The organism is Arthrobacter sp. 9E16 (genome assembly GCF_002929435.1).
In the GTDB taxonomy this organism is placed as follows: Bacteria; Actinomycetota; Actinomycetes; order Actinomycetales; family Micrococcaceae; genus Arthrobacter_B; species Arthrobacter_B sunyaminii.
Window position 1 is genome coordinate 1 of sequence record NZ_PJIU01000001.1, and the last position, 230,686, is coordinate 230,686.

A 230,686-nucleotide genomic window follows, 5' to 3' on the forward strand; every position below is an offset into this window, starting at 1 on the left:
CGGAAACAACCAGTTCAACCAATTAAAATAATTGGTATCAATAAACTTGGCACACTATTGAGTTCTCAAACAACAGATGCATCCGAAATACTCGGAAAAACAAAGAATGTTTTTCTTTTCTCTTCGCTGCAGTGTTTCTTTATTCTATTTCATCCGGACCGTTTTAGCAATTCCGCGGTATTCGCGGTAATTGGCTGAAACAACCGTTTGAACCCGCCACAAAGCATTCGGATGAAATCCGCTGCTGTGTTTTTGGGCTGTTGCCGGATCCGGGAGCCTTGCCAGCGGACCATGTCCGCCAGGCACTCACCGGGGCAACTCACTAAACTTTACACAGACTTGCCGGTCCTTGCAAACCGCCGGAGTGTGACCTCCTGCACTCTGCCGGCCCCGGGGCGTCTGCGCTAAATCTGCGCGTTGCCGAACCAACTTCCAATAGTTTGCGACGGAAGTTCAGGTCCCTGCAAGTCCGGCGGCCGTTGTCTCGCTCACAGCGGATCGTTGCCCCGCAGATACTGCAGCTGGGCAGCCACTGACAGTTCCGCCGCTCCGCGGACGTTGGCCGGCACATCGGCGTAGACCAGGTCCGCCACCTCGGAAACGGAGGCTCCTTCTCCTGCTTCCTCCAGCGCGGCGCGAATCTGCTCCAAACGCTCCTGACGGTGGTCCCGGTAGGTCAGGACCACTGTGCTGAGGTCAGAGAGCACGGGCCCGTGCGCCGGAAGCACCGTTGCATGCCCCAGCTCTGACAACCGTTCCAGGCTGGCGAAATAGTCTCCGAGTGTTCCGTCCGGGAAGTCCAGAACTGTGGTGCCGCGCCCCAGGATCGTGTCGCCGGTCAGGACGGATCCGCCCGGCCCGTCGGCGGGAAGGTGGAAGCAGACGGAATCCGAGGTGTGGCCGGGGGTGGCCAGGACCGTGATGTCCACTCCCCCGGCGTGCACCACTTCACCGTCAACGAGCGGATCTCCGTCCACGCAGTAGGCAGGGTGGAAGGCACGGACAGGTGCCCCGGTCATTTCGGCAAACCGTACGCTTGCCTCGGTGTGGTCGGGGTGCCGGTGTGTAATGAGGACCAGTTCCACAGTCCCGGCGGACGCCAGCAGCTGCAGGTGCGCTTCATCCAGGGGCCCCGGGTCCACCACCACCACATGGTCTGAATCCTCGGCAGCAATGACATAGCTGTTGGTTCCCTCCAGACTCATGGGACCGGGGTTCGGCGCCAGGGCAAAGCGGGTCAGCGGGCTGCTGCGGGTCAGGGTGGTGGTGGACATCGGGTTCCTTTGTTGAGCCGGCGTTTAGGCCAGTCGGGTCAGCCAGCCGTGGGTATCTTCCACGGTGCCGGTCTGAACGCCCAGAAGCTGTTCGCGGATGGACATGGTGACCGGGCCGGCAACGGCGTCGGCCGATCCAATGGTCTCGGTTTCAGTCTTTAGTTCGCCCACCGGCGTGATGACAGCAGCGGTGCCGCACGCGAAGACCTCGGTGATGTCACCGGAGGCCACGCCGTCGCGCCATTCATCCAGGGTGATCTTCCGTTCCTGGACGTCCAGTCCGCGATCGCGGCCCAGCTGGATCACGGAGGAGCGGGTAACGCCGTGCAGGATGGTGCCGGACAGTGCCGGCGTGACCAGGCTGCCGTCTTTGAAGACAAAGAAGACGTTCATCCCGCCGAGTTCTTCCACGGCGTTGTCATTGGCCGCGTCCAGGAACAGCACCTGCTTGCAGCCGTGCGCCTCGCCTTCCATCTGGGCGATCAGGGAAGCAGCGTAATTGCCGCCGCACTTGGCTTCGCCGGTGCCGCCGATGCCGGCGCGGGCGTACCTGGTGGAGAGCCAGATGGATACGGGCTTCAGTTCGCCGCCGAAGTAGTTGCCGGCGGGCGAGGCGATGACACGGTAGGACACCTCGCGTGCAGGGCGAACGCCGAGGAACGCTTCGGTGGCGATCATGAACGGGCGCAGGTAGAGCGCGGCGCCGTCGCCTTCGGGGATCCAGTCCGAATCCACCGACACCAGCCGGCGGAGCGATTCCATGAACAGCTCTTCAGGCAGTTCCGGCAGGGCAAGACGGAGGGCGGAGAGGTTCATGCGGGCGGCGTTGGCTTCCGGGCGGAACGTCCACACCGAGCCGTCGGCATGCCGGTACGCCTTGAGCCCCTCGAAGATTTCCTGGCCGTAGTGCAGCACGGCCGCGGCCGGATCCATGGCGATGGGACCGTACGGTTCAATCCGGGCGTTCTGCCAGATACCGGTGCCGGTTTCATCGGCCTTGTAGTCGATGACCGCGGTGTGGTCCGTGAAGTAGTCTCCGAATCCGGGGTTGGCCAGTATGGCCGCACGCTCCTGCGCCGACTTTGGGTGGGCAGAGAGCTGCTGGGAGAATTCCAGAGCGCTGACAGACATTTTTCCTCCACGGTGGGCGGCGCGGGCCGTCCGACGAATTGGTTATTGATACTCCCCGAGCTTATGACACCGCTGCGGCTATCGCATTGCCGACTTCCGCTGTCGTGCGCGGTTCCCCGGTGCGTGCGGCGAGGTCCTCCTCCACCGCCTGTTCCACGCGGGCGGCTTCTTTTTCCAGCCCGAGGTGGCGCAGCAGCAGCGCCGCGGAGAGGATGGCTGCCGTGGGATCGGCTTTCTGATGGCCTGCGATGTCAGGGGCCGAACCGTGCACCGGTTCAAACATGGAGGGAAAGGTGCCGTCCATGTTGATGTTGCCGGACGCTGCCAGTCCGATGCCGCCGGTCACAGCAGCAGCCAGGTCCGTGATGATGTCGCCGAAGAGGTTGTCCGTGACGATCACGTCAAAGCGTGACGGATCAGTCACCAGGAAGATGGTGGCCGCGTCCACGTGCAGGTAGTCGTGGCTGACCTCGGGGAATTCGACGGCGACGCGTTCCACGGTGCGCTTCCAGAGCCTGCCGGCGTAGACCAGCACGTTGTGCTTGTGCACCAGGGTGAGTTTTTTGCGCGGACGCTCGCTGGCGCGCCGGAACGCATCCCGGACCACGCGTTCCACGCCGTAGGCGGTGTTCAGGGAGACCTCGGTGGCAACTTCGTGCGGAGTTCCTTCGCGGAGCACTCCCCCGTTGCCGGTGTACGGGCCTTCGGTGCCTTCGCGGACCACAATGAAATCCACGGTGCCGGGGTTGGCCAGCGGGCTGGCGACCCCGGGGTAGAGCCGGGACGGACGCAGATTCACGTAGTGGTCCAGGCTGAAGCGCAGCTTGAGCAGCATTTCCCGCTCCAGAAGCCCGGACGGAATGCTCTTATCCCCCGGAGCCGCCCCGACGGCGCCGAACAGGATGGCGTCATGGCCCTTGAGCGCTTCCAGGGTGGAGTCCGGCAGGGTTTCACCCGTGGCCAGCCAGTGCTCGGCGCCAAGCGGATACTCAGTCAGCTCGAGGCGCACGGGGCCGCCGTCCGTCACCGCAAGGAGTACCTTAACGGCCTCGGCAGTGACTTCAGGACCGATGCCGTCACCGGGAATGACGGCCAGGGAAACAGTGGAGGACTCTTCGCTCATGCCGCCATTCTAGGAAGGGTGTCCATATCGCGGGCAAACCGTTCCACATGCTGGACACTTCCGGAGATCAGCCCCTGGCATGAGGACCTGCAGGCGGGTCAGGCCCTAAAGTTGTTGTCCATGCTCGTGCACCGCCGAATCCAAGCCTGGCTGCAGGCCAATCCCTTCAAGGTAGACACCACTCTCATGCTTTTCGGTGTGCTCTTCTTTGTGCTTTCGGCAACGGCGGTCGGAAGCCCGCATCCGGTATTCGACATCGTCGTGTCCCTGGGCATTGTGGTGCCCCTGGCATGGCGCCGGACCCGGCCGGTGCTGTCCGGCAGCATCACCGCCTTTTTCTGTTTGATGCAGGTAATTTTCAGCGGTTTCCCCCTGCCGGCGGACATCGTGGTCCTGGCAACGGTCTATGCGCTGGCCGCCTATGCACCGCGCTGGGCGAGCCTGGGCGGGTTGGCCCTGGCGCTGATCGGCGGGATGCTGTTTGTTTTCCGCTACTTCGCCAACCCCTTTGAGGGCCTTGGGACCATGACCGCGGCCATGTTCGTCTTCAACGTCATTGCCTTTGACTCCGTCATCCTGGTGGCCTGGACCTTCGGCGATCTGGCCCGCACCCGCAGATTGGCCCTCCAGGCACTGGAGGACAGGGCACGACGGCTGGAGACCGAGCGGCAGCAGGAACGCGATCTCGCCGCCGCTGACGAGCGCTCCCACATTGCCCGGGAAATGCACGACATTGTGGCCCATTCCCTTTCAGTCATCATCACCCAGGCGGACGGCGCCCGGTACGCGAGCGCCCAGGATCCCGAAATTGCCGTCAAGACTCTCGGTACCATCGCGGAGACGGGCCGCGGATCGCTGCGTGAAATGCGGCGCCTGCTCGGGGTGCTGCGCGGCGACGAGCTGGCTTCCACGCGCCCGCTGCCCTCGCTGGCCGACGTCGATTCCCTGGTGGACGCGGTCAAACGCGCCGGCCTGGAGGTGAGCGTGCATCGGACGGGAGCCATGCGGCGCCAGCTTCCCGCCGGAGCGGAGCTCACCGCGTACCGGGTCATCCAGGAGTCACTCACCAACGTGCTCAAGCACGCCGGCCCATCGGTGCGGGCGGACGTGGAGCTGGAGTGGACGTCCCGCGGCCTGGAGGTCCGGGTGTTCGACGACGGACGCGGCGCCGGCGCGGATGCCGCGCCGCCCGCTCCCCCGGCCGCCGGTTCCGGCCAGGGCATCAATGGCATGACGGAGCGGGTGGCCCTCTACGATGGAAAACTGGTGGCCGCACCCGCAGTCGGCGGAGGATTCCGCGTTACCGCATTCATTCCCTATACGGAGGCCTGAGCATGACCGGCACCCTGTCCAACCCTTCCGGCAGCGACATCCCCGAGCCCGCGCCCATCCGGGTGGCCCTGGTCGATGACCAGCAGCTGGTCCGCGGCGGCTTCAAGATGCTGATCAATTCCCAGCCCGATCTGACCGTGGTGGCCGAAGCAGGCAACGGCGAGGAAGCGGTGCGCGCGCTCTCCGCCGTGCGCGCCGACGTCGTCCTCATGGACGTGCGCATGCCCGGGATGGACGGCATCGAGGCAACCTCCCGGATCCTGGAGCGCGCCGCGGCGCAGCCCAAGGGATCCAGCGACGCCGAGCTCAAGGTGGTGGTGCTGACCACCTTCGACCTGGACGAGTACGCGCTGTCCGCGATCCGTGCGGGAGCCAGCGGTTTCCTGCTCAAGGACGCCCCGCCGGAAGAACTCCTCGACGCCATCCGCACCGTGTACCGCGGCGACGCGGTGATTGCGCCGTCGACCACCCGCAGGCTGCTGGACCATGTGGCTCCCCTGCTCCGCGAGCCCACCGCCGAGGTCAGCCGGCATGCGGCCGACGTCGAACGCCTCACCCCCCGCGAGCGCGAAGTCTTCGGACTGATCGCGCAGGGACTCTCCAATCCGGAAATCGCCGCGCACCTGTTCCTCTCTGACGCCACAGTGAAAACGCACGTGGGCCACATCTTGGCCAAGCTCGGCGCCCGGGACCGCGTGCAGGCTGTGGTGATTGCCTACGAAACCGGTATCGTCGCACCGTAGTTCCTTCGTGCCCTGCCGGCGGCAGACCCCCACCAGGAGGTGACCATGGCCAGTGAAGACGATGTCCGTTCCTTCTGCCTTGGGCTGCCCGGAGTCACCGAACGCCTCAGCTGGCAGCAGCCCGCGTGGTTTGCGCTGACTCTGATGGCGCGTATCTGGGATGACGGGGTCCTGACCGTCAAGTCTCCGGAACGGGAGGCACTTGCGGGCACCAGCCCGGACACCTTCTTTTGGACGCCGCACCACGACCGTTCCCCGCTCTTGGTGCTGGTGCGGCTGGACCGGGTGGACCGCGGTGGACTCGAGGAACTGCTGCTGGAGTCCTACCAACTGGCAGGCCCGCTTCCACCCACGGTATGAGACGGAGCCGGGCTGATCCCCGCCCCTCCTCCGATGCTCCGGCAGCCGGCCGAGACATAACGTAGTGGGTATGACAACCCTTACTGAGAAATCTTCCGTGCCCGGCGGCACCACGGCCGCCGCTGCCGCACGGTCCCTGAACAAGACCTATGGCTCCGGCGACACCGCCGTCCACGCGCTGGCCAACGTTGACGTCACCTTTGACGCCGGCACCTTCACCGCCATCATGGGACCGTCCGGATCCGGCAAATCCACCCTCATGCACTGCCTCGCGGGACTGGACACGGCTGACTCGGGCAGGATCTGGATCGGGGACACGGAGATCACCTCCCTGAAGGACGCCGAGCTGACCCGCCTGCGCCGCGACAGCGTGGGCTTTGTGTTCCAGTCCTTCAACCTGGTGCCCACCCTCACGGCCGAACAGAACATCACGCTGCCCGTGGCCCTGGCCAACGGCAAGGTGGACTCCTCATGGCTGGAGTACATCACGGAGACCCTGGGCCTGACCGGCCGGCTCAAGCACCGCCCCCACGAGCTCTCCGGCGGACAGCAGCAGCGCGTCGCCGTCGCCCGCGCCCTGCTGACCCGCCCTCATGTGGTCTTCGGCGACGAGCCCACCGGCAACCTGGATTCGAAGTCCGGCGCCGAGGTACTCTCCCTGCTGCGCCGCTCCACCCGGGAAATGGGCCAGAGCATCATTATGGTGACCCACGATCCGGTGGCCGCTTCCTACGCCGACCGTGTGGTCCTGATGAACGACGGCGCGCTGGTGGGCGAACTGGCCAACCCGACGCCGGAGACCGTGCTCGCAGCCCTGACCAAACTGGGAGCCTGAGCATGCTGCAGGTAGCCCTGGCGCAGGTGCGCCTCAACGCCCGCCGGTTCATCGCCGTCTCACTTGCCGTGATGATCGCCGTCGGATTCCTGACCGCCACGCTGGTCATCAACTCCTCGTCAAAAGCCTCGCTGACCCAGAGCGTGGGTGAGGGTTTCCGGAACGCGGATCTGGTCCTCAACGGAAACCTGTACCGCGCCGACCCGGTGGTGCTGAACGAAGACACAGTCGACGTCGTCCGCGGCCTTCCCGGGGTGGAGGGCAGCTATGCCGTTCACCGGGGCTACGCCAGCTTTGGCACGGGTCGGGACACGGTATTTGCCCAGGTCAACAGCATTCCCGAGTACACACCGCTCTTCCCCGGGGAAGTCATCGACGGTTCACTGCCGGTATCCGACGGCGAAGTTGCCGTGGACAGTGACACCGCAGAGCGCCAGGGCCTCTCGAAAGGCTCGGTACTGAACCTCACGGGCGGCCCCGATGAATCTGCGGCACAGCTGACCGTCACTGCCCTGGTTGCACCCTCCAACGATCCGACCAGCATGGGCACCCCCCAGCTCTACGCCGCCGGTGCCACCGCGGCGTTGTTCGCCAACACCGAAGACGGGTTCGACACCATCCAGCTGGCACTGGCCGACGGCGCCAAGGCGGACGAGGTACGGGCCACCGTGGAGCAGGAACTTTCAGCCGCCGGCATGGACGAAGTTGTTGTCCGCACCGCCCCGGAACAGACCGACGCCGTCGTGGCCATGTACACCGGCGGAGACGACGCCCTGACCCTCATCCTGCTGGCCTTCGCCGCCGTAGCCGTACTGGTCTGCGCCCTGGTGGTCTCCAACACCTTCTCCGTACTGGTGGCCCAGCGCACCCGCGAACTTGCCCTGCTGCGCTGCATCGGCGCGGAACGTTCACAGATCCGCCGCTCCGTCCTCGCGGAAGCCCTGATCGTGGGCATCGTGGCGTCAGTTGCCGGTGTAGTGGCCGCCGTGGCCCTGGTGGGCGGCATCATCGCCTACCTGCAGACCATTCCTGAAAGCGGCTTCGCCACGCTGGCGGTCTCCCCTGTGTCGGTTGTCGTTGGCCTGCTGGTCGGCGTCCTGATGACGGTCCTGGCCGCACTGGTTCCGGCCCGTGCCGCCACCGCGGTTGCCCCGCTGGCTGCCCTGCGGCCTGCCGAAGACGTGCGGGCCGGAACGAAACGCGGCCGGGTCCGCCTGATCGCAGGACTGGTGCTGCTGGCCGTCGGCGCCGCCCTCCTTGCCGCCGGCGCCATGTCCGCGGATCTCATGGTGGCGCTTCCCGGCGGCATCCTCAGCTTCGTGGGCGTGCTGATGTGCGCCACCCTGTTTGTTCCGTCGCTGGTGCGGACTGTCGGTTCGCTGGCCGCACCGCTGGGTGTGCCCGGAAAACTCGCTGCCGTCAACGCCGTCCGGAATCCGCAGCGCACCTCGGCCACGGCGTCCGCCCTGCTGATCGGCGTCACCCTGGTGACCATGATGATGACCGGAGCCGCAACCGTTCGGACTTCCCTGGACAGTATGCTGGCCGGGGAGTTCCCGGTGGATGTGAGCGTCGCCGGGCAGGACCGTGCGTTTACCGCAGCTGATGCGGATACCGCCCGTGCCGTGGACGGAGTGCAGGACGCCGTCCTGGTACCTGTGGCAGGGACCACCGATACGAAGGACTGGGGGGCGTACGACGTCTACGCGCTGGACCCTGCCGACGCGGCAAAGGTCCTGCAGGATTCCAACCTGGTCCTGGCGGATGACACCATCCTGATGCCGCAGGGTGTCAAGGACGAAACCCTGACGGTTGCCGGGGCAACCTCCAGCGTGGAGCTGAAGGTCCTGGTTTCGGAGGACAAAATGCTGCGTCCGTTGATCACGGACGACACGGCCGCGGCCCTGGGCGGCCCCGCACCGGTGGCCGATTCCGCGGATTACGTTCCGATGCCGCAGCTCTGGCTGTCCGTGGAGGACGGTTTGACCACCGGTGCCCTGATCGATCTGCGTGCCGAGCTGGCTGAACGGCTGGACGTGGAGGAGTACACCGTGAACGGTTCCGCTATTGAACGGGCGGCCTACGAACAGGTCATCAATGTCCTGCTGATGGTGGTCACCGGGCTGCTGGGCGTCGCCGTGGTGATTGCCCTGGTGGGCGTGGCCAACACGCTGTCCCTGTCAGTACTGGAACGCACCCGCGAATCCTCGCTGCTGCGGGCACTGGGCCTGACCCGGGGACAGCTGCGCGGCATGCTGGCGCTGGAAGCCGTCCTCATTGCAGGGGTCGCGGCGCTGATGGGCAGCGTGCTGGGATCGGTGTACGGCTGGCTCGGAGCACAGTCGGCGCTGGGCTCCTTTGCCTCCGTGGCGCTCTCACTCCCGTGGCTGCAGCTGCTCGGCGTCCTGGCCGTGGCACTGTTGGCCGGACTGGCTGCCTCGGTCCTCCCGGCCCGCCGTGCCGCCCGCCTGTCCCCGGTGGCTGGACTGGCTGCCGACTAACCGCCGCTGCGGGTTCCCCGACGGGTCACGCCGCCTGGGAACTCGCGGCAGGTAGGGTGATCTGACAGGATAGTAAGCAAGCTGATCAGCATGAGTCGAAGGAGTATGAGATGTCCAATCCCGGGGCCGCCTGGAAACCCAAGCATGCATCCCTGTCCGCTTATCTGGATGACCATCTGCTGGGCGCTGAAACCGGGGTTCGGTTATTCAGCGCAGCCCGCCGAACCTGGGAAGGGTCCGAGTATGAGCAGACCTTCGCTGACCTGGAGTCCGAAATCGCCGGGGAACGGGACGAGCTGGAGCAGCTGATTCTGGCCCTGGGCTACCGGCGGAGCAAGTTCAAGAAGGCCCTGGCGATGGCCGGTGCCGTGACCGGGAAGCTGGGACCGATCAATCCGCTCAGCACCGGAGGCGGCACCACGGGCCAGTTTGAACTGGAAACCCTGCAGTCCATCGTCCGGGCCAAGGAGTGCCTGTGGCGGACCCTGCTGGCTTTGTCCGCGCACGACCACAGGTTCAATCCGGCCCGGCTTCAGGAAATGATCGAGATGGCCGGCCGGCAGCAGGATGCTGTGGCCCGGGTGATGGAGGAAACCGCACCGGCCCGGTTCCTGACAGGTACCCTCGCGGCGCATTCCTAAAACTCCAGCGCTTCAACCAACGAAAGAGTGCCCTTTGACCAGGTCAGAAGGGCACTCTTTGGCTGTTAATCCGGGTGTTTGCCGATCCTGTTACTCGGCAGGTTCCTCGTACTTCGGGAAGATCGGCGCCGGAGCCGGCAGCGGTGTACCCGGGACCAGCGGCGTGGTGATGGCACTGAACTGCCGCGCGTCGTCGTCGTTCTGGCCGAGCACCGTCAGCAGCTTGGCTGCACTGTCGGGCATCACCGGCTGGATCAGGATGGCCACAATGCGCAGCACCTCCAGCGTTACGTACAGCACCGTGTTCATGCGTTCGACGTCGGTCTTCCGCAGCACCCAGGGTGCCTGCTCGGCGAAGTACGCATTCGTGTCGCCGAGGACCTTCCACGTGGCTTCGAGCGCACCGTGGAAGTCCTGAACGTCGTAGGCCTTGCGGGAAATCTCCAGGAGCTCCCCGGCGGCGGCCAGGATGGCCTTGTCTTCCCCGGTGAACTCGCCGGGCTGCGGAACCGCGGCGCCGCAGTTCTTGGCCACCATGGACAGCGAGCGCTGGGCGAGGTTGCCCAGGTTGTTCGCCAGGTCGGAGTTCATCCGGCCGACCACAGCTTCGTGGCTGTAGGAGCCGTCGCCGCCGAAGGGCACTTCGCGCAGCAGGAAGAACCGCACGGAGTCCAGGCCGTACTGGTCCGCCCATTCCTTGGGTGCCACCACGTTGCCCAGGGACTTGGACATCTTCACGCCCTTGTTGTGCAGGAACCCGTGGATCATCACGCGCTTGGGCAGTTCCAGGTCCGCGGACATGAGGAACGCGGGCCAGAAGATGGCGTGGAAGCGGGAGATGTCCTTGCCGATGACATGGACGTCAGCCGGCCAGTACTTCTGAAAGGACTCCGACTCGGTGTCGGGGAAGCCGACGCCGGTGAGGTAGTTGGTGAGGGCATCCACCCACACGTACATCACGTGCTCCGGGTTGCCCGGAACCGGAACGCCCCAGTCGAAGGTGGTGCGGGAAATCGACAGGTCCTCGAGTCCGCCCTTGACGAAGCTGATGACCTCGTTGAACTTGGACTGCGGCGCGGCGAAGGTCGGCTGGGCCTCATAGAGTGCCAGCAGCTTGTCCTGGTAAGCGGAGAGGCGGAAGAAGTAGCTTTCCTCCTCCGTCCACGTCACCTCGGTGTCCGTCTCCTTCGAATACCGGATGCCGTCTTCGCGGACTTCGGTTTCGTCGTCGGTGTAATAGGCCTCATCCCGGACCGAGTACCAGCCGGCGTACTTGGAGAGGTAGATGTCGCCCTTCTCCTCCATCCGCTTCCAGATGGCCTGCGCCGCGGCGTAGTGGTCCTTGTCCGTGGTGCGGATGAAGCGGTCATGGGAAATGTTCAGGTCCCGGCTCATCTGCTGGAACGCTGAGGAGTTGCGGTCCGCCAGCTCCTTGGCGGTGATGCCTTCCTTGTCCGCCGACTGCTGCATCTTCAGGCCGTGCTCATCGGTGCCGGTCATGAAGAAGACGTCGTAACCGTCCAGGCGCTTGAAGCGGGCCATGGCGTCGGTGGCGATGGCCTCGTAGGCATGGCCGATATGGGGCACTCCGTTGGGATAGGAGATGGCCGTGGTGATGTAGAACGGGGTCTGGGAATCGGAAGAAGTCACATAAGAAAATTACCCTGTTTCGCCTGCGCTTGTCGCTTCGGTCCTTTCAAGCCCCGATGCCGGAGCGCGCCTGCCGGGCGGCACCGCGGCGTTCGGCCCGTGTTTGATACCCCGGAGTGTCGAACCTGGCGTAATGACCCAGGCCGAGAAGTGCGAGGGTGTAGAAACAGCTGATGGTGCAGGCAGTACCGACAACGGCCCGGTACGGCAACCAGGAGTCCCCCTGGGGCAGGATGGCGAACTCCGCCCCGATGCACGCTGCAAGCAGGACCGCGAAGAGAAGCTCCGCCGTCACCCTCAGCTTTGGTTGCCGGTAGCGCGGGGACAGCAGGAGCAGCAGGGGCGCAACGGGCATAAGCCACACCGCTTCGTTGATCCAGACGGTGGCGACCAGCAGAAACGCCGCCACTGCGCTTCCGGCATAGAGCAGGACGAACTTCCAGCCCTTCGGCAATCCTCCCCGAACCCCGTAGAGAGCCGTCAACAATGCCCAGGGCGGGAGAGCAGCGTGCACGAGTTCCATGGGACCGGCCGGGATCAGACACAGCAGCAGGGCTGACGGAACCAGGTAAACCGTCAGCCGAACTCCCGCGGCAGGCGGGCGGACGGGTGCAAAAACCATCAGCCCGGTCAGGAGCACTGCCAGGGCAAACACCAGACGGTAGACCAGGAATTCAGTGCTCCGGTTGTCCAGTCCGGAAGAGGCCAGCGTGTTGATGAAGACGGCGGCATAGACGCCAATTCCCACCAGCAGCAGGGAGGCCATGGTCCATGACCGAGCGAGCGGTGTTGCGGCCTGCTCCGCCGGAAGCTGTGACATGGGCCCAGTCTAGGTGCGTTCAGGGCCGACTACCGGGGCATCCAGCGGCCCCTGGCTAAGACTCACCGTCCAGGACACCCGTCAGGACCGGGCCCGTCGCCGCGAGTCCTGCGCGCACCAGCGCCACCCCGGCAGCAACCGACGCCGCCAGGAAGATCATGGACACCGGCGCGAACAGCACCGCGGCTCCGGTGAGCGGGAAAAGCAGCAGGGCAGGCACCGCCGTGGACACCACGCTCACCAGCAGAAGCGGCTGCATGACGGCTCCAATGCGGGCATCGTCGATGACGCTGCGCGGCATCCCCATCCGGTCCAGGCTGCGGTACAGGTCCGCACGGTCCAGCACGGTGGCGGCCTGGTTGATGCCGGCCGAGCAGGCGACCATGAGGAATCCGGCAACCACGGTGATCAGGACGCCCGTCATCACGTCTCCGGGCAGGAAATCCTCAGGTCCCTCCGTCTGGACCCCCTGCAGGACCGAGGCACCCGCTCCGGCAACGACGGCGGTGAAGCAAACCATGGACAGCGCGCTGACCTGCCGCCAGGCCGCTTTGGGCGCGTCCAGCACAATCCGGGCGGCAAGCAGGGCCTGCGGCGTTGCCGCCCGGCGCAGCCGCCGGCGGGCCGAGACAGCCACCAGCCACGGCCCCACCAGGTTCAGGACCGCCAGCCCGGCGGCAAAGGCACCGAACAAAGCGGCCAGTGCCAGGGCGGCCACAGCAATGGGAGTCATCAGGGCGAGGACACAGCCGGCGATGATGACCACCGCCGCCACGGCCCGGCGCCCCCGCACCTTTTGCGGCACGGCACGGGTGCGGACGCCAAGCGGCGAAACCGTCACCCGGCGCAGGCCGACGGCGGAGCTGACCGCCGCCAGGAGCACCACCGCCAGCACCGTCGCGGCACCGGCCGCCGGGTGCAGCCAGTAGGCGGCGCCCAGCGCTGCTCCGCGGAAATGAATCAGCTGGACAAACGGCGCGAGCACCAGATAGCCGGCCACGCCTCCCAGGGCGCCCGCGAACGCCTGGGCACTGGCCTCCAGAACCGTCACCCGGCGGACCGTCTTCGCGGAAGCACCCAGCAGGCGCAGGGTTGAGAGGTGCTCGTCGCGGCGGCGGGCGGAGAGCCGCGCAGCCGAACCTCCCAGTGTGATCAGGGGAAGCACCAGCAAAATGAGGGCAAAGCACGCGAGCAGCAGGTACAGGTCACCCTCCTCGTCCCCCCACTGCAGGAAGGACAGGGCACCGGAGAGGACCGTCAGCAGCAGCGTGGTGACCACGGCGAAGGACGCGGCCGGCAGCAGAGCCGCTGTCCACCCGGCGGTACCGGGGCGGTTCAACAGCCAGGTAATCCGCAAGGGTACGGCCAGCGGAGAGGAGTCCACTGCGCGGAGCAGGGCGGAGGCCACGGCGCTCATCGGCGAATTCCCGCGGCGCCGGCGGTGTCCGCCACCACAACGCCGTCGGCCAGGGTGATGATCCGGCTGCACCAGCGGGCAACATCGGAATCGTGGGTGACAACCACCAGGGCCCGTCCGGTTCCCTGCACCGTTTGCAGCAGCTGTCCCATGACTTCTGCTGAAGTGCGGGAATCCAGGGCGCCCGTGGGTTCGTCAGCGAACAGCATCCGGGCACCGGTGACTTGTGCCCGGGCGATGGCCACCCGCTGCGCCTGTCCCCCGGAAAGCTCACCGATCCGCCGTTCCTCCATGCCGGCCAGTCCCAGGGCGGCCAATGCGCCGGCTGCAGCCTGTTCCGCCTGCCGGCGGGCCGTGCCGTCAAGCATGAGGGCCAGGGCCACGTTCTCCCCGGCGGTGAGCTCGGGTATGAGCAGCCCCTGCTGGAACACAAAGCCGAACTCCCGCCGGCGCAGGGCAGACCGGGCGTCGTCGTTCAGGGCTGTGACCTCAATCGGCAGCGCTGTATCCCGGAACAACCGGACCCGTCCGGCGTCGGGCGAAATGATGCCGGCCAGGCAGTGCAGGAGCGTGGTTTTTCCGGAGCCGGAGGCTCCCATGACGGCGAGGGACTCTCCGGGGCGGACAGTGAGGCTGACCCCTGCCAGGGCCGGAGCGCCGTCGTACGTCTTTACAAGGTTCTCGGCCGCCAGCAGGGGCGCACCGGACATGGATGCAGTCATGCCTCCATGTTGTCCCGCCGCGGGTAGGCGGCGCCTCGGAGCCCGGCATGAACTCCGTGCCAGGCGCCTCCTACCCTGGGCGGACCCGGCAGGGCTGTCAGCCCTGCAGGTCAACCTCGCGGACCACGGTGGCACCGATTTCGGTGCGCAGTGTTTCCAGCACGTCCTGCGGAACGGAGGAATCCACGGTCAGCAGTGACAGGGCCTGGCCGCCCTCGGTGTTGCGGGCCACCTGCATGCCGGCAATGTTGATGTTCTTCTCCCCCAGGACCCGGCCCAGGGCGCCGATGACGCCGGGACGGTCGGCGTAGATGAGCACCAGCAGGTGCTCGCTGATCGGGATTTCCACCTCGTAGCCGTTGACGCCCACGAGCTTTTCGATCTGCTTCGGTCCGGTCAGGGTGCCGGCAACCTCCAGCTGGGTGCCGTCCGAGAGTGCGCCGCGGATGGTGAGCACGTTGCGGTAGTCGTCCACCTCGGAGGTCTTGAGCAGGCGCACCTCGATGCCGCGCTGCTCGGCCAGGACCGGAGCGTTCACGTAGGAGACCTGCTCGGAGACGATGTCCGTGAAGATGCCCTTGAGTGCTGCCAGTTCCAGGGCCTTGACGTCCAGCGCGGCGATCTCGCCGGCCACCTCAATGTCGATGGCGGTGACGGAGTCGGAGGAGAGCGCGGTGAAGATGCGTCCCAGCTTTTCGATCAGCGGGATGCCCGGGCGGACGTCCTCGGCGATGATGCCGCCGGCCACGTTCACGGCGTCGGGCACCAGTTCGCCGGCGAGGGCCAGGCGGACCGATTTGGCGACGGAGACGCCGGCCTTTTCCTGGGCTTCCTCGGTGGAGGCGCCCAGATGAGGGGTGACAATGACATTGTCCAGAGCCTGGAACGGCAGGTCGGTGGAGGGTTCCTTCACGAAGACGTCCACACCGGCACCGGCGATCTTGCCCTCGGTCAGCGCGGTGTAGAGGGCATCCTCATCCACCAGGCCGCCGCGGGCCACGTTCACCACGTAGGCGGTGTCCTTCATCTTGTCGAAGGCCTCGGCGCCGAGCATCCCCACCGTCTCGGGGGTCTTGGGCATGTGGATGGTGACAAAGTCAGCCTGCTCCAGCAGCTCGTCCAGCGTCACCAGGCGGACATTCAGCTGGGCGGCGCGGGCCGGGGTGATGTACGGGTCATAGGCGAGGATTTCGGTGCCGAAGCCCTGCAGCCGGGCGGCCACCAGGGCTCCGATGCGGCCCAGGCCGATGATGCCGATCTTCTTTTCGAACAGCTCAATGCCGGAGTACTTGGAGCGCTTCCACTCGCCGCCCTTGAGGGCTGCACTGGCCTGCGGAATGTGGCGGGCCAGCGAAAGGATGTGGCCGACGGTCAGTTCCGCGGCGGAGATGATGTTCGACGTCGGGGCGTTGACCACCATGACACCGGCCTGGGTGGCGGCCTTGATGTCCACGTTGTCCAGGCCGACACCGGCCCGGGCAATGACCTTGAGGTTCTTCGCGGCAGCGATGGCTTCGGCGTCCACCTGGGTGGCCGAGCGCACCAGGATGGCATCCACGTCCGCAATGGCGGAGAGCAGCTGCGTCCGGTCCGCTCCGTTGGTGGAACGGATCTCAAAGTCCGGACCCAGGGCCTGGACTGTGGCCGGGGAAAGTTCTTCCGCAATAAGTACGACGGGCTTGGTGGCTGTCACCGGTGACCTCTTTAGCTGTGGTGGATTCTGGTGGGGATCTTGGTGAAACCCTTTTCTGCGCAAAGAGGCCGGACCCGTTCAACCGGGCCCGGCCTCTTTACCGAAACGGCTTGCTCTTGCGAGCTTATCGTTTCGCTGTTGGGCGCACTCAATCGTGTGCCCTGTGTTACCGGCAGGTTACCGGCCTCCGTTTAGCGGGATCTGCCTAGCGGGAGACGGAGCCTTCGGTGTAATCGTCGTCGGACTTGATCCAGGAGAAGAGCTTGCGCAGTTCGCGGCCGGTGGCCTCGATCGGGTGGTCTTCGCCCTTCTGGCGCAGTGCCTTGAACTCCGTAGCGTCGGCGTCCTGGTCATCGATGAAGCGCTTGGCGAAGGCACCGTTCTGGATGTCCGCCAGGACGGCCTTCATGTTTTCCTTCACGCTCTCGTCAATGACGCGGGGTCCGGAAACGTAGTCGCCGTACTCGGCGGTGTCCGAAACGCTCCAGCGCTGCTTGGCGATGCCGCCTTCGACCATCAGGTCAACAATGAGCTTGAGCTCGTGCAGCACCTCGAAGTACGCGACCTCGGGCTTGTAGCCGGCCTCGGTCAGGGTCTCGAAGCCGTACTGGATCAGCTGTGATGCACCGCCGCAGAGGACAGCCTGCTCGCCGAAGAGGTCAGTTTCGGTCTCTTCGGTGAAGGTGGTCTCGATGACGCCGGCGCGGGTGCCGCCAATGGCCTTGGCGTAGGACAGGGCCAGTTCCTTGGCCTTGCCGGAGGGGTTCTGCTCGACGGCGATGAGGTCGGGAACACCGCGGCCGGCTTCGAATTCGCGGCGCACAATGTGGCCCGGACCCTTGGGGGCAACCAGCGCGACGTCGACGTCCGCCGGCGGCTGGATGTAGCCGTAACGGATGTTGAAGCCGTGGCCGAAGAACAGGGCGTCGCCGGCCTGCAGGTTCGGGGCGATCTCCTCGGCGTACACGAAGCGCTGGACCTGGTCCGGGGTGAGCACCATGATGAGGTCAGCCTCGGCAACGGCGTCGGCAACGCTGAGGACACGCAGGCCCTCAGCTTCGGCCTTGGCGCGGGACTTCGAGCCTTCCTTGAGGCCAACGCGGACGTCAACGCCGGAATCGCGCAGGCTGAGAGCGTGGGCGTGGCCCTGGCTTCCGTAGCCGATGACCGCGACGGTACGTCCCTGGATGATGGACAGGTCGGCGTCGTCGTCGTAATACATGTCAGTCACAGTGTTCTCCTACTGAAGTTTGTTGCTGGGTTCTTGGATAAAGGTTTGAAGCGGAACTGCAGCGAAGGCCTAGGCGGTGCGCAGGTGCGCGCGGTCGCCCATGGACTTGGAGCCGCGGCCGATGGCCAGCGTTCCGGATTGAACTATTTCGCGGATGCCAAAGGGTTCAAGCACTGCAAGGAGTGCATTGAGCTTTTCGGCGGTGCCTGTGGCTTCAACGATCAGCGAGTCGGTGGACACGTCAACCACTGAAGAACGGAACAGCTCGGCTGCCTGGGTTACCTGCAGCCGGGTTGCGGCATCCGCGCGAACCTTGACCAAGATGTGGTCGCGTTGCACGGAAGACTCGGGAACCAGCTCAACAATCTTGATGACATTGACGAGCTTGTTCAGTTGTTTGGTGACCTGTTCCAGCAGGTCACCCTCGGCCTCGACCACCACGGTGATGCGGGACAGTCCCGGCACCTCCGAGGGGCCGACAGCCAAAGAATTGATGTTGAATGCCCGGCGGGCAAACAGGGACGCGACGCGGGTCAGGACACCGGGAACGTCTTCAACCAGTACGGAAAGGGTGTGGCGTGCCATGGCCCTAGTCCTCCTCTTCCCAGGTGGGTGTCATGTTGCGGGCAATCTGGATCAGGTCATTGGAAACGCCGGAGGGAACCATCGGCCACACCATTGAGTCGCGGCTGACCACAAAGTCAATGACCACCGGGCGGTCGTTGATCGCCAGGGCCTGGCGGATCGTATCGTCAATGTCCTCTTCGCGCTCGCACCGCAGTCCGGCGCAGCCGTAGGCGTCCGCAAGCTTCACGAAGTCCGGAACGCGGACGGTGTCATGGCCCGTGTTCAGGTCCGTGTTGGAGTAGCGGGACTCGTAGAAGAGGGTCTGCCACTGCCGCACCATGCCCAGGGAGGAGTTGTTGATGATGGCAACCTTGATCGGGATCTTGTTGATCAGGCAGGTGGCCAGTTCCTGGTTGGTCATCTGGAAGCAGCCGTCGCCGTCGATGGCCCAGACCACGCGGTCCGGGTTGCCGACCTTGGCGCCCATGGCTGCGGGCACCGAATAGCCCATGGTGCCCAGCCCGCCGGAGTTCAGCCAGGCGCGGGGACGTTCGTACTTGATGAACTGGGCGGCCCACATCTGGTGCTGGCCCACGCCGGCCACGTACACGCCTTCCGGCCCGGTGAGCGCACCGATGCGCTCGATGACCTTCTGCGGGGCAATGTGGCCGTCCTCGGGTTCGCTGTAACCCATGGGGTAGATCTCGCGCAGGCGGTCGATGACTTCCCACCAGGGGGCAATGTCGGGGCGCTCGACGGCGAACTGAGCGCGTACGGCGTCGGACAGTTCAGGGAGGATCTCCTTGACCGAGCCCACAATCGGCACGTCCGCAGGCCGGTTCTTGGAGATTTCGGCGGGGTCGATGTCCGCGTGGATGACCTTCGCCCCGGGGGCAAAGGAGGACAGCACACCGGTGACGCGGTCATCGAAGCGGGCACCGAGGGTGATAAGCAGGTCCGACTGCTGCAGGGCCGTGACCGCCGAGACGGAACCGTGCATGCCGGGCATGCCCGCGTGCTGACGGTGCGAATCGGGGAAGACGCCGCGGGCCTGCAGCGTGGTGACGACGGGCGCACCCACCAGCTCTGCCAGTTCCAGCAGCTCTGCAGAGGCATCGGCCTTCAGCACGCCGCCGCCAACGTAGAACACGGGACGGTGCGACGCCGCGATCAGGCGTGCGGCTTCGCGCACCTGCTTGGCGTGGCCGCGCACCACGGTGCGGTAGCCGGGCAGGTCAATCCGGGGCGGCCAGGAGAACATGGTCTTGGCCTGCTGGGCGTCCTTGGAGATGTCCACCAGCACCGGTCCGGGGCGGCCGCTGGTGGCAATGTGGAAGGCCTCGGCCAGGATCCGGGGGATGTCATCCGCGTTGGTGACCAGGTAGGAATGCTTGGTGATGGGCATGGTGATGCCCACGATGTCCGCTTCCTGGAAGGCGTCGCTGCCGATGAAGGCGCTGGAGACCTGGCCCGTGATGGCAACCATGGGAACCGAGTCCATGTGTGCGTCTGCGAGGGCGGTCACCAGGTTGGTGGCGCCGGGCCCGGACGTGGCGATGCAGACGCCGGCACGGCCGGTAACCATGGCGTAACCCTCTGCGGCGTGTCCGGCTCCCTGTTCGTGGCGGACCAGGATGTGCCGGAGCTTGGTGGAATCCATGAGCGGGTCATACGTCGGAAGGATTGCGCCGCCGGGCAGGCCGAAGATGTCCTCAACGCCCAGCTCTTCCAGCGCCCGGACAATAGCCTTGGAGCCGGTCATCTCGGTGGGCGGAACAACATTGTTGGAGCCCTGCACCCGGGTGTCCACGGCTTCGGACGGAACGGAAACGGAAGAGGCAACATCACGCGTCTTGGCAGCGGCTGCCTTGGCGGCAACGCTGGCCTTGTTGGCCATCAGCGACGGGCTGATTGGCGATCCCTTACTCATAAATTCTTCCTTACGGATACTTATTCATGTGATCTGCTGCGGCGGCCGCCCGGACGATTAGCCCGGGACGGCTTTTCTGCTTTGTCTGAAGCCAATAAAAAAACCCCTCGTGCCGGTTGGCTCCGTAGGGGTTCGCGCGTGACGTTCTTGCAAGCTCGGCGGTTAGGCCACGCGCTTGATAAGGACGACGGGTACGATCTGCATGCCCTTCAGTCTTCCCGTCCCCTGCGGGGGTGTCAAACTTATGAGACTTCCGTCTCATTATGTGGACAACGTGTCCGTTCTTTGGACGCCCAGTTCCCCTGGTTCCCTGCCCGCCCAAGGCGGCAGGGCTTAATAAGGTTGAAAACCCTAAGGGGCCCCAGGCAGCAGGCGCTCCGGCGCCTGCTGCCTGGGGAGGGTTTTCAACCGCAGTAAGCGCCGGTGGAGGCAGAGTTAACCAGTTTGGTGTACTTGCCCAGCACGCCGGTGGTGAACTTGCCCGGCAGCGGCTTCCAGCCAACCTTGCGCGCTTCCAGCTCGGACTCGTCGACCAGCAGGTCGAAGCTGCGCGCGGCGATGTCCACGCGGATCCGGTCGCCGTCCTTCACGAAGGCAATGGGACCGCCGTCGACCGCTTCCGGCGCCACATGGCCGATGCACAGGCCCGTGGTGCCGCCGGAGAACCGGCCGTCGGTGAGCAGCAGGACGTCCTTGCCCAGGCCCGCTCCCTTAATGGCACCGGTGATGGCAAGCATTTCGCGCATGCCCGGTCCGCCCTTGGGGCCCTCGTAGCGGATGACGACGACGTCGCCGGCGTGGATTTCTCCGTTGTCCAAGGCATCCAGTGCACCCTGTTCACGTTCGAACACGCGGGCGGTGCCTTCGAAGACGTCGGCGTCAAAGCCGGCGCTCTTCACGACGGCGCCTTCCGGTGCCATGGAACCGTGCAGGATGGTGATGCCGCCGGTCTTGTGGATGGGGTTGTCCATGGCGCGCAGGACCTTGCCGTCGGGATCCGGCGGATTGATGGAGGCCAGGTTTTCCGCAACGGTCTTGCCCGTGACGGTGAGGCAGTCGCCGTGGATCAGGCCGGCGTCGAGCAGTGCCTTCATGATCACCGGCACGCCGCCGATCTTGTCGACGTCGTGCATCACGTACCGGCCGAAGGGCTTCAGGTCCCCCAAGTGCGGAATCCGGTCACCGATGCGGTTGAAGTCCTCGAGCGTGAGGTCTACATGAGCTTCGCGGGCGATGGCCAGCAGGTGCAGGACGGCGTTGGTGGAACCGCCGAAGGCCATGGTGACGGCGATGGCGTTTTCGAAGGCCTTTTTGGTCATGATGTCGCGGGCGGTGATGCCCTTGCGCAGCAGGTTGACCACGGCTTCGCCGGACTTGCGGGCGAACTCGTCGCGCCGGCGGTCGGCCGAGGGCGGCGCGGCGGAACCGGGAAGGGACATACCCAGTGCTTCACCGATGCAGGCCATGGTGTTGGCTGTGTACATGCCGCCGCAGGCGCCTTCGCCCGGGCAGATGGCACGTTCGATGGTGTCCAGGTCCTTGAGGCTCATCTTGCCGGCGGCGCAGGCACCCACAGCTTCAAAGGCGTCGATGAGCGTCACTTCCCGCTCGGTGCCGTCTTCCATCTTGGCGAAGCCGGGCATGATGGAACCGGCGTACAGGAAGACGCTGGAGAGATCCAGCCGCGCGGCAGCCATCAGCATGCCGGGCAGGGACTTGTCGCAGCCGGCCAGGAGGATCGATCCGTCCAGGCGCTCGGCCATCATCACGGTTTCCACGGAGTCGGCGATGACTTCACGCGACACCAGGGAGAAGTGCATGCCCTCATGTCCCATGGAAATGCCGTCGGACACCGAGATGGTGCCGAACTGCATGGGGAAACCGCCGCCGGCGTGGACGCCTTCCTTGGCACCCTGGGCCAGGCGGTTCAGGGACAGGTTGCAGGGGGTGATTTCATTCCAGGAACTGGCGACGCCGATCTGCGGCTTTGCGAAATCGTCGTCCCCCATTCCGACGGCCCGGAACATGCCGCGGGCCGGGGCTGCATGGATCCCGTCCGTGACGACTCGGCTGCGGGGTTTGATGTCAGGGGTATTCTCCACACTCATGTTCCGATCTTAGGACCTATCGGAGGCCGTTCCGGGGCATGTGACGGATGCATGCCCCGGTTGTTACGGCGCGTGAAGAGCACGTGACAAGTGGATGACCAACCAAGGCGTTGCCGTGGCGGGCTTCCATTCTCCGGGGCTGATGTTCATAGACTGGGCAAATGACTTCGGCACCAGAATTCCGCGACCAGCCCTCAAGCGATGACATCAAGGCTGTGCTCCGGCATGTGTTTGAATCTCAGATCCCCAACTATGGGGACTACAACCTGGTCTGCGCCGTCCCGGGCGGAGACGACGCCGAAACCTACTATGTGGTGGGTTACCGGTGGCGCCCCGCAGAGCTGGTGTTCGCGCCGTTCGATCCCGAAACGCTGGCCGGCACGGAAGCTCCCACCGCAGTCAATTCGACCAACCTCTCCCACACGGATGAAGTGAATTCAGGAGACTACGAAGTGGGAACGAACACCGGGCGCCTTTTCCGGTTCCGGGTGCTGTCCACGGCTTTGCTGCCAAAAAACAGCGACGGCGGAGAGCGCCGGATCATCGAACAGGCCGGAGACCTGGAGGATTTCAGCGCTTTTCTCGACCACTTCCTGACTCTGGCCTGACGCGGTGCCTGGCCGCGCCCGGCCCCGGCAGGCTCAAGCCCACGGCCCCCGCAGGACAAGGTTCATTGGTTCCTCACCCCGGGCCAGCCGGTCCGCCTGTTCTTTGAGCAGCTTGCGGATGCGCCGCACAAAGGCCTCGGTGTTTCCTCCGACATGCGGGGTGATGATCGCGTTGGGTGCCTTCCACAGCGGATGATCCGCCGGCAGCGGCTCCGGATCGACGACGTCGAGCGCCGCTGACAAACGGCCCGAGACCACCTCCGCAGTGAGCGCGTCCGTATCAACGACGGCGCCGCGCGCCACGTTCACAACCAGCGCCCCGTCAGGCAGCGCCGCCAGGACGTCACGGCCAATGAGGTGCCGCGTTTGCTCGTTCAGCGGTGTGATGACCACCAGGACATCCGCTGTGGCAGCGAGTTCGGCCAGTTCATCGACCCCGTGCACCAATCCGTGCTCATCGGTGCGTGCCCGGCTTCCCACCCGGGTGAGTTCAACTTCGAAGGGCTCCAGCCGGCGCGCGATGGCGGATCCGATTCCGCCCACGCCCACCATCAACACCCTGGAGTCGGCCAGTCCGCGGTAACGCCTGCTGCCCCACGTGCCGGTCTGCGCATTGCGCACGGCGTCATCAACTCCGCGCAGACTGGCCAGCATCAGGGTCAGAGCAAGCTCCGCGGTCCCGGCCGCATGGACGCCCGCAGCGCTGGCGACGGCAACGCCGGGGCCGGCGAGCTCCGGCAGCCCGTCATATCCGGTGGTCTGGGCCTGAATCATCCTGAGGTTGGGTACGCGGCCCAGTGGCTCGCCCCAATCGTTTCCGGCCGCGTACGGCAGGACGACGGCGTCAATCTCGCCGTAGGTTAGCCCGCCGGGCTCCCCCACCAGGTCCCAGACGCCGGCGCGGAAGCCGTCAGGCAAAGGTTCCAGCGCATCGAGGAGATCTTCGCTGGGCACGGTCAGGGTGCGGACGGGGCGGAATTGCTCATTCATGCCTGACAGCCTAGCCCCGGGGCTGCTCCGCACCGTGCACTCTGGACACCGCTGCGGCGCCGCCGTAACGTCGAAGACCGGTTCAGTGTTGTTGTCCCCGCGGGCCATGCCTGCTGCGGCACACCAGTGGAAGGGCGGGTTGAGTGAAACGCTTGTCTCGGCTTACAACGTCCGCAGCTGCCGCTGCCGGACTGAGTGCCGGTGCCGCTTTTGCCCTGCTGAAGCGGCTCCTGAACAACAAGGTAGTGGAGCAGGCCGGCGGCCTCCCGGTCACCCCGGTCCCCCGGGACACCGTTTCAGCCACTGCCGCGCAGGACCCGGAGGACCCGGACGAGCCGGCTTCCGGCGCCCCCGGACTTCCCACCCGAACGTGGATTGTTGATAACAGTGCGGATTGGGACGGCAGTCCGCTCGAACTCGTGGTTCCGGCGGGCCGACATAGGAAGGCAGGTACGCCCAATCCCTGAAATTTCCACCCGATTTCTCTTTTCCCCGGAAGTACTGGTAATGTTTCATGTCGTTGCGGAGAGCAAATCGAGCAAAAAAGCACGGTTGACACTCTGAGACAAATGCACCTCTAGCTCAATTGGCAGAGCATCTGACTCTTAATCAGAGGGTTCCGGGTTCAAGTCCCGGGGGGTGCACCAATGAGAACCCCGGCTGTTTGGCATTATGACCAAACAGCCGGGGTTTTTCTTTTGTCCGGGAGATCTCCGGCGCACCCCGTACCGGTCAAGCTGCGCACCCGCTGCTCGCCGTATACCGCGAATGCAGGGACGCCGTATGAACTGCGTCTCAATTGCCCGATTCCACGCCCCCGCGTTCGCGGTCGGGGAAAAAGGCTGGTAATGTTGTCTGTCGTTGCGGATGACAAATCGCCGGTCTGACCGGCGGTACGGCGTCCCGGCAAGATGCACCTCTAGCTCAATTGGCAGAGCATCTGACTCTTAATCAGAGGGTTCCGGGTTCAAGTCCCGGGGGGTGCACCACGTCAAGGAGAGCGGTTCTGTCCGGTGAATACCGGCGGGGCCGCTCTCCTTTTTTGGTTGGCAGGGTGTTGGTCGGCACAGGGTGTTGGTCGGCACGACCCCCGCCTCTTTTGAACCCTCCCGCCGCCGGCAACCCGTACCGGCTGGCTTTAACCGGACCGGCTGGCTTTAAACAGGAAAGGCACGCTTCCCGTCAGGGTGCGTGCCTTCCTGTAATTGTTACCTCAGAGATACCAGGCCCGGGGTTATTTTCCCGCCTCAACGCCTTCGGTTTTGCCGGACGCCTCGCTCTGGACCTCGCCCGCCGGATCGGTCGGAGCTGCAATGGCTTCAATTTCCTCCGGGGCCACCGCCGGAATAGGCAGCCCGGGTACATCCACGGCAAGTTGCCACCGGGAATTGCCCAGCTCGCGGATAACGTTGCGCAGCTGTCCGCGCAGTTCGGGCGACATGAGTTCCTGGCCCTCGGTCAGCGTGCGCTCAATATCCTGGGCTTCCTGCAGCGCTTCATGGCCCTGCGGGGTAATGGACACCATGTGGCTGCGGCGGTCCAGGTCATTGCGGACGCGGGTTACGTGTCCGTGAGCTTCAAGCCGGGAGAGAGTCTTACCCATGGTCTGCGCCTGCACACGGACAATTTGCGCAAGGCGTGCCTGCGTCATGGGTCCCTGGGATTCAAGGACTCCAAGCGCGATCACTCCCGCGTGGGTGACACCTATCCGGACCAGCCTCTCATTCCAGGCATGTTCGACCAGACGTGCGGCCGTAGACAAGAGGCGACCAGTGGGCCAGTGCTCCATATCGGGCATAAAACAGAACTCTTCCTTTCAGGGTGAGGAGGCATCGGCCGATCGGATAACCTGCAAATCCACCACCTACTATGATAGTCACCATGGCCTCCCACTGTCTCGCCGAGGCGTGGTGAGCCGCGCATTGATACCAAGGAGAGACCTATGACCCGCCTGTCCCCCGGTGAAACAGCCCCGGACTTCACCCTTCCGGCCACAAACTCGACTTCCGTGTCGCTCTCCGGATTCCGCGGACGCAGCACCATCGTGTACTTCTACCCCGCCGCCGCCACCCCGGGCTGCACCAAGGAAGCCTGCGACTTCCGGGACAACCTGAACAGCCTGCAGGACGCCGGGTACGCCGTCGTCGGCATCTCTCCGGACCCGGTGCCCAAGCTGGAGAAGTTTGCCGAGGCGGAGAACCTCAACTTCCCCCTGCTTTCCGATCCCGACCACGCCGTGGCCGAAGCATACGGAGCCTGGGGCGAGAAAAAGAACTACGGCAAGACCTATGAGGGCCTGATCCGGTCAACCGTGGTGGTGGACCCGGAAGGCAAAGTCTCCCTCGCACAGTACAACGTGAAAGCCACCGGCCACGTTGCCAAACTATCCCGTGATCTGGGACTCGCCTAACCTCGGGTACACTGGAGGCTGGTTTTAGGGCTTTGCGCAACAACTGCGGCAACATCCTGAAAGCAGTGCGCGCGAGTGGCGGAATTGGTAGACGCGCTGGATTTAGGTTCCAGTGTCTTCGGACGTGTGGGTTCAAGTCCCTCCTCGCGCACCAAAGGGAATCGTCGAGACATCGTTTCCGGATGAGTCGCGACACAGGTAACACCCCGGTCTTCGGACCGGGGTGTTTTCTTTTGCCCTTGCCCCTCCTGCCCCCCCTTCCTCCCCCGGCCGCCCGCAGCCTGTGACGCGGGTCAAAACTTTTCCGGTGTTCCACCCATCCGGCTCCGGAGTCCGGCCGAAGACCTTCTGAGACCTCGCACCAAGAGGTGTTCACACCAACCACGAGGTTCCGCCGCAACGGGGGCTCTCGCCAGAAGGAGAAAATCATGGCTTTCAAAACCCGCCGAAACATGTCCATCCTCGGAATCGCCGCTGTCTCCATGCTGGGCATGGCCGCCTGCAGCACCGACTCCACCGACACCTCATCAACGAGTTCCGAATCAGGCATGGCATCAGAGTCCAGCATGTCCCCCTCGGCTTCGGAATCCATGAGCTCCGACCCCGGCGCCAGCGAGTCCATGAACGCTGACCCGGCGGCCAACCTGGTGGGCGCCAGCTGCGCCGACTACACAGCGGCCGTTCCCGAAGGCGCCGGCTCCATTGAAGGAATGTCCCTTGATCCGGTGGTCACCGCCGCTTCCAACAACCCCATGCTCACCACCCTCACGTCTGCGGTCTCCGGCGAGCTAAACCCGGATGTGAATCTCGTGGACACCCTCAACGGCTCCGAGTTCACCGTCTTCGCCCCCACCGATGATGCCTTTGCCAAGCTGGATCCGGCCACCATTGAGGCGCTGAAGGCTGATCCGGAACTGCTCTCCAGCATCCTGACCTACCACGTGGTTCCCGGCCAGATGACACCCGATGAACTGTCCGGCTCATACGCCACCGTCAACGGCGAAGAAGTTGAGGTCACCGGTTCCGGAGACAGCCTCATGGTCAACGACGCCACAGTGGTTTGCGGCGGCGTCCAGACCGAAAACGCCACCGTTTACCTGCTGGACACCGTCCTGATGCCCGGAATGTAACCAAAGCGGCCGGTTAGCGCCGGCAGGCTGTGCCGACCTTCGCAGCCGGGCAAAAGGCGGGTGCCCCTCCGGGTGCCCGCCTTTTGTGTGCCCGCCCCGCCTCCTGTGTGACCGAATTGTGACCGCGCCGCCGGGCGTTCAAATACCGTCGGAATCCCGGTCACCCATTAGGCTCTGGTCCATACGTTTGTGTCACACGACACACATCGGATGACACGCCCCGCACGGCACCCGCCACACGCACGGGTATCTCTCGCCCCAGAGGAGTACGACCATGTCATATGCCGGCCGATCTACGAGCGGTTCGCGCCCCAAACGGCGCGCCGCGGCCATCACCACAGGGATCGCGCTCAGCGCCCTGATTCTCTCGGGCTGTGCCCAGAGCGAGCGCGACGAAGGAACGGGCGACGCCGGGGCGTCGTCGGACGTTGACGGAACCTTTGTGTTCGCTGCGTCCTCGGATCCCAAGTCGCTGGACCCCGCCTTCGCTTCCGACGGCGAGTCCTTCCGCGTCAGCCGCCAGATCTTCGAGGGCCTGGTGGGCGTCAAGCCGGGCACCGCGGATCCGGAGCCGCTGCTGGCCAAGTCCTGGGAGACTTCCGAGGACGCCCTGACCTACACCTTCGAGCTGCAGGACGGCGTCACCTTCCACGACGGCACCGATTTCAACGCCGAAGCCGTTTGCGCCAACTTTGACCGCTGGTACAACTTCACGGGTATCCAGCAGGCCGAGAGCCTTGCCTACTACTACAGCAAGCTCTTCAAGGGCTTCGCCGATACCCCGGAAACCGCCACCTACGAGTCCTGCGAGGCGACCGGCGAGACCGAAGCCGTAGTCACCCTGGCCAAGCCGTTCGCCGGATTCATCGCCGCCCTGTCCCTGCCGGCCTTCTCCATGCAGAGCCCGACGGCGATGGACCAGTACGCGGCCAACGAAGCTTCCGGCACGGCCGAGGCCCCCACGCTGACCGAGTACGCCAAGAGCCATCCCACCGGAACCGGCCCCTTCAAGTTCGAGAACTGGGAAGTCGGCAACCAGATCACCCTCTCCGCCTACGACGACTACTGGGGCGAGCAGGGCCAGGTCACGGACATCATCTTCCGTGTCATCGACGATCCCAACTCCCGCCGCCAGTCCCTCGAGGCCGGCACCATTGACGGCTACGACCTCGTGGCTCCGGCCGACACAAAGTCGCTGGCCGACGCCGGGTACAACGTGATGGCCCGCGAGCCGTTCACCATCCTCTACCTCGGCATGAACCAGAAGGTTGAGGAGCTGGCGAACCCGCTGGTGCGCCAGGCGATCGCTCACGCCATCGACAAGCAGGCCCTGGTGGACCAGACCCTGCCCGAAGGCACCAAGGTGGCCTCCCAGTTCATCCCCGACGTCGTCAACGGCTACAACGAGGACGTCACCGAATACGAATACGATCCTGAGAAGGCCAAGTCCCTGCTGGCCGAGGCCGGCTACCCGGACGGCTTCTCCGTGGACTTCAATTACCCGACCGGCGTTTCCCGCCCGTACATGCCGACGCCGGAGCAGGTCTACACCAACATCACCGCCCAGCTCGAAGAAGTGGGCATCACCGTCAATCCGCAGCCGAACAAGTGGTCCCCGGATTACCTGGACCGCGTCCAGGCCTCCGAAGACCACGGCATCCACCTGCTGGGCTGGACCGGCGACTACAACGACACCGACAACTTTGTCGGTGTGTTCTTCGGCGGCGAAAAGCCCGAGTTCGGGTTCAACAACCCGGAGATCTTCGATGCCCTGGAGGAAGCCCGCCAGGTCAGCAGCCTCGAGGAGCAGACTCCGCTCTACGAGCAGATCAACGAGGACATCGCCGAGTTTGTGCCGGCCATTCCGCTGGCACACCCGGCTCCCTCACTCGCCTTCAACGAGCGCGTGGTTTCCTACCCCGCCAGCCCGGTGAATGACGAAGTGTTCAACAAGATCGAACTCAACAAGTAAGCAGCACAGGGCCGGGGTCTCTTCGGAGATCCCGGCCCTTTCACTGTTTCTATTTCCTTCATCCAGCGCCTCTACCACGCTGAGAAAGGACACCTGTGCTGCAAGTCATCGGCAAACGTCTTCTCATGCTGATTCCCACACTCATCGGTTTGTCCATCCTGTTGTTCGTCTGGGTCCGCAGCCTTCCCGGCGGCCCGGCCACCGCTCTGCTCGGCGACAAAGCAACACCGGAAGCGATCGCAAGGATCAACGCCGCCTACGGCTTTGACCGCCCCCTTCTGGAGCAGTACTTCGTCTACGTCGGCAAGCTCCTGCAGGGCGACTTCGGCGTTTCCACGGTCACCGGCCGGCCCGTGCTGGAGGAATTCGCCACCCGTTTCCCCGCGACCCTGGAACTGTCCCTGGTGGCGCTCATCTTTGCCATCGGCATCGGGATCCCGCTCGGCTACCTCGCGGCAACCCACTACGGACGCTTCTGGGATCATTCCTCGGTGGTGCTTTCGCTCGTGGGAATCACCATCCCGGTGTTCTTCCTGGCCTTCATCCTGAAGTGGCTCTTTGCCATCCAGCTCCCCTGGTTTCCCCCGGACGGCAGGCAGAATCCGCGCATTGACGCCACCCACATCACGGACTTTTATGTGCTGGACGGGTTGCTAACCCGGGAATGGGACGCGTCCTGGGACGCGCTGATGCACCTGGTCCTGCCCGGAATTGCCCTGGGCACCATCCCGCTGGCGATCATTGTGCGCATCACCCGCGCCTCCGTCCTGGAGGTCCAGGGTGCTGATTATGTGCGCACCGCGCGCGCCAAGGGCCTGATGGAGAAAACCATCCGCGGCCGGTTCGTCCTCCGCAACGCCATGCTTCCGGTGACCACCACCATTGGCCTGCAGACGGGCCTGCTGATTTCCGGTGCCGTGCTGACGGAAACGGTGTTTGCCTTCAGCGGTATCGGCAGATTCCTGCGTGATGCCATCTTCAACCTGGACTATCCCGTGCTGCAGGGATTCATCATTTTCATCGCCATCGCCTATTCATTGATCAACCTGATTGTTGACGTGTCCTATGGCTTCATCGACCCGAGGGTGAGGGTGCAATGAGTACAGTTCTCCCACCGGCTCCCGGCGGCGCCATCCGCCCCGACGAGCCCGCAGCGCCGGTCCAGGCCGACACCCGCGGAACGGGTATGTGGCGTTCCGCCTTCAAGCGGCTGCGCCGCAATCCGGCGGCCATTGCCGGGGCCGTGATTATCGGCCTGTTCATCCTGGTGGCCATTCTGGCACCGGTACTGGCACCGTTCGGCGGTGACGATCTTCCGGGACGGACGGACATCACCCCCACGTCCATCCCCGGGCCCGGCGACATTGACGCCTACCCGCTGGGACTGGACCGGTTCGGCGGCGACGTCCTGTCCAAACTCATCTGGGGCGCCCGCGCTTCGCTCATCATCGGTGTCATTTCCACGGCGCTGGGACTGGCGGGCGGCATGCTCCTGGGCATCATCGCCGGCGGAATCGGCGGCTGGGTGGACAACGTCATCATGCGTTTCGTGGACATCCTGCTCTCCGTCCCGAACCTGCTGCTGGCGGTGAGCATTGCCGCCATCCTGGGGCAGAACACCTACGCCATCATGATCGCCATTGGTGTTTCCCAGATCCCGATCTTCGCCCGCCTGCTGCGCTCGTCCATGATTTCCCAGCGCAGCGCCGATTACATCCTTTCGGCGCAGTCCCTGGGCCTGAGCCGGCGCACCATCACCATGAGCCATCTGCTGCCCAACAGCATGGGTCCGGTGATCGTGCAGGGCACCCTGACCCTGGCGACGGCTGTCATTGACGCCGCCGCCCTGTCCTTCCTCGGCCTCGGCGGCGGCAAGCCGCAGACGGCGGAGTGGGGGCGGATGCTGACCTACGCACAGAATGAACTGGCCGTGGCACCGCAGCTGGCGTTCCTGCCGGGCATCTGCATCGCCGTCACGGCTCTGGGATTCACCCTGCTGGGCGAATCCCTGCGGGAGGCCCTGGATCCCAAGACCCGGAAGAAATAGCCGGTCCGCACCACGAGAAAAGCGCCGCTCCTGTTCACAGGGGCGGCGCTTTTCTCGTTCGTCGAGCAGATTAGGAAGCCAGTTCGTCTTCCTCGATGTTCAGTTCGTTGCCCGGAATCGAAGCCAGCAGTTTGCGCGTGTACGGGTGGCGGGGGTTGGAGAAGACTTCCTCCGACGACGCCGCCTCCACCAGTTCACCGTCCTTCATCACGCAGACATAGTCCGAGATCAGCCGCACCACGGCCAGGTCATGGGAGATGAAGAGGTAGCTCAGTCCCAGTTCTGCCTGCAGGTCCCCCAGCAGTTTCAGGATCTGGGCCTGGACCAGGACGTCCAGGGCAGAGACCGGCTCGTCGCAGACGATCAGTTCCGGCTTGAGCGCCAGAGCACGCGCAATCGCCACGCGCTGGCGCTGCCCGCCGGAGAGCTCCGCGGGGTAGCGGCCCAGCATGGAATGCGGCAGCGCCACTTGGTCCATCAGCTCGCGCACGCGGGCCTCGCGCTCGCTCTTGGAACCCCGCTTGTAGGTCTTCAGCGGCTCGTCCAGGATGCGCTGAATGGTGAACATGGGGTCCAGGGAGGAGTACGGATCCTGGAAGATCGGCTGCACCCGCTGCCGGAAGTCCCTCAGCTTGGCCTTCTCCAGGGACCCGACGTCGATTCCGTCAAAAGTCATGGTGCCGCTGGTGGGTTCGACCAGCTTCAGCAGCATCCGGGCTGTGGTGGTCTTGCCGGAGCCGGATTCACCGACGATGGCCACGGTACGCCCGCGGGGAATGTCCAGCGTGACGTTGCGGGCAGCGTAGAAGTCCTCGGAACGGCCGCGGATCTTGTAGACCTTGGTCAGATCCCGGATCTCCACAATGTTGTCCGGTGCCGCGGTTTCCGGCGAGCCCGCCGCGGTCGCTCCGGCACTGTGCTTCGGTGACGGAACCGCATCAGCCGGGGCACCGCCGTCGTTCACTGGCGTGCTGGTTCCGTCCGAGTGTTCGGCGTACACCTGCTCAGCGAGCCGCAGGCGCTGGGCCGCCGGCGCCTTGAAAGCCCCCGGGCTCAGCCGCACCGCTGCGACGCTGGGCGCCGCCGCCACCAGTGACTGGGTGTAGGGATGCTGGGGATCCTCCAGCAGCTGACGCGCGGGTCCGGCTTCCACCACGAGGCCCCGGTGCATCACGACAAGCTCCGAGGCGCGTTCGGCTGCCAGCCCAAGGTCGTGCGTGATGAGCAGCACCGAGGTTCCCAGCTCCTCGGTCATTTTTCCGATCTGGTCCAGGATGGTCCGCTGCACAGTGACGTCCAGGGCCGAGGTGGGCTCGTCGGCAATCAGCAGCCGCGGCCGGCAGGCCAGCCCAATGGCGATCAACGCACGCTGGCGCATGCCGCCGGAGAACTCATGCGGATACTGCTTGGCGCGCTCCGCGGCGTCCGGCAGCCCGGCTGCCGTCAGTACCTCGATGACCTTCCGGTCCACGTCCTTGGACGTTGCCATGCCGTGGACCAGCAGGGTTTCCGCAACCTGGGTGCCAATCTTTGTGACCGGGTTCAGGTTGGACATGGGGTCCTGGGGCACCAGTCCAATGGACCGTCCCCGGATGGCACGCATCTTCGCCTCGGGCAGGCCCACCAGTTCCGTGCCGTCAAAGCGGATGCTGCCCTCGGCCACCTTGCCGTTTCCGGGCAGCAGGCCGATGACGGCCATGGCTGTGGTGGATTTGCCGGAACCCGACTCCCCCACAATTGCCAGCGTCCCTCCGCGGGGCAAGGTAAAGGAGGCGTTCTTGACGGCTTGGACTTCTCCGTCGGTGGTGCGGAAATTAACCGCGAGATCCGTCACCTCAAGCAGAGGTGAATCAAGGCTGATTTCAGTCATTTCCCTATCCTGCCCTACTTGCAGGACTGCTGTGAGCCGTGTCTCACCGGCTGTTGCCGGATTTTTATCATTTAGACTGGCAATTCGTATAAATACACCCGATAGAACCAAACGCACCGTTGACGGAGCGTCTCCGGAGGAGAACAACAGCTGTGACAAATTCCGGCATGGGCCGCCGCTCCTTCCTGCGGGCCGGTGCAATGATTGCCGCTGTAGCTCTCGCCGGATGCACCGCCGCTCCGCCCGAGGGCACTGCCACGGCCTCAGCGTCGGCGACAGGAAGCGCAACGGGTTCAGAACCCACCGCCACCTTCACCTTCGCCACCGCCGCCCGCCCGTCCACTCTGGATCCGGCCCTGGCGACGGACACAGAAAGCCACCGGGTCACCCGCCAGATCATGGAGGGGCTGGTTGGTGTTGATCCCCTGACCTCTGCACCCACTCCCCTGCTGGCCGAGAGCTGGACCGAATCCGAAGACGGACGCACATACACCTTCACCCTGCGGCGGGACGTCACCTTCCATGACGGCGAGCCGTTCAACGCCGATGCCGTCTGCGCCAACTTTGACCGCTGGTACAACCTGCCTGTCTCCGCACGCGGATCCGGCAACCTTGCCTACAAAGCCGTCTTCAATGCCTTCTCGGACGCCCCCAATTTGGCTGTGTACAAGTCATGCACTGCCATCGACGAGTACTCCGTCCAAATAGATCTGGCCACCCGGCTCAGCGGTTTCATTCCCGCCCTGGCATCGCCGGAATTTGCGATCTCCTCCCCCAAGGCTCTGCAGCAGTTCAAAGCCGACGTGCTGACCGTGGAAAAGGACGGCCAGAAAGTCTCCGACTACGCGCTGCACCCGACAGGGACGGGTCCCTTCACTCTCGAGTCCTGGGAGGGCGACGAGGTGCGGCTGGCCGCCAACCCTGATTACTGGGGTGTCCGCGGGCAAATCGGCACCGTGGTCTTCTCCACCATCAGCAGTCCGGAAAGCCGCCTGCGGGCCCTGAAAACCGGGCAGGTGGACGGCTATGATCTGGTCACCGTGGCGGATGTGGACGATCTCGCCCGCAACGGCCTCCAGATCCTGCAGCGGGACCCCTATTCGGTGCTTTATCTCGGCATCAATCAGGCCTTCCCCGGCATGGATGACCTCAAGATGCGCCAGGCCATCGCCCACTCCATCGACAAGGGCGCGCTCCTGGACGGGCTCTTCCTTAACGGCACCAAGCAGGCGAACCAGTTTGTGCCGGAAAAGCTCGGGGTTTCCTCCGGGTCCGTCACGAACTACGGCTACGATCCCGAGAAGGCCGCCGAGCTGTTCAAGGAAGCCGGCTACGACGGCGCCGAGCTCCCCTTCTACTACCCGCGTCACGTGACGCGGGCCTATCTGCCCACGCCCGAACGGGTGTACGCGGAACTGAGCCGCCAGCTGACCGCTGCGGGGCTGAACATTAAGCCGGTTCCGGTGGAGTGGTCCGATGATTATCTCTCCAGCGTGCAGACCAGCGGGGACCGGGCCCTGCATTTGTTCGGCATCAGCGGCACCTATAACGATCCGGACAACTTTGTGGGCACCCTTTTCGGCAGTTACACCGAAGAGTTTGCCTACGATGACACACAGTTGCTGAGCAAGATCGACCGGGCACGAACCCTGCAGGAAGGTCCGGAACGCACGGAAGCGTACACCGCGATTACGGACCGAATCTCCACCCGGGTGCCGGCCGTTCCGCTGGCCTTCCCCATTTCCGCGCTGGCCCTGTCCCCCAGGATCGGTTCCTACCCCACGTCGCCGCTGCTCAACGAGGTCTTCAACCGGATCGAGCTTCGGGACGAGTAACGGGCGCGTATTGGCCCGTTGCAAACTGCAGGTGATTTTAGTAAGGCCCCTTGGAGCGATACGCTTCTATGGCTAGCGCCCACGCGACTGGAGATATGAAGTTGACTGCTAATAGCTCGGCGGATACGTCCGCAACAAAAACCGATGTACTGCTGATCGGCGGCGGCATCATGAGCGCGACCCTCGGGGCGTTCCTGAAGCAGCTGGCGCCGGACTGGGACATTTCCCTGTTTGAGCGCCTCGACCGCGCCGGACTGGAAAGCTCGGACCCTTGGAACAACGCCGGAACCGGCCACGCCGCACTGTGCGAACTGAACTACAGCCCCGCAGCTGGGGACGGCTCAGTGGATTCGGCCAAGGCGGTGGGCATCAACGAGCAGTTCCAGGTGTCCCGCCAGTTCTGGTCCCATATGGTCTCATCCGGCCATATCTCCAACAGCTTCATCAACCCGCTGCCGCACATGAGCTTTGTGTGGGGTGACGCGCACTCCGAGTACCTGCGCCGCCGGTACGAGTCGCTGAGCGCCCAGCCGCTGTTCAAGTCGATGGAATTCTCCGAAGACCACTCCAAGCTGGCCGAATGGGCTCCGCTGATCATGGAGGGACGCGACCCTTCCCAGCGTGTTGCCGGTTCCCGCGTCGTCGGCGGCACCGACGTCGACTTCGGCGCGCTGACCCGCGAACTGACCGGTTACCTGGCCGGCAGCGGCGTGGAGATGAATTACGGCCACGAAGTCAGCAACGTCACCCGCTCCTCCACCGGCGGCTGGGAGGTCAAGGTCAAGAACCGCGCTACCGGGGCCTCCCGCACGGTGTCCGCACGCTTCGTCTTCATCGGCGGCGGCGGCGGTGCCCTGCACCTGCTCCAGGCCTCCGGCATTCCCGAGGGCAAGGGATTTGGCGGGTTCCCGGTCTCGGGCCAGTTCCTGCGCTCCACGGATGAGTCCATCATTGCCCGCCACAACGCCAAAGTGTACGGCCAGGCCTCAGTGGGCGCCCCGCCCATGTCCGTCCCGCACCTGGACACCCGCTTCGTCAACGGCAAGCGTTCGCTGCTGTTCGGCCCGTACGGCGGCTTCTCCCCCAAGTTCCTGAAGACCGGCTCCTATTTGGACCTGCCTGCTTCGGTACGGCCGGGCAACCTGGTTCCGATGCTGGCCGTGGCCAAGGACAACATGTCCCTGGTCAAGTACCTGGTCACCGAAGTGATGAAGACCCGCGAGGGCAAGACGAAGGCACTGCAGGAATTCATGCCGCAGGCGGGTACCGAAGGCTGGGAGCTCATCACCGCCGGGCAGCGCGTGCAGGTCATCAAGAAGGACCCGAAGAAGGGCGGTGTGCTGCAGTTCGGCACCGAACTCATCACCGCAGCGGACGGCTCCATCGGAGCCCTGCTGGGTGCTTCGCCGGGTGCCTCCACAGCCCCGCCCATCATGATCAACCTGCTCAAGCGTGCCTTCCCGCGCGAGTTTGGCGGCTGGGAGCCGAAGATCAAGGACATGATTCCGGGATACGGCGTCAAGCTCAATGAGAACGAGTCCCTGCTGGATGAACTCACCTCTGACACCAACCGTGTTCTGGGCCTGAACTAAGCCGCAGGTACTCTCCGAAGAAGTTTTACCCGTTGGACCGGGCTGACCCATCCGGTCGGCCCGGTCCAACGAACGTTAAGTACCGGAACCGGGTTGGTTTCGGGATGTTTTGCCGATCTGCGTTAGTTCAGCCCTTCCGAAGGCAGGCTCATGGACCGTTTGGCCAAGTTTTCCCTCTCCAACCGGGCGCTCATTGCCCTGATCACGGTGTTCATTGCCGTCTTCGGGGTGATCTCCATGGGATCCCTGAAGCAGGAGCTCATTCCGTCGCTGGAGTTCCCGCAGATTACCGTGATCACCGCACTGCCCGGCGCCTCGCCGGAAGTGGTGGACAAGCAGATCAGCGAACCCCTGGAGGGTGCACTGACCGCGGTGGAAGGCCTGGAGGATTCCTCCGCCACCTCCCGCAACTCGATCTCCACCATCAGCCTGACCTTCGCCTACGGCACCGACCTGGACCGTGCCCGCGGCCAGGTGGACCGCGCCATCTCCAACGCGCGCCAGCTGCTGCCCGATGACGCCAACCCCCAGTCCCTGGCCGGCAGCATCAGCGACTTCCCGATTGTGTACCTTGCGGTCTCCTCGGATGAGCCGCTGGCCGAACTCAACGCCGACCTGCAGCGGCTCACCGTTCCGCGGCTGCAAAAGATCGAAGGGGTACGCACCGCTGAAGTTACCGGCGGATCCACCCGGAGCATTTCCATCCTGCCCGACGAGGCGGCCCTCGCCGCCCTGGGCGTCACGCCGTCGGCGATCTCCTCAGCACTGGAGAACAGCGGCGCCCTGGTGCCCGCGGGTACCGTCGCTGAAGACACCCGCACTCTGTCCATCCAGATCGGCAGTCCGCTGGACAGCTTGGAGAAGGTCTCCGCCCTGCCGGTGGAGTCCACCCGCAGCAGCGGCTCCAACGCTTCCGCGGATCCGGTGACCATCGGCGACGTTGCCTCGGTGGAGATCGTGGAAGACGAGAACACCTCAATTACCCGCACCAATGGACAGCCGACGCTAGCGGTGTCCATCACCAAGACTCCCGCGGGCGACACCGTTGGCATTTCCCACCAGGTGACCGATCTTCTGCCCGCCCTGGAATCAGAGCTCGGCAACGGCGCCAAGTTCACCGTGGTCTTTGACCAGGCCCCGTTCATCGAAGAATCCATCTCCAACCTCACCACCGAAGGCATCCTCGGCTTGGGCTTCGCCGTCCTGGTAATCCTGGTCTTCCTGCTCTCGGTGCGCTCCACCCTGGTCACCGCCGTCTCCATTCCGCTGTCCCTGCTGGTGACCTTCATTGGCCTGCTGGCGTTCGGTTATTCGCTGAACATCCTGACCCTGGGCGCGCTGACCATTGCCATCGGCCGGGTGGTGGATGACTCCATTGTGGTCATCGAGAACATCAAGCGGCACCTGGGGTACGGCACGGACAAGCGGACGGCCATCCTCACCGCCGTGCGAGAAGTCGCCGGCGCCATTACCGCCTCAACCCTGACCACCGTTGCCGTCTTCGCTCCGATCGCCTTTGTGGGCGGGCTGGCCGGTGAGCTATTCCGCCCGTTCGCCATCACCACCTCCCTGGCACTGCTGGCGTCGCTGCTGGTTTCGCTGACCATTGTGCCGGTGCTGGCGTACTGGTTCCTGAAGTCCGGCCAGCCGGTGGCGGACCCGGCGGCGTACCGCGCCGAAGTGGAAGCTCGGGAATCCAAAACCTTCCTGCAGCGCGGCTATGTGCCGATCCTGCGCACCACCCAGCGGCATCCGGTGTACACCGTGGTGGCCGGCGTGATTGTCCTTGCCGCCACGGCGGCGATGACCCCGCTGCTGCAGACGAACCTGCTGGGGGACACCGGGCAGAACACCTTCAGCGTCCGGCAGGAACTGCCCCCGGGCACCTCGCTGGAAACCACCTCCGCCGCAGCCGAAGAGGTGGAGGAGGTGCTCCGCGGCACCGAGGGCGTCAAGGACGTCCAGGTCACCATGGGCACCTCCAGTGCCGGCTTCGCCGCCTTCAGCTCCGGCGGATCCGCGGTGGCCTCCTACACGGTCATCACCGAGCCGGGCGTTGACCAGGTGGCGCTGCGGGAAACGGTTAGCAGCGAATTGGATTCCCTGGACGACGACGCCGGGAACATCACCCTGGGCAGCACCGGCGGCGGTTTCGGCACCTCCAACACGGTGGACATCAGCCTGTCCGCCGGCGATCCCGGTGAACTGCAGCCGGCGGCCGATGAGGTAGTGGAAGCGATGTCCTCGCTGCCTGCCGCAGGTGAAGTCACCAGTAACCTGTCCTCCTCCTCCCCCGTGGTCCAGGTGTCGATTGACCGTGCCAAGGCGGTGGCTGCGGGTTTGAATGAACAGCAGATTGCCGGTCTGGTGGCCTCCACGCTCAGCCCGCTGCCGGCCGGAACCATCCGCATCGGCACCGACGACTTCCCCGTGCTCATCGGCGAAGGAACGCAGATCACCAGCGTGGAGCAGCTCAGCCGGGTTCCCGTTCCCGCCGGGTCCGGCACCGTTCCGCTGAGCTCGCTGGCCACGGTTGAGGAAGTGGACGTCCCGACGTCGATATCCTCCTCAGGCGGCGAGCGCACCGCCGTCGTCTCCGTTTCCCCGGCGGGAGAGAATCTGGGCGCGGCCATTACCGAGGTTCAGGACAAGCTGGCGGAGCTGGACCTGCCCGCCAGCGTCACGGCCACGCTCTCCGGCGCCGCCACCCAGCAGAACGAGTCCTTCACCCAGCTGGGACTGGCATTGCTGGCGGCGATCGCCATTGTCTACGTGATTATGGTGGCCACGTTCAAGTCCCTCATTCAGCCGCTGATCCTGCTGGTATCGGTGCCGTTTGCGGCCACCGGCGCAATCCTGCTGCTGCTGGTCACCGGAGTGCCGCTGGGTCTGCCCTCCCTGGTGGGCATGCTGATGCTGGTGGGCATTGTGGTCACCAACGCCATTGTGCTGGTGGACCTGATCAACCAGTACCGGCGCCCGCACAACGGGGAGCCGGGCATGAACGTGGCCGATGCCATCATGCGCGGCGCCCGGCAGCGGCTGCGGCCCATCCTGATGACCGCGCTGGCAACTGTCTTTGCCCTGACCCCCATGGCCTTGGGTGTCACCGGTGAAGGCGGCTTCATTTCCCGTCCGCTGGCGATCGTGGTGATCGGCGGCCTGGTGTCCTCCACCGTCCTGACCCTCGTTCTGGTGCCGGTCCTGTACCGGCTGGTGGAAGGCGCCCGGGAGAAGCGGGCCGGCCGGCGCCGCCACTCGGCGAATCACGCCGCCAACCGTTTAATTAGTGATTGACGCAGGCCGGACCGCGGAGGAGCGTTAGTCTCATGGACGCCCGTTCCCGGCCCTTCCAGGGAGCGGCCGTGACGCCCATGAGGTCACTCCGTGGTAGGGGAGGCAGGCTATGGATGACGAAACCAAACCGAAAGCCAATACGCCGTGGTATCGCCGCGGCACGTCCCTGATTCTCACCGTCGGTGCCCTCGCCGCCGCAGCCGCCTCCGTCGTCGGGCTCTGGGACCGTTTCAAACCTGGCGACACCAAAGACGTAGCGACCGTTGAGGTGACCGAAGAGGGCAGGTCGTTGGCGCTTCGTGATTTCATGACGGAAAACCTCGGCGATTACGTGACCCTTGTGCGCGACAGTGAGGGCGCCGCGGCTCATCATATACGCATCAACGGCGCGACCGAGGCGTCCCTTGCCGTGGTCCCCTCTCTCCCGCCGACGCCGGCGCTGCCCGGGATATCACCCGTTCCGCCTGAACCCGCCGTACCCACCGGATCATCCGATACCGGTACCGGTGGATCCAGTGGCCCCAGTGAGTCAGCCACCGAATCGACTGACCCGGAGAGTCCTTCCACGAGCCCTCCCGGCACAGTTACGGACGTAGTGCTGGAGAACACTGCCAGGGACGTTGGGGGAATCCTTTTTAATGACCCAGGCTACTTTGAGCCATCCGACATGAAAATCTTCCTACAAGCTGCCCCGGCCCAAGACGCTCCGCCGGCAGATCCGGCTGCGCAAGAGTTCTTCGAAGATGCGGCTGCCCAAACGACTTCTGAAGATGCGGCTCCACAGATCATCGAAGCCCTCAATGTGGTCGAGGGAACATATGATGCCAGTCCGGAACCGCGCGGCTGGGTGATTCCCGTGAATCTGAGCTTTGAGAAGCTGTCTGGGGAGAAGCTCTCCCTCACCTGGTCCCTTGAAGGCATTGATGTTCCCCAATCCTGGTCCGGCGACAAACTTGCCTACAGAGTGCAGGCCAAGACAGACCAGGCTTCTTCATCAACGGAGGAGATCTGGGTTCCGGATCTCACGGTGCCGGGCACCTATCAACTCACTGTGAAACTAGTCAAGGAGACGGATAGGGACTTCGTCGTTGCGGAGGATTCGTCGGGGTTGCTAAACCAGTAGCGGGATCGGCTTTTCTTCATCTGGACTAGGCGCACACCTTTGCGCAGCTGGGCGATTCAGCCGCTAGGGTGGGACGACTGTTTACGATTCCCGGAGGAACCATGAGAAAAGCCGTCGCCGTTTCTGCCCTTGCCCTGGTGTTCGTCACCGGATGCAGCTCGGGTGCCGCGGAGCCCGACGGAATGTCTGCCTCCGACCCCGGACCTGCCGCACCGTCTGCCGCACCTGCCGTTGCAGCAGCGGCACAGGGCTCGGAAGAGCAGACATGCTCCGAGCTCCTCGGGACCAACGGTAAAGGTCCTCTCTACCGGGCCATCTATCTCCTCAAGATAGGTGACGGAACGAGCAGCTTCGGGGGAAGTGCCGAAACCGCTCGCGACCTGAGCGAGGAAATTCACGGCATAACCGGCCGCGCCCCACAGGACATGGAAGCCGCATTGGAAGAGCTGGCCTCCCCCATGGACGCCACCATCCAGCGGGCTGAGAACCCGAACTCCGCCTGGAACGTCAACGTCGAGACGTGGAAAAGTGCCGTCGCGGAACTTTTGACCCGCTGCGCACCCTATGAGACCGCTACGGACAGTGCGGCATCCACATCGGCATCCCCCGCGGTCCCTGCCCAGGTCACCGCGGACACAACCAGCGCCGCCTACCCCGGTTACCCGTTGATCGTGGACGCCGCATCTCTGGATTACCGGGTCGCCGCGTGGTTCAGCGGCAGACTCATCGACGGCCGGGTTACTGCTCTTGCGCCGGGGCTCTACGCGCCGTATGACCCCAATGTCCCCGATCTGTCGTCCTACTACACCGCGGACCGGGCGGTCGGAGACGGAGTCATGAAGCACATCGTCTTCCCCGGCTCCGGAAACGCCGCCACATGGTCAGCAGTTCGGCCCGGGAGCCAGGAACCCCGGTAGGCATCCTGGCGCCGGGAATGTTCCACGGTTGAGCATCGTTGTCGAACATGTAGATGCAAATGCATATACTTGTAGCTGCACCAGCCACATCGGAGGACACCATGCAGATCGGCGTATTCAGCGTCAGCGACATCACCCGCGATCCCGTCACCGGACGGATCCCCACGGAGGGCGAACGGATCAAGGCCGCCGTCGCCATCGCCAAGAAGGTCGAAGAAATCGGCATGGATGTCTATGCCACCGGTGAGCACCACAACCCGCCGTTCTACGCTTCCTCCCCCACCACGCTGCTGGGCTACATTGCGGCGCAGACCGACCGGATCATTCTCTCCACGGCCACCACGCTGATCACCACCAATGATCCGGTGAAGATCGCCGAGGACTTCGCCATGCTCCAGCACCTCGCCGACGGCCGGGTGGACCTGGTTCTGGGCCGCGGCAACACCGCCCCCGTCTATCCCTGGTTCGGCAAGAACATGCAGGACTCGGTGGAACTGACGGTGGAAAACTACAACCTGCTGCGCCAGCTCTGGGACAAGGAGACGGTGAACTGGGAGGGCAAGTTCCGGACCCCGCTGCGCAACTTCACCGCCACTCCGCGCCCGCTCGACGGCGTTGCCCCCTTTGTGTGGCACGGTTCCATCCGCACGCCGCAGGTTGCGGAGATTGCTGCCTACTTTGGCGACGGCTTCTTCGCGAACAACATCTTCTGGCCGAAGGAGCATTACATGCAGCTCATCAGCCTCTACCGCGAACGCTACGAGCACTACGGCCACGGCCGAGCCGACCAGGCGATCGTGGGTCTGGGCGGACAGTTCTTCATGCGCAAAAACTCACAGGACGCCGTCAATGAGTTCCGGCCGTACTTTGACAACGCTCCCGTCTACGGCCACGGCCCCAGCATGGAGGACTTCACGGCGCAGACTCCGCTGACCGTCGGCAGCCCGCAGGAGGTCCTTGAAAAGACCCTGTCCTTCCAGGAGTACTTCGGCGATTACCAGCGCCAGCTGTTCCTGATTGACCATGCGGGCCTGCCGCTGAAGACCGTCCTGGAGCAGCTTGATCTGTTCGGCGAATATGTGCTGCCGGAGCTCAGGCGTGAATTCGATGCCCGGCGTCCGGCAGATGTTCCCGAGGGGCCCACCCACGCCGCACGGGTAGCCGCAGCTCAGATGTCGTCACGTTCCGCCCCTGCCCCAACTCTTCAGTAGGCTAAAGACATGTCCCTGGATACCAGCAGCACCCCCGTTCGACAGGCAGCCGAGGCCTGGGAGTCCCTCTTCCGGACCCAAGTGGGAGTGATGCGCCGCCTGCAGCGGGATCCGGCCTTCAAGGAACTGTCCATGCGGGAGTATGACGTCCTGTTCAACCTCACCCGCTGCCCCACCGGTTGGATCCGCCTCAACGAGCTCAATGAGCACCTGCTGATCAGCCAGCCCAGCCTCAGCCGCATGGTGGAACGGATGGAAGCGAAAGGGCTGGTGCAGCGCAGGCCTGCCCAGCACGACCAGCGCGGTGTGGAGCTTTCCCTGACGGAGGAAGGGCTTGCCCTGCAGCGGCGGCTGGGCCGGGCACATGTGCGCGGCATCTACGAGCTGTTGACGCCGGCACTCACCGAGGCCGAACTGGCGGAGCTAAAGTCACTGACGGACAAGGTGCTGGCCAGCCTGGCAGACAGCGACAGCTAGGCAGCGCTGAAGCACCCCTACCCGAACGGCGGCGGGAGCCAAGTGGAGAACTACAGCATCGAGTCCATCCCGGACCTGTCCGGAACCACCGCCGTCGTCACAGGGGCCAACAGCGGACTGGGCCTGCAGACCTCGCTCGTCCTTGCCGCCAAGGGTGCCCGCGTGGATCTGGCCTGCCGGGACCGGCAGCGCGGTGAGGCTGCCCAGACGCGGATCCGCACCGAAACCGGAAACAGCGACGTTCATCTGCGGCAACTGGACCTCGCCTCCCAGGAATCCATTCGCCGGTTCGCAGCGGATCAGGACGGGCCGGTGGACCTGCTGATCAACAACGCCGGGGTCATGGCCACGCCGCACCGGACCACCGCTGACGGATTTGAACTGCAGTTCGGCGTCAACCATCTGGGCCACTTTGCCCTGACCGGCCTGCTGCTGCCGGCGCTGCGCCAGGCTCCGGCCGCGCGCGTCGTCACCGTTTCCAGCTTGGCCCACCGCGGGGGCCGGATCGATTTCGCGGACCTCGCTGCGCAGCGCCGGTACCGCCCCTGGGCGCGGTACAACCAGAGCAAGCTGGCCAATCTGCTGTTCACTTTTGAATTCCAGCGACGGCTCCAAGCACACGGCGAAAAGCTGATCGCGATCGCGGCCCATCCCGGTTTTACCAATACCAACCTCACCTCCGGCATGAATCACCCGGCCACTCTGGACATCTTAGGTTCGTTCTTCCGCCTGCTGGGCCAAAGTGGGGCACTCGGAGCGCTGCCTACGCTGTACGCGGCAACTGCCCCAGGGGTCCGGGGCGGGGAGTTTTACGGCCCGGGTGGTCCGGGCCAACTCCGCGGACGGCCCGTGCTCGTAACACCGGCTCCGCAGGCCTTGGATCCGGATACGGCACGCCGCCTCTGGGACGTCAGCACCGAACTCACGGGCGTCCGTTTCCCCGGCCTCGGCTAACGCCGTCAAACATCTAGCCGTTTGCGCCCCGACCCTCCGGCGGTACGGACATCCCGGGATCCGCCGCCGTCAGCGGCGGATCAGCGAAGGCGAGCCGCGGCACCAGGAGGAGCAGACCGGCAGCAATGAACCCGGTCACCGAACACACAGCCCAAACCACCAGATAGCCCGACAGCGGTGCCGCCGTTTCCGCTCTTTGGGCCCCGCCTGCCAAGGCATCCGCAGCGGCGCTGGCCAGTGCAATGCCGAACACGGCGGAGGCGAACGAGCCGCCGATGGTTTTGGTGGTGTTGGTCAGCCCGGTGGCCATGCCCGTGCGGTTGGGCGGGGCTGCTGCGGCGGCGGCCGACGGCAGCGCCGCCACGAGTGCCCCCGATCCCAGTCCGGCAACGATCATGTTGGTCAGGGTCTGGGCCAGCGTGTCGTGGAACGGCAGGAACAGCAGGTAGCCAAATCCCACCAGGGCTGCCGCACCGCTGAGGGTCAGCCGCGGCGTGACGTACCGCGAGACCACCGGGAACAGCAGGGCGCCGATCAGCACGGACAACACGTAGGAGCCGATGATGATGGACACATCTCCGGCATCCAGGCCCAGCCCGTAGCCGTGCATCTGCCGGTCAGTGCGGGCGAAGGTGGACATGGGCGCCTGGGCTCCGAGCACCGAGATGCCAAACAGTCCGGCGGTGAGCTGCACCGGCCACATGGCCGGATCCCGCAGCATCCGGAAGTCCACCAGAGGATCCGTGCGGCCCAGTTCCCAGCGGACAAACGGCACAAACGCCGCCGCTCCTGCCAGCAGGATCCCCCAGACCCACCAGGTGCCCGGGCCGTTGATCCGCAGGAAGCTCAAACCCGAGGTGAGCAGCAGCAGCCCGAAGGCCAGCAGCAGGAAGCCCCTGCCGTCCAGGATGCCGCCGGCCCGCTCAGGCGTTTCCGGAACGCCGAACTGCACCGCGGCAATGCACAGGGTTACGGCCACCGCCGGAATCATCAGCGTCAGTTGCAGCCGTCCGGCAAAGACCTCCACCAGGAAACCGGCGGCCAGTGCACCGGCAATGACTCCGAACTGCAGGGCCCCCACCAGAACGCCGGCGGCTTTGCGGGTCAGGGCAGCGCCGCCCGGAGCCGCGGAGGCACGGCTGAAGATCAGTGCGATTTCCAGCGGCAGCCACACCACGTAGAAGCCCTGCAGCGACCATGCGGCCAGGAAGGTCCAGAAGTCAGGGGCAAAGGCGACGCCCCAGGACGCCGCCGCCGTCAGGACGGTGGAGACCAGCAGGATCCGCTTGTGCCCGTAGATGTCACCGAGTTTGGCGAGCACGGGAACGGCGAGCGCGCTGAGCATCAGCTGGGCGGCTTCAAACCAGTTGACGTCGCCGTCGTTGATCCCTAGGTTCCGCGCAATGTCGGTGAGGATGGGCGTGTAATACCCCTGGAGGATGCCGGAGGTGATTTCCACCAGGGCCAGGAAGAGCACCACCGGTCCCAGCGAGCGCAGGCTGCGGTGCCCGACGTCGGCGGCCCGCATCACTGCCTGTTCCCGAGGGTGCGCAGCAGCCGGGTGTAGAAGAGGATTCCTTCGCCGAAAGTCTCAATGCACAGGGCCTCGTTGTCCGCGTGGATGTTCGCGCGGTCTTGTCTGCTCATCCGGAACGGGGCGAAGCGGTACACGGCGTCGCAAATGCCGGTGAAACGGCGGGAATCGGTACCTCCAAGCATGATGTACGGAGCGGTCACGGCGTCCGGGAACACCGCCGCAATGGCCTGTTCCAGCAGGGCGAACTGGGCGTTGTCCGTGGCGGAGACCGGTGCCGGCTCGTTGCCTTCGATCACCCGCAGGGAAACCGAGGAATCGGCGATGATCCGCTCCAGCCGCTGCACCGTGCCGGCCACCGTCTCCCCCGCTGCAACGCGGATGTTGGCGTTGGCCGTGGCCCGGGACGCGATGACGTTGGAGGCGGAGCTGCCCTGCAGCTGCGTGACAACCACGGTGGTGCGGGTCAGGGCCCCGGGCTCGCCTCCCATGCGGGCCAGCACCCGGGTCAGCGGCCTCCGGAAGATGCGCAGGTTGCCGAACACCAGCCGCGCCGGAAAGCGGGCCGAGGATGCCAGCCGGCCGATCATTTCCACTGTGGGCTCGGGCAGGACCGCGGGCAGCGGTTTGGCATCCAGGCGGGTGATGGCGCGGGCCAGTCGTGCAGTGGCTCCGCCGCGGTGCGGCGTGGAGGCATGACCGCCGGCATCCTCGGTGGACAGCTCCACGTCCAGGATGCCTTTCTCGGAGACGCCGACCACCGCCACCGGACGGTCCACAAAGGGAAAGGCCTGCCCTGCCACGGCACCGCCTTCATCGAGCACCAGCCAGGGGCGGATGCCGCGGTCTTCCAGCAGTGCGGCGGCCGCTCCGGCGGTGTCGCCGGCGGTTTCCTCATTGTTGCCGAAGGACAGGTACACGTCCCGCGCAGGGATGAACCCCGCCGCCAGCAGCTGTTCCACCGCTTCCAGGATGGCGGTCAGGGAGCCCTTGTCATCCAGCGAACCCCGGCCCCAAATTCGGCCGTCCGCGATCTCTCCGGAGAAAGGCGGATGAGTCCACGACGCAGGGTCTTCCACCGGAACCACGTCATAGTGAGCCATCAGGACCACCGGCCCTTGCCCCTCACCCTGCGATCCCGGCCAGCGGTACAGCAGTCCGTGCCCGTTGACCCGTTCCCGCGACAGCTTCTCGTGAATCAGAGGAAACAGCTCGGGGAGGGCATCGATGAAGCCGTTGAACTCATCGATGCGAACCTGGCGCGGGTCCCGGGAGGAGACGGTCCGGTAAGTGATGAGGCGGGAGAGCTTGGGGGCCGCTTCGGTGCCGGTGGAGAGGGCCTGCCCGCCGGCGGTTTCCCGCACGCGGGATGACGTGGATTTGATGTGCATGCCCAGAGTGTAACGGGCATCACATCGCGCGGCTGAGGTAGCCTTGCTGCCACACCCCCAGCCGTCCTCGCACGTCAGGAGAAGAACATGACCAGCGCCGCCGTCCGTGTTCGGCCCCCGGTTGAAAGCGACGCTCCCCGGCTGGCCGACATCCACATCTCGGCGTGGCGGGCTGCCTACCGGAAGGTCATGTCCGACGAGTACCTCGACGGCCTGAATCCCGAGGCGCAAACGAGAGGGTGGCGGCGGAACATTCTGGAGCCCAGGCCGGGAACCTTCCACTTGGTCGCGGAAACAGACAGCGGGGTCACCGGGTTCTGTATTGTCGGGCCCGCTGAGGGCGCGGCTGAATCGGATTCCGAGTCAGCCTCAGCATCAGCAACCGGCCAGCTGTATGCAATCAACGTGCATCCGGATTCGTGGGCACAGGGTGTCGGCTCGGCCCTGTTTGCCGCGGCGGAAGAAAAACTCCTGTCACTGGGATACACCAGGGCGTTCCTGTGGGTTGAAGCGAGCAATAAAAGGGCCATAGATTTCTACACCCGGCGGGGTTGGCTGAACGACGGCGGAACCCTGCAGGACACCCGGTTTGATCCGCCCGTGTCAGAGCGCCGCCACAGCCGGGACCTGCTTTCGGAAGTCGCGAGCGTGTCGTTCAAACACCTGGACTTTGCCACGGCAGCAACCCGTCGTCGAGGACCGGGTGCAACGGAACAGCCACCACCGGACGGTGCTGATGGTGGGCAAGCTGAACCATGACGGAGGTGGTGAAAAACTCTTCAATTGAACCCCGGAAACCTGATTCGCGTGTGCCGACAACGATCATAGCCGCGTCCAGTTGGTCGGCCAGCCGGGCAAGCTCCTGCACCGGACCACCGGCCAGTGCACGGACGGACCACGTTACGGGGTGCGAATCCAATGCTCCCGCAATCTCTGCCCGAAGTCCGGGATCGAACACCTGGGTCTCTTCGAAAGGCAGGTCGGGATTGATGGGCTCGGACACCACCGTTCCGTCGACTCGTTGCTTGACTTCCTCGCTGGAGGCGTCGACAGTGGCGCAGACCAAGTCCGCCCCGAGCCTGTCGGCTAACCCTCCCGCTACGTCGACCACCGCGGCAGCCGTACCGGGCACGACACCCACCAGGACCTGCGGCTTGGAATTGGGGCTCGTCATGATGTTGACTCCTTCTCTGGGACCGTCCATGAGTCTCATGTTGTACAGCTAAGGTGTCACAGCACTGCGAGCATGTGTACCGGATTAGAGCACCATCTGCCTCATGAGGCGGGGATTGCTGGCGGGCGCTTGACTCGTTGGGCCTTGCCCGCTGCAAGCGGGCCCCGGCGCCAGTCCCCCCACTGCCCCGACTGCGTCAGCCACGGCGCGTGCCGCCCGTTCGACGTCGTCCTCCGTGAGGGCAGCCGTAAACGTAAACCGCACGGCCGTCTGAGCAGTTGCCCGATCCAGCCCCATCGCAGTGAGCACAGCCGACGGTTCATCGGATCCGGCAGCACAGGCCGAGCCGCTGGAACACAGCACTCCGGCCCGTTCCAGTTCCAATAACACCGCTTCCCCCGAGGTGCCCGGAAAGCAGAATGAGGCGTGACCGGGCAGCCGTTCGCTCCGGTGACCGGTGAGCAGGGCACCGGGAACGTCTCGCAGCACGGTATCGATCAGCCGGTTCCGCAGCGTCGCCGTGTGCCGGGCGGTGGCGTCGCGCTCCGCTGCGGCCAGCGCCAGCGCCGCAGCCATCCCCACGGCCCCGGCCACATTCTCGGTACCGGAACGCCGGCCGCGCTCCTGTCCTCCCCCGTGCATCACCGGCTCAAGTGCCGGCACACCGCGCAGATACAACAGCCCGATCCCCTTGGGCGTCCCCAGTTTGTGTCCGGACAGGCTCAGCGCGTCCACCCCCAGGCGAGTCACGTTCAGGTCCAGCCAGCCGCCGGCCTGGACCGCGTCCGTGTGGAACGGCACGCCGGCCGCACGGCAGCGGGCGGCAATCTTACGCACGGGCTGGATGGTGCCGACTTCATTGTTGGCGTACATCACCGAGCAGAGCACCGTCTCCGGTGTCAGGGCTGCGGCGGCCTCCTCCGGGTCCACCATTCCCGCGGCGTCCACGGACAGCAGCGTCACGCGGAAGCCGTGGCGGCGCTGCAGATAGTCCAGGGATTCCAGCACCGCCGGATGTTCGACGGCGGTGGAGACCAGGTGCGGTGGGGCACCTGTGCCTTCCTGCACCAGACGGTCTCGCCGGTCCATCCGGTCCATCCCCGCCAGGGCCAGGCCTTTCACTGCGAGGTTGTCCGCTTCGGTGCCGCCCGAAGTGAAAATGATCTCTCCGGGGCGGCAGCCGAGCACCCGGGCCGCTGTCTCCCGGGCTGCCGTCAACGCCCGGGCGGCGGATTCCCCGGCCGAGTGCGAGCTGGAGGGATTGCCGAACTCCGTGGTGAGGTACGGCCACATGGCCTCCAGCACTTCGCGCCGCGGCGGAGCGGTGGCGGCCGCGTCCAGGTAAATCACCTCAGATCCAGTCCCAGGTCCAGGGACCGGACGCTGTGGGTGAGCGCTCCCGCGGAAATCAGGTCCACCCCGGTGGCGGCGATCTCGGCGACCGTTTCGAGCCGGACATTGCCGCTGGCTTCGGTGAGGGCACGTCCGCCGATCAGCTCAACGCCGCGGCGCAGATCCGCCGGGGAGAAGTTATCCAGCAGCACGGTGTCCGCGCCGCCGGCCAGCGCGGCTTCGATCTGGTCCAGCCGGTCCACCTCCACCTCGAAGTGCACGGTGTGCGGCAGCCCCGCTTTGGCTGCTGCCAGTGCCTGCCCCAAATCCATGTTCCCGGCGGCCAGCAGCGCCAGGTGATTGTCCTTGGCCATCACCGCATCGGAGAGGCTGAACCGGTGGTTGTGCCCGCCGCCGCACCGGACCGCGTGGCGTTCCAGGATGCGCAGGCCCGGCGTGGTCTTGCGGGTATCCGTAATCCGGGCGGATGTGCCGGCGGCCTGCGCAACAAAGGCCGCGGTGAGGGTGGCGATGCCGCTGAGCCGCTGCGCCAGGTTCAGGGCCACCCGTTCACCCGTGAGCACCGCGCGGGCGGGCCCGCTGATTTCCGACAGAACGGTTCCGGCTTCGAAGGACTCGCCGTCCCGGACCGGGAATTGAACTGATGTTTGCGCAGAGGCGAGCCGGAACGCTGCCTCGATGACCTGGGTTCCGCAGAAGATGCCGGGTTCGCGGGCGGTGAGGACGGCCGAGGCCCGGGCTTCCACCGGGACCAGGAGTTCGGAGGTGATGTCCCCCCACGGTGCGTCTTCTGCGAGCGCCGCGGCAACGATGCGGTCCACGGCATCCTGCGGAACAGGTGCCGGCACATAAGACTGACGGGGAAGCGCTGTGCTGGTGGTCATGGAGGTGTTTCCCTTCGGGGAGCTCATGCGGTGAGGTGCAGGGTGTCGCCGGCGACTTCCTCAGCCGGGCGGATCCCGGCGTCGGTCCGGTAGTGGGCGCCCACGGATTCGGTGCGCCGCCGTGCAGCGGCCAGGAGCAGCCGTGCGCAGGTCAGCAGGTTCGCGTCTTCCAGCACCCGCACTTCCGGTGCCATAAGGTTCGTTACCGTGGTCCCCGCCGCATCCCGCTGCCAGCGGGCGACCTGGGCGGCGGCAGCAGCCAGCCCGTCGGCGCTGCGCAGCACCCCGGCCCGGGCGGACATGAGTTCCTGAAGGGCAGCACGGCTAAAAGCAGGCTCCTTCCGGCCCGCGTCCCCGGGGACAGGACCTTCGCCTCCGGGGACAGGAGCTTCCCCTTCCGCGGCCGGTCCGGAGGCAGGCAAGACAGTGGGCAGGGCCGTGGGAAAGGCCCCGGTTTGCCCGTCCGCCACCACAGCGGCGCCGGCCCGGGCGCCGAACACCAGTCCCTCCAGCAGCGAATTGGACGCCAACCGGTTTGCGCCGTGCACACCGGTGCAGGCACACTCGCCGGCAGCGTACAGCCCGGGCACCGTGGTGCGGCCCCAGAGATCGGTGGACACTCCGCCCATCCAGTAGTGGGCAGCGGGAACCACGGGCAGCAGGTCCCGTTCCCAGTCCAACCCGTGACTTCGGGTCATGGCATCCAGGCCGGGAAAGCGCCGGGCCAGATACCCGGGACCGCGGGCGGCTGCAACACCGGTGGCATCCAGCCAGACGCACGGTTCCCCGCTATCCAGCAGATAGGCGCTGACGGCCCGGGAGACGACGTCGCGCGGAGCCAGTTCAGCGTCCGGGTGGGCGGCCCGGGCAGCCAGGCCGGCCAGCAGGAAACGTTCCCCCGCGGCATTGCGCAGTACCGCCCCCTCGCCGCGGACCGCCTCGGAAATCAGCGGATTCCCCGGCACGTCCAGCGAGGTGGGATGAAACTGGAAAAACTCAAGATCTTGCACCGCGGCACCGGCACCGGCCGCCAGGGCCACGCCGTCGCCCGTTGCCGATTCCGGATTGGTGGTGTGCGCGTACAGGGCGCCCGCACCCCCGGCTGCGAGGATCACCGCGTCGGCCGCGAGCGGAGCCAGCACGCCGTTCCGGAGCACCTTTACTCCATTGACGCCGCCCTGTTCGAGCAGCAGCCCGGCGGCAAAGACGTGCTCCGCGACGGCGATCCGCGGTTCCGCGGCCACGGCCTGCAGCAGCGCTGCGGCAATGCCGGCTCCGGTACTGTCGCCGTTGACATGCAGAATCCGCCGGGCCGAGTGCGCCGCCTCCCGGCCCAGCGCCAGCACCCCCGCCGGATCACGGTCAAAGGGTGCGCCCAGTTCCAGCAGGCGGCGGATCTGTTCGCCGGCTGCCGAGCAGAGAACCCGCACCGCTTCGGCGTCGCCCCTTCCGGCACCGGCGGCCAGCGTATCCGCCGCGTGCGCGTCCGCCGTGTCTCCGGGCGCCGCAGCTTCCGGCACGACGGCGGCGATTCCGCCCTGCGCCAGCCAGGTGTTGGACTGCTGCACCGTACCCTTGGCGAGCACGGTTACTTCGGCCGTCTGGTCCTCCTGCACCGCACTCAGGGCCGCCATCAGCCCGGCAATTCCGGCGCCGACGACGGCGATCACGGCCGTGCCGCCAGCATCCGTTCCAGTGCGGTGCGGGCCGGCACGGCAACGGTGGCGGGAACCGTGATCCGGTTCAGGATCTCGCCCCGGACCAGGCCCTCCAGCACCCAGGCTAGGTAGCCGGGATGGATCCGGTACATCGTGGAGCAGGGACAGATCACGGGGTCCAGGCAGAAGATGGTGTGCTGGGGATACTGCGCCGCCAGCCGGTTGACCATGTTGATTTCGGTGCCGATGGCAAAGGTGCTGCCGTCCGGGGCGGCGTCGATGGCCTTAAGGATGTAGTCGGTGGAGCCTGCCTCATCGGCGGCGTCCACCACGGGCATGGGGCATTCCGGGTGCACGATCACCCGCACTCCGGGGAAGTCGGCGCGGGCCTTTTCGATCTGGGCTACGGTGAAGCGTTTGTGTACCGAGCAGAAGCCGTTCCACAGCAGCACCCGTGATTGGCGCAGCTGCTCCACGGTGTTTCCGCCCAGTGCCAGCCGGGGGTTCCACGTAGGCATGGCCTCCAGCGGGATCCCTATTGCCTTGGCTGTGTTCCGGCCCAGGTGCTGGTCCGGGAAGAAGAGCACCCGGCGCCCGCGTTCGAAGGCCCATTCCAGCACGGCTGCGGCGTTGGAGGAGGTGCAGACAATGCCGCCGTTCTCGCCGCAGAAACCCTTCAGCGCGGCCGAGGAGTTCATGTAGGTGACCGGGATGACGGGAAGCCGGCCGTCGTCGTCGGGCTCTGATCCGAAGAGTTCGGTGAGCTGGCCCCAGCACTCGGCCACCGAATCGATGTCCGCCATGTCCGCCATGGAGCAGCCGGCGGCGAGATTGGGCAGCACTACGGCCTGGTCCGGTCCGGAGAGCAGGTCAGCGGTTTCAGCCATGAAGTGGACGCCGCAGAAGATGATGGCCTCGGCATCGGGCTTGGACTTCGCCGCCTTGGCCAGCTGAAAGGAATCACCCACAAAGTCCGCGTGGCGAATCACTTCGTCCCGCTGGTAGAAGTGGCCCAGAATGACGGCACGCCCGCCGAGCTTTTCCTTGGCAGCTTCGATCCGCCTGTGCAGTTCGGCGTCGGACGCCTGCCGGTATTCCTCCGGCAGGCTGCCCTGCCGGGGCGTGGCGGGGGGCGCCGGATCATGCATCGAGGCGCCGGGACCGTAGTCCGGCAGCCGGGCGCCGTCGAATTCCCACGGCGGCATGGCCAGAGCCGGCGTGCAGGTGGATGTCGAGGATTGTCCGTTGGCGGCAGCTGCGGCCGAAATCAGTTCAACGGCCGTGGCGACACTGGGCGTCGAGGTACCGGGGGCATTACTCATGGGTTAGTACTCCGTTGCTGGGTTGGTCCGGGCTGGCGGGTCCGCCGGTGTCTCGGGTTGTCCGGTCAGGAGGGCACCGGTGTAGCGGTACAGGCGCGGCGGACGGTGCCTGCCGCCCTGCAAATACTGGTCCGTGGCTTCGATGTCCGCGGCTGCACGCAGCTGGCGCCGGAAGTTGGCCGGTTCCAGCTCGCGGCCCAGCACGGCTTCGTAGACTTCCCGCAGTTGCGCCAGGGTAAAGGTGTCGCCCAGGAAGGCATAGGCGATGGAGCCGTATTCCATCCGGTTGCGCAGCCGCCACAGGGCGTACTCCACAATCTCGTTGTGGTCGAAGGCCAGCTCCCCCACCGCGGCGGCCGGAAACCAGCGGACGTTGTCATCCTCCCGGGACAAAGCTGCTTCGTCGGGCTGCACGAGGGCCCAGTAGACGATGGATACCACCCGCGGCGACGGCGACCGGTCGGTCCCGCCGAAGGCATAGAGCTGCTCCAAATACTTCGGTGCGAGTCCGGTGGTCTGCGCCAGGTTGCCGGCTGCTGCCTCCTGCAGGGACTCGCCTGCGCCCAGCGGTCCGCCGGGCAGCGCCCACAGGCCGCGGAACGGCTCGCGGATGCGGCGCACCAGCGGCAGCCACAATGCGGGGCGTCCGGTGTCGGGGTCCGGGCGGAGAGCAAAGATGACGGTGGAGATGGCCAGTGCCGGGGGCTGCCGCGCCCGTTCGGAAACGTTCGCGTATCTGTGCGCCGGATGCTGGTAAACCACTGGGCCCTTTCCGGCCGGTCCCCCGGGCCAAAGCCTGGAGGAAAGAGTAAAAGTCAGGATGACTCTAACTCATTTCGGGCTAAAGGCGTGCGAGGTGTGTCACATTTTTGACTGCGGGCCGGATCAGGTCCCTGCGGACGGAAGGATGACGCTTGTCTGGCTGCCGGCATGGACAAAGCCCGCCCGCAGGGCCGTCCGGCAGGACGCAGCGTTGTCCGTCCGGGCACGCCACTGCGGGATGAGGCCAGCAGTGATGGCTGCCTCCGCGGCCAGCTGGGAGACACTCAAAGCGTGTCCGCGGAATCTTTCACCCGGGGCAGTCAGAACTCCCATGTGAGCGAGTGCGCCTGCCCAGACGTTATAGCCGGCGCCGGCGACCGGCAGGGCCGGGCTGTCCCTGCCATTCATGAGGATCCAGACGTGCTCAGTGCCGCTGAGGCCAGCTTCCTCCGCATCCTCAGGCAGGCAGGCACTTTCGAGCATGACCGCGTCATTGCGTCCCAGGCTCACCGGCAGCGAAGGACCGGCGGCCGGGGGCAGGGTATCGCAAAAGAAGAGGGAGGCTTCTCCCAGCGCCTGCCCGTTATGCGGACGACTCAATTCCAGCAGGACGGAGTGCCGGGCCAGCTGGGCGTCGGTCAGGGTGCGTGCCGCCGCCATCGCCCACGCCGGCCCCACCAGCACGCCCTTTCCGAACAGTGAAACGAACATCAGCAGCCGGCTGTCCCTGCTTTCACGGTACGTCCGGGTACTTGCGTCCGCCATCTCTTCTTCGTCGATGTCCAGAATCCGGGACCAGGCGAATTGGATGTTCCGTATCGTGGCGGACTGCAGCTCCATGCGGCATTTGTAGCACGGGAACCAAGGATTAGGCAGGATCGGCAGCCTGCTGCTCGGCCGGGTCCGCGCCGGACGCCGCCTCCAGCAGCGGTAGGGTCCGGCCGTCAAAATGCGTGTTCAGCACGATCACGGATGAGGACCGCACAATGGTGCGGGTCGCCACGATGGAATCTATGACGCGCTGGAGGTCCGAGTTGGAGCGGGCGGCAACCCGGGCCAGCAGATCGCTCTCGCCGGAGACGGTGTGAATCTCCTGGATCTCCGGGATACGGGCCAGAGCGGCAACCACGGCATCGTGGCCAATGTCCTGGCTGATGGTCAGCGAGCAATAGGCAAGCACCGAGTAGCCCAGTGCCGCCGGATCAATCCGCGGCCCCCATCCGGAAATGACTCCCGCCTTCTGCATTCGGTCCAACCTTGCCTGCACGGTGGCGCGGGCCACCTGCAGCGTGCGCGAGGCCTCAAGGACGGACATCCGGGGCTCGTCAGTGAACAACGCAATAATGCGTGCATCCAAGGCATCTGTGGGCATGCTTTCCTTCCCCCGCACGGCGAAATGCTGTGCAAACTGCAAGCATAGTGGCACAAATCATACGCATACTGAGCGACGTGCACTCACGGCATAAGATGGTTAGCTATGGCCGCGGCCGGTTTTCGGCACTCCACTCTTCACGGCATCCCCAACTTCAAAGGTGTCTTTTTCATGACCACCCGAACGTCCGCGACCGGTTCAACCGGACCAGCCGCACCGGCACCGGCAGGATCTCCCACCGTGCGCAAGATGCGCCCCCGCCATTTGGTCTTCATGAGCCTGGGCAGCGCCATCGGCACCGGACTGTTTGTCGGTTCCGGCGCCGGAATCCAGGCGGCAGGACCCGCGGTTCTGCTGTCCTTCCTGATTGCCGGCACCATGGTCATCCTCGTCATGCGGATGATGGGCGAAATGGCCGCGGCAGACCCCAGCAGCGGAGCCTTCTCCGTATATGCCGAGAAGGCACTCGGCCGCCCGGCCGGAACGACCATCGGCTGGTTGTGGTGGCTGCAGTTGGTGATAGTCATCGCCGCCGAGGCAACGGCTGCGGCGGCAATTGTTGCCTCCATGTGGCCCGGTTCGCAGCAGTGGCTGCTGGCGCTGGTGTTTATGAGCCTGTTTACGGCCATCAATTTGGGCGGCGTCGCCAGCTTCGGAGAGTTTGAGTACTGGTTTGCACTGCTCAAAGTATTGGCGATCGTGGCGTTCCTCGCCATCGGCGTCGCCTTCATTGCCGGGTGGCTGCCCAACGTTCCGGCTCCCGGGCTGAGCAACCTGACCGGCAACGGCGGCTTCATGCCGCACGGATGGAGCGGGGTCGGCGCCGGACTGCTGCTGGTGGTCTTCGCGTTCGGAGGCACCGAGATCGTGGCCGTCGCGGCCGCCGACACCGAGGAGCCCGAAACCAACATTGCCAAAGCCATCACCTCGGTGGTCTGGCGCATCCTGGTTTTCTACATCGGGTCAGTCCTGGTGATCGTCACGATCCTGCCGTGGGACAGCGAGTCCCTGAGCACCGGGCCCTTTGTAGCCGCACTGGCGGAGGCACGTGTTCCGGGTGCCGACGTTGTGATGGCCGTGGTGATTGTGGTGGCCCTGCTCTCGGCGCTGAACGCAAATCTTTACGGCGCTTCACGGATGGTGTTCTCACTCGCTGAGCGAGGCAGGGCTCCCCGGGCGCTCGCCCGCAAGGGCGCCAGCGGCGTCCCCCGTGCCGCCGTGGCTGCCTCGGTGGCTTTCGGTTTCCTGACGGTGGCACTGAATTATCTGTACCCCGAAACGGTTCTCATGATCCTGTTGAACCTGGTGGGCTCCACCTGCCTGGTGGTCTGGGGCGTTTCAATTGTTTCGCAGATTATCCTGCGGCGCCGTGCCGAGTCCGCAGGCGTGGAACTGCGGTTCAAGATGTGGGCGTTCCCCTGGCTTTCCTACTTTGCGCTGGCCCTGCTGGCCGGCATTGTGGTGCTCGGCTTCCTGGACCCGGCGGTCCGGATTCAGCTGCTGGCAACACTCGCCCTGACCTGCGCACTGTCTTTTGCCGCGTGGCTCATGGACCGCAGCGCAGTGAAGTCCGGCCGCCAGCTTAAATAGCTAAAATTCACCGGACCCGCATTTTTGCGTTTATGCGTGCGGGTAATTTGCAGCAATTAGCAAACACCACGGAATGTTATCCAGAATCTCACTGCGGCATAAAAGCCGTAAAGAGTAGTTCGTCATTGATGGGGCCGGCATTATTGCCCCGTGGCCAACAGCCGCGAAGAAACGTTCTTGAAAACTTCGCGGCTGCGGGCGTTCCGGGGAGCTGCCTGCTGCGCGCTGCCCCTGGCGCTAGTGGGCCTGAGGCTAGTGCCCCTTGCGCTTCTTGGGTGCGAGCTCCGACTCGGCACTCATCTTGGCCCTTTTTTCGGCCCGCTTGTCCTTGATGGACTTGCCGGGCTTTTTCTCGTTTGAACCCTGCGGGGATTTACCTGACAATTTAGGCTCCTCTGAAAGAACAAATACGGATAGCCTCGACCATACCCGGTAAAAAAATAAAAGCCAGTCCTCACTGCTTCCGACTTCACCGACCCGGCACAGAAATACTCTCCCCACAGTTGACTGTCGTAGAAATGCCCACTGGAGCCCATGAAAAGGTCGCCGTCGCAGCACTTCACGGAAGGTGCCGGCCACGGCGGCTCCTTCCGTGAAGGACCACACCGCGCGGCGCGGCAGAGGGACTTCCGGGAAAATCGACGTACCGTATCTCTCGGGACGGCTTTGAAGATGACGAATCCCCGTACATCGAACCCGTCTCCCCTGGACCCAGCAAGCATTGGAGTACCGGCGTGGCCGAAACCCCTGTCCCCCTGCAGGTACGAGCCGTGGAAGGCATCAATCCCGGCCTGTTTGCCGAAGTTGTCCTGCCCGGCGGCGGCGCACGGCCAATGCGACCGGTGCTGCTCCTGCACGGCTTCGCCTCCTCGTCGCAGCTGAACTGGCACAACACGGGCTGGGTGAACACTTTGACCGCCGCCCGCAGAACGGTAATCACCGTGGACCTGCCCGGACACGGGCGCAGTGCTGCACCTGCCGATCCGGCAGCCTACCGGCCCAGCCGTATCCGGGCGGACTTGCTGCAGTTGCTGACGGATGCCGGCGTTCTCCCGCTGGCCGACGACGACCCGGCGTCAGGCGTGGACATCGTCGGCTATTCCCTGGGCTCCCGGCTGGCCTGGGAGCTTGGGGCCACCCAGCCCGATCTGGTGCACCGCATGGTCCTGGGTGGTCCGGGCAGCAGCGATCCGCTTGCCGATTTTGATCTGGCGGGTGCGCGGGAGAGCCTCGCCGGGGGCTCAGAGACGGCCGACGGCGTCACTGCCGAGTTGCTGCGAATGGCGCAGGTGATTCCCGGCAACGACATGGCAGCCTTGCTGGGAATGGTGGAAGCGATCAAGGAAGAACGGTTTGTTCCGGCCGGTGCCGCTCCCCGGATGCCGCTGCTGCTCGTGGCCGGCGACCTCGACACTTTTGCAACCGGCATCCCGGAGCTGGCAGAACTGTCCGGTCAGGCGGAGGTGCTCCTGCTGCCTGGCCGCACCCATGCCAACGCCGTCACCTCACGAACCTTTAAGCAGGCGGCTGTCTCATTCCTTGCCTGAACGTCGCCTCCCCCGGCGCCGGGGAACATGTGCGTGATGGCATATTACGAGTTGATAAAACCGGCAACGGGGTGCGCACTGCCGCTAAGTCAGCAGGATATGATGATTTGGCGAGCAGAGCAGAAGCGTTTTAATCAGGCTACTGATTAATTCGGTTATCCGTGACAGGACTGACACCCGAATGCCGCCTGCCGCTCTTTCTTCTTTATGTCGATTCACCTCAAGGAGGACACCCGTGGATGTACTCCTTGGGCACCGGTACCGCACCGTTGAGCTTTTGGGCACCGGCGGCGCTGCTTCGGTTTACCGCGCAGTGGATGAGAACCTAAACCGGGAAGTTGCCGTCAAACGCTTCCATCCCGACGTCAGTGATGACGATGAGTTCCGCCGCCAGCAGACCGAGACGCTGCTGCTGGCCACGCTGAACCATCCCGGGCTGGTGACTTTGCTCGATGCAGGCACCTTCGAAGAGGAAGACGGCCGGGCATCAACCTATCTGGTCATGGAGCTCGTGGACGGACCTGACCTTCGCAAAACGCTCAAATCCGGTCCGCTGACGCCGTCCGGAACCGCCTCTTTGGGCGCCGACCTGGCAGATGCCCTGAATTATGTGCATTCCAACGGGGTCATTCACCGGGATGTGAAGCCCGCGAATATCCTGCTGTATCCGCAGGATGAAAACGACACCCGGCTCTACCCGAAGCTGACGGATTTTGGCATCGCCCGAATGACTGACGCAACTATGGCCACGGCACACGGCGCGACCATCGGCACGGCAAACTATTTGAGCCCGGAACAGGCACTGGGCGGTGCGGTTGAGCCGCGCACCGACATCTACTCCCTGGGCCTGGTGCTTCTGGAATGCCTGACCGGAGAAAAAGCCTTTCCGGGCCCTACCGTCGAGTCCGCCGTCGCACGCTTGGTCCGAGATCCGGAGATTCCGGCGGACCTTGGCACCGAGTGGGTGGACCTGTTGAAGTCAATGACGGCAAGGACTGTGGAGGCCCGTCCCGAAGCCCACGATGCGGCGGGCGCCCTCCGGGCTCTGGCCGCAGAGTCCGACGCCCTTCAGCATGCTGTTGCTTCCGCAGACTTCGGCCCTGACGACGCCGTCACCGGCGGAGTCACCACCGGGAATATTTACATTCCGCTGCCGCCGGCACACGCACCCAGCCTTTAGAAGAGCCGGGGCGGGGCCAGCGAACGGCACAAAGAAGCCCGGACCGATTCATGTCGGTCCGGGCTTTCTCCATCCCAGCGCGGCTTGTCCTACTTGGAACCTTCGGCCGACTCCTGGTCTTCCTCAGGCTCAAAATTCGAGGGCTCATCCGTGGACGCGGCGGCTACGCCGTCCTCGGTGTCGGGGATGGTGCCCTCGGGACCCGTGGTCTTCTCCCCGCCCTTGGACTGGTCCTCGTTGGGGTTCTTTTCGCTGCCCATGGTGGGTCTCCTCATCCGCTGCGGCTCCCGCCGACTATTCCGGCGCTTCCTTCGATACTAAGGCACCTGAGCATGGACGGGACAGCGGCCGGGCCGCACCGTTCCCAAACCGGCCGCTGCGGCCGGTTTGGGAACGTGCCGCTGGCCGGGTTGGAACCGGACCGCTGAGACAGTCAGGCGCGACGGCGGCGCGAGGCGACGGCCCAGCGGGTGACCAGGCTCAGCACCAGCAGCGCAGCCGCCGCACCCACCGTGACCATGAAGGCTGCCTGGTGACCGTGGCTGTCCGCGAGCCGGCCGGCCAGGGCGGCACCCAGCGCGGTTCCGGTAACAACTCCGCTGGCGAGCATGGTCATGACCGTGCCCATCAGGTGACGGGGCGCAACCACCGCTCCAATACCAAAGATGCTGACCATGGTGGGGCCCACCGGAATGCCCAGAACAAAGAGCGCCACCAGCATGGTGGGAATGTCCGCGGGGAATAAGAGGAGCACGGAGAACGCCGTCATGGCAGCGGCTGCGGCCATCCACCGCGCTGCCGGTCCGAACCGTTCGGGCCAGAAGGCCACGGACAGAGCTGCGGCGGCCGAGCTGATTCCCATAACGGCGTACAGCAGGCCGGCGGCCGAGGAGATGTCGAAGAGGCCGCCGAAAGCGGTGAGGCTGGTTTGCGTTCCGCCGAAGAACGTTCCCATGGCCACCATGCCGAGGACGGGGAGCGCAATGAGCAGCCAGTCGGCACGCGGCTCCACGGCGGCGGGCGCGGTCTCTTCGCCGGCGGCAGCGGCAGCGGTTTCCCGCCCTTCGCGGGCTGCACGTGCAGCACGGGCCGGAACCACGGTGCGGACCGTGGGATGCACGGCAAAAGCGCTGACCATGCTCAGGGTCAGGACAGCGGCGATGGCCAGCGGGAGCCAGGGTGCGACGGCAGCGGCGAGCAGCCCGACGAGCGCCGGACCGAGGACGAAGCTCAGTTCATCCGCGGTTCCTTCATAGGACATAGCGGTGTCCAGGTCCCGGGTGCCCGTGGAGTTTTTCCCCGCCGTCATGGCCATCCAGCGGACACGCGCGAGCGGACCCACCTGGGGGCACGTGGCCCCCATCAGAAAGGCGGTGGCGAACGCCGCGTAGGGGGTGGAAGCATCGGGCAGCTGAAAGGCCATGTACAGGGTTAATGCGATGGCCAGCGGGTTGACGACGGCGGCGGTCAGCAGAACCGGCCGCTGCCCGACACGGTCGGCCACATAGCCAAGGATGGGAGCACCGAGGGCCGAGCCGATGCCGACAGCACCGGCAGCCAAACCGCCGGTGGCGTAGGAACCGGTGACACTCGTGACCAGGGTCAGGGCACCGATGGTCAGCATGGCCAGGGGAAGCCGGGCCAGGAAGGCGACCGGGACAAAACCGCGGCCCGCCATTGCGAAAATCCGGGCGTAGCGGCCGGCAGTTTCTGCGGCAGCCTGGTCCGGAGCAGGGTCCTGATCGGGAGCCTGAGGGGAGATGGAGGGGGAAGACAAGTTATTACTCATACGATGTCCAGATACGTTGCATCGCGCATCGTCCCCCCTCCCGATGCGCCGAACCCGGTTACGCATCAAGCTTACCTTCCCATCGGGATCTCTGCAGGGCGGCCTACACCCCCACCGGGTTCCCGGCAGAGAAGCGGACGGAAGACCCGTTGCGCCCCTTGGTGATCTGCAGCTGCGCCCCGATCCGCTGCTTCATTTCCGCCACGTGGCTGACCAGCCCCACTACCCGGCCGCCGTCGCGCAGCCCTTCCAGTGCGTCCATGACCTGTTCCAGGGAGGTCTCGTCCAAGCTGCCGAAACCCTCATCAACGAACAGGGTCTCGATGCTCACACCCCCTGCTTCCTGCTGGACAACGTCGGCCAGGCCCAGAGCAAGGGCCAAAGATGCCATGAAGCTCTCGCCACCCGAAAGAGTGGAGGTGTCCCGGTGCTGCCCGGTCCAGGCATCAGTGACGTGCAGGCCCAGTCCGGACTTCCTGTTGCCGGCGGTGGAGTCGCTGTGCACCAGCGCATAACGACCGCCCGTCATCGCTGACAACCGTTCAGTGGCGGCCGCGGCCACCTGCTCCAGGCGTGCAGCCAGCACGTAGGTGCTCAGTGTCATCTTGTAGCCGTTCTCCCCTCCCCCGCGCGCTGTGTCGGTGACAGAGCGCAGAAGGTTGTACCGCTCCTCCAGGGGACGGATCCGTTCGGCGGCCGCTGCCAGTTCCACTCCATAGGACTGCAGCGCCTTCGTGGATGCTTCCAGCAGACCCAGCTGGACCGAGCATTCCGTCAGTCGGGTGCGGGCGGACGCAGCGGCGTCCGAGGCGAGGACCAGATCCTCCTCTTCGGGCACCGGAAGGGGTTCGCCGTCCCCGTCCACATCGGCTGCCGAGTCCTCGCCTTCACGGCGCAGAACCAGCCGCTGGCCCTCCTGGTCGTACCGGCTCACGGTGCGTTTGGCGTCGGCGGCGGCTCCCTCATCCAACAGGGCTCCGCGCACATCCTGAACGGTGTCGAAGTCGGAATCCCGCAGCCGGGCAGCCAGGTCGTCGTCGGCCTCGGCTGCGTTGTCCCGCGCTGTCTGCAGCTCGGCGAGGGATCGCCGCGCCGCACTGATGAGGGCGCGGAGCCCGGCAAGGCAGTTCACTCTCTCGGCGAGTGTCGCGAAACCGTCGCGGGCAGCCTGCACACGGCCGGTCAGATCGGTGATCCGGCGCTCTGCCGACAGCTGCTGCTCCTGCGCCTGCGCCGCAGCAACCAGCGCTGCGGCCGCTTCCTCGGCAAGATCGTCCAGTTTTTGGGTCAGCTCCGCGCAGCGCGCGACGGCGGTGTCCAGTGCTGCGGCAGCAGCCACAGCCGCGGCCAGGGCACTCTCCGCTGCTTCTTCCTGTGCCTTGGCTGACTCCGCATCCCCGTCACCGCCCTGGATCCGCAGTTCGGCGAGGCGGCGGTTGTCCTTGTCCGCGCGCAGCCGTGCGGCTTCGAACGCGGCTTCCGCGGACCGGGTGAGCCGGCGTGCCTCATCCTCGTCCTGCTTGGTGACGGCGTTTTCGCCGTCGGGCAGGGCAGCCGGGGCGGGATGAACGCTGCTGCCGCAGACCGGGCAGCCCTTCCCGTCCTCCAGCCGTCCCGCCAGCTCCGCTGCTGCTTGATCCAACCGGCGCTGCTGCAGGTCCTGCCATGCCTGGCGGAGGTCCTGGTAGGTTCCGCGCAGGCGGGCCGCCTCCGCCTCGGACTCTGCAGCGGTGACAGAGGCATGCGCGTACTCGCTGATGGCATGTGTCAGGGCACGCGCCCGGTCCACCTCTTTCTGCGCGGTTTCCTGCCGGGAGGCCTGCTGCCGAAGCGATTCCAGTTCCCGGGTCACCTCGGACTGTTCGGCACGGAGTGTCTCCCCCGCGGCCTCGGCTGCAGCGGCCGCGGCCCGGCTGGTACTGCCCCGGTTAACCGCGTCAGTGAGCTCCGCTTTCAGGTCGCCGATGCGTTCTTCCTCGGCCAGCGCAGCTTCGGCGGCGCCAAGCTCCGCGGTCAACCGGTCCTCGGCGGCAAGCAGCACCGGCGCAAAGTCGCCTTCCGCCGCTGCCGTTTCGGTGAGCCCGAACCCTGCTGCCAGAGCATGCCCCAGCAGCGCTTCCTGTGCCTGCCCCGCCGTTTCCTCCCGAACCCGAAGCCGTTCCCGGGCGGTATCGACGGCGCGGACGAAACCGCTCAATGACTCGGCACGAAGGTGCCGTTCGAGGGCATCGCGCACAGGTTCCACTTCATCCCGGCGGGCGGCATGAGCCTGTTCATCACGTTCGAGCTGTTCCCGGGCAATTCCGCGGGCACGGCGCGCTTCCACGTCCGAACGTGTGTGCTCCGCTTCCCGCAGTGCAGCGGCAAGGACGGTGTGCTCTTCCCGTGCAGCCTCCGTACGCGCAGCAAGGAGCCGGCGGAATTCTTCCACCCCGGCCGCCTCTCCGGTTCCGGGCTGATCTGTTTCTGCGTCCCCGCCTGTGTCCGGGGCAGCGCCGTCCGCATCCTCGGCAGTGCTCTCCGCCCAGCGCTCCATTTCATCGCGCGCCCGGCGCATCACATGCTCGCTTTCGGCGCGGACGGCGTTCATCTCGCGCTCGGCTACGGCTAGATCCGCCTTGAGCTGGGCTTCGATGTTCTCGAACCTTGTGGTGCCGAACAGTTTCTGCAGCAGCGCGGACCGGCTGGCGGCGTCGGCCTGCAGGAATGCTGCGAAGTCCCCCTGCGGCAGCAGAACCACGCGGGTGAACTGCTCCTTGTCCATGCCCATCAGGGCCCTGATCTCGACGCCTGCTTCATCATTGCGGGCGGTCTTCTGGACCCACTCCCCGTTCACGAGTTCGCGCAGGGTGGTCTTCGCCTGCTCGAGCACGGTTTTTCCGGTGCCGCGCTTGGCCGGACGGTCCCAGGCCGGGGTGCGCACCACTTCGAAGCGGCGGTCGCCGGAACTGAACTCGCACAGGACCTCCGGGGCGGTGTCCGGTGCCGCGTGGTCGCTGCGCAGCCGTTTGGACGTTTGCCGGGAACCGGGAACGGATCCGTACAGGGCATAGCAGATGGCGTCCAGGATGCTGGTTTTTCCCGCACCCGTGGGTCCGTTGAGCAGGAACAGTCCGTGGGCGCCGAGCTCATCGAAGTCGATGACCTGCCGGTCCGCGAACGGTCCGAAGGCCTGGATTTCCAGCCGGTGGATCCTCACTGTGCAGCCTCCGCTGACTGGACCTTGGACAGGACTTCGGCGAAGAGCTTCTTCTCCTGCTCGTCCGCCTGCCGGGAGCGGACATGGTCCAGGAACCCGCAGCAGATCTCCAGGTCATCCGTGGCCCGGGCCAGCCGCTGGCTGTACGTCTGGTTGGCTGTGCGCGGCCCGGACGCCGGGTCAAAGGACAGCACCAAAGTGTCCGGGAAGCGGGTGCGCAGCCGTTCCATGGCTTTGGCGGGACGTTCGTCGTCGGTCAGGGTGATCTGGCAGTAGGCGTCTTCGGCGTCAGCGAGGCCGGGATCTGCGAGCAGGTGCTCCAGCGTCCCCCGCAGGACCGCCAGCCGGCGCGGGGCAGGCCACAGGACAGGTTCCACCGAAGCCAGGCCGCCGGCGTCGAACTCCACCATCAGTCCGCCCTTCTGCTGGCGTGCTTCGGAGAAGGAGTACGGCAGCGGAGAGCCGCTGTAACGGACGGACGGGCTCAGTTCCTGCCGGCCGTGCAGGTGGCCCAGGGCGGTGTAGGCGAACGAGTCAAAGAGGTCCAGCGGCACGGCACCCACCCCGCCCACGGTGAGGTCCCGCTCACTGTCCGTGGTGATGCCGCCGCTGGCGAAGACGTGCGCCATGACCACGGGGTGCACCGGCGTTCCGTCCGCGGCCCGGCGCTGCACATCCTCCAGGATCCGGCGGACGGCTTCGCCGATGACGGTTTCATGGTGCGGGGTGTCCACTCCCAGCTCCGGTGCAGCCAGGCGCGGTTCAAGATAGGGGATGCCGTAGACCGCCACGGGTGGACCGCCGGTTTCCAGCAGGACCGGCTCCGGAATCTCAGTGATCCGGGTCCGCAGGTACACGCCCCCGCGCTCGAAGATGCGGCTGCCGAAGCCGAGGCGGGCCGCGGAATCATGGTTGCCGCTGGAGAGGATGACTTTTGCGCCGGCAGCGGTGATGCGATCCAGGGCCGAATCCAGCAGGCGGACGACGTCGACCCCCGGGAGTGCGCGGTCGTAGACATCTCCGGCGATCAGGACCGCGTCCACCTCCCGCTCACGAACCGTCTGCACGAGCCGGTCGATGAACTGCTGTTGGGCGCTGAGCATCCCCACTCCGTGGAAGGAACGGCCCAAATGCCAATCGGAGGTGTGCAGTATTCGCATACCAACAAAACTACATCGCTGCACTGACACTCCCCGGACACCCCGGACATGACAACGCCCACCCCTGTGCGCCGCAGGACGGCGGGAGGGGCGGGCGTTGGCGGTGAGCTAAGGGGATGAGCCGAGGCAGCCCCGGCGTGTCCCGGTGCCCGGTTTAGCGCCGACCGGTACCCGGGCGGCCGCCGTCGTCGTCGCCGTCAAAGAATCCTCGGGCGTCTTCGTCGTTTTCCCGGGACATCTTCGTCGGTGCCGCGGCTGATGCGCCCGCCACCGTTCCCGTTGCGGTCCCGGACGGGTGCTGTGCCTTGGCCTCCTCAACGTCGGCGTCATCGAGCTCATTGGCATCGTCGGCCCCGTCGGCCTCGTCAGCCAGCAAGTCCGCATCCTCGTCTGTGTCGTCACCGCGCTGCGCATCGGACACGCTCAGGTGGACGCTGCGGTAGATCAGTCCGGCAATCAGGGCACCCAAAACCGGGGCAGCCCAGAACAACCACAGCTGCTCCAGGGAATCGCCGCCCGCAAAAATGGCTGCGGCGGTGGAACGGGCCGGGTTCAGGGAGCCTCCGGTGATCGGGGCCAGAATGCTGAGCAGGACCGCGTAGGTCACGCCGACGGCGAAGGCCGCCGAGACAGCGGGAATACGGCGGGCGGAGGCGCCCAGGAACACGGCAACCAGCAGCGCGGTGGCCACCACCTCGGCGAGCAGTGCGCTGGCGAGCGGGAATCCCAGCTGGTAATCGGTACCGTAGCCGTTGGCCAGCACGCTGAAGATCTGGCGCGTGTCAGTCAGCTCAGGATGGCCCTGAAAGAGGACCCACAGGATCAGGTAGGCCAGGAGCGCACCGATAAGCTGTGCCACGACATAGACGGGAAGTGCTTTCCACGACGTGCGGCCGGCAGCGGCGCTGCCCAGGCTAATGGCCGGGTTGAAGTGTCCTCCGGACACGTAGCCGAAAGCGACCATGGCGGCGGCGGCGGCGAGCCCGACACCCAGCGGGGAAGAAACTCCTCCGGTTCCGCTGAAGATCGCCACGGCTGTTGCGAAGACCAGCAGAAACGATCCCACGCCCTCCGCGATGCTGCGGCCCAGCAGCCCGTAGCTGTGCAGCCGCTTGCGGGGTGCGGTATGGGCGGCGGGTTCTGCGGCGCGCGCGCCGCCGGCGGAGATGGGCTCGGGATTCATTGGCAAAGGTGTCCTCTTCCTCGTTGGCGGAGCTTAGCTTCTTCCGAAGCAAAGCAAACTCACCCAGCTTTCCATTTCCCGCTGTGAACCAGCTGGGGACTCGCTGGGCCTGCATGCTCGATATGCTGGAACCGTGAGCTTGAACCCTGAACAGTCATCTGCCCCTGACCCTTCTCTCAGCGGGTCCGGCGCGGCTTCCTCCCATCATCCGCGCAATGGCCAGTCAGGAAAAGTGCTCGGCTGTCTGTTGGGCGGAGCCTTGGGTGATGCGCTGGGCTATGCGGTGGAGTTTTCCCGCCTGCCTGAGATCCGCAGCGCCTTCGGTCCGGACGGCCTCCGGGACATTTCCGTCCTGCCGGCTCCTGTTCCGTTCTCCGACGACACCCAGATGACCCTCTACACGGTGGACGGACTCCTGGAAGCGCTGGAATGGGCCAACGCAGGCCTGGGAGCCGACGAAACAGCCTGCCTGTGGCTGGCCTATCTGCGCTGGCTGAAGACCCAGGGCGTCGCGCTAGATCCGGGGGCGCCCAGCCCTCCGGCCCGGTGGATTGATTCCCAGACCGTGCTCCACCACCGCCGCGCGCCGGGGAATGCCTGCCTGTCCGGGCTGTCGGGCCCGGACATGGGCACCAAGTTCCGGCCGGTCAATCCGGATTCCAAGGGCTGCGGAACGGTGATGCGTTCGGCGCCTTTTGGGCTGCTGCCCTATGTGGAGACCGCAATGGTCTACCGGCTCAGCGAAGATGCGGCGGCACTCACGCACGGGCATCCGTCGGCGCTGCACAGCGCGGCAGTGTTCTCGACCCTGATCCACGACCTTCTGGATCCGGCGGCTTCCCTGCAGGACGCCGCAGAGACGGCGTTGGAGCGGGCCGGAGCAAGCGGAGTGCCCGAGCTGGCAGAGCGGCTGGCCGCCGCCGTGTCCCTGGCCCGGTCCGGCCCTGTCCCGCCCGAAAAGCTGACCAGCACCCTGGGCGAGGGGTGGGTGGCTGAAGAAGCGCTGGCGATCGGCCTCTATGCGGCCCTGGCGACGGCGTCAGCCGCCACGCCGCAGGAACATTTCCGTGCCGCCCTGGCACTGGCCGTGAACCACGACGGCGACAGCGACTCCACGGGCTCCGTCACCGGCAACATCCTGGGCACGCTGTACGGCACCGAAGCGCTGCCGGAAGAATGGCTGGCCGCCCTGGACGGCCGCGAGGTTATTGAGGAACTGGCCCGGCAGTTTACCGCCGCAACCACCGCGGGCTAAGCCGGGCTAAGCAGGGCTAAGCCCGCCGGAGCGTTCCGGGCCAGGTCCCGTCGATCATGCGCAGGAACTCCGGTTCGGACAGCACCTCAATGCGCTGGCCCTTGCCGTGCAGGTCCAGGACCCGGCGGGCCTTGCCCGTCAGGACGCCGTTGCGCAGGTCCCCGGCTTCAAAGCCGTCTCCCATTACCAGCACGGTGGTGGCCCGGGTGACGTTGGAAGCGGGCTTGGCACCAAGATCAGCGGCAAGCTTCTTGGCCGACTCGCGGGACATGCCGAGGTTTCCGCTGAACACCACGGTTTGTCCGTACAGCGGGTGGCTGCTGTCAGCGAGCAGGTTGGGCGGCGGGTTCTCCCCTTCCACCGGCCAGCCTGCCCATCCGGTGGCGGCAGCCTTGGTTTCCGTGCCGGTTCCGCGTTCCAGTGCAGCCCGTGTCGCCTTGGACAGGGCGTCGACGCCGGGGATGTAGGCAGGCAGCCGGGACGGCACCATGCCCTGGACGGCGAAAAAGCCGGGCATGTCCGGGGCTCCGCTGCGGCGCACGATATCCAGCATGATCCCCGCGCACGCCCGGGCGTCCTCCACGGCGTCGTGGTGGTTCTTCAACGGTACGCCCGCGGCCTCGGCCGCGAACGGCAGGGAATGCGACACCAGGGAATAGGTCCGGCGGGAATGCACCACGGAACAGGTGTAGTCATAGGCCGGTCCGGGCAGGTCGGAGACCTCCAGTGCGGAGCGGATGACCCCCATGTCAAAGGCGGCGTTGTGGGCCACCAGCAGGTCCTCGCCGATGAACGCGCCGATCTCCGGAAACAGCTCCCCAAAGCGGGGGGCACCGGCCACCATCGGGGCTTTGATGCCGTGGATGCGGGTGTTGCGTGGATCGAAAAAGTCATGGCCGGCCGGCGGCCGCATCAGCCAGGACACTTCATCAACGATGACGCCGTCCCGCACCTTGACCAGTCCCACCGAACAGGGCGAGCCCCTGAATCCGTTGGCCGTTTCGAAGTCGATGGCCGTGAATTCAATTCCCACGCGGTGTTCGGTTCCTTAGTTCTGTTCAAGCGGGTTCTGTGCACACGTCTGTGAAGGCAGACGGTGCTGCGGTCCTTTGATAAGGCGGTGCGGCAGAGGGCTGCGGAGCCTATTCGCCGTCGACCGGCTGGACCGGAGGGGCTGCCTTCTTGCGCCGGTGCGAGCGGACCTTGCTCACCACGTACCACGCAGCAACCAGGACGCACGCCACGATGACGATCTTCTGGAAGATCCCGGCGTATTCCTCCACCACGTGCCAGCTCTCGCCCAGGTAGAACCCGGCAAAGACAAAGATGGCGTTCCAGATCAGGCTGCCCGCCGTGGTCAGGCCCAGGAACTTCCAGATGGGCATCCGTTCGATGCCGGCGGGAATGGAGATGAGGCTGCGGAAGATGGGAATCATCCGGCCAAAGAACACCGCCTTGTAACCGTGGCGGTTGAACCAGGCCTCCACCTTGTCCACGTCCTCCAGGTCCACGAGGGGAACCTTCGAGACCAGGGCACGCATCCGGTTCCGGCCCAGCCAGGCACCGAGTCCGTACAGTGCCCAGGCACCCACGACGGAGCCGAGGGTGGTCCAGATCAGGGCTTCGATGATCGAGAAGTTGCCCTGGCTGGCGGTGAATCCGGCCAGGGGCAGGATCACCTCGCTGGGCAGCGGCGGAAAGAGGTTCTCCAGGGCGATAGCCAGGCCCGCGCCGGGAGCACCAATGGTCTCCATGACGTTGACGGCCCAGTCAGCGACCCCTCCCAGCGCCGATCCGTCGGTATTGGCGGTGGCAACTGAGGCAAGGATCTGTGTAGTCATATTGACCCCAATTCTGCCTTACGGAGGGCCCCCGGTGAAAACCCGACACTGCGCGGCAGCCTGCTCATCGGGTTTTACCGGCGTGGCCGGGGCCGGAACGGGGGCATGGCAGGGACCTGCCCGCCGTCCCCCGGGGCGGCCTTAGGCCAGGGCCGCCACGATCGCCGGGAGCAGGGCACGGAAGGCCTGTCCGCGGTGGCTGATGGCGTTTTTCTCCTCCGGCGAGAGCTCCGCGCAGCTGCGGTCATATCCCTCCGGGCGCAGGATCGGGTCATAGCCGAAGCCGCCGTTTCCGCGTGGTGCTGTGAGAAGGGTCCCACGCAGTTCGGCCCGCTCCACCACGGTGTGTCCGCCGGGCAGGGCCAGCGCCGCGGCGCAGACGAAGGCTGCCCCTCGATGCTCGTCCGCTATGTCCGACAGCTGCGCCAGCAGCAGGTCCAGATTGGCGGCGTCGTCCCCGTGCCGTCCGGACCAGCGGGCGGAGAAGATACCCGGGGCTCCGCCCAGGACGTCCACGGCCAGGCCGGAATCGTCGGCGATGGCCGCCAGACCTGTTGCCTCCGCCACGGCTCGGGCCTTAAGCAGCGAGTTGGCCTCGAAGGTCACACCGGTTTCGGGAACGTCGGGAACCCCTGCGGCGGCGGCATCAATCACCTGGGTGTCGACGTCGAGTCCCTCGATCCGTCCGCGCAGCAGTTCGCGCAGTTCCCGCAGCTTGCCGGCATTCCGGGTGGCCAGGACGAGCCTGGCGCCGGCGGGAACGCCCGTGCTCACTCGTTTTCCCCGCGCGATTCACCCAGGGTACGGCGCTGGATTTCGGCCAGCTCGGACGTACCCAGCAGGGCCAGGTCCAGCAGGGCGTTCAGCTCGTCGCGGTCAAACGGTGCACCTTCAGCGGTGCCCTGCACCTCTACGAACTTGCCGGAACCGGTGACCACCACGTTCATGTCGGTTTCGGCCCGGACGTCTTCCACATAGGGCAGGTCCAGCATGGGCACACCGTCGATGATGCCCACGCTGATGGCTGCCACGGTGTCCAGCAGGGGCTGGGCGTTGCGGGCAATCAGCTTGTTGTCCCTGGCCCATGTCAGGGCATCGGCGAGTGCCACGTAGGCGCCGGTGATCGCGGCGGTGCGGGTGCCGCCGTCGGCCTGCAGGACATCGCAGTCCAGGACGATGGTGTTCTCGCCGAGGGCCTTGGTATCGATGATGGAGCGCAGCGAGCGGCCGATCAGCCGGGAAATCTCGTGTGTGCGGCCGCCGAGCTTGCCCTTGACCGATTCGCGGTCATTGCGGGTATTCGTGGCACGCGGCAGCATGGCGTATTCAGCAGTGACCCAGCCCTTGCCCTCGCCCTTGAGCCAGCGCGGAACACCGGCGGTCAGGGACGCGGTGCACAGCACCTTGGTGTTGCCGAACTCGATCAGCGCCGAACCTTCCGCCTGCTTGGACCAGCCGCGGGTGATGGTGATGTCGCGCAGCTGGTCGGGGGTGCGGCCGTCGGAACGGACGACGGCGGAGCCTGCGGAAGGCGTGGAAGAGGCATTGTTTGCTGCTGTAGTCATGAGCCCAGTCTATCGGCCGGCTCCCTCCGGACCCGCCTGACCGGCGGGGCTCATCGATAAGGCTTCCCGCGGGCCTAACCGGCCGGAAGAACCCCCGGATTCATGGCCAGCGGCACGGTGAAGGGACTGCCGACGTCGTAGGAGACGCCCGCGACGGCGACCGCCAGGTCTCCCGCGTAGGTTTCCCGGGCCTCGGCAACGGACACGGTTGCGTCGTTCCACACCGGAAGGTGGGTGAGCAGCAGCCGGCGCGCGTTGGCGGCGGAAGCGGCGGCACCGGCCCGCCTTCCGGTCAGGTGAACACCCTCGATGGCGTCATCGCGGCCCTCATGGAAAGCCGCCTCGCAGAGGAAAACGTCGCTGTTGCGGGCGGCCTCCTCCAAGCCTGCGCAGGAATCCGTGTCTCCGGAATAGGCCAGGGTGTGGACCACGGGATTGCCTTCGGCGTCGACGCCGGTGGCCTGGACCCGCAGCGCATATGCTTCGTCCGCGGGATGCCGCACCGGATACGGCGTGACCGTGAAGGGGCCGATGGTCACCGGCTCGCCGCTGGTCCAGTGGTGAAACTCAAAGTCCTCATGCATGCCCGGGTCAGCGGGCAGCCCGTAAGCGGTGGCCATGCGGTCCGCCGTGTCCCTGGGGCCCCAGACGAGGATCCGGTCCCGGTTCCAGCCGGCCGGATCCCAGTGCACCGCCACATGCAGGCCGCATAGATCCATGCAGTGGTCCGGATGCAGGTGGGTCAGCAGGACCGCATCGATGTCTCGCAGGTCCATGTAGCGCTGCAGTGCGCCCATGGAACCGTTGCCCAGATCCAGCAGGATGCGCCAGTCGCGCACGCCGTCATTGGCGGTCACGAGGTAGCAGGAGGCGGGAGAGGCCGGTCCGGGAAAGGATCCGCTGCAGCCCACTATGGTCAGTTTCATTTAGGTGCCGTTCCGAAGGGCGCCGTGCGGCCTTCCGTTTTCGCGGTGGATGGAGCGGGCTGCGGCAACCATCTCCGGGGTGACCCGGGCCATGCTGCCGGTTGGATAGTGGGCGGCCACGTTCTCGACGTGTTCAACGCTGAGGACTTCGGGGCCAAGGAAGCGGCGGGCGAGCAGTTCAAACGACGCCGCGTCCCCCGTGGCCACGAAATGGTGCTGCGGGGCGGTGTCCGCGGTGCGCTGCAGGTTATGCGAAATGAGGGCCCGGTAGACGTCCTTGGCGGTCTCCTCCGCGCTGGAAACCAGCGTGACGCCGTCGCCCATCACGTAGGAGATCACACCGGTCAGCAGCGGGTAGTGGGTGCAGCCCAGCACCAGCGTGTCCACGTCCCGGGACTTCAGCGGTGCAAGGTACTCTTCGGCGGTGGCCAGCAGATCCGGGCCGGCAGTGACTCCGGCCTCCACAAACTGCACGAAGGCCGGGCATGCCACGGACGCGATCTCAAGGTGCGGTGCCGCAGCGAACGTGTCGTCGTAGGCGCGGGATCCCACAGTGGCTTCAGTACCGATCACGCCCACCCGGCCGGAGCGGGTGGCCGCCACAGCACGCCGCACGGCCGGCTGGATAACCTCAATGACAGGAATGCCGTAGCGGCGGGTGTAACGCTCGCGGGCATCCCGCAGCACTGCGGCAGAAGCGGTGTTGCACGCGATCACCAGGAGCTTGACGCCCGAATCCACCAGTTCGTCCATCACGCCCAGCGCATTGGCGCGGACTTCGGCAATGGGCAGGGGGCCGTACGGTCCCTTGGCGGTGTCACCCACGTAAAGAATCGACTCATTGGGCAGCTGGTCGATCACCGCGCGGGCAACAGTCAGTCCGCCCACTCCGGAGTCGAAGATGCCAATGGGTGCATCCTGGCGCTGTGCGTCCTTCAGCGGTTCTTTCGTCAGCGTGGAGTTACCCGGGTCAGAGCTCATAATGTATCGACAATAGCCCTCGCGGGCCCCGGCGCGTACTCAGTACAACGTGCTCTTGATCACAGCAGGGAACGGATCATGGCCTGCATCAGTGTCTCCTGGAGCCAGGTGACGAAGTTGTAAACCAAGGCCAGGTAGCCGTCTACGTCCTTGGCCTGGGAGGGGTCCGTGATCCCGTGCAGCCGCTCGGTGTCTTCATCGGTCTCCAGCCCGAGCCGGTCCGCCAGCACCAGCCGCACATCGTTGAGTGCACGGGCAAAATACTGGGCCTGCTCGGCGTTGAGCAGCAGCTGCTTGGACTCCAGATGCACCGACGCCGCCCGCAGTGCCCCGGTCTTGTTTTCCCGCAGCGAGCGCTCAGTGAGGCGGCGGAATTCCAGGGCTTCGCCGTCGTCGCCCTGCACCCCGTCCGGCAGCAGACGGCGCAGCGCGGAGTCATCCGGCACACGTGCGCTCGTGTCCAAACCCACCATGGCAGCCAGCGGGTCCGCATCGGCGGGGGTCTCCGGTTCCAGCATGTTCAGCACATCGGCAAACAGGCTGCGCAGCAGCTCCCGCTCCCCCGCATCCAGCGATGCCGAAATGCCCTTGCGGGTGGATTTGAATCCGGTAGCCACGTCTGTTCCTATCCGCCGGCGGTGCCGGTCTGTGCTGCTTTGGCCGCTGTTGAGGACCGCTGTTTAGGGCTCGTCGGTCTTTTGAAAAGTGGCCCAGAGTCCGAAGGAGTGCATGGCCGTGGTGTCGCGCTCCGCGGACTCGCGGGAGCCGGCGGCAACCACCGATTTGCCCTGCTCGTGCACTTCCATCATGAGCTTGTTGGCTTTGGCCTCCGAATACCCGAAGTAGCTGCGGAACACGTAGCTGACATAGCTCATCAGGTTCACCGGGTCATTCCACACGATCACCACCCACGGCACATCCTTGCCAACCAGGGACTCCGTATCGGTACGCTCGAGGGTGTCGGTGCCCGCTGAAGTGCTCAGGACAGCGCCGGGTGCAGTGCTCAACGTCATGACTCCAATTGTAGGTTGGACCCGGTTGCAGAACCGCCACCGGATGCCTTCTACTCAATAAGCGAACGGGGGATAGAGTTTTGACTGTGAACAGCCCTTCAACGTGGCGCCAACCAAATGCCGCCCTCTATACAGACCATTACGAGTTGACCATGCTGCAGGCCGCCCTGCACTCGGGCACGGCCTCCCGGCGATCAGTGTTCGAGGTCTTCGGCCGCAGGCTGCCCGACGGACGGCGGTACGGCGTGGTGGCCGGCACCGGCCGGATCCTTGAGGCCCTCACGGCCTTCCGCTTCGGCGAGGACCAGCTGCAGTTCCTGGCGGACACCGCCGTAGTGGACGGGCCTACCCTTCAATGGCTGGCGGATTTCCGGTTCTCCGGCAACATCTTCGGCTACGCCGAGGGCGAGGCGTACTTCCCCAATTCGCCAATCCTTACGGTGGAGTCCACCTTCGCCGAAGCCTGCATCCTGGAAACCCTGGTGCTCTCGGTCCTGAACCATGACAGTGCCATCGCCTCGGCAGCGTCCCGCATGGTCATGGCTGCCGGCGGCCGCCCCTGCATCGAAATGGGCTCGCGCCGCACGCACGAGGAATCCGCCGTCGCCGCAGCCCGCGCCGCGATCATCGCCGGCTTCGACAGCACCTCCAATCTGGAGGCGGGACGCCGGTACGGCCTGAAGACCGTGGGCACCGCAGCCCACTCCTTCACCCTCCTGCATGACACCGAGCGCGATGCCTTCGAAGCCCAGGTGGGCTCCCTTGGCGCCAATACTTCTCTCCTGGTGGACACGTACGACGTCGAAGCCGGCGTGCGCAACGCCGTCGCCGTCGCGGGACGGAAACTTGGCGGCGTCCGGCTGGATTCCGGTGACCTGGTGGCCCAGGCCCGCTGGGTTCGGGAGCTGCTGGATGACCTCGGCAACACGGAAACCCGCATCATGGTGACCTCGGACCTGGACGAATACGCTATTGCCGCCCTGGCTTCTGCTCCGGTGGACGCCTACGGTGTGGGAACCTCCCTGGTCACCGGGTCCGGGGCTCCGACCGCTGGCATGGTCTATAAGCTCGTCAGCCGGGAAGGGGACGACCATGAGTTTGTCTCCGTCGCCAAGGCAGCCAAGAACAAGGCATCCCGCGGCGGGAGAAAGTACGCCCTGCGCCGGCTCAATGAGCACGGAACGGCCACGGCAGAGGTCATCGGCATTGGCCACCGGCCGCTGGATGACGGCAATGACCGTCCCCTGCTGGAGCAGTTCGTTGCCGACGGCGAAATCCTTCCCGGCTGGACCGGGGCCGAAGGCGTGGAGCGTGCAGTCAAACGGCACACCGCGTCACTGGATGAACTGCCCGATGCCGTACACCGCCTGCAGCGCGGCGAACCGGTGATCCCGACAGAATACGAGGAGGAAGCATGACGCGCGCCCTGATTGTTGTTGATGTCCAGAACGACTTCTGTGAAGGAGGTCCTCTCGCCGTTCCCGGCGGTGCCGACACGGCGTCGGACATCACTGACTACATCGAGACGACGCTGGGCCGCTATGACGTTGTGGCCGCCACTCAGGACTGGCACATTGAGCCCGGCGCCCACTTCTCCGACACCCCGGATTACAAGGAGTCCTGGCCGGTGCACTGTGTTGCCGGCACAACCGGAGCCAACCCGCACCCGGACCTGGACACCGAACACATTGATGCTTTCTTCCGCAAAGGCCAGTACGAGGCCGCGTATTCCGGTTTCGAGGGGGTGCTTGCCCCGGAAGACGAAGTGCCTACGGGCGATCTGGACGCGGCCGCCGCACCGGCTGATCCGGCCGAAACGGTAAGCCTGGATGACTGGCTTCGGGAGAACGACGTCGATGAGGTGGTCATTGTGGGCCTGACCACCGACTACTGCGTCCGGGCCACCGCACTGGATGCCGTCGCCGCCGGCTATGACACGTACGTCATCCCCGAACTGTGCGCCGGAATCGACCGCGCGGATACCCGTGCCGCGCTCGCCGAGCTGGAAGACGCCGGAGTGGAGCTGCTGGACCTGTAAGCGTTCGCGCCTGGCAAGGCTGACCCCTGCCGGTCGGCAAACAGCAGCAGAGGTGCCGGAGCATGTTGCTCCGGCACCTCTGCTGCGTCCTGAGTGTGCACGTATGGCGATCTCGCCCCCCCTAGAGACCCGTTCCTGTGTGCACCTATGGCGGCTTCAGCGCGATGGAACCCGCCGGAGCTGCACACACGCCGCGGGGCTGGCCCTTCCGACCCGCCAAGCTGCACACCAGATCCTCCGTACGGATCCTTCGTGCAGATCACGGGGCTTGCCGAAATCTCTCGTACAGATCCCGGGCCCATAACGGCCAAATTCGCATGTTTGCGCCCATTATCTGCACGAAGGAATCCCGCGGGCACCGTTTAGGCCCGTTATCTGCACCAAGGATCCGGCGCAAAGGCTCCGGTACGCACAAACGGTGATCTCAGCCGCTTGGAACCGCCAGAGCTGCACAGTCGATGGTAGCCAGGGGTCCTTGGTGCGGATCAGGGCCCAAAGTCGCTCGACCGGTGCTTTGGACTCGCCGTCTGCCCTGATGCTCCGGGTTGAGACCTCTCTAGTACAGATAACGGGCCTAAACGTCCCCCATGAGCCCGTTATCTGCTCTACGGACGCGGGCCGGGCCCCCGCAAGCCCGTTATCTGTTCTACGGACGCTGACCGTGGACCCGGATCAGCCCGCACGGCACCGGCGCCGGCACACAACAACGGCGGGTGCCGACTCCCGAAGGAACCGGCACCCGCCGTCGTTGTTCTGGTCCGTTTCAGCTATTTGCGCCCGATGAACCAGTCCTGCAGCTTCTTCAGCCGCTGGTTGAGCTGCTCCTCATTGGCCTGCGCCACGGGCGGTCCGCCGCAGATGCGGCGCAGCTCGCTGTGCACCACGCCGTGCGGCATACCGGAACGGGCAGACCAGGCGGAGACGTTCTTGGCCAGCTGGCCGCGCAGTTCGGTGAGCTGCCGGTGGTCCATGACCGCGGGAGCCGGTTCGGGCTCGGGTGCTGCAGCAGCCTTCCGGCCGCGGCGGGACAGCTGCTCATGCTGGCGCTGGCGCAGCAGCATTCCCACCTGGTCTGCGTCCAGCAGACCGGGGATGCCCAGGAAGTCCTGTTCCTCTTCGCTGCCCAGCTCTCCGCCGGTGCCGAATTCGCCGCCGTCGAACAGTACGCGGTCAAAGGACGCCTGGGATTCCAGTGCCTCGAACTTCTGTTTGGTGAGGGAGTCCGAAGCCTTTTCTTCGCGGTTGGCGGCCTCCATGAGGCTGTCTTCCAGCGCGAACCCTTCCTCTTCAAGGTGGTTCTCCGGGCGGTCCAGGGCGTGGTCGCGCTCCAGTTCCAGCTGGTTGGCCAGGGCCATCAGGTTAGGCACGGAGGGCAGGAACACCGACGCCGTCTCGCCGCGCTTGCGGGCACGCACAAACCGGCCCACGGCCTGGGCAAAGAACAGCGGGGTTGCCGTGGAGGTGGCGTAGACGCCCACCGCCAGGCGCGGAACGTCCACGCCTTCGGACACCATGCGCACAGCCACCATCCAGCGCTGTTCTCCAGCGGAGAACTCGTCAATCTTGTCCGAGGCCTTGGCGTCATCGGAAAGGATGACCGTGGGAGACTCCCCCGTGATCTTCTTCAGCTGGCCCGCATAGGCACGCGCGTCGTCGTGGTCCGTTGCGATCACCAGCCCGCCGGCGTCGGGCACTGCCCGGCGCACCTCGGAAAGCCTGCGGTCAGCGGCGGCCAGCACCGCAGGGATCCATTCACCCGTGGGGTTCAGCGCCGTGCGCCAGGCCTGGGCGGTGATGTCCTTGGTAACGGCGGCTTCGCCGAGGGAAGCGGCCATTTCATCACCGGCGCTGGTCCGCCAGCGCATGGTGCCGGAGTAGGCCATGAACATCACCGGACGCACCACGTGGTCCTTCAGCGCCTGCCCGTAGCCGTAGGTGTAGTCCGCCTTGGAGCGGCGGATCCCGTCGCGGTCCTTTTCGTACTCGACAAAGGGAATGGCCGCGGTGTCGGAGCGGAACGGCGTACCGGTCAGGGACAGGCGCTTGACGGCCGGTTCAAAGGCCTCGCGGATTCCGTCACCCCAGGACAGGGCGTCGCCGCCGTGGTGAATCTCGTCCAGGATCACCAGGGTGCGGGCCGCTTCGGTCTTGGCACGGTGCAGCATGGGCTTGGAGGCCACCTGGGCGTAGGTCACTGCCACGCCGATGAAGCCGTCACCGTGGCGGCCGTCAGCATTCTTGAAGTTGGGGTCCAGGGCCAGGCCCACCTTCGCGGCGGCGTCGGCCCACTGGCGCTTGAGGTGGTCGGTGGGCGCGACGACGGTGATCCGCTTGACGATCCCGCGGTCCACCAGCTCGGTGGCCACGCGCAGGGCGAAGGTGGTCTTGCCTGCACCGGGGGTGGCGACGGCGAGGAAATCATCGGCGTCGGAGGCAAAAAACTTCTCCAGGGCTTCTGCCTGCCATTGGCGAAGCTTCGGGGCGGTGCCCCACGCGGCTCGCTCCGGGTAGGCGGGCGGCAGGGCCGGTCCGCCGAAGAGGGTATCTGGGCTCACGCTGTGAACGGCACCTTTCCTGTGTTCGGGGTAACAATTGCACTGCGGGCACCGGAGACAATCCCCAGGCACGCAAAAATGGCCAGGACAAGCCACATGACGCGGAAAACGCCGGCTTGTCCGGAAGCGGCGGGGTCCTGCAGGAGGGCGAAGAGAATTCCCGCCACTGTGGTTCCCGCAACGGCTCCGAGCTGGTCGGAAATCTGCAGGGACGCGGAATTGCGTCCCCGGTCCGCGGAAGTGGACAGAGCCAGCACCATCACGGAAGTGCTGGACAGGGCCAGGCCCATGGCTGCTCCCGCGAAGGACCACACCGCCACGATCACCCAGAAGGGCACCGACGGCGAGGCAAGCAGCCCGATTCCTCCCACGGCCGCGGCCAGCATGGTTGCGCCGATCACCAAAAGCCGGTGACGCCGCCCGCCGGCACGTGCCTGCAGGAAAGAACCCACAGCCCAGCCTACCGCTCCTGCGGTCAGGGCCAGTCCGGCAGTGGCGGGGTCCACACCGTGCGTGGCCAGCACCATCAACGGCAGGAAGGCCTCCGCTGCCACGAATCCGGCACTAAGCAGGCCGCGCGTGGCGACCACGCTGGGCAGCCCGCGGGACAGGCGCAGGGTGCCCGGCGGCAGCAGACGGCCCAGCGCGACGCCGGCCGCTCCTGCTCCCGCGGCAGCTGCGGCCCACAGCAGTACGGCGGCCGACGACGGCACTGCGGCCGCGCTGCCCGCCCACTGCGCGAGGAACACGGCAGCGGCCAGCACCGTGCCCCAGAGCGCGCGGCGGCGGCCTGCTGCTGCGTCCATTGCGGGGCTGGCGGGCGGACCCAGGCTGCGGATCCGCGGCCAGACCATCAGTCCGGCAACCAGCACAATGGGAATCACAGCGGCAAAGACCCACCGCCAGCTCACGTATTGCGCCAGCAGGCCCGCGGCCAGCGGACCCACCATGGAAGGCAGGATCCAGGCCGCCGCCAGCCAGCCAAAAATCACCGGTTGAAGTGCCGACGGATAGATCTCGCCGATGATCACGTAGACCGCCACGATCATGGCTCCCCCGCCGAGCCCGGACACCGCCCGTCCGGCGGTGACAATCCAGAATTCCCCGGCCAGGGCTGAGAGCACCAGCCCGGCGGTCATCAAAAGCATGCCCGCGGCAAGCGAGGGAAGCGGCCCCTCGCGGTCACACCTGCTGCCGGCCACCACGGTGCCCAGCAGCGAGGCGGTGAGGAACATCGAAAATGCCAGCCCGTAGCCGGCACCCGCCGAGAGTTCCGCTGCCACCACGGGCATCGCCGTCGTCACCGCCATCGCTTCGAAGGCGGAACAGGTGATGATCGCCAGAATGCCCAGGGTGAGGGCCCGGTACTCTGCGGACATTGCGCCGGCGGGCCGGCGCTGCGGAGCCGAACCGCTCATGGACGCACCGGAATTATTTCTTGCCGTCCTTGGGCGCGCTCAGCCCATCATAGATTTCCTTGCAGGTGGGGCACACGGGGAACTTTTTCGGGTCGCGGCCCGGGGTCCATACCTTGCCGCACAGCGCGATCACGGGTTCTCCCGAGAGCGCGGATTCCATGATTTTTTCCTTGCGGACATAGTGGGCAAACCGCTCACTGTCGCCGGGTTCGGTGTACTCGCGCTGTTCTTCGCGCTCGATAACGGCGGTGGAACCGCCGCCGTCGTCGAGGCGGCGGGCAGGGTCGTTTTCGAAAGGATCGGGAGGAAGACTCATGGCTCCCATCTTAGTACCAGGGGTCATTTGTTCACGGATACCGCGGCCAGCAGCTCCGGGGCGCGGCGGTCCATCCAGCGGCCGCCGATCCGGATCCCGGCCAGCAGCAGCCCGACTCCGAGCACCACGCCGGCGGCCAGCGTGAGCCAGCCGAGCAGTGCACTGCCCGTCACGAGGGCGGCCACGGCCAATGCCAGCACCGGCAGCACGATCACCAGCTGAGCCAGCATGCCCAATCCCTGGACAAGGACGGTGCGCCCGCCGGAACCGGGCGGCGTCTTGAACGCGTTCTCTCCCGGCAGCGGCACGTTGTAGGTGTAACGGGCGGACACCACGCTGGACAGGCCCAGACCGCTGAGCAGCACCCCCAGCGAAACACCCAGCAGCACCGGCAGCAGGTCCGTTTGCCCCAGCAGCACGCAGGGCAGCACGGTGGCCAGCAGCACCGTCGGCACGCCGAAGGCGGCACAGGCAAGGGCGCGGCCGGCGCGGTCAGCTGCGCCGGTAACCCCGGTGCTGATGTGCAGCGCAAAGGCGGTGTTGTCATACGCCACGTCGGCTGAGATCGCGAAGGCCAGGAGGAAAGCCACCAGCGGGCCGATGAGCAGCGGCACCACAGGAGTGCCGCCGGTGTTGTTCACGAACAGCAGCACCACCACCAGCAGCGGAATGATGAGCAGGGAGGCGCCGTAGCGCGGGTCCCTGATCCAGTAGGTCAGGGCCCGGGCCGCCACTGCACCGGTGGGGGTCCCCGGAAACAGTCCGAAGAAGCCCAGCTTGCCGCCCTTACGCCGGGTTCCGGCGTTGTACGGAGGCGTGACCAGCGCCCGGACGAGGAGGACTTTCCAGGCCCAGACCAGCAGGGCTAAAAAGACGACGGCGATGGCCAGCTTGGCGGCCGCGGTTCCCCACTGGCCCAGGGCAACGTCGCTGGGGACGGCCCAAGCAGCTCCCAGCGGGGTCCAGGACAGTGTGCCTGCCAGGGAAGGAAGGTACTCCCCTGCACCGCTGACACCCGAGCTGATCCCGCCAATAATCGGTCCCAGCAGCATCAGGGGAATGATGAGCAGAAGACCGGTGATGTCTTTGAACCGGCGGGAGGAAGCCAGCGAGGTACTCGCCGCCACGGTGACCCGGGCAGCAATGACACAGGTGAAAACCGCGATGAGCGCGGTCAGGAGACCGGCCGCCACTGCGGCCGGAGAACGCCACCACACTGCCGCCGAGGCGAGTGCGGCTAGGACGGTGACCACGCCGGGAATCCCGATGAGACCACCCAGTGCCAGGCCGGTTAGCAACTTCGGAAGGGGCACGGCAAACGTGACGAAGCGCGCCGGGTCCAGGGTCACGTCCACACCGGTGGCAAGGATCGGGATCAGGGCCCAGCCCAGCACGGCAGCGGAACCTGCCAGCACTGTCACTGTCCGGGCCAGCTCGGGGTCGGTGGTGCTCAGAAAGAACAGCCCGGTCAAGAGCAGCACCAGGACTGACAGACCGTACAGCGCCCCGAAGACAATCCCCACGATCTGCCAGGGGCTGCGGCGCAGGGAGTTGCGCAGCAGGGTCAGCTTAAGCCTTACGAGGTGCGCAACCACGGCAGTCCCTCCGAGTGGGTGCGTCCGCCGACGAGCTGCACGAACCGGTCTTCCAGAGATTCGCCGCCGCGGACCTCGTCCACGGTTCCGGCCGCCAGGAGGTTGCCGCCGGAAACCACAGCCACGTGGTCACACATACGCTGGACCAGGTCCATCACGTGGCTGGAGACGATGACGGTGCCTCCGTTGGCAACATAGCCGGCGAGAATGTCTCGGATATTGGCGGCGGAGATGGGATCCACCGCTTCGAATGGCTCATCCAGCACCAGCAGCCGCGGCGCGTGGATCAGCGCCGATGCCAGCGCGATCTTCTTGGTCATTCCGGCGGAGTAGTCAACAACGAGGGTGCCGGCGTCATTGGCGAGGTCCATGGCTTCGAGCAGGTCCTGCACCCGTTCGGCCACGGTCGCGCGGTCCATGCCACGCAGCAGGCCGGCATACGTCACCAGCTGTTCGCCGGTGAGCCGGTCAAACAGCCGTACACCGTCCGGGAGCACTCCCATCAGGCGCTTGGCCTTCAGCGGCTCCGCCCAGACATCCGTGCCGTGCACCCACACCTGGCCATGCTCGGGCCGCAGCAATCCGGTTGCCATGGACAGCAGGGTGGTCTTGCCCGCACCGTTGGGGCCGACCAGTCCGAAAAAGGAACCCGCCGGGACGTCGAGGCTGATCCCGTTGACGGCAATTTTCTCGCCGAAGCGCTTCGCCAGTCCCCGAATTGCCAGGGCGGGGGCAGCAGGAACGGCCGAGGTTTCCAGGGGCAGGGAGTCGGTCATGTGAGCACCACTTTCGTCATGCCACCAACCTACCCCCGGGCTCCCGTCCACGGATCAGCCGCAAGGACCAGAATCGCGCCGAGTCCGGGCGGCGAAACCCGCCTTCCGGAGTAGGGGACGAAACGAAGCCGCATCGCCGGGGCAACCGAACCGGGAAAGGCGCCTTTTCTAGCCACGCGGATCGGATTGGACCTCCGGCCAAGCGAGCCCAAGGGCTTGCAGGCTACGGCTGGCGGGCCCGTTCATACTGCGGGGCCCACGGCAGCTTGGCGTCCAGCGTGTCGGCAGCATGCAGCCACCAGTGCGGGTCGCTGAGCGCTGCCCGCGCAATAAGGACCGCGTCGGCACGCCCCTCGCGCAGCGTCTGCTCGGCTTCCGCCGCCGTGCGGATCAGGCCGACGGCGCCCGTGGGCACGCCTGCATGCTTCCGCACGTACTCCGCAAACCCGGTTTGGTATCCCGGCGCCACCGGTATGGAAGCCCCCGGAACTGCCCCGCCGGTGGAAACGTCCACAAAGTCCACGCCCCGGTCACGGGCCTGGGCGGCCAGCCGGGCTGAGGTGTGCTCGTCCACACCGCCGGCGGTCCAGTCCGTGGCAGATATGCGCAGCAGCAGCGGCATGGATTCGGGGATGACCGCGCGGACGGCGTCGATGACCTCCAAGGTGAGCCGGTTGCGACCCTCCTCCGATCCGCCCCAGCCGTCGGTGCGGGTATTGACCAGCGGCGTCAGGAACTGGTGCAGCAGGTACCCGTGGGCGGCATGGATTTCAATGGTGTCGAAGCCCGCCTCAACGGACCGTTTGGCAGCGACGGCGAAGTCATCAATGACCTTGCGGATGCCTGCCTCGTCCAAGGCCTCCGGTGCGGCATAGCGGCCAAACGGCTCGGCGGTGGGACCAACGGTGAGCCACCCGCCGTCGGCCTCCGGAACAGTGCCGCTGCCCTCAGCGAAGGGAGCGTAGGTGGACGCTTTGCGCCCCGCGTGGGCCAGCTGCACGCCGATCTTGGTGTCCACGGCCCCGTATTTGTGCACAAAGCCGATGATCCGGCGCCAGGCGTCAACCTGTTCCCGGTTATAGATTCCGGTGTCCTGGGGGCTGATCCGGCCCTCGGGACTGACCGCTGTGGCTTCGGTGACAATCAGAGCCGCTCCCCCGGCGGCAAAGGAGCCCAGATGCATCAGATGCCAGTCATTCGGCACTCCGGGGGCGTTGACCTCGTCGGCGGAGTACTGGCACATGGCGGCAACCCAGCCGCGGTGTGCCAGCTCAAGGCCCCGGAGGGTCAGTGGATCAAACAGGCCGTGGAACTGGTGTGCTGCCGCATCGGTCATGCCGGCGGGCCTAGAAGAGTGCCCGGGCCAGGGCGGAGCGCGCCTTGGTCACCCGCGGGTCGGTGGTGCCCACCACTTCGAACAAATCCAGCAGCCGCAGCCTGGCCCGCTCACGGTCTTCGCCGAAGACCCGGGAGATCAGGCGCACCACACGGGTGAAGGCATCTTCAACGTGGCCGCCGGAGACATCCAGGTCAGCGACCGCCAGCTGGGCGTCGACGTCGTTGGGGTTCTCCGCGGCATCGGTGCGAAGCTTCTCCGCGTCAACCCCCTTGAGCCGGGCCATCAGCTCCACCTGGGCGAGCCCGGCCTTGGCTTCGGCGTCGGCTGGCTGCTCGGCCAGCGCTTTGCGGTAGGCCGCGGCAGCGCCGTCGTAGTCTCCTTCAACAATGGCGTCGTAGGCTTCCTGGTGCAGCGGCGGCAGGGGTGCATCCTCGGCAGCTTCAGCGCCTCCGTCCTCATTCAGGGATCCGGTGACACCGTTGGCCGCGGCGACCTGGAGCAGCTCGGCAACGAGGGCGCGGATCTGTTCCTCGGGCACTGCACGGTCAAAGAGCGGTACCGGCTGGCCCTTGAGGACCGCAGCGACCGTGGGCACTGCCACGGCCTGGAATGCCTGGGCAATCTGGGGATGCTGATCCACGTCAACCCGTGCCAGCAGCAGCTTTCCGTCCTGCTCCGCCACGATGTTCTGCAGCACCGCGCTGACCTGCTGCGACTCCGGGCTGCGGGCCGAGTAGAGGTCAATAATCACCGGCACCTGCGCGGAGAGCTGAACCACCTGGGGGAAGGACTGCTCGGTCACCTCCACGATGTAGGGGCTGGCGCCGCCCGCAGCGGCTGCCTGTTCGCCCGAAGCACCGGCGGGTGCCGGCGGCGCAGCCGCCTTGGCTTTCAGCGCGGACAGGTCAACGGCTCCCCGCAGATTCATCGAGGAAGGGGCCGGTGCGGGGCGGTGGTTCGGAGTGCTCATGGCTTCACCTTATTACGCGGACTCGGGTCACCGGCACCCCGGTTACCCCTGACAGAGGGTAGGGCTACTTGAGGGTGGCGGACAGCAGTTCCTGGACGGCGCCAATGACCTGAATCTGGTCCGTGCTGCCGGCTGGCGGAACATACAGCATGACGCCCTCGCCGTACTTCACATCGATTCCGGCCTCCGTGCTCGTTTCGCCTGTCAGCTTCTCGTAGACGGTGCCCTCCAGATTGATCGAGTCACCCACTTCCCGCGGAACGCTCGCATAGCTGCTGTCCATGTACCCGAAGACGATGGCGCCACCGTCCGCGGTCCTCAGCGCCCGGGTGTCGGCCGGCACGGATGTGTGCTTGAACGTAATGTCGGCAAACTCGTTATCCGGGCTGGACAGGACGGTCTTCTGGAACTTGGTGACGGCCTCGGCGAAGGTGTTGGCTGCAAACGTGTCCTTGTTTGCGCCTTCGGGGTTGGTCAGGGCGTCCGCCAGGCCGTCGACGGCGGCCTGCGGGGCAATGTCCAGGCCGTCAGCTGAGCCTGCCGGAGCCGGATTTACTCCGGTGCCGTTGGCAGGACGCTTGGGAAAGGTGGTGCCGGGCAGCATCTTGATGGCCGAAACCAGCTTGTAGTTCTGGCGGGCCGATTCCTGCACAAGGAGCAGCGCCTGCGGAACTTCGTTGTCCGGACCCTGGGTGACCGCCACGATGCTGCGCGGGAACTCAGTTCCGCCCATGATCAGGTCCGTCATCAGCGGTTCCGCGACAACCGGCTCCGGTGCGTCAGTTTCCGGCACCTTAGCTGCGGTGGCGTAATTGGCCTCGCGCAGGCTTGCGGCGCTTCCGGCGGCGCGGGTGGCGAGCAGCTTTGCATCCTTTGCCGCATCGGCTTCGGTCACGGTGGAGGCAACTTCGGAGAGGATCCGTTCCAGCTGGGAATCCAGCACCACGGGCGGCGTGGCTTCGCTGCCGGATTCTGCTGCGGGGCTCGCGGACTCAGCTGTGGGGCTGGCAGTGAGCGGAAGCGCTGCCAGTGCCGCAGCCGGTGCGCCAAAGCTCAGGCCGGCGGCAATGACGGTGCCCAGAGCCGCCGCAGGACCGCGGCGCCTGAGGGCGGGAAGGATACCGAAGGCCTGCGTACTGCCCGCAGGTCCCCCTTTGGAATCCTTGGCGGGTACTACGGCGGGGTCCCCGGTGCCGCCGGTTGCCGGATGGGCGCCCGACGGTGCGGCCTGCTTGGCCGGTTCCGAAGAGGAAGGTCCGTTCCCGCCGGAGCGGCGGCCGCTGTTGCCCCGGCCGGTCATGAAGGTCAGCGCCAGGCCCAGAACGGCGACAAGGGCGCCCAGGACGATCAGGGGGACGGCAAACGGAGTGGAATCATCGTTGGCGAAAGTAACCGAGACAGCCGAAGGGGCAGCTGCGGTCCCGTCCGTGGCCAGCAGGATCTGCCAGTCCCCGGCGGCGGGCGGCTCCCAGCCGAAGGTCAGCTCATCCTCAATTTCCTGTTCGGAGACCCACAGGTCGGATCCGGCAGGGTTGGGAACAGTGTCCGTGCCGTCCGTTACCTCGGAGGTGAGCGACTCGCCGTCGGCACCGATGCGCAGCACGGAGGCGTCCCCCACCCAGGCGTCGACGTCGTCGGCCCGGCCTACGGCCATCAGGAACGGCCCGTCCGCAGAGACGGTCACATCCACCCCGTCGGAGTGCTGGGTGAGGACGTCCGAACTGATGACGGTCAGCGGCGCTTCCTGGTCTTGGGACGGTGCTGCCGCCGTAACGGTGCTGGGCGGGGCCCAGACGGTGCGCTGCCCGATGCCGATGAGCATCAGCAGCACTCCGATGACGATCAGCGGAACTGCAAATTTGTTTCGCACAACTTACCTATCTTCAGTCTCGGTGCAAGTGCCTCACGTATAGGCAGGCGAACGGGACGTGGAGCCTCTTGAATGTCAGGGCGGTAGCCGGGTTTATAACCCAATGGTAACGAAATCCTCTGGCAGGACACATTCGAAGCCCGCCGCAGCGTGCGCGCACCCCGCCGCCGGGGCTCCGGGACTGATAATGTGGCGCTTCGTACCGGGGCGTTCGCTAAATCTAGGAGACCTGCACAATGGCCGAGAACCAGGACCTGCCGGCTGACGGATCCCGTCCTATTTCCGGACAGGCCGGGGGCACGAATTCTCCGTCAGGCAAGCGCCCCGGTTTTCTGTCCGCCGCCTCCGAACGGATCCGGCACGCGGCGCCCCGCGGTATTCCCGGAGCCCGTCCGCGGCGCCGGTTCGAGTTTCCGCCGGAGACTGCGGCGGAGGGAACAGCGCCGGCCGGTCCCGAGCAACCCGTCGAGGCCGGCAGCAGCGGCGATGATTCCCCCACCCGCATGAGCAGCCATCCCATCCATTTCGGCTTCATGTTTTCCGTGGGCGTGGGAATTGCCCTTCTCTGCTATTTCATCCTGACCAACGTCGGTGAACTCCTGGTATGGATCGGAGCCGCACTCTTCATAGCGCTGGGACTGGACCCCATAGTGCGCTGGCTGGCGGCCCGGAGGATACCCCGGCCGGCCGGAATTGCCATCACTGTCCTGGGCCTGGCCGGAATCATTATGGGCTTCTTCGCGACCCTGATTCCCACCATCGTGCGGCAGACCACGGAGATCATCAACAATGCCCCCGGCTATGTGGACACCTTTCTGGAATCGGATTTCTTCGTAAACATTGAAGAACAGTTCCATGTGCGGGAGAGGATCGAAGAAGAGGTCAATAAGTTCTTCAGCAACGCGGACGCGCTGGGCGGGGTCTTCGGTGGCGTGCTTTCGGTGGGCACGGTTATTGCCAACGGCCTTTTCGGTGCGCTGATTATCCTGGTGCTGACCCTGTACTTCCTCTCCTCCCTGCCGTCCATGAAGTTGTGGGCGTACCGTCTGGCGCCCAAGAGCCGGCGCCGCCGCGTCGAAGCCCTCTCCGAGGAAATCAGCGGCAGTGTGGGCAACTACGTGATCGGCCAAGGGCTGGTCGCCCTGCTGGACGCCACCTATGCCTTCATTGTCATGAGCATCACCGGGGTGCCGTTCTCGGTTCTGCTCGCCTTTGTGGTGGCACTGCTGGCCTTTATTCCGCTGGTGGGCCCGCCCATCGCGCTGGTGCTGGTATCCCTCGTAGCCCTTACCGTCAGCTGGCAGACCGCCGTGGTCTTTGCACTGTTCTACGTGGCGTACCTGCAGTTCGAGGCGTACTTCGTATCCCCGCGCATCATGCAGCGTGCCGTCGCAGTGCCCGGAGCCGTGGCCGTCATCGCCGTCATCGCCGGCGGAACCCTGCTGGGCGTCCTGGGCGCCCTGATTGCCATTCCCACCGCAGCAGCCGTGCTGCTGCTGCTCAAGGAAGTCTTTATTTCCCGCCAGGACCAGCGCTAGCAGCTGGCTACGGGACGCTCAGCGGTGCCCGGCGGCGGCAGCCGCTCAGCGCCGCCGGCCGCCGGTTCTGCGCGTGCGCCAGCAGCGCTCATGCCAGTGCCGGCGGTCCGCGACGGCGGTTTCACGGCCCAGAAGCGAGTCCTCCTGCCACACCACGAGGTGCGGGATTCCGGGCGGAATGGTGATGCCGCACCCGGGGCATTTGTACTCTTTTGCCGCATTGCGGGCCGTGATTTGCCGCACTGACCATTCACCGTCGGGCGCGCTTTCCCGATGCGGTATTCCGGCGCGGGTGCGTTCCAGGTCCAGCTCCGCGGCAGGCGTTGCCCATTTGCTCCGGGCACTGCGGCCCAAGTTGGCGTTGGCTGCGCCGGGCGGGCGGCGGGGACGGTTGGAACGGGGCATATAAGTTATTTTGCCTCAAGCAGAGCCGGTAAAGTGCAACTGTGCGTTTAGTAATAGCCCGCTGCTCTGTTGACTACATCGGCCGCCTCCGTGCCCATCTTCCGCTCGCCGTCCGTCTGCTGATGGTGAAAGCCGACGGTTCCGTCCTGATCCACTCCGACGGCGGCTCCTACAAACCCCTGAACTGGATGAGCCCTCCGGCCACCCTCCGGGTCACCGCTCCCTCGGATGACGACGCCGAAACAGGCGTCATCGAAACGTGGAACGTCCAAAGTGCCAAGACAGACGACAAACTCGTCATCAGCATCTATGAACGCTTCTCCGAGACATCCCATGACCTCGGCGTGGATCCGGGCCTCATCAAGGACGGTGTGGAGGCTGACCTGCAGCGGCTGCTGGCCGAGCAGATCACCAAGCTGGGCGAGGGCTTCACGCTGATCCGCCGGGAGTACATGACAGCCATCGGACCGGTGGACATCCTGGCCCGGGACGCCTCCGGCACCACGGTTGCCGTGGAACTCAAGCGCCGCGGGGACATCGACGGCGTTGAACAGCTCACGCGCTACCTTGAGCTGCTCAACCGGGATCCGCTTCTGGCTCCGGTCAAGGGCGTGTTCGCCGCGCAGCAGATCAAGCCGCAGGCACGGGTGCTCGCAAACGACCGCGGTATCGAGTGCCTCACCCTGGACTATGACGCCATGCGCGGTGTGGACGATTCGGAATCGCGCCTCTTTTAGCTTGGCGGAGACCGGGTCCCGCAGACCGGACATTGCACCTGAAATCAGCCCGGTTATCCCCAAGACATAACGCCGCCGGAAGTTCATACGGGCCGGATCAACCGCGCTAAGAAGTGCGGGCAAAACACTCTCGAAAATACTCGTAAATATTTTGCCCGAATTCGTTGACCAGCCTTTGGGTGTGTGTAATCCTATAACCAGTCTTTGTGTAGGTGTTATTCATGCTCGCAAGACCGTTGCGAGCGTGAAGCTCCTCAAGGAACTGCTGAAATGGCAAGGATCTTGAGCCTTCCCGTTTCAGTAACAATGAGGCCGCCGCGGGGTGTGGCGGTCTGAAGTTCCACTTATGAGGAGAAACAAAAATGGCACAGGGTACCGTCAAATGGTTTAACGCTGAAAAGGGCTTCGGCTTCATCACTCCCGATGATGCAGACGGCGACGTCTTTGTTCACTACTCTGAAATTCAGACCGGTGGCTTCAAGACTCTCGATGAGAACCAGCGCGTTGAGTTTGAAATCGGCCAGGGCGCCAAGGGCCCCCAGGCTACCGGCGTCACCGCCCTCTAAGCTTCACCAAAAAACTTAGTAACCAGAAAGTCCCCGGCATCTGCCGGGGACTTTCTTGGTTTCCAGGGGAAATCCCTGCCGCTGCGTATCGGAGGGATTTGCTCGGGTGTCAGCTGCGCCGGCGAATGACCTGCGCGCCCAGCCCGCGAAGATTCTCCATAAATTTCTCGTATCCGCGGTCAATGTGGTCCACTCCGCGGACCTCGGTGGTGCCTTCAGCGGCCAGCCCGGCTATGACGAGGGCAGCACCGGCCCGGATGTCGTTGGCTTCGACGGGTGCCCCGGACAGTCGGGGAACCCCCTGGATCAGGGCGTGATGCCCGTCCAGCCGGATGACCGCACCCAGCCGCGCGAGCTCCGAGGTGAATCCCCAGCGGGCCTCGAAGACATTCTCCGTGACCATCCCGGAGCCGGTGGAAACGGCATTCATGGCCACAACGAAGGGCTGCAGGTCGGTCGGAAAACCCGGATACGGCAGGGTGGAGACGTTGATGGGCTCCGGGCGTCCGTTGCCTTTGACGGTAAAGCTGTCCTCCCCCACCGTGACGGTGCAACCGGCCTGCGAGAGCTTGTCCAGCACCACGGTCAGCGCGGAGGCGTCCGCGTCGCGCACTTCGATGCAGCCGCCGGTGATAGCCGCTGCGAAGGCCCACGTTCCGGCAACGATCCGGTCCGGCACCACCCGGTGCACCACCGGTTCCAGCCGCTCAACGCCCTCGATCACCAAGGTGTTGGTGCCGATGCCGGAAATTCGGGCGCCCATTTCGTTGAGCATGAGTGCAATGTCCGTGATTTCAGGTTCGCGCGCCGCGTTGTCGATGACGGTGGTTCCCGCGGCAAGGGTCGCAGCCATCATCAGGTTCTCGGTAGCCCCCACGGACGGAAAGTCCAGCAGATGGCGGGCTCCGATCAGGCCGTCCGGCACAGAGGCCACGAGGTACCCGTGGTCAATGGTGATGGTGGTTCCCATCAGCTCAAGGCCGGCCCGGTGCATGTCCAGCCCGCGGGAGCCAATGGCGTCACCGCCGGGCAGTGCCACTTCGGCTTGGCGGCAGCGGGCAACCAGCGGGCCGAGGACCGAGATGGAGGCCCGCATGGCGCGCACCAGGTCATAGTCCGCCTGGTGCAGGGGCAGTTCCGGAACGTCGATGGAAACGGCGGCCGCTTCGACGTCGTAATCGACGGAGCAGCCCAGCCGGCGCAGCAGCTCGGCCATGATCCAGACATCCTGGATGTTGGGAACGTTGGTGATCGTGGAGCATCCCTGCGCCAACAGCGTTGCCGCCATCAGTTTCAGGACACTGTTTTTAGCTCCGGGGACGCTGACCGCTCCGTTGAGCGTGGCCGGTCCGGTAACAACAATGACGTCTTCCATTCCTCAATACTAAGGCGGTTGACGGATGCTGATTTCCTTAGCGCCAGGTCCCGATGCCAATGACAGGGCCGGCTTCAAGCCACGAGGACAGGCCTGTGTAAACCTCATACTTCATGGCCACGAGGAATTCCATGCCCTGGTATTCCAGGGTGACGATGATGGCGCCCGGCTGGATGCGGGCCCGTTCAGCCTCCGTGGGCTGCCGCCAGCTTCCTATCTCCAGCGAGCTGCGCAGGAACCGATGCGGCGGCCGCGGGCTGAGCGAGATAAGGCGCAGCCATTCCAGATGGGTGTCCGTATAACGACAAACCCCCATCTGCCACCCGCGGGGCGGAAAGCAGATGGAGGCGTCAAAAGTACCCAGGGCGCGCCGCAGCTGACTGCGGCGCACCCCGAACAGAACTACTGCCAGTACCAGCAGGAACAGGAGCCCTGCCAGCGCAATGAACAAATAAGAGCTGCTCATTGGGAAGGGTCAGCGAGTCCCAGCGTTGGCTGCGTCGTTCATCTGAGCGTTGTCAGCGACAATCACTACGCGGTTGCTGTCGACGGAGAAGAAACCACCGTCAACGTTCACCGTGAAGCGGGCACCGGAGACCGGCTCGATGGCCATTTCGCCCTCGGCCAGAATGGCCAGCAGCGGGGTGTGGCCGGGAAGAATCCCGACGTCGCCCTCACTGGTGCGTGCCTTGACCATCTTTGCCGCGCCGGACCACACGAAGTGGTCCGCTGCGACAATCTCAACTTCGAGTTCAGCAGTGTTCGCCATAGGGCTTACTTCCCGGTCTGCTCTTGGATCTTCGCCCAGTTGGCCATGACATCGTCCATGCTGCCGACGTTGAAGAAGGCCTGCTCGGCGATGTGGTCCACGTCGCCGTCGCAGATGGCCTTGAAGCCCTCAATGGTTTCCTTGATGGAGACCGTGGAGCCCTCGACGCCGGTGAACTGCTTGGCGGTGTAGGTGTTCTGCGACAGGAACTGCTGGATGCGGCGTGCACGTGCCACAACAATCTTGTCCTCTTCGCCGAGCTCGTCGATGCCGAGGATGGCGATGATGTCCTGCAGTTCCTTGTTCTTCTGGAGGATCTGCTTGACGCGGACTGCCGTGTCGTAGTGCAGCTGGCCCACGTACTGCGGGTCGAGGATGCGCGACGTGGAGGTCAGCGGATCCACGGCCGGGTACAGGCCGCGCGAGGCGATTTCACGGGAAAGTTCCGTGGTGGCATCCAGGTGCGCGAACGTGGTGGCCGGAGCCGGGTCGGTGTAGTCATCAGCAGGCACGTAAATGGCCTGCATCGACGTGATGGAGTGACCCTTGGTGGACGTGATGCGCTCCTGCAGGAGACCCATCTCGTCGGCCAGGTTCGGCTGGTAGCCCACAGCGGACGGCATGCGGCCCAGAAGCGTTGAAACCTCGGAACCTGCCTGCGTGAAGCGGAAGATGTTGTCGATGAAGAGCAGCACGTCCTGGTTCTGCACATCGCGGAAGTACTCCGCCATGGTCAGGCCGGACAGGGCCACGCGCAGACGCGTTCCCGGCGGCTCATCCATCTGGCCGAATACAAGGGCGGTGTCCTTGAGGACGCCTGCCTCTTCCATTTCAACCCAGAGGTCGTTGCCTTCACGGGTACGCTCGCCAACACCGGCGAATACCGAGGTACCACCGAAGTTGCGGGCCACACGGGTGATCATTTCCTGGATCAGCACGGTCTTGCCGACGCCGGCGCCGCCGAACAGGCCGATCTTTCCACCCTTGATGTACGGGGTGAGAAGGTCGATCACCTTGATGCCGGTTTCCAGCATCTCGGTGGAGCCTTCGAGGTCCGCGAAGTTCGGAGCCTTGCGGTGGATGGGCCAGCGCTCGGTGATCTCCAGCTGATCTTCAGCGACATCCAGGGGTTTGCCCAGGACGTTGAAGATGTGGCCCTTGACGCCGTCGCCTACGGGGACGGAGATCGGTGCGCCGGTGTCCTTGACGGCTGCGCCGCGGACCAGGCCGTCGGTGGCCTGCATGGAGATGGCGCGCACGAGGTTGTCGCCGAGGTGCTGGGACGTTTCGAACGTGATGGTCTTGGTCTCACCGTTGAGCGTCAGCTCGGTGGTGAGGGCGTTGTAGATGGTGGGGATTGCGTCAGCCGGGAATTCGACGTCGACAACCGGGCCGATGACACGGGCGATACGGCCGGTGGCACCCGAGGCTACGGAATCAGATCCGTGCTCGACAGTTTGGGCAGTCATCTCTCTCACTTCACTCAGTTAGATGGCGTGTGGACTAAGTTTGCTTTGGTGGAACGGGTCCTGGAGCCGGGGCTAGGACGCGCTGAGCGCGTCGGCACCGGCAACAATTTCGGACAGTTCCTGGGTGATCTCGGCCTGACGGGCGTTATTGCGAAGTCGCGTGTACTTCTTAATAAGGTCGGAGGCGTTGTCCCCTGCGGACTTCATTGCGCGCTGGCGGGCTGCGAGCTCGGAAGCGGCTGCCTGAAGCATGGCTGCGAAGATGCGCGACTCGATGTAGCGCGGCAGCAGTGCGTCAAGAACCTTTTCGGGCTCCGGCTCGTACTCGTACAGAGGCAGCAGCTCAGTCTCGGACTGTGCTTCTTCCTCAACAACCTCCAGCGGCAGCAGGCGGATCACCGTTGGTTCCTGAACAACCATCGACTTGAAGCGCGTGTAGACAATGTGGATTTCATCCACGCCGCCGTCTTCGTAGTCTGTGTTGAAGTCATCAAGAAGGGCCCTGCCGATTTCGCGGGCCGTTTCGAAGTCAGGTGCGTCGGTGTTTCCGGTCCAGACACGTGCGGATTCCCGGTCACGGAAATCGTAGTACGCCTGTGCCTTACGTCCCACCAGGTAGGTCTTGACCTCTTTGCCCTCTTCACGGAGCAATTCGACCAAGGATTCGCTCTGCTTGAGCACACTGGCGGAGTACGAACCAGCAAGACCACGGTCGGAGGTCATAACCACCATGGCTGCCCGGCGGATCTGCTCCGGCTCGGTAGTCAGCGGGTGATCGATTTCCGACTGGGACGCCACAGCAGAAACGGCACGGGTGATCGCATTGGAGTACGGCAATGACGCAGCCACACGGGTGCGTGCCTTTCCAATGCGAGAGGCAGCAATCAGCTCCATCGCCTTGAAGATCTTCTGCATCGACGTCGTCGAAGCGATCTTCTGACGGTAGACCCGAATTTGGGCTCCCATACTTTTCCTTTCAGTTCCTAGCGTTTGAACTAGGGGCTAAGGCATAGGCCAGGTGTTCCGCGTCCGGGCCGTGCGGCCCGGACGCGGAACACCTAAGCCGCTAGCGCTTCTGCTTGACGATCTTTTCCTGGTCAACAGCGTCTTCGCCCAAGGCGGCGTACTCTTCGTGGCCGGCGGCAACCATGTGGTTGTCGCCCTCCCCGAAGAAGCCTTCCTTGAAGGAGACAACGCGCTTCTTGAGTTCCTCCACAGTGGAGTCCTCAAGCTTGCCCGTCTGTGCCAGGGTGGTCAGGACGGACGTGCTGTGCTTCAGGTGGTCGATGAACTCGCCTTCGAAGCGGAGCACGTCTTCCACGGGAACATCGTCCAGGTAGCCGTTGGTGCCGGCCCAGATCGAAACAACCTGTTCCTCAACCGGGTACGGAGCGTACTGACCCTGCTTGAGGAGTTCCATCAGCCGCGCACCGCGGGTGAGCTGCTGGCGGGTGGCTGCGTCCAGGTCCGAAGCGAACATGGAGAATGCCTGCATGTCGCGGTACTGGGCCAGTTCCAGCTTCAAAGTACCGGAAACCTTCTTCATGGCCTTCTGCTGTGCAGCACCACCGACGCGCGAGACGGAAATACCGACGTCGACGGCGGGGCGCTGGTTGGCGTTGAAGAGGTCCGACTGAAGGAAGATCTGACCATCGGTGATGGAGATGACGTTGGTCGGGATGTAAGCCGAGACGTCGTTTGCCTTGGTTTCGATGATCGGCAGGCCGGTCATCGATCCTGCACCGAGCTCGTCGGAGAGCTTGGCGCAACGCTCCAGCAGGCGGGAGTGCAAGTAGAAGACGTCACCGGGGTAGGCTTCGCGTCCCGGCGGGCGGCGCAGCAGCAGCGACACGGCACGGTAGGCTTCAGCCTGCTTGGAGAGATCATCAAAGATGATCAGGACGTGCTTGCCGCCGTACATCCAGTGCTGGCCGATGGCCGAACCGGCGTACGGTGCCAGGTACTTGAAGCCTGCGGGGTCGGATGCCGGGGAGGCCACGATGGTGGTGTACTCCATGGCGCCGGCCTCTTCGAGGGTGCGCTTGATCTCAGCAACCGTGGACGCCTTCTGGCCGATGGCTACGTAAATGCAGCGCACCTGCTTCTGGACGTCGCCGGATTCCCAGTTGGCCTTCTGGTTGAGGATGGCGTCAACAGCAATGGCGGTCTTACCCGTCTTGCGGTCACCAATGATCAGCTGGCGCTGGCCGCGGCCGATCGGGATCATGGCGTCGATTGCCTTGAGGCCGGTCTGAAGCGGTTCGTGAACCGACTTGCGCTGGGTTACGCCGGGTGCCTGGAGTTCCAGTGCACGGCGTGCCTCGGCCTGGATGGGGCCCATGTCATCCATGGGCTCGCCCAGCGGGTCGACAACGCGGCCCAGGAAGGCATCGCCCACGGGTACGGACAGGACTTCACCGGTGCGGTGAACTTCCTGGCCTTCTTCGATCCCGGCGAAATCGCCGAGTACAACGACACCGATTTCACGGGTGTCAAGGTTCTGGGCCAGGCCCAGTGTGCCGTCCTCGAACCGAAGCAGCTCGTTTGCCATGACGGAGGGCAGGCCCTCCACACGGGCAATGCCGTCGCTGGCGGTTGTTACGCGGCCAACTTCAACGCGCTCTGCGTTTCCGGGTTCGTAGGACGCCGCGAATTCGTTCAACGCATTACGGACGTCGTCGGCGTTGATGGTCAATTCGGCCATCTGCAGTCCCTGCTCTCCTGTGTTGTGATCATCGCTTGGTGCCGATGACCGTGATTAATTCTCAAATGATCTTGAACTGGTCTCAACCGTCCCGCGGGACGGCTAGACCGCGAGCTTCCGACGGAGGTCGGACAGACGGGAAACTACTGATGAATCCAGTATCTCGTCCCCCACTGCGATCCGCACGCCGCCGATCAGTGACGGGTCAACGTCGGCGTTGATCTTCAACTCACGGCCGTAGAGTCCATTAAGAGAGGACTGCAGACGCGAAAGCTGCTCTTGGGTCAACGGACGGGCGGCCCGAACCTCGGCGATCCAGCGCTTCTGGCGCCCGGCAACGAGCTCCAGGAAGCGTGCCACCAGGGCACTGGGCTTCAGGCCACGCGGATGCGTGACCGCCTGGCGGATCAGTACCAGTGCCGCAGGGCTGGCCCCGGGCACAATCTTCTCGGCCAGCGTAATCTTCGCTTCAGGCGAGGCCTGCGGCTCGGACAGTGCACGCTGGAGTTCGTGGCTGGAAGCCACCACCCGGTTGAACCGGATGAGATCGTCTTCCAGTGCATCGAGGCCGACAAGCCCTGATCCCCTGTTTTCTGCCGTTGCCGAAACAACAGTGGCAGCCAGTTCCTCGAGCGCATCACCCAAGTCACGCGGAGACCGCCAACGCGAGGAGACCAGATTGGCTGCAATGGCTTCAGCGTCGGCTGAAACCTTTCCGCCTACCAGCTGTGAAACCAGCGCCGCCTTGGCATCGCTTTCACGGGCGGGATCGGTCAGCGCACGCCGGACACCGGCGCTGCTGTCGAGAACGCCCAGGATTCCAAAGAGTTCCTCTGCCAGCGACAGGGACGCAAACGGAAGCTTGGCTTCCAGCTGCTGCCGTGCCGCGGCGAGTGATTCGCTCGATACTCCTGCCATTACCTAGCTGCACCTGCGTTCTCGTTTTCCAGTTCCCCAAGGAAACGGTCAACCACGCGGGCAGCGCGGGCGTCATCCTCGAGCGTCTCGCCGATGATGCGTCCGGCCAGCTCGGTTGCCAGGGTGCCAACCTCAGCACGGAGCGACGTTACGGCCGCCTGCCGTTCTGCGGCAATCTGCACCTGGGCCTGCTCGGTGATCCGAGCGGATTCAGCAGCAGCTTTAGCCTTCAAGTCCGCAAGAATCTGAGCGCCTTCGGCGCGTGCTTCCTCACGGATGGCGTTGGCTTCTGCCCGGGCATCTGAAAGCTGTGCCTTGTACTCCACCAGCGCTGCGCTGGCCTCGGCCTGGGCCTTCTCCGCTTTGGCAATGTTGCCTTCAATGGCTTCAGTGCGCTCCGCGTACGTCTTTTCGAAGCCCGGAACCACAAACTTGACGACGATGAACATCAGTATGGCGAAACTGATTCCCGTCACCAGGATTTCCCAGACGTTGGGAATCAGGGGGTTGGCGCCCTCAGAGGCTGCCAACATAATTACCTGATCCATAATGCACCCGTCCTATCTGCTTGGTGGGTCAGTCGGTTCGGACTAGACAATGAACGCGAGAACCAGACCAAGAATAGCGAGTGCTTCGGTCAGTGCCAGGCCAAGGAAGGCGATGGGCTGAAGGACGCGCTGTGCCTCCGGCTGGCGTGCAACGCCGCTGATGTAAGCGAAGAAGACGAGACCCACACCGATGGCGCCGCCGATTGCGGAGAGACCATAGCCGATTGCGTTGAGGCTACCTGCGATTTCCATGTTGATTTTTCCTTTCAAGATGCCCTGAGGGCAGGTTGCTTGGGGTTTCCCCGAAGGGGAAGTTTAGTTATCCCGGAGGGGAAGCTTAGTGATCGTCTGCCAGTGCGCCCTGGATGTAGATGGCGGTAAGCAGGGTGAAAACGTAGGCCTGGAGCACCATGATCAGTGCTTCAAGCATGTACATGGCGATGCCGCCAACCAGCACCAGGACAGACGAGGCCTGGAGGATGATGTTGTCCTGGAGAACCAGGAGGTATTCAATGCCGGCGCCGGCAAGCATGACAATCAAGTGCCCGGACATCATGGTGGCGAACAAACGCAGGCTGTGCGTGATCGGCCGGACCAGGAAATTGGAGATGATCTCAATGGGAACCAGAACGGGGAGGATGTACCACGGCACGCCCGAGGGCACTGTGGCCTTCACGAAGTACTTCATTCCGTGCTTCTTGATGCCAACACCGATCCATGTGAAGTACACGATCGCGGCCAGCAGGTAAGCACCGCCCGGGTGGGAGAAGCTCGGCAACTGAATGAACGGAATGGCACCGTAAATGTTGTTGACGATGATGAAGAAGAACAGCGCGAAGAGGAAGGGGACGAACTTGAGGAAGTCCCGCTCGCCGATCACATCCTTGGCGATGCCGTTGCGGACGAATCCGTAACCGAATTCGCCCAGGAACTGCAGGCGTCCCGGCACCAGCTGTCCCTTCCGGGAAGCTCGAACAAAGATAACGGCAATGATGATGACCGAGAGGACGACCAGCAGCATCTGCTTGCCGACACCGGTGCCGTAGTCCGCGCCCCACGGGAAAATCTCAGGGAGGTGCATTTCTTCAATGGCCGGCGGAACGAATCCACCTTCATTAGTGGCCGGGAGTGCAAGCGCGATCAACGCGTTTCCTCTCTGCTGTGTCCTTCATCGGGCGTGTGAATCGGGGCAATACTGGTTGCCCGCTCTAAAAACTGTGGCATTACTGTTCGGCTTCTTCACGGTTGTGGGCTGGATGGCCGACGCTGGCTTTCGCAGGTTTGCTTCCGGTCAGGCCGTGGACTTTGGTCAGATAGAATCCGGCGGCTGCTCCAAAAAGGATACCGACGAGCACCAACCACTGAGTCTCGAACAGATTGTCCAAAAACCACCCTATCAAACCCCAGGCGACGATCCCGCCAATGATGTAGCTGAAGACGCGCATGCCGGAGTCGTACGTGTTTTCGGGATCGTAATCAGGCTTTTCAGGCATCCATTTTCCCTTTGACTGATGTTTCTTCCCCCGCATTGTCGTCGTACAGCTGGAAACGAATCCGGGAGAAGGCACGGATTTCCGCAACCTGCCATACCACCACGGTCAGAAGCGCAGCGGTAAAGAACCACGTTGCCTCAAGCCAGGCCGGCCTGCCGATCAGAAGCAGCACCGCAGCAAAAACAGCCACTTTGACGATGTAGATCAGCGCAAACATGGCCATCGCGCCGTGCGGGTTGTCCCGGCCCACCACATGGACAATCAGCAGGCTGACGCCGCTGAAAGCAATGACGAGGGCCCAGCCAAACAGCACGCTGCCGACACCTGCGGTCCCGTCTGCGACCAGGGACGCAACGATAAGGACTGCGGCAACCAGGCCGGTCCACATCATCGCGGTGCGGAAGATGCGCAGCCACGGATTCAGGGTGGGCCCTGAAGCGACAAGGGGACGTCCAGTCTGGGCACCGTCTGCGGGGCTCATAACTTTAGACATCCTTCGGGCTGGGGCGGGAATTTGTGCCGCGTATTCTTCGCGACTCTTGAAATTCTACAGCACATAGAAGTCGCCTCCGCCCGGGAGGCGTCACATACGCTCACACCCGGGCGCGCCGCCGGCCGAAGACCTTCGGAGAGAATAGGTAAAACACCACTACGGCGGCGGCAAAGAGCGTCAGCGCAATTTTGGGCACATCCTCCGCTTCGGCGAGAACGAGGCCCGCTCCCCCGGTCAGCAGGGTGCAGGCGGTCACCACGCCGGCGGACTGGAGATGGCTGAGACCAACGTCGGTCAGCCGCTGGTAGACATGCTGGCGGTGCGCGGCATACCAGCGTTCACCCCGGCTGATGCGCAGCAGGAGGGTAGAGAAGGTGTCAGCGAGATAAATGAGGATCGGGAAGAGGAGATATTCCACAGGAACCCCAGCCAGGAAGGCGGCAACCGCAATTCCGGAAACGCAGGCACCCAGGAGGTAGCTGCCGACGTCGCCCATGAACACCGAACCGCGGCCCAGGTTCCACGGCAGGAACGCTGCAAAAGCGGCAGCGGTGACGGCGCCGGCCACCGTCATCCACACGTGGTCATTGAGCTGGCCGGCAACGGCGTAGAGGACGCCGACGGCGATGCCGTGCAGTCCGGAGATCCCGTTGACGCCGTCCATGAAGTTGGCGACGTTGATGTAGGCGGCAATGGCAAGGGCCCCCACCGGAACCCACCAGTAGCTTTGCTCCATGGTCCAGACAAGTGCGGTGGTTCCCAAGATGCCAAGGAGCAGCTGAAGTCCGGCCCGGACCCGGACCGACAGGCCGCGGAAGTCTTCGACCCAGCCCAGGAGTGACGCCGCGGCGATAACGGCCATCAGGATCGCCATGATGGACCGGTCAATGGCAACCAGTCCGGTCAGCAGGGATAGGCCCGTGCCCAGCAGGACACCCGCGGCGATGGTGACTCCCACACCGCGGATGATGACCTTGCTGTGCGAGGAGCGCTCGTTGGGGATGTCCAGGACGCCAAGGCGGCGCAGGAAAGGTATGAAGAGGAAGGGCAGCAGCAGGCTTGCGAGGAAGGCTGCCCCAATGCACAGGGCAAGGAGCATTAGCCGGTCCGCCGTTTCGCTGTTCCGTCGCTGCGGGGGCGGCGGGCAGTGCGTTCGCCGGGAACCGCGCCTCCGATTTCCGTGACCGGGGGCAGGATTTCACCGTGCGAATCCACACCGCACTTGTGCAGCCAGTCTTCGAATTTCAGGTCCGACGGGTTCAGTTCATCCACCGCAGTATGGGAAATCTTGGGATGCAGCGGACGGGAGTCATCTTCACCGGTGCCCACCAGGATTTCGTGCATCTTTTCGCCCTGGCGAAGCCCTGTGAACACAATCTCTATGTCCTTGCCGGACATGGCAATCATCCGTTTTGCGACGTCGAGGATCTTCACCGGCTCCCCCATGTCCAGGATCAGGACTTCTCCGCCGCGGCCGATGGCCCCGGCCTGGATCACCAGCTGGCAGGCTTCGGGGATGGTCATGAAGAACCGGGTCACTTCCGGATCGGTCACGGTCAGCGGCCCGCCCTGCCGGATCTGCTCGGTGAACAGGGGCAGCATGGAACCCCGGCTGCCGATCACGTTGCCGAACCGCACCGACACGTAGCGGTCCTGGGTGCTGTGCGCCATCCAGGCGGTGAGTTTCTCGGCCACCCGCTTGGAGTGCCCCAGCACCGTGGTGGGGTTGGCTGCTTTGTCCGTGGAGATGTTGACGAAGTACTTGACCTTGGCCTTCTTGGCGGCCCGCAGGACGTTGGCGGTTCCCAGCACATTGGTCTTCCAGGCTTCCTGCGGATACTGCTCCAGCAGGGAAACATGCTTCAGCGCTGCGGCATGAAACACGACGTCGGGACGGCGTTCGGTGAAAATCTGCTCCAGCGCTGCGGGATCGCGGATGTCCGCCAGGACGGTGTCCCTGCCGTTCAGCAGGCCGTGTCCGGTGATGGACAGCTGGGTGAGCTGCAGCCCGGTTTCGTCGCGGTCCACCATAATCAGCTCGGCCGGATCAAAGGCGGTGATCTGGCGGCACAGCTCGGAACCGATGGATCCGCCCGCTCCGGTCACCAGGACCTTGCGGCCGGTGAGGTAGCCTGCCACCTCCTCCACATGGATATCCACGGGACGGCGGCCGATCAGGTCCTCAACGGCAACCTCGCGGAAATCGGTGAGGCCGGCACCGGCGCCCTTGCTCAGCATGTCCTTCAGCGGCGGCAATACCAGTACCCGGAGGTTCAAGCCCTCAGCATGGTCGGTGACCTCGCGCACCTGGCGGGCTTCGACGTCGGCGATAGCAATAATCAGAATGGAGGCGCGGGTGCGCTGGACAACCTCGCGCAGGTCCTGCAGCCGTCCCAGCACGGGCACGGTGGACAGCCGGAGGTGCTTTTTCGCCGGATCATCGTCGATCAGGCCAACGGGATAGTAAGGCGAATCCGGGTCCTTCATCATCCGCGTCACGAGGGAACTGCCCAGGAAACCGGCGCCGTACACCAGCGTCCGCTGGGCCTCGTCGCCCGGACGCGCCTTGCCCTCGACATACATCCGCTTGAGGTAGCGGATGGCGGCCATGAACAGGCAGGCAAACGGGAAGGCGATCATGCCGGTGCTGCGGGGAATGTCGATGGCCAGGCCAAAGAGCGCACTGACGATGACGAGTATGGCGGAGACAACCAGCGTGACGATGGCCAGCAGCCGCATCTCGTGGAAGCTTCCGAAGCTGTACCTGCCGCGGTAAAGCGCGAAGGAATAACCCACGATCAGCTGCACCAGCACGGCCACGCCGCAGAAGACGGCGACACCCCCGGGATTGATCTGGTCCACCGTGAGCTCGTACCGCAGCACCAGCGCCAGGACGATGGCCACGATCCAGGCCAGAGAGTCCAGAATGTACTGCGTCCACAGCCACAGGGCGGGCCTTTCGCCGCGGAAAGGACCGCTCTCGTCCGTGCTTGTCTGCCTCATAATCCTCAACGGGTAGTTCCCCGGTTCTCTTCTCGGTGATTGCAACACTGTTCGGAAGAATCCGGTGTAATAGACTGGAATCTCATCAGCATTCTAACTGCACACCCTGCTCCGTTCGGCTTGGGCCGCTCATCCGGGTTGCCTCGAAAGGATCATTTTGCCGGACTCCGTGGCCGTAGCAGCAGTAACGTTCGACCGCCCCGACGATGTGTCCACTCTGCTGGACTCGCTGGCTGCCCAGAGCGCCAACATTACCTCGGTGGCCTTGGTGGATTCAGGGAAGACGCCGGTTCAGGATATCGCTGAAGCTTCGTCCGCGCCCGTTACGTACGTTCGGTCCAACACAAACCTTGGGGGCGCCGGCGGTTTTTCGCTGGCCATCCTTACCGCCATGGCTTCCGGGGCGGACTGGATCTGGATTATGGACGACGACGCACATCCGGAGGATCCGAACTGCCTCGCTGCCCTGCTTGAGGCCGCCCAGAAGCACCACATGGACGTGGTCCTTCCGCTGGTCGTGGCTCCCGGGCACCCTGACACTCTGTCCTTCCACTTCCGGTTGGACGGCAAGCTGACCCATGACCGCGCGCAGGTGGAGAAGCTGGGCTTCATCCCCGACGTCGGGCATTTCTTCAACGGTGCACTGATCCGCGCCGACGTATTCTTCCGTGTGGGCCTCCCGGATCTGCGCCTGTTTATCCGCGGGGATGAGACCGATTTCATGATCCGGCTGCGGCGCGCCGGAATCCGGTTCGGAACCGTGACCTCCGTAGCCCTGACCCACCCGGCGGCGTGGGCCGAAGTGCAGCAGGTTGCCGGTGAACGGCTGCACGTGCTGGTTCCCGAAAATGCCTTCAAACAGTTTTATTTCTACCGCAACCGCGGTCACCTGACATGGAAATACAAGCGGCTGCGCTCCTTCGCCGCTGACGCGGTGGGCTATCCCGTCCACTTCGCCAAGACCCGCGATCCGCGGGGCTTCGCCGCCTGGCTGCGTGCCTACGCGGCCGGGATGCGCGGACGCCGCTTCGGACCGCCGTCGGACTTCGGCTTCTGACATGGCCCGCCCCGAGGTGCCCTCCCCCGCTACGCCCTCTTCTGCCGATGAACTGACCCTGGTCATCGCCACTTTCAACCGTTCCGGATATTTGCGCGGACTGCTGGATTCCGTGGCCGCCCTGGAACCGGCACCGGAGCGGATTGTCGTGGTGGACAACGCCAGCACCGATGACACCCAGGCCGTCATCACCGCAGCTGCCTCCCGGCTCGCCATCCCGCTAATCAACGTGCGGCTGCCTGTCAACGCCGGCGGCGCCGGGGGATTCTCCGCCGGCGTAGAGCGTGCCCTCAGCGAAGGTGCGTCTTGGCTGTGGTTAATGGACGACGACGTCGTTGTCCTCCCGGGTGCCGTGACGGCGCTTCGCAAGTGGACCGGAACGTACGGGTGCATCCACGGCAGGCGTCTGGACGAGGCCGGCAACCCGTTCTTCTGGCAGCACCGGTTCCTCCCGTTCCTGGGTATCCATATTCCGGTCCGCGGCAATGTCTTCCGGGACAGCGCAGCTTTCACAACCAACGTGGGCTGCTTTGAGGGCATGCTGATTTCGGCTGATCTCGTGCGCCGCATCGGGCTTCCCGACGAGCGGTACTTCATCAACGGCGACGACGAGATCTACGGCTGGCTTGCCTCGCGCCTGACGGACGTGGTCTACGTCAATGACTTTGTGCTGCAGAAGGTCCGTCCGCAGAAGCAGATCGATCTGGGCATCCGGCATTTGAACGATTCAAGTGATCTCAGCCGCTTCTATTCCATGCGCAACCGCGGCCACACGGGCCAGTATCTGCGGGCGCACGGGCGGTACAACCGCCTTGGGTTTGCGCTGGGAACGCTGCTGACTGCCGGCAAGGAGATTCTGCGGCTGCTTGCCGTGGAGCACCGGGTTGCCGGGGCGCCGAGCCTGTGGCGCGGTTGGCGGGAAAGCCGGTTGATCCTGCACGATGGATCTTGGCAGCCCATGCCGCCGCTTGATCCGGCCCCGTCCAACGATCGGAAACACCAGGTTTGACGCACGACATTTCTCCGCACCATCCCGCAGTACAGAACTCCAGCGCGGCCGAGCCGACGACGTCGGCTGTTTGGGCCGTGCTCGGATCCTCCGGTTTTATCGGCAGCGCCGTATGCGAATCACTGCGTGCCGCCGGACTTACCGTGCGCGCCGTTGCAGCTCCCCGGCTCGAGTCAGCCGCCGAGGACGCAGCGGGGCTGCTTGAGGAAGCTTCCGCACTGGCTGCAGTGCGGACGGAACTCGCGGACGCCTTTGCCGGCGCGGACGTCATCATCAACGCGGCCGGCCTCGCCACGCCGGGAGGAACAGACTCCCCCGCGCTCCGCGGGGCCAATGCGCTGCTGCCGCTGGTTGTTGCCGATGCTGCAGACGCGGCCGGAGTTCGCCGCTTCGTCCACCTGAGCAGCGCCGCCGTGCAGGGACACCGTCCGTTCCTGGACGAAACCAGCTACGTCCAGCCGTTTTCCGCCTATTCCCGGTCCAAGGCCCTGGGCGAACGCGGTCTGGCGGCACGGTCTGCCGGTGCCTGCGGCGTCGTGACCATCCGGGCCACCTCTGTTCAGGGACCGCAGCGGCCCACAACGGTCAGTCTTGCCCGTTTGGCCGCCTCTCCGCTCGCCACCGTCGCGGGCGAGGGAACGGCGCCTTCCCCGGTCAGTTCAGTGGATTCACTTGTGCAGTTCATCCGCACCGTGGGACTGCACGCGGGCCGTGTTCCCGCCGTCGTCCTGCAGCCGTGGGAGCATGCCACGGTGGCAGGAGTGCTGGAGGCGGCGGGCGGCCGGAAGCCGCTGCGGCTGCCTCAATGGCTGTGCCGCAGCGCGCTCTGGAGCGGCTACCGGCTCTCTGCCCTCGCGGGCGAGCGGCTGCACGGTCCCCTGCGCCGCCTGGAAATGATGTGGTTCGGCCAGCGGCAGGTTCCCGGCTGGGCCGAAGCGAGCGGCAACGTTCCCGAGCCCCGGGTGCAGGAAGTCCTGCGCTCTGTGCAGGTCCGGGAACCGGCAAACCACTAGCCCGCCGGCTCCCGGCTCCCGCCGCACGGCAACCGGCCCCCAGCCGCCCGCATCCCGCCGAGTGCAGCGGTCATGCGCCTTAGGCTGCGTCTGCTGACTGCCCCTGAACTCCCGGCACGACTTCCTGCAACCGTTCCAGGCTGATGGCGCCCTGCCGGACCACGCGCAGGGTGTCGGATGTGGCATCGACGATGGTTGACGGCACTCCGGCCTCACCGTGTTCCGGCCGGGGGCCGGCCTCCAGATAAACCTCCACGGACTCGGCCAGCTGCTCGCGGGCCTGCGCGGCAGTCTGAGCTGCAGGGTTGCCGGTGCGGTTAGCCGATGAGACTGCCAGCGGCCCGGTGAGGTTCAGCAGTTCCAGCGCAATGGGGTCATCGGGCATCCGCAGCGCAACAGTGCCCATGGTGTCGCCGAGGTCCCAGGTCAGCGAGGGCTGTGCATGGAAAATCAACGTCAGCCCGCCGGGCCAGAAGGCCTGGGCCAGCGCCCGCGCGTCCTCGGAAACATCCACTGCCAGCCCGTCCATGGTCTGCATCCTCGGAATCAGCACGGGCGGCGGCATGGACCGGCCCCGGCCTTTCGATGCCAGCAGGGTAGCCACGGCCTGGGGTGAAAAGGCGTCTGCCCCGATGCCGTACACGGTGTCGGTTGGCAGGACCACGCACTGCTTGGCGGCCACAGCCTGCTGGGCCTTTGCCAGGCCCTCGCTTCGGCTCTGCGGATCAGTGCAGTCGTAAGTGGTAGTCACGGGTTTCCTTGTTTCCTTGGGATCAGTACATCTGGTTGATGTTGGGGGTCAGTGGGTTTCAGCCGGGGACGAAGTCCGCACGGCGGAGGTGGCCCGCGGACGTCCGTTTAGATCAGTGTGCGTGGCAACGCCGCGCCAGCAGGCTTCGGCCGACAGCAGCGCAGCAATCCGCTCGGCCTGGACTTCGGCGTGTTCCATGACAAAGTAACCGTCCGGAATCAGCAGCCGGGCAGCGGTGGCGGCAGCCGCCAGCGGCAGTTCAAGTCCGTCCTGCCCGCCGCCGTAAAGTGCCATGGCCGGATCATGCTCGGCGGCTTCCGGTTCATTGGGTACAGCATCGGCGGGGACGTACGGCGGGTTGGACACCACCACGTCAAAGCTGCCGTTTTCATCCGCCAGAGCGGTCCGCAGGTCCGCATGCAGGAGGCGGACTCCCAGCGGTTCGAGGTTTTGGCTCGCCCAGGCCAGGGCCAGCGGGCTCAGCTCGACGGCGGATACCTCAGCATCCGGAACTTCGGTGGCCAGGGCGGCGGCAATGGCACCGGAACCGGTGCCAAGGTCCACTGCCCGAACCGCAGGCTTCCCGGCAGCAAGAACGGCACGGGCATGGTCGATGGCCAGCTGGGCCACCGTTTCCGTCTCGGGCCGGGGGACGAAGACCCCGGGCCCGACCTTCAGCTCGAGGTAGCGGAAGGACGCGGAACCCGTCAGGTGCTGCAGCGGCACGCGGGAGGCCCGCTCGGCCACCAGCTCGGCATATCCTGCCGGGACCGGTGCATCGGTGAAGGCCAGCGCCTTCACCCTGCCGCGGGACTCCCCCAGCACATGTGCGGCCAGCAGTTCGGCGTCCACGGCCGGAGTGGGCACCCCGGCTGCGGCCAGAGTGGCTGTTGCCTCACGCAAAGCCGCTGCCAGGGTGGTGGATTCCATCGGCTTACTTAGTTCTCGTCACCGATGGCGTCCAGGCGGGCCTGTTCATCCATTTCGATGGCAGCCTGCACCACGGCCTCCAGCTCGCCGTTCAGGACGGTGTCCAGGTTGTACGCCTTGTAGCCGGTGCGGTGATCCACGATCCGGTTTTCCGGGTAGTTGTACGTGCGGATGCGCTCGGAACGGTCCATGGTGCGGATCTGCGACTTGCGGATGTCCGAGTTGGCGGCGTCGATCTTTTCCTGCTCGTGGGCCAGGATGCGGGAACGGAGCACGCGCATGGCGGCTTCGCGGTTCTGCAGCTGCGATTTCTCGTTCTGCATGGCCACCACAATTCCGGTGGGAAGGTGGGTGATGCGCACGGCGGAGTCGGTGGTGTTCACGGACTGTCCGCCGGGGCCGGAGGAACGGTAGACGTCGATCTTCAGGTCGTTCTGGTTGATCTCGACTTCTTCGGGCTCGTCCACTTCGGGCAGCACCAGCACGCCTGCCGCCGAGGTGTGGATGCGGCCCTGGGATTCGGTGACCGGGACACGCTGGACGCGGTGCACGCCGCCCTCGTACTTCAGGCGGGCGTAGACGCCCTCGGCCGGGTCATTGGAGTTGCCCTTGATGGCCATGGAGACATCCTTGTAGCCGCCCAGATCGGACTCGGTGGCGGAGATGATCTCGGTGCGCCAGCCGCGGTGCTCGGCATAACGGGTGTACATGCGCAGCAGGTCACCGGCGAACAGTGCTGCTTCATCGCCGCCTTCACCGCCCTTGACCTCGATGATGACGTCGCGGCCGTCATTGGGGTCGCGCGGAATCAGCAGGCGGCGCAGGGTTTCCTGTGCCTCATCCAGCTGTTCCTTCAGCACGGGAACCTCGGCGGCGAATTCCGGATCCTCCGCTGCCATTTCAGACGCTGCGGCGAGGTCGTCCTCGAGGGCGTGCCACTTGTTGTAGGCGTCCACGATGCGGCTGAGCTCGGCATAACGCCGCCCGAGCCGCCGGGCCAGGCCCTGATCCGCATGCACTGCGGGATCGGAAAGCCGCAGCTGCAGCTCTGCGTGCTCATCCAACAGACCCTGTATGGACTCAAACATCTTTTACATTCCTCTTTCGATGGTTGGAACCGGCCCAAAGCGGACGGTTCCATGGCAATTTCACGGCGGAGATTTTCGACTGCCCAACAGCAGTTTATCCGTGCCCGGCCTCCGGACCTGTGCCTGAACTCCGGGACCTGCGCGTTAACTGCCAAGCCGCCCAGACTCCGGTCCGTCCGCGGAAGGCGGAGGCCGGAATATGAGCGGCTTGGTAAGGCAGCTAGTTGTCCTTGGTGCCCAGGGTGGTCTGCTGGACCTGCATCAGGAACTCAACGTTGGACTGCGTCTCACGGATCTTTCCGGTGAGCAGTTCCAGAGCCTGCTGGGTGTCCAGACCGGACAGGACGCGGCGCAGCTTCCACATGATCTTGACTTCATCAGGGGAAAGCAGGTTCTCTTCGCGGCGGGTACCGGACGCGTTGACGTCCACGGCCGGGAAGATGCGCTTGTCCGCGAGGTTGCGGGACAGGCGCAGTTCCATGTTGCCGGTGCCCTTGAATTCCTCGAAGATCACCTCGTCCATCTTGGATCCGGTTTCCACCAGGGCCGTGGCCAGGATGGTCAGCGAACCGCCGTTTTCGATGTTGCGGGCAGCACCGAAGAAACGCTTGGGCGGGTACAGCGCCGAGGAGTCGACACCGCCGGACAGGATACGGCCCGACGCCGGAGCGGCCAGGTTGTAGGCACGGCCCAGGCGGGTCATGGAGTCCAGGAGGACGACGACGTCGTTGCCCATTTCCACGAGGCGCTTGGCCCGCTCGATGGCGAGTTCGGCAACCGTGGTGTGGTCATCGGCGGGACGGTCGAAGGTGGAGGCAATAACCTCGCCCTTCACCGTGCGCTGCATGTCCGTGACTTCTTCGGGACGCTCGTCCACGAGAACCATCATGAGGTGGACCTCAGGATTGTTGATCGTGATGGCGTTGGCGATTGCCTGCAGGATGAGGGTCTTACCGGCCTTCGGCGGGGAGACGATCAGGCCGCGCTGGCCCTTGCCGATCGGAGCCACGAGGTCGATGACACGCGGGCCGATCACCTTGGCGGAGGTCTCCAGGCGCAGGCGCTCGGAGGGGTACAGGGGAACCAGCTTGGAGAACTCCACGCGGTCCTTGTTGTCCTCGGCGGGCTTGCCGTTGACCGAGGTCAGGCGAACCAGTGCGTTGAACTTCTGACGCTGGTTGCCGCCCTGGTTCTCGCCTTCGCGCGGTGCGCGGATGGCACCGACGACGGCGTCACCCTTGCGCAGGTTGTACTTCTTGACCTGGGCCAGGGACACGTAGACGTCGTTCGGGCCCGGCAGGTAACCGGAGGTGCGGACAAACGCGTAGTTCTCCAGGACGTCCAGGATGCCGGCTACGGGCAGCAGGACGTCGTCGTCAGTGACCTCGACGTCGTCGACGTCCGGGTTCTGGTTCCGGTTGCGGCGGCGCTCGTTGCGGTCGCGGAAACGGTCGTTCCGGTCGCTGCGATCGTTGCGGTCATTCCGGTCGTTGCGGTTGCGGTTGCGGCGGTTGCGCCCGCGTCCGTTCTCCTCATTGTCATTGTCGCGGCTGTCGCTGCGATTGTTGTCACGGTTGTCACTGCGGCTGTTGTCGCGCTCATTCCGGTCGCCGCGGTTGTTGTTCTCGCGCTCATTCCGATCGCCGCGGTTGTTGTTCTCGCGCTCATTCCGGTCGCCGCGGTTGTTCTCGCGCTCATTCCGGTCGCCGCGGTTGTTCTCGCGGTTATTGTCACGCTTGTTCTCACGGCTGTCGCTGCGGTTGTTCTCGCGGCGGTCCTCAGAGGCGCTGTTGTTCGCCGGGGCGCCCGCACCGTTCTCTGCGGCATTGGACGGCGCAGAATCGGCATTCGGCTGCTCGGCCTTGCTGTTGTCGGCACGGCCGTTCTCGGAGGTGCCGTCGCTGTCCGCACGGCGGCTGCGTGAACGGCGGTTGCTGCGCTCGCGCTGCGGCTGCTCTTCGCGCGGAGTCTCCTCGCGGGAGTTTTCCTCCCGCGGAGCCTCAGCCTGTGCGGGCTCAGCTGCGGTCCGGGCGGGTGCCTCGGCGGCAGGCGCAGTGACTACTCCGTCACTGGCAGCGCGGCGGTTGCGGTTGCGGGTCCGCGCCGGACGCTCGGGGGCTGCCTGCTCTGCGGCCGGGGCCTCAGCGGCAGCCGGGGCTGCGGAACCTGCTGTGGCAACGTCGGCCTGCGCAGTCTCGGTCTTGGCACCGCGGACCGGCCGGTCGGCAACTGCGCCGCCCCGCTGGTGGTTGGAGATCGCAGTTACGAGATCTCCCTTGCGCATGCGGGATCCGCCGGTAATGCCCAGCTGGCCGGCAAGCGCCTGAAGCTGGGCGAGCTTAAGGCCAGCCAGTCCGGAGCTTTTTGAAGTCGCTTCGCCGTTGGTTCCGGCGGTAGCTGAGTCCACACCTGTTGTCAGGTCAGTGGTATCGGTCACGAAGGATCCTTCCCCCTCGTCGGGCGGTCCGGCGCAGTGCCGGCCGCGGATGATTTGATCCTGGTCCCCCTATGGTCAGACATGGGGGGCAGGGTTCGCCGGTTCCGGCAAGAGCCGGGCAACGGCGAATCTACTGGGTGCCTCTTGGAAAGAAATCCACAGGAGTTTGGTCAGCTTTGCTGCCGAACTACGCGGCATTCAAGGGAACTGACCTTTTCTTGGCAGTACCCGAAGGCTGCACCGGGGATTGCGCTTCCGCAGTTGAATAAGAGTATTCAAACACGATGCTTGGACAGTATGCCCCTGACAGCGAGTTTTCAACAAATACTCAGTGCGGTCCAAGTATGGACGGCCTGGATGCGGGAGCACAAATGACGGTTAGTACCGCTGGTGCTCTTCCACTCTAGCACCATCACGATCAACACTCAGCCGCAAAACACGCCACAAATGAGCAGTTTTAGCGTCCGCAAGATGCCGGCCAATCAGATGCTCGGCCCGCTGTGCCTGGTCCTCGCCGTTGGCCAGAGCCATGACCGTGGGGCCCGCACCGGAAATGACCGCGGCGATGCCGTGTTCACGCAGGTGCCGCATCAGTGCCGCGCTGGGCTCCATGGCCGAAGCGCGGTAATCCTGATGCAGGAAATCCACTGTTCCCGCCGGCAGCAGGGAGGGTTCCGCGGCGAGGGCATGAATCAGCAGGGCAGCCCGTCCCGAGTTGGCAGCGGCGGCCGGATGCGGGACCTGCGCGGGAAGCAGCCCGCGGGCACTCTCAGTGGAGAGTTCAGTGGCCGGGACCGCAGCAACGGGGATGATGTCGCCGTGCACCGGTGCGCTGACAGAGCGGAAGATCCCCTCTTCTTCCCAGGAAATCGCCAGCCCGCCGGCCAGCGCCGGGGCCACATTGTCCGGGTGGCCTTCCAACCGGGAACACAGGTCCAGCAGCGCCGCTGCATCCAGCCGGTGCTCCCGAGGCAGCAGGGTGTTGCCGGCCAGCACGCCGGAAACGATGGCCGACGCCGAAGAGCCCAGCCCCCGGCCGTGGGGGATGACGTTCTCCGCGTCCAGCTGCAGCCCGGGCAGGGAGAACCCTGCGGACTCCACGGTTTCCCTGATGGTCCGGACCACCAGGTGCGTATCATCGGTCGGCAGCGTTCCGGCGCCCTCGCCAGTGATGCGCACCGTAGTGCCCGGCTCCCCGGACGTGCGCACCCGCACGGTGTCATACAGGCCAACAGCCAGGCCCAGGCTGTCAAAGCCCGGGCCCAGGTTGGCGCTGGTGGCAGGAACCCGCACGGTCACGTCCTGGCCGGCGGCCACCGCTCCGGTCACCGCTCCCGACGCAGGCACTGACGCAGCGCGGGACAGGGCAGCGGAATCACTCGCACGCATATCTGTTAGCCCGCAGCCTGTGCTTCCAGCCCCAGCGCGGCGGCAACGGACACGACGTCGAACTCCACCTTGGTGGGTTCAACCTCGGAACCGTCGGCCGTGCGCAGGGCCCACTGCGGGTCCTTCAGGCCGTGGCCGGTGACGGTGATGACAATCTTCTTGCCCGTGGGTGCCTCGCCGGCGGCGTGCTTCTTGAGCAGTCCGGCCACGCCTGCGGCGGAGGCCGGCTCCACAAAGACGCCTTCCCGGGAAGACAGCCAGCGGTGCGCTTCGAGAATTTCGGTGTCCGTCACGGCTTCGATCAGCCCGCCGGACTCGTCGCGGGCAGCAATGGCCTGCTCCCATGAGGCAGGGTTGCCAATACGGATGGCGGTGGCAATGGTGTCCGGATCCGTCACCGGATGACCCTTTACCAGTGGTGATGCACCCTCAGCCTGGAAGCCCCACATCACGGGAGTCTTCGTGGCCACCGGTGCCAGTTCCTCGCCCGCGACGTTGGTGTAAGGCTCGGAGTATTCCCGGTAGCCCTTCCAGTACGCGGTGATGTTACCGGCGTTGCCCACCGGCAGCAGGTGGTAATCGGGGGCATCGCCGAGGTAGTCCACCACTTCGAAGGCAGCGGTCTTCTGTCCTTCGATGCGGGCGGGGTTTACGGAGTTCACCAGGAATACCGGGTAGGCCTCGGCGAGCTTGCGGGCCACATCCAGGCAGTTGTCGAAGTTGCCGTTGACCTGCAGCAGTTCAGCGCCGTGGGCAATGGCCTGGCTGAGCTTGCCCATAGAGATCTTGCCGTCCGGAACCAGCACGGCGCAGGTGATGCCGGCCTGCGTGGCGTACGCGGCGGCCGAGGCGGAGGTGTTGCCGGTGGAGGCGCAGACCACGGCCTTGGCACCGGATTCGACGGCGGCCGTCATGGCCATCGTCATCCCGCGGTCCTTGAAGGAACCCGTGGGGTTCATGCCCTCGACCTTGAGGTAAACCTCATTGCCGGTCAGTTCGGAGAGGGCCTTCGCTTTCACCAGCGGAGTGCCGCCCTCACCGAGGGTGATGATCTCGGTGCTCTCGGTTACGGGAAGACGATCGGCGTATTCGGCGATGACGCCGCGCCATTGATGAGCCACGGTATTAGACCCCTTCTACCCGCAGGACGGATGTGACTGAATTGATGATGTCCAGGCCCTTAATGGCCTCGACGGTGGCTGCCAGCGCAGCTTCGGATGCCCGGTGCGTAACGAAACGCAGCTCGGCGGACGAGGCCGTGCCGTCAGCATGGATGGTCTGGCGCATGGTTTCGATGGACACGCCGTGCTCGGCGAAGACCTGCGCCACCGCAGCCAGGACGCCCGGCTGGTCGGTGACCTGCAGGCCGATGCTGTAGCTGGTGGTGACCTTGGCGAACGGCAGAGCCGGTACGGAGCCGGTGGGCGTTTCAGCGCCGAGCGGTCCACCCAGGACCAGACGGCGGGCGGTGGAGACGACGTCGCCCATCACAGCCGACGCGGTGGGGGCGCCGCCGGCGCCCTGGCCGTAGAACATGAGCTCGCCGGCGTTTTCGGCTTCCACGAACACTGCGTTGAAGGCACCGTGCACGGCGGCCAGCGGGTGGGTTCGCGGCAGCAGGGTGGGGTGCACGCGGACGCTGACGCCGGGTTCGCCGTCGTTGTCCAGCTTTTCCGCGATGGCCAGCAGCTTGATGACGAAGCCGGCGTCCTTCGCCGCGGCGATGTCATCGGCGGTGACGGAGGAGATGCCCTCGCAGGAGACGTTGGCCAGGTCGAAGTTGGTGTGGAAGGCCAGCGAGGCGAGGATGGCGCCCTTTGACGCAGCGTCATGGCCCTCGACGTCGGCGGTGGGATCGGCTTCGGCGTATCCGAGGCGCTGGGCGTCAGCCAGGGCATCGGCGAACTGGGCGCCGGTGCTGTCCATGGCGTCCAGGATGTAGTTGGTGGTGCCGTTGACGATGCCCATGACCTTGGTGATCCGGTCACCGGAAAGGCTGTCCCGGATGGGGCGCAGGATGGGAATGGCTCCGGCGACGGCGGCTTCATAGGCCAGCCGCACGCCGGCTGCGTCGGCCTTTTCGAACAGTGCGGCGCCGTCGGCAGCGAGCAGGGCCTTGTTGCCGGTGACCACGGAGGCGCCGTGTCCGATGGCGTGCAGCATCAGCGTGCGGGCCGGCTCCATGCCGCCCATCAGTTCGATGACGATGTCCGCGCCCTCCACCAGCTTTTCGGCGTCGGTGGTGAACAGGTTCCGCGGCAGGTCCGTGTCGCGCGGCGCGTCCGGATTGCGCACGGCGATGCCGGTCAGTTCCAGCCGGGCACCGGTGCGTGAGGCCAGGTCTTCGGCGTCGTCAAGGAGGATCCGGGCAACCTGCGAGCCAACGTTTCCGCAGCCCAACAGGGCAACTTTGAGGGTCTTCATGGTGCGTGCCTACTCCTTCAGCGATTCGGGCGGTCGGACGCCGGCGTGTCAACGTCCCGGGCCAACAGGTCTTCTTCGGTTTCTCCGCGGATAATCAGCCGTGCGGCACCGTTTGATACGGCAACCACGGGCGGACGGGCAATGTAGTTGTAGTTGCTGGACAGGGCCCAGCAGTACGCGCCCGTTCCCGGAACGGCCAGCAGATCGCCGTCACCGGTGTCCGCCGGAAGATAGACGTCCCGAACCACTATGTCCCCGCTCTCGCAGTGTTTGCCAACTACGCGTGACATAACGGCGTCATCTTCGGACGTCCTGGAGGCAAGCACTGCCGAATAGTCGGCGTCGTACAGCACGGGGCGGGCGTTGTCGCTCATGCCGCCGTCCACTGAAACGTACCGGCGTTCGGCGGTCCCGCCGTCGGCCGTGTCCACGCGGACCGTCTTGACGGTGCCGGCGCGGTACAGGGTGAAGGTGGTGGGGCCAGCAATGGCACGGCCGGGCTCAATAGAGATCCGCGGCACGGCCAGGCCCAGCTCGGTGCAGGTGGTGCCGACGACGGCGGCCATCGCCTGCGCAATTTCAGCCGGCGGACGCGGGGTGTCGGCTTCGGTGTAGGCAATGCCGTAGCCGCCGCCGAGGTCCAGCTCCGGCAGTTCGACGCCGTGGGCTGCCTTGATGTCCGCCAGGAAGCCGAGAAGCCGCTTGGCGGCCAGCTCGAAGCCCTCCGGCTCAAAGATCTGCGAACCGATGTGGCAGTGCAGGCCCAGCAGCCGGATGCCCTTGGCTTCCAGCGCAGCGGCCACAGCGGCAGCGGCCGGAGATACGCCGCCGGCAGCCGGATCCGGTGCCATGGAAAGGCCGAACTTCTGGTCCTCATGGGCCGTGGCAATGAACTCATGCGTGTGCGCATGCACTCCGGGCGTCAGCCGCAGCATCACGTTGGCCTGTTCGCCGCGGGACACCGCGAGGGCGTCCAGACGGTGCAGCTCGGCCATGCTGTCCACGACAATCCGGCCCAGGCCCATGTCCAGGGCCCGGGTCAGCTCGGCGTCTGACTTGTTGTTTCCGTGCAGGCCCAATTCAGTGCCCGGGATCCCGGCGCGAAGGGCAACGGCCAGCTCACCGCCGGAGCAGGTGTCCAGACGCAGGCCTTCTTCACGCACCCAGCGGGCCACGGCGGTGCAGAGAAACGCCTTGCCCGCATAGTAGACGTCCACTCCCCCGCACAGGTCGGCAAAGGCGGCGTCGAAGGAGTCCTTGAAGTCCCTGGCGCGGGCGCGGAAGTCCGCTTCGGAGACCACGAACAGCGGCGTGCCGAACTCCCGTGCCAGGGCGGAGACGGACACTCCCGCCACTTCCAGTTCGCCGCTGGCGCCGCGGCTGACGTCGCGGGCCCACATTTGCGGGCGCAGCGCATTGGCGTCCGCCGGGTGGCTGAGCCATTCGGGGGCGAGCGGGGAAACAGTCATGAATTACATCCGTTCCGGTGCGGAGACTCCCAGCAGGCCCAGGCCGTTGGCCAGGACCTGGCGGGTGGCAAGGTTCAGCCACAGGCGGGTGCGGTTCACATCGGTGATTTCCTCGTCGCCCTGGGGGGCGATCCGGCAGGCGTCGTACCAGCGGTGGTAGGTGCCGGCGATGACTTCCAGGTGGCGGGCCACGCGGTGCGGTTCGCGGAAGGCGCTCGCCTGCGCGACGACGCCGGGGTACTGTCCCAGCGCGGCCAGCAGTTCACCTTCGGTGGGGTGGGTCAGCAGCGACGCGTCGAACCCTGAATCGTCCACGCCGGCGGCCTCGGCGTTGCGGGCCAGGGCGTAGGTGCGGGCGTGGGCGTACTGAACGTAGAACACCGGGTTCTCGTTGCTGCGCTTGGTCAGCAGGTCCAGGTCAATGTCAATGTTGGAGTCGGCGGAGAAACGGGCCAGCGTGTAGCGGGCAGCATCCACGCCCACGGCGTCCACGAGGTCCTCGAGGGTGACCACGGTGCCGTTGCGCTTGGACATGCGCACGGGCTTGCCGTCCTTGACCAGGTTCACCATCTGGCCGATCAGCACCTCAACGCACTCCGGGTCGTGCCCCAGGGCGGCGGCAGCGGCCTTGAGCCGGGCCACATAGCCGTGGTGGTCGGCGCCGAGCATGTAGAAGTTCAGGTCAAAGCCGCGGTCGCGCTTGTTCTGGATGTAAGCGATATCCCCGGCGATATAGGCGGCGTTGCCGTCGGACTTGATGACCACGCGGTCCTTGTCATCGCCGAACTCGGAAGAGTTCAGCCACCAGGCGCCGTCCTTTTCGTACAGGTTCTTGGAGCCCTTGAGCTGTTCCAGGAGCTTGTCCACCTGGCCGTTTTCGTGCAGGGAATCCTCATGGAAGAAGACGTCAAAGTCCACGCCGAAGTTGTGCAGGGATTCCTTGATGTCGGCAAACATAAAGTCGACTCCGGCGGCCCGGAAGTGTTCCTGCGCTTCGGCGTCGGGCAGTTCCATGATGTCCGGTTCAGCGGCCAGGATGCGGTTGGCGATGTCCTCGATGTAACCGCCGGCGTAGCCGTCTTCGGGAGCCGGCTCGCCCTTGGCCGAGGCCAGCAGGGACCGGGCGAAGCGGTCAATCTGCGCACCGTGGTCATTGAAGTAGTACTCGCGGGTGACTTCGGCGCCCTGGGAGGAGAAGATCCGGGCCAGGGCGTCGCCGACGGCGGCCCAGCGGGTTCCGCCCAGGTGGATGGGCCCGGTGGGGTTGGCGGAGACGAACTCCAGGTTGATCCGGGTGCCCTTGAGGACTTCCGAGGTGCCGTAGGACTCGCCGGCATCAACAATGGTCTTGACCAGCTCACCGGCGGCACCGGCGTCGAGCGTAATGTTCAGGAAGCCGGGCCCGGCAATGTCCACCTTCGCGACGCCGTCGATCTTTTCGAGGCGTCCCTTGAGGATTTCCGCGAACTGGCGGGGATTCATTCCGGCCTGCTTGGAAAGCTGCAGGGCGATGTTGGTGGCCCAGTCGCCGTGGTCGCGGTTCTTCGGACGCTCCACGCGCACCTCCCGGGGCACGTCGATGCTGAAATCACCGGCATCGATGGCGTCTTGGAGGCAGGCAGTTACGGCGGAGGAAAGTTCTTCAGGAGTCACCGGTTAAGCATAGCCTCCGGGCAGGTGCCGGTCCGCGAACTGTGACGACGCCGCGGATTGCCCCGGCTGTCCCCGGGTCCGCCCGGTGGGCAAATCAACACCCCGCGCACAGGCGAAGCGCAACCGAATACGTTGTAATGGATAGGGATCCCGCCTCCAAGGAGAGAAATTGACCCCCTCACACAAGACCATGCTGTTCGCCGCCGCTTCCCTGACCCTGGCCTCTGCCGCCTGCGCACCGGCGGCCGACGACGGCGCCTCCGCCGACCCGGAATCTGCACCCCCGGCTGCCGGATCAGCCGTCCGGACCGGCAACTACGCCGACGGGGAATACTCCGCGCAGGGCAGCTACATTCCCCCGTCCAACCAAACCGAGGAAGTGGACGTGACCCTGACGCTGGAAGGCAATGTGGTCACCTCCCTGGACGTTCAAACGTCCGGCAACAACCCCACATCCAAGCAGTACCAGCGCGAATTCACCTCCGGCATCCAGGAACAGGTCGTGGGCAAAAACCTTGATGAGCTTGACGTGGACAAGGTTGCCGGCTCGTCCCTGACCAGCTCCGGTTTCAACAAGGCGCTGGACGCCATCCGGACGGAAGCCGCGAGCTGACGCTTCCATGCCGGATTTCAGCTTCGAGGCCATCGGCACCGCCTGGACCGTGAGCACCGCCGCCCCGGTGACTGAGCAGGAACGGGCAGCCGTCACGGAGCTGGTGGACTCCTATGACCGGACCTACTCGCGTTTCCGGCAGGACTCGGTCATCGCACCGCTTGCCGCATCGCCGGGAACCGTGGACCTTCCGGTGTCCGCCGCACCGCTGCTTTCCCTCTTCGATACCCTGAACCGGCTCAGCGGGGGCGCCGTGAATCCTTTGGTGGGCTCGTCGCTGGAGAAGCTCGGCTACGACGCGGCGTACTCGTTTGCCGCCGCGGCCCCCTCCCCGGCACCGGACTGGGCGGCCTCGGCGTCCTGGCAGGTGCTTGGTGACCGGACCGTGCTGAGCACCTCGGTGCCGGTGACTTTCGACATTGGTGCCGCGGGAAAGGGACAGCTTGTTGACCTGGTCTTTGAACTGCTGCGCGCGGCGGGGCACCTTGAGCTGACAGTGGACGCCGGTTCCGACCTGAGGCACAGTGGCCCCCGTGCCCTGCGGGTGGCCCTGGAACACCCGTATGACACCACGCAGGCCATCGGCGTGCTTCCGCTGCAAAACCGCGCGCTGTGCGCCTCGGCGTCCAACCGCCGGCAATGGGGAGACGGGCTGCACCATATTGTTGATGCAGGGACCGGCCGTCCCGTGGAGACGGTGGCAGCCGCCTGGGTGCTGGCGGATAACGCCATGACCGCCGACGGGCTGGCCACCGCACTGTTTTTCACCGACCCCGGCACGCTCGCCGAAGAATTCGCCTTTGACTATGTGCGGATGTTTTCGGACGGGCGGGCCACTTTCTCAGATGCCATGGCTGGAGTTCTTTTTTCATGAGTCTTTCCCTGTCCGCCGCGTCCCGCAGGCTGGACGCTTTCGCCGGCCGCTGGACGATGTACCGGCTGACCACCCTGCTCCTGCTGGCGATGACGGCATGGTCCTTTGTGCTTTCCGCGGCGGGGCAGCTGTTCTACACCCCGGCCGAGCTCGCCGCCACCGCAGCCACCGCCGTCGTGTCCGCCCTGGTGGCCAGCCGGGTCATGGGACTGCTCTTCCGGACCCGCCCGCAGACCGACTCCTCCGTCATCACCGGGCTGTTGCTCTACTTCCTTTTCTGGCCCACCACCGAAGGATCCCAGCTGTTGACCGTGGCACTCGCGGCCGGGGCTGCCACGGCATCCAAGTACCTGCTGGTGTGGCACGGCCGGCACATCTTCAACCCCGCCGCTTTCGGAGCCGCAGTGTTGGCTGTGACGGGCCTCAACAGCGCCGTGTGGTGGGTTGCGGCTCCGCTGATGCTCGTAGTGGTCCTGCCCGCCGCGGCGCTGATCCTCTACCGCAACCGGCTGCTGCCGATGGCCGGCGTGTTCCTGCTGGCCTCGGGGGCGATCATCGTGGCACGGTTCCTGGCCGGCGGGGAACCGCTGACGACGGCGCTTGCCACCCTGATCGCTTCCTATCCGGTGCTGTTCTTTGCCGGCTTCATGCTGTCCGAGCCGCTGACCCTGCCGCCCCGGCGCGTCCAGCGCCTGCTGGAGGCCGCCGTCGTCGGCGTCCTGTTCGCCGTGCCGCTGAACCTTGGACTCGTATATATGTCCCCGGAGCTCGCCCTGCTCATCGGGAACCTGCTGGCCTTTGCCTTGGCACCGCGTGCAGGCATCAGACTGCGGCTGCGCGAAAACCGGGCCCTGACACCCACGGCAAGGGAGCTGGTGTTCGAGCCCCTGCGACCGCTGACGTTCCGGCCGGGACAGTACGTGGAGCTGAGCCTGCCCCATGCCAGCCCCGATGCCCGCGGCGCCCGCCGCATCTTCAGCCTCACCACGGCGCCCGAAAAGCCGGACACAGTGGCCGTGGGACTGCGTGCCACAGAACCGTACAGCTCCTTCAAGTCCACCCTCCTGAAGCTGAAGCCGGGGGCCGTAATTTCCGGAACCACGGTGGCCGGGGACTTCCTGCTCCCCCGCGATCCAGGCGTTCCGCTGCTGCTGATGGCGTCCGGCGTCGGCATCACGCCGTTCATGAGCCAGCTGCGTTCCCTTGCTGCCCGCGGGAGTTCCGGGGAGAGCACCGGGGGATCCCTCGGACGCGACGTGGTCCTCGTCTATGCGGCGTCCTCGGTGGAGGAGCTGGCGTATGCGGCGGAACTGCACGGGATGGGAATCCGCGTTTTGGTCTGCACGCCCACCGATCCGCAGATCAACGGATGGACCTGGCTGGGACCGGAACTGCCCAATGCGCAGGAACTCGCCCAAGAGGTTCCGGACGCTGCCCGGCGTGCGGCGTACGTGTCCGGATCGCCGTCGGCTGTTGCCGCTGCCCGTGCCGCGGTCCGCGGTGCCGGCGCCCGTTCCGTAAAGACGGACGCCTTCCTGGGCTATTGATTTCCGCCGCGTTTTCACACGGCGCGCCGGACCTGCTAAGCTTCTTGAGTCCCACAGGACCTGCCGGTTTACCGGTGTCCTTGCCCTCGTAGCTCAGGGGATAGAGCGGTTGCCTCCGGAGCAACAGGCCGTAGGTTCGAATCCTATCGAGGGCACATTGAGACACGAAAGGACCCCGCACAAGTTGCGGGGTCCTTTTGCGTTACGGATCAACCCCGGCTCACGCTGCCCGCTGTGAGGGGGCTCCTGCTGCCGAGATGACACGGCAACCGCGGGCAGCCCAAGTATTTCCTCTCGCGTCCCGGCGAAAAACTTCCGAAAAACCCTTGCGCAAGGCGGTCTGGTCAGCGGTAGGGTGTGGCACATACCAACCGGTCGGTTCCTTCACTGAGGGAGCGTCCCGACCGGGCAAGACACCACCGCCACGAGAAACACGGATCACCGCCCCATGAAGACCCTGAACATCAAAGAACAGCTGGCCCGCGTTTCCGTGGACCTCTTCGCCACGCAAGGCTATGCCAAAACCAGCGTCCAGCAGATTGTTGACGCGGCCGGAGTCACCAAGGGCGCCCTCTACCATTACTTCGATTCCAAGGACGATCTGCTCTTCGACATCTATGACCGCATCCTTACACTTCAGCACCGCAATCTCGAAGAAATCACGGCGCGGAATCTTCCGGTGGAGGAAACGGTCCGAATGGCGTGTGAAGACGTCCTCATTACTTCGATCGAATGGATCCGCGAAGGGGCCGTCTTCTTCCGTTCCCAGCACATGCTCAGTACGGATCGGCTGGAAGAAGTAAAGAGACGGCGCCGCAGCTACAGCGAAGTCTTCGGCGCCCTGATTGTCCGCGGCCAAGCCGAAGGTGTTTTCCGCAGCGACATCCCCACCGCCGTCCTGGTGGCCAATTTCTTCGCCAATCCGCACTATCTCTCGTATTGGTACCAGCCGGACGGACCCCTGACCAAACAGCAGGTCGCGAAGCAACTGACCGATTTGTACCTCGCCGGGCTCCGGCCTGCCACATCAGGAGGATCAGCACATTGAAAGCCTGGAACGTCGTCACCCTCGCCGAACCCCGTGACGCGATGCGCCTCACGGATCAGCCCTCCCCCACCGCCGCACCGGGCTCGCTGGTGTTGAAGACCCTTGCCGTGGCCCTGAACTTCCCTGATGTGCTGCTGTGCCGCGGGGAGTACCAGGAGAAGCCCGAGCTTCCCTTCGTCCCCGGCATCGAGCTGTGCGGCACCGTCACCGGAATCGGCGACGGCGTCACCGGCTTCCGGCTGGGCGACCGCGTGATTGCCACGCATCTGGGCGTCATGGCGGAGGAAGTGCAGGTTCCAGCCGCAACGGCCTTCCCTGCGCCCGGGTCCCTCTCCGACGCGGAAGCCGCCGCTTTGTGCATCGGCTACCAGACCGGCTACTTCGGACTGCACCGCCGGGCACGGATAGCGCCCGGCGAAACATTGCTGGTCCATGCGGCAGCAGGAGGCGTGGGAACGGCAGCCGTGCAGTTGGGCAAGGCTGCCGGCGCCACCGTGATCGGGGTGGTGGGCAACGAAGCCAAGCGCCGGATTGCCGAAAAGGCCGGAGCGGACATCGTGGTCAACCGCAGCACCGAAGATTTTGTCGACGCTGTCAAAGAGGCAACCGGGGGCCGCGGAGCCGACGTCATCTATGACCCGGTGGGCGGTGAAACGTTTGAACGTTCAACCCGTTGCATCGCTTTTGAAGGGCGGATCATCGTCGTCGGGTTCGCCGGCGGTACCCTGCAGACCGCCCGCATGAACCACGCTTTGGTCAAGAATTACTCACTCCTCGGACTCCACTGGGCGCTTTACACCAAGAAGGCCCCTGAACTGGTTGCCGAGGTCCATGAACAGCTCACGCTCCTGGCAGACAAGGGCTTGATCCGGCCCGTGGTCAGCGAAACCGTACCGTTCGACTCCGCTCCCGACGCCGTCCAGCGCCTGGGCGACGGCAAGACTGCAGGGCGGGTGGTGCTGACCCTGTAACTGAACACGCGCCAGCGTTCCCGGTACCGCGCCACTCACCGGAGCAATCTTCTCGAGACAACGGAGTACTCATGGAAGTTTTACATACCGACCAGTCGGTTTTGACCCCTCGCCTGCGCTTCAGTGACGTGAGCGTGCGGTTCGGCGGACTCACCGCCTTGGAGTCGGTGTCCTTCACCGTTCCGCCCGGGGCCGTCGTCGGCATCATCGGGCCCAACGGCGCCGGCAAAACCACGCTGTTCAACGTGATCTGCGGTTTCAACACTCCGGCGTCCGGGTCCCTGGAGCTCGACGGCGAAAAGTTCCAGCCGCGGCGCCACCGGCTCACGCGCCAGGGTGTCGCCCGGACACTGCAGGGACTGGGCCTGTTTCCAGGGCTGACCGTGCTGGAGAATGTTCTGCTCGGGTTGGAGAGCACTGCCCGGCACAACCCCGTGGAGGATGCCCTGGCCCTGCCTCGTTCCCGGCGCGGTGAAGCCCGGCTGCGCGTGCGCGGGCTGCAGACGCTGGACGATCTCGGCATCGTGTCCTTCGCGTCCGCGTTGCCGGACACCCTTCCCTACGGGATCCGGAAGAAGGTGGCCCTGGCCCGTGCCCTCGCCGGCTCTCCCCGCCTCCTGCTCCTGGATGAACCCGCCGGCGGACTGGCCCACGAAGACATTGACGAACTGGCCGAAATCATCCGCTCGGTCCCGGAGACCGGCTGCTCCGTGGTCCTTGTGGAACACCACGTGGACCTGGTCATGAACGTCTGCGAGCGCATTGCGGTCCTGGACTTCGGCAAGCTGATCGCCGACGGCACCCCCGCGGAGATCGGCGCCAATCAGGCCGTCACCGATGCCTATCTGGGAGTTGAGCCGGCATGAGCGGCCTGCTGGTCCTGGACTCGGTCAGTGCCGGTTACGGCCAGGTTCCCGTCCTGCACGGCGTCAGCCTCAGTGTCGAGGCCGGTAGCATCACCGCCGTCGTTGGCGCCAACGGCGCAGGCAAAACCACGCTGCTCCGCACCGTGATCGGCCAGCTGAGACCGGCGTCCGGAAACATCCGCTTCGACGGCACCGACTTGGCGGCCACCAAAGTGGAGGACATGGTGCGGCGCGGCATCGCGCTGGTGCCGGAGGGACGGGGAGTCATCACGGAACTGACCGTGGAGGAGAACCTGCGCCTGGGTGGGTTGTGGCGCCGTGACCGGGCCGCGGCCGCAGCCCTGCTGGCACGCATGTACGAACTGTTTGAACCGCTGGACCGGCGCCGCAAGGCACCCGGGCACCAGCTCTCCGGAGGTGAACGGCAAATGCTCGCCCTGGGCCGCGCCCTGATGGCCGGTCCCCGGCTGCTGCTCCTTGATGAACCGTCCCTGGGCCTGGCACCGCGCATCACTGCACAAATCCTGGGACTGCTGCGCAGCCTCTGCGACGACACCGGACTCACCGTCCTTCTGATCGAGCAAAACGTCCGCAGCGCCCTTGCCGTAGCCGACGACGGCGTGGTCCTCAACCTGGGTTCCGTCGTCGCCGCCCGTCCCGCCGCCGATCTGGCAGCGGACACCGACCTCCGCCACACCTATCTGGGGTTCTGACATGGACAGATTTCTTTTCCTTACCGTCGACGGACTGGCCCGCGGCGCTGTGCTCGCTGCCTTTGCCCTCTCACTGGTCATCATTTGGCGCGCCGCCCGCATCGTGAATTTTGCGCAGGGGGCGATGGCCGTTGCCACCACGTACATCGCCTATACCGTCACCAGCGCCACCGGCAACTACTGGCTCGGCCTGGCCTCCGCCGTGGTCACCGGCCTGCTGCTCGGGGCCCTGGTGGAGCGGACGGTCATGCGCTTTGTGGGAAACACCAATCCCCTGAACTCGGTCATTGCCGGGCTGGGACTACTGCTGGTTATCCAAGCAGTCCTGGGCATGATCTTCGGCAACGGATACAAGTCAATGGCCACACCGTTCAGCACAACACCCCTTTCCATCGGCGGCGTCAGCGCCGTCTCCCCCTACGACCTGTTCATCTTTGCCTGTGTCGGCCTGATCGTCGGCGGACTGGCCCTGCTGTTCACCAGGACCGCCCTGGGGCTGCGGCTGCGCGCCTCGGCCTTCGCTCCGGATCTGGCCCGGCTGCTGGGCGTGCGGTCCTCCCGCATGTTGACACTCGGCTGGGCATTGTCGTCCGCCGTCGGCGCCCTGGCAGCGCTGCTGATCATTCCCACCGAGCTGGGCCTGAACCCGCATGCCGTGGACACCGTCTTCGTCTACGCATTCACCGTTGCCGTGGTGGGCGGACTGGACTCCGCAGGCGGAGCCGTTGCCGGCGGGCTGGCCGTAGGCGTGGTGCTCAGCTGGGTCAGCGGATATCTGGGCGCCACCCTCGCACCCATCGCTGTACTGGTCCTCCTGCTGGCGGTGCTGCTGCTCCGACCGGCCGGACTGTTCTCCATGACGAAGGAGCGCACGGCATGAAACCGTTGAAGCCGGGGACTTCCCTCCTGGTTGCCGTTGCTGCGGCAGCAATACTGATCGGCCTCACCTTTGCCGTGGATCCCTTTCGGTCCTACCAACTGGCCACCGCGTGCGCCTACCTGTGCGCTGTTGCCGGCCTGACCCTGCTCACCGGAGCGGGTGGACAGCTCTCCCTCGGCCAGGCGGCGCTCATGGCCGCCGGTGCCTATAGCTACGCACTCAGTGCCAATGCGCTGGCCGAAGCAGAAGTGGAAGGGCCCCTCCTGCTGCTGGCTCCGCTTGGGGCCGCAGTGCTGGGAGCAGGCGTCCTCGGCCTCATCATCGGATGCGCCGCCGGACGGTTGCACGGCCCCTATCTGGCCGGCTTCACCCTTGCCCTGGTGGTGGCCATTCCAGCGGTGACCAGTACGTTCTCGAATGTTCTGGGCGGGGACCAGGGCTTGTGGATCACGGTGGAGAAGCGTCCGGCCGCGCTGCGCGGCACCGTCAGCAACGAACAGTGGCAGGCCTGGCTGGCCATTATCTGTGCGGTCGCGGTGATGGTGGTGCTGAACAACCTCCTGCGCGGACGGTTTGGGCGCCAGCTGCGGGCCGTGCGCGACAACGACGCCGCGGCCGCGCTTTCCGGTGTCAACGTGGCCCGAACCAAGATCATCTCCTTCACCGTGAGCGCTGCATCAGCGGGCCTCGGCGGGGGCCTGCTCGCTTACGTCACCCAGAGCGCCAGTCCGGGTGCGTACTCGCTGGTGTTGTCCCTCTATCTGCTGATGGCAGCGGTCATCGGCGGCATTGGGTCGCTGACCGGCGCGGTCTGGGGTGCCCTGATCATGGTGTTCCTGCCCTACGCGGTCAATTCCTTCACCGCTGATCTGCCTGTCTCCGCCGACGTCGCCTCCAGGCTGGACGGGAATCTCGCCATAGCGGTGTTCGGCACCATCCTCGTGCTGGTGATCCTGCTTGCCCCGCGCGGCATCCAGGGGCTGCTCTCCGCTGCGGGCCGCCGGATCCGGGCCCGTGTCTCTCCCGGGCCGGGTCCCTCAAACCCTGCCCCCGCCGTCGTCGTACCCGTTCAGCAGTCCCGCACACCAGCAGATAGCCCGCCATCAGGAACAGACAAGCCGCCATCAGGAACAGACAATCCTCCATCAGGAACAGACAATCCTCCATCGGAAACACTGTCCACCACGAAAGGTCAACGATGATTATTTTCCAGCACTCAGGTTCTGTCCGCAGCACCTCTGCTCCCGGGCGCACGAGCCGGTCCAGGCGCAATGTCCTCGCCGCGGCAGTCACCGTGGCTGCCTTGGCTCTTGCGGCGTGCGGGTCCTCCGGAGAGGGCACCTCGACGGCGGCGGAAGACGTTCCGGGTGTCACCGACAGCACAGTCAAAGTGGGCACGCACCAGCCCCTGACCGGTCCGGCAGCGGCAGGATACGCCTCAATTTCGCCGGCCACCAAGGCCTACTTCGACCATGTGAACGCGAACGGCGGAATCCACGGCCGCACCATTGAATACACGGTCAAGGATGACGGTTACAACCCGGCCAACACTCAAAGCGTGGTGCGCGAACTGGTGCTCCAGGACGAAGTGTTCGCGATCCTCGGCGGTCTCGGCACACCGCCGCACAGTTCCGTGCTGGACTTCCTGAACGACAATGAAGTCCCGGACCTGTTTGTCGCCTCAGGCAGCCCCACCTGGAACCAGCCCGAAGAGTACCCCTACACGTACGGTTTCATGCAGGACTATGACACCGAGGCCAAAGGCCTGGCTGCGTATGTGCAGGAAGAATTTCCGGACGCCACTTACTGTCTCTTCGGCCAGGACGACGACTTCGGAGCGGACTTCAAAACCGGCCTCGAGTCGGCGCTGGGCAGCGACGGACTGGCCAGTGCACAGGTTTACTCTACGGCGAACACGGACGTGGCAGCCCAGATCAGTGCCCTGCAGGCGGCCGGCTGCGATGTGAATTTCCTGGCCTCGATCAACGGCTTCACCGCGCAGGCTATCGGAACCGCTGCCAAGCTGGGCTACATGCCGAAGTGGGCGGCGTCCTCTGCCGGCGGGGATTACAACACGTTGTCCAGTTACCTCGGAGAGAACACCGACGCGCTCTTGGAGGGCTTCATCAGCTCAAACTACCTCCCGGCCAATACCGACGCCGACGATGAGTGGACGGCCAAATTCAAGGAGATCAACGAGAAGTACAACCCCGGCGCGGAGTTCGACGGAAACACGATCTTCGGCATGTCCATTGGCTATCTCTTCGCCGAAGCCCTGAACGAGGCCGGCGAGAACCCCACGCGGGAGTCGCTGCTGGAGGCACTGGAGTCCGGCAACGTGCAGGGCAACGGACATGTGCCGCTGGGCTTCAGCGGGGACAGCCATGCCGGGTACACCGGTGGCATGATCACTGTGATTTCGGACGGCGTGCAGGCCTACACGGGAACGCCGTACTCCGCGGACGGTGACTCGGTCAGTGCCTACACCGAAGAACGTCCCGCGATGCCGGAAAACGGCATCCCGCAGTAAACATTCCCTGTCCACCGCCGGGACACCAACCGCATAAACAAGTGCATAAACAAGTGAGGGGCCCGCCGCTGAAATGTTCAGCGGCGGGCCCTTCTCTTTGGCTGTACCTGCCGCTTAGGCCAGCACGTACAGGGTGATCCACTCTGCAACCACCGCGGGCTTGTCCGCCCCTTCCAGTTCAATCGTGACCGCGGTGACAACGCGGACGCCCTGGCCTGTGGTCTCGACCTTGGACAGCTCGGATACCGCCCGGACGCGGCTGTTCACCGGCACCGGGTGCGGGAACCGCACCCGGTCCAGTCCGTAGTTGATGCCCATCACGGTTCCGTCCACGCTCACCCGGTCCGCGGCTAGCGCCGGCAACAGGGAAAGGACCAGAAAACCGTGGGCGATGGTGGAGCCGAACGGACCTGCGGCAGCCCGTTCAGGATCCGTGTGGATCCACTGATGGTCATCGGTGGCGTCAGCGAACCGGTTGATCCGGTCCTGGTCGATGGTGATCCATTCACTGGTTTCGCGCTGCCCCACGGCAGCTTCCAGCTCTTGTACGGAGTTAAAGTGCGCCATCGCTAAGCCCTCGGTCCGCCGGCAACGTACAGCACCTGGCCGGAGACAAAGGACGCTTCCTCCCGGATGAAGAAGGACGCCGCAGCGGCAATGTCGGCCGGTGTTCCGGCCCGCCCCACCGGGATTTCGGCCACCGCGTGCTTAACGAAGTCATCGAACGGCACCCCAACCCGTTCCGCGGTGGCCCGCGTCATGTCAGTCTCAATAAACCCCGGCGCAATGGCATTGACCGTGACGTTATACCGGCCCAGCTCGATCGCCAGCGTCTTAGTGAATCCCTGCAGCCCGGCCTTGGCAGCGGCATAGTTGGCCTGGCCTCGGTTGCCGAGGGCAGAGGTGCTGGAGAGATTGACGATCCGCCCCCACTTCTCCTGTACCTGGTGCGCCTGCACGGCACGGCTCATCAGGAAAGCGCCGCGCAGATGCACGCCCATGACCGCATCCCAGTCGCTGTCGCTCATCTTGAACAACAGGTTGTCCCGGAGGATGCCCGCGTTGTTCACCAGGATGGTTGGTGCGCCGAGCTCGTCCGCGATCCGGGCCACAGCCGCTTCGACGGCGCCCGCATCCGCGACGTCAGCACCAACGCCCACAGCCTTGCCGCCGGAGTTGTTGATGGCCTCCACCGTTTCTGCGGTGTCTTCTTCCCGTAAATCGATGACGCCCACGCGGTGGCCGTCGGCCGCCAGCCTCGCTGCGATGGCCGCGCCAATGCCGCGTCCTGATCCGGTGACAATGGCGGTTCGCTGAACCGGAGGGTCCTGGGCTTCGGTCATGTTTCTCCTTGGTGTGTGAGCTGCATCATGGTGTCCCGCTGAGCGTACCGACCGGACGGTACGCACGCAACGTCTTCAGTGCCCGTCTACACACTCGCCGGGTCACGTTGGTTATTTCGGGGTCCGGTGTGCGTACAGGTCCCGCAGCAGTGCCACCTCGGCGAGGTGATGAATCATCTCGCGGTGGATGTGCAGGACCAGCTCCGCCATCGGCGCCTGCGCCCAGTTCCCCTCCGCTTCTCCCACTGGTGCGGCGAGCGCGGATTCGTCCAAAGCGGCAACCGACCGGATCCAGGTCCCGTAATACTCATCCAGCACCTCCAGAGCCCGCGCCGCGGTTCCCGGATACTCAAAGGTTTCATAGCTGACCGCGGGAGCACCAAAGTGCGCCGCGTTCCGCATGCCCAGTACTCCCACAAGGATGTGGCTGAGCCGCCAGGCAATGGTGGTTACCGGACCAGGAACGGGTTCCGGATACTCGAAGTCGATCGTGAAATTTCCCTTCCCGGCTGCCTCCGCGTCCGTGCCGGAGGGTCGCGGACGCACATTCCAGGCTCCCGGCACGGGTTCCCAGAAATACTCCTCGTCGGTAAGCCCCTCCAGCCGGGGGCGCGCCTGGTTCTCCCAGTGCCACTGCATCTGGTCGACAAGCAGCCGCGGAATGTCCAGTGCGCCGCCGCGTGTCAGCCCCTCGCCGCCCGACGGGCCTCTCCCCTCATCCTCGGCAGCGGCTTCCTCAACCATGTCCCTGTCCTGCTCCATTACCGTCCCCTTCCCTCGTAGAGCAACAGGGCTGCCGGGGTCCCGGCGCCCCTTCACTCAGCTCCCCTCACCCTAAAAGCACATCAGGACAGCTTCTGTCCGCTTCCGGGCGTATCTTGAAACCATGTTGGAAACCTCGGCCAGGCTGCTGCACCTGCTGTCGCTGCTGCAGATGAGACGCGAGTGGACCGGGGCAGCCCTGGCGGACCGGATGACGGTCACCGAGCGCACGGTGCGGCGAGACATCAGCAAGCTGCGCAGCCTGGGTTACCCCATCTCCGCCTCCCCCGGCATTGCCGGGGGCTATCAGCTGGGATCCGGTGCGCAACTTCCACCCCTGCTGCTGGACGACGACGAAGCGCTCGCCGTCGCCCTCGGGCTGGCCGCCGTTGCCACGGGTCCGGTGTCCGGTATCGGCGAAGCCTCAGTGCGTGCGCTCGCGAAGCTGGAACAGGTCCTGCCAGGACGCTTGCGCCCCAAGTTTTCTGCGCTTCGCCAAGCCGTCAGCGTGCTGGGCGGCAGTGCAGCCACCGTGGATCCGCAAACCCTGACCGCTTTGTCCGGGGCCATTGCCGAACAGCGCGTGGTCTCGTTCCGCTACACGGCGGCGGGCAACGCACCGGGAAGGCGGCTGGTGGAACCCTACAAACTGGTCAGCACCGGCCGTCGCTGGTACCTCGCGGCCTGGGACCTTGAACGGCAGGACTGGCGGACCTTCCGCATGGACCGCTGCCAGAGCATTCCGGCCATCCGTGAGCGTTTCTTCCCACGCCCGCTGCCCGCCAAGGACATGGCGGCCTATGTCCAGGACTCCATTACGCGCTTTCCCTACCGGTACGACGTCGTACTGCGGCTGGCGGCGCCCATCGCCGATCTCCGGGACCGGATACCGCCGGATGCAGCCAGCCTGGAAGCCGACGGCCCGGGGCACACCATCCTGCGCGGCGGGTGGGATTCCCTGGATCTGCCGCTGATGCGTCTGGCCGCGCTGGACATCGACTTCGAAATCCTGGCACCGGCCGAGATGCGCGACCGGGCGCGGGCTGCGGCAGCGCTGCTCCAGCGTGCCGCCGATGTCCAGCCCTCGGCGGAATACGGGAAGGCCGCGGATTCCAGGGATTAGACTGGGAGCAATCATGGCACTGACTATTTCCTACCCCGCGCTTTTGCCCGTTTCTGAGCGCCGCGAAGACATCATGGCGGCTATTGCCGCCAACCAGGTAACGATCATTGCGGGCGAAACCGGTTCCGGCAAGACCACCCAGATCCCCAAGATGTGCCTGGAACTCGGGCTGGCGGAGAAGGGCCTGATCGGGCACACCCAGCCGCGCCGGCTCGCCGCCCGCACCGTGGCGGAGCGCATTGCCGAGGAGCTCGACGTCGAACTGGGCGCCGAGGTGGGTTACCAGGTGCGCTTCACCGGCGAGACCAGCCGGCAGACCAAGGTCAAGCTGATGACCGACGGCATCCTGCTGGCCGAGATCCAGCATGACCGCAAGCTGAAAAAATACAGCACCATCATCATTGATGAGGCCCACGAGCGCAGCCTGAACATCGACTTCATCCTCGGCTACCTGCGCCGGCTGCTGCCGGAACGGCCGGACCTGAAGATCATCATCACCTCGGCCACCATTGATCCGGAACGTTTCGCCGGGCACTTCGCCGCGGACGGCAAACCCGCCCCCATCATCGAGGTGTCCGGACGCACGTTCCCGGTGGAAATCCGCTACCGCCCGCTGAACCAGCCGGCCAACGGCGGATCGGACGACGAAGAGATTGATGATGAGCTGGAGGAAGACCGCGATCCAGTGGACGCAGTCTGCGACGCCGTGGAGGAACTCTCCCGCGAGGCTCCCGGGGACATCCTGATCTTCTTCTCCGGCGAGCGCGAAATCCGTGACGCCGCCGACGCCCTGCGCTCCTCCGTGCAGCGGGTGCCCCGCCTGGCCAACACTGAAATCCTGCCCCTGTACGCCAGGCTTTCCCTGGCAGACCAGCACAAGGTCTTCCACCCCGGCAAGCACCGCCGCATCATCCTGGCCACCAACGTTGCCGAGACGTCGCTGACCGTACCGGGCATCAAATACGTCATCGACACCGGCACCGCGCGCATCTCCCGGTACTCGCACCGCACCAAGGTTCAGCGCCTGCCGATCGAGCGCATCTCCCAGGCCTCCGCCAATCAGCGTTCAGGCCGCTGCGGCCGCGTCTCCGACGGCATCGCCATCCGTCTCTACTCCCAGGAGGATTTCGAGTCCCGTCCTGAATTCACGGATCCCGAGATCCTGCGCACCAACCTTGCCGCCGTCATCCTGCAGATGGCCGCCATGGGCGTGGCCAAGGGGCCCAAGGACGTGGCGGATTTCCCGTTTGTCCAGCCCCCGGATTCCAAGGCCATCAACGACGGCGCCACTCTGCTGAAGGAACTCGGCGCCCTGCAGCCGGCCGGCGGCATCACCCCGGTGGGCCGCAAGCTCTCCCAGCTGCCGGTTGACCCGCGGCTGGGCCGGATGATCGTGGAGGCCGGCGCACGGGGCTGCGCCAAGGAAGTCATGGTGCTCACCGCCGCGCTGACCATCCAGGATCCGCGTGAGCGTCCGTCGAAGGACGACGCAGCCCGCGCCCAAAAGGCCGCAGAGCTGCACAAACGCTTCGTGGACGAAAACTCGGACTTCACCGGCTACCTGAACCTGTGGCGCTACGTGCAGGAGAAGCAGAAGGAACTCTCGTCGTCGGCTTTCCGCCGGTTGTGTAAAAACGAGTTCCTGAACTATCTGCGCATCCGCGAGTGGCAGGACCTGTTTACCCAGCTGCGCCAGATCGCCAAGCCGCTGGGCATCACCCTCTCCCCCGGCCCGGTGGACCCGGTGGCCCACGACAAAGAAATCCATATGAGCCTGCTGGCCGGCCTGCTCAGCCACATCGGTCTCTACGACCAGCGCAAGCGGGAGTACTCCGGCGCCCGCGGCACACGCTTTGCGGTCTTCCCGGGATCGGCCCTGTTCAAGAAGACACCGGACTGGGTGATGGCCGCCGAGCTGGTGGAAACTTCCCGGCTTTGGGCCCGCGTGGCCGCCAAGTTTGACCCGCTGTGGGTGGAGGAAGTGGCTCCCCATCTGATCAAGCGTTCCTACAGTGAACCGCACTGGTCCAAGAGCCGCGGCTCCGTCATGGCTTATGAAAAGGTGACCCTCTACGGTGTCCCCGTCATCCCCCAGCGCAGCATCAACTATGGCCGCGTGGATCCGGAACTCTCCCGGGAGATGTTTATCCGCCATGCCCTGGTGGAAGGTGACTGGCGCACCCACCACAAGTTCTTCCACCGCAACCAGGCGCTGCTGGCCGAAGTGGAAGAACTGGAAAACCGCGTCCGGCGCCGCGGCCTGCGCGTGGATGACGAGACACTGTTCGAGTTCTATGACGAGCGCGTGGGCAAGGACGTGGTCTCCGAGCGGCACTTCGACAAGTGGTGGAAGAGCGCCCGCCACGAGAACCCGGCACTGCTGGACTTCGACCCTGATGCGCTGCGCACCGACGACGCTTCCGGACTGGACGAAAACGACTTCCCCAAGAGCTTCCGCTACGGCGATTTTGACCTGCCGCTGTCCTACGAGTTCTCCCCCGGCATTGCCGGAGCCGGCGACGGAGTCAGCGTTGAGGTCCCTGTACTGTTCCTGAACCAGCTGGACCCTGAGCCGTTCAAGTGGCAGATCCCCGGGCTGCGCGCCGAGCTCATCACAGCGCTGATCAAGTCCCTGCCCAAGGCAATCCGGAAGAACTTCATCCCGGCACCGGATGTGGCGCGTGCAGCTGCGGCCGCCCTGGCCGCTGACTTCGATCCCGCGCAGGACGCATTGGAGCCTTCCTTGGAACTGGCGCTGCGCCGGCTCAAGGGCCACATCATTCCGCCCGGCTCCTGGAACTGGGATGCGGTGCCCGAACACCTGCGCATGAGCTTCACCGTGGTGGACGGCTCCGGCAAGGTCCTGGACGAAGGAAAGGACCTGGCCGCACTGCAGGAATCCCTCGCCCCCGCCACCCGGCGGGCCATTGCCGAATCCCTTGGCGCCACACCCAAAACCGTTACTCCCAAGGCGGCCGGCAGGCGCGGAGGCAAGCCTTCCGGTCCGGCTGGAAACGCCGGGGCAGGGCAGCCGGGGGGCGCGGCGTCGTCGGGCCCCTCGCTGGCCGAACAGACCGGGCTGACCGAGTGGAGTGTCGGTACCATCGCCAAGCAGGTACAGCGGCTCGTGGCCGGGCACATGGTCACCGGCTATCCAGCACTGGTGGATGAAGGAAAAACTGCCGGGCTGCGCATGTTCCAAAGTGCCGGCGAACAGTCAGTGGCGATGCGCGGCGGTGTGATCCGGCTGCTGGTGCTGCGGGTTCCCAGCCCGGCGAAATACGTTCTGGAACACCTGAGCAATGCCGAGAAACTGACGTTCAGCCAGAATCCGCACGGATCGGTGGCGGCCCTGATCGAGGACTGCACCCTGGCCGCCGTGGACAAGCTGACGCCGGAAGCGCTGCCGTGGACCCGCACAGAGTTTGATGAACTCTACGAAAAGGTCCGCGCCGAGCTGATCGACACCGTCTTCACGGTGACAGCCACGGTGGAGAAAATCCTCTCCAGCACCCGCCGGATCACCAAGGCGCTCAAGGGAACGCAGTCCCTGGCCCTCATCAGCGCCCTGAATGACATCCGCGCGCAGCTGGATTCCCTGGTCTACCCGGGGTTTGTGGCGCGCACCGGCTACGCGCAGCTCACGCACCTCCCCCGTTATCTGGCCGGCATTGAACGGCGGCTGGAGAAACTGCCCACCAATGTGCAGCGTGACGCCCAGCAGATGGCAGTGGTCCAGGCACTGGAGGACGATTACGACGACGCCGTTGCGGCGCTGCTGCCCGGCGCAGGGACGCCCCCTGCGCTGACCGAAGTCCGCTGGATGATCGAGGAACTGCGGATCAGCTTCTTCGCACAGGAACTGGGAACCGTGCGGTCGGTATCGGAAAAGAGGATCCGCACGGCTCTGAACGCGGCTCTGGCTCCGTCTTAGGCCGCAGATCCCTCCGCTTTGGGCAATCGCTGCCAGTTTGGGAAATCCCTGCCGGTCCGCACCGGCAGCAAATGCCCAAAGTGGTTGCCGAATCCCAAACCGGTTGCCAGGCCGCGGCGCAATAAAAAGAGGGGCGGGTTTCCCCGCCCCTCTGCCGATCTGAGCTGCCCGCTACGCCTCCGGCACGAACTCCCCGTGTCCGGCGGCCCGCAGCGCCCCGCGGAGCTTCTGGGCATTGGCGTCCATGCGTTCCGGGTCGGGATTGGACTCGGCCCTGCTGAAGTCGAAGTCCTGCAGGGAGTTCGCGGGCCAGACATGCAGGTGAAGGTGATCAATCTCGAACCCGGCAATGCTCAGTCCGGCCCGCTCCGAGCCGAAGGCGGCAACCTGCGCCTGTCCAATAACCTGTGCCACTGCAGTGAGTTTCTGCACCAGATCAGCCGGGGCATCCGTCCACTTGTCGACCTCGAGCCGGGGCACCACCAGAGTGTGTCCGTCGGTGAGCGGACCGATGCTGAGGAACGCCACCACGTCCTCGTCCTTCCAGACAAAGCGGCCGGGAATCTCGCCGTTGATGATCTTGGTGAACAGGGTGGGCATGGGTGCTCCTTGCGGGGACTGGGCGGTGGATGGCGGGGTTGCGGCGCCGCTTGATACATCGGATGGCTGCCTGGTTGCAGGCACCTTCAAGCGCAGGGGCGGCGGAACGGGACGGCCGGTAATCATGCTTAGACGCTATCGCTTTTTGACCGCCCCCGGCCATTCCCCCGCCTGGGTTCCCAGGGCAATCGGGGATCCTTTGGTGGAGGACCACTGGGACCAGGACCCGGGATAAAGGGCCGCCCGGTAGCCGGCCAGCTCCAGGGCCACGACCTCGTGGGCAGCACTGACACCGGACCCGCAGTACACGGCCACGGGATCACCTTTTCGAACACCCAGTGCCTCGTACGCTGTCCGCAGCTCCTCCGGCGGGCGGAAGGTGCCGTCCTCGGCAAGGTTCCCCGCGGCGGGAGCATTCACGGCTCCGGGAATATGCCCCGCCCGTGGATCCACCGGCTCGCGGTCTCCGCGGTAGCGTTCCTTTGCCCTCGCATCGATCAGGCGCCCGCTTGCCACAACTGCCGGGACGTCCCACATTTCCACCACCGGCATACGGCCCCAGGAGAGCTCGACGTTCCCGGGGTCGGGCACCACAGGTCCGCCCTGCAGAGCGAAACCGGCCCGGTGCCAGGCGACGACGCCGCCGTCGAGCAGGTAGACGGAGTCCAGCCCGGCGTGGCGCAGCAGCCACCAGGCGCGCGCTGCCGACGTGCCGCTGACGGCGTCGTACACCACCACGGTGTCCCCGGGGTTGATGCCCCAGCCGCGGACCGTGCGGTGAAAGTCTTTCGGCGCGGGCAGCGGATGCCGGCCCGCGGAACCGTTCCCCGCCGGAGCGGCCAGTTCCTTTTCCAGGTCCACGTAGACAGCGCCCGGAATGTGCCCGCGCTCGTACTGCTTGTGCCCGTCGGTGTGTCCCAGCGCCCACCTCACGTCCAGCAGCACCACCGGCTCACCGCTGGCCAGGAGTTCCTGCAGGGACTGAACGCTGATGACCGGCCCGCTCATACCTCGACCGACTCTCCGGGGGACAGATGCCGGTACACGGTTCCGTACAGTTCGCCGAAACGGGTCACATGGCTCTCGGCGATCCCCAGGCCGCGCTCATTCAACAGGGCGTCGTGGATGGGATAGGCACGCTCGGCCCCGGAAGCGATGACAAAGTCGATGACCTCCCCCACCTTGGACCACGGAGCATGAATGGGGACCAACAGGGTCTTCACCGTCAGCCCGTTCGGAATCACGAAGGAATCCCCCGGGTGATAAAGGGTGCCGTCAATCAGGTAGCCGACGTTGGCCACCAGGGGCACCAGCGGGTGGATGAGGGCGTGCTGGCCGCCGAAGGACCGCACCTCGAAGCCCGCTGCCGAGAAAGCACTGTTGGGTTCGACGTCGATGATCCGGTCATCAGCGTCGTTGCCGTTCGCGGCTGATGCCGACCGCAGCTCTGCGGCCAGGGCTGACGGCGCGTGAAGCACCAGCTCCGTGTTCACGGCCAGCACGGCCAGAACACGGTCCCGGTCCAGGTGATCGGCGTGTTCGTGGGTAATCAGGACCGCTGAAGCGCCGTCCAGGGCTTCCTCCACTTCGGAGAAGGACCCGGGATCCAAGACGAGGACGTTGCCGTCACGCTCCAGACGCACGCAGGAATGGGTGTACTTGGTCAGATTCATAGGGTCACAGTACCCCTGCGCACCTGTCCTTGGCCGGACAATTCCCCGTGACCCGCGGGGCCGGCCGCAGGCCCGGTGCGATAATCTGGAAGTTGCGCCGGCGGTGCCGGCTGCGGAGAGTCCATGTTGGGCTTGTCCCCCGGGGCCTGCAGGCACCGCCACCACTGTTCCAAGGAGGAGCATGTCATCCGAGACGTCCCGCCCAGTGAAGCGGCAACCGGAGCAGCGGGTCACCCGCCAGCGGCTCGCCGTCGGCCGGACCCTGGATGAGCTGGATGATTTCGTCAGCACCCAGGAGCTCTACCGGCTGCTGCACGAGCGCGGAGACAGCGTCTCCCTGGCCACCACCTACCGCATCCTGCAGTCAATGGCGGAAGAAAACCAAGTGGATGTCCTCCGCACCGGCGACGGCGAAGCGCTCTACCGCCGCTGCGCCGTCGAGCACCACCACCATCACCTGGTGTGCCGCAACTGCGGCAAGGCTGTGGAAGTGGAGGCGCCCGCCGTGGAGGCCTGGGCTTCCGGGCTCGGAGCCCAGTACGGGTTCACAGACGTGGCCCACACGGTGGAGATCTTCGGCCTCTGCCCGGACTGCAGCGCCTAGGGCGGGCTACGCCCGGACTGTTGCAGCCGTCTGTGCCCGTCCCTTTGTCCGCATCCGCTTTATCAGCCGGCAGACGAGGTAGATCAGGAACGAGATGGTGGTGATGTAAGGGCTGATCGAGATCCGCCCGCCCAGCGCCAGCAGGATTCCGCCCACCGCCGAGGTCACGGCAAACGCAACACTGAGCAGCACGACGAGCCGCGGCGAGGATGTCACCAGCAGTGCGGCGGCCGACGGCGTGATCAGCAGCGAGAGCACCAGCAGCGCACCCACCACCTGGATGGACAGGGCCACTGAGAGCCCCAGCAGGATCATGAAGACAATGGACAAAACGCGCACGGGAACACCGCGGGCTTCTGCCAGTTCCGGGTCCGCGCTGGCAAAGGTCAGCGGCCGCCAGATCAGGACGAGTCCGGCTATGACGACGAAGGCGGTGCCGGCCAGCAGGTTCAGCTGCACGGTGTCGACGGCAACGATTTGCCCGGTGAGCAAACCGAACTTATTGGCCGAACGGCCCTCATAAAGGCCCAGGAACAGGATGCCCAGGCCCAGGCCGAAGGGCATGATTACTCCGGTCACGGAGTTCCGGTCACGGGCCTTGAGCCCCATCACGGCGAGCAGCACTGCTGCGGCCACGGAGCCTGCCAGGGACCCGATCACCACGTTGGCGCCGATCAGCAGGGCAAAGGCTGCGCCGGCGAAGGACAGTTCGGCGATGCCGTGCACAGCAAAGGCGAGGTCCCGCATCAGGACAAAGGTGCCGATCAAGCCGCCTACCAGTCCAAGGATTGCTGCCGCCCAGATGGAGTTGGCCACCAGGGGCAGCAGCTGCCCGTAGTCGCTGAAGTCAAAGATGGCGGAGAAGTAATCACGCAAGTCCATGGTCATCCTCGCTCTCGCCATGGACATGGGTGGTCGCATCGGGGATGCCGAGGACCACGATGCGGCCGTGGCTGCGCAGTACCTCCACCCGGCTTCCGTACATCTCCGAGAGCACGTCCGAGCGCAGCACCTCAGACGGCGTTCCGGTGCGGAAGGTGCCGCCGGCCAGGTACAGCACCCGGTCCACGTAATCAATGACGGGGTTGATCTCGTGGGTCACGAACACCACGGCCGAACCCTGTTCATGACAGCGCCGGTCAATCAGTGAGCTGATGGCCTGCTGGTGATGCAGATCAAGGGACAGCAGGGGTTCATCGCACAGCAGGAGGTCAGGATCGGTAGCCAGTGCCTGCGCGGCCCGCAGCCGCTGGACTTCGCCGCCGGAGAGCAGGCCCACCGGTTCATTGGCGTAACGCGTGGCACCGACCTGTTCCAGGAGCTCATCCACCCGCCGGCGGACCGGGGCGCGCTTCAGCCGAAGCCCCCATTTGTTGCCGTCGACGCCGAGTCCCACGAGGTCGCGCGCCCGCAGCGGCGTCCCGGGGCCAAAGGCCTTCTGCTGGGGAATATAACCGATGTCGGCGCTGCCCCGCTGGGCGGGTTTTCCGTTGATCTCCACGGTTCCCCGGCTCAGCTGCTGCAGACCCAGCAGGACTTTCAGGAAGCTGGTCTTGCCGGAACCGTTGGGGCCCAGCACCGTAAGGAATTCACCGGGCTTGATGTCCAGGTCCAGGCCGTCCCAAAGAGTGCGCTGCCCGTAGGTCAAGCCGGCGTTCCGGAGCCGGACAACGGGACCGGTCACCGCAGCACGTCATCAATTGAGGTCACGTTGGCGCGCATCCAGCCAAGGTAGTCCTGACCTTCGGGCAGGGTCTCGGAAAAGTCCAGCACGGGTACGCCTGCGTCTTCCGCCGCGGCACGGACAGTTTCGGTCTGCGCCGTGGAGGTTTGGGTGTTGTAGGCCAGGAAGGCCACGTCACCGGAGCGCAGCAGATCCTGCATTTGTTTCAGAACCGCCGGCGGGACGTCTGACCCTTCCTCGACGGCCGAGGTGAAGTCTGCGGGCGTCACGTTGTGCAGGCCGGCAGCTTCGAACAGGTATTCAGGAACAGGTTCCGTCACCGCCACATCCCTGCCGCCGGCCGCGGTTTTGTCTTCGGCCAGGTCAGCCGTGAGCTCTTCGATGCCGCTGTTGAAGGTTGCGGCATTGTCCCGGTAGGAGGAGGCATGGTCGGGGTCCAGGGTGGCCAGGCGTTCTGCGGCCGCTTCGGCGAGCAGCCCCATCGCTTCGGGGCTGTACCAGACGTGTTCGTTGAAGGATCCGTGGGAGTGTCCGCCGTGATCGTCGGCATGATCGTCTCCGCTCTCGGCGGAGTGCGAGGGGTCGTCGTCGTGCGTTTCGCCGTCAGCTTCCCCCAGCCCTGAGATCTTTACGGCGTTGAGGACGTCCGCACTGTCGATGCCGGAATCGGCAACCAGCGTTTCCATGAAGGTGTCGTAGCCCCCGCCGTTCAGGACCACCACGTCCGCCTCTGAGACGGCCAGCTTGTCCCGTGCCGTCGCTTCATAGGAGTGCGGGTCCTGGCTGGGGCGGTCGATGATCGAAGTGACGCTGACGCGGTCCCCGCCCACGGTCTCCATGATGTTCCCGTAGACATTGGTGGAAGCCACCACCTCAAGCGCGCCGTCGCCTCCCCCTGCGGAGGAACCGGAACCGGAGCCGGAGTCACCGGAGCCCCCGGTGCAGCCGGAGAGCACCAGGGCTCCCCCGGCCAGGAAGATGCCGGCAAGACGGACGGAGGGTCGTCGCATAAGTTTTTGTTTCCCTGTCGAGCGGAAGTGCTTGGAGATGGAGGGGGAGTTCCGCGGGGGAACTCCCCCATCATAACCTAAACGCGAATCATTCGCATCTAGGACTGCGCGTTACGAGCCGGAGCTACTCGGAATAGCTTTCCCCGGACCGCCGGAATCCCTGGGCCTGCGTTGCGTCCCGGATCTCGCCCACGAGCTGCTCAATGATGTCCTCCAGGAAGAGCACTCCGCGGGTCTGGTTGTCCGAACCGAGCACGCGGGCCAGATGGGATCCGGTGCGCTGCATGGTGGCCAAGGCATCTTCAATCCCGTCCTCCAGCCGCAGGTTCGCCAGGGTCCGCACCTTGTTTTCGGTCAGCGGGCGGTCATAGGCATCCAGCGGCATGGCCATGATGTCCTTCAGATGCATATACCCGGTCAGGTTTCCGTGGTCATCCATCAGCACGAACCGGGAGAAGCCCGTGCGCCCCACGGCTTTTTCGAACTCTGCCGGTGTGGTGTCGGTGCTCAGCGTCACAAGCTCCTCCAGCGGCACCATCACTGTTCCGGCGGACTGCCCGGAGAACTCCAGTGCTCCTGAAATCACGCCCGAATCATCGGCTACCAGCCCGTGCTTCGTGGACTCTTCCACAATGGACTGCATTTCCTCCAGTGTGAAAGCCGAGGCCACCTCATCTTTGGGGGTAATGCCCATGACACGCAGCGCGTGGTTCGCCAGCCAGTTCAAACTGGAAATGACAGGCCGCACCAGCCGGGAGATAAAGACCAGCGGAGGTGCCAGAAGCAGCGCCGCCCGGTCCGCCACGGACACGGAAATATTCTTCGGCACCATTTCGCCAAAGGTCACGTGCAGGAAGGTCACGATCAGCAATGCCACCAGGAACCCGGCGCCGTCTGCGAATTCCACCGGCAGCCCAAGGGCTTCCAGCGGAGCCGCCAGCAGATGGTGGATCGCCGGCTCGGCCACGGAGAGAATGAGCAGCGAACACACCGTGATGCCCAGCTGCGCGCAGGCCAGCATCAGGGATACGTGTTCCATGGCCCAGAGCGTGGTCTTTGCCCGTTTGGACCCGGCTTCGGCCAACGGTTCAATTTGGCTGCGGCGCGCGGACATAACGGCAAACTCGCCGCCCACGAAGAAGGCGTTGCCGATCAACAGCACCACCAGCCAGAAGATGCCCATCAGGTCACTCATCGCCGATCCCCCTTGCCGGCAGCATCCGTTGTCGGAGCATCAGCTCCGGCTGCGCTCTTCGGTTCCGGCTTTTTCGAAGCCGCGGGTGCGCTTTCGTCGACAGCGGCAGGATCGTCGTCGTCGTACCGGGGAATGAAACTGACCCGGTCAATGCGCCGGCCGTCCATGCGTTCAACTTCCAGGAGTCCGCCCTCAACGCTGACGCGGTCACCGGTGGCTGCGATGCGGCCCAGCTCGGCCATAATGTAGCCGCCCACCGTTTCGTAGCCGGCTTCATCAGGAATGTGCAGCAGCGGCACGAGCCTGGAGACTTCATCAGGACGCATGATGCCCGGGAAGTACCAGGCACCGGCGGCACTCTGCAGCACGCCCGGCTTGATCTTGTCGTGTTCGTCGGACACTTCGCCGACGATTTCCTCCACCAGGTCCTCGAGGGTTGCGACGCCGGCTGTTCCGCCCCACTCATCGAGGACGACGGCGAGTTGCAGGTTCGCGCCCCGCAGCTCGGAGAGCAGGCTGTCCAGGTGCACCGTCTCGGGCACCCGGAGGACCTCACTCATGATGGCCCCGGCCGGCAGGTCCGCCCGCCGGCTGCGGGGCACAGCCACTGCCTTTTTCACGTGGACCACTCCCCTGATGTCATCCGGGGAATCACCCAGGACGGGAAAGCGTGAATATCCGGTGCGGCGTGCAGCTTCAATGACATCCGCTACGGACTGCTCGGAATCGATGGTCTCCAGCCTGATCCGGGGCGTCATGACATCTGCGGCTGTCCGCTCCGCGAAGGAGAACGTCCGGGACAGGAAGTTGGCCGTGCCCTGGTCCAGGGTGCCCATCTCGGCCGACCTCCGGACCATGGAGGAAAGCTCGGCGGGGGTGCGCGCTCCGCTCACTTCCTCCTTGGCTTCCAGCCCGAACAGGTTCAGGACCTTGTTGGAGAAGCCGTTCAGCACCAGGATGGCGGGCTTGAACACCACGGTAAACGCCAGCTGCGGCCGGGCGAGTGCGCGCCCCACCCGGAACGGCAGCGAGATGGACATGTTCTTGGGGATCAGCTCTCCCAGAAGCATGGACAGGAACGTCGCCAGGATCATGGCCGTCACCACGGACACGGAATCCACGGCAACCGGCGGCAGGCCAAGAGCGGACAGCGGGGTTTTCAACAGGCGGCCCACTGACGGCTCCATCACGAATCCGGTCAGCAGCGTGGTGAGGGTAATACCCAGCTGGCAGCTGGAGAGCTGGGTGGAGAGGGAAGTCAGGCAGCGCAGGAGCGGCTCGGCACCCTTGTCTCCGTTTTCCACGGCCCGCCGGACCGTGGGCTGGTCCAGGGCCACCAGCGAGAACTCAACAGCCACAAAAAAGCCGGTGCCGAGAATCAGCACCAGGCCAAAGAAGAGATATAACCATTCCATTTAGGCTCCCACCGCCGGATTGTGAAGCGCTGCGCGGCTTATCAGGGGAAGCGCGGAAGGAAGTACCGCGGGAAAGTGCCCGCTGCGGGCGGCAGGCGGAGGGTGATCGGCCGAAGCCGGTCTGGAAGGCTCCGATGCGGCGCCGGGGGTGCGGGGTGAATGGGTGCGGGCGTGGCCGGCTCTGTGCGTGCGGTCCGCAGAAGCTGCGGAACCGGACGCAGGCCGGCGCCTAGAGAAACTGTCCATGAGATTTTCAGTTTACAGGTTTGGCATTTGGGCGCCACCGGTGAAACGGAACGGCCGCACGCGCCACTGGGGAGCTTGCGCGCGGGAGGCCCCGCTGCATGACGGATGTCAAACAGAATTGGCCAGTTGTCCCGCAATGTCACTAGACTGGCATGAAGTCTCGGTCACTGCGCACCGGCCGGGCCGCACCAGTGAGCTTTGAGGCTTCTTGCCCTCAGACATGGTGCCAATCAGGGCAAAAGGCAACTCATGGAAGAGGCGTATTAACAGTGCCAGACCAATCCAACCACCGGCTGCCGGAAGAATTCGGCGGCAACGAGTGGCTTGTCGATGAACTCTACGAGCAGTACCTCAAGGACAAGAACTCGGTTGACAAGAAGTGGTGGAGCATTTTCGACTCCTTTAAGAACGAGGAGGCCCAGGCCTCCGGTTCGAGCACTTCCAACGGAAACGGATCGGCAGCCCCCAGCGAACTTGGCGCCAATCCCACAACGCGCCAGCTTCCGGTAGTGCAGGCCGAATCCGCCAAGCCGAAGGCTTCCGGCGAGTCCCCCGCCTCCACCCAGCAGTCCGGCAAGCCTCCGGTTGCCAAGGAATCCGCAGCGTCCAACTCTGCTGCCAAGGATTCCAAGCCGGCCGCCGGCAAGGGCGAAGCAGCCGAGAACAAGGCAGCTGACAGCAAGACCCCGCCGATTCCGGCCCAGCTGCCCAAGACGCAGCCCAACAGCAAGCCCTCCGAAGAGGACAAGGTCAACGTCCTGCGCGGTCCGGCGAAGGCCATCGCCACCAACATGGACCTGAGCCTGAGCGTCCCCACGGCAACCACTGTGCGTGCCGTGCCCGCAAAGCTGCTGATCGACAACCGCATTGTCATTAACAGCCATCTGGAGCGCGCCCGCGGCGGCAAGGTCTCATTCACCCACCTCCTCGGCTACGCAATCATCCGCGCCGCCGCCCAGTTCCCGTCCCAGAACGTGTACTACGACGTCGTGGACGGCAAGCCTGTTGCTGTGCAGCCCGCGCATGTGAACTTCGGGCTGGCCATTGACATGCCGAAGCCGGACGGCTCCCGTCTGCTCGTCGTGCCGAACATCAAGAAGGCCGAAACACTGAACTTCTCGGAGTTCTGGCAGGCGTATGAAGACCTCGTGAAGAAGGCCCGCAACGGCAAGCTCACGGCGGACGATTACAAGGGCACCACCATCTCGCTGACCAACCCGGGCGGCATTGGAACGGTGCACTCCGTCCCCCGCCTGTCCAAGGGCCAGGCCTGCATCATCGGCGCCGGCGCCCTGGACTACCCGGCTGAGTTCCAGGGTTCCAACGAGAAGATCCTGGCCCAGAACGCCATCTCCAAGATCATCACCCTGACCTCCACCTACGACCACCGCGTGATCCAGGGCGCCGGCAGCGGCGAGTTCCTGCGGATCATCCACCAGCTGCTCCTCGGCGAGCAGGGTTTCTACGACGAGATCTTCGAATCCCTGCGGATCCCCTACGAGCCCGTGCGCTGGAGCCCCGACATCCAGGTCAACCCGGACGAGCAGATCAACAAGGTTGCGCGCATCCAGCAGCTGATCCACGCGTACCGCGTCCGCGGCCACCTGATGGCCGACACCAACCCGCTGGAGTACGTCCAGCGCCGCCACGCGGACCTGGACATCCTCAACCACGGCCTGACCCTCTGGGACCTGGACCGGGAATGGCCCACCGGCGGCTTCGGCGGCAAGCCGATGCTCAAGCTGCGCAAGATCCTCGGCGTGCTCCGGGATGCGTACTGCCGTACCGCCGGAATCGAATACATGCACATCCAGGATCCGGTGGAGCGCGAGTGGTTCCAGGATCGTCTGGAAACCAAGTACAGCAAGCCGACGCGCGAAGAACAGCTGCGCATCCTGGGCAAGCTCAATGCTGCTGAAGCCTTTGAGACGTTCCTGCAGACGAAGTTCGTCGGGCAGAAGCGCTTCTCCCTGGAAGGCGGCGAGTCCCTGATTCCGCTGCTGGACGCCGTGATTTCCGGTGCCGCCGACGACGGACTTGAAGAAGTCGGCATCGGCATGGCCCACCGCGGCCGCCTGAACGTCCTGACCAACATCGCGGGCAAGACCTACGCCCAGGTCTTCCGCGAATTCGAAGGAACCCAGGACCCGCGCAGCGTCCAGGGTTCCGGTGACGTGAAGTACCACCTCGGCACCGAAGGTACCTTCACCTCGGACAACGGCAACCAGACCAAGGTGTACCTGGCCGCCAACCCGTCCCACCTCGAAGCCGGGGATTCCGTACTTGAAGGAATCGTGCGGGCCAAGCAGGACCGACTGGACCAGGGAGACGAGTTCCCTGTCCTGCCGATCCTCATCCACGGAGACGCCGCTTTCGCCGGCCAGGGCGTAGTGGCGGAGACCCTGAACCTTTCGCAGCTCCGGGGCTACCGCACCGGCGGAACCATCCACGTTGTGGTCAACAACCAGGTGGGCTTCACCACCTCGCCCACGTCGTCGCGCTCCTCGGTGTACTCCACCGATGTTGCCAAGATGGTGCAGGCTCCGATCTTCCACGTGAACGGCGATGACCCGGAGCAGGTTGTGCGTATTGCGCAACTGGCCTACGACTACCGCCAGCGGTTCCACAAGGACGTTGTCATCGACATGGTCTGCTACCGCCGCCGCGGCCACAACGAAGGCGACGATCCTTCGATGACGCAGCCGATGATGTACAGCCTGATCGAGGCCAAGCGCTCGGTGCGCAAGCTCTACACCGAGTCCCTCATCGGACGCGGCGACATCAGCCAGGAAGAGGCCGAACAGGCGCTGCGCGACTACCAGGGCCGCCTTGAGCGGGTCTTCGCTGAGACGCACGCTGCCCAGACCTCTCCCCTGCCGGTCATCACCAAGGACACCGAAGCCGTCTCCGATCTGGAGCGCCCGGCGTCCCAGCAGGAAGGCAGCACCATTGTGTCCCCGGCGTCCACGGCTATTTCCGCCGAGGTCCTGGCACACATCGGCAAGGCCCACGTAGCAGTGCCCGAAGGCTTCACGGTGCACCCGAAGCTGAAGGCACTGCTGGAAAAGCGCGAGCAGATGTCCCGCGAAGGCGGCATCGACTGGGGCTTCGCTGAAATCGCAGCCTTTGGCTCATTGGTCATGGAAGGCGTCCCCGTACGCCTCGCAGGCCAGGATTCCCGCCGCGGAACCTTCACCCAGCGCCATGCCGTCTTCCACGACCGGGCAACCGGTGCGGAATGGATGCCGCTGGCAGAGCTGGATCCGAACCAGGCCAAGCTGTGGATCTACGACTCGCTGCTGTCGGAATTCGCCGCCATGGGCTTCGAATACGGATACTCCGTGGAACGCCCGGATGCCCTCGTTCTGTGGGAAGCGCAGTTTGGCGACTTCGTCAACGGCGCGCAGACCATCATCGACGAGTTCATCTCCTCGGCGGAGCAGAAGTGGGGCCAGCGTTCCTCGCTGGTGCTGATGCTTCCGCACGGCTACGAAGGCCAGGGTCCGGACCACTCCTCGGCCCGCATCGAGCGCTTCCTGCAGATGTGCGCCGAAGACAACATGATCGTGGCGAACCCCACCACGGGCGCTTCCCACTTCCACCTGCTGCGCCGCCAGGCCTACAGCCGGCCGCGGAAGCCGCTGATCATCTTCACCCCGAAGCAGCTGCTGCGTTTGAAGGCTGCGGCAACGTCGGTGGAAGACTTCACCCAGGGTTCGTTCCAGCCGGTCATCCCGGAGCACGCAGACCTGGACGCGAACGCCGTCGACCGCGTGCTGCTGGTTTCCGGCCGCCTGTACTACGATCTGCTGGCCAACCGGCAGAAGACAGGTGACGAAAAGACAGCCATTGTCCGGGTCGAGCAGCTTTATCCGCTGCCCGTTGCGGAGATCCAGGCAGCTGTCGCCAAGTACCCGAACGCTGACATCGTTTGGGCACAGGATGAGCCCGCCAACCAGGGTCCGTGGCCGTTCATCGGCCTGAACCTGCCGGCACAGCTGGACCGCCCGCTGCGCCTGGTGTCGCGTCCGGCGTCCGCGTCCACCGCCACCGGCTCAGCCAAGCGGCACGCCGTGGAGCAGGACATTCTCGTCAAGAAGGCCTTCGAGCGTCAGTAGGCTAAGTTGGGGTGGGGCGCCGCGGCGCCCCACCCCGTTTTTTGTGACCGGAGAAGGTGACTAGTGGAACAACGCAAAATCAGGCTGGCAGCCGTCGGCGACGAGCTGCTGGCCGGGCACGGCGACCCTCGCGCCCTGGGCTGGCTGGGCCGCGTTTTGGCCCGCACCACCCCCGAAAACGTGAGCGTACAGGCGTATACCCTTGCAGCACCCCAGGAGGGAACCGAATCCCTGGCGAACCGCTGGCTTCAGGAGGCCGGCCGCCGGTTTGACGACAGGTGCGAGAACCGGCTGGTAATCGGCCTGTCCGACCGGGACCTGGACCTTGACTTGTCAACGGCGAGAAGCCGCCTCAACCTGGCCAATATCCTCGACGGGGCCGCACAAATGAGCATTAAGGTCTTTGTCGTCGGTCCCCCGCCGGGGCTCGATGCCGAACGGAACCGCCGTCTGTCGGATCTGTCTGCCGCCTTTGGCGATGTGACCACACGGCGCAAGCACGTGTATGTGGACACGCTGACTCCCCTGCTAAACCATGAACAGTGGCGCACTGACCTGGCTTCCAACGGCGGGACTCCGGGACAGGCCGGATACGGCCTGATGGCCTGGCTGGTTCTCCACCGCGGCTGGTACCGCTGGCTGGACCTTCCGGACATGAACTGAATAGACGAGAACCCCTCATGAGGGCCTTCGGCGACACGCCGGAGGCCCTCTACACATTAAGACGCATTGCCCCAAGTAATTTTCTCCTCCATCCCTAATGCAGGCGGCGGAAAATCCCTGCAAAGCCGCGCCTTTCCGGCCTGCAACTGCAACTAAAGCACCTTCCTGCACAACCCTGCCGCCGTGCTTTACAAGTAACAATCAGTTAACGTCCGCTCACAGTTAGCACAGTGGAAACAATTAGTGACTAGTCTTTCGGAACATGTGGCGGTCATCACGATCGCTTGGGGGAGCCGCCAGCGGTGGTTCCTGACGACTTCATCACAAGTTAGGACTACGAATGCGTACAAAGCGCACGGCAACTCTTGCCGCACTTTCCGTGGGGGCCCTTTTCCTGGGCGCCTGCGGCTCAGCCGGAGGCGGAGAAACCGCCGAAAGCGACACCACTGAGGACGCCAACCTCGCGTCGTCCATCTCAGTTGCCATCAGCCAGGCCCCCGATTTCTACAACGGCGGCACGTCCAAGTCCAACAGCGTGTACAACACGTACGTGGACAACTTGGTTCACAGCAACTTCTCGGAGTACAGCCCCGAGGGCGTCATTCGCAATGAAGAGTTTGGCACCTTCGAAAAGACCAGCGATGACCCCCTGACCGTGAAGTACACGATCAATGAGGACGCCCAGTGGTCCGACGGTACGCCCATCGACTTCGATGATGTGCTCCTGAACTGGGCCGCGTTCTCCGGCAAGGTCGTCGACGGCGAGACGGAAATCTTCGAGCCCTCCTCCAACAACGGCTACGAATACCTGGCCATGCCTGAAGGCGAAGCCGGCGACAAGGAATTCACCTACGTTTTCGACCAGCCGTACGCTGACTGGGAAAACCTCATGATCGGTTCCCTCATGCCGGCCCACGTTGCGGCTGAGCAGGGCGGATTGAGCACCGAGAACAATGGCGAAGCACTCGTTGCCGCCATCCAGGACAGTGACCTCGCGTCCCTGAAGCCCGTGGCCGAGTTCTGGAACACCGGCTGGGGCTACGCCGAGGGACTCCCCTCCCTGCCGGACTCCGCGCTCATCCCGTCCTCCGGTCCGTACAAGCTGGACAACGCAGCCGGCGGAAACCTGACGCTGACCGCGAACGAGAACTACTGGGGCGAAGACCGCAAGGCCGCCACCGAGAGCATCGTGTTCAAGACCATCGCCGACACCGAAGCTGTGCAGGCGCTGCAGAACGGCGACGTGGACATCATTGAGCCTTCCGGTCCCACCGGTGACACCAAGGATCAGATCGAAGCCATCGGCGATTCAGTCACCATGCTTACCGGCACCGGCATGACCTTCTCCCACATTGACCTGGACCAGTCCGAAAACGGCGTGTTCAAGGACATCAAGGTTCGCCAGGCGTTCTCCAAGTGCGTTCCGCGCCAGGACATCGTTGACAAGTTCGTCAAGCCGGTTGATCCCGAATCCACCGTGGTCAACCTGCGCGAATACCAGCCCTCCCAGCCCGAGTACGACGAGATCCTCGAGGGTGCACCCGCTGCCAGCGAATACGACGAAGTCGATCTCGAAGGCGCCAAGTCCCTCATGGCTGAAGCCGGAAAGACCGAGCCCGTTGACGTCCGCGTGCTGTTCTCCTCAGCCAGCCAGGTCCGCGCAGACATGACCGCACTGATCAAGGATTCCTGCGATCAGGCCGGCTTCAACATCATTGCCACCCCGGATGCCGAGTGGACCAAGAAGCTTGACGAGCTTGGCTCCTGGGACGCTGCACTGTTCGGCTGGGCCGGTTCCGGCCTCGTAGCCAGCGGCCAGTCGATCTACGACTCCGAGGGTGTGCAGAACTACGGCAAGTACAAGAGCGAAAAGGTTGACGCACTGTGGGATGAAATTGCCCAGACCACAGACGCCGACAAGGTGAAGGAACTGAAGATCCAGCTCGAAGAGGAACTCGCCAAGGACGTCTACAACGTCCTCCTCTTCGCCAACGCTGACATCGTCGCCCACAACTCCTCCATGGAGGAAGTGGTGTACAACCCCACCCAGAGCGGCGTCACTTGGAACGCCTTCAACTGGACCAAGCAGGCCTAACCAAGGCATCACGCCATAACGGTTAGAAAGCGGGATGGGCAGACCCACGGTCTGCCCATCCCAAACTTTTGCCCCGCTACGGCTTTACGTACCACCCCCAATAGGAGCCTTCGGTGTTCTCTTTCATCCTCAGAAGAGCGGTGACCTCGTTCTTCGTCCTTCTCGCCGCCACGGTGCTGATGTTCATCCTTGCCGTCAACTCTGGCGATCCCTTTCATGACCTGATCGAGCTCCAGAGCGCCGACCGCGAGTCGCGCATTGCCCAGCGAACGGCAGCACTGCATCTTGATCAGCCTGTCGCCGTCCGCTACCTCCTTTGGCTGCAGGAAGTTGGCCGATGCATGATCCCCGGCGGTGCCGAATGCACACTTGGGCTTAACCGTGCCGGCAGCCCCGTGATCGACCAGCTGCAGACAGCGATCGGCTCCACCTTCCGGCTCGTCGTCGTAGCTGTCCTGGTGGCCATCGTTCTCGGCGTCGCCGTAGGCCTGATCACTGCCCTTCGCCAGTACAGCACCTTCGATTACTCCATTACCTTCATTTCTTTCCTGCTCTTCTCCATGCCGCTGTTCTGGCTCTCCACTCTGCTCAAGCAGTACCTGGCGATTGATCTGAACACCTGGCTGGCCGATCCGCAAATGTCCTATCTGGGAATAGCGGCCGTGGGACTCATAGTGGGACTCATTGGAGCAGTCGCTGTCGGCGGCGACAGGAACCGCCGCCTTCGTGTCTTCGCCATTGTTGCCGTTGCCACGTCGGTCACGTTCTACCTGCTGCTCATCTCCAACTGGTTCAAGACACCGGGCCTGGGCCCGATTGGCCTGTTCATTACCGCCTTTGGACTGGCCCTGGGACTTACAGCCTTGCTGGCAGGTTTCCGCCGCCGCCGGATTGTCTATGCCGCTCTCGCAACTGCGGCGGTTGGTTTCATCGGTTATCTGGTGACCCAGCCGCTCATGCAGGATCCCAATTGGGGCATCATTGCAGGCCTCGCGGTACTCACCCTTCTCGTGTCACTGGCCATCGGTCATTTTGTGGGCGGTCCCTATGCCAGGCAGACCCGTAACCTGACCGCAGTCATCGGGCTGGCCATAGGCTTCTTCGTCTTTATTGACGCACTGCTGGGCGCCTATCCCTCCCTGTCCCGCAAAAACGGCGGTCGCCCCATTCCCACTACGGGGTCCTCGACTCCAAACCTGCAGGGCACCTTCTGGGAGATCAACCTGGATTACGCCCTGTACCTGGTCCTGCCGACCATCGCGATCATGCTGATCTCCTTTGCCACCTACACCCGCTACACCCGCGCCAGCATGCTTGAGGTGATGAACCAGGATTATGTGCGCACGGCACGGGCCAAGGGCCTGAGCGAGCGTTCTGTGATCGTCAAGCATGCCTTCCGCAATGCCATGATCCCCATCACCACCCTGATGGCATTCGACTTCGCCGGAGTGTTGGGCGGGGCGGTCATTACCGAGGCGGTGTTCGGCTGGAGCGGAATGGGAAAGATGTTTACGGACGGCCTGAGCAATGTGGATCCCAACGTCATCATGGCCTTCTTCCTGGTGACCGGTGTGGCCGCGGTGACCTTCAACATGCTGGCCGACATCGCGTACGCGTTCCTCGACCCGCGCATTAGCCTGAACTGATAGGCGGAAGACATGACTGAGAAAATACCGTCCGGAACCACGGACAGCAGCCCGGAACTGACGAGCATGACTCTGGAAAGCCAGAGGACGGATATCGCTGACGCGCCCGCAACCCGGGCCGTCACGGCGGATCCACAGATCACCGCTGCGAAAAGCCAGGGCCAGCTGGTCCGCGAACGGTTTTTCCGCCATAAGGGTGCCATTGCCGGCCTGAGCGGTCTGGTGTTCATCGTGCTGCTCGCGTTTACCTCCATCGGGCTCTCCGCGGGCCCGCTGCGCATCCCCGGCTGGTGGCCGCACACGTTCTCCACGGTGATGCCGCTTGAAGACGGCGGAGCCCCCACCCTGTCCTGGACGGGCCTGGGGAACCACCCGTTCGGCCAGGACACGCTGGGCCGCGATTACTTTGCCATGACGATGCGCGGCGCCCAGATTTCCCTGACCATCGCCTTCATTGTCGGAATCGTAGGCACCGTCGTGGGAACCGTCGTCGGCGCCCTTGCCGGGTATTTCCGCGGCTTCATCGAAACCGTCCTGATGCGCTTTACCGACGTCATCATCACCATCCCCCTGCTGGTGGTGGCCGCGGTGCTGGCCAGCATCGTCTCGGACTACGGCATCGTGGTGTTTGCGATCTTCCTTGGTTTGCTGACTTGGACCGGGCTGGCCCGTATTGTCCGTGGCGAATTCCTCTCCCTTCGGGAAAAAGAATTCGTCGAGGCTGCCAAGTCCGTCGGCGCCAGCTCCGGCCGCATCATCTTCAAGCACATCCTGCCCAACACCGTTGGGGTCATCATCGTGTCCGCAACTCTGGCAATCTCGGGCGCCATTCTGCTGGAGACCGCGCTGAGCTTCCTGGGCCTCGGTGTGCAGCCGCCGGATACGTCCCTGGGCAAGCTCATCAATGAGAACCGGGCGGCCATGACCACCCGTCCGTGGCTCTTCTTCTGGCCCGGCATCTTCATTGTGGCCATTGCGCTCACCGTGAACTTTATCGGCGACGGCCTCCGGGACGCGTTTGATCCCCGACAGACAAGGAACAAGCAATGAGTTCGGCACCCCTGTACAGCGACATCACATCAACAGCGGGCACGGCTCCGATCCTGGAAGTGTCCGGCCTGGGCGTCGATTTCAGCGTGGACAACAAATGGGTAATGGCGGCGGAGGACGTTTCCTTCACCGTCTCCCCCGGCGAGATCCTGGCCATCGTGGGTGAATCAGGTTCAGGTAAGAGCATGTCGTCCATGGCGCTGCTGGGGCTCCTCCCCGGCAACGGACGTTCCAAGGGCAGCGCCAAGCTTCAGGGCAAGGAGTTGATTGGTGCTCCGCAGTCGGCACTGCGGAAAATCCGAGGCAATGACATTGCCATGATTTTCCAGGAACCCATGACGGCGCTCAACCCGGTGCTCACCGTGGGCGAGCAGATCAAGGAGATCATCGAACAGCACACTGATGCTTCTCCGGCACAGGCCAAGGCACGGGCCATCGAGCTGTTGCAGATGGTGGAAATCCCCGAGCCGGAGAGGCGGTACGATTCCTATCCGCACCAGTTCTCCGGCGGTCAGCGGCAGCGGGCCATGATTGCCATCGCCATCGCCAATGACCCCATCCTGCTGGTCGCCGACGAGCCCACTACGGCCCTGGACGTAACCGTTCAGGCTGAAGTGCTGGAACTGCTCCGGAACCTCAACAAGCGCCTGAACAGTGCTGTCATGCTCATCACCCACGACATGGGCGTGGTGGCGGACCTCGCTGACAAAGTGGTTGTCATGGAGAAAGGCCGGATTGTGGAAGCGGCGCCCGTGGCTGAGCTCTTCAACAATCCGAAGGAGGAGTACACCCGCCAGTTGCTGGCAGCTGTACCGCATCTGGGGTCAGTAGTCGGCGGAGTGCTGTCGGCTGTTGAGGTGGAGAATGACGGCTCGCTCCAGATATCCGCGGCTCCCCGGGCGGTCCTCCGGGATTCCGAGGATCTGACGACGCCGGACGCCGGCGTCGTGCCTGCCCTGCAGCTGACCGGGGTATCCATTGAGTACCCCGGCCGGTTCCGCCAGCCCGCCTTCAAGGCAGTGACCGACGTGTCCTTCGTCATCAACCCCGGTGAAGTCATGGGGCTGGTTGGCGAATCCGGTTCCGGCAAGTCGACCATCGCCCGGGCCGTAACGGGACTGCTTCCGGTCAGCGCCGGCAGCGTTGACATCAACGGCACCAACATCGCCGGCCTGTCGCCGAAACAGATGCTGCCGCTTCGCAGGAAATTTGCGATCGTGTTCCAGGATCCGGCGGCGTCGCTGAACCCGCGCATGTCCATCGGCGAATCCATCGGCGAGCCGTTGTTCCTGCATGAGAAGCTCTCGCGCAAGGACCTCGACGCCCGGGTTGAGGGCCTGCTGGACGATGTCCAGCTCCCCACCAGCTTCCGCAACCGGTATCCCCATGAGTTGTCCGGCGGACAGCGGCAGCGCGTTGGTATTGCCCGGGCCCTCTCCCTGCGGCCGTCGCTGCTGGTGGCCGATGAGCCAACGTCCGCACTGGACGTTTCGGTACAGGCCAGGGTGCTTGCCCTGCTTCAGGACCTGCAGCAGCAGTACGGTTTCGCCTGCCTGTTTGTCAGCCACGACCTGGCAGTGGTGGAGATCCTGGCAAGCCATATCGCAGTGCTGAACAAGGGCATCATGGTTGAACAGGGCTCCACCGAGCAGGTGCTGCGCTATCCGCAGGATGCATATACGCGCCGCCTGCTCGCCGCAGCACCCGTGCCTGATCCGGCTGAGCAGGCTCTTCGGCGGGAACAGCGCAACGCCCTCATGGCCGCCGGCAGCTCAATCGACTAAGCAAGCCTATTCCGCGGCCGGTCCGGGCCGCGGTTTAGGTTGTCGGGCTCACCTTGTGGGACACTGGAGGGCAGAACTTTCAGCAAATCGAAGGAGGCAGCTATGAGCAAGCGTGCACGCAAGCGTCGTGACCGTAAGCGCGGCGGCGCCAACCACGGTAAGCGTCCCAACACTTAAGTCTTGGACTAACCGTGTGGCCCATCGCCACTAAGAAAAGAACCCCCGGAGCCTTACGGCCGCCGGGGGTTCTTTTTTGGTTACAGCCGCCGGCTTGCTAGTGCTCAGCGGTCTGGATCTGGCTGATCCTCGCCAGAATGCTGGCTTTGAGTGTTTCCGGGGCGGCCTCGGTGCAGGACCGCTTCACCACGGATCGAATGACACACTCCAGGTCGTGTTCCTCGGCGCACTCGGGACAACCGTCCAGATGCTCCTTGATTTCCACAATGTCATCGTGGGACAGAGCACCGTCCAGGTATTCGTACAGCCGTTCGATGCGGGTATCCTCGCAATCACCCAGGCTTTGGCAATCGCTCATAGCGTGTTCCCCTGTTTCTTGTTCTGGCTGGCCGCGGCGGGTGCAGGTGCTGCCTTGCCGCGGATACCGCGTTCATGTGCATATTCGGCCAGCAGTTCACGGAGCATTTTACGGCCCCGGTGCAGGCGCGACATTACGGTTCCGATGGGAGTATTCATGATTTCCGAGATTTCCTTATAGGCAAATCCCTCAACATCAGAGAAATACACTGCCAAACGGAATTCTTCGGGAATGGACTGCAGGGCATTCTTCACATCGGAATCGGGAAGATGATCCAGCGCCACTGCTTCGGCGGAGCGCAGCCCGGTGGAGCTGTGTTCGGCCGCACGGGCAAGCTGCCAGTCCTCCACACCGTCGGAGTTGGCCTGCAGCGGTTCGCGCTGCCTCTTCCGGTACAGGTTGATGTAGGTGTTCGTCAGGATCCGGTAGAGCCAAGCCTTCAGGTTGGTCCCCGGCCGGTACTGGTGGAACGCCGAGAAGGCCTTTGTATAGGCCTCCTGGACCAGGTCCTCGGCATCGGAGGGGTTGCGGGCCATGCGCATGGCCGCAGAGTAGAGCTGATCCACATACTGCATGGCATCGCGCTCAAAGCGTATCTTGCGGGCCTCTTCCGATTCGGAAGCGACATCCAGCTCGGAGTCTTCCACCTGGGGGCTGCCTTCCGGCGCATCAGTTCTCATCACTTCCAAGTCTACGGTGCGGGCTGCCGGACCCACACGCAACTGGACGGTTGGTGATGAAGCCTCCGGGTGTGCATCTGCCATCGCTAAAGTACCCGGCACGAACACTCTCCTCACTTGGGGCTGCTTTGCTTCAAGGGCACCGCGGTGCCCCCGAACCCGGTAATCCCCCGCTTCGCGAAGAATGCCGTATACCCCGCACAACGCCCGGCTGCGTCCGCTTATTCCGCCGCGGTGTTTTGGCGCCGCCGCGCGGCATAAGGTGTGCGCGACCGGTAAAAGTGCCAAACTAGGAGTATTCTGCCCGGCTATTCCGAGACCGGGCAGCAACCAGGAGGTCAATATGTCGATTGTCCGTTTGCTCGCCCGCCCGCTGCTAGCCACCGGCTTTATTGCAGCCGGAGTTGACCGCCTGCGGGATACCGACCAAACCGCGCAGCAGTTGCGGCCCACCCTGGATCGTGTCGGTGCACTGGTGCCTTCCGCTGCACCCGTTACCGGCAACGCCCAGCTCGTCGCCAAGGTTCTCGGCGCCACGCAGGTGGGTGCCGGTTCGCTGCTGGCTCTGGGCAAGTTCCCCCGTTTGTCCGGCCTGCTGTTGACGGGCACCGCAGTGCTGAACGCCGTCGTTGAGTACAAGAATGCCGAAACAGACACTGCCGATGAGCGCAAGGCACGCCGTGCCGCCCTGCTGAAGAACCTCTCCCTGATCGGCGCCGTCCTCCTGGTCGCCGTGGATACCAACGGCCGTCCCGGCCTGGCGTGGCGTGCCGGTCATCTTGCTGATGACACCCGCCGCAGCGTTGCTTCCCTTGGCAAGGATGCCGGCCGCAAGTCGCGGTCAGTCCAGAAGGACGCCGCCAAGCAGCTCAAGAAGGCCAACAAGACCGTCCGCACCACCGCAGCCGGCATTGTGGGTTCCTAGCTCCATGTCTTTCCCCGCCAATCCGCAGACAGTCTCTCCCTGGCCCGCTCCCCGGGTGTCGGCACCGCTGGACGCCGACGTCCGGGTACCGGGTTCCAAGTCCCTGACCAACAGGTATCTGGTCCTTGCTGCCCTGGCTGACGGCCCCAGCAGGCTCCGGGCTCCCCTTCATTCCCGGGACACCGCCCTCATGGTCCAGTCACTCCGGGCGCTGGGCGCCACGGTGACCGAGATCGACGGCGACGGCGCCTTCGGACCGGATCTCGAGATCCGGCCGATGGATTCGGGGACCGCATCCGGGACAGGCATTGACTGTGGGTTGGCGGGAACAGTCATGCGGTTCGTGCCTCCTCTGGCCGCACTGAAAACCGGAAGCACAGACTTCGACGGCGATCCCCACGCGCGCCAGCGGCCGATGGCCGCGATCATCGATGCGCTCCGCGCGCTGGGCGTGACGGTGCACGACGACGGCAGAGGCGCCCTTCCCTTTAGCGTGGCCGGCACCGGAGAGGTAGCCGGGGGCCGGTTGGAAATTGACGCCGGGGCGTCCTCCCAGTTCGTCTCGGCCCTGCTGCTGGCAGGCGCGCGCTTCAGGGACGGACTGCACCTGGTCCATGTGGGCTCCACCCTTCCCAGCCGTGAGCACATTGCCATGACAGTCCAGGTGCTGCGCGGGGTTGGTGTGCAGGTGGACGATTCCGTCCCGAACGAGTGGCGCGTGGCGCCCGGCCACATCCGTGCCTTCGACGTAGCCATCGAGCCGGACTTATCCAATGCCGGACCGTTCCTGGCCGCAGCCCTCGTGGCAGGCGGCACCGTGCGCCTGGCCGGCTGGCCCGAACACACCACACAGGTGGGCGACCGGTGGCGAAGCATCCTGCCCGCCCTTGGCGGCACAGCCACCCTGTCCCGGGGCACCCTGACTGTGACCGGCTCCGGCCGCATCACCGGAGCGCAGCTTGCTGACACCAGCGAGCTGGCTCCCACGGTGGCCGCGCTGTGCGCCCTGGCAGACTCCCCCTCAACACTCACCGGCATTGCCCACCTGCGCGGCCACGAAACCGACCGCCTCGCTGCCCTGGTGACCGAGATCAACCGGCTGGGCGGAAACGCCGAAGAGACCGAAGACGGCCTGATCATCCGTCCCGCGCCGCTGCATGGCGGTGTTTTCGAAACGTATGCCGATCACCGGATGGCAACGGCAGGCGCTCTCATCGGTTTGGCGGTGCCGGGAGTCCTGGTGCAGGACATCGGCACCACCGCCAAGACGCTGCCGGAGTTTCCTCAGTTGTGGCGTGAACTCGCCGCCACGGCCCAACCACCGGCTGCAGCGGAACCAGGCTCTGCCGCGGCTCCGGGCCGGACGGAAGGTGCGCGCTGATGGCCCGCTCAACCGGCAGCTGGGATGAATCGGATGTCCGCATCCGTCCCAACAAAAAGGGGTCGCGGCCCCGCACCAAGGACCGGCCCGCCTATGACGAGGCCGTCACGGGCCGCATCATCACCGTGGACCGCGGACGATACACCGCCGTCGTGGACGAAGACACCCCCACGGAACGCATCGTCACCGCAGCCCGGGCCCGTGAACTGCGCCGAAACCCGGTGGTTGCCGGCGACCTCGTGTCGCTGGTGGGAGACGTGTCGGGCGGACCGGACACGCTTGCCCGCCTCGTACGCATCCAGGACCGCCGGACCCTTCTGCGCCGCAGCGCCGATGACACCGATCCCGTGGAACGCGCCGTCGTTGCCAACGCTGACCAGCTGGTCATCGTGGTGGCGGCAGCAAACCCCGAGCCGCGCACCGGGTTCATCGACCGCGCCCTCGTTGCTGCCTACGACGCCGGCATCTCGCCGCTGCTGTGCATCACCAAGGCCGACATCAAGGACCCCGCTGAACTGCTGGCCAATTACGAGCATCTGGACCTGGATGTCATCATCAGCCGCACCGCGGCGGACGACGCGTCGGGAATCGATGCCCGCTCCGACGATGGCCTGTCCGCCCGCCTGCAGGGAGACGCCGTGCAGCAGCTGCACCGCCACCTCGAGGGCAAGGTCTCCGTCCTGGTGGGGCACTCCGGTGTCGGCAAGTCCACCCTCGTGAATGCCCTGACCGGCTCCGACCGCGCCACCGGCGGCGTCAACGCAGTGACCGGCCGCGGAAGGCATACCTCATCCTCTGCGCTGGCCCTGAAAGTCCTGGAGGCGCCGTCGGGCAGCTGGATCATTGACACTCCTGGTATCCGCTCCTTTGGGCTTGCGCATGTTGACCCCGACCGCATCCTGCAGGCTTTCCCGGACCTTGAACCGGGAACTGAAAGCTGTGAACGCGGGTGCCGGCACGACGACCAGGCCAAGAACTGCGGGCTGGACCCGTGGGTGGAGTCGGGGCGGGCCGGGGCTGCCGGACCTGCACGGCTCGCCTCCCTGCGCCGGCTGCTGGGTTCGGGCACCCGGACGGAAAACCGGGCATCTGCCAAGGAGCTCGGCGCGCAGTGACGCTTGCCGGGAACACACCAGAAGACTGCCGCGGCGTCCACGAGAGCACGCCACGGCAGGTCCCGGGCCGCGTAATCGTGGGCACCGCCCACCGAATAAGGATAAGTTGAACAGTATGCCGTTCGCCCAGAATTACAACGATGACCTGCGACTCGCCCACGTCATGGCCGATTCCGTGGACGATCAGACAATGTCCCGCTTCAAGGCGCTGGACCTGAAGGTTGAAACGAAGCCGGACCTGACGCCCGTCACCGACGCCGACAAGGCTGCGGAGGATGCCATCCGCGGGCAGCTCTCCCGCGCCCGGCCCCGGGACGCGGTGCTTGGTGAAGAGTTTGGCTCCACCGGATCCGGGCCGCGCCGCTGGGTGATTGATCCCATCGACGGCACCAAGAACTTTATCCGCGGCGTCCCCGTCTGGGCCACCCTGATTTCCCTGGTCGACGACGGCGTTCCCGTCCTGGGCGTCGTCAGTGCACCGGCGCTGGGCAAGCGCTGGTGGGCCGCCACCGGAACCGGCGCCTATATGGGACGCTCCCTCGCCTCCGCCACCCGGCTGCGGGTGTCCAACGTTTCCGAACTTTCAGATGCTTCGCTGTCCTATTCCAGCCTCGGAGGCTGGAAGGAACGCGGCAACTTTGACGAGTTCATTGGGCTGACGGAATCGGTCTGGCGGACCCGGGCATTCGGAGATTTCTGGTCCTACTGCATGGTCGCCGAGGGCGCCGTGGACATTGCCTGCGAGCCGGAGCTGAACCTGTATGACATGGCGGCGCTGGTTCCCATCATTACCGAAGCCGGTGGCAGATTCACTTCCCTGGAAGGTGAAGACGGTCCGTTTGGGGGCAACGCCCTGGCCACCAACGGTGCGCTGCACAGCGACGTCCTGCGCCGGCTCAACCCGGCGCTGGACGACCTGCTCTGACCGTGGCCCCGTCAAGGTCCGGCCCCCGGCTGGAAGCCCTGCGCCGGCAGGAACTGGCGCGCAGCTATGAGGACGGCGGGGAACACTATGACCGCATCCGTCCCGGCTACCCCGCCGAAGCGGTCCAGTGGTTGTTTGCCGGGCACCGGAGCGCAGCTGCCGGGCCCGGCGCCCGTGTGGCCGACATCGGGGCCGGTACCGGCAAGTACACACGTTCCCTGGCCGCCGCGGGTTACCGGCCCACCGCCGTCGACCCCTCCGCCGACATGCTCAGCCAGCTGCAGCAGATGCTGCCCGGAGTACCCGTCCTGCAGGGCACTGCTGAGGCCACCGGACTTCCCTCCTCCTCCATGGACGCCGCCACCGTGGCACAGGCCTGGCACTGGTGCGATCCCATCGCAGCAAGTACCGAGCTGGCACGGATTCTCCGGCCCGGCGGAATCCTGGGGCTGGTCTGGAACCAGCTGGACGTCAGCGTCCCCTGGGTCCACCGCTATTCGCGCATCATTCATGCCGGAGACGTCCTGAAACCCGGATTCCGGCCGGTTGTCGGCCCCGAGTTCTCCCCTGATGATTCCCACGTCACCCGGTGGTCGCAGCAGATGACCCCCGAGGACCTGATGGAGCTCGCCAAGTCCCGTTCCTACTACCTCAGCGCCGGCGGACAGGTGAGGGACAAGGTGATGGCGAACCTGGCCTGGTACCTGTTCGAACATTTGGAATACCGTCCGGGGCAAATCCTGGAGCTGCCCTATCTGACACTCTCCTGGCGGATGGTGCTCTCCGGGGGCTGATTAACAGCTCAGGTAGTATCTGTTCGCCGAGACCCCGCGGCATGTAGTCTGATGCCTCCGGCTCCGATGGGTGCCCGGACTTATCCAGCAACATACTCTGCTGCGGAACGGGGGCACGCACGTGGTCACCTTTGGAATCGAAGAAGAATTCCTGCTCGTCAACCCTGACAGCGAAATGCCCAGCTCCCGAGCCGGTGAGGTGATCACGGCGCTGATCCCCGGCGACGGCGTCAGTCTTACCAGCTCTGCGGAATTTCTGGCCTGCCAAGTCGAGAGTGCCACTCCTATCTGCAGCGACCGGGACGCAGCTCTCACCTCCCTGCTCGATTTCCGCGGCCGCCTTCAGGAGGCAGCGGCAGTAGCCGGACTCGCCGTCGCGCCCACCGGGGCAGCTCCTCTGGTTGAGGCTTCCCCGGCCGTTGTGAGCGGCACGGAACGCTATCAGGACATGGGTGCCATGGCCGGCGCTGTAACCGATGAGCACTATGTGAACGGAACGCACGTCCATGTTGCCATTCCCAGCCGGGAAGAGGGCGTCCAAGTCCTCAACCGCCTGCGCCCCTGGTTGGCCACTCTTGGGGCCATCAGCGCGAACTCTCCCTATTGGCATGGAAGGGACACCCTCTTTGCAAGCTGGCGGCTTGTCCAGTACCGCCGCTGGTCGGTGCAGGGGTGCCCGCCGTATTTCCAAAGTTCAGCGGACTACGACGCACGAGTGGCCAAACTTATGGCAACCGACGTTGTCCTTGATTCCGGCCACGTCGGCTGGACTGCCCGCCTTTCCAACCGGTTTCCCACCATCGAGATTCGGGTGGCCGATACGCAGTTGGAGGCACGGGACGCGGTTTTGCTGGCCCTCGTTGCCCGCGGGCTGGTAAGCACCGCGCTGTCCGAGGAGACTGCCAGCGTTGACGGCAGCCCGGACACGCTGGCCGATCCGGAAATCCTTGATGCCGGACTATGGCAGGCTGCACGCTTTGGATTGCGGGGGAACCTGTTGGATCACGGACCCAACGGCGGTGATCTGAGCCGTGCTGCCCCCGCCCAGGTGGGCGCGTTGCTGGACTATATTCGGCCTGCCCTTGAGGAGTCAGGCGATGATTCCTTTGTCCGGGCGGGTCTGGCGCATGTACTGTCCACGGGAACCGGCTCGCAGCGGCAGCGGGAGGCGGTACGCCACGGTGGCTTCGCCGCGCTCAGGCCGCTCTTTGCAACATCACTGACGGCGTCCTGACAACCGGTTTATTTGGCCCGCCGGCCGGAACGACGCGGCGCCGAAGCCACGGCCGGGTACCCGGCGGCAAGGTCCCACACCAGGTTCACAACGGCAGCCGCTGCAACCAGCACGGCAGCCAGGGCCAGACCGCTCACCATGAGTGCGCCCGCACCGGCAAGAAAGGCACCGCCGGCTACCAGTGGAAGCGCCGGCCACGGCAACCGGTTCTTGGCGCGGGGTGCCAGTACGAGGCTCCACAGGACAACCGACAGTGCCAGTGCAACAACAGCGGCGGGAGCCCGGTGCGAGGGAAAAGCGGTAATAGCCCAGTATGTAACAGCAAAGAGGAAAGCTGTTTCCAGGGCGAAGGCCAGCACCTGCCGGACAATTAGTGTCCACGGTCGGGAGCGGCCCTCACCTGCGGGCTTCGTTGCGGTGCGGGTCCGGGATGTCTCGTCCTCTGTCACAGAAGCAACTTTAGCCCCAGCGGCAGAGAATCCGGCTACCCGAACTCGTAGGTGGAAATATCCACGATGCGAGCCTCCCAGGGGCGCAGCCAGTGCGTCTCACCGGCTTCGTCATAGTTGCCCAGGATCAGGTCTCCGCTGCCGAGGTTGGAAGGCAGCTCCAGCACAGCACCGGAGACGTTGCACTCGACCAAAAACTGCTGGTCGCCGAGGCTGCGCCGGAATGCATAGAGAGTGGGATGTTCCGGGTCCAGCAAATGAAAATCACCGAGTGAAACAACTGCGGATTCATGCCGCAGACGGATCAGCTTCTGGTAGTAGCGGTAAACGGACTTCTCCGAGGCCAGGTCCGCCTCGGCGTTGATGTGGCGGAAGTTGGCGTTCACCGGTATCCAGGGCGTTCCGGTGGTAAACCCGGCGTTCGGTTCACTGCTCCACTGCATGGGGGTGCGGGCGTTGTCCCGGCTCATGGCGGCAAGCGCCGCCAAGACTGCGTCCTGATCGGACCCGCGGCTGAGTGCATCAGCGTAGTAGTTCAGAGATTCCACGTCGCGGTATTGATCGATGGACGTGAACCCGGCACTGGTCATTCCGAGTTCCTCACCCTGATAGATGTAAGGGGTTCCACGGTGCAGATGCAGCAGGGTAGCCAGAAGCGTTGCCGACTCGTAGCGGTATTTTCCGTCATCTCCGAACCGGGACACCTGCCGCGGCTGATCGTGGTTTCCCAGGTACAGGCTGTTCCAACCCGTTGCGGAAAGTCCCCGCTGCCAACGGTTCCAGCTTGTTTTCAGATCTCTCAGGTCCAGTTCCCGGTAGTCCCACTTGTTTCCGGGGCTCTGGTCAAGGCTGACGTGTTCAAACTGGAAAACCATGTCCAACTCTCCGCGGTGCGGATCAGTGAACAGGAGCGCCTGGTCTACGGTTGCCCCGGGCGTCTCCCCCACGGTCAGGAAGTCCCCGGTGCGGTTCGCAAACACCGCACTCCGCATCTCACGCAGGAACTCGTGGATCCGGGGACCTGAAGTGAAATACGGCGTCCCGTCACCCCATACGCCGCCGGGCTCCACTACGCCGTCGGGCAGCGCCGGATCCTTGGAGATGAAGTTGATGACGTCCATCCTGAATCCGTCGACGCCCCGGTCGATCCACCAGTTCATCACGGCGTGGACGCGTTCCCTCACCCTGGGGTTTTCCCAATTGAGGTCCGGCTGCTGCGGGGTAAAAAGGTGCAGATAATACTGTTTGGTTCCGGGATCATAGGTCCAGGCGGATCCGCTGAAGTGCGAGCCCCAGTTGTTGGGTTCCGCCCCGGGCTCTCCGGGTTCAAAGCCGGGCCGCGGATCACGCCACCAATAGGTGTCGCGTTCCGCGTTGTCCCGCGAACGGGACGATTTGCGGAAAGCCTCATGCTCGCTGGAGGTATGGTTCACCACAAGATCCATGATGAGTTTCATACCCCGGGCATGGATGCCGTCGAGCAAATCGTCAAAGTCCTGTTCGGAGCCGAACATGGCGTCGATCCGGCGGTAGTTGCTGATGTCGTAGCCGTTGTCGAACTGCGGGGACTGGTGCACCGGCGAGAGCCAAATAACGTCTACGCCCAGTTCGGCAATGTAATCCAGCCGCGCTGTGATTCCGGCCAGGTCACCGGTTCCGTTTCCGCTGCTGTCCGCGAAGCTGCGCGGATAGACCTGATAGACAACGGCGTTGGTCCACCATGCCGGACGGTCAGGATCGCTCATGCTGGCGCCTCTCACTTGGCCCGCCGCGCTCGCGTGCGGCCCGCACCAGGCCGGACCCAGATGTGATCCGGACACGCGGGTTCGTGCATTCTACGTCGGCCCCGGCCGGTCGGACAGTGCCGCGGGACACACTCCCCCAGTCCTCACCCGGTCAGGACGATTTCCTTGCCCCCAACTTTCCGGCGTCGTTAGTGTGGGCGCTACTTCGTCCCTTTATGGTGGACGATTTCTGGATCCCCACGTTTGGAGACAACGCGATGACAACACTGACCGTATGGAAATTTCCGGATTCAGGTTCTGCGGAACAGGCAACCGAGACACTGTCCAGCCTGCAGTCACAGGGCTTGATCAGTGTCGAGGACGAGGCCTACGTAACCTGGCCCGAGGACAAGAAGAAGCCAAGCACTCATCAGGAACATCATCTGGTGGGAGCCGGCGCTCTGGGTGGCGGGTTTTGGGGCCTCCTCTTTGGATTGATCTTCTTCATTCCACTCATCGGTCTGGTCGTGGGCGCAGCCGTCGGTGCACTTTCGGCTTCCATGGTTGACGTGGGGATCGACGACAACTTTATTAAGCAGGTTCGCAGCGAAGTCACCCCGGGAACCTCGGCACTGTTCGTCCTCACCTCGGACGCTGTGGAGGACAGGGTACTGGATGCCTTCAAGAGCAGCTTCCCCGACGCGAAGCTGATTTTCACCAACCTCTCCAAGGAGCAGGAAGCCAACCTGCGCCAGGCGTTCGCGGACTAATTCGTTCGGCGCAAACATGTTGACAGCATGACCGCGCCGAGCCAATTCGTGGAGGCCGGGTTGTCCGACGGGACGGTCCGGCCTTCACGCATGTCCGCCCCTGCGCGGCATGCTCGCCCCGGTTCCCGTATCGTTAATGGAGATGATTACCAGACGCCAAGCTGCACTTGCCCTAGATATTCCGCTTGAAATGGCCACCCGCCATGGAATCCCCGCCCGCCTCTCCGAAGAGGAACTGGACCGCCTGCAAACTGATCCCCCTGCCTGGCTGGTCCAGTCACGCGCCAATCGGACGGGCAAACGTCCCGTATGGGTGGAGCTGGAGTGTGTGGTGTGCGGTTACCGCGAAAACGCCCGGCCAAAGAAGTGGTGGCCGGACTTTTCCTTCCTGGCCTGTGCGGACCATGCCCTTCGCGAGCTTCCCGAAGTGCCGGCCGGACATGCGCGCGGCGAATATGACGGCATCGGAACCCGCTTTACCGGATATGTTCATGTGCCGGCGGATCAGGTTCCCGGCCGCACGGAATCGCCCGACAGCCACTGACCTCCAGGGGCGGGGCCCAAACTTTCAGACATCAAAAAACCAGGTGCGCCGCGGGGCGCACCTGGTTTTTTATGTACCGGGTTGAAAAACCGGCGAGAGTCTCAGTTCCCGGGAATGGCCAAACCGGTGCGTGCCATCGCGTCCTTGTACGCGATCCGCATGGCAGCCAAGCCTTCTTCCTGACGTTCCGCCGTTGCCCCAAACGCGCGGCCGTCAACGGAGCGGGCCTTGTAAATCTTGAAGCTGCGCCGGTAGATCATCCGGTTCTCAGTCTTGAGGAAGGCTGCACACAGGCGCTGTGCTTCAGTGCCGTGGGCCACGATGGCTGAGGCACGCGGCACCAGGGCGAGGAAGCGCAGCAGGGGCTTGAGCCCTTCCTGGATCTGTTCCTTGGTGAGTTTGCCGTTGGGCTCGCCGGGTACGTACCAGGGATAAGTGTTCCACGGCATGACGTACTCCGGCCGGAGCCCCACCTGCCAGTGGACTCCGAGAAGCCGGGCAACGGCGTCGTCATCGCCCGCGGTGATGAAGCCCGATGGGTGGGCTGTGCCGATATTGGAGAAAAGGCTCACAATGCGGGTCTCGCCCACGTCGTGCATGGGATCAACGTAGGGCACCTCGGTGCCCGGCTTCAGCGCTTTGAGCGAGTCGCAGAGCTGATTGACCTCAGCTACGTTGTCGTCATAGCGACGGTTCCAGAGTTCTTCGGATTGTGTTCCATTGTCCAGGCTTTGCATAAGGTGGTGCGTCTCCTACAGGGTCGTATCGACCGGTTATAGCTCATGTGCCCGGACGGAGCGCGTACGGGCGGATGCTGCCGTATCCCGCAGCGCCGTGAGGCGGCGGCATTCACGACCGCCGACAGCGGAAGGCCGGACGCGGTTCCTGGCAACAGGTTTCCGGCTCCTGCCAGTCTAGCAATTCCTGTGGTCCCTCCTTCCCGGCTCTGCAGACCGGGGACTGAAAAACCGGGGTGCTGTGACCAAGAACTCCCCGCAGTCCGGCTAATCGCCCGACGCCGGGAGAAAGAAGTCGTTAAAACAAAAACAGGGAAGCTGCCTGTGGCAGCTTCCCTGTTTTTTACTATTGGGTGGAGATGGGGGGAATTGAACCCCCGTCCGATGTCGTGTTGTCAGGGCTTCTCCGGGCGCAGTCTGCGGTGGATTTTCTCGGCCCCAGCTGTCATGCAGACAAGCAGCTGATCCGGGCCCAGCCGTCTAAGAGTCCCGAACACGCCAACGGCGAGCATGTTCAGCAGTGGCCCTCTAAATGACGCCAGGATCCGGGACGAGAGCATTCCCGGGCTGACGGACTATGCCCGCTGCTTAGGCAGCGAGAGCGAAGTCAGTGCGCTTTGAATCGGCACTTATTGTTTTACAAGGAGCGTTTACGAGATAACCCTGTATCCTCGGCCCGCTTCACCTGTCTCGACTAACACCGTCGAAACCTGTCATCCCCAATGTATTGCTAACCCATATGTACTTTTCAAACCGGACCCATGAACCGGACCGGTGCGTTAAGTGTAGCCCATGAGCGAAGCGGGTCAGGCCCCGCGGTTTTTCTCCCGCATGTCCCGCAGGGCTTCCCTGTTATCCTGCTTTTCGCGCAGCGTCTGGCGCTTGTCGTAGTCTCGCTTGCCGCGCGCCACGGCGATCTCCACCTTGGCCCGGCCGTCCAGGAAATACAGCTGCAGCGGAACGATGGTAAAGCCGGATTCCCGTGTCTTCTGCATGATCTTGTCCAGCTGCTCCCGGTGCAGCAGGAGTTTCCGGCGCCGGCGGGCCGAATGGTTGGTCCAGCTCCCGTTGAGATACTCCGGAATATAAGCTGCCTCGAGCCAAAGCTCGTCGTTGTAGAAGGTGCCGAAGCCGTCCACCAGGGACGCGCGGCCTTCCCGCAGTGACTTGACCTCGGTACCCATCAGAACCATGCCGGCCTCGTAGGTATCGAGGATTTCATAGTTGTGCCGGGCCTTGCGGTTGGTGGCCACAACCTTACGGCCACTTTCTTTGGGCACGGGGGAACTCCTTGTCGATAAACGGAAAACTCTATTGTAGGCCTACAGCAGGCCCATGGGGTCAACCAGCGCACCGTTCAGCACCGTCTCGAAGTGCAGGTGGCAGCCCGTGGAGTTGCCGGTGGTGCCGACGTAGCCAATGAGCTGGCCCGCATTGACCCACTGGTTAACGGAGACCACAAAGCTGGTCAGGTGGTAGTAGTTCGTTGCGAGGGCACTGTTTCCGATGACGCCGTGGTCGAGGACCACGCGGTTGCCGGTTCCGATCATGCCGTCGGGCTGGCCCTGGTCGGCGCGGTAGACCTGGCCGGCTGCCGGAGCGTAGACGGGCGTGCCGCAGCTGGCGGCGAAGTCGATTCCTGAGTGCAGGTATCCGCCGGTGCCGAAGAAGTCGATGCTGCCCGGAGGCGTGGCCCGCCAACCAAACCCGGAGGAAATGGAGGCCTGCACGGGGTGGCTCAGGCCGAAGGCAGACGGATTGGTAGGCGTAACGGAGGGCACTTCAGCCACAGGCGCCGGTCGGTTGTTGCGTGCCGCTTCTTCGGCGGCTCGGCGGTTCGCCTCGGCGATCCGGGCTTCCTCTTCCTTGCGGGCCTTCTCAAGGAGGGCGCGCTGGCGTTCAGCGATATCGGCCGTTGCCTTGGCCTTGGCCGTTTCCAGGGAAGCGAGCTGCGCCTGGATGACCGGCTTTCGGGCTTCCAGAGCAGCGTTCGCTGCCGCGGTCTGCTCGATCAGGGCATCCACCTTGGCCTTTTCAGCCGCAGCGGAGTCCCTGGCTTCCTGTTCCAGCACCAGTGCCGCTTCCGCCTGGGCCTTGAGGTTGGAGATTTCCTCTTCAACCGCGGCGAGGCGAGCTTCAGAGTTCACGTTGGTGGCGTTCTGCTGGGACAGCTGCTGCATGGCGGCGTTCTGGTTGCGCAGCACCTGTTCCGCCAGCCCCATGGAATCAGTCAGGCTGTCCGCACCGTCTGCTCCCAGCATCAGCGAAAAGCTGGAGGGCACCCCGCCGCTCTTGTAAGCCTGCGCGGCAATTTGGCCAATCACTACTTCCGTGTCATCCATGGCCGCCTGATCCTGCTGGATCTGGGCAGCTATGGTGTTGCGGGTTTCCTGCGCCAGCGCAACCCGGTCGGTAAGGGCGCTGACTTTACCCGCAGCTGCAGAAACTCTGCCTTCAGCATCAGCCAAGGCCTGCTGGGCTCCGGGAAGCTGCTGCTGGTAGATCGCCAGCTCGGCGACCTTCCTGCTGGTTTCGGCGTCCAGATACTCGTACGTTTCCTGCACCTTCTGCTGCTCGGCCTCGATGGCTGCCTTGCGGTCATCCAGTTCGTCAGCAGAGGCGGTTCCGCTGAAAGCAAGCGTCAACGCGAGTACGGCGGAGGCAACCACGCCTGCGGTGGTTTTGCGCAGGACCGGCCTCGCTGCCGGCTGGGCACTAACCATTGATGGAACCGTCCATGGCGTCTGTCAGCTTTCTCTTCAAAGTGAGCAACACTCTAAACCTTTAAGTAGCGTCTAAGCGTTAGTAGTGAGGATCCTCCGGCCAGCAAAGCCCCAATAACAAGTAGAACAGGGCTCAAGACCAGTACCTGTTGTGCGGAAATGAAAGCAGTCGCGGGGTAGGCCTCGGCAAGTGCACCGATAAAGAAGTGCGCCACTGCCCACAGCGTACCCGATGCCAGGACGGCACCAATGACGGCTGCGATGACCCCCTCCAAGATGAACGGCAACTGGATGACGGCCTTGGACGCTCCCACCAGCCGCATAATACCGGTCTCGCGCCGCCTGCTGAAGGCAGACAAGCGGATTGTTGTGGCAATCAGCAGAATGGCGCAAACCAGCATCACCGAGGCAATAATGAGCGCGATCAGTGACGCCATGTTCATGAACGAGAAGACCTTCTCCAAAAGCTCACGCTGGTCGCTGACGGTCTCCACGCCGGGCATCGACGAGAATGCTTCATCAATAACCTCGTACTTTTCCGGATCAACCAGGGATACGCGGAAGGATTCGGGCAGCTGCTCAGCCGTCACGGAATCAACGAGCGGAGAGTTGGCGAACTGCTCACGGAAATGGCTCAGCGCCGTCGCCTGGTCCTCATAGTCAACCGACGCCACGTACTGGGAGAACGCCGGTGACTGAAGCTGGTCTTCAATGGCCTCCCGCTGCTCATCCGTCACAGCCCCGGCTGCGCAGGAGGCGGTGGTAACAGTGTCTCCGCAGAGGAAGATCGCCACCTGCACCTTGTCGTACCAATACCCCTTCATCTGGCCGATCTGCAGCTGCAGGAGTCCGGCAGCACCGACAAAGGTCAGGGATACAAAGGTCACCAGAATGACGGAGACCACCATGGACAGGTTTCGGCGGATGCCGGAACCGATTTCGCCCAGGACAAATGCCAGTCTCATGCCATGTCCCCCGTTCCCGCCGCGCCGGTCCCGCCCGGTGAACGGACGCCGTCGGCCTTGACTCCGTCGGCGGTCTTGATAACTGCGGGCTGCGGGATCACAGGTCCCTGCTGTGTCTGGGGCGCGCCCAGGTAGATGCCTTCACGCTCGTCGCGCACTATCTTTCCGTGGTGCAGCTCAACCACGCGTTTGCGCATCGTGTTGACGATGTCGTCATCGTGGGTGGCCATCACCACGGTGGTTCCGTTCTGGTTGATCCGGTCCAGGACCTTCATGATCCCCAGCGATGTGGTGGGATCCAGGTTTCCCGTGGGCTCGTCGGCAAGGAGAATTCCGGGCTTGTTGACGATGGCGCGCGCAATGGCCACCCGCTGCTGCTCACCGCCGGAGAGCTCGTGCGGCAAGCGGTTGTCCTTGCCCTCAAGGCCCACGGTTTTCAGGACCTCGGGAACGGAATCGCGGATAACGGCCCGGCTGCGTCCAATCACCTGCATGGCAAAGGCCACGTTGGCAAAGACCGTCTTGTTCGGCAGCAGGCGGAAGTCCTGGAAAACGACGCCGATTCCCCGGCGCAGGCGCGGAACGCGCCAGCTGGGGATTTTCGCCACATTGGACCCGGCCACGTAAACGGTGCCCCGGGACGCGTGCTCCTCCTTGAGGACCAACCGGATAAAGGTCGATTTGCCGGACCCGGATGCCCCGACCAGGAACACGAACTCGCCGCGGTCCACTTCGAGGTTCACGGAATTCAGTGCCGGCCTGGAATTGCGGTCGTAGACCTTGGTGACGTTGTCGAAAGTGATCATGTCTGCTTAGCGCCCATCAATCGGCCGGAACACGGGCCTTGGTTTGGGAAAAGGGCGCCGGCTGTTCGACTATATCGGCGGTTCCCTCGACAAACGGCGATTAGGGCCGGTGTGTCGCCACAGGCGCTCACCGTCCGGACCATCCGCCGTCCACAGTGTAGGAGGCTGCAGTGACCATGCCTGCGTCTGCACCCGCCAGCCAGCCAGCGAGGGAAGCCACTTCAGCGGGCTCGACCAATCGCTTCACCGCCGGTTCGGTCAGCAAAACCGAGGAAAGTACCTCTTCCTCAGTAATACCGTGAATCCTGGCCTGATCCTGGATTTGGGCTTCAACCAAAGGGGTGCGCACGTAGGCGGGGCAAATGCAGTTGGAAGTTACTCCGTGCGGACCGCCTTCGAGAGCTGCCACTTTGGACAACCCTTCCAAGCCGTGTTTGGCACTGACATAGGCACTCTTGAAAGCCGAAGCCCGCAGGCCGTGGATGCTGGAAATGTTGATAATGCGGCCATAACCCCGGGCGTACATGCCCGGGAGCACAGCCCGGATCAGCAGGAACGGCGCCTCGAGCATGAGGCGCTGGATCAGCCGAAACGCTGCGGGATCGAAGTCCTCGATAGCGGCGATACGTTGAATTCCGGCATTGTTGACCAGGATGTCCGTGTCCAGATCCAGCTCGTCCAACGCGGCGGTATCGCTCAGGTCCACCTGCCAAAACGCGCCGCCGATGTCGTCTGCAACCCTGCCGGCGGCCTCACCGTTGATGTCAGCAACAGTGACTTTGGCACCCTGAGAAGCAAGTTGCCGGGCACATGCCTCTCCGATGCCGCCGGCTCCACCGGTGACTACCGCCCGAAGTCCGCTGAGATCGCCGCCGTTGCCCGGCTTGCCCGCACTTGCCACGAAACCGCCCCCTGAACCCGGGCTGTGCCGTCCGCCCAGCCTCTAGGCCAGCATCATGCCATCCGACCCGCGAATTCGCGAGCGTCCCCCGCGAACGTGCCGGTCCTGCGCTACTTCCGGGCGGATACGCTCCCGTGGGCGCGCCAGCGAATGCCGGCGTCGATGAAGTCGTCAATCTCGCCGTCGAACACCGCTGAGGTGTTGCCGACCTCGTGCTCAGTGCGCAGGTCCTTGACCATCTGGTACGGATTGAGCACGTAGGAGCGCATCTGGTCTCCCCAGGAGGCTTTGACATCCCCAGCGAACGCCTTCTTCTCGGCGTCCTCCTGTTCCTTCTTCAACAGCAGCAGGCGGGACTGCAGCACCCGCATGGCCGCGGCACGGTTCTGGAGCTGCGACTTTTCATTCTGCATGGACACCACCGTCCCGGTGGGAAGGTGGGTGAGCCGGACGGCGGAGTCCGTGGTGTTCACGGACTGTCCGCCCGGGCCGGAGGAACGGAAGACGTCCACGCGGATCTCATTGTCCGGGATTTCGATGTGGTCAGTGGGCTCGATCAGCGGGATCACCTCGACTGCCGCAAACGACGTCTGGCGGCGGCCCTGATTGTCGAAGGGGCTGATGCGGACCAGGCGGTGTGTGCCGGCCTCCACCACCAGCGTGCCGAAGGCGTAGGGCGCCTTGACCTCGAAGGTGGCCGATTTCAGGCCGGCCTCTTCGGCGTAGGAGGTGTCCAGGACCGTGGTGGGGTAACCGTGGCGCTCGGCCCAGCGCAGGTACATGCGCAGCAGCATTTCGGCGAAGTCGGCCGCATCCACTCCCCCCGCGCCGGAACGGATAGTCACCACGGCCTCGCGGGCGTCGTACTCACCGGAGAGCAGGGTGACCACTTCGAGCTGGGACAGGGACTTGCGCAGTGATTCCAGTTCCGTCACGGCTTCGGCCTTGGAGTCGGCATCGGCCTCGTCCTGTGCGAGTTCCACCAGCACCTCGAGGTCATCGATGCGTGACTGGATTCTCTCCAGGCGCTCCAACTCCGACTGGCGGTGCGAGAGCTTGGAAGTAATCTTCTGCGCCTCGGACGGATCATCCCAGAGATCCGGAACGCCGGCCATTTCACTGAGCTCTTCGATGTCCTCTTTGATTTTGGCTACATCGGAGACCTCCTCGATGGAAGCAAAAGTGGACCTGAGGGCGCGGATCTCCGCGGGAAAATCTATTTCAGCCATGGTTCTTACAGCCTACGCCATGCGCCCTGCCGGCCGCCTCCGGGCATTGCGTCCGGGCTAGTGCCCCTCTGTACCGGATTCACGGTGCCGCCCGGCGGTCCCGGCAGAACCTGCCAGCACGCCCGCAGCAGGACTCGCGTTTGCCAGCGGCGACACAACAGGGTTTCCCGCACCTGACCCGCCGTCGGCGTCCGCCGCCGCAGCGGGATCGGGCGTCGGCCGGAACAGCGCCCGGTGAGCCAGGACGGCGCCGGCGGCCAGCACCAGCGCATACAGTGTGACGAGCACCGGCCACGTGAACGGCGGCTGCCAAGCCGTGTCCTTGAACATGCCAGCCCAGCGGATACTCTCCTCCAGCCCGACCGTGTAGCGGCGGAGTACGTAAATGAAAGCGTAGAGCTGCGCCGCAGCCGTGCCGGCGAGCAGCCATGCCCCGGCCCTGCGGGCTACCGGGCCCGTGGGGAAGGGAACAGTGCGGAAGGCTACGCCGCAGGCCAGAAGCAACAGTACGATGACGGCCAGCAGATAGCGTCCCTGCCAAATCCAGCCAAGCTGCGCAATGACCTGTCCCTGGAGGATGGGCGGCAGTGCTATGGCCGCGGCCACCAGAACCAGTACTGCCAGCCGGTCCCGCCGCTTGGGGGCTGCCAGCCCCAACAGCAGGACTGCTCCCATGGCCGCGTGCCAGAAAATGTAGACGCCCGCGGGAAGAGGTGTGTCCAGCCACCCCATATAACCGATGTAACCGGACACGTAATCGAAGCTTCGATCCAGCATGATCTGGGCCGCGTCCCACCGGCTCAGGTCCACGGGACGGCCGGTCAGACTCTTGAGACTGTCTGCCTGAAGCACCCAAAGGAGGCCCAGTACGCAACCCACACCGATCAGGGCGGTCATGGCTATGCCGAGCCGGTTCCGGAGGATGGCGAACATCGGTTTCCACCCGTACATGATGAGCGGAACAACTACGGCCAGGGCCAGCCAGACCAGTGACAGCGAACGGGTATTGGCGAGTACGGCTCCTGAGACTCCCACCAGGACGATGTTGCTCCGCACTGACCTCAGCGCCGCACTGTTCTCGAGGACAACACACAAATTGAGGAACAGCGCGGCTGTGGTGACGATTTCCAGGGCATTGGGATTAATCGACCCGTTCAGGAACAGCACCATGGGAGTGATCGAAACGATCGCGGCGGCCATCGGCCACCGGGGGCGGCGGAGGCGCGCCGCAGCCCCCAGCGACACCGCGAGGAAGGCAGCCCCGATAAGTCCGCTGACGATACGCATGGCGTAGACTGCCGGCGCTCCTGACATGAACAGGGAGGGCCAGCCCACCAGGAAGTAATACATCGGGTTGTAGTTGCCCGCGCTCGTTTCGGCTGCTGTCAGTGCGGTGTCATCAGCATCGACCACGGGGGCGCAGTCGGCGGTAATCCGTCCGTCGTACGCGTGGCAGGCCTGCGCCGGGAGGCTGGCGATATAGCCCGGAACCTGAACGGTGGCCCGATCACCCTGCTCGCCGCCGGACACCCCGAGAAGCTCGCCGCGGACCACAGACGCTGCCTTGATGGCGTGTGCCGGCTCGTCCGGCACTGCCATCAGCGGAGAGGCCAGCGCCCACAGGGTAGACAGCGCGGCGAGGACCAGGAAGGCCAGGGGAAGGAAAAGCCGCCCGGTAAAGGGCAGTGGGCGCGCACGGCGGTGCAGCACTTTCATTCGTCGGTGTCCTACTCAGTGAAATGGTCCGGTCGACCCCGGCGCTGGGAGCCGACGCCTTTGAGGATGTCCAGTCTACTTGGCCACAGGGTCACCCTTTCGGTTCAGCGAATTTCCGGGCAGGCGTTAGTCTTAGTGCACTCCAGAGGTGTGTTTGCCGGTCCGTGGAGGGATCAGATCCGGTTTGGCGAGTCAGAAAGATGCAATGGTTCAAAGCAGAATGCACCGCGTGAACTCGGCGGTGGCTACTTTTCTGAGGCACCGGGTCGTCAGGTTCCTTATTGTCGGAGGACTCTCCTTCGCCATCGATCTGGGCCTGCTGATGATCCTGCATGAGGCGGCAGGGGTTGCTCTGTGGATCGCCACGCCCGTCGCCTTCATCACCAGCCTGGTGTTCAATTTCCTGATGCAGCGCATCTACACCTTTAGAGCCACGAACAAGGGTCACGTCAGCGCCGCAAAGTACGGGACGCTCGTGGTGTTCAACATCCTCGCCACTGATGCCATTGTGCTGCTGTTCGCCCAAACCGAGTTCACATACGCCGTCGGCAAGGTGGTCTCAACCGCACTCACGATGGTGTGGAACTTCTTCATTTACAAGTACTGGATCTTCCCCACCGCGAAGTCCGACGCTGCGGCCTCCGCAGCCGTTTCGACTGCACCTGTCGAGCCTGATGCCCACGGGCCGGGTGTCCGGAACCGCCTCCCCTGAGCTGTTGTCCACCGCCCGTCCGGTGCCCGACATGCGCACTCCCGCTTTCAGGCTTTGCCGGGAGATCGAAGTAAATTAGAACTGTCAGCACATGCCGAAGGAGCCAAATGTGAGCAACCGGAACGCAACGAAGACAGCCGCCAAAGACGTTGAATCCCTCCCCGTCCGCCACCCCGAATCTGGGCGCCGATACTCCTTGGAAGAGCTTGAGGCGCTGGCCGCCGAAGGTGATCCCTGGGCCCTGGGAAAGATGGACGATTGGGACCTGTCCTTCTCCAACGAGTACAAGGGCTCGCTGACGGACCGCTGTCCCGATCCGGAGTGCGACCAGTACGGCGAGCCGGTGACCCTGTGCTACGGAGAAGACGGCGAACTGCTCGACGTCGACCACGGCGGCTGGGGCCACCCGCCCGCCGCTGAGGTCCAGGCCAAGGCGTCCTAGCCGCACTGGATTATCCTGCCGCTACTGGCTGAGTTGCGCCCTTGCCTCGCTCACCGCGGTGATCGGAATTCCGTCCGGCACCAGAAAATTCACCAGCGGCGGATGCACGACGCCGGTCAGCACAACCTTGGCGGTGCGGCCGTCAGCCGTTCCGGTCTCAGAGTCAACGGCCAGACCAGGAAGCCGTTCTGCGGCGTCCGTCAGCGACAGATAACGGTTCACCTCGGCCTGGACCGCTACCGGGGCCAGCACAGCCGCCGGTCCCTCCCCCGGCGCGGCAACATCCCCCAGCGAAAAAGTGTCGGCGGCCGCGAGCGCGGCTCCGTCCGCTGCGGAGAGCAGTTTCTTGTGTCCCAGATAGAGGGCAGAGGCGCCCATGACCACCGACACCACCAGCAGGCTCACCAGCATGTATCCGATGATCAGAACGCCGATTTGGCCTTCCTCTCCCCGAAGAAGGAACCGTTGGCTACCCGTTGGTGCGGCAGCATCCGCAGTTCTCCTCATCCGTAGCGCTCCACTATCTGGGTGGACGACGAGTCCACAGTCACGGGCGCAAAATCCATTCCCGGAACTCCCGGTGCCAGCGGCAGGGGAACGTCAAAGCGCACCAAAGCGGTCACCGTCGACCCCGCTGCCAGGCATTCTGCCGAACAGGAAATGTCCAACAGCATTTCCTCCGGCTCGAACCCGAAATCAGTGAACGCCAGCTCAGCCGCCGCCCTGGCCCGCTGTTCGCCGCTGACCGGGTCCTCCGCATCCACGTACACCCTCGCAGCCGCTTCAGCAGCGCCCACTGCGGCAAACGCTGCGCCCTGGACCTGCCCGGCCGTGACGATGAGATAGACCACGGGCACCAGCAGCACCAATCCGAGGAAGATGAACTCCACCACCGCGCTGCCTTCTTCACCGCTGCCGGCTGCGGCGTAGATCTGCTGCGGCTCCCTCCTACCCCCAGAATCCATGACCGGTCACCTCCAACCCGTCACTCGGGCCCAGGAAACCGATCACGGGAAGCGGAGCCCGAACCGTGACCTGCAGCGTCCGGACGCCGCTGACCGTCGTTTCCTCGTACGTCACGTTTTCCGCCAGCGAGTCATTCAGTGCAAGTCCGATCAGTTCTGCGGTGCGCTGCGCGCCGTCGGCCGGGGTGCGGTCAGCCAGCGTGCCGTACCGTGCGCCGGAAGCCGCTGCGTCAATCAGCGTATTGCGCACATGCAGGACCAGGGCCAGCTGGATGATCGACATGAACAGCAGAGTCACCAGGGCGCCCACCATGACAAAGTCCACTACGGCTGATCCTGACTCCCGGCTGTGGGCGCCGGGAGGCGAGACCGTCAGGGGTTGACCTTGGCGATCGCCGCGTTGAACATGTTGCGGAGGGCATCTTCTGCCAGAAACAGGATCATAGCGACCAGCGTGGCCGACATCAGGGTGATCATGACCCAGCCGGGGACGTCGCCGCGTTCGCGGTCCTCGCTCCTGAGCGTCTGTCCGAGACGTACGATCAGCGAGGTGCCGAGCAGAAGCAGGAGCCGCGGTGCGTGAATGGTGCGCATGGGATGTTCCTTTCATTGGGGTTGTCCTAGAGTCCGATTCCCAGGAGGGAAAGACCGGGGAAAATCGAGAAGAGCACTGTCAGCGGAAGGACCCCGAAAACCAAGGGGATCATCATCGCGATCTCCTTCTTGCCGGCGCTTTCCATGAGTTCGCGTTTGGCCAGGTCCCGCACGTCCTGGGACTGTGCCCGCATGACGTCCGCCAGAGGGGTGCCGCGTTCGATCGCCACAGTCAAGCCGTCCACAAACCGGGACAGCGGTGCGAGCCGGACCCGGTCCGAGAAATGCTGCAGCGCGTTGGTCAGGGGCACTCCGGAACGGGTTTCACCGAGGATGCGGGCAAACTCCCCGGCCAGTTCACCGTGGGCTGTGCGGGCGATCCGCTCAAGGGCGCCGTTGGCGCTTTCTCCGGCGCCCACGGCAAGGGCCATCATCTCCGCCAGGCTGGGAAACTCGGCGAGCATACGGGTCTCGCGGCTCGAAATCTGGGAGCTCAACCGGTAGTCGCGGAGGACGAACCCCAGGACCGCCCCCATGACGGTGCCGAAAATGACACCGGCCACGCCTAACCGGTCCATGCTGGCCAACCACACCGAAGCCACGCCGCCGCACAGGAAACCTCCGCCTGTCCACACCACCTGTTCGGCCCGGAAATCCAGCACGCTCAGGCCCTGCCCAGCGCGTTCCAGACGGCGTTCAAGGTCCCGGGTGACCGGGTTGATCCGGTTGAGCCGGCGAACTGCCAGGTGCAGGGCCGGACGCAGGATCCGCTGCAGCGGGCCGAACGGTGTGAGGTCGCCTGCCGGCACAATCAGGAGGCGGGATCCCTGGCCGCCCGTGCGCAGCTGCGGAGCAATCCGTTCGCTGAATGTCACGGGCCGGAGCCAGGGCACCCGCAGGACGGCAAACCAGAGGGAGGCCCCTAGGGAGATACCCAAGGCGACCGCCAGGAACCACGGCGCGCTCACCGCAGCACCCGCTCTTCTTCGGGGAGCGCCCCGATTCGAAGCATGAGCCGGTAGCAGATCACGGAAATGACAATGCCGGCCGCCAGCACGGTTGCCCCGCCGGCAGTGTTGTAGGCGGCAACGGCTTCCGGACGGGCGGCAAGCAGAATCAGCACGATCCATGGGGCGGCGACGGCGAGCCGTGCAGCGTTGACTGTCCAGGACTGGCGGGCCAGAAGTTCGCTGCGGGTTCTCGCGTTGTCCCGCAGGAACTCGTTCAGGGTGCCGAGCAGACGTCCAAGGTCTGAGCCTCCCACCTCGCGGGTGAGGCGCAGTGCTTCGACGATGCGGTCTGCCACCGGATCCGCCAAGGTGGCTTTCAGCCGTGTCAGGGAGTGATCGAACTGTCCTCCGGATCGGTAATCTGCTGCAAACTCACGGAAAGGCTGCCTCAGCTCTTCCGGACCGTTCTCCCCCAGCTGGATCAACGCCTCCGGCAGGGACAACCCGGCCCGGATGGCTGACCGCAGGTGATCCACGGCGTCCGGCCACAATTCCGCACGTGAGGTTCGCTGCTTCCGCGCCTGCCAACGGATCAGGAAGAGCGGCACACCGGCACCGAACAGGCCAAAGCAGGCGGCAATGGGTACGGCGCCTGTGCCGGCCAGCACCAGCAGCGCGACCAGCAGTCCGGCGGCGACGCTGGACCCTACTACTGCCCGCGGAGTTACCCGCTGGATTCCTGCCTGCAGCAGTTCATCCTCCAGCCGTCTGCTCCGCGGGCGCCGGGCCGGCACGGGCGGAACCACCCAGAAGGACCGCCATACCAGGAACAGTCCAAGGCCCAGCAGCAGTCCCGCCGCGGCGCTCATGGCCGCACTTCCAGCAATTCGGCCACGTTGTAGCCGGCGCGGGCGAATTTCTCCGGTGCCGGCATGGACGCGGCCGTCACTTCCAGCCGCCCGTCGGTCCGCTGGAAAATGGATGACGCTTCAATCACGCCGTTCTCCACCCTGTTGCCCAGCGCCATGATCTCCACTACCTGGCGCTTACCGGCAGCGTTGCGGGCACAATGGATGACCAGATCAATGCAGGATGCCACGGTGGGCACCACGAAGGCACTGGAAATGTTGGCTCCGGCCAACAACGGCAGCGTACAGATTTTCGTGATCGCGTCATGGGCGCTGTTCGCATGGACACTGCACATTCCGGGCAGACCCGAGTTCAGCGCGATCAGCATGTCCAGGCTTTCGGCTTCCCGAACCTCACCAACAATGAGGCGGTCCGGGCGCATGCGCAGAGCTTCTTTGACGAGTCTGCGCAAGGGGATTTCTCCGACACCTTCCAGGTTGGACTGCCGGCACTGCAGCCCCACCACGTCCCGCAGCGGCAGCTGCAGCTCGAAGATTTCCTCAACCGTGACGACACGTTCCCGTGGGCCGATGGAAGCGCCCAGGCAGTTCAGCATGGTGGTCTTCCCGGCCTGCGTTGCTCCGGACACCAGGACATTCAGGCCGCTGGCAACTGCGGCACCCAGGAACCTTGCCGCCTGCGGTGTCAGGGTCCCCAGTTCCACCAAATGTTCCAGCCGGCTGGCGCGGGCAATGAATTTGCGGATGTTGACCGCCCAGTGACGCCGGGTAATGTCCGGGATCACCACGTGCAGGCGTGAGCCGTCCGGCAATGATGCATCAACAAACGGGGAGGAAAGATCCAGTCTGCGGCCTGAACTCTTGAGCATTCGTTCCACGAGGTCCCGCACCTGGTCCGCGGACAGGACCAGAGAGGTCAGCTCCGACCGCCCGTCACGTGCCGCATAGATCTCAGTGGGTGAATTGATCCAGACTTCCTCCACCGTGGGGTCATCCAGCAACGGCTGAAGGGCTCCGAACCCGGCTACGGCGTCAAAGACGCGGCGGCGGGCGGGCTCCAATGCGCCCAGCGGTGGCAGCGAACCGAGGAGGGAACGCTCGTCGTAATCGGTAACCGCGTCCTCGACCAGGCGCCGTACCTCCGCGAGCTGGCTGGCGGGGTCAAGGCCGCGCAGACGGATCAGTTCCCGGACCTCATCCTCCACAATTGCAACGGCGTCCACTAGCTTCCCCCGGACTAAGCACGGAAAGGACGGATGTTGCCATCCTTGCCGTGAGACTGGTGCAGCCTGGTTGCGGCCACGGAGGTCAGATTAGGAGACTCACTGTCCAGAAACGAGAGTGTTTTCATAACTGTGGATAAGCAGGTAGTTCATACCCGGGACCCGTTCCGGAGGCTGGAGCATTGCCCGGGTAGAAGCCCGCTCCTACCCTTGAATCACTCCCAGTGGGATTCTGACGCCGGAAAGGAGGGATCCCTGGCATGCCTGCCGTCGATATCCTGTTGCCCTATTACGGTGACGTGGACCTTATGAAGGCCGCAGTGGGCAGCGTGTTTGCGCAGACCCGCGAGGACTGGCTCCTGACAGTGCTGGACGACGCCTACCCGGACCCGGAGCCGCAGCGCTGGTTCGCGTCGCTGGAGGATCCGCGCGTCACCTATCTGCGCAACGAAACCAACCTCGGCGCCAATGGTAACTACCGGAAGGCCCTGGACATGGCCCAGGCCCCGGTGGTCGTTATCATGGGGGCCGACGACGTCATGCTGCCGTCCTATCTGGAGCACGTTACGGCCCTCCTCGACGAGTATCCGGAAGCCTCAGTGGCACAGCCGGGCGTGGAGATCATCGACGGCACGGGACATCGGGCGAAGACTCTGACCGACTCGGTGAAGTCCCTGACCGCCCCCTCCGGTCCGTATCCGGCGCTGGTTGGCGGTGAGCGGATGGCCGCCAGCCTCCTGCGGGCCGGCTGGCACTATTTCCCCGCCCTGGCCTGGCGCCGGGAAGCCATAGCGCATTTTGGGTTCCGCCCCGAGTTTGACGTAGTTCAGGACCTCGCGCTCCTGATGGACATCGCCGCCGCCGGCGGATCCATAGTGGTGGACGGCCCGGTTTCCTTCCAGTACCGGCGCCATGCATCTTCGGACTCTTCTGTGCGGGCAGCAGACGGACGACGCTTCGACGAAGAGCGCCGGTACTTTCGGGAACAAACCAACCGATTCCGGGACCTGGGCTGGCCTCGTGCAGAACGGGCGGCCCGCTTCCACTGGACTTCAAGACTGAACGCCCTGACGGTGCTTCTGGCGTCCCTGCGGCATCCCTCCGTGCGCACGGCACAGAACATGACCCGCCACATCGTGGGATGACGACGGCGGCTTAAGGCGGCGCTACCGGGCCGGGTAGCCGGGAGCAGCAGGAAGATGGAAGTACTCCTCCAGCGTGCTGACACCTGATGAGTGAACGGCGAAGGCCAGGTCGACACCCACGAAACGCAGGTGCCACGGCTCATAGGCATAGCCGGTCACGGCAGAGGCTCCGGCAGGGTACCGGACGATAAACCCAAACCGATGGGCATTTTCTGCCGCCCACGCCCCGGCCGGGGTGTCTGCAAAGCAGGCCTGCAAAGAGCAGGCGCCATCCGCGGCGGCAATGTCCACGGCCAGTCCGGTCTGGTGCTCGCTGTAGCCCGGCCGGGCGGAGATGGCATCTGCCTGTTCCTGGCCGTACTGCGAGGTGTAGCCGCTGTACAGCGCTGACTGTGTCTCGAAGGGACGGTAGCCGCTGATGGCCCGGACCGTCACTCCGTCGGCGGCCGCCGCCTGCTGCAGGAGCATCAGCGCTTCCGCCGGTTCAGCGCGCAGAAGCTGTCCGTCGACGCTCAGGAGATCCTCCGGAGCATAATCTTCCGGCTCCAGCGGGCGTTCTTTGTTGACGACGACGGCGGTGTTCTTCGGGTTGTCGATGTCCAGGTCCACTGTGGCCGGCTCGGCAGGACGCCACGAAATGGTGCCGCGCTGGAAGCTTTGCGAACAGGTACCGGCGCTGCAGGCCGGGCCGGCAACCGGATAACCCAGCGGGCCGTTCTCGAAGGAATACGTGGCCCAGGCCTCGCGGATGGCTCCCCACGAGGGCTGGGCGCCCGTGGCCGGGGACCACACAATTCCGCCGTGTTCATAGTTGCGGTAACAGCCGCCGTCGCGCAGGCCGCAGGTCTCTGCCCCCGTGGGCCTGCCGAGCCCGCTGTCCGTTCCGCCCAACCGCTGATACTCCCGGTCGATGGCTGTTTCTGCCCGCTCAGCGCCTGTTTGGGCTGCCGGTGAAGCGACGGCGGCAGGAGCTCCGCCCAGAATCAGGACCAGGGCACAGACCGCTGCGGACAGGACCGAGAACCTCGGTCCTGTCCGGGCGGTCACTGGTGTCTTAGCCGTGGCGCGGTCCCTGCAGGCCGTCACCGTGATGAGGCGCCGGAGAAGTTCCGTCCGCAGTCCCGTCCTGGCCGGACGGCACAGACAGGGCGTCGACACGGGCGGTGAGCTTGTCCAGGGCGGCTCGAAGGATGGCTGCCTCTTCGGCCAGCGCTCTCGTTTCGTCCTCGACCACCGAAATTTCCAGAGACAGGTGCAGGCACACGCCCAGGACCAGGAAGATCGCCAGGGTAAAGAGGAGGTTGGCCGGAATAGCGAACCCTGCCAGATCGGATGCCCAGCCCAGGAGTTGCGGGAACCCTGCCAGGACGATGATCAGCAGGCCGACAATGACCCACAGGACAGCGTATTTTTCTTTCAGCTTGCGCTGGCGCAGAAGCAGGACCACCCAGCAGACCACAGCCAGGGCAAGGAGGAACGGTAAGAGGGTGGTGGTCATTTCGCTGCGCTCCGGTCGGTTCCCACGCTGGTCTTCTTGCGTGACATGGCAATGAGCAGGGCGAAGCCGCTGCGTGCCAGGTAGATGGCCGCCTTGGCCGGGTTGTGGCTGGGCTGCCCGCCCTGGCGGGGCCGCATTTCCACCGGCACCTGGGTAACGGTCAGTCCGGACCGGACGGCAACAACCAATGAATCAATCGTGTCACCCAGGTACTCGGCCGGATAATGCTCACAGTACTGGTCGATGGCTCGCGCGTTGCCCGCGCGGAATCCGGACGTGACGTCGGTGAGGCGGGTTTTGGCGATCTTGGAGATGGACCATCCGAGAAATGACATGGCCCATTTCCGCGGGCCGCGCACTTCGTAGCTGCCCTTGTCCGCAAACCGCGCTCCGATGGAGATGTCCGCGTGCTGCAGCCCGTCTACAACGTTGATCAGGTCCTTGGGATCATGCTGGCCGTCTGCATCGACCTGGATGACCCGCTCATAACCGTGCCTCTTGGCATATTTGAAGCCGGCCCGCATGGCTCCGCCCACGCCGAGGTTGAACGGCAGCCGCAGCACGGTAGCGCCTGCTGCTTCAGCGATATCGGCTGTGCCGTCGGAGGAACCGTCATCGACGACGAGGACGTCCGCGTTGGGGACGGCACCCAGGACTTCCGTCACTGTGTTGCCGACGGACTCTGACTCGTTCCACGCCGGCATGATGACCAAAATACGGTCTTCAACGATAGGGAGCCCGAGCCCGTCCAAGGCTGTCTCGTGCATATTGTGCCCGCTCAGTGGTTCCAACTCCTACGTAGTGCTGAAAGTGTGGTGCTTCCCCGCTGTGTTCCGGGAAAATATCGGCGTCCCCTACTAAAGTATCGCAGGCCCGCTGCATCGTGCAGATCGGGCGTCCCCGGAACGTGCTGCAACGATCGACTACGGACCCGCTGCACCGGCGCCTGGACGCGCCGGCGACCGGTGCCGCTGACCCGTAATGCCGGGATTCACCGCACCAAAGGCTAGAATTGGTCGCGGCCCTATGGCTCACCGTCTACGCCCCGGAGGCTCCTACATGGACTGGCTTAGCGCCGCACCCGCCCTAATGATCGCCCTGCTGATCCTGGTTATCCCCGGATTTGCCGTGGGGCTGGTGCTTCGCATCCGGACCTTCGACGCAATCGCGCTGGCGCCCCTGATTACGGTCACCCTCATCAGCGTCTCGGCCATTGTAGCGTCCATGATCGGTCTTCCCTGGAACGTTGGCGTCCTTGCTGCCGCCACCATTGCCGCCCTGTTGATCGCCTTCCTTTTCCGGCTGGCAGAGCGCCGCCTGCGGCCCGAGCCCCTCCCCCGGCAGGGAACTCCGTTTTCCCGCGAACTGCAGTATGCCGGCGCTGCCCTGATAGCCTTCCTGCTCATTGGCTGGCAGGTTGCCCGTGTTATCGGCGTGCCGGAGAACTTCTCCCAGACCTTTGACAACAACTTCCATTTGAACGCAGTGCGCTATGTGCTGGAAACTGCCGACGCGTCTTCGCTGACGCTGAATTCAATGACCTCCGGGGATCAGCCTGCAACGTTCTATCCCGCTGCCTGGCACGGGTTGACTGCACTGGTGATCCAGTTGTCGGGTGCGCCCCTCACGGTGGGCGTCAGCGCTGTGAGTATTGCCATAGCCGCTGCAGTCTGGCCGCTGAGCCTCCTCTTCGCCGTCCGCCAGCTCACCCGGCTGGTTCCCGCAGCAGTCCTTGGCGCCGGAGTTCTTGCCGGCAGCTTCGCCGCGTTCCCTCTTCTGCTGCTGGACTTCGGTGTCCTTTATCCCAACCTCCTGTCGCTGGCGATGGTCCCGGCGGGGCTGGCGCTGGGCGCCATCGTGCTGAAGCAGGCCCCTGCAGCGATGCTGGATGCGCCGCGCGCCTGGCTGCTGGCTGCGCTGTCGCTGCCCGGCATCGCCGTCTCCCACCCCAACGGCATCATGACGCTGATCGCTCTGGCGCTGCCGGTCCTGATCTCGGCTTACGTTTTCCGCCTCCGGGACCTGGTGATCTCCAAGGCTTCACCCGTCCACTACGTCCTTCCAACGGTTCTGTTCGCCGCCGCGTGGGGCATCATCATCGTGTTGTGGAACCTCGTCCGTCCCGCCCCCGAGGACGCGTTCTGGGGCAACGTACAAACGGTTCCCCGCGCCGTGGGTGAGGCACTCCTGTTGGGCCCCCTCGGCGCGCCGGCCGCCTGGACGGCCAGCATCCTCGTGATCGTGGGTATCGTGGCCTGCTTCCGGCAGCCGCGCCTGCTGTGGGTGGCCGGCTCGTTTGCGGTTGCCGTTGCCCTATTTGCGGTGTCCTCCGGTACTCCCATCTCGGACACCCGCATGTTCCTGACCGGCGTCTGGTACAACGACTCCCAGCGGCTCGCTGCTGTCCTCCCGCTCGCCGCCGCTCCGCTGGCCGTGCTGGGACTGAACCTTATTCTCAAGCCGCTCACCGCGTTCACTGGGACTGCCATCGGCCGCAGCCGGATGAGCGGAACTACCGCGGCTGCAACGTCTGCAGTCTTTGCCGTAGTTCCCGCGCTGATGCTCTTCCCCCTGACCCAGGGCAACAGCATGGACACCGAAATTGCCAAGGCACGCGTCAATTACATCCCCACCGACATGGCTTCCCTGCTCACCAATGATGAGCTGGAAATGATTGACGAGCTGGACGAGCTCACTCCCGAGGACGCGGTCATCGCCGTCAACCCCTGGACAGGCGGAGCACTGGCGTATGCCCTTGGCGACCGTGAAACCACGCACAAGCACATTTTCTCCACCAGCACCCCGGAGCTGGAGATCATCGATGCCAGCCTTAAGGACGCCGGAGACACCCCGGGCGTCTGCGAAGCAGTTGAAGCGACCGGTGTGGGGTATGTCCTGGACTTCGGTGACCAGGAGGTCCACGGCGGCGACCACCCCTACCCCGGACTGGATGACCTGGAAACCGACGATGACTTCAAGCTGATCAGCAGCGTCGGTGACGTCCGGCTCTACGAATTCGTCGGCTGCTGACTCTGCCCGCACAGAGCTGGCACCTGCAAAGAACGACGGCGGCCGTCCCCCTTGGGGCGGCCGCCGTCGTTTCAGGTATTCGGACGGGGCGGATCAGCTGCCGAACGCGTGCCGCAGCAGAATCGGAACCGCACGGGTGTTCCCCGAGCGCAGGGCTCCGGGAACCAAGACAAGAGCGTGCGCACGGGAGGTGAGGTGCAGCCGCGCGGCCCGCCGGGTCCGGGACCACCCCTTGTCTGCCGTCAGGCTGGCTGCAAGGGAGAAGAACCGGCGCTCCCCCTCGAACCGGCTGCCGTCCACCAGTTCCAGTGAAGACGCACTGGAACTATGGCGGCGGTAACAAAATACGGGGTCCGGAAGCACCATCAGGTCTTCGCCGTCCATGACCAGGTCCAGAATGAGGGCGAGGTCCTGAATCACGGAAAAATCGTCACGGAAATCATGGGTTTGGACGGCGTCCCGCCGGAAGGCCAAAGACGGCCAGTACAGCCAGTTTCCATGCATCAGTCCCGCCATCAGGCGGTCCCCGTGGAGCATACGGACGGGCGGGGTCCGCGGCCGAAGCATCTTCTGCTTGACGCTGTCCGCCAGCGTGGCGGACGGTTTACCGTGCTCATCCACCACCTGGACTCCGGGCTGAATGATCCCGACCCGTGGAGCCGCCCGGTGAGCCGCCATCACCGTCTCGACGTAGCCGGGCAGCATGAAGTCGTCGCATCCCATAATGACCAGCCGCGGCTCGGTGGCCATCTGCACGCACCGGCGGAAATTCTCGGTGATGCCGCAGTTTTCCGGATTGCGGATGTACCGGATCCGCGGTTCCTCCGCCAGCCCGGCAAAGTACTCGTCAACGGCGCGGTCCGGGTAATCATCGTTGATAACGGTCAGGCGCCAATGGGGGCTTGTCTGGCCGCGCACACTCTCCACCGCGGTCCGCAAATAGCCAAGGTCTCCCCAGAACGGGATGTAAATGCCCAGCACTTCCGGCTCGGCGGTCATGATTCTTCTCCCAAATCCCGGACATAGCTCTCCAGGCGCTTGGCCGCGGCCTCGGGCACAAACCCGGCCGCCTCAAGTTTGCCCAGGTCCAGGGTGGAGAGCAGCGGCCGCGGAGCCACGCCCTCCTTGCCCGCGAAGTACTCCGCCGTGGACACACCCGTCACGGACTCCGGTGCCGCCTCGCAGAGGCGGAACACCTCCCGTGCAATCTCCGCCCAGGAACCAGCGGGCCCTGTGTTCGTGAGGTTGTACGTACCGTACGGGGCACCGGATTCCAGCAGATGCCGGATACCCGCGGCCAGGTCCTCGGTGAACGTGAGCCGGCCGATCTGGTCATCCACCACTGACGGTGTAATCCCCCGGGCGGCCAGGGAGGCCATGGTCTTCACGAAGTTGCTGCCGTCCCCGATCACCCAGGACGTGCGGACAATATAGTGCGCCGGAACGGCCCCCGCCGCGGTGTCCCCGGCGGCCTTGGACTGCCCGTACACGCCCAGCGGCGAGAACGGTTCATCCTCGCGGTGCGGCTCAACAGTGCCGTCGAAAACATAGTCCGAGGAAACCTGCACCAGCGTGATCCGGTGCTCCACGGCAACCCGGGCCAGCCGGGCCACGGCTTCGGCATTGATGGCCCAGGCCGCCGCCCTGCCCTCGGCTGTTTCAGCGGTGTCCACGGCCGTGTACGCGGCCGCGTTGATCACCGCTGAGTAATTCTTCCAGTTCCGTGACGCGAAGGACGCGGGATCGGTGAGGTCAAAGTCGGTGCGGGCAGCGAACTCAACGTTCCCGGCGCCGTCGTACTCAGCGCGCAGGGCACGGCCCAGCTGTCCGTCCGCCCCCAGGACCAGGATCTTCTTCGGCGGCATCGGCACCACATCGGCCAGCCGCGGATGGGCCTTGTCCTTGTCCGAGAGCTCCGCCTTTTCCAGCGGGATCGGCCACTGGATGGCCGCGGTCTCGTCAGCGAGGTTCAGGAACGTGTACTGCCCCTGGGCACCGGCGCTCCAGTGGTCATTGACCAGGTACGTGTAGGCGGTGTTGTCCTCCAGGGTCTGGAAGGCGTTGCCCACCCCGCGCGGGATGAAGATGGCCGTATCCGGGCCCATCTCGGCGGTGAAGACCGTGCCGAAGGACGGGCCCTCGCGCAGGTCCACCCACGCGCCGAAGATTCGGCCGGTGGCCACGGAAATGTACTTGTCCCAGGGCTCGGCGTGGATGCCGCGGGTGGTGCCGGCCTTTTCGTTGAAGGAAATGTTGTTCTGCACCGGTCCGAAGTCTTCCAGCCCCAGCGCAAGCATCTTTTCCCGCTGCCAGTTTTCCTTGAACCAGCCGCGGTTGTCGCCGTGGACCGGGAGGTCATACAGGACGACGCCGGGAATGGGCGTGGGGCGGGCAGCCAGCGGCTTGGAGAATTCTACGGTCATGGCGTTACTGGCCCTGGACCTTGTACTTGGCTTCGGTGACGTCCTTCTGGGGCCGCCACCATTGCTCGTGTTCCCGGTACCAGGCGATGGTGTCCGCCAGTCCCTGCTCAAAATTGGAGAATTGCGGAGCCCAGCCCAGCTCGGAGCGCAGCTTGGAGGAATCAATGGCGTAGCGCAGGTCATGTCCGGGCCGGTCAATGACCTGGTCATAGGCGTCCGCGGGCAGCCCCATGTGCGTCAGGATCAGTTCCACGACTTCCTTGTTGTTCTTCTCCCCGTCAGCGCCGATCAGGTAGGTCTGGCCGATCTCGCCCTTTTCAATGATGGTCAGCACGGCCGAGGAATGGTCGTTGGCGTGGATCCAGTCCCGCACGTTCTCCCCGGCACCGTAGAGCTTGGGCCGCACGCCGTCGATCACGTTGGTGATCTGGCGGGGAATGAACTTTTCCACGTGCTGGTACGGGCCGTAGTTGTTGGAGCAGTTGCTGATGGTGGCCTGCAGCCCGAAGGACCGGACCCAGGCGCGCACCAGCAGGTCCGAGCCGGCCTTCGTGGAGGAATACGGGCTGGAGGGGTTGTACGGGGTGGCTTCGGTGAACCGTGCCGGGTCATCCAGTTCCAGGTCGCCGTAGACCTCGTCCGTGGAGATGTGGTGGAACCGGGTGCCGTGCTTGCGGGCCGCTTCGATCAGCGTGTAGGTGCCGATGATGTTCGTGTCCAGGAACGGGCGCGGGTCATGCAGCGAATTGTCGTTGTGGGACTCAGCGGCGTAGTGCACCACGACGTCGGCCTCAGCCACCAGCGGATCCACCAGGGCGGCATCGCAGATATCGCCCACAACCAGGGTGAACCGTGCCGGGTCCAGGCCCTGCAGGGAGGCACGGTTGCCGGCATAGGTGAGCTTGTCCAGCACCGTAACCTGCGCATCGGTGTGCTCGAGTACGTAATGGACAAAGTTAGACCCAATAAAACCGGCTCCGCCGGTCACCAGAAGTTTCTGCATGATTTTAACCCTACCTGCCCGTCAGGGCGCCGTTGTCCGAGTCTGTACAGGCCTGCAGTCCTCGCTCAGGGGGCTGCAGTGCTGCGCTTTGTGCCGCCGGCGGCACCGGACGCGGGCGCTGAGCGAACGATGACCCACAGGTGCACCGCGATGCCGCAGAGCGGACCCGCGGCAAGGCTGATAATCGTCCGTGTCTCGATATCCAGCGGCAGCCACAGCAGGGCAAAGGACACCACGCAGGCTGTAACCCAGCCCAGCGAGTAGGCACGGTGCCGGTTACTGGCGATGGTCAGCGCACCGGTCAGGGTGAGCAGCGCCAGGAATCCGGCGTCGAACGTCAGTGCAGCCAGCACCGCCGGGGACATGTCATAGTGTTCGCCGAAGAAGGCCACCATGAGCCAGGGGCCAAGAAGCCACGCCGCCGCAGCACCCACCACGGCGACTCCTATCACCAAACCGAAAATGGGAGCCACTGCTTTCAGCCCCTCCGATCGCCGGGACATGAAGTGGGTGATGGCGACGCCCTGGTAAGCCTGCAGCGGGATCATAAGCGGTGCCCGAGTCAGCGACAGCGCCATCAGGAGGGCAGCAGATTCCAGATACACGGAATCCGTGGTGGTCAGGCGCAGCAGGACGGGAAACCCAACCACCAGTGACGCACTGGCCGCCGCGGCCATGCAGGCATGCCACACGGTGCGCAGGTAGGGCCGCAGGCTCGTATCGGAGCGCTGCAGGAAGGCTCTGCGGCTTTGGGGTGAGAGGAGCATAAACAGCAGCCAGGCAGCGGTGCCCGCGGCGGTTGCCCAGGCCAGTCCCGCTACCGTTGCCCCGATCAGCACCACCATAACCAGGACGGCGAGACGGACCGCTGACTCGGAGGCAATCATTCTCGAATAAGTCCCCCAGCGTCCCAGCCCGCCGAACTGACCCATCATGACAGCATGGCCGGCGTAAAACACTGCGGTCACACAGACCACCGGGACGAGTGCGGCGGCGTAGGTGCCAAAGACCGGCGGTGCCCACAGAGGGGACGCTGCGGCGAGTACAAGGCCCGTCCCCAGGCCCACAGCCAGAGCAACCGGGCCCATGCGGGGCCGGCGCCGCCCGTCAGGCGTTTCTGCCGGCACGGAACCGGAAACCTCGAGATTGCGTGCTGTCTTGGCGGCACGGGTGGTCTCGACGGCGATGCCGCCCAGCACGCCGATGACAAGGAACACCACAGACCAAAAGGTCAGGAAGGCAGCGTTGTCCTGCTTGTCCAGCGTGCGGGCCGCCACCACGATCACGACGTAACCCACGGCGGCGGAGGCCAGCGAGGCAGCTCCCACGCCGGCGGCCGAAGCCTGGCCCATGCCCTTTTCGGGAGCTTTCGGTCCGGAAGCCTTGATCGTTTTACCCAACTTGAACCTGATGTCCTTCTCACCTCGTGTCAGCAGCGCCAGCCGGCCCGGGCGGGACAGCGGCAATTATGCGGAGGTATCCGGGCAGGGATCGGCCACAGACTCACAACTCCCACCGGTCAACCTTACCGCCAGCTTCACGCCGGGCGCACCGGGACCGGTGCCCTCGCCCCTCGCCCGCAACTGCCCCACGCCACGTGCGCCGAGGGCACCGGGCAATTTTGCCGGTGCCACGGGCTGGGAGAAGATGATTCCATGCGCGGAATAATACTGGCCGGCGGCACGGGATCCCGGCTGCACCCCATCACCCATGGAATCAGCAAGCAGCTTGTCCCTGTCTACGACAAGCCCATGATCTATTACCCGCTCTCCACCCTTATTCTCAGCGGCATCCGCGACATCCTCATCATCACCACCCCGTATGACGCGGATCAGTTTGAGCGGCTGCTCGGAGACGGCAGCCAGTTCGGGATCAGCATCACGTATGCCCAGCAGACCTCCCCCGACGGCCTCGCCCAGGCTTTCATCCTTGGCGAAGAACACATCGGCGATGAATCCGTGGCCCTGGTGCTTGGAGACAACATCTTTTACGGCCACGGTATGGGAACCCAGCTGCGCCGGTTTGAAAACGTGGATGGCGGTGCCATCTTCGGCTACTGGGTCCAGGACCCCACCGCCTACGGAGTCGTGGAATTCGACGCCGACGGCAAGGCACTGTCCCTGGAAGAGAAGCCCGCGCACCCCAAGAGTAACTACGCGGTTCCCGGCCTGTACTTCTATGACAACGACGTCGTGGAAATCGCCAAGTCCCTCAAGCCCTCTCCCCGCGGCGAACTGGAAATCACCGACGTGAACCGGGTCTATCTGGAACGCGGGAAGCTGCGGGTAGACATCCTGCCCCGCGGTACCGCCTGGCTGGACACCGGCACGTTCGATTCCCTCAATGACGCTTCCAACTTCATCCGCACCGTGGAAAGCCGGCAGGGCCTGAAGATCGGTTCGCCCGAGGAAGTTGCCTGGCGGCTCGGGTTCCTTTCGGACGATGAGCTGCGCAAGCGGGCGGAGCCGCTGATAAAGAGCGGCTATGGAGACTATCTGCTCTCCCTGCTCGAGTCGGGCAAGAAGTAAGGCGCTTCCACCACAACCGGCGCAGCAAAAAAAGGGCGGACCCTGCGGGTCCGCCCTTTTTGCTGTCTGCCGGTTTCCTATCCCTGGCCGCGCAGGCGGGCGACGACGTCGATAACCGGGCCGTCCATGACGACCTGGCCATGTTCAAGCAGTACGCCGCGTTCACAGATCTTGGACACCAGGTCCAGGTCGTGGCTCACGACAACAAGGGTCTTGCCCTCATCAGCGAGCTCACGGATCTTGGCAATGCACTTCTTTTGGAACGGTTCGTCTCCCACGGCGAGGATTTCATCGACGAGGAAAACCTCGGGGTTGGTATGCACCGCCACCGAGAAGGCCAGCCGGAGATACATGCCCGAGGAGTAGAACTTCACTTCGGTATCAATGAACTGGCCAATCTCCGAGAACTCAACAATCGAGTCGAACTTCTCATCGATCTCCTGCTCGGTCATCCCCAGGATGGCGCCGTTCAGGTAGACATTGTCCCGGCCGCTGAGGTCGTGGTGGAAACCTGCTCCCACCTCAATGAGCCCGGCCACCCGTCCCCTGGTCCCCACGGATCCGCTGTCGGGGCGCATGACGCCGGAGATGTGCTTGAGCAGGGTGGACTTGCCGGACCCGTTCAAGCCCAGCAGTGCCACCGTCTCGCCCTGCTCAATATCGAGCGAGACACCCTTGAGCGCGTGGAACTTCTCGGACAGGTCGCCTTTTCGTCCTTTGACCAGCCAGACGAACGCTTCTTTCATGGAGCGGGTGTGCCGCAGGACGAACTGCTTGTTGATATTGCGTACTTCAATGGCATTTACCACGGTTTACAGCTCCTGCGCGAAACGGCCTTCAAGGCGACGGAAGACTAGCTGGCCCAGCAGCAGCACAGCTGCCGAAATAGCCAGGGCAACGGGAATCCACACGGAAAGCAGATGCGGCGGAATTGCCTCGGCACCGTCCGTAGTGGGAAGCCAGAACGCGTAGTGGAAGGTTTCCACGCCTACTGTGATCGGGTTCAGCTGGTAGATGTTGAAGTACGTCTCCCCCAGCTTGTCCCGCACCATAATCCAGGAATAAAGCACCGGCGAGGCCCAGGTGGCAATCATGAGGAGCATGTCCACCAGGTTCTCCGCATCGCGGAAGTAGACATTCACCGCTCCGAAAAGCAGGCCCAGACCGGTCGCAAGCAGGGTCACGATGATGAATCCTGCCGCCGCAGCCGCAAACTGCAGTAGTGATGGCCGCCAGCCGTTGAACAGGCACGCGACCACCAGGATGACTATCTGCGGCACAAAGTGCACTCCGGAAACCCACACGGAAGCCATCGGGAAAAGTTGGCGGGGAAGGTAGATCTTCTTGATCAGGCCTCCGTTGCCAACGATGGATCTGGACGCGTTGCCGAGCGCTTCGGTGAAGAAGTTGATCAGGACAATGCCGGAGAACAGGTAGATTGCGTAGTTTGGCAGGCCGTCGGGGTTCCGGTCGCTTTCCTCCAGTCCGAGGAAGACGCCCAGGGCAATGTAGAAGACCACAAACTGGACGCCGGGCTTCACATAGGACCACAGCAGCCCCAAAACCGATCCTCGGTACCGGACCTTAAGTTCCTTCGAAACCAGCAGTTTGAGCAGGAAGCGGGACCGGAAAATATCAGCCAGTCCTGCTCCCCGCCCCGGGGTTTCAAGCGCGCCGGTGGACAAGCTTACTTACTCTCTTCCGAGTGCTTTTCGAAGGTCGCTTTCCAGGCCTCCATGGACGTGATTTCCGGAAGCGCCTTGCGGTACTTCTGGCTCAGCTTGTGCCAGTCCCTCAGGATTTCTGCGTTGAGGCGTGCTCCCTCGGCCAGCAGTTTCCGCAGCTTCTTTGGATCCCGCTGGTACCACGAGGCTGCCGTGCCGTCTGCGTTGGTGACCACCGCACTGTCGTACTGCGACATGCGCCACCACCGGTTGTCGATGTGGGCAACCCGGGCCTGGGGCCGTTCGAGGTTGGACTCCGCCACCGGCTTGGTCAGCTGCCGGACAATGGTCTTGGCCGCCCAGGGCACGAGCGTGACGTAGGACGGTGCTTTGAAGCCCTGCCCGTGGCGCGGCGGTTTGACCATGCCCGGGCGGGGGAACGCCTCGGGGTCGGCTTCGAACTGTGCTTCGGAGTATTCCTTGCGCATCGCCTGGATGGCAGGAAGCCTGCTGGGCAGGATGTCGTGGAGCTGCTCCGGACCGGCGATCAGGTCCTTCAGCGCCATCACGCGCCCCTGTGCAGTGAAGTACTGCATGGAAATCAGGTGCTTGATATCAATGAAGCTGCCCTCACGCACCACCCGTCCGCCGCGTGGGTAGGGGCTGTGCAGCAGGGCGGTGATGATGCGGTTCCGGCTGTGGAAGTAGGCCTGCCAGTCCACGGCATCGTCTTTGTCAGCCCAGGTGATGTGCCAGACGGCGGCACCGGGCAGCGAGACTGTGTTGTAGCCTGCGGCCTTGGCGCGGAGGCCGTATTCGGCGTCGTCCCATTTGATGAACACGGGCAGGGAAAGCCCAATGTTGCGGATAACCTCGGTGGGGATCATGCACATCCACCAGCCGTTGTAGTCCACGTCCACCCGGCGGTGCATCCACGAGGTGGTGCGCAGGTTGGAGCGCGCGAAGTCGTGGCCGAGCACCTGTTCCTTGAAGGGATGGTCAGGCTGGAAACGGAAGACGTTCACCGTCTCGCCGAAGGTGTGCAGGACCGAGCGGTTGTACAGGTCGAACATGTGCGCCCCGACGATGGTGGGCGTCTTGCAGTGGTCAGCGAACGTCAGCATCCGGGTGATGCTCTCCGGCTCCATGACAATGTCGTCATCGAGCAGCAGTACGTAGTCGCTGCCGCTCTCGACCGCCTCGTACATGCCGCGGGCAAAGCCGCCGGAGCCACCGAGGTTGCCCTGGTGGATCATTCGCAGCTTGCCGCCAAGCGCTGCTTCGGCTTCGGCGAAGCCCTCTGCATCGACCAGCTTCTTTGTTCCCTGGTCAACGATCAGCACCTCGGCAACGTTTTCCAGTGCCTCGGGATTGTCCGCCAGAATCTTGAGGTTGTTCAGGCAGAACTCGTTCTTGTTCAGCGTGGTGATTTCCAGCGTGATTGAACCGGGTTTCTGCGCCTCGCCTTCGGCCATCCAGTTGGCTTCAACCAGGGCCATGGGCTCGGCGCCCGCCACCAGGTCAAACCAGTACCAGCCGCCGTCACCAAAGGGCTTCAGCGTGAGGTCGAAGTCGGAAACCGTGTCACCGTCCACCCTCCGGGTCTCCACGTGCTGCAGGGAGCCGCGGGCGTTGGACTTGTAGACGCTGACGGCGCCGGCGCCCTTGGTTTCCACGTGCAGGCGGACACTTTCAACGTCGGTCCAGCGGCGCCAGTAGCTCGCCGGGAACGCATTGAAGTAGGTGCCGAAGGACAGGCGCTGCCCGGGGCGGGCAATGGTGCCGGTGCGGGAGAGGAAGTCCTCAACATGCACTTCACCGCCGGATGCGGCGGCCTCGGTGCTCTGCGTCTTGGTGGACTTCATCATGGAGCCGTCCATGGTGTTGAACTGCGCACCCATGGCAGAGCCGCTGTCGACGTACAGCAGTGCCGTGTCCATTTGGCTCTGGTCCGGGAAAATAATGCGCTGCAGTGTATGCCACTGCTCCGATTCCCCGGTGGTGCCCTGCTTTTCTTCAGTCTTCAGCTGGCTCACGCGTCAACTCCTCCGCTTTCGAGCTTTGCCCCGCCGGTGAAGTGGGGCTTGATCTTATTGTCGTACATCGACAATGCCGATCCGATCGCCATGTGCATGTCCAGATACTTGTAGGTGCCCAGGCGGCCGCCGAAGAGGACTTCTTTTTCGCCCTTGGCAAGGTCGCGGTAGGCCAGGAGCTTGGCCCGGTCCTCCGCCGTGTTGACGGGGTAGTACGGCTCGTCACCCTTCTCCGCGAACCGGGAGAATTCACGCATGATGACCGTGGCGTCCTTGGTGTAGTCGCGTTCAGGGTGGAAGTGACGGAACTCATGGATCCGGGTGTAGGGAACGTCCTCATCCGGATAGTTCATGACCGAGGTGCCCTGGAAGTCCTCCATCGGCAGGACCTCTTCTTCGAGGTCAATGGTGCGCCAGGAGAGGTTGCCCTCGGCATAGTCAAAGTAGCGGTCCACGGCGCCGGTGTAGATGACCGGCACCTGGCCCCGGGTGGCGTCGCGGGAGAACTCATGTCCGGCGTCGAAGAAATCGGTGTTCAGGTGCACCTGGATATTGGGGTGGTCCGCCATCCGCTCGATCCAGGCGGTATACCCGTCAACGGGCAGCCCCTCGTACTTGTCGTTGAAGTACCGGTTGTCATAGTTGTACCTGACCGGCAGGCGGCTGATGATTTCGGCCGGCAGGTCCTTGGGATCGGTCTGCCACTGCTTGCCGGTGTAGTGCTTGATGAACGCCTCGTACAGCGGGCGGCCGATCAGCTGGATGCCCTTGTCATTGAGGTTGGCCGGATCAGTTCCGGCGAGCTCGCCGGCCTGCTCCTGGATCAGGGCCTTTGCCTCGGCGGGGCCCATGGAGGAACGGAAGAATTGGTTGATCGTGCCCAGGTTGATGGGCATGGAGTACACCTCGCCCTTATGGCTGGTGTACACCTTGTGAACGTAGTTGGTGAACTCGGTGAACCGGTTGACGTACTCCCAGACGCGTTCATTGGACGTATGGAAAAGGTGCGCTCCGTAGCGGTGCACCTCAATGCCCGTCTGAGCTTCCTTTTCACTGTAGGCGTTGCCGCCAATGTGGTGGCGGCGATCCAGGACAGCGACCTTAAGGCCCAGTTCCTTTGCAGCGCGCTCGGCTACGGTCAGACCGAAAAATCCCGATCCGACGACGACGAGGTCAACGTTCACTTGTTTCTCCTGTTTGTTTCGGTACGGCCCATGCGGGCACGCACCCGACGGTCTAGGTTATCCGAGAATCGGTACACCGGCACTTTTGGCAACACGGCCCACCCGCTACCAGTTCACGGCTGTGTGGAACCGCTGCTCGAATTGTTCGAGCATTGAGGCTGTGTAGGTGGTCGTCAGATGGTTGTCATCCATGTAGACGTAAACGTTGCCCACCACCGGGCCGCAGATCCCGTTCGGGCAGATCACATCCGTCATGTCCATCAGTTCCACTCCCGGAACCGCTGCAAAGAAGGATGTGATGACACGGGAATCGGAAAGTTTCTCGTTCACATCCGCGGTGCATGCTTCTGAGTTCGATCCGTTGGCCTCGGCGCAGCTGATCATGTTGAAGGCATACCGGGGATTGTCGCGGACACCCACCACCGGGATCCCCGCCTGCTGCAGAGTAGCGGACGCCTCCGCCAGCCCGTCCACCGGCGTATCAAGTGCTTCCACCGGATGGGCGGCCGTCGCCACGGTGAAGACCGCGTCGGGTTTCAGTTCCTGGGCGTACTCGAGCGCAGCAGCATTGAAGTCATTGCATCCTGCACCCCTGCTGTCAGAGGTCGCTCCGAAGGAGCAAGCACCCAGCAGCAGGGAAACCAGTTGGTAGTTGTGCTCCCTGGCCATAGGCTCCAGTACCCCAAGCCACTGTTCAGTATGGGAATCACCAATCACGAGAATGGTTTTTTCCGGGGCCGCCGGCGGAACCGAGGCCATGCAGGATTCCGTCAGCGCGGGGTCGGACGGCTGAACTTCGAGGTTCGAGCAGTCTGTTTCAAGGACACCCCATTCCTTGGACAGGGCACTGAGCAGGGGCATGGGCTGTGCATCCGGGTTGCTAAGGTCCGTGAAATCCGCCAGCAACGCACGTGCTCCCGGGTTGTCCTTGACCGCCTCGGCTTCAAGCCGCTCGGCCTGGACCTTCAGCCCGTACTGCCAGCCGGCTACCGGGGCTGCCACCAGGGCGACGCACAAACCAATCACTACGGCGGCCCGCATCGAGTTTCGATTGACCCAGGCCGAGGAACGAAGCGGGCGTTCAACCAGCTTGGTAGTCAGGTAGGCCAGGACAAGGGAGAGCATGATGATCGCTGTTCCGCCTACCGGTCCCACTTCCTGCCTGTCACGCCAGATCAGGTAGATCACCAGGACGGGCCAGTGCCATAGATACAAGGCGTAGGACATGTCGCCCAGCCGCATCAACGGCTTCCAGGACAGGAACCGGTCTGCACCGATTCGGCTGCCTGTCTGCCCGGCCACGATCACCAGCGATGCCGCCATCAGCGGCATCAGCGCGACATAGCCGGGGAACTGCCCCTGCACGTCCAGCAGGAAGCCGACGCTGAGCATCGCGGCCAGCCCCAGCCACCCGGCGACAACCCGCAGACCCCGGGGCAGCTTCAGATACGGCAGGGCCAGTGCAAGCAGGGTTCCGAAAGCGAATTCCCACAACCGGGTGCGGGTGTCGAAGTAGGCGTGCGCCTGGTTTCCGTAGGTCTCAATAACGGAAAAAGTAAAGGAAGCGGCGAAAACTGCACCAAAGACGGCCAGCACCACGGCACGGAAACGGAGCCTAAAGGCTTTGGCCAAAAGCGCCGACGCGGCGAGCAGCAGGGGCCACAGAATGAAAACCTGGCCTTGAATGGACAGCGACCAGAAATGCTGCAGCGGACTCGCGGTGCTGTGGTCCGCAGCGTAGTAGTCCACGGATTCGGCCGCCAACAGCCAGTTCTGGAAATACAGCAGCGAAGCCCAGCTCTGGGACAGAATCTCGGTCCACCTGCTTTGCGGAACAAACAGCGCCGTTGCCGTCAGTGTTCCGAGCAGCACCACCACCACGGGCGGCAGCAGGCGCTTGAATTGGTGCAGCCAGTATCTTCCCAGCTGGAGGGCCCGCCCACCCTCCACCTTGCGGATAAAAGAGAGGGTCAGCAGGAAGGCGGAGATCAGGAGGAAAACATCCACACCGCCGGAGACACGCCCAAACCAAATGTGATAGGTGACGACCATCAGCACTGCGAGGGCCCTGAGTCCCTGCACTTCGGGGCGGTAGGTGGACTTTACTGCCGACGGAGCCGGGGTGTCAGGGGAGACCGGTACGGTTTCCGTTTCTAGCCTAGACACATAGTCCTCTCGTCAGTACAGGCATTCCAGCCATAGACAATACCCTCAAAGCCTTGCGGCCTGAGCTTAGGCTTCGGCCGCGGGACCGCCCACAGTCCCCGCCAGCTTCCATTTTATGCGGCTTGCTGACCCGGTTTGACGGCCAACACGCGAGGAACCGGCCAACAGAGGATGCTCCCCGGCTCTCGGCGGAACGCCGGCGCCTGTGTCCGATCAGACAGCGGATACCGCCTTTGGGCCCCGCTTGAGATCGTTCCTAGAAGGCCTTCGGCTCGCCCGAGATCCGGCTGGTGTGTTCCAGCACCGGGCGGGTGAACAGCAGCAGCAGCACAACTGCCGCGGGCAAAAGCAGGAGCAGGCCAATGAGGACCACTCCGCCCTGCAGAGTTGGAACGGCAAGGACTATCGCGAACAGCTGGAACACCAGCGCTCCGGCACGGGTCCAGCGGAAGCCGCGGAAGAAAAAATGGCCGAGGACCAGCAGCCACACACCTGCGGCGGCAAGGATGACTGCCGTGAAAACCGCTCCGCCCAGGGATGCCGCCTCGGTGGTGAAGAGACTGTAGACAAACCAACCTGCCAGCGCCAGCAGGGCCGCTGCTTCGAGGACGAGGACTGCCGAAATAACAATGACGGCCGCCGGAACGGACGCAGGGCGACCGGCCGGGGGCTGTGGTTCTTGGGGTCTTGACACACTGGCACACTACCGGACATAGTCGGAGAGCGTCCGGCCCATGGGGCCCGGATAACGGATGCTGTGACGCATCCCTCACGCCTTTGGCCAGATTGAGGGCAGATTAACCCTTGTCTGAGTTTCCGTAACGTGGAATCCTAGTAGTTGGGGAAATCAGGGGCCGGAACTGGCCCCTTTCGTTTGCAGTTGCTCGTGAATGTTTTCACAAACACGTGGGAGTCAACTATTTAGAGGAGATTGTGATTAACATGGATTGGCGGAGCCGCGCAGCGTGTCTGGACAAGGATCCGGAGCTGTTCTTCCCTGTGGGCAACACCGGCCCGGCTCTTCTTCAGATTGAAGAAGCCAAGAGTGTGTGCCGGCGGTGCCCGGTCATGGATACCTGCCTCCAGTGGGCCATCGAAACAGGCCAGGACGCAGGCGTCTGGGGCGGTATGAGCGAAGATGAGCGCCGCGCACTGAAGCGTCGTGCCGCACGAGCACGCCGCGCTTCGTAATTCAGCACGGACGCTTGGCGGTCCCACGGGACTGATCTCGTCTACAAGACTTCAGAATGGCCGCTGCCACGGGCAGCGGCCATTCCTGTTTAACCCCGGGTGCTCCGTAGCGCACCGTCCGCCGGGGCGTCAGCTCCTGCGTGACTCATTGTCCAGTCCCATTTCAATCCGAACCTCTGTGCCTCCGCCCGGACGGGCAGACCATTCAATGGTGCCGTCCAGTTCGCTTTGGACGAGGGTGCGCACAATCTGCAGCCCCAGCCCCTCCCGCCGCGGCTCCGGCGGCAGCCCGGCGCCGTCGTCGGCCACGGTGACCGTGAGGATTTCCTCGGCGTAGGCGCCCCTCTGCCGGGCGGCACTGAGCCACACCGTACCCTTGCGGTCCGAAAGTCCGTGCTCGACGGCGTTAGTCACCAGTTCATTGATCACCAGGGCCAGCGGTGTTGCAAAATCGCTGGGCAGCTCTCCGAAAGAGCCTTCCTTCTCAGTGCTCACCTCTTGCGTGGGGGAAGCGACCTCCGCGGCAAGCCGGAACTGCCGGTCGATCAGCTCGTCGAAGTTCACGTTCTGTGTCAGTCCCTGAGACAGCGTTTCGTGCACCAGCGCAATCGTGGCGACCCGGCGCATTGCCTGCGCCAGCCCCTGTTTGCCTTCTTCGCTCTCCATCCGCCGCGACTGCATCCGCAGCAGGGCTGCCACGGTTTGCAGATTGTTCTTTACCCGGTGGTGGATTTCACGGATAGTGGCGTCCTTGGACACCAGTTCCATTTCCCGGCGGCGCAGCTCGGAGACATCCCGGCACAGTACCAGGGCACCAAAGCGCTCCTTCTCGTCCCGCAGCGGAATGGCACGCAGGGAGAGGCTTACCCCGCGGGACTCGATCTCGGTGCGCCACGGCATCCGGCCGGTCACCACCAGTGGCAGTGTCTCGTCCACCATGCGGCGGTCCTTAAGCAGCGCCGTCGTAATCTCCGCGAGGGCCCGCCCCTCCAGGCTCTCCATCTCCCCCAGCCGGCGGAAGGCGGAGACTCCGTTGGGCGAGGCGTACTGCACAATGCCGTCGGCATCCATTCGGATGAGTCCGTCCCCTACCCGCGGAGCGCCGCGGCGGGAACCGGTGGGTGTGGCAAAGTCCGGCCAGAGACCCAGCGTGCCCATCCGCAGCAGGTCATAGGCACACTGCCGGTAGGTCAGTTCCAGCCGTGAGGGCATGCGGGAGGAGGACAAATCCATGTGACTGGTGACCACGGCAAGGGTTCGGCCGTTGCGGACAAAGGGGATGGCTTCCACCCGCATTGCCGTCTCCGCGGTCCAGTTTGTTTCGGGTGAACGCTCGATGACCTGGCTGGTCCAGGCCCTGTCGACCAGCGGCTGAAGATCGGCACGGATCCGCTCCCCGACGAAGTCACTGTGGAATACAGTGTGCGACGTCGAGGGGCGGGCGTGCGCCAGGGCTACGTAGCTTCCGTCCGGAACCGGAAACCAGAGCGCCAGATCGGAGAACGCCAGGTCGGCGACCAGCTGCCAGTCGCCGACCAAGAGGTGCAGCCATTCCGCGTCTCCCGGTCCAAAATCGGCATGATCCTTGATGGGGTCGGTGAATATGGCCACAGTCTCGTCTTCTTTTCGTTTCTAGCGTCGAACGATGGAGCGCAGCAGACGCAGGGCAACCGAGAGGGATGCCATGTCTTCGTGCTCCAGCTTGTTCACATCTTCGAACATGACACGGGCGCGTTCCAAATTGTCGGCGTTCTGCTCTTCCCACAATTCCACCCGCTTCAGCGGGTCCTGCTCCGCCTGCCCCGCGGTTGCCGTCAACGCAGCCACCGTCATGTCAGCCACCGTCGAATACAGGTCATCACGCAGCGCTGCCCGGGCCAGAGCCTGCCAACGGTCACCGCGCGGCAGCTTGGTGATCCGCTCCAGCAGGTCATCCACGCCGAACCGCTCATAGAGGGCGAAGTACACGCCGGCAACGTTCGCAGCCGGTTCATCCACCCGCTTGGCGGCCAGCAGCGCGATGTCCAGCAGGCCGAAGCTCTCGAACAGCTCAGCCCAGTAAGTGCCCAGGCCTTCGGGGAGCTCCCACTGGCGGGACCGGTCAAGTGCGCTCCGGAACCGCTCCAGGTCCCCTCCCTGCAGGTACTCGAGCAGGTCTGCGCGAAGCGGGGTCATGACGGGCTTGAACGCTTCGATGTCCTCGTCGATGGAGCTTCCGCGTCCCACATGGTTAATGAACCAGCGCACGGCACGGTCCAGCAGCCTGCGCATGTCCAGGTGGATGGTGGTCCAGTTTTCCGTGGGGAAGCTGGCCGGCAGGTGGTTCAGCTCCTTCACGACGCCGTCGATCTCGTAGATTTCCCGAAGTGCGGTGAAGGCCCGGGCCACCATGGATTCGGTGGCCGAGGTCTCTTCGATGACACGGAAGGCAAACGTGATGCCGCCGATGTTGATGATGTCGTTGGCCACCACCGTGGAGATGATTTCCCGGCGCAGCGGGTGGGTGTCCAGCTGGTCCTCGAACCGCTCCACGAGCTGCTTCGGGAAGTACCGGCGCAGCGTGCCGCTGAAGTAGGGGTCATCGGCCAGATCGGAGTTGGTCAGGGCCTTGGTCAGCTCGATTTTGGCGTAGGCCGCCAGCACCGACAGTTCCGGGGAGGTCAGACCCTCGCCGGCCGCCACCCGGGCGCGCAGCTCCTCGTTGGAGGGCAGCGCTTCCAGCTCGCGGTTCAGGTCCGCGTGCTTTTCGAGCCAGTCCATCAGCCGCTCGAAGCTCGGGTTCCATTCAATGACATGCCGGCGGTCGTTGAGCAGGAGCATGTTCTGGTCCTTGTTGTCCTGCAGAACCAGGCGCCCAACTTCATCCGTCATGGAATGCAGGAACTCGGCGCGCTCTGCCGGGTCCAGCCGCCCGGCGGCAACCATCCGGTCCACAAAGATCTTGATGTTGACCTCGTGGTCCGAGCAGTCGACACCGGCGGAGTTGTCGATCGCATCGGTGTTGAGGATGACTCCGGCCCGGGCGGCTTCAATGCGGCCGCGCTGGGTCATGCCCAGGTTGCCGCCTTCACCGACCACCTTGACCCGCAGGTCGCGCCCGTCAACTCGGATCGCGTCGTTCGCCTTGTCCCCTACCTCGGTATGGGTTTCCGTGGAGGCCTTCACATAGGTGCCGATGCCGCCGTTGTAGAGCAGGTCCGCAGGCGCCTTGAGGATGGCGCGGAGCAGATCCGGCGGACTCATTTTGGTGACGCTGTCTTCCAGGCCCAGCACCTTGCGGACCTGGGGGCTCAGCGGAATGCTCTTGGACTGGCGCGGGAACACTCCTCCGCCCTCGCTGATCAGCGACGCGTCGTAATCTGCCCAGGAGGAACGCGGAAGCTCAAAGAGCCGCCGGCGTTCCGCGTGGGATGCCGCCGGATCCGGGTTCGGATCCAGGAAAATGTGACGGTGGTCGAACGCCGCCACCAGCTTGGTCTGCTCGGACAGGAGCATGCCGTTGCCGAAAACATCGCCGCTCATGTCTCCAACGCCAACGGCGGTGAAGGGCTCGGTTTGCGTGTCGACACCCAGCTCGCTGAAGTGCCGCTTGACGGATTCCCAGGCGCCGCGGGCCGTGATGCCCATGGCCTTGTGGTCGTAGCCAACGGAGCCGCCCGAGGCGAAAGCATCGCCGAGCCAGAAACCGTATTCAGCCGACAGGGCATTGGCGATGTCGGAGAAGGAAGCAGTGCCCTTGTCCGCCGCCACTACGAGGTAGCTGTCATCGCCGTCATGACGCACAACGCGCTTTGGCGGGACCACCTGTTCCGCGCCGTCCTCGGACAGCACCAGGTTGTCGGTAATGTCCAGCAGCGCCCGGATAAAGGTGCGGTAGCTTTCCTTGCCCTCTTCCATCCAGGCCGCGCGGTCCGCCGCCGGATCCGGCAGCTGCTTGGCATAGAATCCGCCCTTGGCACCGGTGGGCACGATCACGGCGTTCTTGACCGTCTGGGCCTTGACCAGGCCGAGGATTTCGGTGCGGAAGTCTTCGCGCCGGTCTGACCAGCGCAGACCGCCGCGGGCCACTTCGCCGAAGCGCAGATGCACGCCTTCCACCCGTGGGGAGTAAACCCATACCTCGTATTTGGGCCGCGGGAACGGAGCGCCTTCAATCGCGGCCGTGTTCAGCTTGAAACTGACGTACGGCTTGTCCTGGTAGAAGTTGGTGCGCAGGGTGGAGTTGATCAGGTTGGCGACGGTGCGCAGGACCCGGTCCGCGTCCAGCGTGGGAACCTGCTCCAGACCGGAGTCCAGTGCGGCACGGCCCGTTTCCTCGGCTGCAGTGCGCTCGTCCTCGGACAGATCCGGATCAAAGCGGGCTTCAAACAGAGCAACCAGAGCACGTGCCACGTCCGGATTCCGGCGCAGCGTGCCCGCTACGAAACCGTAGGAGTTGGTGTTCCCCAGCTGGCGCATGTACTTGGCGTAGCTGCGCAGGATGACCACCTGGCGCCAGGAAAGTCCCTGTTCAAGAATGAGGCGGTCGAAGTAATCAGACTCGCTGGCTCCGGACATTCCGGCGCGGAAGGCCTCGGCCAGCAGCGAACCGGTTTTCACCGGATCCAGCCCGGCGGGGTACTTCAGTCCCAGGTCATACAGGAACACGGTGGTGCCGTCTCCCCGGCGGATCTCGTAAGGACGTTCGTCGAGGACTTCCAGGCCCAGGTTGTGCAGGGTCGGCAGCAGCTGTGTAAGGGAGCGCGGCTCCAGAAGGTACAGCTTGAGCCGTGCGTCTTCGTCGCCGGTGACACCGGTGCGCTCCGGAACGTAGACAAACAGTTCGGGGGCGGAATCCGGCGCCGCGAGACGCGCCTCGAAGCGGGCGATGTCTTCCAGGGCGTCTTCGACTTCATAGCCCACACGGTAGTTTTCGGGGAAGGCTTCAGCCCACAGGCCAGCCAGCCTTTCGGCGTCGCTGCCGTACTTTGCCCGGACAACTTCGCTGATCCCCTCGCTCCAGGACCGGGCGGCCTTGACCAGCCGCTGCTCCAGAGCAGCCGGATCCAGGTTCTTCATTTCGACGCCGCGCGGCAGGCGGATACGGAAAAAGAGGCGGGCCAGTGCGGACTCGGTCAACCGTGCTTCGAAGTCGATGGACTCCGCATTGAAGCTGGAGCGCAGTTCATCCTGGATGCGCAGGCGGACCGAGGTGTTGTACCGGTCCCGCGGCAGGAAGACCAGCGCGGACATGAACCTGCCGTAAACATCGGGACGGAGGAACAGCCGGGTGCGGCGGCGTTCCTGCAGCCGCAGTATGCTCTGGGCAGTCTCCAGCAGTGTTTCCACGTCAATCTGGAAGAGCTCATCCCGCGGATAGGTCTCCAGGATGGACAGCAGATCCTTTCCTGAATGCGAGTCGGCAGGAAAACCTGCACGGCGCATGACTTCGCGAACCTTGTCCCGCACGATCGGCACGTTGCGCACCGAACCGGTGTAGGCGCCCGTGGAGAAAAGCCCAATGAACCTGCGCTCACCGTTGACGTTCCCCTGCGCGTCGAATCGCTTGACACCGATGTAGTCCAGGTAAGCGGCACGGTGAACGGTGGAACGCGAATTGGCCTTGGTAATCACCAGCGCACGCTTTTCCCGTGCCTTGGCCCGGCCTGCACTGGTCAGGTGCTGAACGCGGCGGGCGCCCGAGGAGCGGCTCAGCAGCCCCAGGCCCTTATCTTCGCTGACCTGCAGCAGGTCCTCGCCGTTTTCGGTGATCAGGTCATACTCCCGGTAGCCCAGGAAGGTGAAGTTGCCGTTGTCCAGCCAGGAGAGCAGCTCGCGGGCCTGCTGAAGATCGGGAATGCTGCCTGCGTTGCCGGCAGCTTCGAGAGAGCGGGAAACTTCATGGACTTTCGCGCGCATTGCCGGCCAGTCAGTGACGGCCAGCCGCACGTCCTCGAGGACCTTCCGGAGTCCTTCAATAAGCTCGGTGCGCTGCGCTTCGTCGCTCACGCGTCCAATTTCGACGGCGATCCAGGACTCCACCCGGGTGGTCTCGTCCTGGCTGCCCAGCAGGCTGGAAAGGTTGGGCAGGGCTGCGGTGTCTCCGCTGGAAACACCGGCGGCCGAAGGAACGCGGTGCACTGACTGCAGCTCGCCGGTCTCACGGTCACGGCTGGCCAAAAAGGTTGGGTGCACCACGAGCCGGATGGCAGCATTGCGGCGCACCACTTCAGCGGTCACGGAATCCACGAGGAACGGCATGTCATCAGTAACGATCAGGATGATGCTGGAATCATCCTGATCAAACATGTCCACAGACGCCTGGCCCTCCGGCCGCACGGCGCCCAGCGCCCGGTGGCGTTGGGCTCTTTCCTGCAGTGCCGACGGCGGATATCCGTCTGCGTCTTCCCCCGCCAGATGTTCGTAGTAGTTCCCTATGAATTCGTCCAGGGAATCGTCGGTACCTGGTAGATCCGGAATACGGGATCCAGACGACATGTAATACGCCTCCGTTGTAGCCTTCTTTGCGACCCGCTTCTTTGCGGATGGCCTTACCCGAGCCTATCCCGCAAGAAAGAAAAGGTCACTTTGCCGCGGCCGCCGCCTTCCTGGCACGCCGCCGAGTGGAGACCCGCACGTTGGCGAGCGCTGCTATCGCGTGTCGCAGCGGCGATGAGGGCGCCGTTTCCAGCAGCGCCGATCCCGCCAGCAGCGCCGCATCAACCGTGGCGAACTCTGCCGGGAGGAAAGCCGTCACCGGGATTCCCGGACCGAAGCGTTCCCAGGCATCACGCAGCTGCCGCTCGGGGGAACGCCCCACGGAGGAAGCACGGACCTTGTTCAGCACCACCTTCGGGGCCGACCCGGGGACAGCGGATTCCAATTCGGTGAGGGCCCGGACGAGCCGGGGCACCCCCACTGAATCCGCTGAACCGACGGCAAAGACGGTGTCAGCAAGTTCAAGGGCCCGCAGTGTGGCGCCGTTCCGCCGCGGGGCCATGGTGTCGAAGCTCAGCTCTTCATCGGCCTCCAAGCTGAACCCGCAGTCGATGACGATCAGATCCATTGCCTTTCGTGCCTGTTCCACCACCAGGCCCAGCGCCGTGGGGCGCAGCTCGATCCAGCGGTCAGACCGGGTGATGCCCGTAAGCACCAGCAGCCGCTCCCCCTTCATCGACACGCTGAGGGTGCTGCGGAGCAGGGAATCAACGTCCAGAAGTCCCTGATCCGCTAAACGGCAGGCCTGGGCCACCCCTGCGGATTCATCAAGAAGGCCAAGGTGTGCGGCAACAGAGGAACCGTAGGTATCCGCATCAATCAGGAGCACGGTTTTACCTGCCGCCGCGGCCTCCGCTGCCAAGTTGACTGCAAGCATGGTCCTGCCCGGTGCTCCCGCCGGACCCCAAACTGCAATCACCGAACCGTCCACGCGGCCGCCGCCGGGCACGCTTTCCTGTCCGTCTTCCCAGTTGTTCCCTGCCGCGCGGTATCCCGGCGCCTGTTCCGCCGTCCCCGTGCTGCGGCTCCGCCCGCCGTCGGCTTCCACCGCCCAGGTGTCCAAAGCTGCCGCCGGATCGGCCGGAACGGAAGAACCGCCGCCGGCTTTCATCCGGTCCACTGCATCCGCGACGAGGTCAGAGAGCATCTCGGGCGCCGAGCCCCTTGGTGCATGGACGATGTTCAGTGCGTCAAGGCGGCGCAGGGCACCCTCCTCATCTGCCAGCACCAGCAGTGCCACACCCGATGCCGCCAGCCGCTCTGCCAGTGCCGCAGTGACTTCTCCGGCGTCGTCGGACACGATGGCTGCCCGCGCTATCCCGCTCTGGCACGCTGCAATCAGTTCGGGCAGCTCGGCGCAGCGGCGCACCACGGTGACCGGCCCGTGCAGCCGTTCCAGGTCCTGCACAAGGTTCCCGACGCCGCTGCCCACCGTCACGACGGGAATATTCATGACCCGGCAGCCGGGTTGAGGACCACCGAAATCTTGGCGCCATTGGACTGGGCGCTGAGCAGCGACGGGAGGTCGTCATCCTCTACGAGAACCAGTATCTGCATGGCGCGGTTGGCTCCCAGTACGGATTCGTCAACGCTGAGCTCGGAGATTTCTGCTGCCGTCAGGATCTGCTTGGGCTCTTTGAATCCGTTTCGTTCATCCGGCATGGAAACCCACACATCGACCCGCGACCCCGCCTCGGTTCCCGCCGGCAACGGATCATCAATGCGAAGGCCCACCGGCTTCCGGTCCAGCTCATCCGCTTTGCCCAGGTCCGCCCGGGAAAGCAGTTCGCCCTTCCTCAGCAGGGACGAAGCCACCATGTTTTCAGGAATGCCGTCTGCCGCCGGCAGATAGGCCCCTGAAACCTCGCCGAGCCGAACCGGTACCACCGCGAAGTCCTCTGCGGTGACCCGTGTTCCCAGCGGGATCGCCTCCTCAACGGCGAACACATCGGTGGTTTCGTCCGCTGCACCGACAAGCCCAACGACTCCTGCCGTTGAGGCAAGCACCAGCAGTATTCCCAGCAGAAGCCGGGGATCCTTCCACGACGGTTTTTTCAGACGCGGCGCGGACGCCTGCATGCTTGTTGCGAGACTCATTCTTCCCCCTGGTGGCACCGGAATCCGGGCTGCAGAGCTCCGGATTGGCAATCGGTGCCATTGTTAACCACAATTCCGTGGAAGAACACGGTGTTTCTGCGAAAAGTTCAAAGTGTGGATAACCTGCCCATCCCGGCGTTGGAGATGGGAGACTAATGGCAGCGTTCTGGAACAGGAACACGCGCCCGAGGAATACAGAGGTAGAAACGTGGATGAAAAGAGGTTCCTGACACTGGCTGATGTCGGTGAGGTGCTGAACATATCCTCGTCACAGACGTACGCCCTGGTGCGTTCCGGAGAGTTGCCGGCCATCCAGATCGGAGGACGGGGCCAGTGGCGGGTGGAATCACGGGTCCTCGAAGAATTCATTGCCGACGCGTACCGCCGTTCGGCTTCCGGTCTTCGCGAGGAAGCGTCCCAGGGTCAGGCTGCCAAGCAGTAGCCCTTACGAAGAGACGACGGCGACCGATTGCAGGGGCACTACGTAAACGCCCCGCACGTTTTCCTGCCTGCGCGCTTCTCCGCGGGGTATTAGCGACAGCTCAAAAAAGTCCTTGCCCACCCGGTCCACGCTGCCGTCCAAGGCTGCAGCCGGCGGCTGTCCTGCCGGATAGACCCGTACCGACGCACGGTCCCGGGACAATCCCCTGAGCGCGGATGCGAGACCTAACCGGGGCACGGGTGCCCCGGAGGTGGAGAAACGATCCATTCCAGCGATGAACACCGTGTGAGCGAGGGCAATGACGGACGATCGTCCGCCGCCTTCCAGGACCAGCCAACCGCGGCCCACGTGGCTCAGTACTCCCTGAAAGGATCCGGGAAGCCCAAGATCCACTTTCAGCGGCCTGCCCATCTGGCTTTGCAGCCGTCCCGACAGCTCCATTCCGGCAAAGTCCGTCCGGAGCCGTTCCGAAACCTCGGATTCCTGGACAGCATCCCGGGCGGAAGCCAGTTGGGCCTCCATGTCGGCAAAAAGGGCATCCCATCGCATGTGCACAGGCTAACGGCTCTCATCGATGTCACCCAGTGCAGAGCGCGACAAACATTCTCCAAATCACCCTAGACACACTGCTTCCGGACCTGTAGACAAGTCCCACCAAACGAAGTTACTGAGTTCAAACCGCATCAAACAACACCAAATGACATCAAACAACATCGGATAGCGGCTGACCTGGTCATCCAACGGGTCAGCGACGGCGGAAGGAAGGCAGCTGTGCGCAACCATGGAAAGGACCTGCTCACTTTTGCCGCCGTCGGGGCTGCGGCAGCAATTCTGATCTGGGCTGGACTGGCAACCCGGCCGGACCCGGCAACTCTGTTCAGGGGTTCCGTTTCCTCCCTGCAGGACGCCGCCGGATTCGCCGCCGCCGCCTTCGGCCTCGTCGTCGCCCTGTGGTGGAGTCTGGGAATGATCCTGGCTGTGGTATCCGCAGTACTGCACAAGGCGGGGCACGCGGCAGCCGCAGCCGCCGCGGGGGCCCTGGCCCCCTCGTTTATGAAACGGCTGGCCGCAGCCGCGATCGGGCTGAACCTCGTTTCCGGGATGGGAGCAGCCGCTGCCGCTGAATCCTTCGCTCCCGCCAGCCCGCCGCAAAGCATCTCCGCACTGCAGCGGCCGGGTGACGCTGCGGTTCATCCCCAGTGGGAACCAACCGCGCAGCTGCGCGCAGGAACGGACCCTCAGCAACCGGCGGACGGTTTGAGTGCTGCAGCGGAGGCAGACCAGAGCGGCGAGCCGCCCTCTGCGCACTGGAAGCCGCGAACTGCGCCGTCCGCAGAGAACGTTTTTATCCGTCCGGGCCGGTCTGACGCCCCGGAGCAGGCCGTAGTCCAGGCGGGCGATTCGCTGTGGAGCCTGGCCGCGGCCCAGCTAGGCCCTCTCGCCACTGACACCCAGATCGCTGCCCATTGGCCCCGCTGGTACGAGCTCAACCGGACGATCATCGGTGATCATCCCGACCTGATTCTTCCCGGTCAAATTTTGGAAGTTCCGGAAGTCCCGGAAGTTCCCCGGCAGTAACAAGCGCGGTTGCGTGAACCACCAGTTTCTACGTACATCCAATCACTGCCGCTCCGTGGAGCAGCCTGCAGGAAAGGACAGTTCCATGACCACCGTGATCACGTTTCCCGTCCAAGAAGAAGCCGGCGAACTGGCTGCCGCTTCCGGCGCGCCCCGTCCGCTCACCGTCCACCGAATTCCCGTTACCGGCTATGCGCCGCTGGGTGCGCCTCCGGTCAAGCTGCGTCCGCGCCCCGCCGCGCAGCCTGACTGCTCCGAGGCAGTGCCGGCTCCGGAACCCCTGGAGCAGCAGCATTGGCACAGCGACCCGGTTGATGACGCACGGGTGGACGCGATCGCACGATCCGTCACCCAGGCCGCGCTGGAAGTGCTTGGCGGAACCCGTCCGCTGCAGCAAATGGTTCGCTGGCTGGATCCGGAAAGTTACGAACGGCTTCAGCTGCGGGCTAACCTCGTTCGCAGCAGGGAAGCGGCGCTTGCGGGCCGCAGGAACACCCGGGGAGGAACCCCCGCTCCCGCGCCGCTGCGCCTGCACCGGCAGGTTGTGATCCGCTGCTGCCGGCTATGCCCTGTTTCGGAGGGGGTCTACGAAGCATCTGTCGTAGCGGCAGAACAAAACAGAGTCCGCGCCGCGGCTCTGCGTATAGAGCTGCGGCGCGGACTCTGGAAGATCACCGTCCTGGAGATCGCCTAAGCGGCCCGCCGGAGGTTTTCGGACCTATTTGCGGCGCTTGTTCTTCTTCGGGGCGGAGTTTCCGCCCTTCCGCGACTGGCCTTCCGGCTTCCCCGGCTTGTCCGAGGTGGCCCGCTCCACGCGGGTTTCCACTCCGCCCTCGCTGTTCGGGGCTGAGAACTGCAGACTGGCGGGGCGCTGCGGAGCCTCCAGCCCGGCGGCGGTGATGGTCGGCTGGCCAACCACTGACCGCCCATCCTTCAGCCCGGCCAGCGCTGCGGGAACGTCCGCTGACGGCTGGTTGACCTTCACCTCGGCATTGAACAGGTATCCGATGCTCTCCTCCCGGATCGCTTCGGTCATCGTCTGGAACATGACAAACCCTTCGCGCTGGTATTCCACCAGTGGATCACGCTGGGCCATCGCCCGCAGGCCAATGCCTTCCTTCAGGTAGTCCATCTCGTAGAGATGTTCCTGCCACTTGCGCCCAATTACCGACAGGACCACCCGGCGTTCCAGTTCACGCATCGCCGGTGCGCCCAATGCCTCTTCCCGCGCCTGGTAGGCGAGCCTGGCGTCGGAGAGAATCTCTTCCTGCAGGAACTCGCGGGTGACCTTGGAGCGTCCGCCGGCTTCCTCAATGACCTCGTCAATGGTCAGTCCCACCGGGTAGAGGGTCTTGAGGTTGGTCCACAGCTGCTCGTAGTCCCAATCGTCGCCGTGCCCTTCGGCAGTGGCTTCGTTGACGATCGAAGTCACGACATCCTCCAGGAAGAATCCGATTTTCTCCTGCAGGTCATCGCCCTCCAGGATCCGGCGGCGGTCGCCGTAAATGGCTTCGCGCTGGCGGTTGAGGACGTCGTCGTACTTCAGGACGTTCTTGCGCTGCTCGGCGTTGCGTCCCTCGACCTGTCCCTGGGCGTTCTGGATGGCTTTGGAAACCAGCTTGGACTCGAGTGCGACGTCGTCGGGCATCGAGGAACTGTTCATGATGCGTTCCGCGGCACCGGAGTTGAACAGGCGCATCAGGTCATCAGTGAGCGAAAGGTAGAAGCGTGACTCCCCCGGGTCTCCCTGGCGGCCGGAACGTCCGCGCAGCTGGTTGTCGATGCGCCGGGACTCGTGCCGCTCGGTGCCGAGCACGTACAGGCCCCCGAGGTCGATGACTTCCTGCTGCTCGGTTGCCACGGCTTCCCGCGCCTTTTCGAGGGCGTCAGGCCAGGCGGCTTCGTATTCGTCCGGATTCTCATTCGGATCCAGTCCGCGCCGTTCCAGCTCGGCGATGGCATTGAACTCAGCGTTTCCGCCAAGCATGATGTCGGTGCCTCGGCCGGCCATGTTGGTCGCTACGGTGACGGCGCCCTTGCGTCCGGCCTGTGCCACAATTGCGGCTTCACGCGCATGGTTCTTGGCGTTGAGGACCTCATGGCGGATGCCTGCCTTGGCCAGCTGCTTGGAGAGGTATTCGCTCTTCTCCACGCTCGTGGTACCCACCAGCACGGGCTGGCCCGCGGCATGGCGCTCGGCAATGTCCTGGACAACGGCGTCGAACTTGGCGATTTCGTTCTTGTAGATCAGGTCCGACTGGTCGATGCGGGACATCGGTTTGTTGGTCGGGATGGGCACCACGCCCAGCTTGTAGGTGCTCATGAACTCGGCGGCTTCGGTCTCGGCCGTGCCGGTCATGCCTGCGAGCTTTTCGTAAAGCCGGAAGTAGTTCTGGAGCGTCACCGTGGCCAGTGTCTGGTTCTCGGCCTTGATGGCCACGCCCTCTTTGGCCTCAATGGCCTGGTGCATGCCTTCGTTGTAGCGGCGGCCCGCAAGGATACGCCCGGTGTGCTCATCAACGATCATCACCTCACCGTTGAGGACCACGTAGTCCTTGTCCCGCTTGAACAGTTCCTTCGCCTTGATGGCGTTGTTCAGGAAACCGATCAGGGGCGTGTTGGCGGACTCGTACAAGTTGGAAATCCCGAGGTAATCCTCGACCTTCTCAATGCCGGCTTCCAGCACACCAACCGTGCGCTTCTTTTCATCCACCTCATAGTCGGTGTCCAGCTTCAGCCGCTGCACCACCTTGGAGAACTCGGTGTACCAGCGGTTGACGTCACCGCTCGCTGCACCGGAGATGATCAGCGGTGTGCGGGCCTCATCAATGAGGATGGAGTCAACTTCGTCGACGATGGCGAAGTGATGGCCGCGCTGAACCAGCTCGGCAGCGCTCCAGGCCATGTTGTCGCGCAGATAGTCGAAGCCAAACTCATTGTTGGTTCCGTAGGTGATGTCCGCGTTGTACTGCTCGCGGCGGGTGGCCGGGTCCTGGTTGGACAGGATGCAGCCGCTGGTCATGCCCAGGAAACGGAAGACACGGCCCATCAGGTCCGACTGGTACTCGGCCAGATAGTCGTTGACAGTCACAATGTGGACACCGCGGCCGGTCAGGGCGTTCAGGTAAGCAGGCGCCGTTGCCACGAGGGTTTTACCCTCACCGGTCTTCATTTCGGCAATGTTGCCCAGGTGCAGTGCAGCACCACCCATCATCTGGACATCGAAGTGGCGCATTCCCAAGGTCCGGCCCGCGGCTTCGCGCACCGCGGCGAAAGCCTCCGGGAGCAGATCGTCCAGACTCTCTCCGTCGGCGTACCGCTCCTTGAAGCGTTCTGTCTCCCCCCGGAGTTCGGCGTCGGACATGCCCCTGTACTCGTCCTCGAGCACGTTGATCGCATCGGCGTAGTTGCGCAGCGTCTTCAGCGTCTTCTTATCGCCTGTACGAAGAACCCGTTCGAGTAGTGATGCCACTGATTTGCTCCCAATCTAGTGTTGCCTAATTCTGGCGTCCCCAGTCTACGTGAGAGACGTTTGGCAAGGTGCCGGAATTCCCGCAGCGGGGCTATTCCCGGCATACTGCCAGTTTCAGTTCCTCCGCAAGATTCCCCAACGGTTTTACAATAACGTCCTCAAGCCCCAGCCAATCTGCCATCATACGTAGTTCCGCGGCAAGCTCAACGGCAGTGTGGGCCGGTGCGTCCGGTTCCCGGTGGGCAGCCTGCACCAGCAGGACCCTTCTCTCCCGGTCCGCCTTCAGATCCACCCGGGCCGCGATTTGTTCTCCCAGCAGGAACGGCAGCACATAGTAGCCGTACCGGCGCTTGGGCAGCGGGATGTAGATCTCCAGCCGGTAGCGGAAGCCAAAGAGGGCCTCGAGCCGTTTCCGTTCAAACACCAGGGAATCGAAGGGACTCAGGAGGGCACGGGCCGCGGAGCGGCGCGGAATGACGGTGTCTGCATGCAGGTAGGCCGGCGTGTTCCAGCCCGCCACCTGCACCGGGCGCAGTGTCCCGGAACGGACAAGGTCAGCGACGGCGGTGGCGGTGTCGCGCTGCGGAAGCCGGAAATAATCGGCGAAACAGCGCACGGAGCCCACGCCGTGCGCCTGGGCCGCGAGCTCGGTCAGACGCAGCACCGCTTCCTGCGGATCGGAGGCTTCCAGCGCAGCTTCTCCTGCGGGATGCACGGAGGCCGTTGGAGCGTACTGCCGCTCGAACTGCTGCGTACGCCCGGCGGAACTGATGGTTCCGGCCGCGAAAAGGTCCTCCAGCACCCGCTTGGAAGCGCTCCAGTTCCAGCCCCAGTTGCCGGAGCCCTTGGCCTTCCCTCCGTCGAGCCTGAGTGCAATCTCCCTGGAGGTCAGAGGCGGACCGCCGTCGAGGACCGTCATAATTTCTTCGCTGAGCCTGTTCCGCACCTCGGCGGGAAGGGAGTGCGCCGTCATCCACACGCGTCGCTGGACCGCCCGCAGATCCGCGAAAAGTTCGGGGCGGATATAGCTGGCCTCGTGGGCCCAATACTCCACCATCCGTCGCGGCGCCCGGGAGGCCAGTCTGTCGGGGATGGCGGTGTCATAGGGACCAAGCCGTGAGAAAAGGGGTAGATAGTGGCTTCGGGAAAGGACGTTCACAGAGTCGATCTGCAGCAGCTGCAGCCTCTGCAGCGTCCGCTCAACCGATCTGCCGGCAGGGTTTTCCGGCCGCCGCCTGACCAACCCCTGCGCCCCAAGCGCTGCCAGCCGCGCCTGCCTGAGCGTGAGGGTGGTTTTCATACGCCCCATCCTAGGTCCATGGCGGGAACCTGCTGCCGGCAGCAAAAGACCCCCGGGCCGGTGGACCGTCAAAACGTCCAGCTGCTCCGGAGGCCTTTTGCTGCATTACGGTGGTGAGCGCCTGTCAGGCGCTCACTGCGTCAGGCGGTCTTGGCGGACCCGGCAGACGCGCGGTAAGGCCGAATTTCTTCCTTGATGTCCTCAGCGCCCTCCGCGCACCGGGAATCGAGCGTAATCACGCCGTAGGTCCAGCCGCGGCGCCGGTACACGACCGAAGGTGCTCCGGTGGCGGAATCCACGAAGAGATAGAAATCGTGGCCGACCAGCTCCATGTTGTCCACGGCATCGTCAAGGCTCATGGGGGCACCCGGGAAAACCTTGCGCCGGATCAATACAGGGCAGTCATCCGCGGCTTCCGCGGCATCGTTCTCTTCGGTCACGGCATCGGCCGAAGCTTCAGCCTCAGCGGCGGTTTTTTCCAGCTGAACATGGAGCGGTTCGCTGGTGCTGACCGTGTCCAGGTCTGCGGTAGCAATCCGTACTGCTACCGGGGTATGGCGGCCATGATGGACCTTGCGGCGGTCGCTGGCCCTGCGCAGGCGTTCAAGGAGCTTGGCATAGGCAAGGTCGAAGGCTGCGAATTTGTCCCCGGAGGTGGCTTCGGCCCGTACCACGGGTCCCCGGCCCACAACGGTCAATTCCACGGTGAGAGAGCTGTCGGCCTCACGGACGTTGGGCTGCTTGGTAACGCGCGCATCAACACGCTGGACCTTGTTCGCCAGGTTTTCCACCTTGGCGATTCGTTCTTCGGCATACTCCCGGAACCGGTCGGATACTGCAACGTTGCGTCCGCTGATCATGAATTCCATGGTGCCCTCCAATAGATTTCGGTGACACAGCAACGGCCGCTGCCAAAACCCTTGCGACCGCTGCCGCAGGACAGCTCCGCTTCTTGAAGCTGTCCATACCAACACGTTAGATCACTGCCGGACGTTATTCACCTCCGGACATTCCGATTACCCAAGACGCCGGAAACTGGATTAGGATCCTCCCTTGTGTTAGATGCGTCACATGAGGGTGCTGTGGTTGCAGCCAGTACAACAGCGCCCTCAACCCGCGCTCCAGCAGCCCTTAGCGCACGAGTGGCTTCCGCTATGGTTGCCCCGGTAGTCAGGACGTCATCAACTACCAGGCATCGTGTTCCGGCCAGCGACCCTTTCTCCCCGGCCGTCATAGTCCCGTAAACATTTCTGCGGCGCCCGCTGCGTCCCAGTGTCTTTTGGCTTCGCACTCCGCCGGCAGCCGCAGCCGGGGCGGAGGGACGCACAAGGTCCCGTGGACGCCGTCCTCTGAATCTGACCAAAGGTTCCAGGGCTGTTCCGGCCGGCAGGAGACTCTTGGATTGGAGAGTGGAGAGGAGCATGCCAAGCGGGTTGTAGCCCCGCCGGCGGCGCGCACGCCCCGTTGCGGGGACCGGGACCAGGACGATCTCGGTGTTATCACTGCCCATCAGGCCGCCGACGCCGGCCGCGGCTTGATGCAGTGCACCGGCGAGCATCGGACGCAGCACATCCGCGAGATCAGTATGGCCGTGGTTCTTATAGGCAAGGAGCACTCTCGCCAGGCTGCCGGCATAGCGGCCGGCAGCGATGACGGGCAGCGGCGCCGGCTCATCGGCCTCCAACCCCTGGGCGCTGTCCGCCGAGTTTTCCCTGCCGGGCAGCAGTTCCGCTGCGTCCTGTGCATAGTAGGGGCGCGTTCCGCTGCGCCGGACCACGCGGCGGCAGCCGGGGCAGAGTGAACAATCCGCGGTTTCGCAGACCACGCAGGACGTTGGCAGGAGCACCGCCAGCAGGTCTGCCCACGCGGCTCCAACCGAGGCTGCCCATGGTTGAAGCCGCCACCGGTCAGCACGGCGGGCCAGGTCCGAACAGCAGGAAAACACGCTCATCCGCCCAGCATCCGCCTGGATCTGCGCCGAAGCTGGGCGAAACGGCCCGGCAGTGGATAAGCGGCGCGGGCACCGGCCTGTGCAGGAGCGCCTACCCCGGGAACGCCGGATCCAGCAGCCCCTCCCCCACCTCGTACCAGCTGTTACCCATGCGTTTGTACATTGCAGCTTGGGTTTGTACGTAGATTTCCTGCTCACCCTTGCCGACGCTCAGACCGGTAATCCCGGTCAGACCGGCCAGAGGCTCGGGATCCGCACCGAGCCTGAGGATCAGCGGAGTCACCTGGCCTTCGGCAGAGGTCTTCAGGACTGCAATGGCATCCTCGGAGACCCACTTGGCGCGGTCCACCGGCTGTGTTGCCGGAATTCCCGAACCTGACTCGGTGGTAACAGCGAGTTCCAGCGGAGTCGTGAGGGTTTTCGGAACCCCTCCCGCATCCCGAACAACGCCGGCCACCAGGACGTGGCTGCTGCCGCCGGAGTTCGTGACCAGCAGCGCGCGTGCACCGTCGCGTGAGATCCGAAGCTCGGAAATGGTTGCCTCGTCCAGCCACGGAACGGACAGCGTCAGGATTTGGTCTGCGTCGCCGCCCGGCGGCAGGGCCAGGATTCGAGCGGCCGTTCCGGCGTTCGAGGCAGTCCAGGTCCACTTTTCAGGATCAATGCTGGGCGCGGTCAGGGACGCGCCGTCGGCCGCTTTTCGCACCTCCTGATTGGGCCCCGTCAGGAACAACGAGGTCCGGTCGGCGTTGAGGAACGCAATGGTGGCCAGGTCCAATGACAGGGCCGGATCCCGGGGACCATACTCCGCCACGCTCGGGATGCCCTCGATGGCCTGTGGTTCCACTCCCTTGAAGTAGGCCAGTTCGTTCTCGTAAACGGCTATCTGTGTGCTTCCCGCTTCGGGGTCCGCCACGGCCTCCACCAGGGCGCCGCTTTCCTTGCCGAGATCCACATCCCGCTGGTTGACGGTCATGCTGACAGTATTCACGTTGTTGAGGTGGGTCAGGTTCTGCTGCAGCTGCAGGGCCATCTGCTGCCGGTTCAGGTCGCTGGAATCCTGCAGGACGTCCGCGGAAAGATCCACGGTGGCCACCCCGGAGACCACAGGCACAGCATCCCGGGCAAGCGCGGTGCCCGCCGGGAATGCGCTGCTTACGGCCCCCTGAAGGTAGGGAGCCGGGCCCTCGAGCATTGCTTTGACCACATTGGCGGCGATTCCGGATTTCTGCACGAACCAGCGCGTGTCCGGCACCCAGAACTCAAAGTTGCTCGAATAGAAGTACAGGTTGTGGGAAAGGAACAGCCAGGAAAAATTGACTTCGGACATCATGATGCCGTGCGGAATGGCGCTGATGCGCCATTGCCCGTCCACCTGCTCCATGGAGGCGGAGAGGGTTTCCGTGGTGCCTGATGCCTTGTCGGTGCGGATTCCCCGGGCATCGAGGGCGCCCACCACTTCGAGCTGAATGGAGTAGGTGTTGCCGTCCCGCGCCGCCACAATGTTGGGATCCGCGCCGTAGATCAGCACACGGTCGGTGGGGTTCCAGGTGTCGGCGAGGCTGTCGGTGAGGAACTCGCGGGCAACACTGTAGTCGTCTGCGGCCCCCGTTCCCGCAGTGATGAAGCCCTGCAGGATTTCTTCCGGCGTTTCTCCCCCGTCTTGGCCGGGGCCGCGCGGAGCCACGGCAAAGGTGTCTACCAGCGAACTGCCGTCACTGTCCGCAGAGGCTGTTCCCACCGGGCCTGTGGTGGGAATGGACGAGCATCCGGACAGCACAGCCAGTACCAGTGCTGCCATCAGGATCAGGCGTGCGAACGGCCGCTGGCGGGCCGGACTGTTACCCTTCATCGTTCATCTCCTGTGTGACAGGTGCAGGTGCGGCCAGTGCCCTGGTCCCGGAGGCGCCGTCGTACGGCGACAGCGGCACCGGGAAATCGGAGAACGGAACTCCGTGCCGGCGGGGCAGCGTGAGACGGAAACAGGCTCCGTCTCCGGGTCGCCCCCATGCTTGAAGCAGGCCGCCGTGCAGCAGCGCGTCCTCGACGGCGATGGAGAGGCCAAGTCCGCTGCCGCCCGTGGTCCGGGCACGGGCCGGATCGGCACGCCAGAAACGGTCGAACACCCGGGAGGCTTCGTCGTCGGTCATGCCAATGCCGTGGTCGCGGACGGCAACCGCGACGGCGTCAACGTTGGAGCCGATGGCAATCTCGATGGGCTGCCCCTCGCCGTGTTCCAGGGCATTGACCACCAGGTTGCGGATGATCCGCTCGATCCGCCGCGGATCAGCGTCCACCATGCAGCTGACTTCCTTCGAGACCACCGTGATTTCGGACCCGATGTTCAGGGCCAGCGGTTCCGTGGCGTCGATGACGTCGCGCACCACGGTGAAAATGTCGGTGGGTTCCAGATCCGGTGACGCGGCACCGGCGTCGAACCGGGAAATCTCCAGCAGGTCCGCCAGCAGCGCCTGGAAGCGCTCGACCTGGTGGTAAAGCAGTTCTGTGGACCGTTTGCTGATCGGATCGAAGCCGTCCCGCGCGTCGTAGAGCACTTCGGCAGCCATCCGCACCGTGGTCAGCGGGGTGCGCAGTTCGTGGGAAACATCGGAAACGAAGACCTGCTGCATGCGTGAGAGCTGGGCCAGCTGGGTGATCTGGTCCTGGAGGGTGGCGGCCATGCGGTTGAAGGACGCAGCCAAACGCGCCACGTCATCCTCGCCCTTGACCACCATGCGTTCCTGCAGCTCACCGTTTGCCAGTTTCTCAGACACCGCCGCGGCGTCACCGACGGCGCCCACACCGGCCTTGGTGACCAGCCATGCGATGGTTCCGATGATGACCATGAGCAGCCCGCCGGCGATCCACATGATGCGGTGGATGTCATCGAGAGTGTGCTGCATGGACGACAGATCGTAAATCAGGTAGAGCGCGTACTCGGCGCTGTCCGGCGGCAGCGTGACCTTGGTGCCAAAAGCCAGGCCGGGCTCCCCATGGGAGAGCGCGAGCGGGGACCAGTGGATGGTGTCCAGGTCCTCGTTGACGTTGATGCTGCTCACGGACTCGCTCAAGGCCAGCGGAATGCTGCCGGCGGTGATGCCTTCTCCGAGCGTTTGGGAGACGAACAGGTTCTGTTCCTGGTCCGGCAGGGGCGTGAGAAGGTACAGCCGCCGTGCATCGGCGCCCTGCCCTTCCAGCAGCGACAGGGTGTTCGAGACGAGCCGTTCAGTGCCTTCACGGTCAGTTGCCGCGGTGGTCCGGAAGTTTTCCTTCGCCGAAATCAGTCCGGCTGTGGCTTCGGACTGGAACTGGTTTTGCCGCTCTTCATAAAGCGCGCCGGCAATCTGGTGGGAAAGGAAAGCACCCACGCCGCCGCAGGCAAGGGTCACCAGCAGCAGCGTGGAGACCACAGTCTTGAACAGCATGGAACGCCGCCAGAGGCGGGCAACCCGGTGGAACGTCGCTTTTCGCAAACCGTTGCGGAGACGCCGAAGCGTCCGCAGTACCACCGGCAGGATGTCATGTTTCAGGACCGCAGTCCGCGAGCGCCTAGCTCTGACCGGCTTTGTAACCGACACCACGCACCGTCAGAACTATCTCGGGTGCTTCGGGGTCGCGCTCGATCTTGGAACGAAGCCGCTGCACATGGACGTTGACCAGCCGGGTATCCGCGGCATGGCGGTAACCCCACACCTGTTCCAGCAGCATTTCGCGGGTGAAAACCTGCCAGGGTTTCCGGGCCAGGGCCACCAGGAGGTCAAATTCCAGCGGGGTCAGCGAAATGATGTCGGTGCCGCGCGTCACTACGTGTCCGGCGACGTCGATGGTGACTTCTCCGATACTGAGCGTTTCAGGGGACTTCGTGTCGCCGGGACGCAGGCGGGCACGCACGCGGGCCACGAGCTCTGCCGGCTTGAACGGCTTCGGCACGTAGTCGTCCGCGCCCGATTCCAGGCCGCGCACAACATCGGACGTGTCAGACTTCGCAGTCAGCATGACAATGGGAACATCGGATTCACCGCGGATTTGGCGGCACACCTCGATGCCGTCAATGCCGGGCAGCATGAGGTCCAGCAGGACCAGATCCGGCTTGGAACTGCGGAAGACCTCTAGAGCCTTCGAGCCGTCCGCGCAGAAGACAGGCTCAAACCCGTCGTTGCGGAGCACAATGCCAATCATCTCGGCCAGTGCTTCGTCGTCATCCACGACCAGAATGCGTGCCTTCATATCTCCCTGTCCCCGGATGACTTCTCACACCGGTCCATCGTTGCGGTGCCGGACGAATTTCCGGCTGCCCGGTGCCTGCACCGCGCTTCAGCCCGCTGTCCGGAAAAGGTGGTTCCCCGGGTGCGTCCCGGGACACCGCGACAGCTGGCAATATCCCTATCATCCTAAGGGACGGAGTTTCCGGCTATTTCTACAGGGGCTGTCCGGACTGCTCTGGAACTATGGTGGGATAAGGCCAAACAACTCTTTTGGGGGGACACCTTGGGTCAGGACAATCACAGCGGCGGAGATCCGCGGGAGCAAAATGACGACGGCGGGATCCCCGGCATCCCGCCGGCGCCGCGTCCGGGCGGCTCCCCGGAATGGCAGCCGCCGCAGTGGAACCAGCCCCCGCAGCCGCAAAACCCGTGGAACCAGCCCCCGCAGCAGAACCAGTGGAACCAGCCGGGCACACAGTGGAACCAGCCCGGCGGCTTCCCGCCCCACCAGCCCAACCAGCCCTGGGGGTTCCCCGGCGCCCTGCCGCAGGGCGGCTGGACGCCTCCGCCCAAACCCGGCATCATTCCGCTGCGGCCTCTCGGCCTGGGCGAGCTTTTGGACGGTGCTTTCCAGGCCTGCCGGAAGAACCCTGCCGCAACGTTCGGAACGGCACTGCTGATCCAGGCCGTCATCTCACTACTGACGTACCTGTTTATCGGCAGCCTTGTGCCCGATGCCTTGTTCAGTCCGGACTTCGACGACACCGACTTTGAGTCCGTCGAGTCGAACGCTGCCTGGTCCGTGACCGGTTTGTCCCTTTTGGGTGTTATCTCCGTAGTGGGAGTCCTGCTGTTGCAGGGAGTGCTGGTGGTGCCCCTGGCGCGGTCCATCCTGAATCTCAAGACCGGTTTCGCGCAAACGTGGAGGCTTTGCCGCTCCCGGCTGCTTGCGCTGGCAGGAATGGGGCTGCTGCTGACCGTGGCCTTCGTTATCGGGCTCGCGGTTTTCGGTGTGCTGGTGGGACTGCTGGTAAGTGTCCTCGGCGCAGCGGGCGTTCCTGTCCTGATTCTGGGCTTCCTGGCCCTGATCGCCGTGTTCGTCTGGCTGGGGGTCAAGCTGGCCTTTGCTCCGGCGGCACTGGTCCTGGAACCCGCGGGGATCTTCGCGTCGCTTCGCCGTTCCTGGCAGCTGACCAACCGCAACTTCTGGCGTTCTTTCGGGATCCTTGCGCTGACGGCCATTCTGGTCTCCATCATCTCCTCGGTCATCAGCGTTCCGGTGCTCCTCATCACCAGCCTTGCCGGAGCTTTTGGCAGCGGCTCCGGCACAGATGCCGGAACAGTGGTGGCGCTGTTTGCCTTGAATGCGGCCCTCACCACCTTCTTCAGCGCCATCGGTTACGCCTTTCAGGCCGCGGTGACTTCGCTGCTGTATGTTGATCTCCGAATTCGGCGCGAGGGCTTTGACCTCACCCTGATGAAGGAGCAGGAGATTGCCGGGGTCACCCCGGATTTGGTGCCCGGACGGCACAGCGGCAAGCCCGGTGACGGCTTCGGCGGAATAACACCGCCCGGAGCGGGACCGGCACCCTACGGCGGAGCTCCCGGCACGGGCTACGGCGGATGATGCTGCGGGCGGCGGGGCCGGTGCAGGGGTTTGGGGTGCGGGAGGTCCCGGTGCTTCCCGATGCGGACCAGGGCCGGGAATGGGCTGAGCAGGAATTGTCCCGGCCCGTGTACCAGGCCGCCGAGCCCACCCTGCTGGAGCGTTTTTGGCGGTGGGTGGGCAACTTCTTTACCGAGCTCCTCAACGGCATTGCCGGTTTCGATCCCACCGTTGGCGTGGTTCTCCTGGCTGCCGGGGCGGCAGCCGTGTTGGCCGCAGCGGTGTTCCTGGTCCGCCCGCGGTTGAATGCGCGGCGCCGCCGGGAGGTTTTCGACTCAGGCGAAGTCCGGATCGCAGTGGATCACCGCAGGCTCGCCGAGGAGGCAGCCGCCCGCGCTGAATGGGACACGGCGGTGACCGAACGTCTGCGTGCCATCATCCGTTCGGCCGAGGAACGTGTTGTCCTCGAGCCCCGTCCCGGCCGCACGGCTGCAGAGGCGGGACATATCCTGGCCGGGTCTTTCCCCTCAGCCTCGGACGAAATCATCTGGCTGGCCCGGCGGTTCGACGACGTCCGGTACGGCCATCTGCCGGCCACCTCCGGTGACGCGGAGCGGGCCGGCGTTCTGGATGCTTTGCTGGAACGCCTGTCTCCCGCAGTTCCCTCCCCGGCCCGTAACACGTTGGCGGTGCCACGGTGAGCGCCCCGCACGCGGGCAGCGCACCCCCGGAAGCCGTTCCGGTACCCCCGGCAGGTCCGGACCGCAGTCCGACGCTCAGCGAAACCGTGCGGACCCGGCTGCGGGCGTGGCGACTGTGGATCATTTTGGGCCTGGTGCTGTGCTTCGTTGTCCTCCTGGCCGTCCTCGGGGGATCCGGCGATGACGATACAGCGCTCTCCCCCGCAAACCCCGCCCCCGCCGGTGCACAGGCAGCGGCAACGATCCTGGGCAACAGGGGCGTGGACGTTCAAGCTCCGGACTCCTATCAGGAAGCCGTTGACATGCTCCAACGCCGGGGCGGGCAGTCAACGCTGTTTCTGTACGACCCCAACGGCTTCCTGGGGGCGGACCAGCTCGCGGAGTTGAACGGCCTTGCCCGTCGGCAGGTGCTGGTGGAACCCGGCTTTGTCCAGCTCACCGAGCTCGCCCCGGAGATCCGCTCCGCCGGGGTGCTGCCGGAGCAGGACGCCGGTTTGGAGGCGCAGTGCGATGCTGCGGACGCCTCCGCCGCCCAAAACATCGACGCCGGCGGTTTGGCCTACCGCGGGCCGGTCACCTGTTTTCCCGCCTCCGACGGCGGCACCGGGGCAGGTTCGTACGCGGGCAACGACGACGGCAGCGTCATTGTCCTGGGCAATTCCGCGCTGCTGGCCAATGAGTCCCTCGCCAACCGGGGCAATGCGGCACTGGCACTGCGCACCCTGGGTTCCGCCGAGACCCTGGTCTGGTTTTTGCCCACTGTCTCGGATGTGCCGCCCGCGGAGGCACCTGCCGATTTCCGCACGCTGCTGCCCGGATGGGTGGATCCGCTGCTGCTGTGGCTGCTCGTGGTGGCGGCACTGGCGATGCTCTGGCGCGGACGCCGGTTGGGGCCTCTGGCCGCCGAACCGATGCCCGTGGTGGTACGGTCCGCAGAGACGGCGGAAGGCCGCGCCCGGCTGTATCAGGACGCCCGTGCAACGGACCGCGCGGCCCAAACACTTCGCGCCGCCGCGCTCACCCGCCTTGCCGCCCGGCTGCGGCTGGGGCCCGGAAGCAGCACCGACACGGTGGTCCGGGCGGTCGCCGCGTCCACCGGCCGGCCTGAGGACGAGGTTAATTCACTGTTGAACGGGGCTCTGCCTGCAGGCGATGCCGCGCTTGTTCAGTGGTCACAGGATTTGCAAGCCCTAGAGGAAGAGGTCACCGCATCATGAGCCAGCAGTACCAGCCGCAGCCCCCGGGAGCCCCGCCGTCACCGACGGCCCAGGTCAGTGCCGAAAAAATCAGGGCCGGGGAAGCGCCGGGACCCGGAGTTGCGGAGCAGGCCGCTCCCTCCGGGCCGGATGCCGGCCGGGATGTTGACCCGGGCACCGATCCGGTCCGCCAGGCCCTGCTTGACGTCCGCCGGGAAGTGGCCAAGGCCGTAGTGGGCCAGGATGCCGCGGTGACGGGGCTGATCATTGCGCTGCTGGCGCGGGGGCATGTGCTCCTGGAGGGGGTTCCGGGCGTCGCAAAAACTCTGCTGGTGCGTTCGCTCTCCGCCGCCCTGTCCCTGGATACCAAGCGGGTGCAGTTCACCCCTGACCTCATGCCCGGAGATGTCACCGGCTCGCTGATCTATGACGGCCGCACTTCGGAATTCTCCTTCCGGGAAGGACCTGTTTTCACCAACATCCTGCTGGCAGACGAAATCAACCGCACCCCGCCCAAGACCCAGGCATCGCTGTTGGAAGCCATGGAGGAGCGGCAGGTGTCAGTGGACGGAGTGTCTCGTCCGCTGCCCGATCCGTTCATTGTGGCGGCCACCTCCAATCCCGTGGAGTACGAGGGCACGTATTCCCTGCCGGAGGCCCAGCTGGACCGGTTCCTGCTCAAGCTGACCATGGACCTGCCCGGGCGGGACGACGAAATTGAGATCATCCGCCGGCACAGCGGCGGTTTCGATCCCCGGAACCTTGGTGCCGCCGGAGTCCGTCCCGTTGCCTCTGCTGCCGATCTGGAGTCAGCCAGACGCGCCGTCGCCGAGGTGGAGGTCTCCCCCGAAGTCCTCGGCTACATCGTGGACCTGGTCCGGGCAACCCGGAGTGCGCCGTCGTTCCAGCTTGGTGTCTCCCCGCGCGGCGCCACGGCACTGCTGAACACTTCCCGCGCCTGGGCCTGGCTCTCGGGGCGGCCCTTCGTCACGCCGGACGACGTCCAGGCACTCACATTGCCGGCGCTGCGGCACCGGGTGTCGCTGCGCCCGGAGGCACAGATGGACGGTGTCTTAGTCGACGGCGTGCTGGGCAGCATCCTGGCCACCGTTCCGGTACCGCGCTAGGTCGCCGGTCTCTGATGGCGATCTCCGGCCGGCTGGTCTTCCTTGCCGCAGCGGGTTCCGTGGCGGTCCTGCTCTTTCCGGGCGCTGCCTCGATCACGCTGTGGCTGGTGTTTTTGTGCGCCGCTGTCGGCGTTGATCTGGTGGCGGCTGCATCGCCGCGCTCGCTCACCCTGGAGCGCACCGTTCCGGGAAGCGTTCGGCTGACCGAGCCTGCCGCCGCGGTCCTGACTGTCCGCAACACCGGCACCCGTACCCTTCGCGGCAGCTTCCGGGACGGCTGGCAGCCTTCGGCCGGTGCCCTGGACCCTGTGCAGCGGATGCAGATACCCGCGCATGAAGCCCGCCGCTTTGAGGTGCGGCTCCTTCCGGAGCGCCGGGGTGACCTGCACAGTGAATCCGTCACTGTACGCAGCTTCGGTCCGCTGGGTCTGGCCGCCCGCCAGCGCACCCTGCCGTGCCCCGCAGTGCTGCGGGTTCTCCCCCCGTTCCACGCCAAACGTCACCTGCCGTCGAAACTGCGGCGGCTGCGGGAGCTGGACGGCAACACCACGGTGCAGATGCGGGGTGCAGGAACGGAATTCGATTCCCTGCGTGACTATGTGCGCGGGGACGATGTCCGGTCCATCGATTGGCGTGCCACGGCCCGCCGGCGGGACACCGTGGTGCGGACCTGGCGTCCGGAGCGTGACCGGCGCGTGGTGCTGCTGCTGGATACTTCCCGCACGTCGGCTGCCCGGATTGGCGATGAACCGCGGCTGGACACCGGCATCGAAGCCGCCCTGCTGCTGGCCATGCTGGCCTCCGGCGGTGCCGACCGGGTGGACTTCCTGGCCTTTGACCGGCGGATCCGGGCACGTGTCCAGTCCGGGGGAAAGGGCAACCTCCTGCACCGCCTCGTTTCGGCGATTGCCCCGCTGGACGCCGAGCTGATTGAAGCTGACTTTTCCCTGGTGCCCGGTGCCGTCCAATCCGTCTCCACCCGCCGTTCGCTGGTGGTGCTGATAACTGCCCTGGATTCCGGCGCACTCGAAGAAGGGCTGCTGCCGGTGCTGCCGCAGCTGCTGGACAAGCATGTGGTGGTGGTTGCCTCGGTCCGGGACCCGGAGCTGGAGGAACTGCGGCGGCAGCGGACAACGGCCACCGAGGTGTTCCGCGCAGCAGCGGCGGAGCGTGCCCTTCTGGACCGGGCAGCGGTCAGCGCCCAGCTGCGGTCCATGGGTGCCGAGGTGGTTGACGAAACCCCGCACGAGTTGCCGCCCAAGCTCGCGGACCTCTATATCCGGCTCAAAGCTTCCGGAAGGCTCTAGATCATGGCTCCAGCCGAACCAGCAGCGGTTCCCCGCTCCGTTTACCGCCAGGTCCTCGGATCGGACTTCGAGCGGCTCCAGCCCGCGCTGCAGGAGTACTTCTCAGCAGCGGCCGGCGGCGGCGTGTACGGCGAGGGAGAGGGCGTTTTCGAAACCGCCGGCTGTCCCCGGCCCTGGCTGCGGCCGCTGCTCAAACTAGTTCCGGTATCGAATGCGTTCTTCCCCGATTACGGCACCGGCATTCCCTTTACCATCCGCAACTACCCGCATCAGGATCCACAGGGCAGGCCGTCGCTGACCGCGGTGCGGACCTTCCGGTTTCCCGGCGGCAACCGGACCTTTGAGGACACCACCACGCTGACCGGTCCGGGGCATCTGACTGATTATCTGGGACGGAAACGAAATCTGGCCACTGATTTGGTGCTGTCCGTGACCGGGGAAGGGCATCTGCTCATGGATTCTCCGCGCAGCCGGCTGTTCCTGGGCCCGCTGCGGCTTCCGCTGCCTGGCTTTGCTGCTGCGGACGCACATGTGGAGCAGTGGTACGACGACGGCGAGGGCGTCTTCCGCATCCGCACGCGGGTGGTGCAGCGGCAGGTGGGTACCATCTTCGTCTACGAAGGAAGCTTCACTTACCGGCAGCAGCCCTGGGACGGCGAACTTCCGGCCGAGGCAGTGCCTTCCCGCTGGGAGCGGCGGGTATAAGAGCCGGTTAAGTTCCGGTGCCCCAGCCCTCGGCGGCCACCTGGGACAGCGCCTGCGCAGTCTGCGTGAGCCGGCTCAGGGCCTTCCGGGCGGACGACGGCGATACCTCCGCCAGCTCGGCGGCCGGTGTCAGGCGAAGCGCCGGAAGCGCGTTGGCCGACAGGCCGATTTTGGTCCACGGCCGCAGTACATCCTCCACCAGGGCTTTCACTTGGCGGGGCTCAGCGTTCCCTGCCGGTTCCGGCAGTATTCCCAGCCACAGCGACTTTCCGCTTTCGACCGCTTCCGCAATTCCTTCCCAATCCGCTCCGGTAAGCCCGGCGGCAGGCAGGGCCGCGCCGGTTGCGCCCGCCCCCAGTGCCAGGGCAAAAGGTGTCTGGGCTCCGGGGCGAAGCACCGCGGAGCGTCCGGTCTCCGGCAGGCGCAGGACGATCTGCTCAGCCCCCGCAAGGGT

204 protein-coding genes, 4 tRNA genes, 1 other RNA gene and 1 pseudogene (1 of these 210 cut by a window edge) are annotated in these 230,686 nt (G+C 64.7%); 82 read left to right on the forward strand and 128 right to left on the reverse strand.

Features of this window, described 5'->3' with window-relative positions:
- Positions 1-198, forward strand: a 198-nt coding sequence (locus CXR00_RS18390; RefSeq protein WP_219815561.1) for a hypothetical protein, incomplete at its 5' end; no start/stop codon positions are given.
- Positions 199-488: 290 nt separating this feature from the next.
- Here CXR00_RS18390 and CXR00_RS00005 read toward each other — a convergent pair.
- From CXR00_RS00005 to CXR00_RS00015, 3 genes are all read right to left on the reverse strand, one after another.
- Entirely contained in the window at positions 489-1,274 is a 786-nt protein-coding gene (locus CXR00_RS00005) for an MBL fold metallo-hydrolase (RefSeq protein ID WP_104052377.1), read from the reverse strand.
- A 24-nt stretch (positions 1,275-1,298) separates the two neighbouring features.
- Positions 1,299-2,405 carry a branched-chain amino acid aminotransferase gene (locus tag CXR00_RS00010; RefSeq protein ID WP_104052378.1) on the reverse strand — a complete coding sequence of 369 codons (1,107 nt, stop codon included), beginning with the start codon at positions 2,403-2,405 and terminating at the stop codon, positions 1,299-1,301.
- 61 nt (positions 2,406-2,466) lie between these two features.
- Positions 2,467-3,528 carry a 3-isopropylmalate dehydrogenase gene (locus CXR00_RS00015; protein ID WP_104052379.1) on the reverse strand — a complete coding sequence of 354 codons (1,062 nt, stop codon included), beginning with the start codon at positions 3,526-3,528 and terminating at the stop codon, positions 2,467-2,469.
- A 120-nt stretch (positions 3,529-3,648) separates the two neighbouring features.
- Between CXR00_RS00015 and CXR00_RS00020 the strand changes: the two genes are divergently transcribed.
- The 6 genes from CXR00_RS00020 to CXR00_RS00045 all read left to right on the forward strand — a co-directional run bounded on the left by CXR00_RS00020 (position 3,649) and on the right by CXR00_RS00045 (position 9,940).
- The gene (locus CXR00_RS00020; protein WP_104052380.1) at positions 3,649-4,860 is read left to right on the forward strand and encodes a sensor histidine kinase; all 1,212 of its coding nucleotides are present in this window, start codon (positions 3,649-3,651) and stop codon (positions 4,858-4,860) included.
- A 2-nt stretch (positions 4,861-4,862) separates the two neighbouring features.
- On the forward strand, positions 4,863-5,603 hold the full coding sequence (locus CXR00_RS00025; protein WP_181032242.1) for a response regulator transcription factor: 741 nt from the start codon (positions 4,863-4,865) through the stop codon (positions 5,601-5,603).
- Positions 5,604-5,648: 45 nt separating this feature from the next.
- On the forward strand, positions 5,649-5,963 hold the full coding sequence (locus CXR00_RS00030; protein ID WP_104052381.1) for a hypothetical protein: 315 nt from the start codon (positions 5,649-5,651) through the stop codon (positions 5,961-5,963).
- Positions 5,964-6,033: 70 nt separating this feature from the next.
- A complete protein-coding gene (locus CXR00_RS00035) occupies positions 6,034-6,798 on the forward strand; it encodes an ABC transporter ATP-binding protein (protein WP_104052382.1) in 765 nt (254 codons plus the stop codon).
- Between the two features lie 2 nt (positions 6,799-6,800).
- Entirely contained in the window at positions 6,801-9,299 is a 2,499-nt protein-coding gene (locus tag CXR00_RS00040) for an FtsX-like permease family protein (protein WP_104052383.1), read from the forward strand.
- 110 nt (positions 9,300-9,409) lie between these two features.
- On the forward strand, positions 9,410-9,940 hold the full coding sequence (locus CXR00_RS00045; RefSeq protein WP_104052384.1) for a hypothetical protein: 531 nt from the start codon (positions 9,410-9,412) through the stop codon (positions 9,938-9,940).
- 90 nt (positions 9,941-10,030) lie between these two features.
- Here CXR00_RS00045 and metG read toward each other — a convergent pair whose 3' ends face one another.
- The 9 genes from metG to ilvD form a co-directional block, all read right to left on the reverse strand.
- Entirely contained in the window at positions 10,031-11,590 is a 1,560-nt protein-coding gene (gene metG / locus CXR00_RS00050; RefSeq protein ID WP_104052385.1) for a methionine--tRNA ligase, read from the reverse strand.
- Between the two features lie 46 nt (positions 11,591-11,636).
- Positions 11,637-12,410 carry a hypothetical protein gene (locus CXR00_RS00055; RefSeq protein ID WP_146068433.1) on the reverse strand — a complete coding sequence of 258 codons (774 nt, stop codon included), beginning with the start codon at positions 12,408-12,410 and terminating at the stop codon, positions 11,637-11,639.
- A gap of 55 nt (positions 12,411-12,465) precedes the next feature.
- A complete protein-coding gene (locus CXR00_RS18700; protein ID WP_104052387.1) occupies positions 12,466-13,827 on the reverse strand; it encodes an FtsX-like permease family protein in 1,362 nt (453 codons plus the stop codon).
- Positions 13,824-14,549 carry an ABC transporter ATP-binding protein gene (locus tag CXR00_RS00065; protein WP_104052388.1) on the reverse strand — a complete coding sequence of 242 codons (726 nt, stop codon included), beginning with the start codon at positions 14,547-14,549 and terminating at the stop codon, positions 13,824-13,826. Before CXR00_RS00065 ends, CXR00_RS18700 begins: the two co-directional genes overlap by 4 nt.
- 97 nt (positions 14,550-14,646) lie before the next feature.
- Positions 14,647-16,242 (reverse strand): phosphoglycerate dehydrogenase, encoded by a 1,596-nt coding sequence (gene serA / locus CXR00_RS00070; protein WP_104052389.1) that lies wholly within the window; start codon positions 16,240-16,242, stop codon positions 14,647-14,649.
- Positions 16,243-16,447: 205 nt separating this feature from the next.
- On the reverse strand, positions 16,448-17,473 hold the full coding sequence (gene ilvC / locus CXR00_RS00075) for a ketol-acid reductoisomerase (protein ID WP_104052390.1): 1,026 nt from the start codon (positions 17,471-17,473) through the stop codon (positions 16,448-16,450).
- 69 nt (positions 17,474-17,542) lie between these two features.
- Positions 17,543-18,058, reverse strand: coding sequence for an acetolactate synthase small subunit (gene ilvN / locus CXR00_RS00080; RefSeq protein ID WP_104052391.1), 516 nt, complete (start codon positions 18,056-18,058; stop codon positions 17,543-17,545).
- A gap of 4 nt (positions 18,059-18,062) precedes the next feature.
- A complete protein-coding gene (locus tag CXR00_RS00085) occupies positions 18,063-19,970 on the reverse strand; it encodes an acetolactate synthase large subunit (RefSeq protein ID WP_104052392.1) in 1,908 nt (635 codons plus the stop codon).
- 404 nt (positions 19,971-20,374) lie between these two features.
- Positions 20,375-22,078, reverse strand: a complete 1,704-nt coding sequence (gene ilvD / locus CXR00_RS00090; protein ID WP_104052393.1) for a dihydroxy-acid dehydratase — start codon at positions 22,076-22,078, stop codon at positions 20,375-20,377.
- 161 nt (positions 22,079-22,239) lie between these two features.
- Here ilvD and CXR00_RS00095 point away from each other — a divergent pair, with 161 nt between their 5' ends.
- A complete protein-coding gene (locus tag CXR00_RS00095) occupies positions 22,240-22,686 on the forward strand; it encodes a hypothetical protein (RefSeq protein ID WP_104052394.1) in 447 nt (148 codons plus the stop codon).
- 33 nt (positions 22,687-22,719) lie between these two features.
- Here the strand turns inward: CXR00_RS00095 and CXR00_RS00100 are convergent, their stop codons facing one another.
- Positions 22,720-23,676 (reverse strand): 2-hydroxyacid dehydrogenase, encoded by a 957-nt coding sequence (locus CXR00_RS00100; protein WP_104052395.1) that lies wholly within the window; start codon positions 23,674-23,676, stop codon positions 22,720-22,722.
- A 143-nt stretch (positions 23,677-23,819) separates the two neighbouring features.
- On the opposite strand from CXR00_RS00100, the gene CXR00_RS00105 reads away from it, so the two are divergent.
- The 3 genes from CXR00_RS00105 to CXR00_RS00115 all read left to right on the forward strand — a co-directional run bounded on the left by CXR00_RS00105 (position 23,820) and on the right by CXR00_RS00115 (position 24,665).
- Positions 23,820-24,143, forward strand: coding sequence for a hypothetical protein (locus CXR00_RS00105; RefSeq protein WP_146068434.1), 324 nt, complete (start codon positions 23,820-23,822; stop codon positions 24,141-24,143).
- Between the two features lie 104 nt (positions 24,144-24,247).
- Positions 24,248-24,323, forward strand: a tRNA-Lys gene (locus CXR00_RS00110).
- 266 nt (positions 24,324-24,589) lie between these two features.
- Positions 24,590-24,665, forward strand: a tRNA-Lys gene (locus tag CXR00_RS00115).
- 245 nt (positions 24,666-24,910) lie between these two features.
- On the opposite strand, the gene CXR00_RS00120 is transcribed toward CXR00_RS00115, so the two are convergent.
- On the reverse strand, positions 24,911-25,438 hold the full coding sequence (locus CXR00_RS00120) for a MarR family winged helix-turn-helix transcriptional regulator (protein WP_308470484.1): 528 nt from the start codon (positions 25,436-25,438) through the stop codon (positions 24,911-24,913).
- A gap of 180 nt (positions 25,439-25,618) precedes the next feature.
- Between CXR00_RS00120 and bcp the strand changes: the two genes are divergently transcribed.
- From bcp to CXR00_RS00150, 6 genes are all read left to right on the forward strand, one after another.
- A complete protein-coding gene (gene bcp / locus CXR00_RS00125) occupies positions 25,619-26,086 on the forward strand; it encodes a thioredoxin-dependent thiol peroxidase (RefSeq protein WP_104052398.1) in 468 nt (155 codons plus the stop codon).
- A 69-nt stretch (positions 26,087-26,155) separates the two neighbouring features.
- Positions 26,156-26,240 (forward strand) — tRNA-Leu (locus CXR00_RS00130).
- A gap of 274 nt (positions 26,241-26,514) precedes the next feature.
- The gene (locus CXR00_RS00135; protein ID WP_104052399.1) at positions 26,515-27,216 is read left to right on the forward strand and encodes a fasciclin domain-containing protein; all 702 of its coding nucleotides are present in this window, start codon (positions 26,515-26,517) and stop codon (positions 27,214-27,216) included.
- 274 nt (positions 27,217-27,490) lie between these two features.
- Positions 27,491-29,188, forward strand: a complete 1,698-nt coding sequence (locus CXR00_RS00140; RefSeq protein WP_104052400.1) for an ABC transporter substrate-binding protein — start codon at positions 27,491-27,493, stop codon at positions 29,186-29,188.
- 95 nt (positions 29,189-29,283) lie between these two features.
- Positions 29,284-30,288, forward strand: a complete 1,005-nt coding sequence (locus CXR00_RS00145) for an ABC transporter permease (protein ID WP_104052401.1) — start codon at positions 29,284-29,286, stop codon at positions 30,286-30,288.
- Positions 30,285-31,235 carry an ABC transporter permease gene (locus CXR00_RS00150; RefSeq protein WP_104052402.1) on the forward strand — a complete coding sequence of 317 codons (951 nt, stop codon included), beginning with the start codon at positions 30,285-30,287 and terminating at the stop codon, positions 31,233-31,235. The genes CXR00_RS00145 and CXR00_RS00150 overlap by 4 nt, the downstream gene beginning before the upstream one ends.
- Before the next feature lie 70 nt (positions 31,236-31,305).
- Here the strand turns inward: CXR00_RS00150 and CXR00_RS00155 are convergent, their stop codons facing one another.
- The gene (locus CXR00_RS00155; RefSeq protein WP_104052403.1) at positions 31,306-33,105 is read right to left on the reverse strand and encodes an ABC transporter ATP-binding protein; all 1,800 of its coding nucleotides are present in this window, start codon (positions 33,103-33,105) and stop codon (positions 31,306-31,308) included.
- Positions 33,106-33,257: 152 nt separating this feature from the next.
- Here CXR00_RS00155 and CXR00_RS00160 point away from each other — a divergent pair, with 152 nt between their 5' ends.
- The 8 genes from CXR00_RS00160 to CXR00_RS00195 all read left to right on the forward strand — a co-directional run bounded on the left by CXR00_RS00160 (position 33,258) and on the right by CXR00_RS00195 (position 44,511).
- Positions 33,258-34,940 (forward strand): ABC transporter substrate-binding protein, encoded by a 1,683-nt coding sequence (locus CXR00_RS00160; protein WP_308470485.1) that lies wholly within the window; start codon positions 33,258-33,260, stop codon positions 34,938-34,940.
- 68 nt (positions 34,941-35,008) lie between these two features.
- On the forward strand, positions 35,009-36,532 hold the full coding sequence (locus CXR00_RS00165; protein WP_104052404.1) for a malate:quinone oxidoreductase: 1,524 nt from the start codon (positions 35,009-35,011) through the stop codon (positions 36,530-36,532).
- 150 nt (positions 36,533-36,682) lie between these two features.
- Entirely contained in the window at positions 36,683-39,829 is a 3,147-nt protein-coding gene (locus CXR00_RS00170) for an efflux RND transporter permease subunit (RefSeq protein ID WP_104052405.1), read from the forward strand.
- Between the two features lie 109 nt (positions 39,830-39,938).
- Entirely contained in the window at positions 39,939-40,952 is a 1,014-nt protein-coding gene (locus CXR00_RS00175) for a hypothetical protein (RefSeq protein ID WP_104052406.1), read from the forward strand.
- A gap of 101 nt (positions 40,953-41,053) precedes the next feature.
- Complete coding sequence (locus CXR00_RS00180) at positions 41,054-41,869, forward strand: hypothetical protein (RefSeq protein WP_104052407.1); 816 nt, start codon at positions 41,054-41,056, stop codon at positions 41,867-41,869.
- Positions 41,870-41,970: 101 nt separating this feature from the next.
- Complete coding sequence (locus CXR00_RS00185; RefSeq protein ID WP_104052408.1) at positions 41,971-43,080, forward strand: LLM class flavin-dependent oxidoreductase; 1,110 nt, start codon at positions 41,971-41,973, stop codon at positions 43,078-43,080.
- A gap of 9 nt (positions 43,081-43,089) precedes the next feature.
- Entirely contained in the window at positions 43,090-43,557 is a 468-nt protein-coding gene (locus CXR00_RS00190; RefSeq protein ID WP_104052409.1) for a MarR family winged helix-turn-helix transcriptional regulator, read from the forward strand.
- A gap of 42 nt (positions 43,558-43,599) precedes the next feature.
- Positions 43,600-44,511 carry an oxidoreductase gene (locus CXR00_RS00195; RefSeq protein WP_104052410.1) on the forward strand — a complete coding sequence of 304 codons (912 nt, stop codon included), beginning with the start codon at positions 43,600-43,602 and terminating at the stop codon, positions 44,509-44,511.
- Between the two features lie 13 nt (positions 44,512-44,524).
- On the opposite strand, the gene CXR00_RS00200 is transcribed toward CXR00_RS00195, so the two are convergent.
- Together CXR00_RS00200 and CXR00_RS00205 are read right to left on the reverse strand one after the other, a co-directional pair.
- On the reverse strand, positions 44,525-46,039 hold the full coding sequence (locus tag CXR00_RS00200; protein WP_104052411.1) for an MFS transporter: 1,515 nt from the start codon (positions 46,037-46,039) through the stop codon (positions 44,525-44,527).
- Complete coding sequence (locus CXR00_RS00205) at positions 46,039-47,436, reverse strand: M20/M25/M40 family metallo-hydrolase (protein ID WP_104052412.1); 1,398 nt, start codon at positions 47,434-47,436, stop codon at positions 46,039-46,041. The genes CXR00_RS00200 and CXR00_RS00205 overlap by 1 nt, the downstream gene beginning before the upstream one ends.
- Before the next feature lie 189 nt (positions 47,437-47,625).
- On the opposite strand from CXR00_RS00205, the gene CXR00_RS00210 reads away from it, so the two are divergent.
- On the forward strand, positions 47,626-48,195 hold the full coding sequence (locus CXR00_RS00210) for a GNAT family N-acetyltransferase (protein ID WP_258060288.1): 570 nt from the start codon (positions 47,626-47,628) through the stop codon (positions 48,193-48,195).
- On the opposite strand, the gene CXR00_RS00215 is transcribed toward CXR00_RS00210, so the two are convergent.
- From CXR00_RS00215 to CXR00_RS00250, 8 genes are all read right to left on the reverse strand, one after another.
- Positions 48,092-48,610 carry a universal stress protein gene (locus CXR00_RS00215; protein WP_104053652.1) on the reverse strand — a complete coding sequence of 173 codons (519 nt, stop codon included), beginning with the start codon at positions 48,608-48,610 and terminating at the stop codon, positions 48,092-48,094. The two genes, CXR00_RS00210 and CXR00_RS00215, sit on opposite strands and share 104 nt — an antisense overlap.
- A gap of 84 nt (positions 48,611-48,694) precedes the next feature.
- Complete coding sequence (locus CXR00_RS00220) at positions 48,695-49,960, reverse strand: cysteine desulfurase family protein (protein ID WP_104052414.1); 1,266 nt, start codon at positions 49,958-49,960, stop codon at positions 48,695-48,697.
- The gene (gene nadC, locus CXR00_RS00225; protein ID WP_181032441.1) at positions 49,957-50,847 is read right to left on the reverse strand and encodes a carboxylating nicotinate-nucleotide diphosphorylase; all 891 of its coding nucleotides are present in this window, start codon (positions 50,845-50,847) and stop codon (positions 49,957-49,959) included. The genes CXR00_RS00220 and nadC overlap by 4 nt, the downstream gene beginning before the upstream one ends.
- A 23-nt stretch (positions 50,848-50,870) precedes the next feature.
- Complete coding sequence (locus CXR00_RS00230; protein ID WP_258060229.1) at positions 50,871-52,517, reverse strand: L-aspartate oxidase; 1,647 nt, start codon at positions 52,515-52,517, stop codon at positions 50,871-50,873.
- Entirely contained in the window at positions 52,514-53,827 is a 1,314-nt protein-coding gene (gene nadA, locus CXR00_RS00235) for a quinolinate synthase NadA (protein ID WP_104052416.1), read from the reverse strand. Before nadA ends, CXR00_RS00230 begins: the two co-directional genes overlap by 4 nt.
- A 3-nt stretch (positions 53,828-53,830) precedes the next feature.
- Positions 53,831-54,589, reverse strand: coding sequence for an NUDIX domain-containing protein (locus CXR00_RS00240; RefSeq protein WP_104052417.1), 759 nt, complete (start codon positions 54,587-54,589; stop codon positions 53,831-53,833).
- A 123-nt stretch (positions 54,590-54,712) separates the two neighbouring features.
- The gene (locus CXR00_RS00245) at positions 54,713-55,429 is read right to left on the reverse strand and encodes a GNAT family N-acetyltransferase (protein ID WP_104052418.1); all 717 of its coding nucleotides are present in this window, start codon (positions 55,427-55,429) and stop codon (positions 54,713-54,715) included.
- Positions 55,430-55,457: 28 nt separating this feature from the next.
- On the reverse strand, positions 55,458-55,961 hold the full coding sequence (locus CXR00_RS00250) for an Lrp/AsnC family transcriptional regulator (RefSeq protein WP_104052419.1): 504 nt from the start codon (positions 55,959-55,961) through the stop codon (positions 55,458-55,460).
- Between the two features lie 249 nt (positions 55,962-56,210).
- Between CXR00_RS00250 and CXR00_RS00255 the strand changes: the two genes are divergently transcribed.
- A complete protein-coding gene (locus CXR00_RS00255) occupies positions 56,211-57,551 on the forward strand; it encodes an amino acid permease (RefSeq protein ID WP_104053654.1) in 1,341 nt (446 codons plus the stop codon).
- A 252-nt stretch (positions 57,552-57,803) separates the two neighbouring features.
- On the opposite strand, the gene CXR00_RS18455 is transcribed toward CXR00_RS00255, so the two are convergent.
- Entirely contained in the window at positions 57,804-57,935 is a 132-nt protein-coding gene (locus CXR00_RS18455; RefSeq protein WP_258059900.1) for a hypothetical protein, read from the reverse strand.
- Between the two features lie 350 nt (positions 57,936-58,285).
- Between CXR00_RS18455 and CXR00_RS00260 the strand changes: the two genes are divergently transcribed.
- Both CXR00_RS00260 and CXR00_RS00265 read left to right on the forward strand, forming a co-directional pair.
- Positions 58,286-59,098, forward strand: coding sequence for an alpha/beta fold hydrolase (locus CXR00_RS00260; RefSeq protein ID WP_258060230.1), 813 nt, complete (start codon positions 58,286-58,288; stop codon positions 59,096-59,098).
- 235 nt (positions 59,099-59,333) lie between these two features.
- Positions 59,334-60,278, forward strand: a complete 945-nt coding sequence (locus CXR00_RS00265; protein ID WP_104052420.1) for a serine/threonine-protein kinase — start codon at positions 59,334-59,336, stop codon at positions 60,276-60,278.
- An 89-nt stretch (positions 60,279-60,367) separates the two neighbouring features.
- Here CXR00_RS00265 and CXR00_RS18170 read toward each other — a convergent pair whose 3' ends face one another.
- The 5 genes from CXR00_RS18170 to CXR00_RS00285 form a co-directional block, all read right to left on the reverse strand.
- Positions 60,368-60,538 (reverse strand): hypothetical protein, encoded by a 171-nt coding sequence (locus CXR00_RS18170; protein ID WP_181032240.1) that lies wholly within the window; start codon positions 60,536-60,538, stop codon positions 60,368-60,370.
- Between the two features lie 173 nt (positions 60,539-60,711).
- Positions 60,712-62,067 (reverse strand): MFS transporter, encoded by a 1,356-nt coding sequence (locus tag CXR00_RS00270; RefSeq protein ID WP_104052421.1) that lies wholly within the window; start codon positions 62,065-62,067, stop codon positions 60,712-60,714.
- A 103-nt stretch (positions 62,068-62,170) separates the two neighbouring features.
- Complete coding sequence (locus CXR00_RS00275; protein WP_104052422.1) at positions 62,171-65,266, reverse strand: AAA family ATPase; 3,096 nt, start codon at positions 65,264-65,266, stop codon at positions 62,171-62,173.
- Positions 65,263-66,426, reverse strand: a complete 1,164-nt coding sequence (locus CXR00_RS00280; RefSeq protein ID WP_104052423.1) for an exonuclease SbcCD subunit D — start codon at positions 66,424-66,426, stop codon at positions 65,263-65,265. Before CXR00_RS00280 ends, CXR00_RS00275 begins: the two co-directional genes overlap by 4 nt.
- A gap of 154 nt (positions 66,427-66,580) precedes the next feature.
- A complete protein-coding gene (locus CXR00_RS00285; protein ID WP_104052424.1) occupies positions 66,581-67,609 on the reverse strand; it encodes an MIP/aquaporin family protein in 1,029 nt (342 codons plus the stop codon).
- A gap of 232 nt (positions 67,610-67,841) precedes the next feature.
- Here CXR00_RS00285 and CXR00_RS00290 point away from each other — a divergent pair, with 232 nt between their 5' ends.
- A complete protein-coding gene (locus CXR00_RS00290; RefSeq protein WP_258060289.1) occupies positions 67,842-68,864 on the forward strand; it encodes an ADP-ribosylglycohydrolase family protein in 1,023 nt (340 codons plus the stop codon).
- A 16-nt stretch (positions 68,865-68,880) separates the two neighbouring features.
- Here the strand turns inward: CXR00_RS00290 and CXR00_RS00295 are convergent, their stop codons facing one another.
- The 8 genes from CXR00_RS00295 to clpS form a co-directional block, all read right to left on the reverse strand.
- Entirely contained in the window at positions 68,881-69,897 is a 1,017-nt protein-coding gene (locus CXR00_RS00295; protein WP_104052426.1) for an exonuclease domain-containing protein, read from the reverse strand.
- A gap of 109 nt (positions 69,898-70,006) precedes the next feature.
- A complete protein-coding gene (locus CXR00_RS00300) occupies positions 70,007-70,705 on the reverse strand; it encodes a DedA family protein (RefSeq protein WP_104052427.1) in 699 nt (232 codons plus the stop codon).
- Positions 70,706-70,846: 141 nt separating this feature from the next.
- Complete coding sequence (gene rdgB, locus CXR00_RS00305) at positions 70,847-71,479, reverse strand: RdgB/HAM1 family non-canonical purine NTP pyrophosphatase (protein WP_104052428.1); 633 nt, start codon at positions 71,477-71,479, stop codon at positions 70,847-70,849.
- Positions 71,476-72,270: a ribonuclease PH gene (gene rph / locus CXR00_RS00310; protein ID WP_104052429.1), complete on the reverse strand. Its 795-nt coding sequence runs from the start codon at positions 72,268-72,270 to the stop codon at positions 71,476-71,478. Before rph ends, rdgB begins: the two co-directional genes overlap by 4 nt.
- Positions 72,271-72,344: 74 nt before the next feature.
- On the reverse strand, positions 72,345-73,196 hold the full coding sequence (locus tag CXR00_RS00315; protein WP_104052430.1) for an MBL fold metallo-hydrolase: 852 nt from the start codon (positions 73,194-73,196) through the stop codon (positions 72,345-72,347).
- Positions 73,197-74,177, reverse strand: a complete 981-nt coding sequence (murI, locus tag CXR00_RS00320; protein ID WP_104052431.1) for a glutamate racemase — start codon at positions 74,175-74,177, stop codon at positions 73,197-73,199.
- A 59-nt stretch (positions 74,178-74,236) separates the two neighbouring features.
- Entirely contained in the window at positions 74,237-74,794 is a 558-nt protein-coding gene (locus CXR00_RS00325; protein WP_104052432.1) for a DUF2017 domain-containing protein, read from the reverse strand.
- Between the two features lie 63 nt (positions 74,795-74,857).
- Positions 74,858-75,190 carry an ATP-dependent Clp protease adapter ClpS gene (clpS, locus tag CXR00_RS00330; RefSeq protein WP_104052433.1) on the reverse strand — a complete coding sequence of 111 codons (333 nt, stop codon included), beginning with the start codon at positions 75,188-75,190 and terminating at the stop codon, positions 74,858-74,860.
- An 86-nt stretch (positions 75,191-75,276) separates the two neighbouring features.
- On the opposite strand from clpS, the gene CXR00_RS00335 reads away from it, so the two are divergent.
- Positions 75,277-76,608, forward strand: a complete 1,332-nt coding sequence (locus CXR00_RS00335) for a nicotinate phosphoribosyltransferase (protein ID WP_104053656.1) — start codon at positions 75,277-75,279, stop codon at positions 76,606-76,608.
- Complete coding sequence (locus tag CXR00_RS00340; protein WP_104052434.1) at positions 76,605-77,228, forward strand: isochorismatase family protein; 624 nt, start codon at positions 76,605-76,607, stop codon at positions 77,226-77,228. The genes CXR00_RS00335 and CXR00_RS00340 overlap by 4 nt, the downstream gene beginning before the upstream one ends.
- Positions 77,229-77,995: 767 nt before the next feature.
- Here CXR00_RS00340 and CXR00_RS00345 read toward each other — a convergent pair.
- The 8 genes from CXR00_RS00345 to CXR00_RS00380 form a co-directional block, all read right to left on the reverse strand.
- On the reverse strand, positions 77,996-79,783 hold the full coding sequence (locus CXR00_RS00345) for a DEAD/DEAH box helicase (protein ID WP_104052435.1): 1,788 nt from the start codon (positions 79,781-79,783) through the stop codon (positions 77,996-77,998).
- Positions 79,780-81,201 (reverse strand): MFS transporter, encoded by a 1,422-nt coding sequence (locus tag CXR00_RS00350; protein ID WP_104052436.1) that lies wholly within the window; start codon positions 81,199-81,201, stop codon positions 79,780-79,782. The genes CXR00_RS00345 and CXR00_RS00350 overlap by 4 nt, the downstream gene beginning before the upstream one ends.
- Positions 81,202-81,214: 13 nt before the next feature.
- On the reverse strand, positions 81,215-81,526 hold the full coding sequence (locus CXR00_RS00355; RefSeq protein ID WP_104052437.1) for a DUF3039 domain-containing protein: 312 nt from the start codon (positions 81,524-81,526) through the stop codon (positions 81,215-81,217).
- Between the two features lie 14 nt (positions 81,527-81,540).
- Positions 81,541-83,112, reverse strand: a complete 1,572-nt coding sequence (locus tag CXR00_RS00360) for a transporter (RefSeq protein WP_104052438.1) — start codon at positions 83,110-83,112, stop codon at positions 81,541-81,543.
- Positions 83,094-83,888 (reverse strand): ABC transporter ATP-binding protein, encoded by a 795-nt coding sequence (locus CXR00_RS00365; RefSeq protein WP_104052439.1) that lies wholly within the window; start codon positions 83,886-83,888, stop codon positions 83,094-83,096. Before CXR00_RS00365 ends, CXR00_RS00360 begins: the two co-directional genes overlap by 19 nt.
- A gap of 223 nt (positions 83,889-84,111) precedes the next feature.
- A complete protein-coding gene (locus CXR00_RS00370) occupies positions 84,112-85,224 on the reverse strand; it encodes an NADH:flavin oxidoreductase/NADH oxidase (protein WP_104052440.1) in 1,113 nt (370 codons plus the stop codon).
- Between the two features lie 10 nt (positions 85,225-85,234).
- Entirely contained in the window at positions 85,235-86,197 is a 963-nt protein-coding gene (locus tag CXR00_RS00375; protein WP_104052441.1) for a tetratricopeptide repeat protein, read from the reverse strand.
- A gap of 64 nt (positions 86,198-86,261) precedes the next feature.
- Positions 86,262-88,067, reverse strand: a complete 1,806-nt coding sequence (locus tag CXR00_RS00380) for a hypothetical protein (protein WP_104052442.1) — start codon at positions 88,065-88,067, stop codon at positions 86,262-86,264.
- A 236-nt stretch (positions 88,068-88,303) separates the two neighbouring features.
- Between CXR00_RS00380 and CXR00_RS00385 the strand changes: the two genes are divergently transcribed.
- Positions 88,304-89,605 carry an AI-2E family transporter gene (locus CXR00_RS00385; protein WP_104052443.1) on the forward strand — a complete coding sequence of 434 codons (1,302 nt, stop codon included), beginning with the start codon at positions 88,304-88,306 and terminating at the stop codon, positions 89,603-89,605.
- A 45-nt stretch (positions 89,606-89,650) separates the two neighbouring features.
- Here CXR00_RS00385 and CXR00_RS00390 read toward each other — a convergent pair whose 3' ends face one another.
- On the reverse strand, positions 89,651-90,010 hold the full coding sequence (locus CXR00_RS00390) for a hypothetical protein (RefSeq protein ID WP_104052444.1): 360 nt from the start codon (positions 90,008-90,010) through the stop codon (positions 89,651-89,653).
- Between the two features lie 41 nt (positions 90,011-90,051).
- Between CXR00_RS00390 and nucS the strand changes: the two genes are divergently transcribed.
- Positions 90,052-90,747, forward strand: a complete 696-nt coding sequence (nucS, locus tag CXR00_RS00395) for an endonuclease NucS (protein WP_104052445.1) — start codon at positions 90,052-90,054, stop codon at positions 90,745-90,747.
- A 362-nt stretch (positions 90,748-91,109) separates the two neighbouring features.
- Positions 91,110-91,313, forward strand: a complete 204-nt coding sequence (locus CXR00_RS00400) for a cold-shock protein (RefSeq protein ID WP_104052446.1) — start codon at positions 91,110-91,112, stop codon at positions 91,311-91,313.
- Positions 91,314-91,422: 109 nt separating this feature from the next.
- Here the strand turns inward: CXR00_RS00400 and murA are convergent, their stop codons facing one another.
- The 14 genes from murA to CXR00_RS00470 form a co-directional block, all read right to left on the reverse strand.
- Positions 91,423-92,688: a UDP-N-acetylglucosamine 1-carboxyvinyltransferase gene (murA, locus tag CXR00_RS00405; RefSeq protein ID WP_104052447.1), complete on the reverse strand. Its 1,266-nt coding sequence runs from the start codon at positions 92,686-92,688 to the stop codon at positions 91,423-91,425.
- 37 nt (positions 92,689-92,725) lie between these two features.
- Positions 92,726-93,154 (reverse strand): DUF2550 domain-containing protein, encoded by a 429-nt coding sequence (locus CXR00_RS00410; RefSeq protein ID WP_104052448.1) that lies wholly within the window; start codon positions 93,152-93,154, stop codon positions 92,726-92,728.
- Positions 93,155-93,163: 9 nt separating this feature from the next.
- Positions 93,164-93,457 carry a F0F1 ATP synthase subunit epsilon gene (locus CXR00_RS00415; RefSeq protein ID WP_104052449.1) on the reverse strand — a complete coding sequence of 98 codons (294 nt, stop codon included), beginning with the start codon at positions 93,455-93,457 and terminating at the stop codon, positions 93,164-93,166.
- 5 nt (positions 93,458-93,462) lie between these two features.
- Positions 93,463-94,926, reverse strand: coding sequence for a F0F1 ATP synthase subunit beta (atpD, locus tag CXR00_RS00420; RefSeq protein ID WP_104052450.1), 1,464 nt, complete (start codon positions 94,924-94,926; stop codon positions 93,463-93,465).
- A gap of 72 nt (positions 94,927-94,998) precedes the next feature.
- The gene (locus CXR00_RS00425) at positions 94,999-95,892 is read right to left on the reverse strand and encodes a F0F1 ATP synthase subunit gamma (protein ID WP_104052451.1); all 894 of its coding nucleotides are present in this window, start codon (positions 95,890-95,892) and stop codon (positions 94,999-95,001) included.
- A 100-nt stretch (positions 95,893-95,992) separates the two neighbouring features.
- On the reverse strand, positions 95,993-97,630 hold the full coding sequence (gene atpA, locus CXR00_RS00430; RefSeq protein WP_104052452.1) for a F0F1 ATP synthase subunit alpha: 1,638 nt from the start codon (positions 97,628-97,630) through the stop codon (positions 95,993-95,995).
- Positions 97,631-97,732: 102 nt separating this feature from the next.
- Positions 97,733-98,548 carry a F0F1 ATP synthase subunit delta gene (locus CXR00_RS00435; RefSeq protein ID WP_104052453.1) on the reverse strand — a complete coding sequence of 272 codons (816 nt, stop codon included), beginning with the start codon at positions 98,546-98,548 and terminating at the stop codon, positions 97,733-97,735.
- Positions 98,548-99,096: a F0F1 ATP synthase subunit B gene (locus tag CXR00_RS00440; protein ID WP_104052454.1), complete on the reverse strand. Its 549-nt coding sequence runs from the start codon at positions 99,094-99,096 to the stop codon at positions 98,548-98,550. The genes CXR00_RS00435 and CXR00_RS00440 overlap by 1 nt, the downstream gene beginning before the upstream one ends.
- 42 nt (positions 99,097-99,138) lie before the next feature.
- Positions 99,139-99,348: a F0F1 ATP synthase subunit C gene (locus CXR00_RS00445; RefSeq protein WP_181032239.1), complete on the reverse strand. Its 210-nt coding sequence runs from the start codon at positions 99,346-99,348 to the stop codon at positions 99,139-99,141.
- A gap of 85 nt (positions 99,349-99,433) precedes the next feature.
- Positions 99,434-100,240, reverse strand: coding sequence for a F0F1 ATP synthase subunit A (gene atpB / locus CXR00_RS00450; RefSeq protein ID WP_104052456.1), 807 nt, complete (start codon positions 100,238-100,240; stop codon positions 99,434-99,436).
- A 79-nt stretch (positions 100,241-100,319) separates the two neighbouring features.
- A complete protein-coding gene (locus tag CXR00_RS00455) occupies positions 100,320-100,589 on the reverse strand; it encodes an AtpZ/AtpI family protein (protein WP_237687161.1) in 270 nt (89 codons plus the stop codon).
- Positions 100,582-101,070 (reverse strand): hypothetical protein, encoded by a 489-nt coding sequence (locus CXR00_RS00460; protein WP_237687160.1) that lies wholly within the window; start codon positions 101,068-101,070, stop codon positions 100,582-100,584. The genes CXR00_RS00455 and CXR00_RS00460 overlap by 8 nt, the downstream gene beginning before the upstream one ends.
- Positions 101,071-101,182: 112 nt before the next feature.
- The gene (locus CXR00_RS00465) at positions 101,183-102,181 is read right to left on the reverse strand and encodes a UDP-phosphate glycosyltransferase (RefSeq protein ID WP_104052459.1); all 999 of its coding nucleotides are present in this window, start codon (positions 102,179-102,181) and stop codon (positions 101,183-101,185) included.
- Positions 102,181-104,085: a nucleoside-diphosphate sugar epimerase/dehydratase gene (locus CXR00_RS00470; protein WP_104052460.1), complete on the reverse strand. Its 1,905-nt coding sequence runs from the start codon at positions 104,083-104,085 to the stop codon at positions 102,181-102,183. The genes CXR00_RS00465 and CXR00_RS00470 overlap by 1 nt, the downstream gene beginning before the upstream one ends.
- A gap of 157 nt (positions 104,086-104,242) precedes the next feature.
- On the opposite strand from CXR00_RS00470, the gene CXR00_RS00475 reads away from it, so the two are divergent.
- From CXR00_RS00475 to CXR00_RS00485, 3 genes are read left to right on the forward strand one after another with little or no spacing between them, the layout of a single operon-like run.
- Positions 104,243-105,142, forward strand: a complete 900-nt coding sequence (locus CXR00_RS00475; RefSeq protein WP_104052461.1) for a glycosyltransferase — start codon at positions 104,243-104,245, stop codon at positions 105,140-105,142.
- A 1-nt stretch (position 105,143) separates the two neighbouring features.
- On the forward strand, positions 105,144-106,151 hold the full coding sequence (locus CXR00_RS00480) for a glycosyltransferase (RefSeq protein ID WP_104052462.1): 1,008 nt from the start codon (positions 105,144-105,146) through the stop codon (positions 106,149-106,151).
- Positions 106,148-107,164: an NAD(P)-dependent oxidoreductase gene (locus CXR00_RS00485; protein WP_258060231.1), complete on the forward strand. Its 1,017-nt coding sequence runs from the start codon at positions 106,148-106,150 to the stop codon at positions 107,162-107,164. The genes CXR00_RS00480 and CXR00_RS00485 overlap by 4 nt, the downstream gene beginning before the upstream one ends.
- Before the next feature lie 100 nt (positions 107,165-107,264).
- On the opposite strand, the pseudogene CXR00_RS00490 reads toward CXR00_RS00485, so the two are convergent.
- The 9 genes and pseudogenes from CXR00_RS00490 to argS form a co-directional block, all read right to left on the reverse strand.
- Positions 107,265-107,915 (reverse strand): annotated as a pseudogene (locus tag CXR00_RS00490) (L-threonylcarbamoyladenylate synthase); the annotation flags it as partial.
- Between the two features lie 48 nt (positions 107,916-107,963).
- Positions 107,964-108,845: a peptide chain release factor N(5)-glutamine methyltransferase gene (prmC, locus tag CXR00_RS00495; protein ID WP_104052464.1), complete on the reverse strand. Its 882-nt coding sequence runs from the start codon at positions 108,843-108,845 to the stop codon at positions 107,964-107,966.
- A gap of 8 nt (positions 108,846-108,853) precedes the next feature.
- On the reverse strand, positions 108,854-109,933 hold the full coding sequence (gene prfA, locus CXR00_RS00500) for a peptide chain release factor 1 (RefSeq protein ID WP_104052465.1): 1,080 nt from the start codon (positions 109,931-109,933) through the stop codon (positions 108,854-108,856).
- Positions 109,934-110,153: 220 nt separating this feature from the next.
- Positions 110,154-112,370, reverse strand: a complete 2,217-nt coding sequence (gene rho, locus CXR00_RS00505; RefSeq protein ID WP_104052466.1) for a transcription termination factor Rho — start codon at positions 112,368-112,370, stop codon at positions 110,154-110,156.
- A gap of 378 nt (positions 112,371-112,748) precedes the next feature.
- Positions 112,749-113,759 (reverse strand): homoserine kinase, encoded by a 1,011-nt coding sequence (gene thrB, locus CXR00_RS00510; RefSeq protein ID WP_104052467.1) that lies wholly within the window; start codon positions 113,757-113,759, stop codon positions 112,749-112,751.
- 5 nt (positions 113,760-113,764) lie between these two features.
- Positions 113,765-114,880, reverse strand: a complete 1,116-nt coding sequence (gene thrC / locus CXR00_RS00515; RefSeq protein ID WP_104052468.1) for a threonine synthase — start codon at positions 114,878-114,880, stop codon at positions 113,765-113,767.
- A 4-nt stretch (positions 114,881-114,884) separates the two neighbouring features.
- Entirely contained in the window at positions 114,885-116,183 is a 1,299-nt protein-coding gene (locus CXR00_RS00520; RefSeq protein WP_104052469.1) for a homoserine dehydrogenase, read from the reverse strand.
- 17 nt (positions 116,184-116,200) lie between these two features.
- Entirely contained in the window at positions 116,201-117,652 is a 1,452-nt protein-coding gene (gene lysA / locus CXR00_RS00525) for a diaminopimelate decarboxylase (RefSeq protein WP_104052470.1), read from the reverse strand.
- Positions 117,653-117,655: 3 nt separating this feature from the next.
- Positions 117,656-119,305: an arginine--tRNA ligase gene (gene argS, locus CXR00_RS00530; protein WP_104052471.1), complete on the reverse strand. Its 1,650-nt coding sequence runs from the start codon at positions 119,303-119,305 to the stop codon at positions 117,656-117,658.
- Positions 119,306-119,474: 169 nt separating this feature from the next.
- On the opposite strand from argS, the gene CXR00_RS00535 reads away from it, so the two are divergent.
- The 11 genes from CXR00_RS00535 to CXR00_RS00585 all read left to right on the forward strand — a co-directional run bounded on the left by CXR00_RS00535 (position 119,475) and on the right by CXR00_RS00585 (position 129,347).
- The gene (locus CXR00_RS00535) at positions 119,475-119,918 is read left to right on the forward strand and encodes an FMN-binding protein (RefSeq protein WP_237687158.1); all 444 of its coding nucleotides are present in this window, start codon (positions 119,475-119,477) and stop codon (positions 119,916-119,918) included.
- 7 nt (positions 119,919-119,925) lie between these two features.
- Complete coding sequence (locus tag CXR00_RS00540; protein ID WP_104052473.1) at positions 119,926-120,792, forward strand: FAD:protein FMN transferase; 867 nt, start codon at positions 119,926-119,928, stop codon at positions 120,790-120,792.
- A complete protein-coding gene (locus tag CXR00_RS00545) occupies positions 120,789-122,339 on the forward strand; it encodes an FAD-dependent oxidoreductase (protein ID WP_104052474.1) in 1,551 nt (516 codons plus the stop codon). Before CXR00_RS00540 ends, CXR00_RS00545 begins: the two co-directional genes overlap by 4 nt.
- An 82-nt stretch (positions 122,340-122,421) precedes the next feature.
- Positions 122,422-122,494: transfer RNA gene (locus CXR00_RS00550), tRNA-Arg, on the forward strand.
- Between the two features lie 293 nt (positions 122,495-122,787).
- Entirely contained in the window at positions 122,788-123,387 is a 600-nt protein-coding gene (locus CXR00_RS00555) for a TetR/AcrR family transcriptional regulator (protein ID WP_104052475.1), read from the forward strand.
- A complete protein-coding gene (locus CXR00_RS00560) occupies positions 123,384-124,358 on the forward strand; it encodes an NADPH:quinone oxidoreductase family protein (protein ID WP_104052476.1) in 975 nt (324 codons plus the stop codon). The genes CXR00_RS00555 and CXR00_RS00560 overlap by 4 nt, the downstream gene beginning before the upstream one ends.
- Positions 124,359-124,429: 71 nt before the next feature.
- Positions 124,430-125,224: an ABC transporter ATP-binding protein gene (locus tag CXR00_RS00565; protein ID WP_104052477.1), complete on the forward strand. Its 795-nt coding sequence runs from the start codon at positions 124,430-124,432 to the stop codon at positions 125,222-125,224.
- Entirely contained in the window at positions 125,221-125,937 is a 717-nt protein-coding gene (locus CXR00_RS00570; RefSeq protein ID WP_104052478.1) for an ABC transporter ATP-binding protein, read from the forward strand. The genes CXR00_RS00565 and CXR00_RS00570 overlap by 4 nt, the downstream gene beginning before the upstream one ends.
- Position 125,938: 1 nt before the next feature.
- The gene (locus CXR00_RS00575; protein WP_104052479.1) at positions 125,939-126,817 is read left to right on the forward strand and encodes a branched-chain amino acid ABC transporter permease; all 879 of its coding nucleotides are present in this window, start codon (positions 125,939-125,941) and stop codon (positions 126,815-126,817) included.
- Complete coding sequence (locus CXR00_RS00580) at positions 126,814-128,019, forward strand: branched-chain amino acid ABC transporter permease (protein ID WP_104052480.1); 1,206 nt, start codon at positions 126,814-126,816, stop codon at positions 128,017-128,019. The genes CXR00_RS00575 and CXR00_RS00580 overlap by 4 nt, the downstream gene beginning before the upstream one ends.
- Positions 128,016-129,347: an ABC transporter substrate-binding protein gene (locus CXR00_RS00585; protein ID WP_104052481.1), complete on the forward strand. Its 1,332-nt coding sequence runs from the start codon at positions 128,016-128,018 to the stop codon at positions 129,345-129,347. The genes CXR00_RS00580 and CXR00_RS00585 overlap by 4 nt, the downstream gene beginning before the upstream one ends.
- A gap of 114 nt (positions 129,348-129,461) precedes the next feature.
- Here CXR00_RS00585 and CXR00_RS00590 read toward each other — a convergent pair whose 3' ends face one another.
- The 3 genes from CXR00_RS00590 to CXR00_RS00600 all read right to left on the reverse strand — a co-directional run bounded on the left by CXR00_RS00590 (position 129,462) and on the right by CXR00_RS00600 (position 131,452).
- The gene (locus CXR00_RS00590; RefSeq protein ID WP_104052482.1) at positions 129,462-129,914 is read right to left on the reverse strand and encodes a MaoC family dehydratase; all 453 of its coding nucleotides are present in this window, start codon (positions 129,912-129,914) and stop codon (positions 129,462-129,464) included.
- Between the two features lie 2 nt (positions 129,915-129,916).
- Entirely contained in the window at positions 129,917-130,690 is a 774-nt protein-coding gene (fabG, locus tag CXR00_RS00595) for a 3-oxoacyl-ACP reductase FabG (RefSeq protein WP_104052483.1), read from the reverse strand.
- Between the two features lie 111 nt (positions 130,691-130,801).
- Complete coding sequence (locus CXR00_RS00600; protein ID WP_308470486.1) at positions 130,802-131,452, reverse strand: DinB family protein; 651 nt, start codon at positions 131,450-131,452, stop codon at positions 130,802-130,804.
- A gap of 124 nt (positions 131,453-131,576) precedes the next feature.
- On the opposite strand from CXR00_RS00600, the gene CXR00_RS00605 reads away from it, so the two are divergent.
- Both CXR00_RS00605 and hrpA read left to right on the forward strand, forming a co-directional pair.
- Positions 131,577-132,575 carry a YafY family protein gene (locus CXR00_RS00605; protein WP_104052484.1) on the forward strand — a complete coding sequence of 333 codons (999 nt, stop codon included), beginning with the start codon at positions 131,577-131,579 and terminating at the stop codon, positions 132,573-132,575.
- 13 nt (positions 132,576-132,588) lie between these two features.
- Positions 132,589-136,509 carry an ATP-dependent RNA helicase HrpA gene (gene hrpA, locus CXR00_RS00610; protein ID WP_104052485.1) on the forward strand — a complete coding sequence of 1,307 codons (3,921 nt, stop codon included), beginning with the start codon at positions 132,589-132,591 and terminating at the stop codon, positions 136,507-136,509.
- A 171-nt stretch (positions 136,510-136,680) separates the two neighbouring features.
- On the opposite strand, the gene CXR00_RS00615 is transcribed toward hrpA, so the two are convergent.
- From CXR00_RS00615 to CXR00_RS00625, 3 genes are all read right to left on the reverse strand, one after another.
- Entirely contained in the window at positions 136,681-137,109 is a 429-nt protein-coding gene (locus CXR00_RS00615) for an HIT family protein (protein WP_104052486.1), read from the reverse strand.
- A gap of 135 nt (positions 137,110-137,244) precedes the next feature.
- The gene (locus CXR00_RS00620) at positions 137,245-138,117 is read right to left on the reverse strand and encodes a sulfurtransferase (protein WP_104052487.1); all 873 of its coding nucleotides are present in this window, start codon (positions 138,115-138,117) and stop codon (positions 137,245-137,247) included.
- Entirely contained in the window at positions 138,114-138,782 is a 669-nt protein-coding gene (locus CXR00_RS00625; RefSeq protein WP_104052488.1) for an MBL fold metallo-hydrolase, read from the reverse strand. The genes CXR00_RS00620 and CXR00_RS00625 overlap by 4 nt, the downstream gene beginning before the upstream one ends.
- Before the next feature lie 181 nt (positions 138,783-138,963).
- Between CXR00_RS00625 and CXR00_RS00630 the strand changes: the two genes are divergently transcribed.
- Positions 138,964-139,386, forward strand: a complete 423-nt coding sequence (locus CXR00_RS00630) for a Fur family transcriptional regulator (RefSeq protein WP_104052489.1) — start codon at positions 138,964-138,966, stop codon at positions 139,384-139,386.
- Positions 139,387-139,392: 6 nt separating this feature from the next.
- Here CXR00_RS00630 and CXR00_RS00635 read toward each other — a convergent pair whose 3' ends face one another.
- From CXR00_RS00635 to CXR00_RS00655, 5 genes are all read right to left on the reverse strand, one after another.
- Positions 139,393-140,268: a metal ABC transporter permease gene (locus CXR00_RS00635; protein WP_104052490.1), complete on the reverse strand. Its 876-nt coding sequence runs from the start codon at positions 140,266-140,268 to the stop codon at positions 139,393-139,395.
- Positions 140,255-141,070 carry a metal ABC transporter ATP-binding protein gene (locus tag CXR00_RS00640; RefSeq protein ID WP_104052491.1) on the reverse strand — a complete coding sequence of 272 codons (816 nt, stop codon included), beginning with the start codon at positions 141,068-141,070 and terminating at the stop codon, positions 140,255-140,257. The genes CXR00_RS00635 and CXR00_RS00640 overlap by 14 nt, the downstream gene beginning before the upstream one ends.
- Positions 141,067-142,080 (reverse strand): metal ABC transporter solute-binding protein, Zn/Mn family, encoded by a 1,014-nt coding sequence (locus CXR00_RS00645; RefSeq protein ID WP_104052492.1) that lies wholly within the window; start codon positions 142,078-142,080, stop codon positions 141,067-141,069. The genes CXR00_RS00640 and CXR00_RS00645 overlap by 4 nt, the downstream gene beginning before the upstream one ends.
- A gap of 124 nt (positions 142,081-142,204) precedes the next feature.
- Positions 142,205-143,275 (reverse strand): hemolysin family protein, encoded by a 1,071-nt coding sequence (locus CXR00_RS00650; protein WP_104052493.1) that lies wholly within the window; start codon positions 143,273-143,275, stop codon positions 142,205-142,207.
- Complete coding sequence (locus CXR00_RS00655; protein ID WP_104052494.1) at positions 143,272-144,690, reverse strand: hemolysin family protein; 1,419 nt, start codon at positions 144,688-144,690, stop codon at positions 143,272-143,274. Before CXR00_RS00655 ends, CXR00_RS00650 begins: the two co-directional genes overlap by 4 nt.
- 515 nt (positions 144,691-145,205) lie before the next feature.
- Here CXR00_RS00655 and CXR00_RS00660 point away from each other — a divergent pair.
- From CXR00_RS00660 to CXR00_RS00685, 6 genes are all read left to right on the forward strand, one after another.
- Positions 145,206-149,054: a multifunctional oxoglutarate decarboxylase/oxoglutarate dehydrogenase thiamine pyrophosphate-binding subunit/dihydrolipoyllysine-residue succinyltransferase subunit gene (locus CXR00_RS00660; RefSeq protein ID WP_104052495.1), complete on the forward strand. Its 3,849-nt coding sequence runs from the start codon at positions 145,206-145,208 to the stop codon at positions 149,052-149,054.
- 63 nt (positions 149,055-149,117) lie between these two features.
- On the forward strand, positions 149,118-149,717 hold the full coding sequence (locus CXR00_RS00665) for a GDSL-type esterase/lipase family protein (protein WP_104052496.1): 600 nt from the start codon (positions 149,118-149,120) through the stop codon (positions 149,715-149,717).
- A gap of 340 nt (positions 149,718-150,057) precedes the next feature.
- Complete coding sequence (locus CXR00_RS00670) at positions 150,058-151,812, forward strand: ABC transporter family substrate-binding protein (RefSeq protein ID WP_104052497.1); 1,755 nt, start codon at positions 150,058-150,060, stop codon at positions 151,810-151,812.
- 113 nt (positions 151,813-151,925) lie between these two features.
- The gene (locus CXR00_RS00675) at positions 151,926-153,458 is read left to right on the forward strand and encodes an ABC transporter permease (RefSeq protein WP_104052498.1); all 1,533 of its coding nucleotides are present in this window, start codon (positions 151,926-151,928) and stop codon (positions 153,456-153,458) included.
- Between the two features lie 12 nt (positions 153,459-153,470).
- Positions 153,471-154,508 carry an ABC transporter permease gene (locus CXR00_RS00680; RefSeq protein ID WP_258060232.1) on the forward strand — a complete coding sequence of 346 codons (1,038 nt, stop codon included), beginning with the start codon at positions 153,471-153,473 and terminating at the stop codon, positions 154,506-154,508.
- Positions 154,505-156,292 (forward strand): ABC transporter ATP-binding protein, encoded by a 1,788-nt coding sequence (locus CXR00_RS00685; RefSeq protein WP_104052499.1) that lies wholly within the window; start codon positions 154,505-154,507, stop codon positions 156,290-156,292. Before CXR00_RS00680 ends, CXR00_RS00685 begins: the two co-directional genes overlap by 4 nt.
- 274 nt (positions 156,293-156,566) lie before the next feature.
- Here the strand turns inward: CXR00_RS00685 and rsrA are convergent, their stop codons facing one another.
- The gene (rsrA, locus tag CXR00_RS00690) at positions 156,567-156,827 is read right to left on the reverse strand and encodes a mycothiol system anti-sigma-R factor (protein ID WP_104052500.1); all 261 of its coding nucleotides are present in this window, start codon (positions 156,825-156,827) and stop codon (positions 156,567-156,569) included.
- A complete protein-coding gene (locus CXR00_RS00695) occupies positions 156,824-157,591 on the reverse strand; it encodes a sigma-70 family RNA polymerase sigma factor (protein WP_104052501.1) in 768 nt (255 codons plus the stop codon). The genes rsrA and CXR00_RS00695 overlap by 4 nt, the downstream gene beginning before the upstream one ends.
- 259 nt (positions 157,592-157,850) lie before the next feature.
- Here CXR00_RS00695 and CXR00_RS00700 point away from each other — a divergent pair, with 259 nt between their 5' ends.
- The 6 genes from CXR00_RS00700 (at position 157,851) to CXR00_RS00725 (ending at position 163,881) form a co-directional block, all read left to right on the forward strand.
- Positions 157,851-158,432 (forward strand): DoxX family protein, encoded by a 582-nt coding sequence (locus CXR00_RS00700; protein ID WP_104052502.1) that lies wholly within the window; start codon positions 157,851-157,853, stop codon positions 158,430-158,432.
- Positions 158,433-158,436: 4 nt separating this feature from the next.
- Entirely contained in the window at positions 158,437-159,813 is a 1,377-nt protein-coding gene (gene aroA / locus CXR00_RS00705) for a 3-phosphoshikimate 1-carboxyvinyltransferase (RefSeq protein WP_104052503.1), read from the forward strand.
- The gene (gene rsgA, locus CXR00_RS00710; RefSeq protein WP_104052504.1) at positions 159,813-160,928 is read left to right on the forward strand and encodes a ribosome small subunit-dependent GTPase A; all 1,116 of its coding nucleotides are present in this window, start codon (positions 159,813-159,815) and stop codon (positions 160,926-160,928) included. Before aroA ends, rsgA begins: the two co-directional genes overlap by 1 nt.
- A gap of 115 nt (positions 160,929-161,043) precedes the next feature.
- Positions 161,044-161,853: a histidinol-phosphatase gene (hisN, locus tag CXR00_RS00715; RefSeq protein WP_104052505.1), complete on the forward strand. Its 810-nt coding sequence runs from the start codon at positions 161,044-161,046 to the stop codon at positions 161,851-161,853.
- A gap of 2 nt (positions 161,854-161,855) precedes the next feature.
- On the forward strand, positions 161,856-162,647 hold the full coding sequence (locus tag CXR00_RS00720; RefSeq protein ID WP_258060233.1) for a class I SAM-dependent methyltransferase: 792 nt from the start codon (positions 161,856-161,858) through the stop codon (positions 162,645-162,647).
- A 121-nt stretch (positions 162,648-162,768) separates the two neighbouring features.
- Positions 162,769-163,881, forward strand: coding sequence for a glutamate--cysteine ligase (locus tag CXR00_RS00725; RefSeq protein ID WP_181032442.1), 1,113 nt, complete (start codon positions 162,769-162,771; stop codon positions 163,879-163,881).
- A gap of 8 nt (positions 163,882-163,889) precedes the next feature.
- Here the strand turns inward: CXR00_RS00725 and CXR00_RS00730 are convergent, their stop codons facing one another.
- Positions 163,890-164,330, reverse strand: a complete 441-nt coding sequence (locus tag CXR00_RS00730) for a DUF2568 domain-containing protein (protein ID WP_181032236.1) — start codon at positions 164,328-164,330, stop codon at positions 163,890-163,892.
- 35 nt (positions 164,331-164,365) lie between these two features.
- On the reverse strand, positions 164,366-166,075 hold the full coding sequence (locus CXR00_RS00735; protein ID WP_104052508.1) for an alpha-glucosidase: 1,710 nt from the start codon (positions 166,073-166,075) through the stop codon (positions 164,366-164,368).
- Between the two features lie 257 nt (positions 166,076-166,332).
- Between CXR00_RS00735 and CXR00_RS00740 the strand changes: the two genes are divergently transcribed.
- Both CXR00_RS00740 and CXR00_RS00745 read left to right on the forward strand, forming a co-directional pair.
- The gene (locus CXR00_RS00740; RefSeq protein WP_104052509.1) at positions 166,333-166,824 is read left to right on the forward strand and encodes a DUF1269 domain-containing protein; all 492 of its coding nucleotides are present in this window, start codon (positions 166,333-166,335) and stop codon (positions 166,822-166,824) included.
- A gap of 142 nt (positions 166,825-166,966) precedes the next feature.
- The gene (locus CXR00_RS00745) at positions 166,967-167,368 is read left to right on the forward strand and encodes a hypothetical protein (protein ID WP_104053661.1); all 402 of its coding nucleotides are present in this window, start codon (positions 166,967-166,969) and stop codon (positions 167,366-167,368) included.
- A gap of 101 nt (positions 167,369-167,469) precedes the next feature.
- On the opposite strand, the gene CXR00_RS00750 is transcribed toward CXR00_RS00745, so the two are convergent.
- The 9 genes from CXR00_RS00750 to CXR00_RS00790 all read right to left on the reverse strand — a co-directional run bounded on the left by CXR00_RS00750 (position 167,470) and on the right by CXR00_RS00790 (position 176,445).
- On the reverse strand, positions 167,470-168,105 hold the full coding sequence (locus tag CXR00_RS00750) for a uracil-DNA glycosylase (protein ID WP_104052510.1): 636 nt from the start codon (positions 168,103-168,105) through the stop codon (positions 167,470-167,472).
- A gap of 351 nt (positions 168,106-168,456) precedes the next feature.
- Positions 168,457-168,826, reverse strand: a transfer-messenger RNA (tmRNA) gene (ssrA, locus tag CXR00_RS00755).
- Positions 168,827-168,911: 85 nt separating this feature from the next.
- Positions 168,912-169,385, reverse strand: a complete 474-nt coding sequence (gene smpB, locus CXR00_RS00760; RefSeq protein ID WP_104052511.1) for an SsrA-binding protein SmpB — start codon at positions 169,383-169,385, stop codon at positions 168,912-168,914.
- Positions 169,386-169,427: 42 nt separating this feature from the next.
- Complete coding sequence (locus tag CXR00_RS00765) at positions 169,428-170,828, reverse strand: peptidoglycan DD-metalloendopeptidase family protein (RefSeq protein ID WP_104052512.1); 1,401 nt, start codon at positions 170,826-170,828, stop codon at positions 169,428-169,430.
- Between the two features lie 53 nt (positions 170,829-170,881).
- A complete protein-coding gene (gene ftsX / locus CXR00_RS00770; protein ID WP_104052513.1) occupies positions 170,882-171,793 on the reverse strand; it encodes a permease-like cell division protein FtsX in 912 nt (303 codons plus the stop codon).
- Complete coding sequence (gene ftsE / locus CXR00_RS00775) at positions 171,790-172,599, reverse strand: cell division ATP-binding protein FtsE (RefSeq protein ID WP_104052514.1); 810 nt, start codon at positions 172,597-172,599, stop codon at positions 171,790-171,792. The genes ftsX and ftsE overlap by 4 nt, the downstream gene beginning before the upstream one ends.
- A gap of 127 nt (positions 172,600-172,726) precedes the next feature.
- On the reverse strand, positions 172,727-173,500 hold the full coding sequence (locus CXR00_RS00780) for a 3-hydroxybutyrate dehydrogenase (RefSeq protein ID WP_104052515.1): 774 nt from the start codon (positions 173,498-173,500) through the stop codon (positions 172,727-172,729).
- Positions 173,501-173,610: 110 nt separating this feature from the next.
- On the reverse strand, positions 173,611-174,729 hold the full coding sequence (prfB, locus tag CXR00_RS00785) for a peptide chain release factor 2 (RefSeq protein ID WP_104052516.1): 1,119 nt from the start codon (positions 174,727-174,729) through the stop codon (positions 173,611-173,613).
- Between the two features lie 57 nt (positions 174,730-174,786).
- On the reverse strand, positions 174,787-176,445 hold the full coding sequence (locus CXR00_RS00790) for a DUF2142 domain-containing protein (protein ID WP_104052517.1): 1,659 nt from the start codon (positions 176,443-176,445) through the stop codon (positions 174,787-174,789).
- A 205-nt stretch (positions 176,446-176,650) separates the two neighbouring features.
- On the opposite strand from CXR00_RS00790, the gene CXR00_RS00795 reads away from it, so the two are divergent.
- Together CXR00_RS00795 and CXR00_RS00800 are read left to right on the forward strand one after the other, a co-directional pair.
- Entirely contained in the window at positions 176,651-177,157 is a 507-nt protein-coding gene (locus CXR00_RS00795; protein WP_258060234.1) for a GtrA family protein, read from the forward strand.
- 109 nt (positions 177,158-177,266) lie between these two features.
- Positions 177,267-177,599: a hypothetical protein gene (locus CXR00_RS00800; protein WP_104052519.1), complete on the forward strand. Its 333-nt coding sequence runs from the start codon at positions 177,267-177,269 to the stop codon at positions 177,597-177,599.
- Between the two features lie 21 nt (positions 177,600-177,620).
- Here the strand turns inward: CXR00_RS00800 and CXR00_RS00805 are convergent, their stop codons facing one another.
- From CXR00_RS00805 to CXR00_RS00830, 7 genes are read right to left on the reverse strand one after another with little or no spacing between them, the layout of a single operon-like run.
- Complete coding sequence (locus CXR00_RS00805) at positions 177,621-178,106, reverse strand: pilus assembly protein TadG-related protein (protein WP_146067201.1); 486 nt, start codon at positions 178,104-178,106, stop codon at positions 177,621-177,623.
- Positions 178,103-178,564 (reverse strand): hypothetical protein, encoded by a 462-nt coding sequence (locus tag CXR00_RS00810; protein ID WP_104052520.1) that lies wholly within the window; start codon positions 178,562-178,564, stop codon positions 178,103-178,105. The genes CXR00_RS00805 and CXR00_RS00810 overlap by 4 nt, the downstream gene beginning before the upstream one ends.
- On the reverse strand, positions 178,548-178,940 hold the full coding sequence (locus tag CXR00_RS18460) for a TadE family protein (protein ID WP_258059929.1): 393 nt from the start codon (positions 178,938-178,940) through the stop codon (positions 178,548-178,550). Before CXR00_RS18460 ends, CXR00_RS00810 begins: the two co-directional genes overlap by 17 nt.
- Positions 178,937-179,158: a hypothetical protein gene (locus CXR00_RS18465; protein ID WP_237687156.1), complete on the reverse strand. Its 222-nt coding sequence runs from the start codon at positions 179,156-179,158 to the stop codon at positions 178,937-178,939. The genes CXR00_RS18460 and CXR00_RS18465 overlap by 4 nt, the downstream gene beginning before the upstream one ends.
- Positions 179,159-179,184: 26 nt before the next feature.
- The gene (locus CXR00_RS00820) at positions 179,185-180,126 is read right to left on the reverse strand and encodes a type II secretion system F family protein (RefSeq protein WP_104052522.1); all 942 of its coding nucleotides are present in this window, start codon (positions 180,124-180,126) and stop codon (positions 179,185-179,187) included.
- Positions 180,123-180,977, reverse strand: a complete 855-nt coding sequence (locus CXR00_RS00825; protein WP_104052523.1) for a type II secretion system F family protein — start codon at positions 180,975-180,977, stop codon at positions 180,123-180,125. The genes CXR00_RS00820 and CXR00_RS00825 overlap by 4 nt, the downstream gene beginning before the upstream one ends.
- Positions 180,974-182,200, reverse strand: coding sequence for a CpaF family protein (locus CXR00_RS00830; protein WP_104052524.1), 1,227 nt, complete (start codon positions 182,198-182,200; stop codon positions 180,974-180,976). Before CXR00_RS00830 ends, CXR00_RS00825 begins: the two co-directional genes overlap by 4 nt.
- Positions 182,201-182,460: 260 nt before the next feature.
- On the opposite strand from CXR00_RS00830, the gene CXR00_RS00835 reads away from it, so the two are divergent.
- Positions 182,461-183,345, forward strand: coding sequence for a glycosyltransferase family 2 protein (locus tag CXR00_RS00835; protein ID WP_104052525.1), 885 nt, complete (start codon positions 182,461-182,463; stop codon positions 183,343-183,345).
- Between the two features lie 21 nt (positions 183,346-183,366).
- On the opposite strand, the gene CXR00_RS00840 is transcribed toward CXR00_RS00835, so the two are convergent.
- Genes CXR00_RS00840 through CXR00_RS00850 form a run of 3 tightly spaced genes read right to left on the reverse strand, consistent with a single transcriptional unit; the run spans position 183,367 to position 185,610 of the window.
- Complete coding sequence (locus tag CXR00_RS00840) at positions 183,367-184,392, reverse strand: D-alanyl-D-alanine carboxypeptidase family protein (RefSeq protein ID WP_181032443.1); 1,026 nt, start codon at positions 184,390-184,392, stop codon at positions 183,367-183,369.
- A 7-nt stretch (positions 184,393-184,399) separates the two neighbouring features.
- A complete protein-coding gene (locus tag CXR00_RS00845) occupies positions 184,400-184,843 on the reverse strand; it encodes a DUF2304 domain-containing protein (RefSeq protein WP_104052527.1) in 444 nt (147 codons plus the stop codon).
- On the reverse strand, positions 184,840-185,610 hold the full coding sequence (locus tag CXR00_RS00850) for a glycosyltransferase family 2 protein (RefSeq protein ID WP_258060235.1): 771 nt from the start codon (positions 185,608-185,610) through the stop codon (positions 184,840-184,842). Before CXR00_RS00850 ends, CXR00_RS00845 begins: the two co-directional genes overlap by 4 nt.
- 259 nt (positions 185,611-185,869) lie before the next feature.
- On the opposite strand from CXR00_RS00850, the gene CXR00_RS00855 reads away from it, so the two are divergent.
- On the forward strand, positions 185,870-187,873 hold the full coding sequence (locus tag CXR00_RS00855) for a DUF6541 family protein (protein ID WP_146068436.1): 2,004 nt from the start codon (positions 185,870-185,872) through the stop codon (positions 187,871-187,873).
- 93 nt (positions 187,874-187,966) lie between these two features.
- Here CXR00_RS00855 and CXR00_RS00860 read toward each other — a convergent pair whose 3' ends face one another.
- The 4 genes from CXR00_RS00860 to CXR00_RS00875 all read right to left on the reverse strand — a co-directional run bounded on the left by CXR00_RS00860 (position 187,967) and on the right by CXR00_RS00875 (position 192,699).
- The gene (locus CXR00_RS00860) at positions 187,967-188,872 is read right to left on the reverse strand and encodes a glycosyltransferase family 2 protein (protein ID WP_104052529.1); all 906 of its coding nucleotides are present in this window, start codon (positions 188,870-188,872) and stop codon (positions 187,967-187,969) included.
- Positions 188,869-190,296 (reverse strand): bifunctional dTDP-4-dehydrorhamnose 3,5-epimerase family protein/NAD(P)-dependent oxidoreductase, encoded by a 1,428-nt coding sequence (locus tag CXR00_RS00865; RefSeq protein WP_104052530.1) that lies wholly within the window; start codon positions 190,294-190,296, stop codon positions 188,869-188,871. Before CXR00_RS00865 ends, CXR00_RS00860 begins: the two co-directional genes overlap by 4 nt.
- Before the next feature lie 4 nt (positions 190,297-190,300).
- Complete coding sequence (rfbB, locus tag CXR00_RS00870) at positions 190,301-191,299, reverse strand: dTDP-glucose 4,6-dehydratase (protein ID WP_104052531.1); 999 nt, start codon at positions 191,297-191,299, stop codon at positions 190,301-190,303.
- 65 nt (positions 191,300-191,364) lie between these two features.
- Complete coding sequence (locus tag CXR00_RS00875; protein ID WP_146068437.1) at positions 191,365-192,699, reverse strand: hypothetical protein; 1,335 nt, start codon at positions 192,697-192,699, stop codon at positions 191,365-191,367.
- 255 nt (positions 192,700-192,954) lie between these two features.
- Here CXR00_RS00875 and rfbA point away from each other — a divergent pair, with 255 nt between their 5' ends.
- Complete coding sequence (rfbA, locus tag CXR00_RS00880) at positions 192,955-193,827, forward strand: glucose-1-phosphate thymidylyltransferase RfbA (RefSeq protein ID WP_104052533.1); 873 nt, start codon at positions 192,955-192,957, stop codon at positions 193,825-193,827.
- Between the two features lie 77 nt (positions 193,828-193,904).
- Here rfbA and CXR00_RS00885 read toward each other — a convergent pair whose 3' ends face one another.
- The 6 genes from CXR00_RS00885 to CXR00_RS00910 all read right to left on the reverse strand — a co-directional run bounded on the left by CXR00_RS00885 (position 193,905) and on the right by CXR00_RS00910 (position 201,571).
- Entirely contained in the window at positions 193,905-194,636 is a 732-nt protein-coding gene (locus CXR00_RS00885) for an ABC transporter ATP-binding protein (RefSeq protein ID WP_104052534.1), read from the reverse strand.
- Positions 194,637-194,639: 3 nt separating this feature from the next.
- Positions 194,640-195,512, reverse strand: a complete 873-nt coding sequence (locus tag CXR00_RS00890) for an ABC transporter permease (protein ID WP_104052535.1) — start codon at positions 195,510-195,512, stop codon at positions 194,640-194,642.
- A 2-nt stretch (positions 195,513-195,514) separates the two neighbouring features.
- Positions 195,515-197,431: a glycosyltransferase gene (locus CXR00_RS00895; RefSeq protein ID WP_104053664.1), complete on the reverse strand. Its 1,917-nt coding sequence runs from the start codon at positions 197,429-197,431 to the stop codon at positions 195,515-195,517.
- A 92-nt stretch (positions 197,432-197,523) separates the two neighbouring features.
- Positions 197,524-198,711: a UDP-galactopyranose mutase gene (gene glf, locus CXR00_RS00900; RefSeq protein ID WP_104052536.1), complete on the reverse strand. Its 1,188-nt coding sequence runs from the start codon at positions 198,709-198,711 to the stop codon at positions 197,524-197,526.
- A 105-nt stretch (positions 198,712-198,816) separates the two neighbouring features.
- On the reverse strand, positions 198,817-200,877 hold the full coding sequence (locus CXR00_RS00905) for an acyltransferase family protein (RefSeq protein ID WP_258060236.1): 2,061 nt from the start codon (positions 200,875-200,877) through the stop codon (positions 198,817-198,819).
- 256 nt (positions 200,878-201,133) lie between these two features.
- A complete protein-coding gene (locus CXR00_RS00910) occupies positions 201,134-201,571 on the reverse strand; it encodes a hypothetical protein (RefSeq protein WP_237688597.1) in 438 nt (145 codons plus the stop codon).
- 248 nt (positions 201,572-201,819) lie between these two features.
- On the opposite strand from CXR00_RS00910, the gene CXR00_RS00915 reads away from it, so the two are divergent.
- Entirely contained in the window at positions 201,820-202,068 is a 249-nt protein-coding gene (locus CXR00_RS00915; protein ID WP_104052537.1) for a WhiB family transcriptional regulator, read from the forward strand.
- Positions 202,069-202,197: 129 nt separating this feature from the next.
- Here the strand turns inward: CXR00_RS00915 and CXR00_RS00920 are convergent, their stop codons facing one another.
- The 4 genes from CXR00_RS00920 to CXR00_RS00935 all read right to left on the reverse strand — a co-directional run bounded on the left by CXR00_RS00920 (position 202,198) and on the right by CXR00_RS00935 (position 210,642).
- Positions 202,198-203,679, reverse strand: a complete 1,482-nt coding sequence (locus CXR00_RS00920) for a sensor histidine kinase (RefSeq protein ID WP_104052538.1) — start codon at positions 203,677-203,679, stop codon at positions 202,198-202,200.
- A 21-nt stretch (positions 203,680-203,700) separates the two neighbouring features.
- Positions 203,701-208,545: an NAD-glutamate dehydrogenase gene (locus tag CXR00_RS00925; protein WP_104052539.1), complete on the reverse strand. Its 4,845-nt coding sequence runs from the start codon at positions 208,543-208,545 to the stop codon at positions 203,701-203,703.
- Positions 208,546-208,630: 85 nt separating this feature from the next.
- Entirely contained in the window at positions 208,631-209,998 is a 1,368-nt protein-coding gene (locus CXR00_RS00930; protein ID WP_104052540.1) for a chromosome partitioning protein, read from the reverse strand.
- The gene (locus CXR00_RS00935) at positions 209,995-210,642 is read right to left on the reverse strand and encodes an SAF domain-containing protein (protein WP_104052541.1); all 648 of its coding nucleotides are present in this window, start codon (positions 210,640-210,642) and stop codon (positions 209,995-209,997) included. Before CXR00_RS00935 ends, CXR00_RS00930 begins: the two co-directional genes overlap by 4 nt.
- A 208-nt stretch (positions 210,643-210,850) precedes the next feature.
- On the opposite strand from CXR00_RS00935, the gene CXR00_RS00940 reads away from it, so the two are divergent.
- On the forward strand, positions 210,851-211,084 hold the full coding sequence (locus CXR00_RS00940) for a helix-turn-helix domain-containing protein (RefSeq protein ID WP_104052542.1): 234 nt from the start codon (positions 210,851-210,853) through the stop codon (positions 211,082-211,084).
- A 3-nt stretch (positions 211,085-211,087) separates the two neighbouring features.
- Here the strand turns inward: CXR00_RS00940 and CXR00_RS00945 are convergent, their stop codons facing one another.
- Positions 211,088-211,633, reverse strand: a complete 546-nt coding sequence (locus CXR00_RS00945; RefSeq protein ID WP_104052543.1) for a hypothetical protein — start codon at positions 211,631-211,633, stop codon at positions 211,088-211,090.
- A 222-nt stretch (positions 211,634-211,855) separates the two neighbouring features.
- On the opposite strand from CXR00_RS00945, the gene CXR00_RS00950 reads away from it, so the two are divergent.
- Complete coding sequence (locus tag CXR00_RS00950; protein WP_104052544.1) at positions 211,856-212,662, forward strand: LysM peptidoglycan-binding domain-containing protein; 807 nt, start codon at positions 211,856-211,858, stop codon at positions 212,660-212,662.
- An 85-nt stretch (positions 212,663-212,747) separates the two neighbouring features.
- Positions 212,748-213,356 (forward strand): Rv3235 family protein, encoded by a 609-nt coding sequence (locus CXR00_RS00955; protein ID WP_104052545.1) that lies wholly within the window; start codon positions 212,748-212,750, stop codon positions 213,354-213,356.
- Between the two features lie 24 nt (positions 213,357-213,380).
- Here the strand turns inward: CXR00_RS00955 and secA are convergent, their stop codons facing one another.
- From secA to CXR00_RS18765, 4 genes are all read right to left on the reverse strand, one after another.
- Entirely contained in the window at positions 213,381-216,134 is a 2,754-nt protein-coding gene (secA, locus tag CXR00_RS00960; RefSeq protein ID WP_104052546.1) for a preprotein translocase subunit SecA, read from the reverse strand.
- A gap of 91 nt (positions 216,135-216,225) precedes the next feature.
- Positions 216,226-217,434 (reverse strand): winged helix-turn-helix domain-containing protein, encoded by a 1,209-nt coding sequence (locus CXR00_RS00965; RefSeq protein WP_104052547.1) that lies wholly within the window; start codon positions 217,432-217,434, stop codon positions 216,226-216,228.
- A 140-nt stretch (positions 217,435-217,574) separates the two neighbouring features.
- A complete protein-coding gene (gene raiA, locus CXR00_RS00970) occupies positions 217,575-218,303 on the reverse strand; it encodes a ribosome-associated translation inhibitor RaiA (RefSeq protein ID WP_104052548.1) in 729 nt (242 codons plus the stop codon).
- Positions 218,304-218,431: 128 nt separating this feature from the next.
- The gene (locus tag CXR00_RS18765) at positions 218,432-218,944 is read right to left on the reverse strand and encodes a ComF family protein (protein WP_368783691.1); all 513 of its coding nucleotides are present in this window, start codon (positions 218,942-218,944) and stop codon (positions 218,432-218,434) included.
- On the opposite strand from CXR00_RS18765, the gene CXR00_RS18470 reads away from it, so the two are divergent.
- Complete coding sequence (locus CXR00_RS18470; RefSeq protein ID WP_258060237.1) at positions 218,837-219,235, forward strand: hypothetical protein; 399 nt, start codon at positions 218,837-218,839, stop codon at positions 219,233-219,235. The two genes, CXR00_RS18765 and CXR00_RS18470, sit on opposite strands and share 108 nt — an antisense overlap.
- 241 nt (positions 219,236-219,476) lie before the next feature.
- Here the strand turns inward: CXR00_RS18470 and CXR00_RS00980 are convergent, their stop codons facing one another.
- From CXR00_RS00980 to mtrA, 3 genes are all read right to left on the reverse strand, one after another.
- On the reverse strand, positions 219,477-221,237 hold the full coding sequence (locus tag CXR00_RS00980; RefSeq protein WP_104052550.1) for an LpqB family beta-propeller domain-containing protein: 1,761 nt from the start codon (positions 221,235-221,237) through the stop codon (positions 219,477-219,479).
- A complete protein-coding gene (gene mtrB / locus CXR00_RS00985; protein ID WP_104052551.1) occupies positions 221,227-222,810 on the reverse strand; it encodes an MtrAB system histidine kinase MtrB in 1,584 nt (527 codons plus the stop codon). The genes CXR00_RS00980 and mtrB overlap by 11 nt, the downstream gene beginning before the upstream one ends.
- A 124-nt stretch (positions 222,811-222,934) precedes the next feature.
- Positions 222,935-223,612 carry an MtrAB system response regulator MtrA gene (mtrA, locus tag CXR00_RS00990; RefSeq protein WP_104052552.1) on the reverse strand — a complete coding sequence of 226 codons (678 nt, stop codon included), beginning with the start codon at positions 223,610-223,612 and terminating at the stop codon, positions 222,935-222,937.
- A 261-nt stretch (positions 223,613-223,873) separates the two neighbouring features.
- On the opposite strand from mtrA, the gene CXR00_RS00995 reads away from it, so the two are divergent.
- From CXR00_RS00995 to CXR00_RS01020, 6 genes are read left to right on the forward strand one after another with little or no spacing between them, the layout of a single operon-like run.
- Entirely contained in the window at positions 223,874-225,217 is a 1,344-nt protein-coding gene (locus CXR00_RS00995) for a glycerophosphoryl diester phosphodiesterase membrane domain-containing protein (protein WP_104052553.1), read from the forward strand.
- Positions 225,218-225,252: 35 nt separating this feature from the next.
- On the forward strand, positions 225,253-225,897 hold the full coding sequence (locus CXR00_RS01000; protein WP_181035562.1) for a DUF4129 domain-containing protein: 645 nt from the start codon (positions 225,253-225,255) through the stop codon (positions 225,895-225,897).
- Positions 225,894-227,114 (forward strand): DUF4350 domain-containing protein, encoded by a 1,221-nt coding sequence (locus CXR00_RS01005; protein ID WP_104052555.1) that lies wholly within the window; start codon positions 225,894-225,896, stop codon positions 227,112-227,114. The genes CXR00_RS01000 and CXR00_RS01005 overlap by 4 nt, the downstream gene beginning before the upstream one ends.
- Positions 227,111-228,220 (forward strand): MoxR family ATPase, encoded by a 1,110-nt coding sequence (locus CXR00_RS01010; RefSeq protein WP_104052556.1) that lies wholly within the window; start codon positions 227,111-227,113, stop codon positions 228,218-228,220. Before CXR00_RS01005 ends, CXR00_RS01010 begins: the two co-directional genes overlap by 4 nt.
- Positions 228,221-228,234: 14 nt before the next feature.
- Positions 228,235-229,527 carry a DUF58 domain-containing protein gene (locus CXR00_RS01015; RefSeq protein WP_104052557.1) on the forward strand — a complete coding sequence of 431 codons (1,293 nt, stop codon included), beginning with the start codon at positions 228,235-228,237 and terminating at the stop codon, positions 229,525-229,527.
- Positions 229,528-229,530: 3 nt separating this feature from the next.
- Complete coding sequence (locus tag CXR00_RS01020; RefSeq protein ID WP_104052558.1) at positions 229,531-230,232, forward strand: DUF4166 domain-containing protein; 702 nt, start codon at positions 229,531-229,533, stop codon at positions 230,230-230,232.
- Positions 230,233-230,239: 7 nt separating this feature from the next.
- On the opposite strand, the gene CXR00_RS01025 is transcribed toward CXR00_RS01020, so the two are convergent.
- Positions 230,240-230,686, reverse strand: the end of a protein-coding gene (locus tag CXR00_RS01025; RefSeq protein WP_104052559.1) for a hypothetical protein. It continues 663 nt past the right edge of the window; 447 of the gene's 1,110 nt are visible here — the last part of the coding sequence; its start codon lies beyond the right edge, outside the window; it ends in the stop codon at positions 230,240-230,242.

Bases quoted from the DNA above. Each gene is read 5' to 3' on its own strand.
- CXR00_RS00005 (WP_104052377.1), bottom strand. From the start codon at position 1,274: ATGTCCACCACCACCCTGACCCGCAGCAGCCCGCTGACCCGCTTTGCC.
- CXR00_RS00010 (WP_104052378.1), bottom strand. From the start codon at position 2,405: ATGTCTGTCAGCGCTCTGGAATTCTCCCAGCAGCTCTCTGCCCACCCA.
- CXR00_RS00015 (WP_104052379.1), bottom strand. From the start codon at position 3,528: ATGAGCGAAGAGTCCTCCACTGTTTCCCTGGCCGTCATTCCCGGTGAC.
- CXR00_RS00020 (WP_104052380.1), top strand. From the start codon at position 3,649: ATGCTCGTGCACCGCCGAATCCAAGCCTGGCTGCAGGCCAATCCCTTC.
- CXR00_RS00025 (WP_181032242.1), top strand. From the start codon at position 4,863: ATGACCGGCACCCTGTCCAACCCTTCCGGCAGCGACATCCCCGAGCCC.
- CXR00_RS00030 (WP_104052381.1), top strand. From the start codon at position 5,649: ATGGCCAGTGAAGACGATGTCCGTTCCTTCTGCCTTGGGCTGCCCGGA.
- CXR00_RS00035 (WP_104052382.1), top strand. From the start codon at position 6,034: ATGACAACCCTTACTGAGAAATCTTCCGTGCCCGGCGGCACCACGGCC.
- CXR00_RS00040 (WP_104052383.1), top strand. From the start codon at position 6,801: ATGCTGCAGGTAGCCCTGGCGCAGGTGCGCCTCAACGCCCGCCGGTTC.
- CXR00_RS00045 (WP_104052384.1), top strand. From the start codon at position 9,410: ATGTCCAATCCCGGGGCCGCCTGGAAACCCAAGCATGCATCCCTGTCC.
- CXR00_RS00055 (WP_146068433.1), bottom strand. From the start codon at position 12,410: ATGTCACAGCTTCCGGCGGAGCAGGCCGCAACACCGCTCGCTCGGTCA.
- CXR00_RS18700 (WP_104052387.1), bottom strand. From the start codon at position 13,827: ATGAGCGCCGTGGCCTCCGCCCTGCTCCGCGCAGTGGACTCCTCTCCG.
- CXR00_RS00065 (WP_104052388.1), bottom strand. From the start codon at position 14,549: ATGACTGCATCCATGTCCGGTGCGCCCCTGCTGGCGGCCGAGAACCTT.
- ilvN (WP_104052391.1), bottom strand. From the start codon at position 18,058: ATGGCACGCCACACCCTTTCCGTACTGGTTGAAGACGTTCCCGGTGTC.
- CXR00_RS00085 (WP_104052392.1), bottom strand. From the start codon at position 19,970: ATGAGTAAGGGATCGCCAATCAGCCCGTCGCTGATGGCCAACAAGGCC.
- ilvD (WP_104052393.1), bottom strand. From the start codon at position 22,078: ATGAGTGTGGAGAATACCCCTGACATCAAACCCCGCAGCCGAGTCGTC.
- CXR00_RS00095 (WP_104052394.1), top strand. From the start codon at position 22,240: ATGACTTCGGCACCAGAATTCCGCGACCAGCCCTCAAGCGATGACATC.
- CXR00_RS00100 (WP_104052395.1), bottom strand. From the start codon at position 23,676: ATGAATGAGCAATTCCGCCCCGTCCGCACCCTGACCGTGCCCAGCGAA.
- bcp (WP_104052398.1), top strand. From the start codon at position 25,619: ATGACCCGCCTGTCCCCCGGTGAAACAGCCCCGGACTTCACCCTTCCG.
- CXR00_RS00135 (WP_104052399.1), top strand. From the start codon at position 26,515: ATGGCTTTCAAAACCCGCCGAAACATGTCCATCCTCGGAATCGCCGCT.
- CXR00_RS00140 (WP_104052400.1), top strand. From the start codon at position 27,491: ATGTCATATGCCGGCCGATCTACGAGCGGTTCGCGCCCCAAACGGCGC.
- CXR00_RS00150 (WP_104052402.1), top strand. From the start codon at position 30,285: ATGAGTACAGTTCTCCCACCGGCTCCCGGCGGCGCCATCCGCCCCGAC.
- CXR00_RS00155 (WP_104052403.1), bottom strand. From the start codon at position 33,105: ATGACTGAAATCAGCCTTGATTCACCTCTGCTTGAGGTGACGGATCTC.
- CXR00_RS00165 (WP_104052404.1), top strand. From the start codon at position 35,009: ATGGCTAGCGCCCACGCGACTGGAGATATGAAGTTGACTGCTAATAGC.
- CXR00_RS00170 (WP_104052405.1), top strand. From the start codon at position 36,683: ATGGACCGTTTGGCCAAGTTTTCCCTCTCCAACCGGGCGCTCATTGCC.
- CXR00_RS00175 (WP_104052406.1), top strand. From the start codon at position 39,939: ATGGATGACGAAACCAAACCGAAAGCCAATACGCCGTGGTATCGCCGC.
- CXR00_RS00180 (WP_104052407.1), top strand. From the start codon at position 41,054: ATGAGAAAAGCCGTCGCCGTTTCTGCCCTTGCCCTGGTGTTCGTCACC.
- CXR00_RS00185 (WP_104052408.1), top strand. From the start codon at position 41,971: ATGCAGATCGGCGTATTCAGCGTCAGCGACATCACCCGCGATCCCGTC.
- CXR00_RS00190 (WP_104052409.1), top strand. From the start codon at position 43,090: ATGTCCCTGGATACCAGCAGCACCCCCGTTCGACAGGCAGCCGAGGCC.
- CXR00_RS00200 (WP_104052411.1), bottom strand. From the start codon at position 46,039: ATGCGGGCCGCCGACGTCGGGCACCGCAGCCTGCGCTCGCTGGGACCG.
- CXR00_RS00205 (WP_104052412.1), bottom strand. From the start codon at position 47,436: ATGCACATCAAATCCACGTCATCCCGCGTGCGGGAAACCGCCGGCGGG.
- CXR00_RS00210 (WP_258060288.1), top strand. From the start codon at position 47,626: ATGTCCGACGAGTACCTCGACGGCCTGAATCCCGAGGCGCAAACGAGA.
- CXR00_RS00215 (WP_104053652.1), bottom strand. From the start codon at position 48,610: ATGACGAGCCCCAATTCCAAGCCGCAGGTCCTGGTGGGTGTCGTGCCC.
- nadC (WP_181032441.1), bottom strand. From the start codon at position 50,847: ATGACCACCAGCACAGCGCTTCCCCGTCAGTCTTATGTGCCGGCACCT.
- nadA (WP_104052416.1), bottom strand. From the start codon at position 53,827: ATGAGTAATGCCCCCGGTACCTCGACGCCCAGTGTCGCCACGGCCGTT.
- CXR00_RS00245 (WP_104052418.1), bottom strand. From the start codon at position 55,429: ATGGAGCTGCAGTCCGCCACGATACGGAACATCCAATTCGCCTGGTCC.
- CXR00_RS00250 (WP_104052419.1), bottom strand. From the start codon at position 55,961: ATGCCCACAGATGCCTTGGATGCACGCATTATTGCGTTGTTCACTGAC.
- CXR00_RS00255 (WP_104053654.1), top strand. From the start codon at position 56,211: ATGCGCCCCCGCCATTTGGTCTTCATGAGCCTGGGCAGCGCCATCGGC.
- CXR00_RS18170 (WP_181032240.1), bottom strand. From the start codon at position 60,538: ATGGGCAGCGAAAAGAACCCCAACGAGGACCAGTCCAAGGGCGGGGAG.
- CXR00_RS00270 (WP_104052421.1), bottom strand. From the start codon at position 62,067: ATGAGTAATAACTTGTCTTCCCCCTCCATCTCCCCTCAGGCTCCCGAT.
- CXR00_RS00280 (WP_104052423.1), bottom strand. From the start codon at position 66,426: ATGCGAATACTGCACACCTCCGATTGGCATTTGGGCCGTTCCTTCCAC.
- CXR00_RS00285 (WP_104052424.1), bottom strand. From the start codon at position 67,609: ATGAATCCCGAGCCCATCTCCGCCGGCGGCGCGCGCGCCGCAGAACCC.
- CXR00_RS00300 (WP_104052427.1), bottom strand. From the start codon at position 70,705: ATGACTACACAGATCCTTGCCTCAGTTGCCACCGCCAATACCGACGGA.
- rph (WP_104052429.1), bottom strand. From the start codon at position 72,270: ATGACTACAGCAGCAAACAATGCCTCTTCCACGCCTTCCGCAGGCTCC.
- CXR00_RS00315 (WP_104052430.1), bottom strand. From the start codon at position 73,196: ATGAAACTGACCATAGTGGGCTGCAGCGGATCCTTTCCCGGACCGGCC.
- murI (WP_104052431.1), bottom strand. From the start codon at position 74,177: ATGAGCTCTGACCCGGGTAACTCCACGCTGACGAAAGAACCGCTGAAG.
- clpS (WP_104052433.1), bottom strand. From the start codon at position 75,190: ATGACGTTGAGCACTGCACCCGGCGCTGTCCTGAGCACTTCAGCGGGC.
- CXR00_RS00340 (WP_104052434.1), top strand. From the start codon at position 76,605: ATGACGCGCGCCCTGATTGTTGTTGATGTCCAGAACGACTTCTGTGAA.
- CXR00_RS00350 (WP_104052436.1), bottom strand. From the start codon at position 81,201: ATGAGCGGTTCGGCTCCGCAGCGCCGGCCCGCCGGCGCAATGTCCGCA.
- CXR00_RS00355 (WP_104052437.1), bottom strand. From the start codon at position 81,526: ATGGGAGCCATGAGTCTTCCTCCCGATCCTTTCGAAAACGACCCTGCC.
- CXR00_RS00365 (WP_104052439.1), bottom strand. From the start codon at position 83,888: ATGACCGACTCCCTGCCCCTGGAAACCTCGGCCGTTCCTGCTGCCCCC.
- CXR00_RS00370 (WP_104052440.1), bottom strand. From the start codon at position 85,224: ATGACCGATGCGGCAGCACACCAGTTCCACGGCCTGTTTGATCCACTG.
- CXR00_RS00375 (WP_104052441.1), bottom strand. From the start codon at position 86,197: ATGAGCACTCCGAACCACCGCCCCGCACCGGCCCCTTCCTCGATGAAT.
- CXR00_RS00385 (WP_104052443.1), top strand. From the start codon at position 88,304: ATGGCCGAGAACCAGGACCTGCCGGCTGACGGATCCCGTCCTATTTCC.
- CXR00_RS00390 (WP_104052444.1), bottom strand. From the start codon at position 90,010: ATGCCCCGTTCCAACCGTCCCCGCCGCCCGCCCGGCGCAGCCAACGCC.
- CXR00_RS00400 (WP_104052446.1), top strand. From the start codon at position 91,110: ATGGCACAGGGTACCGTCAAATGGTTTAACGCTGAAAAGGGCTTCGGC.
- murA (WP_104052447.1), bottom strand. From the start codon at position 92,688: ATGGAAGACGTCATTGTTGTTACCGGACCGGCCACGCTCAACGGAGCG.
- CXR00_RS00410 (WP_104052448.1), bottom strand. From the start codon at position 93,154: ATGAGCAGCTCTTATTTGTTCATTGCGCTGGCAGGGCTCCTGTTCCTG.
- CXR00_RS00415 (WP_104052449.1), bottom strand. From the start codon at position 93,457: ATGGCGAACACTGCTGAACTCGAAGTTGAGATTGTCGCAGCGGACCAC.
- atpD (WP_104052450.1), bottom strand. From the start codon at position 94,926: ATGACTGCCCAAACTGTCGAGCACGGATCTGATTCCGTAGCCTCGGGT.
- CXR00_RS00425 (WP_104052451.1), bottom strand. From the start codon at position 95,892: ATGGGAGCCCAAATTCGGGTCTACCGTCAGAAGATCGCTTCGACGACG.
- atpA (WP_104052452.1), bottom strand. From the start codon at position 97,630: ATGGCCGAATTGACCATCAACGCCGACGACGTCCGTAATGCGTTGAAC.
- CXR00_RS00435 (WP_104052453.1), bottom strand. From the start codon at position 98,548: ATGGCAGGAGTATCGAGCGAATCACTCGCCGCGGCACGGCAGCAGCTG.
- CXR00_RS00440 (WP_104052454.1), bottom strand. From the start codon at position 99,096: ATGGATCAGGTAATTATGTTGGCAGCCTCTGAGGGCGCCAACCCCCTG.
- CXR00_RS00445 (WP_181032239.1), bottom strand. From the start codon at position 99,348: ATGGAAATCGCAGGTAGCCTCAACGCAATCGGCTATGGTCTCTCCGCA.
- CXR00_RS00455 (WP_237687161.1), bottom strand. From the start codon at position 100,589: ATGCCTGAAAAGCCTGATTACGATCCCGAAAACACGTACGACTCCGGC.
- CXR00_RS00460 (WP_237687160.1), bottom strand. From the start codon at position 101,070: ATGAGCCCCGCAGACGGTGCCCAGACTGGACGTCCCCTTGTCGCTTCA.
- CXR00_RS00465 (WP_104052459.1), bottom strand. From the start codon at position 102,181: ATGCTCCTTGCCCTGTGCATTGGGGCAGCCTTCCTCGCAAGCCTGCTG.
- CXR00_RS00470 (WP_104052460.1), bottom strand. From the start codon at position 104,085: ATGAGGCAGACAAGCACGGACGAGAGCGGTCCTTTCCGCGGCGAAAGG.
- CXR00_RS00480 (WP_104052462.1), top strand. From the start codon at position 105,144: ATGGCCCGCCCCGAGGTGCCCTCCCCCGCTACGCCCTCTTCTGCCGAT.
- prmC (WP_104052464.1), bottom strand. From the start codon at position 108,845: ATGGAATCCACCACCCTGGCAGCGGCTTTGCGTGAGGCAACAGCCACT.
- prfA (WP_104052465.1), bottom strand. From the start codon at position 109,933: ATGTTTGAGTCCATACAGGGTCTGTTGGATGAGCACGCAGAGCTGCAG.
- thrB (WP_104052467.1), bottom strand. From the start codon at position 113,759: ATGCGTGCGAGTGATTCCGCTGCCCTGTCCCGCGCTGCGTCAGTGCCT.
- CXR00_RS00520 (WP_104052469.1), bottom strand. From the start codon at position 116,183: ATGAAGACCCTCAAAGTTGCCCTGTTGGGCTGCGGAAACGTTGGCTCG.
- lysA (WP_104052470.1), bottom strand. From the start codon at position 117,652: ATGACTGTTTCCCCGCTCGCCCCCGAATGGCTCAGCCACCCGGCGGAC.
- CXR00_RS00540 (WP_104052473.1), top strand. From the start codon at position 119,926: ATGCCGGATTTCAGCTTCGAGGCCATCGGCACCGCCTGGACCGTGAGC.
- CXR00_RS00545 (WP_104052474.1), top strand. From the start codon at position 120,789: ATGAGTCTTTCCCTGTCCGCCGCGTCCCGCAGGCTGGACGCTTTCGCC.
- CXR00_RS00555 (WP_104052475.1), top strand. From the start codon at position 122,788: ATGAAGACCCTGAACATCAAAGAACAGCTGGCCCGCGTTTCCGTGGAC.
- CXR00_RS00565 (WP_104052477.1), top strand. From the start codon at position 124,430: ATGGAAGTTTTACATACCGACCAGTCGGTTTTGACCCCTCGCCTGCGC.
- CXR00_RS00570 (WP_104052478.1), top strand. From the start codon at position 125,221: ATGAGCGGCCTGCTGGTCCTGGACTCGGTCAGTGCCGGTTACGGCCAG.
- CXR00_RS00575 (WP_104052479.1), top strand. From the start codon at position 125,939: ATGGACAGATTTCTTTTCCTTACCGTCGACGGACTGGCCCGCGGCGCT.
- CXR00_RS00580 (WP_104052480.1), top strand. From the start codon at position 126,814: ATGAAACCGTTGAAGCCGGGGACTTCCCTCCTGGTTGCCGTTGCTGCG.
- CXR00_RS00585 (WP_104052481.1), top strand. From the start codon at position 128,016: ATGATTATTTTCCAGCACTCAGGTTCTGTCCGCAGCACCTCTGCTCCC.
- CXR00_RS00590 (WP_104052482.1), bottom strand. From the start codon at position 129,914: ATGGCGCACTTTAACTCCGTACAAGAGCTGGAAGCTGCCGTGGGGCAG.
- fabG (WP_104052483.1), bottom strand. From the start codon at position 130,690: ATGACCGAAGCCCAGGACCCTCCGGTTCAGCGAACCGCCATTGTCACC.
- CXR00_RS00600 (WP_308470486.1), bottom strand. From the start codon at position 131,452: ATGGAGCAGGACAGGGACATGGTTGAGGAAGCCGCTGCCGAGGATGAG.
- CXR00_RS00605 (WP_104052484.1), top strand. From the start codon at position 131,577: ATGTTGGAAACCTCGGCCAGGCTGCTGCACCTGCTGTCGCTGCTGCAG.
- hrpA (WP_104052485.1), top strand. From the start codon at position 132,589: ATGGCACTGACTATTTCCTACCCCGCGCTTTTGCCCGTTTCTGAGCGC.
- CXR00_RS00615 (WP_104052486.1), bottom strand. From the start codon at position 137,109: ATGCCCACCCTGTTCACCAAGATCATCAACGGCGAGATTCCCGGCCGC.
- CXR00_RS00620 (WP_104052487.1), bottom strand. From the start codon at position 138,117: ATGAGCGGGCCGGTCATCAGCGTTCAGTCCCTGCAGGAACTCCTGGCC.
- CXR00_RS00625 (WP_104052488.1), bottom strand. From the start codon at position 138,782: ATGAATCTGACCAAGTACACCCATTCCTGCGTGCGTCTGGAGCGTGAC.
- CXR00_RS00630 (WP_104052489.1), top strand. From the start codon at position 138,964: ATGTCATCCGAGACGTCCCGCCCAGTGAAGCGGCAACCGGAGCAGCGG.
- CXR00_RS00635 (WP_104052490.1), bottom strand. From the start codon at position 140,268: ATGGACTTGCGTGATTACTTCTCCGCCATCTTTGACTTCAGCGACTAC.
- CXR00_RS00645 (WP_104052492.1), bottom strand. From the start codon at position 142,080: ATGCGACGACCCTCCGTCCGTCTTGCCGGCATCTTCCTGGCCGGGGGA.
- CXR00_RS00650 (WP_104052493.1), bottom strand. From the start codon at position 143,275: ATGAGTGACCTGATGGGCATCTTCTGGCTGGTGGTGCTGTTGATCGGC.
- CXR00_RS00655 (WP_104052494.1), bottom strand. From the start codon at position 144,690: ATGGAATGGTTATATCTCTTCTTTGGCCTGGTGCTGATTCTCGGCACC.
- CXR00_RS00670 (WP_104052497.1), top strand. From the start codon at position 150,058: ATGCGTACAAAGCGCACGGCAACTCTTGCCGCACTTTCCGTGGGGGCC.
- CXR00_RS00680 (WP_258060232.1), top strand. From the start codon at position 153,471: ATGACTGAGAAAATACCGTCCGGAACCACGGACAGCAGCCCGGAACTG.
- CXR00_RS00685 (WP_104052499.1), top strand. From the start codon at position 154,505: ATGAGTTCGGCACCCCTGTACAGCGACATCACATCAACAGCGGGCACG.
- rsrA (WP_104052500.1), bottom strand. From the start codon at position 156,827: ATGAGCGATTGCCAAAGCCTGGGTGATTGCGAGGATACCCGCATCGAA.
- CXR00_RS00695 (WP_104052501.1), bottom strand. From the start codon at position 157,591: ATGGCAGATGCACACCCGGAGGCTTCATCACCAACCGTCCAGTTGCGT.
- CXR00_RS00700 (WP_104052502.1), top strand. From the start codon at position 157,851: ATGTCGATTGTCCGTTTGCTCGCCCGCCCGCTGCTAGCCACCGGCTTT.
- aroA (WP_104052503.1), top strand. From the start codon at position 158,437: ATGTCTTTCCCCGCCAATCCGCAGACAGTCTCTCCCTGGCCCGCTCCC.
- rsgA (WP_104052504.1), top strand. From the start codon at position 159,813: ATGGCCCGCTCAACCGGCAGCTGGGATGAATCGGATGTCCGCATCCGT.
- hisN (WP_104052505.1), top strand. From the start codon at position 161,044: ATGCCGTTCGCCCAGAATTACAACGATGACCTGCGACTCGCCCACGTC.
- CXR00_RS00735 (WP_104052508.1), bottom strand. From the start codon at position 166,075: ATGAGCGATCCTGACCGTCCGGCATGGTGGACCAACGCCGTTGTCTAT.
- CXR00_RS00740 (WP_104052509.1), top strand. From the start codon at position 166,333: ATGACAACACTGACCGTATGGAAATTTCCGGATTCAGGTTCTGCGGAA.
- CXR00_RS00745 (WP_104053661.1), top strand. From the start codon at position 166,967: ATGATTACCAGACGCCAAGCTGCACTTGCCCTAGATATTCCGCTTGAA.
- CXR00_RS00750 (WP_104052510.1), bottom strand. From the start codon at position 168,105: ATGCAAAGCCTGGACAATGGAACACAATCCGAAGAACTCTGGAACCGT.
- CXR00_RS00765 (WP_104052512.1), bottom strand. From the start codon at position 170,828: ATGGTTAGTGCCCAGCCGGCAGCGAGGCCGGTCCTGCGCAAAACCACC.
- ftsX (WP_104052513.1), bottom strand. From the start codon at position 171,793: ATGAGACTGGCATTTGTCCTGGGCGAAATCGGTTCCGGCATCCGCCGA.
- ftsE (WP_104052514.1), bottom strand. From the start codon at position 172,599: ATGATCACTTTCGACAACGTCACCAAGGTCTACGACCGCAATTCCAGG.
- prfB (WP_104052516.1), bottom strand. From the start codon at position 174,729: ATGGCTGAAATAGATTTTCCCGCGGAGATCCGCGCCCTCAGGTCCACT.
- CXR00_RS00790 (WP_104052517.1), bottom strand. From the start codon at position 176,445: ATGAAAGTGCTGCACCGCCGTGCGCGCCCACTGCCCTTTACCGGGCGG.
- CXR00_RS00795 (WP_258060234.1), top strand. From the start codon at position 176,651: ATGGTTCAAAGCAGAATGCACCGCGTGAACTCGGCGGTGGCTACTTTT.
- CXR00_RS00805 (WP_146067201.1), bottom strand. From the start codon at position 178,106: ATGAGGAGAACTGCGGATGCTGCCGCACCAACGGGTAGCCAACGGTTC.
- CXR00_RS00810 (WP_104052520.1), bottom strand. From the start codon at position 178,564: ATGGATTCTGGGGGTAGGAGGGAGCCGCAGCAGATCTACGCCGCAGCC.
- CXR00_RS18465 (WP_237687156.1), bottom strand. From the start codon at position 179,158: ATGCGCACCATTCACGCACCGCGGCTCCTGCTTCTGCTCGGCACCTCG.
- CXR00_RS00825 (WP_104052523.1), bottom strand. From the start codon at position 180,977: ATGAGCGCCGCGGCGGGACTGCTGCTGGGCCTTGGACTGTTCCTGGTA.
- CXR00_RS00835 (WP_104052525.1), top strand. From the start codon at position 182,461: ATGCCTGCCGTCGATATCCTGTTGCCCTATTACGGTGACGTGGACCTT.
- CXR00_RS00845 (WP_104052527.1), bottom strand. From the start codon at position 184,843: ATGACCACCACCCTCTTACCGTTCCTCCTTGCCCTGGCTGTGGTCTGC.
- CXR00_RS00850 (WP_258060235.1), bottom strand. From the start codon at position 185,610: ATGCACGAGACAGCCTTGGACGGGCTCGGGCTCCCTATCGTTGAAGAC.
- CXR00_RS00855 (WP_146068436.1), top strand. From the start codon at position 185,870: ATGGCTCACCGTCTACGCCCCGGAGGCTCCTACATGGACTGGCTTAGC.
- CXR00_RS00860 (WP_104052529.1), bottom strand. From the start codon at position 188,872: ATGACCGCCGAGCCGGAAGTGCTGGGCATTTACATCCCGTTCTGGGGA.
- CXR00_RS00865 (WP_104052530.1), bottom strand. From the start codon at position 190,296: ATGACCGTAGAATTCTCCAAGCCGCTGGCTGCCCGCCCCACGCCCATT.
- rfbB (WP_104052531.1), bottom strand. From the start codon at position 191,299: ATGCAGAAACTTCTGGTGACCGGCGGAGCCGGTTTTATTGGGTCTAAC.
- rfbA (WP_104052533.1), top strand. From the start codon at position 192,955: ATGCGCGGAATAATACTGGCCGGCGGCACGGGATCCCGGCTGCACCCC.
- CXR00_RS00895 (WP_104053664.1), bottom strand. From the start codon at position 197,431: ATGGACACGGCACTGCTGTACGTCGACAGCGGCTCTGCCATGGGTGCG.
- CXR00_RS00915 (WP_104052537.1), top strand. From the start codon at position 201,820: ATGGATTGGCGGAGCCGCGCAGCGTGTCTGGACAAGGATCCGGAGCTG.
- CXR00_RS00925 (WP_104052539.1), bottom strand. From the start codon at position 208,545: ATGTCGTCTGGATCCCGTATTCCGGATCTACCAGGTACCGACGATTCC.
- CXR00_RS00930 (WP_104052540.1), bottom strand. From the start codon at position 209,998: ATGAATATTCCCGTCGTGACGGTGGGCAGCGGCGTCGGGAACCTTGTG.
- CXR00_RS00935 (WP_104052541.1), bottom strand. From the start codon at position 210,642: ATGAGTCTCGCAACAAGCATGCAGGCGTCCGCGCCGCGTCTGAAAAAA.
- CXR00_RS00945 (WP_104052543.1), bottom strand. From the start codon at position 211,633: ATGCGATGGGATGCCCTTTTTGCCGACATGGAGGCCCAACTGGCTTCC.
- CXR00_RS00955 (WP_104052545.1), top strand. From the start codon at position 212,748: ATGACCACCGTGATCACGTTTCCCGTCCAAGAAGAAGCCGGCGAACTG.
- CXR00_RS00965 (WP_104052547.1), bottom strand. From the start codon at position 217,434: ATGAAAACCACCCTCACGCTCAGGCAGGCGCGGCTGGCAGCGCTTGGG.
- raiA (WP_104052548.1), bottom strand. From the start codon at position 218,303: ATGGAATTCATGATCAGCGGACGCAACGTTGCAGTATCCGACCGGTTC.
- CXR00_RS18765 (WP_368783691.1), bottom strand. From the start codon at position 218,944: ATGGGCAGTGATAACACCGAGATCGTCCTGGTCCCGGTCCCCGCAACG.
- CXR00_RS00980 (WP_104052550.1), bottom strand. From the start codon at position 221,237: ATGAAGGGTAACAGTCCGGCCCGCCAGCGGCCGTTCGCACGCCTGATC.
- mtrB (WP_104052551.1), bottom strand. From the start codon at position 222,810: ATGCTGTTCAAGACTGTGGTCTCCACGCTGCTGCTGGTGACCCTTGCC.
- mtrA (WP_104052552.1), bottom strand. From the start codon at position 223,612: ATGAAGGCACGCATTCTGGTCGTGGATGACGACGAAGCACTGGCCGAG.
- CXR00_RS01010 (WP_104052556.1), top strand. From the start codon at position 227,111: ATGAGCCAGCAGTACCAGCCGCAGCCCCCGGGAGCCCCGCCGTCACCG.
- CXR00_RS01015 (WP_104052557.1), top strand. From the start codon at position 228,235: ATGGCGATCTCCGGCCGGCTGGTCTTCCTTGCCGCAGCGGGTTCCGTG.
- CXR00_RS01020 (WP_104052558.1), top strand. From the start codon at position 229,531: ATGGCTCCAGCCGAACCAGCAGCGGTTCCCCGCTCCGTTTACCGCCAG.